At 43.1% G+C, this 230686-nt stretch carries 215 protein-coding genes, 1 tRNA gene and 3 pseudogenes (2 of these 219 only partly in view); 159 read left to right on the top strand and 60 right to left on the bottom strand.

What is annotated here, in order from left to right:
• A protein-coding gene (gene rapD, locus M1D65_RS18080; protein ID WP_456270673.1) for an aspartate phosphatase RapD crosses the window boundary here: on the bottom strand, nt 1–822 show its 5' portion. 243 nt of this gene lie to the left of the window's left edge; only the first 822 of its 1065 coding nucleotides appear in the window; its start codon is at nt 820–822; the stop codon falls past the left edge of the window.
• A 191-nt stretch (nt 823–1013) separates the two neighbouring features.
• Between rapD and fabZ the strand changes: the two genes are divergently transcribed.
• Nucleotides 1014–1439: a 3-hydroxyacyl-ACP dehydratase FabZ gene (fabZ, locus tag M1D65_RS18075; RefSeq protein ID WP_003221796.1), complete on the top strand. Its 426-nt coding sequence runs from the start codon at nt 1014–1016 to the stop codon at nt 1437–1439.
• A 72-nt stretch (nt 1440–1511) separates the two neighbouring features.
• Nucleotides 1512–1907, top strand: coding sequence for a large conductance mechanosensitive channel protein MscL (gene mscL / locus M1D65_RS18070; RefSeq protein WP_456270672.1), 396 nt, complete (start codon nt 1512–1514; stop codon nt 1905–1907).
• A gap of 46 nt (nt 1908–1953) precedes the next feature.
• Here the strand turns inward: mscL and M1D65_RS18065 are convergent, their stop codons facing one another.
• Both M1D65_RS18065 and M1D65_RS18060 read right to left on the bottom strand, forming a co-directional pair.
• Entirely contained in the window at nt 1954–2925 is a 972-nt protein-coding gene (locus tag M1D65_RS18065; protein WP_250625404.1) for a histidine kinase, read from the bottom strand.
• Nucleotides 2926–3150: 225 nt separating this feature from the next.
• Nucleotides 3151–4416 (bottom strand): annotated as a pseudogene (locus M1D65_RS18060) (sensor histidine kinase); the annotation flags it as partial.
• Nucleotides 4417–5222: 806 nt separating this feature from the next.
• Between M1D65_RS18060 and M1D65_RS18055 the strand changes: the two are divergent.
• From M1D65_RS18055 to M1D65_RS18045, 3 genes are all read left to right on the top strand, one after another.
• Nucleotides 5223–6299, top strand: a complete 1077-nt coding sequence (locus tag M1D65_RS18055; protein ID WP_015384861.1) for a response regulator — start codon at nt 5223–5225, stop codon at nt 6297–6299.
• 317 nt (nt 6300–6616) lie between these two features.
• Nucleotides 6617–12571 carry a SpaA isopeptide-forming pilin-related protein gene (locus M1D65_RS18050; RefSeq protein WP_456270671.1) on the top strand — a complete coding sequence of 1985 codons (5955 nt, stop codon included), beginning with the start codon at nt 6617–6619 and terminating at the stop codon, nt 12569–12571.
• 103 nt (nt 12572–12674) lie between these two features.
• Nucleotides 12675–13313 (top strand): class A sortase, encoded by a 639-nt coding sequence (locus M1D65_RS18045; protein WP_064671492.1) that lies wholly within the window; start codon nt 12675–12677, stop codon nt 13311–13313.
• Nucleotides 13314–13439: 126 nt separating this feature from the next.
• Here the strand turns inward: M1D65_RS18045 and M1D65_RS18040 are convergent, their stop codons facing one another.
• Nucleotides 13440–13850, bottom strand: a complete 411-nt coding sequence (locus M1D65_RS18040) for a YwpF-like family protein (RefSeq protein WP_003227794.1) — start codon at nt 13848–13850, stop codon at nt 13440–13442.
• Nucleotides 13851–14024: 174 nt separating this feature from the next.
• Here M1D65_RS18040 and ywpG point away from each other — a divergent pair, with 174 nt between their 5' ends.
• From ywpG to ywpJ, 4 genes are all read left to right on the top strand, one after another.
• Nucleotides 14025–14408, top strand: coding sequence for a DynA interaction protein YwpG (gene ywpG, locus M1D65_RS18035; protein WP_003227796.1), 384 nt, complete (start codon nt 14025–14027; stop codon nt 14406–14408).
• A gap of 76 nt (nt 14409–14484) precedes the next feature.
• Nucleotides 14485–14826 (top strand): single-stranded DNA-binding protein SsbB, encoded by a 342-nt coding sequence (gene ssbB / locus M1D65_RS18030; RefSeq protein ID WP_064671493.1) that lies wholly within the window; start codon nt 14485–14487, stop codon nt 14824–14826.
• 224 nt (nt 14827–15050) lie between these two features.
• Nucleotides 15051–15827, top strand: coding sequence for a transcriptional regulator GlcR (glcR, locus tag M1D65_RS18025; RefSeq protein WP_021480781.1), 777 nt, complete (start codon nt 15051–15053; stop codon nt 15825–15827).
• Nucleotides 15828–15832: 5 nt separating this feature from the next.
• Nucleotides 15833–16690 carry a phosphatase YwpJ gene (gene ywpJ / locus M1D65_RS18020; protein WP_038829853.1) on the top strand — a complete coding sequence of 286 codons (858 nt, stop codon included), beginning with the start codon at nt 15833–15835 and terminating at the stop codon, nt 16688–16690.
• Nucleotides 16691–16815: 125 nt separating this feature from the next.
• Here the strand turns inward: ywpJ and M1D65_RS18015 are convergent, their stop codons facing one another.
• Both M1D65_RS18015 and M1D65_RS18010 read right to left on the bottom strand, forming a co-directional pair.
• Nucleotides 16816–19584 carry a DEAD/DEAH box helicase gene (locus tag M1D65_RS18015; RefSeq protein ID WP_456270670.1) on the bottom strand — a complete coding sequence of 923 codons (2769 nt, stop codon included), beginning with the start codon at nt 19582–19584 and terminating at the stop codon, nt 16816–16818.
• Nucleotides 19571–21181: an SWIM zinc finger family protein gene (locus tag M1D65_RS18010; RefSeq protein ID WP_446014596.1), complete on the bottom strand. Its 1611-nt coding sequence runs from the start codon at nt 21179–21181 to the stop codon at nt 19571–19573. Before M1D65_RS18010 ends, M1D65_RS18015 begins: the two co-directional genes overlap by 14 nt.
• Before the next feature lie 203 nt (nt 21182–21384).
• On the opposite strand from M1D65_RS18010, the gene M1D65_RS18005 reads away from it, so the two are divergent.
• The 12 genes and pseudogenes from M1D65_RS18005 (at nt 21385) to M1D65_RS17950 (ending at nt 30700) form a co-directional block, all read left to right on the top strand.
• Nucleotides 21385–21528, top strand: a complete 144-nt coding sequence (locus M1D65_RS18005) for a hypothetical protein (protein WP_003242876.1) — start codon at nt 21385–21387, stop codon at nt 21526–21528.
• Between the two features lie 233 nt (nt 21529–21761).
• Complete coding sequence (gene tkmA, locus M1D65_RS18000) at nt 21762–22508, top strand: protein-tyrosine kinase activator TkmA (protein WP_128740786.1); 747 nt, start codon at nt 21762–21764, stop codon at nt 22506–22508.
• Nucleotides 22498–23214, top strand: a complete 717-nt coding sequence (ptkA, locus tag M1D65_RS17995) for a tyrosine-protein kinase PtkA (RefSeq protein ID WP_038829857.1) — start codon at nt 22498–22500, stop codon at nt 23212–23214. The genes tkmA and ptkA overlap by 11 nt, the downstream gene beginning before the upstream one ends.
• Nucleotides 23215–23262: 48 nt before the next feature.
• Nucleotides 23263–24027, top strand: a complete 765-nt coding sequence (locus M1D65_RS17990; protein WP_014478195.1) for a tyrosine-protein phosphatase — start codon at nt 23263–23265, stop codon at nt 24025–24027.
• A 194-nt stretch (nt 24028–24221) separates the two neighbouring features.
• Complete coding sequence (gene uglF, locus M1D65_RS17985) at nt 24222–25544, top strand: UDP-glucose 6-dehydrogenase UglF (RefSeq protein WP_124072657.1); 1323 nt, start codon at nt 24222–24224, stop codon at nt 25542–25544.
• Nucleotides 25545–25747: 203 nt separating this feature from the next.
• Complete coding sequence (locus M1D65_RS17980) at nt 25748–26533, top strand: YwqG family protein (protein WP_124072658.1); 786 nt, start codon at nt 25748–25750, stop codon at nt 26531–26533.
• Nucleotides 26534–26609: 76 nt separating this feature from the next.
• A complete protein-coding gene (locus tag M1D65_RS17975) occupies nt 26610–26708 on the top strand; it encodes a hypothetical protein (protein ID WP_456270669.1) in 99 nt (32 codons plus the stop codon).
• Between the two features lie 216 nt (nt 26709–26924).
• Nucleotides 26925–27347, top strand: coding sequence for a YwqH-like family protein (locus tag M1D65_RS17970; protein WP_010332155.1), 423 nt, complete (start codon nt 26925–26927; stop codon nt 27345–27347).
• Nucleotides 27348–27356: 9 nt separating this feature from the next.
• Nucleotides 27357–27617: a YwqI/YxiC family protein gene (locus M1D65_RS17965; protein ID WP_003221757.1), complete on the top strand. Its 261-nt coding sequence runs from the start codon at nt 27357–27359 to the stop codon at nt 27615–27617.
• Between the two features lie 18 nt (nt 27618–27635).
• A complete protein-coding gene (locus tag M1D65_RS17960; RefSeq protein WP_411262924.1) occupies nt 27636–29501 on the top strand; it encodes a ribonuclease YeeF family protein in 1866 nt (621 codons plus the stop codon).
• Nucleotides 29502–29513: 12 nt separating this feature from the next.
• The gene (locus tag M1D65_RS17955) at nt 29514–29867 is read left to right on the top strand and encodes a hypothetical protein (RefSeq protein WP_041850443.1); all 354 of its coding nucleotides are present in this window, start codon (nt 29514–29516) and stop codon (nt 29865–29867) included.
• Nucleotides 29868–29987: 120 nt separating this feature from the next.
• Nucleotides 29988–30700 (top strand): annotated as a pseudogene (locus M1D65_RS17950) (endonuclease V).
• A 132-nt stretch (nt 30701–30832) separates the two neighbouring features.
• Here the strand turns inward: M1D65_RS17950 and chrA are convergent.
• From chrA to chrS, 3 genes are read right to left on the bottom strand one after another with little or no spacing between them, the layout of a single operon-like run.
• Nucleotides 30833–31369: a chromate resistance efflux protein ChrA gene (chrA, locus tag M1D65_RS17945; protein WP_041850445.1), complete on the bottom strand. Its 537-nt coding sequence runs from the start codon at nt 31367–31369 to the stop codon at nt 30833–30835.
• The gene (gene chrB, locus M1D65_RS17940; RefSeq protein WP_015251064.1) at nt 31366–31959 is read right to left on the bottom strand and encodes a chromate efflux transporter subunit ChrB; all 594 of its coding nucleotides are present in this window, start codon (nt 31957–31959) and stop codon (nt 31366–31368) included. Before chrB ends, chrA begins: the two co-directional genes overlap by 4 nt.
• A gap of 13 nt (nt 31960–31972) precedes the next feature.
• The gene (chrS, locus tag M1D65_RS17935) at nt 31973–32449 is read right to left on the bottom strand and encodes a chromate efflux transcriptional regulator ChrS (RefSeq protein ID WP_014478181.1); all 477 of its coding nucleotides are present in this window, start codon (nt 32447–32449) and stop codon (nt 31973–31975) included.
• A 213-nt stretch (nt 32450–32662) separates the two neighbouring features.
• Here chrS and ggt point away from each other — a divergent pair, with 213 nt between their 5' ends.
• A complete protein-coding gene (gene ggt, locus M1D65_RS17930) occupies nt 32663–34240 on the top strand; it encodes a gamma-glutamyltransferase (protein WP_124072662.1) in 1578 nt (525 codons plus the stop codon).
• 4 nt (nt 34241–34244) lie between these two features.
• Here ggt and M1D65_RS17925 read toward each other — a convergent pair whose 3' ends face one another.
• From M1D65_RS17925 to cotG, 3 genes are all read right to left on the bottom strand, one after another.
• Entirely contained in the window at nt 34245–34580 is a 336-nt protein-coding gene (locus M1D65_RS17925) for a DUF4181 domain-containing protein (protein WP_041850447.1), read from the bottom strand.
• Nucleotides 34581–34758: 178 nt separating this feature from the next.
• Nucleotides 34759–35376, bottom strand: a complete 618-nt coding sequence (locus M1D65_RS17920; protein WP_014481120.1) for a flavin reductase family protein — start codon at nt 35374–35376, stop codon at nt 34759–34761.
• A gap of 173 nt (nt 35377–35549) precedes the next feature.
• Nucleotides 35550–36137, bottom strand: coding sequence for a spore coat protein CotG (gene cotG, locus M1D65_RS17915; RefSeq protein WP_080009846.1), 588 nt, complete (start codon nt 36135–36137; stop codon nt 35550–35552).
• 141 nt (nt 36138–36278) lie between these two features.
• Between cotG and cotH the strand changes: the two genes are divergently transcribed.
• The 3 genes from cotH (at nt 36279) to M1D65_RS17900 (ending at nt 39429) form a co-directional block, all read left to right on the top strand.
• On the top strand, nt 36279–37367 hold the full coding sequence (cotH, locus tag M1D65_RS17910; protein WP_014478176.1) for a spore coat protein CotH: 1089 nt from the start codon (nt 36279–36281) through the stop codon (nt 37365–37367).
• 128 nt (nt 37368–37495) lie between these two features.
• Complete coding sequence (locus M1D65_RS17905; protein ID WP_128740782.1) at nt 37496–38692, top strand: spore coat protein CotH; 1197 nt, start codon at nt 37496–37498, stop codon at nt 38690–38692.
• Nucleotides 38693–38751: 59 nt separating this feature from the next.
• Nucleotides 38752–39429: a DUF2642 domain-containing protein gene (locus M1D65_RS17900; RefSeq protein ID WP_041850449.1), complete on the top strand. Its 678-nt coding sequence runs from the start codon at nt 38752–38754 to the stop codon at nt 39427–39429.
• A gap of 56 nt (nt 39430–39485) precedes the next feature.
• Here the strand turns inward: M1D65_RS17900 and M1D65_RS17895 are convergent, their stop codons facing one another.
• Both M1D65_RS17895 and alsR read right to left on the bottom strand, forming a co-directional pair.
• Nucleotides 39486–40814 (bottom strand): arsenic transporter, encoded by a 1329-nt coding sequence (locus M1D65_RS17895; protein ID WP_172861595.1) that lies wholly within the window; start codon nt 40812–40814, stop codon nt 39486–39488.
• 210 nt (nt 40815–41024) lie between these two features.
• A complete protein-coding gene (gene alsR, locus M1D65_RS17890; RefSeq protein WP_003227859.1) occupies nt 41025–41933 on the bottom strand; it encodes an acetoin biosynthesis transcriptional regulator AlsR in 909 nt (302 codons plus the stop codon).
• A gap of 157 nt (nt 41934–42090) precedes the next feature.
• Here alsR and alsS point away from each other — a divergent pair, with 157 nt between their 5' ends.
• The 3 genes from alsS (at nt 42091) to M1D65_RS17875 (ending at nt 45258) form a co-directional block, all read left to right on the top strand.
• Nucleotides 42091–43803 carry an acetolactate synthase AlsS gene (gene alsS / locus M1D65_RS17885; RefSeq protein ID WP_072173802.1) on the top strand — a complete coding sequence of 571 codons (1713 nt, stop codon included), beginning with the start codon at nt 42091–42093 and terminating at the stop codon, nt 43801–43803.
• A 61-nt stretch (nt 43804–43864) separates the two neighbouring features.
• Nucleotides 43865–44632 (top strand): acetolactate decarboxylase, encoded by a 768-nt coding sequence (budA, locus tag M1D65_RS17880; protein WP_024572687.1) that lies wholly within the window; start codon nt 43865–43867, stop codon nt 44630–44632.
• Nucleotides 44633–44730: 98 nt separating this feature from the next.
• Nucleotides 44731–45258 (top strand): NAD(P)H-dependent oxidoreductase, encoded by a 528-nt coding sequence (locus tag M1D65_RS17875; RefSeq protein ID WP_064671506.1) that lies wholly within the window; start codon nt 44731–44733, stop codon nt 45256–45258.
• A 39-nt stretch (nt 45259–45297) separates the two neighbouring features.
• Here M1D65_RS17875 and M1D65_RS17870 read toward each other — a convergent pair whose 3' ends face one another.
• From M1D65_RS17870 to M1D65_RS17835, 8 genes are all read right to left on the bottom strand, one after another.
• Nucleotides 45298–45594: a DUF3892 domain-containing protein gene (locus M1D65_RS17870; protein WP_003227867.1), complete on the bottom strand. Its 297-nt coding sequence runs from the start codon at nt 45592–45594 to the stop codon at nt 45298–45300.
• A gap of 155 nt (nt 45595–45749) precedes the next feature.
• The gene (locus M1D65_RS17865) at nt 45750–46286 is read right to left on the bottom strand and encodes an SH3 domain-containing protein (protein WP_021480756.1); all 537 of its coding nucleotides are present in this window, start codon (nt 46284–46286) and stop codon (nt 45750–45752) included.
• A gap of 81 nt (nt 46287–46367) precedes the next feature.
• Nucleotides 46368–47285, bottom strand: coding sequence for a ribose ABC transporter substrate-binding protein RbsB (rbsB, locus tag M1D65_RS17860; RefSeq protein WP_456270668.1), 918 nt, complete (start codon nt 47283–47285; stop codon nt 46368–46370).
• 12 nt (nt 47286–47297) lie between these two features.
• Nucleotides 47298–48266, bottom strand: coding sequence for a ribose ABC transporter permease RbsC (gene rbsC / locus M1D65_RS17855; RefSeq protein ID WP_015483786.1), 969 nt, complete (start codon nt 48264–48266; stop codon nt 47298–47300).
• A 1-nt stretch (nt 48267) separates the two neighbouring features.
• Nucleotides 48268–49749: a ribose ABC transporter ATP-binding protein RbsA gene (gene rbsA, locus M1D65_RS17850; RefSeq protein WP_015714823.1), complete on the bottom strand. Its 1482-nt coding sequence runs from the start codon at nt 49747–49749 to the stop codon at nt 48268–48270.
• 15 nt (nt 49750–49764) lie between these two features.
• Nucleotides 49765–50160 (bottom strand): D-ribose pyranase, encoded by a 396-nt coding sequence (rbsD, locus tag M1D65_RS17845; RefSeq protein ID WP_021480755.1) that lies wholly within the window; start codon nt 50158–50160, stop codon nt 49765–49767.
• Nucleotides 50157–51038 carry a ribokinase gene (gene rbsK / locus M1D65_RS17840; protein WP_015251074.1) on the bottom strand — a complete coding sequence of 294 codons (882 nt, stop codon included), beginning with the start codon at nt 51036–51038 and terminating at the stop codon, nt 50157–50159. The genes rbsD and rbsK overlap by 4 nt, the downstream gene beginning before the upstream one ends.
• Nucleotide 51039: 1 nt before the next feature.
• Nucleotides 51040–52020 carry a LacI family DNA-binding transcriptional regulator gene (locus M1D65_RS17835; RefSeq protein WP_015714821.1) on the bottom strand — a complete coding sequence of 327 codons (981 nt, stop codon included), beginning with the start codon at nt 52018–52020 and terminating at the stop codon, nt 51040–51042.
• 782 nt (nt 52021–52802) lie between these two features.
• On the opposite strand from M1D65_RS17835, the gene pgsB reads away from it, so the two are divergent.
• The 5 genes from pgsB to pgdS all read left to right on the top strand — a co-directional run bounded on the left by pgsB (nt 52803) and on the right by pgdS (nt 57173).
• Complete coding sequence (pgsB, locus tag M1D65_RS17830) at nt 52803–53984, top strand: poly-gamma-glutamate synthase PgsB (RefSeq protein ID WP_003227883.1); 1182 nt, start codon at nt 52803–52805, stop codon at nt 53982–53984.
• 14 nt (nt 53985–53998) lie between these two features.
• Complete coding sequence (gene pgsC, locus M1D65_RS17825) at nt 53999–54448, top strand: poly-gamma-glutamate biosynthesis protein PgsC (RefSeq protein ID WP_003227889.1); 450 nt, start codon at nt 53999–54001, stop codon at nt 54446–54448.
• 18 nt (nt 54449–54466) lie between these two features.
• Nucleotides 54467–55609, top strand: coding sequence for a capsular polyglutamate synthetase PgsA (gene pgsA, locus M1D65_RS17820; protein ID WP_213419166.1), 1143 nt, complete (start codon nt 54467–54469; stop codon nt 55607–55609).
• Nucleotides 55610–55623: 14 nt separating this feature from the next.
• Complete coding sequence (gene edmS / locus M1D65_RS17815; RefSeq protein ID WP_003227896.1) at nt 55624–55791, top strand: extrachromosomal elements maintenance protein EdmS; 168 nt, start codon at nt 55624–55626, stop codon at nt 55789–55791.
• Between the two features lie 140 nt (nt 55792–55931).
• Nucleotides 55932–57173, top strand: a complete 1242-nt coding sequence (gene pgdS / locus M1D65_RS17810; protein ID WP_456270667.1) for a gamma-DL-glutamyl hydrolase — start codon at nt 55932–55934, stop codon at nt 57171–57173.
• Between the two features lie 33 nt (nt 57174–57206).
• On the opposite strand, the gene ywtE is transcribed toward pgdS, so the two are convergent.
• Both ywtE and tagT read right to left on the bottom strand, forming a co-directional pair.
• Nucleotides 57207–58067, bottom strand: coding sequence for a 5-amino-6-(5-phospho-D-ribitylamino)uracil phosphatase YwtE (gene ywtE / locus M1D65_RS17805; protein ID WP_003227900.1), 861 nt, complete (start codon nt 58065–58067; stop codon nt 57207–57209).
• 155 nt (nt 58068–58222) lie between these two features.
• Nucleotides 58223–59191: a polyisoprenyl-teichoic acid--peptidoglycan teichoic acid transferase TagT gene (tagT, locus tag M1D65_RS17800; RefSeq protein WP_014478157.1), complete on the bottom strand. Its 969-nt coding sequence runs from the start codon at nt 59189–59191 to the stop codon at nt 58223–58225.
• Nucleotides 59192–59523: 332 nt separating this feature from the next.
• Between tagT and M1D65_RS17795 the strand changes: the two genes are divergently transcribed.
• Nucleotides 59524–60897 (top strand): sugar porter family MFS transporter, encoded by a 1374-nt coding sequence (locus M1D65_RS17795; protein WP_456270666.1) that lies wholly within the window; start codon nt 59524–59526, stop codon nt 60895–60897.
• A gap of 36 nt (nt 60898–60933) precedes the next feature.
• Here the strand turns inward: M1D65_RS17795 and gerBC are convergent, their stop codons facing one another.
• The 3 genes from gerBC to gerBA are packed head-to-tail and all read right to left on the bottom strand — an operon-like array spanning nt 60934 to nt 64618.
• Entirely contained in the window at nt 60934–62058 is a 1125-nt protein-coding gene (gene gerBC, locus M1D65_RS17790) for a spore germination protein GerBC (RefSeq protein WP_049140496.1), read from the bottom strand.
• The gene (gene gerBB, locus M1D65_RS17785) at nt 62055–63161 is read right to left on the bottom strand and encodes a spore germination protein GerBB (RefSeq protein ID WP_038829877.1); all 1107 of its coding nucleotides are present in this window, start codon (nt 63159–63161) and stop codon (nt 62055–62057) included. Before gerBB ends, gerBC begins: the two co-directional genes overlap by 4 nt.
• Nucleotides 63162–63166: 5 nt before the next feature.
• The gene (gene gerBA / locus M1D65_RS17780; RefSeq protein WP_038829878.1) at nt 63167–64618 is read right to left on the bottom strand and encodes a spore germination protein GerBA; all 1452 of its coding nucleotides are present in this window, start codon (nt 64616–64618) and stop codon (nt 63167–63169) included.
• Nucleotides 64619–64883: 265 nt separating this feature from the next.
• Between gerBA and manA the strand changes: the two genes are divergently transcribed.
• A complete protein-coding gene (manA, locus tag M1D65_RS17775) occupies nt 64884–65834 on the top strand; it encodes a mannose-6-phosphate isomerase, class I (protein WP_456270665.1) in 951 nt (316 codons plus the stop codon).
• Nucleotides 65835–65964: 130 nt separating this feature from the next.
• The gene (gene lytD, locus M1D65_RS17770) at nt 65965–68607 is read left to right on the top strand and encodes a beta-N-acetylglucosaminidase LytD (protein ID WP_456270664.1); all 2643 of its coding nucleotides are present in this window, start codon (nt 65965–65967) and stop codon (nt 68605–68607) included.
• Between the two features lie 59 nt (nt 68608–68666).
• Here lytD and M1D65_RS17765 read toward each other — a convergent pair whose 3' ends face one another.
• The 3 genes from M1D65_RS17765 to tagA form a co-directional block, all read right to left on the bottom strand.
• Nucleotides 68667–69995: a phage baseplate protein gene (locus M1D65_RS17765; RefSeq protein WP_064671511.1), complete on the bottom strand. Its 1329-nt coding sequence runs from the start codon at nt 69993–69995 to the stop codon at nt 68667–68669.
• Between the two features lie 118 nt (nt 69996–70113).
• Entirely contained in the window at nt 70114–71259 is a 1146-nt protein-coding gene (gene tagB, locus M1D65_RS17760; protein ID WP_456270663.1) for a teichoic acid glycerol-phosphate primase, read from the bottom strand.
• 33 nt (nt 71260–71292) lie between these two features.
• Nucleotides 71293–72063 (bottom strand): N-acetylglucosaminyldiphosphoundecaprenol N-acetyl-beta-D- mannosaminyltransferase, encoded by a 771-nt coding sequence (gene tagA, locus M1D65_RS17755; RefSeq protein WP_003227919.1) that lies wholly within the window; start codon nt 72061–72063, stop codon nt 71293–71295.
• Nucleotides 72064–72461: 398 nt separating this feature from the next.
• Between tagA and tagD the strand changes: the two genes are divergently transcribed.
• From tagD to tagH, 5 genes are all read left to right on the top strand, one after another.
• Nucleotides 72462–72851 carry a glycerol-3-phosphate cytidylyltransferase gene (tagD, locus tag M1D65_RS17750; protein WP_003227921.1) on the top strand — a complete coding sequence of 130 codons (390 nt, stop codon included), beginning with the start codon at nt 72462–72464 and terminating at the stop codon, nt 72849–72851.
• 160 nt (nt 72852–73011) lie between these two features.
• Nucleotides 73012–75033, top strand: coding sequence for a poly(glycerol-phosphate) alpha-glucosyltransferase (gene tagE / locus M1D65_RS17745; RefSeq protein ID WP_456270662.1), 2022 nt, complete (start codon nt 73012–73014; stop codon nt 75031–75033).
• Between the two features lie 11 nt (nt 75034–75044).
• A complete protein-coding gene (gene tagF, locus M1D65_RS17740) occupies nt 75045–77285 on the top strand; it encodes a teichoic acid poly(glycerol phosphate) polymerase (RefSeq protein WP_032726977.1) in 2241 nt (746 codons plus the stop codon).
• Between the two features lie 164 nt (nt 77286–77449).
• Nucleotides 77450–78277, top strand: a complete 828-nt coding sequence (tagG, locus tag M1D65_RS17735; protein WP_456270661.1) for a teichoic acids export ABC transporter permease subunit TagG — start codon at nt 77450–77452, stop codon at nt 78275–78277.
• 19 nt (nt 78278–78296) lie between these two features.
• On the top strand, nt 78297–79880 hold the full coding sequence (gene tagH, locus M1D65_RS17730) for a teichoic acids export ABC transporter ATP-binding subunit TagH (RefSeq protein ID WP_064671513.1): 1584 nt from the start codon (nt 78297–78299) through the stop codon (nt 79878–79880).
• Nucleotides 79881–79918: 38 nt separating this feature from the next.
• Here tagH and galU read toward each other — a convergent pair whose 3' ends face one another.
• Nucleotides 79919–80797, bottom strand: coding sequence for a UTP--glucose-1-phosphate uridylyltransferase GalU (gene galU, locus M1D65_RS17725; protein ID WP_003227944.1), 879 nt, complete (start codon nt 80795–80797; stop codon nt 79919–79921).
• Nucleotides 80798–81043: 246 nt separating this feature from the next.
• Between galU and wecB the strand changes: the two genes are divergently transcribed.
• Nucleotides 81044–82186 carry a non-hydrolyzing UDP-N-acetylglucosamine 2-epimerase gene (gene wecB / locus M1D65_RS17720; RefSeq protein ID WP_021480729.1) on the top strand — a complete coding sequence of 381 codons (1143 nt, stop codon included), beginning with the start codon at nt 81044–81046 and terminating at the stop codon, nt 82184–82186.
• Between the two features lie 39 nt (nt 82187–82225).
• Here wecB and tagU read toward each other — a convergent pair whose 3' ends face one another.
• Complete coding sequence (tagU, locus tag M1D65_RS17715; protein ID WP_014478144.1) at nt 82226–83146, bottom strand: polyisoprenyl-teichoic acid--peptidoglycan teichoic acid transferase TagU; 921 nt, start codon at nt 83144–83146, stop codon at nt 82226–82228.
• A 183-nt stretch (nt 83147–83329) separates the two neighbouring features.
• Here tagU and lytA point away from each other — a divergent pair, with 183 nt between their 5' ends.
• The 12 genes from lytA to M1D65_RS17655 all read left to right on the top strand — a co-directional run bounded on the left by lytA (nt 83330) and on the right by M1D65_RS17655 (nt 97799).
• On the top strand, nt 83330–83638 hold the full coding sequence (gene lytA, locus M1D65_RS17710; RefSeq protein WP_003242772.1) for a membrane-bound protein LytA: 309 nt from the start codon (nt 83330–83332) through the stop codon (nt 83636–83638).
• 23 nt (nt 83639–83661) lie between these two features.
• Nucleotides 83662–85779, top strand: coding sequence for a SpoIID/LytB domain-containing protein (locus tag M1D65_RS17705; RefSeq protein WP_014478143.1), 2118 nt, complete (start codon nt 83662–83664; stop codon nt 85777–85779).
• A gap of 38 nt (nt 85780–85817) precedes the next feature.
• Nucleotides 85818–87308, top strand: a complete 1491-nt coding sequence (gene lytC / locus M1D65_RS17700; protein WP_032726973.1) for an N-acetylmuramoyl-L-alanine amidase LytC — start codon at nt 85818–85820, stop codon at nt 87306–87308.
• A 226-nt stretch (nt 87309–87534) separates the two neighbouring features.
• On the top strand, nt 87535–88194 hold the full coding sequence (locus M1D65_RS17695) for a sugar transferase (RefSeq protein WP_456270660.1): 660 nt from the start codon (nt 87535–87537) through the stop codon (nt 88192–88194).
• A 55-nt stretch (nt 88195–88249) separates the two neighbouring features.
• Nucleotides 88250–89701, top strand: coding sequence for a teichuronic acid biosynthesis protein TuaB (gene tuaB, locus M1D65_RS17690; RefSeq protein WP_064671654.1), 1452 nt, complete (start codon nt 88250–88252; stop codon nt 89699–89701).
• Nucleotides 89698–90867, top strand: a complete 1170-nt coding sequence (gene tuaC / locus M1D65_RS17685; protein ID WP_064671516.1) for a teichuronic acid biosynthesis protein TuaC — start codon at nt 89698–89700, stop codon at nt 90865–90867. The genes tuaB and tuaC overlap by 4 nt, the downstream gene beginning before the upstream one ends.
• Nucleotides 90868–90928: 61 nt before the next feature.
• Nucleotides 90929–92314, top strand: coding sequence for a UDP-glucose 6-dehydrogenase TuaD (tuaD, locus tag M1D65_RS17680; RefSeq protein ID WP_456270659.1), 1386 nt, complete (start codon nt 90929–90931; stop codon nt 92312–92314).
• 84 nt (nt 92315–92398) lie between these two features.
• On the top strand, nt 92399–93865 hold the full coding sequence (gene tuaE, locus M1D65_RS17675; protein WP_032726971.1) for a teichuronic acid biosynthesis protein TuaE: 1467 nt from the start codon (nt 92399–92401) through the stop codon (nt 93863–93865).
• A gap of 28 nt (nt 93866–93893) precedes the next feature.
• Complete coding sequence (tuaF, locus tag M1D65_RS17670; RefSeq protein ID WP_072173455.1) at nt 93894–94574, top strand: teichuronic acid biosynthesis protein TuaF; 681 nt, start codon at nt 93894–93896, stop codon at nt 94572–94574.
• 23 nt (nt 94575–94597) lie between these two features.
• Complete coding sequence (tuaG, locus tag M1D65_RS17665; RefSeq protein ID WP_021480719.1) at nt 94598–95356, top strand: teichuronic acid biosynthesis protein TuaG; 759 nt, start codon at nt 94598–94600, stop codon at nt 95354–95356.
• A gap of 28 nt (nt 95357–95384) precedes the next feature.
• Nucleotides 95385–96578 carry a teichuronic acid biosynthesis protein TuaH gene (gene tuaH, locus M1D65_RS17660; protein WP_080474504.1) on the top strand — a complete coding sequence of 398 codons (1194 nt, stop codon included), beginning with the start codon at nt 95385–95387 and terminating at the stop codon, nt 96576–96578.
• A gap of 144 nt (nt 96579–96722) precedes the next feature.
• The gene (locus M1D65_RS17655) at nt 96723–97799 is read left to right on the top strand and encodes an MraY family glycosyltransferase (RefSeq protein ID WP_032726968.1); all 1077 of its coding nucleotides are present in this window, start codon (nt 96723–96725) and stop codon (nt 97797–97799) included.
• A gap of 72 nt (nt 97800–97871) precedes the next feature.
• Here M1D65_RS17655 and tagV read toward each other — a convergent pair whose 3' ends face one another.
• Both tagV and M1D65_RS17645 read right to left on the bottom strand, forming a co-directional pair.
• Nucleotides 97872–99047 (bottom strand): polyisoprenyl-teichoic acid--peptidoglycan teichoic acid transferase TagV, encoded by a 1176-nt coding sequence (gene tagV / locus M1D65_RS17650; protein WP_103803401.1) that lies wholly within the window; start codon nt 99045–99047, stop codon nt 97872–97874.
• A complete protein-coding gene (locus M1D65_RS17645; protein ID WP_003227979.1) occupies nt 99047–99700 on the bottom strand; it encodes a YigZ family protein in 654 nt (217 codons plus the stop codon). The genes tagV and M1D65_RS17645 overlap by 1 nt, the downstream gene beginning before the upstream one ends.
• A gap of 216 nt (nt 99701–99916) precedes the next feature.
• Here M1D65_RS17645 and degS point away from each other — a divergent pair, with 216 nt between their 5' ends.
• From degS to minJ, 30 genes are all read left to right on the top strand, one after another.
• Nucleotides 99917–101074, top strand: a complete 1158-nt coding sequence (gene degS, locus M1D65_RS17640; protein ID WP_003227983.1) for a two-component sensor histidine kinase DegS — start codon at nt 99917–99919, stop codon at nt 101072–101074.
• A gap of 82 nt (nt 101075–101156) precedes the next feature.
• Nucleotides 101157–101846, top strand: coding sequence for a two-component system response regulator DegU (gene degU / locus M1D65_RS17635; RefSeq protein ID WP_003219701.1), 690 nt, complete (start codon nt 101157–101159; stop codon nt 101844–101846).
• 97 nt (nt 101847–101943) lie between these two features.
• On the top strand, nt 101944–102789 hold the full coding sequence (locus tag M1D65_RS17630; RefSeq protein WP_003227986.1) for a DegV family protein: 846 nt from the start codon (nt 101944–101946) through the stop codon (nt 102787–102789).
• Between the two features lie 107 nt (nt 102790–102896).
• Nucleotides 102897–104288 carry an ATP-dependent helicase ComFA gene (comFA, locus tag M1D65_RS17625; protein WP_133954007.1) on the top strand — a complete coding sequence of 464 codons (1392 nt, stop codon included), beginning with the start codon at nt 102897–102899 and terminating at the stop codon, nt 104286–104288.
• A 59-nt stretch (nt 104289–104347) separates the two neighbouring features.
• Nucleotides 104348–104644 carry a late competence protein ComFB gene (gene comFB, locus M1D65_RS17620; RefSeq protein WP_116315796.1) on the top strand — a complete coding sequence of 99 codons (297 nt, stop codon included), beginning with the start codon at nt 104348–104350 and terminating at the stop codon, nt 104642–104644.
• A complete protein-coding gene (gene comFC / locus M1D65_RS17615) occupies nt 104608–105330 on the top strand; it encodes a comF operon protein ComFC (RefSeq protein WP_305090688.1) in 723 nt (240 codons plus the stop codon). Before comFB ends, comFC begins: the two co-directional genes overlap by 37 nt.
• Before the next feature lie 73 nt (nt 105331–105403).
• Entirely contained in the window at nt 105404–105823 is a 420-nt protein-coding gene (locus M1D65_RS17610) for a TIGR03826 family flagellar region protein (protein WP_003227995.1), read from the top strand.
• A gap of 80 nt (nt 105824–105903) precedes the next feature.
• Complete coding sequence (gene flgM, locus M1D65_RS17605; protein WP_014481049.1) at nt 105904–106170, top strand: flagellar biosynthesis anti-sigma factor FlgM; 267 nt, start codon at nt 105904–105906, stop codon at nt 106168–106170.
• A gap of 15 nt (nt 106171–106185) precedes the next feature.
• On the top strand, nt 106186–106668 hold the full coding sequence (gene flgN / locus M1D65_RS17600) for a flagellar protein FlgN (protein ID WP_456270658.1): 483 nt from the start codon (nt 106186–106188) through the stop codon (nt 106666–106668).
• Between the two features lie 18 nt (nt 106669–106686).
• Nucleotides 106687–108210, top strand: coding sequence for a flagellar hook-associated protein FlgK (gene flgK, locus M1D65_RS17595; RefSeq protein WP_046160905.1), 1524 nt, complete (start codon nt 106687–106689; stop codon nt 108208–108210).
• A 10-nt stretch (nt 108211–108220) separates the two neighbouring features.
• Entirely contained in the window at nt 108221–109117 is an 897-nt protein-coding gene (flgL, locus tag M1D65_RS17590) for a flagellar hook-associated protein FlgL (RefSeq protein WP_015714797.1), read from the top strand.
• Between the two features lie 46 nt (nt 109118–109163).
• Entirely contained in the window at nt 109164–109739 is a 576-nt protein-coding gene (locus M1D65_RS17585) for a DUF6470 family protein (protein WP_046160904.1), read from the top strand.
• Between the two features lie 20 nt (nt 109740–109759).
• Nucleotides 109760–110191, top strand: a complete 432-nt coding sequence (gene fliW, locus M1D65_RS17580) for a flagellar assembly protein FliW (protein WP_032726959.1) — start codon at nt 109760–109762, stop codon at nt 110189–110191.
• A complete protein-coding gene (gene csrA / locus M1D65_RS17575) occupies nt 110185–110409 on the top strand; it encodes a carbon storage regulator CsrA (RefSeq protein ID WP_003219727.1) in 225 nt (74 codons plus the stop codon). The genes fliW and csrA overlap by 7 nt, the downstream gene beginning before the upstream one ends.
• 144 nt (nt 110410–110553) lie before the next feature.
• The gene (gene hag / locus M1D65_RS17570) at nt 110554–111393 is read left to right on the top strand and encodes a flagellin Hag (RefSeq protein WP_120027546.1); all 840 of its coding nucleotides are present in this window, start codon (nt 110554–110556) and stop codon (nt 111391–111393) included.
• Nucleotides 111394–111626: 233 nt separating this feature from the next.
• Entirely contained in the window at nt 111627–111956 is a 330-nt protein-coding gene (gene flaG / locus M1D65_RS17565; protein ID WP_021480710.1) for a flagellar protein FlaG, read from the top strand.
• A gap of 17 nt (nt 111957–111973) precedes the next feature.
• Nucleotides 111974–113470, top strand: a complete 1497-nt coding sequence (locus tag M1D65_RS17560; protein ID WP_456270411.1) for a flagellar hook-associated protein 2 — start codon at nt 111974–111976, stop codon at nt 113468–113470.
• A gap of 21 nt (nt 113471–113491) precedes the next feature.
• Nucleotides 113492–113893, top strand: a complete 402-nt coding sequence (gene fliS, locus M1D65_RS17555) for a flagellar export chaperone FliS (protein WP_014481041.1) — start codon at nt 113492–113494, stop codon at nt 113891–113893.
• The gene (fliT, locus tag M1D65_RS17550; protein WP_003242603.1) at nt 113890–114231 is read left to right on the top strand and encodes a flagella biosynthesis regulatory protein FliT; all 342 of its coding nucleotides are present in this window, start codon (nt 113890–113892) and stop codon (nt 114229–114231) included. The genes fliS and fliT overlap by 4 nt, the downstream gene beginning before the upstream one ends.
• A gap of 9 nt (nt 114232–114240) precedes the next feature.
• Nucleotides 114241–114618: a hypothetical protein gene (locus M1D65_RS17545; protein ID WP_032726950.1), complete on the top strand. Its 378-nt coding sequence runs from the start codon at nt 114241–114243 to the stop codon at nt 114616–114618.
• A gap of 190 nt (nt 114619–114808) precedes the next feature.
• On the top strand, nt 114809–115378 hold the full coding sequence (gene hpf, locus M1D65_RS17540) for a ribosome hibernation promotion factor (RefSeq protein ID WP_003228031.1): 570 nt from the start codon (nt 114809–114811) through the stop codon (nt 115376–115378).
• Between the two features lie 167 nt (nt 115379–115545).
• Nucleotides 115546–118071 (top strand): preprotein translocase subunit SecA, encoded by a 2526-nt coding sequence (secA, locus tag M1D65_RS17535; RefSeq protein WP_003228033.1) that lies wholly within the window; start codon nt 115546–115548, stop codon nt 118069–118071.
• Between the two features lie 69 nt (nt 118072–118140).
• Nucleotides 118141–119242 (top strand): peptide chain release factor 2 gene (gene prfB, locus M1D65_RS17530; protein WP_010886623.1). Its coding sequence is split into 2 segments (ribosomal slippage): nt 118141–118212 and nt 118214–119242, totalling 1101 coding nucleotides; the frame shifts between segments, so codons are not numbered across the junction.
• Between the two features lie 166 nt (nt 119243–119408).
• Nucleotides 119409–120254 carry a YitT family protein gene (locus M1D65_RS17525; RefSeq protein ID WP_041850477.1) on the top strand — a complete coding sequence of 282 codons (846 nt, stop codon included), beginning with the start codon at nt 119409–119411 and terminating at the stop codon, nt 120252–120254.
• A 48-nt stretch (nt 120255–120302) separates the two neighbouring features.
• On the top strand, nt 120303–120641 hold the full coding sequence (gene cccB, locus M1D65_RS17520) for a cytochrome c551 (protein ID WP_021480707.1): 339 nt from the start codon (nt 120303–120305) through the stop codon (nt 120639–120641).
• A 233-nt stretch (nt 120642–120874) separates the two neighbouring features.
• Nucleotides 120875–121561: a cell division ATP-binding protein FtsE gene (gene ftsE / locus M1D65_RS17515; RefSeq protein WP_003228039.1), complete on the top strand. Its 687-nt coding sequence runs from the start codon at nt 120875–120877 to the stop codon at nt 121559–121561.
• A complete protein-coding gene (gene ftsX / locus M1D65_RS17510) occupies nt 121554–122444 on the top strand; it encodes a permease-like cell division protein FtsX (RefSeq protein WP_009968247.1) in 891 nt (296 codons plus the stop codon). The genes ftsE and ftsX overlap by 8 nt, the downstream gene beginning before the upstream one ends.
• A gap of 139 nt (nt 122445–122583) precedes the next feature.
• Nucleotides 122584–124026 (top strand): carboxy-terminal processing protease CtpB, encoded by a 1443-nt coding sequence (gene ctpB, locus M1D65_RS17505; RefSeq protein ID WP_153257056.1) that lies wholly within the window; start codon nt 122584–122586, stop codon nt 124024–124026.
• Between the two features lie 383 nt (nt 124027–124409).
• Nucleotides 124410–124763, top strand: a complete 354-nt coding sequence (gene swrA, locus M1D65_RS17500; protein WP_015251121.1) for a swarming motility protein SwrAA — start codon at nt 124410–124412, stop codon at nt 124761–124763.
• Between the two features lie 78 nt (nt 124764–124841).
• Nucleotides 124842–126035 (top strand): cell division topological determinant MinJ, encoded by a 1194-nt coding sequence (gene minJ / locus M1D65_RS17495; protein ID WP_003228042.1) that lies wholly within the window; start codon nt 124842–124844, stop codon nt 126033–126035.
• A gap of 47 nt (nt 126036–126082) precedes the next feature.
• Here minJ and M1D65_RS17490 read toward each other — a convergent pair whose 3' ends face one another.
• From M1D65_RS17490 to M1D65_RS17480, 3 genes are all read right to left on the bottom strand, one after another.
• Nucleotides 126083–127417 (bottom strand): MFS transporter, encoded by a 1335-nt coding sequence (locus M1D65_RS17490; RefSeq protein WP_134991776.1) that lies wholly within the window; start codon nt 127415–127417, stop codon nt 126083–126085.
• 30 nt (nt 127418–127447) lie between these two features.
• Nucleotides 127448–128017, bottom strand: coding sequence for a TetR/AcrR family transcriptional regulator (locus tag M1D65_RS17485; protein WP_003244088.1), 570 nt, complete (start codon nt 128015–128017; stop codon nt 127448–127450).
• A 75-nt stretch (nt 128018–128092) separates the two neighbouring features.
• Nucleotides 128093–130588 (bottom strand): PEP/pyruvate-binding domain-containing protein, encoded by a 2496-nt coding sequence (locus tag M1D65_RS17480; protein WP_014481032.1) that lies wholly within the window; start codon nt 130586–130588, stop codon nt 128093–128095.
• 443 nt (nt 130589–131031) lie between these two features.
• Here M1D65_RS17480 and M1D65_RS17475 point away from each other — a divergent pair, with 443 nt between their 5' ends.
• The 4 genes from M1D65_RS17475 (at nt 131032) to hag (M1D65_RS17460) (ending at nt 137474) form a co-directional block, all read left to right on the top strand.
• Nucleotides 131032–131262: a CsbA family protein gene (locus M1D65_RS17475; RefSeq protein WP_003228053.1), complete on the top strand. Its 231-nt coding sequence runs from the start codon at nt 131032–131034 to the stop codon at nt 131260–131262.
• A 185-nt stretch (nt 131263–131447) separates the two neighbouring features.
• Nucleotides 131448–133433: an excinuclease ABC subunit UvrB gene (uvrB, locus tag M1D65_RS17470; protein WP_456270657.1), complete on the top strand. Its 1986-nt coding sequence runs from the start codon at nt 131448–131450 to the stop codon at nt 133431–133433.
• A 7-nt stretch (nt 133434–133440) separates the two neighbouring features.
• Entirely contained in the window at nt 133441–136314 is a 2874-nt protein-coding gene (gene uvrA, locus M1D65_RS17465) for an excinuclease ABC subunit UvrA (RefSeq protein ID WP_003228057.1), read from the top strand.
• A gap of 338 nt (nt 136315–136652) precedes the next feature.
• Nucleotides 136653–137474 carry a flagellin Hag gene (gene hag / locus M1D65_RS17460; RefSeq protein ID WP_029318328.1) on the top strand — a complete coding sequence of 274 codons (822 nt, stop codon included), beginning with the start codon at nt 136653–136655 and terminating at the stop codon, nt 137472–137474.
• Nucleotides 137475–137671: 197 nt separating this feature from the next.
• On the opposite strand, the gene M1D65_RS17455 is transcribed toward hag (M1D65_RS17460), so the two are convergent.
• Entirely contained in the window at nt 137672–137902 is a 231-nt protein-coding gene (locus M1D65_RS17455; RefSeq protein WP_003235419.1) for a hypothetical protein, read from the bottom strand.
• 217 nt (nt 137903–138119) lie between these two features.
• Here M1D65_RS17455 and yvlA point away from each other — a divergent pair, with 217 nt between their 5' ends.
• Genes yvlA through M1D65_RS17435 form a run of 4 tightly spaced genes read left to right on the top strand, consistent with a single transcriptional unit; the run spans nt 138120 to nt 140131 of the window.
• Nucleotides 138120–138446 (top strand): protein YvlA, encoded by a 327-nt coding sequence (yvlA, locus tag M1D65_RS17450; protein WP_003244375.1) that lies wholly within the window; start codon nt 138120–138122, stop codon nt 138444–138446.
• A 24-nt stretch (nt 138447–138470) separates the two neighbouring features.
• Nucleotides 138471–139568 carry a DUF4097 family beta strand repeat-containing protein gene (locus M1D65_RS17445; protein ID WP_014478112.1) on the top strand — a complete coding sequence of 366 codons (1098 nt, stop codon included), beginning with the start codon at nt 138471–138473 and terminating at the stop codon, nt 139566–139568.
• Nucleotides 139569–139572: 4 nt separating this feature from the next.
• Nucleotides 139573–139770, top strand: coding sequence for a PspC domain-containing protein (locus tag M1D65_RS17440; RefSeq protein ID WP_003228065.1), 198 nt, complete (start codon nt 139573–139575; stop codon nt 139768–139770).
• A gap of 1 nt (nt 139771) precedes the next feature.
• Nucleotides 139772–140131 (top strand): phage holin family protein, encoded by a 360-nt coding sequence (locus M1D65_RS17435; RefSeq protein ID WP_003228066.1) that lies wholly within the window; start codon nt 139772–139774, stop codon nt 140129–140131.
• Between the two features lie 27 nt (nt 140132–140158).
• On the opposite strand, the gene M1D65_RS17430 is transcribed toward M1D65_RS17435, so the two are convergent.
• Both M1D65_RS17430 and pchR read right to left on the bottom strand, forming a co-directional pair.
• Nucleotides 140159–141370 carry an MFS transporter gene (locus M1D65_RS17430; protein ID WP_003228068.1) on the bottom strand — a complete coding sequence of 404 codons (1212 nt, stop codon included), beginning with the start codon at nt 141368–141370 and terminating at the stop codon, nt 140159–140161.
• A gap of 20 nt (nt 141371–141390) precedes the next feature.
• Nucleotides 141391–141900, bottom strand: a complete 510-nt coding sequence (pchR, locus tag M1D65_RS17425; RefSeq protein WP_003228073.1) for a pulcherriminic acid biosynthesis transcriptional regulator PchR — start codon at nt 141898–141900, stop codon at nt 141391–141393.
• 425 nt (nt 141901–142325) lie between these two features.
• Here pchR and pchC point away from each other — a divergent pair, with 425 nt between their 5' ends.
• The gene (pchC, locus tag M1D65_RS17420) at nt 142326–143072 is read left to right on the top strand and encodes a cyclo(L-leucyl-L-leucyl) synthase (RefSeq protein WP_101501508.1); all 747 of its coding nucleotides are present in this window, start codon (nt 142326–142328) and stop codon (nt 143070–143072) included.
• Between the two features lie 15 nt (nt 143073–143087).
• Entirely contained in the window at nt 143088–144305 is a 1218-nt protein-coding gene (gene cypX / locus M1D65_RS17415; RefSeq protein WP_021480698.1) for a pulcherriminic acid synthase, read from the top strand.
• Nucleotides 144306–144343: 38 nt separating this feature from the next.
• Here the strand turns inward: cypX and M1D65_RS17410 are convergent, their stop codons facing one another.
• Nucleotides 144344–144805: a MarR family transcriptional regulator gene (locus M1D65_RS17410; RefSeq protein ID WP_021480697.1), complete on the bottom strand. Its 462-nt coding sequence runs from the start codon at nt 144803–144805 to the stop codon at nt 144344–144346.
• A 164-nt stretch (nt 144806–144969) separates the two neighbouring features.
• Here M1D65_RS17410 and M1D65_RS17405 point away from each other — a divergent pair, with 164 nt between their 5' ends.
• Nucleotides 144970–148839, top strand: coding sequence for a metallophosphoesterase (locus M1D65_RS17405; RefSeq protein ID WP_046160895.1), 3870 nt, complete (start codon nt 144970–144972; stop codon nt 148837–148839).
• A gap of 18 nt (nt 148840–148857) precedes the next feature.
• On the opposite strand, the gene nagR is transcribed toward M1D65_RS17405, so the two are convergent.
• Genes nagR through nagA form a run of 3 tightly spaced genes read right to left on the bottom strand, consistent with a single transcriptional unit; the run spans nt 148858 to nt 151522 of the window.
• Complete coding sequence (gene nagR / locus M1D65_RS17400) at nt 148858–149589, bottom strand: N-acetylglucosamine utilization transcriptional regulator NagR (protein ID WP_003228089.1); 732 nt, start codon at nt 149587–149589, stop codon at nt 148858–148860.
• 17 nt (nt 149590–149606) lie between these two features.
• The gene (gene nagB / locus M1D65_RS17395; protein WP_213419184.1) at nt 149607–150335 is read right to left on the bottom strand and encodes a glucosamine-6-phosphate deaminase; all 729 of its coding nucleotides are present in this window, start codon (nt 150333–150335) and stop codon (nt 149607–149609) included.
• Nucleotides 150332–151522 carry an N-acetylglucosamine-6-phosphate deacetylase gene (nagA, locus tag M1D65_RS17390; protein WP_021480694.1) on the bottom strand — a complete coding sequence of 397 codons (1191 nt, stop codon included), beginning with the start codon at nt 151520–151522 and terminating at the stop codon, nt 150332–150334. The genes nagB and nagA overlap by 4 nt, the downstream gene beginning before the upstream one ends.
• A gap of 181 nt (nt 151523–151703) precedes the next feature.
• Here nagA and hprK point away from each other — a divergent pair, with 181 nt between their 5' ends.
• Genes hprK through hprF form a run of 5 tightly spaced genes read left to right on the top strand, consistent with a single transcriptional unit; the run spans nt 151704 to nt 155590 of the window.
• Nucleotides 151704–152636, top strand: a complete 933-nt coding sequence (gene hprK, locus M1D65_RS17385; protein WP_003228097.1) for an HPr(Ser) kinase/phosphatase — start codon at nt 151704–151706, stop codon at nt 152634–152636.
• A 13-nt stretch (nt 152637–152649) separates the two neighbouring features.
• Nucleotides 152650–153459, top strand: a complete 810-nt coding sequence (gene lgt / locus M1D65_RS17380; protein ID WP_021480693.1) for a prolipoprotein diacylglyceryl transferase — start codon at nt 152650–152652, stop codon at nt 153457–153459.
• A gap of 23 nt (nt 153460–153482) precedes the next feature.
• Nucleotides 153483–154421 carry a nucleoside recognition domain-containing protein gene (locus M1D65_RS17375; RefSeq protein WP_021480692.1) on the top strand — a complete coding sequence of 313 codons (939 nt, stop codon included), beginning with the start codon at nt 153483–153485 and terminating at the stop codon, nt 154419–154421.
• A complete protein-coding gene (gene ppaX, locus M1D65_RS17370; RefSeq protein WP_342412282.1) occupies nt 154418–155068 on the top strand; it encodes a pyrophosphatase PpaX in 651 nt (216 codons plus the stop codon). Before M1D65_RS17375 ends, ppaX begins: the two co-directional genes overlap by 4 nt.
• A gap of 3 nt (nt 155069–155071) precedes the next feature.
• Nucleotides 155072–155590 carry a heptaprenylglyceryl phosphate O-acetyltransferase gene (hprF, locus tag M1D65_RS17365; RefSeq protein WP_021480691.1) on the top strand — a complete coding sequence of 173 codons (519 nt, stop codon included), beginning with the start codon at nt 155072–155074 and terminating at the stop codon, nt 155588–155590.
• Between the two features lie 19 nt (nt 155591–155609).
• Here the strand turns inward: hprF and pelC are convergent, their stop codons facing one another.
• Together pelC and M1D65_RS17355 are read right to left on the bottom strand one after the other, a co-directional pair.
• Nucleotides 155610–156275, bottom strand: a complete 666-nt coding sequence (gene pelC, locus M1D65_RS17360) for a pectate/pectin lyase PelC (RefSeq protein ID WP_021480690.1) — start codon at nt 156273–156275, stop codon at nt 155610–155612.
• Nucleotides 156276–156514: 239 nt separating this feature from the next.
• Complete coding sequence (locus M1D65_RS17355) at nt 156515–157267, bottom strand: C39 family peptidase (RefSeq protein ID WP_456270656.1); 753 nt, start codon at nt 157265–157267, stop codon at nt 156515–156517.
• A gap of 250 nt (nt 157268–157517) precedes the next feature.
• Here M1D65_RS17355 and M1D65_RS17350 point away from each other — a divergent pair, with 250 nt between their 5' ends.
• The 21 genes from M1D65_RS17350 (at nt 157518) to M1D65_RS17250 (ending at nt 178324) form a co-directional block, all read left to right on the top strand.
• The gene (locus tag M1D65_RS17350) at nt 157518–158693 is read left to right on the top strand and encodes an ATP phosphoribosyltransferase regulatory subunit (protein ID WP_014481016.1); all 1176 of its coding nucleotides are present in this window, start codon (nt 157518–157520) and stop codon (nt 158691–158693) included.
• Nucleotides 158686–159327, top strand: a complete 642-nt coding sequence (hisG, locus tag M1D65_RS17345; protein ID WP_015251138.1) for an ATP phosphoribosyltransferase — start codon at nt 158686–158688, stop codon at nt 159325–159327. Before M1D65_RS17350 ends, hisG begins: the two co-directional genes overlap by 8 nt.
• Nucleotides 159324–160607: a histidinol dehydrogenase gene (gene hisD / locus M1D65_RS17340; RefSeq protein ID WP_282627109.1), complete on the top strand. Its 1284-nt coding sequence runs from the start codon at nt 159324–159326 to the stop codon at nt 160605–160607. Before hisG ends, hisD begins: the two co-directional genes overlap by 4 nt.
• Entirely contained in the window at nt 160604–161188 is a 585-nt protein-coding gene (gene hisB, locus M1D65_RS17335; protein WP_003243389.1) for an imidazoleglycerol-phosphate dehydratase HisB, read from the top strand. Before hisD ends, hisB begins: the two co-directional genes overlap by 4 nt.
• Nucleotides 161189–161827: an imidazole glycerol phosphate synthase subunit HisH gene (gene hisH / locus M1D65_RS17330; protein ID WP_042975255.1), complete on the top strand. Its 639-nt coding sequence runs from the start codon at nt 161189–161191 to the stop codon at nt 161825–161827.
• Nucleotides 161824–162561 carry a 1-(5-phosphoribosyl)-5-[(5-phosphoribosylamino)methylideneamino]imidazole-4-carboxamide isomerase gene (gene hisA / locus M1D65_RS17325; protein ID WP_456270655.1) on the top strand — a complete coding sequence of 246 codons (738 nt, stop codon included), beginning with the start codon at nt 161824–161826 and terminating at the stop codon, nt 162559–162561. Before hisH ends, hisA begins: the two co-directional genes overlap by 4 nt.
• A complete protein-coding gene (gene hisF / locus M1D65_RS17320; RefSeq protein ID WP_160244574.1) occupies nt 162558–163316 on the top strand; it encodes an imidazole glycerol phosphate synthase subunit HisF in 759 nt (252 codons plus the stop codon). Before hisA ends, hisF begins: the two co-directional genes overlap by 4 nt.
• Nucleotides 163313–163942 carry a bifunctional phosphoribosyl-AMP cyclohydrolase/phosphoribosyl-ATP diphosphatase HisIE gene (hisIE, locus tag M1D65_RS17315; protein ID WP_064671544.1) on the top strand — a complete coding sequence of 210 codons (630 nt, stop codon included), beginning with the start codon at nt 163313–163315 and terminating at the stop codon, nt 163940–163942. Before hisF ends, hisIE begins: the two co-directional genes overlap by 4 nt.
• A gap of 245 nt (nt 163943–164187) precedes the next feature.
• The gene (locus M1D65_RS17310) at nt 164188–164904 is read left to right on the top strand and encodes a lipoprotein YvcA (RefSeq protein ID WP_169037662.1); all 717 of its coding nucleotides are present in this window, start codon (nt 164188–164190) and stop codon (nt 164902–164904) included.
• A 1-nt stretch (nt 164905) separates the two neighbouring features.
• Nucleotides 164906–166813 (top strand): DUF6792 domain-containing protein, encoded by a 1908-nt coding sequence (locus M1D65_RS17305; RefSeq protein WP_342412283.1) that lies wholly within the window; start codon nt 164906–164908, stop codon nt 166811–166813.
• Nucleotides 166814–166827: 14 nt separating this feature from the next.
• Nucleotides 166828–167187, top strand: coding sequence for a hypothetical protein (locus tag M1D65_RS17300; RefSeq protein ID WP_116315814.1), 360 nt, complete (start codon nt 166828–166830; stop codon nt 167185–167187).
• A 166-nt stretch (nt 167188–167353) separates the two neighbouring features.
• Entirely contained in the window at nt 167354–169123 is a 1770-nt protein-coding gene (gene bmrA, locus M1D65_RS17295; protein ID WP_217000129.1) for an ABC transporter ATP-binding protein, read from the top strand.
• A 125-nt stretch (nt 169124–169248) separates the two neighbouring features.
• Complete coding sequence (locus tag M1D65_RS17290) at nt 169249–170703, top strand: tetratricopeptide repeat protein (protein WP_032726925.1); 1455 nt, start codon at nt 169249–169251, stop codon at nt 170701–170703.
• Between the two features lie 380 nt (nt 170704–171083).
• A complete protein-coding gene (gene cwlO, locus M1D65_RS17285) occupies nt 171084–172493 on the top strand; it encodes a peptidoglycan DL-endopeptidase CwlO (RefSeq protein ID WP_326274694.1) in 1410 nt (469 codons plus the stop codon).
• Nucleotides 172494–172692: 199 nt separating this feature from the next.
• Nucleotides 172693–173643, top strand: a complete 951-nt coding sequence (trxB, locus tag M1D65_RS17280) for a thioredoxin-disulfide reductase (RefSeq protein WP_003228139.1) — start codon at nt 172693–172695, stop codon at nt 173641–173643.
• A gap of 318 nt (nt 173644–173961) precedes the next feature.
• Entirely contained in the window at nt 173962–174438 is a 477-nt protein-coding gene (locus M1D65_RS17275; RefSeq protein ID WP_010886622.1) for an 8-oxo-dGTP diphosphatase, read from the top strand.
• Nucleotides 174439–174462: 24 nt separating this feature from the next.
• Entirely contained in the window at nt 174463–175350 is an 888-nt protein-coding gene (gene rapZ, locus M1D65_RS17270) for an RNase adapter RapZ (protein WP_003228143.1), read from the top strand.
• A 1-nt stretch (nt 175351) separates the two neighbouring features.
• On the top strand, nt 175352–176305 hold the full coding sequence (mgfK, locus tag M1D65_RS17265) for a gluconeogenesis morphogenetic factor (RefSeq protein ID WP_049140423.1): 954 nt from the start codon (nt 175352–175354) through the stop codon (nt 176303–176305).
• A 22-nt stretch (nt 176306–176327) separates the two neighbouring features.
• Complete coding sequence (whiA, locus tag M1D65_RS17260; protein ID WP_003243775.1) at nt 176328–177278, top strand: DNA-binding protein WhiA; 951 nt, start codon at nt 176328–176330, stop codon at nt 177276–177278.
• A 23-nt stretch (nt 177279–177301) separates the two neighbouring features.
• Nucleotides 177302–177559 carry an HPr family phosphocarrier protein gene (locus tag M1D65_RS17255; RefSeq protein WP_077671033.1) on the top strand — a complete coding sequence of 86 codons (258 nt, stop codon included), beginning with the start codon at nt 177302–177304 and terminating at the stop codon, nt 177557–177559.
• Nucleotides 177560–178324 (top strand): arylamine N-acetyltransferase family protein, encoded by a 765-nt coding sequence (locus M1D65_RS17250; protein ID WP_456270654.1) that lies wholly within the window; start codon nt 177560–177562, stop codon nt 178322–178324. It begins immediately after the preceding gene.
• A 35-nt stretch (nt 178325–178359) separates the two neighbouring features.
• Here the strand turns inward: M1D65_RS17250 and M1D65_RS17245 are convergent, their stop codons facing one another.
• On the bottom strand, nt 178360–178569 hold the full coding sequence (locus tag M1D65_RS17245) for a hypothetical protein (RefSeq protein WP_014665489.1): 210 nt from the start codon (nt 178567–178569) through the stop codon (nt 178360–178362).
• 146 nt (nt 178570–178715) lie between these two features.
• On the opposite strand from M1D65_RS17245, the gene psdR reads away from it, so the two are divergent.
• The 4 genes from psdR (at nt 178716) to psdB (ending at nt 183270) form a co-directional block, all read left to right on the top strand.
• On the top strand, nt 178716–179429 hold the full coding sequence (gene psdR, locus M1D65_RS17240; protein ID WP_456270653.1) for a two-component system response regulator PsdR: 714 nt from the start codon (nt 178716–178718) through the stop codon (nt 179427–179429).
• On the top strand, nt 179423–180493 hold the full coding sequence (psdS, locus tag M1D65_RS17235; protein WP_456270652.1) for a two-component sensor histidine kinase PsdS: 1071 nt from the start codon (nt 179423–179425) through the stop codon (nt 180491–180493). Before psdR ends, psdS begins: the two co-directional genes overlap by 7 nt.
• 82 nt (nt 180494–180575) lie before the next feature.
• Nucleotides 180576–181355: a lantibiotic ABC transporter ATP-binding protein PsdA gene (gene psdA / locus M1D65_RS17230; RefSeq protein WP_003228167.1), complete on the top strand. Its 780-nt coding sequence runs from the start codon at nt 180576–180578 to the stop codon at nt 181353–181355.
• On the top strand, nt 181330–183270 hold the full coding sequence (gene psdB / locus M1D65_RS17225) for a lantibiotic ABC transporter permease PsdB (RefSeq protein WP_032726921.1): 1941 nt from the start codon (nt 181330–181332) through the stop codon (nt 183268–183270). The genes psdA and psdB overlap by 26 nt, the downstream gene beginning before the upstream one ends.
• A gap of 36 nt (nt 183271–183306) precedes the next feature.
• On the opposite strand, the gene M1D65_RS17220 is transcribed toward psdB, so the two are convergent.
• Entirely contained in the window at nt 183307–184284 is a 978-nt protein-coding gene (locus M1D65_RS17220; protein WP_072173470.1) for a 2-hydroxyacid dehydrogenase, read from the bottom strand.
• Between the two features lie 383 nt (nt 184285–184667).
• Between M1D65_RS17220 and M1D65_RS17215 the strand changes: the two genes are divergently transcribed.
• Together M1D65_RS17215 and M1D65_RS17210 are read left to right on the top strand one after the other, a co-directional pair.
• The gene (locus tag M1D65_RS17215) at nt 184668–185261 is read left to right on the top strand and encodes a beta-class carbonic anhydrase (protein ID WP_003228173.1); all 594 of its coding nucleotides are present in this window, start codon (nt 184668–184670) and stop codon (nt 185259–185261) included.
• 18 nt (nt 185262–185279) lie between these two features.
• Nucleotides 185280–186872, top strand: a complete 1593-nt coding sequence (locus tag M1D65_RS17210; protein WP_003228175.1) for a SulP family inorganic anion transporter — start codon at nt 185280–185282, stop codon at nt 186870–186872.
• A 26-nt stretch (nt 186873–186898) separates the two neighbouring features.
• Here M1D65_RS17210 and M1D65_RS17205 read toward each other — a convergent pair whose 3' ends face one another.
• Nucleotides 186899–187219, bottom strand: a complete 321-nt coding sequence (locus M1D65_RS17205; protein WP_003242570.1) for a MazG nucleotide pyrophosphohydrolase domain-containing protein — start codon at nt 187217–187219, stop codon at nt 186899–186901.
• Between the two features lie 116 nt (nt 187220–187335).
• Here M1D65_RS17205 and M1D65_RS17200 point away from each other — a divergent pair, with 116 nt between their 5' ends.
• The 10 genes from M1D65_RS17200 (at nt 187336) to pgmB (ending at nt 199971) form a co-directional block, all read left to right on the top strand.
• The gene (locus tag M1D65_RS17200; protein ID WP_014665480.1) at nt 187336–187911 is read left to right on the top strand and encodes an LOG family protein; all 576 of its coding nucleotides are present in this window, start codon (nt 187336–187338) and stop codon (nt 187909–187911) included.
• Nucleotides 187912–188115: 204 nt separating this feature from the next.
• Entirely contained in the window at nt 188116–189066 is a 951-nt protein-coding gene (locus M1D65_RS17195) for a LacI family DNA-binding transcriptional regulator (protein ID WP_163135868.1), read from the top strand.
• Nucleotides 189067–189178: 112 nt separating this feature from the next.
• Nucleotides 189179–190948, top strand: coding sequence for a maltogenic alpha-amylase (gene mdxD, locus M1D65_RS17190; protein WP_456270651.1), 1770 nt, complete (start codon nt 189179–189181; stop codon nt 190946–190948).
• A 95-nt stretch (nt 190949–191043) separates the two neighbouring features.
• Nucleotides 191044–192297 (top strand): maltodextrin ABC transporter substrate-binding protein MdxE, encoded by a 1254-nt coding sequence (gene mdxE, locus M1D65_RS17185; protein WP_161986344.1) that lies wholly within the window; start codon nt 191044–191046, stop codon nt 192295–192297.
• Between the two features lie 39 nt (nt 192298–192336).
• Nucleotides 192337–193644, top strand: a complete 1308-nt coding sequence (gene mdxF / locus M1D65_RS17180; RefSeq protein WP_456270650.1) for a maltodextrin ABC transporter permease MdxF — start codon at nt 192337–192339, stop codon at nt 193642–193644.
• Nucleotides 193645–194481 carry a maltodextrin ABC transporter permease MdxG gene (mdxG, locus tag M1D65_RS17175; protein ID WP_021480666.1) on the top strand — a complete coding sequence of 279 codons (837 nt, stop codon included), beginning with the start codon at nt 193645–193647 and terminating at the stop codon, nt 194479–194481.
• Between the two features lie 5 nt (nt 194482–194486).
• Complete coding sequence (locus M1D65_RS17170) at nt 194487–195371, top strand: DUF1189 domain-containing protein (RefSeq protein ID WP_456270649.1); 885 nt, start codon at nt 194487–194489, stop codon at nt 195369–195371.
• On the top strand, nt 195349–197622 hold the full coding sequence (gene mdxK / locus M1D65_RS17165) for a maltose phosphorylase (protein WP_103803422.1): 2274 nt from the start codon (nt 195349–195351) through the stop codon (nt 197620–197622). The genes M1D65_RS17170 and mdxK overlap by 23 nt, the downstream gene beginning before the upstream one ends.
• Nucleotides 197615–199300 carry a glycoside hydrolase family 13 protein gene (gene malL / locus M1D65_RS17160; RefSeq protein WP_212082484.1) on the top strand — a complete coding sequence of 562 codons (1686 nt, stop codon included), beginning with the start codon at nt 197615–197617 and terminating at the stop codon, nt 199298–199300. Before mdxK ends, malL begins: the two co-directional genes overlap by 8 nt.
• On the top strand, nt 199297–199971 hold the full coding sequence (gene pgmB / locus M1D65_RS17155) for a beta-phosphoglucomutase (RefSeq protein ID WP_212082482.1): 675 nt from the start codon (nt 199297–199299) through the stop codon (nt 199969–199971). Before malL ends, pgmB begins: the two co-directional genes overlap by 4 nt.
• Before the next feature lie 61 nt (nt 199972–200032).
• Here the strand turns inward: pgmB and clpP are convergent, their stop codons facing one another.
• On the bottom strand, nt 200033–200626 hold the full coding sequence (gene clpP / locus M1D65_RS17150; RefSeq protein ID WP_003228214.1) for an ATP-dependent Clp endopeptidase proteolytic subunit ClpP: 594 nt from the start codon (nt 200624–200626) through the stop codon (nt 200033–200035).
• Between the two features lie 269 nt (nt 200627–200895).
• On the opposite strand from clpP, the gene M1D65_RS17145 reads away from it, so the two are divergent.
• Nucleotides 200896–200971: transfer RNA gene (locus tag M1D65_RS17145), tRNA-Arg, on the top strand.
• Between the two features lie 155 nt (nt 200972–201126).
• Nucleotides 201127–201639, top strand: a complete 513-nt coding sequence (locus M1D65_RS17140) for a DUF3231 family protein (protein WP_014478056.1) — start codon at nt 201127–201129, stop codon at nt 201637–201639.
• Between the two features lie 35 nt (nt 201640–201674).
• On the opposite strand, the gene M1D65_RS17135 is transcribed toward M1D65_RS17140, so the two are convergent.
• The 6 genes and pseudogenes from M1D65_RS17135 to sacB all read right to left on the bottom strand — a co-directional run bounded on the left by M1D65_RS17135 (nt 201675) and on the right by sacB (nt 207804).
• Entirely contained in the window at nt 201675–201995 is a 321-nt protein-coding gene (locus tag M1D65_RS17135; RefSeq protein WP_101501486.1) for a DMT family transporter, read from the bottom strand.
• Nucleotides 201995–202329, bottom strand: a pseudogene (locus M1D65_RS17130) (SMR family transporter). Before M1D65_RS17130 ends, M1D65_RS17135 begins: the two are co-directional and overlap by 1 nt.
• An 81-nt stretch (nt 202330–202410) precedes the next feature.
• Complete coding sequence (locus tag M1D65_RS17125) at nt 202411–202995, bottom strand: TetR family transcriptional regulator (RefSeq protein ID WP_370956996.1); 585 nt, start codon at nt 202993–202995, stop codon at nt 202411–202413.
• 94 nt (nt 202996–203089) lie between these two features.
• The gene (gene aspP, locus M1D65_RS17120) at nt 203090–204652 is read right to left on the bottom strand and encodes an aspartate/proton symporter AspP (protein ID WP_003228228.1); all 1563 of its coding nucleotides are present in this window, start codon (nt 204650–204652) and stop codon (nt 203090–203092) included.
• Between the two features lie 106 nt (nt 204653–204758).
• On the bottom strand, nt 204759–206309 hold the full coding sequence (gene levB / locus M1D65_RS17115) for a 2,6-beta-fructan 6-levanbiohydrolase (RefSeq protein ID WP_249852317.1): 1551 nt from the start codon (nt 206307–206309) through the stop codon (nt 204759–204761).
• A gap of 73 nt (nt 206310–206382) precedes the next feature.
• Nucleotides 206383–207804 (bottom strand): levansucrase, encoded by a 1422-nt coding sequence (gene sacB / locus M1D65_RS17110; protein ID WP_014480964.1) that lies wholly within the window; start codon nt 207802–207804, stop codon nt 206383–206385.
• A 678-nt stretch (nt 207805–208482) separates the two neighbouring features.
• On the opposite strand from sacB, the gene M1D65_RS17105 reads away from it, so the two are divergent.
• The 5 genes from M1D65_RS17105 to padC all read left to right on the top strand — a co-directional run bounded on the left by M1D65_RS17105 (nt 208483) and on the right by padC (nt 212330).
• Nucleotides 208483–209034: a C1q-like domain-containing protein gene (locus tag M1D65_RS17105; protein ID WP_029946010.1), complete on the top strand. Its 552-nt coding sequence runs from the start codon at nt 208483–208485 to the stop codon at nt 209032–209034.
• A gap of 148 nt (nt 209035–209182) precedes the next feature.
• Nucleotides 209183–210538 (top strand): serine hydrolase, encoded by a 1356-nt coding sequence (locus tag M1D65_RS17100; RefSeq protein WP_249849533.1) that lies wholly within the window; start codon nt 209183–209185, stop codon nt 210536–210538.
• A 15-nt stretch (nt 210539–210553) separates the two neighbouring features.
• The gene (gene racX, locus M1D65_RS17095) at nt 210554–211237 is read left to right on the top strand and encodes a broad specificity amino-acid racemase RacX (protein WP_249852316.1); all 684 of its coding nucleotides are present in this window, start codon (nt 210554–210556) and stop codon (nt 211235–211237) included.
• A gap of 129 nt (nt 211238–211366) precedes the next feature.
• Nucleotides 211367–211822, top strand: coding sequence for a DUF3237 domain-containing protein (locus tag M1D65_RS17090; protein WP_163135851.1), 456 nt, complete (start codon nt 211367–211369; stop codon nt 211820–211822).
• 22 nt (nt 211823–211844) lie between these two features.
• Nucleotides 211845–212330: a phenolic acid decarboxylase gene (gene padC / locus M1D65_RS17085; protein ID WP_003243190.1), complete on the top strand. Its 486-nt coding sequence runs from the start codon at nt 211845–211847 to the stop codon at nt 212328–212330.
• A 26-nt stretch (nt 212331–212356) separates the two neighbouring features.
• Here the strand turns inward: padC and M1D65_RS17080 are convergent, their stop codons facing one another.
• From M1D65_RS17080 to slrR, 3 genes are all read right to left on the bottom strand, one after another.
• Nucleotides 212357–212548 (bottom strand): hypothetical protein, encoded by a 192-nt coding sequence (locus M1D65_RS17080; RefSeq protein ID WP_003228241.1) that lies wholly within the window; start codon nt 212546–212548, stop codon nt 212357–212359.
• A 2-nt stretch (nt 212549–212550) separates the two neighbouring features.
• A complete protein-coding gene (gene pnbA / locus M1D65_RS17075; RefSeq protein ID WP_032726903.1) occupies nt 212551–214020 on the bottom strand; it encodes a para-nitrobenzyl esterase in 1470 nt (489 codons plus the stop codon).
• Nucleotides 214021–214095: 75 nt separating this feature from the next.
• On the bottom strand, nt 214096–214554 hold the full coding sequence (gene slrR, locus M1D65_RS17070) for an HTH-type transcriptional regulator SlrR (protein WP_456270648.1): 459 nt from the start codon (nt 214552–214554) through the stop codon (nt 214096–214098).
• A gap of 245 nt (nt 214555–214799) precedes the next feature.
• On the opposite strand from slrR, the gene M1D65_RS17065 reads away from it, so the two are divergent.
• From M1D65_RS17065 to M1D65_RS16995, 15 genes are all read left to right on the top strand, one after another.
• On the top strand, nt 214800–215504 hold the full coding sequence (locus M1D65_RS17065) for a YveK family protein (RefSeq protein ID WP_456270647.1): 705 nt from the start codon (nt 214800–214802) through the stop codon (nt 215502–215504).
• A 5-nt stretch (nt 215505–215509) separates the two neighbouring features.
• Nucleotides 215510–216193: a protein tyrosine kinase EpsB gene (gene epsB / locus M1D65_RS17060; RefSeq protein ID WP_003228249.1), complete on the top strand. Its 684-nt coding sequence runs from the start codon at nt 215510–215512 to the stop codon at nt 216191–216193.
• Nucleotides 216194–216427: 234 nt separating this feature from the next.
• Entirely contained in the window at nt 216428–218248 is a 1821-nt protein-coding gene (locus tag M1D65_RS17055) for a polysaccharide biosynthesis protein (RefSeq protein ID WP_172850049.1), read from the top strand.
• An 11-nt stretch (nt 218249–218259) separates the two neighbouring features.
• The gene (locus tag M1D65_RS17050) at nt 218260–219405 is read left to right on the top strand and encodes a glycosyltransferase family 4 protein (protein ID WP_172861508.1); all 1146 of its coding nucleotides are present in this window, start codon (nt 218260–218262) and stop codon (nt 219403–219405) included.
• Complete coding sequence (gene epsE / locus M1D65_RS17045) at nt 219402–220238, top strand: glycosyltransferase EpsE (protein WP_003228255.1); 837 nt, start codon at nt 219402–219404, stop codon at nt 220236–220238. Before M1D65_RS17050 ends, epsE begins: the two co-directional genes overlap by 4 nt.
• Nucleotides 220231–221385 carry a glycosyltransferase family 1 protein gene (locus M1D65_RS17040; protein ID WP_032726901.1) on the top strand — a complete coding sequence of 385 codons (1155 nt, stop codon included), beginning with the start codon at nt 220231–220233 and terminating at the stop codon, nt 221383–221385. The genes epsE and M1D65_RS17040 overlap by 8 nt, the downstream gene beginning before the upstream one ends.
• On the top strand, nt 221382–222485 hold the full coding sequence (gene epsG, locus M1D65_RS17035) for a biofilm exopolysaccharide biosynthesis protein EpsG (RefSeq protein WP_124072702.1): 1104 nt from the start codon (nt 221382–221384) through the stop codon (nt 222483–222485). The genes M1D65_RS17040 and epsG overlap by 4 nt, the downstream gene beginning before the upstream one ends.
• 24 nt (nt 222486–222509) lie before the next feature.
• A complete protein-coding gene (locus M1D65_RS17030) occupies nt 222510–223544 on the top strand; it encodes a glycosyltransferase family 2 protein (protein ID WP_070547805.1) in 1035 nt (344 codons plus the stop codon).
• A 4-nt stretch (nt 223545–223548) separates the two neighbouring features.
• Nucleotides 223549–224625, top strand: coding sequence for a polysaccharide pyruvyl transferase family protein (locus M1D65_RS17025; protein ID WP_085185720.1), 1077 nt, complete (start codon nt 223549–223551; stop codon nt 224623–224625).
• A complete protein-coding gene (locus M1D65_RS17020) occupies nt 224622–225656 on the top strand; it encodes a glycosyltransferase (protein ID WP_041850510.1) in 1035 nt (344 codons plus the stop codon). The genes M1D65_RS17025 and M1D65_RS17020 overlap by 4 nt, the downstream gene beginning before the upstream one ends.
• Nucleotides 225653–227170 (top strand): MATE family efflux transporter, encoded by a 1518-nt coding sequence (locus M1D65_RS17015; protein WP_041850511.1) that lies wholly within the window; start codon nt 225653–225655, stop codon nt 227168–227170. Before M1D65_RS17020 ends, M1D65_RS17015 begins: the two co-directional genes overlap by 4 nt.
• Entirely contained in the window at nt 227167–227775 is a 609-nt protein-coding gene (locus M1D65_RS17010; protein ID WP_015251185.1) for a sugar transferase, read from the top strand. The genes M1D65_RS17015 and M1D65_RS17010 overlap by 4 nt, the downstream gene beginning before the upstream one ends.
• Nucleotides 227772–228422 (top strand): acetyltransferase, encoded by a 651-nt coding sequence (locus M1D65_RS17005; protein WP_456270646.1) that lies wholly within the window; start codon nt 227772–227774, stop codon nt 228420–228422. Before M1D65_RS17010 ends, M1D65_RS17005 begins: the two co-directional genes overlap by 4 nt.
• Nucleotides 228423–228426: 4 nt before the next feature.
• The gene (locus M1D65_RS17000; RefSeq protein ID WP_032726894.1) at nt 228427–229593 is read left to right on the top strand and encodes a DegT/DnrJ/EryC1/StrS family aminotransferase; all 1167 of its coding nucleotides are present in this window, start codon (nt 228427–228429) and stop codon (nt 229591–229593) included.
• Complete coding sequence (locus M1D65_RS16995; protein ID WP_072175076.1) at nt 229572–230540, top strand: polysaccharide pyruvyl transferase family protein; 969 nt, start codon at nt 229572–229574, stop codon at nt 230538–230540. Before M1D65_RS17000 ends, M1D65_RS16995 begins: the two co-directional genes overlap by 22 nt.
• 9 nt (nt 230541–230549) lie before the next feature.
• On the opposite strand, the gene yvfG is transcribed toward M1D65_RS16995, so the two are convergent.
• On the bottom strand, nt 230550–230686 hold the 3' portion of the coding sequence (yvfG, locus tag M1D65_RS16990) for a protein YvfG (protein ID WP_003219905.1). It continues 82 nt past the right edge of the window; the window shows 137 of its 219 coding nt (coding positions 83–219); its start codon lies beyond the right edge, outside the window — the gene reads right to left on this strand; the stop codon is at nt 230550–230552.

Genomic DNA, 230686 nt, shown 5'->3' with positions numbered 1-230686 from the left:
GACGGCTTTAGCTTCTGTGATGTTCCCTGTTTTAAAAAGCGCTCTGACAGACTCGTACACACAATGAAGATATGAGACTGGTGAATTCATTTCAAATTCTTGATTCTTTAATACTTTTCTAAAGTAAAGAAGCGCTTCCTGGTCTTTTTTCTCGGTCGCTTTTAAAAAGCCAAGGTTATAATAAGCGTGGCATAGCAGGTTTTCGTCATGTAGTTGCTGGGTTTTCTTAATGATTTCTTTGAAAAGCTGTTCAGCTTTTTCATAGCGTTCTTGATCAATATAATTCACGGCGAGCAAAAGTTTACAGGTGATTACCTTTTTGATATAGCCGAATTGGTGCAAATAGATGTGTAATGCTTTTTTGACGTATTGGATGGAAAGCGGCGGTGATTTCATCAAGTAATAGGCGCCGGCGGTTTGATAATATAAATCAGCGGCTTCAAACGTATTTTGAATGGCGGCCAGGTACTGTTCAGCTTTTTTAAAATGATGTACTGCATGTTTCGGAGCTGTTTTTACCATCTCGTATAACCCAGAGAAAAAATACAGATAATATTTCAATTCATCATCCATTATGTCTTCCAGGCCATATAGGTCATCGAACAATGAATCGAGTCCGTTCTGGTTTTCAAAAAGCAGCTGATGGCGGGCCTGAAACAATTGATAACGCATCCAAAGTCTTGTGTTTTTTTTGATCTTCGGAAGGTGCTGGTCAATTTTCTCTTTCAGTGTGCAAACGTGATTCATTTTGCGTTTGCTCATTGCGGAATACCACTCGTCTAACATGTTTAGCATTCTTTTTTCAATAAACTTCGAAATCATTTTCCTACCTCTTTGCTATTGGTAAAATCTATAATTATCATATCATAACTTTTGACGGCTCTCATTGACAGTTGGTTACATTTTAGCGCGGTTGAAAAAGAGATTAATTCATAATATACTTTTCAAATGTACAGATTGGATCTTTGATGATTGCTATACATACTAATGCAGATGAAGGAGATGTCAAGACAATGCTTGATACTCAGCAAATTAAAGAAATTATTCCTCACCGTTATCCGTTTTTGCTTGTGGATCGGATTACGGAAGTTGAAGAGGGCAAACGGGCAAAAGGCTATAAAAATGTAACCGCTAATGAAGAGTTCTTTAACGGACATTTTCCTCAGTACCCAGTTATGCCCGGCGTATTAATCGTAGAAGCACTCGCTCAAGTCGGAGCTGTTGCGATGTTGATTAAAGAAGAAAACCGCGGCAGACTGGCTTTTTTTGCAGGCATTGATAACTGCCGCTTTAAAAAACAAGTCAAGCCTGGTGACCAGCTTCACCTTGAGGTTGAAATCATTCGTGCCCGCGGCACAATCGGGCGCGGAAAAGGCGTTGCCACAGTTGATGGCGAAGTCGTTTGCGAAGTAGAACTGACTTTTGCCCTCGGAGAATAATTGAAAAAAGGCAAATGGCCAGCGGCACATTTGTCTTTTTTTCTTTACAAATATAGAAAAGCAGGTGATTGTATGTGGAATGAATTTAAAGCCTTTGCCATGCGGGGTAATATCGTAGACCTTGCGATTGGTGTTGTGATAGGCGGCGCTTTCGGAAAGATCGTCACATCTCTAGTAAATGATATCATTATGCCTTTGGTCGGTTTGCTGCTGGGAGGGCTTGACTTTTCAGGCCTGTCGTTTACGTTTGGCGATGCTGTAGTGAGGTATGGCAGCTTTATACAGACGATTGTGAACTTCTTAATTATATCGTTCTCCATTTTTATCGTCATTCGGACTTTGAATGGGTTAAGGCGCAAAAAAGAAGCAGCAGAAGAAGAGGCTGCGGAGGAAGCGGTGGATGCGCAGGAGGAGCTGCTGAAAGAAATCAGAGACCTGCTGAAGCAGCAAGCAAAGTCGCCGGAATAAAAAAGATGCCGTTAGAAACGGCGTCTTTTTTTATCTCAATTTTCGTTTAGGTTCGTTCTGTGTCCTTCAGTTCTTTAGGGCTTCCTGTTGTTTCAGCGAGATGAATGAGCATTGAGACAGAGGTGCCTGCATCCGGAGTGCTGCTGATCATCAACTCGCTTCCGCAAAAATGTTTCAGCCGCTGATTGATATTTTTCAATCCGACGCTGCGATCAAAATCCGTTGATAAGAGATCTATTTGTTTTTCCGGAGTTATCCCGGGACCGTTATCCTCTACTTTGATGTGATACTCATTTTTGCTTTGTTTTTTAGCTGTCAGTTTGATCCATCCTCCGCCTCTTTTCTTGCTGACACCATGAAGAACGGCATTTTCCACCAAGGGCTGAATCATTAAAGGCGGAAGGATAAAGTCAATGTCTTCATCTATATCGAAAAGAACCTCAAGCCGATTACCGAATCGCGTTTTTTCTATAGAAAGATAGGAATTGATAATCGAAAGCTCATGTCTGAAGGAACTGATGGCTGATGTATTTTGAAAGTCAAAACTCATTCTTAAATAGTTAGTAAATTCCTCTGTTACCTCTCGGGCCTTTTCAATATCCAAATGAGTGAGAGAAATAATCGTGTTTAATACATTATAAAGAAAATGAGGCTTGATTTGCGATTGGAGAAATGCCATTTCCATTCTAGTGGCTTGATTTGCTGTATGTTTCATCATGATCAGGTTTTGAATACGCGCCATAAATTCAGAGTAATGATAAGGTTTTTGCAAAATGTCATTCGCTCCGGCATGAAAAGCCTTGTATTTGTCATGGCCGATAATGGCAGCTGTAATGATCAGAACCGGAAGATCAACCATGCTGAATCGTTCGCGAATTTTCATACAGACTTCGAAACCAGTCATATCCGGCATCATCAAGTCCAAAATAACCAAATCAAGCTTCGTGCAAGAGATGATTTCTAATGCTTCCTTTCCGTTCTTCACAGCAATCACATTGTAGGGCACACCTTCAAGCATATCGCTCAGTATTTTTAAACTGTCAATGTTATCATCGACAATCAGGATGGTTGGAGCGTCAATATGCTCAGAGTAATAAGGCGTGCTAAATGAGATATCTGATAGATCTCTCTCGGATTGTAATTCAGGAAGGCGTTTTTTTGTTTCAGATACAGGTTCATTTTGGGCGATCGGCAAGGTGAAATGGAATGTCGAACCTTTTCCTTCTTCCGATTCGACCCAAATGTCTCCGTTATGGAGCTGAACCAGCTGTTTGACAATGCTGAGGCCAAGACCGGCACCATCGTCTTTATTCTTTTCGGCTTGCTGAAAAGACTCAAAGATGGTTTGGCGATCGGCTTCTGAAATGCCGCTTCCTGTATCCGCTACTGTCACTTTGATCATGTTGTCGTTCAGTCTTGAAGCAGAAAGTGTGATTTGGCCCTCTTTTGTATATTTGATTGCATTGTCTACTAAATTGGTTAATATTTGGCGGAAGCGGTTTTCATCTGCGAGCACTAAAGGAAGATCGTCAGGGATATGGTTCATCATATTCAAGTTTTTATGTCTCGATAAAAGATTGTAGAAATTCATTTCCGAACAAACTAAAGTATAAATATCAACAGGAACCGGGTGGATTTGAAGCATGCCCTGCTTTATTTTTTCTAAATCTAGAATGTCATTTACCAGATTGGACAGCCTGTAGCCCATGCGGATGACGAGCTGCATATTTTCTTTCTCTTCTTCTATCGTTCTTTTTCCTTTGCCGGCCAGCAGGGTCTGGCATATATTAATGATGCTGTTCAGCGGTGTTTTGAATTCATGTGATGTTTTGGCAATAAATTCATCCTTTAGCCGGTCAATTCTGAGCAATTTCCACGACAGCACTTCATTTTCACGGAATGCTCCGGCAAATTGCTGCGCCATCAGCAGAACGATCGCCAGTAAAGCGATAACTGTTGGCAGTGAATAAATCGAATTAAAGGAAAAAGCCGTTTTGCCGCTGTAAGCTGAAATGGTGGTTAAAATGACAAAAGCACTCATTGATATAGATGCAATAGTAAGATACAGACTTCCTTCCATTTTGCGGATCGCAGCAATCGTAAAAATATATGTAATATAAACCAGAGTCGAGACGGCTAGCACAGAATGTAAGATGTACGAGGTATGGCCGATAAAACCCACGGTTAAAAAATCTGTGACTAAGACCAGCCCGGAAGAAACAGTGGCAATGCGAATAAAACGCTTTGAAACAATCTCTCTGTAAGCAAAAAAGAGATAGAGAAATACCGCAATGCTGACGAGCACTGTAGAGATTGCCCTCAATGAATTTAGCAGTGAAAATGAAATTGACGGAAAGAGGAGAAATATAATCCGCTCTTTTCCGATCATCAGAATAATGAACGAAAACAGAAGACACATAACAGAAAAAAACAATAAATGTTTATCTTTTTTTCTTTGCAGGAAAAAGCCCAGAAAATATAATCCGGTAATGAAAAAAGCTGTAATCATGATTGTATCATTAAGAAAGGAAATTTTATTTTCCCGAACTATTTGCTCCTGGGTGCCAAAAGTAATTGGCTTTGCGATTCCCCATCCCGGCGTTTTTCCGAAGTTCGAAAATTGTACGACAAGTTCATTGTCACCCTTGTGAAGCGTAAAAAAGCTCGTATATGGGCGGTTTTGTGCCGCAAAATCAGGTTTATTTGAAGGGTTGCCGCTTTGGCCAATGAATTGTCCATTAAAATAGATGCGATTGGCACTGTATATAAACGACGTGCTGATCCCAAAAACCTGATTGTCTTGCTTTGATCTGATGGTCAGCTTATACGTTCCGTAATCCACATTGATACCCTGCTTGGCTAGCTTCACATTGCTGGGGACATCAACGAAGAGAGGATCTTTTCCTTTTGCTGAGGCGATCTCTTTTGGTGACAGAATCTGATTTGGATACAATGTCCATTCTCCGTTCAGCTGTACATTCCCATCCTTTTGAAAATCCCACTTCTCCAGGTTCATGACCCCCTGCCTTGCCGCAGGAAGCGTTGTTCCGGAAAAATGGTCAATGGCAATGAAAACCATAAAAAATGCAGCGTAACCGAAAATAATTGAAGTAAAGATGAATTTTTCTTTCATATTATAGCTCCTTTATTCAAGCAGGCTCATTCTAAATTCCTACCTTTTTATAAATATTGTAAGTGCAAAATTTCAAAAACTACAATAGAAAGAAAAAGAATCCAGATAAAGGGGTTATTTGTCATGATATAATAGAAGTTATTTACTGATATCTCGATTTTACATATAGGGTGGGATGTTTTGTGAAAGCGTTAATTGTTGATGATGAGCACTTGGCATTGCTTCATTTTAAGAAAATGCTTGAACGAACAAACGCCTTTCAATCTATTATGGCGTATCAAGATCCAGTTGAAGCCTTAGAGCATCCTGAGACTCCTGCTGTAGATGCGGTGTTTCTTGATATTGAAATGCCGGGGGTAAACGGCATTGAGCTTGCTGAGGCGATTCAATCGATGAATGAAAACATCCAAGTCGTTTTCATCACGGCTTATAATGAGTTTGCTATCAAAGCGTTTGAGCTAAATGCCATTGATTATTTGCTGAAGCCTGTCATATACAAGCGGCTTGAGACAACTGTTGAACGAATCAAAACGAATAATATGCTCAGACAAAATGCAGAAAATACCGAGGCGCATTTTTCCATCCAATGTTTTGGGAGCTTGCAGTTTCATCAAACCTTAAAGGATGTCAAAACAAGCATTCCAGTCAAGTGGAGAACGTCGAAAGCACGTGAAATATACTTATTTTTGCTTCACAATCAAGGCCATGTGGTCAGTAAAGACATGCTAATCGATCTTTTTTGGCCTCATTACGATGTTTCAAAAGCAAGCACCCAACTTTACTCCACCATTTACCAAATACGAAAATTATTCAGCCAGATCCCTTTCAGCCAAACTATCGAGAAGACTGATACTGGGTATATTCTTCGGCTTTCAGGCGCAAAAATCGATGTTGTCGAATGGGAAAAATCACTAAAAGGGGCGCCACCGCTCAATACGGCTACATTACATCTGCACATGGATATTTTCATGTCCTATCAAAATCATTACCTAATGGAGCACGGTTATCTTTGGGCAGAACCGGAAAAGACGCGTCTTTCCCAGCTTTGGCTTGGAAAGGCTTATGAACTGATCGATTATCATATTCATGAAATGAACGATCATCAAGCGATGGACATTTGCCTGCAAGCCGAGAAAATTGAGCCATGCGATCATAAAATTATGCAATACAAGCTGCAGCTATTCAACAAAAACGGGAAGGTAGAAGAGGCGATAAAAGAATATCAGCGTTACAAACAAATGAAGGATCAAATTAATTAAAGAACTCCAAACCAGTATGTGTCGATTGCCTTTCGATGCACACTGGTTTTTTTGTGCACTTAAAGGGAAGGCCCTCGCCATATGTCTCCTGGGTGAAACTTCAACTCTCTCCAATTCACTTCAATCATACATGATTTCTGAGTTGTACAGAAATTGTATAGTTCCATTTCATACAATGTAGTTTGGTTCGGATGGCAAATCTAAGTTTTGAAACTCATTCGGCATTAGCAGTTCTTTTTGGGGGATGAGACATGATGTTATGGTCTCGCGGATCAATCGGCAAGTGAAAGATAGATAAGAAAGGGAGGAATGAAAAGTTGAGAACGAGGAGTTTTCCCTTAGGGCTGAAAAAAAGCGGGCGGATCGTTATGATCATAAGCCTTGCCATCTTTTTCTTCTTCAGCCAGATCGCCAGCTATACTCTTACAGCACAGGCTGTGGACGTAACGTCAAGTGACAGCCAATTCTTCGATTCGGTAACAGTTAAGGACGCCAAGGGCCAGATTGTTGACGGATCAAAAGGAAACAAACCGGCACTAACACCGGGGGACGAAGTGAAACTGACATATGAATGGTCATTGAAAAAAGACAAAAAAGCAGATAGCGAACAGGATATCAATGTGGAGATACCTAAAAGCTTTACATTTGATAAAGGTGCAGAAGGTGAGATCAAATCTGCTGATCAGGTCATCGGCAGCTATCAAGTGCCGGCGGGCGGCAGCACCATGACAGTAAAATTAACAACTGCATCCGCGGATTCTCCTGATGCCAAGGGGACCATTACACTGCCAGCTAAGTTTACTGCAGATGTAAAAGGCGATGAACATACAGCAGCAGCCCTTTTTCAGCTAGGGGGAGGCAAAACCCAGCAGGTGATCATTCCTGTTAAGAAAGAGGAGACACCAGATGCCGAGGCGGAAGAGCCAAAAAACGACTCTTCTGATACTGCGGGTGATCAGGAAGGGAAAGATGACAAACCTGCACCTTCAGTCAGCAAGGATCAAAAAGAGGAAGAACAGCAGCCGTCAGATGACGCTAAGAGCGGCGAAGCCTCTAAGAGTGATGATTCAAAAAAAGTAAGTCAATCAGCTTTCAAAAGCTTGCAAACTGAAGAAAAACAAATCACGCAAAATATTTTAACTGGCGTGACGTTGACGGACGAAAACGGAAAGCCATATGACAAGGGCAATCGCGCCAATACGAATTCTCCGGTGAAAATTTCAATTGATTGGGCCATTCCCGACAATTTAGGAAAAACAATCAATGCCGGCGATAAATATGAATTTGATTTGCCTAAAGAATTTATTATGCATAATGACATTGTGAACCTGCCTTTAAGCGCCGGAGACACCACATACGGGACATTTTCTATTGATACGAACGGACATGTGGTAATGATATTTAACGGCGAGGTAAAAGACAGTTCTAATGTCAAAGGCACATTGGTTATCAATACGCAGTTCAACGAGAAAAAAATAACGGGTTCGACAACACAAAAGATTCCATTTCCTGTGAATGCCGATACTCCTGAAACAATAGTTTATTTTAAACCCAATGTGAGTAAAACCATTGATAAATCAGGTGTGCTGGATAAAGGCATCAACCCTGGTAAAGTAACATGGACGGTCGATGTCAATAAAAAGTTGGATCAAGTCAAAAATGCCAAACTCACGGAAAGCCTTCCAGATGGCGTAATCTACCGTTCAGTTAAAGTGTATGAACTCAATGTGAACATTGATGGTTCTGTCAGCAGAGGAAATGAAGTTTCTTCCGGCTACAGTGTTGATTCAAAAGGAAATGTCACATTTGACGGGACAATTGATTCAGCATACCGCCTTGTATACGAAACCGACATTGACAATAGTGCGAAGCCGAGTGAAGGCGGAAATGTAACGCTGACGAACAAGGCGGCATTCAGCGGAGACAACCTGGAACCCATTTCTGCCGAAGCCACTGTTGCAGCCAAATATGGAAAAATGATCGCGAAATCATCGACCGGCTATGATGGAGAATCTCAAACATTCAGCTGGGCTCTTTCATACAATTACGGTGAGAAACAGATCGACCAATCCAAGGCCAGCATTAAAGATGCTTTTGGAACTGGCGATTTGCATCTTGTGAAAGATTCTTTGAAGGTTATTCCTATTACCTTTGGACAGAACGGCAGCGAGCAAGCGGGAACGCCTTTAAAGGAAGGCGAGGACTATACGCTGATCGATAATGGAAGCGGATTTGAAGTCAAATTTAATAAAACCATTACCAGCGCGTACAAAATCACATATCAAACAAAGGTCAACAGCGGAGTGATCATTGATAAATCGACAACATACACCAACAGCGTTGTGACCGGAACAGGGGATTCAAAAGAGGCTTCCGGAATAGCCATTCAGCAAAACCTCATCAAAGGATATTCAAACGTAGATTATGAGAAGAAGACGGCTGATTGGACGATTACAGTTAATAAAAATAAATACTTGATGAACAATTGGACTTTGGATGATCAATTCGAAAGCGGCGGATTGGTACTGATTGATGAATCGTTCAAGCTTCAAGACACAACGAACAACAAAACATTGCAGAAAGACAAAGACTACACGTTAATAAAAAAACCGGATCATAAAGGCTTTACTTTGGCATTGATCGGGGATTATGCAAAAACAGACAGTCAATTTAAGATCACTTATACGACAACGTTCAATGCCGATTATTCTAACGAAAGCGTTAAGAATACAGCTCAGTCGACATGGACTGATCAAAACGGCAATGAGCGCACGAATAAGGTATCAAGCGGTTTTACGCCGAATCATCAGACTTCAAATAATGGTTTCAAAAACGGATCATATAACGCGGTTTCAAAGGAAATCACGTGGAAAATCGGCGTCAACTATAACGGCGAGCCGACGAAAAACCCTTATATCAAAGATGCCATAACAGATCCTCAGCAATTTGTGCCGGGTTCCGTTGTCGTTAAGAGTTATACGATCAATAAAAACGGCTCGATCACAGAAGGAGACGCACTTGATCCTTCCAAGTATGATGTCGAAGAGCCTTCTGCAAAAAATGAACGCACGCTGACGGTACACCTTAAAACAGGCGATTCTGTACCATATCTGATTGAGTTTAAGACATCACTCAAAGGACAGGTCATTGATCAGAATCAGTACACAAACAAGGCAACCTACTATAATGACGGTTATGCAGACCGCACACTGACGGGCTCTGTTTCAGTTACGAACGGAGGAAGTCTGGTTTTCAAAGGCGGTAAACAAAATGGAAGCTATATCGATTGGAACATCAATGTCAACTCCAGCCAATCAACGCTGGATGATGTAAAAGTTACTGATACGCCGGATGAAAATCAAATATTAGATGCGGATTCTTTTAAAGTGTATCAAGCAAAATATGATGAAAACGGAGTGGTCAAAGACAGCAGCGGAAATCTGACTGCGGGAGATGTCGAGCTTCAAAAAGACAAAGATTACACGTTAGACATCAAAACGGACAATACAACAGGTGAACAATCGTTTGTCCTGAAATTCATAGGCAGCTATAAACAAATTGACCGCGCCTATGTGATCAAATACCGGTCACTGATTAACATAGCCGGCACGAGCGGCCATGTTAAAAATAAGGTGTCCATTTCAGGAACAAATGTGAAGGAGCAGACTCAAGAAAACAGCAGCTCGATCTTTGTTGCCATTTCAAGCGGCGACGGTTCCGGATCCGGAGAAAAAGGAAGCCTGACGATTTTTAAGACTGGAGAGGACGATAAAGCTCTTGAAGGAGCAGAATTCCAGTTATGGTCTGAGGACTCCAAACAGCTCCTCCGCACTGGTACGACGGATGCCGGCGGGAAGCTTACATTCGGAAATATTCGCTACGGTTCCTATGTATTAAAAGAAGTCAAAGCGCCTGACGGATATACCATCAGTGATGCTTATGCAAAAGGAGTCTCTGTTAAGATAGACAGCAACTCCTCCAAGACAGGAGCGCTGCACAAAGTCATAAATCAACAGAACAAGGTGACGCTTATCAAACAAGACGAACAAAACAATCCTTTGGCAGGTGCTGTTTTCAAGCTGGAGAAAAAGTCAAATGACGGCACCTATACTCTCATACGAACAGATATAAAATCTGATAAAAACGGAAAAGTAGAAATGAACGGTTTGCCGGCGGGCTACTATCGCTTGACAGAAACACAAGCTCCTGAAGGCTTTATCGTAAATACAAAAGCGATTCACTTCTCAGTCGCAAAGAATGAAAAGAATCAAGTGTCCGACGTTAATTTAGGGAAAATGACCAACTATCAAGGAAAAGTCTCACTGACGAAGGAAAATGCTGAAGGCCAGAAACTTGAAGGCGCAGTATTCAACATTGTCGATCAAGATGGAAAGGTCGTTCAAGAGAAGCTGACTTCAGATAAAGACGGTAAAATCGAGGCTTCGGGTCTTGCGCCGGGACGCTACGCCTTTGTGGAAATAAAAGCGCCAGCCGGCTATGTGCTGAATACAAAGAAAAAAGAATTTACCATCTCAGAATCTGCAGCAGGAAAGCCTGAAGCCGCAGATGCCGGAATCGCCGTTAACGATAAAGGCTCTGTTGAGCTGACGAAGGAAGATGCCGATGGCCAGAAGCTTGAAGGAGCCGTCTTTAAGATTATCGACAAGGAAGGTAATACGGTTCAAGAAGGACTGACCTCAGATAAAAATGGGAAAGTCGCAGCTTCAGGCCTTGCACCGGGACAATACGCTTTTGTTGAAACGAAAGCGCCAGCCGGTTATGTGCTGAACACAGAGAAAATTGAGTTTGAGATCTCTGATTCCTCTGAAGGAAAGCCTGAAGCTACAGATGCCGGGATCGCTACTAACCATAAAGGCTCCGTTGAGTTGACGAAGGAAAATGCTGAAGGCAAGAAGCTTGAAGGTGCAGTTTTCAACATTGTCGACGAGGAAGGAAATACGGTTCAAGAAGAGCTGACTTCCGATAAAGATGGAAAAGTAAAGGCTTCGGGCCTTGCGCCGGGACGTTACGCCTTTGTTGAAACGAAAGCGCCAGCCGGTTATGTGCTGAACACGGAGAAAATAGAGTTTACCATCTCAGAATCTGCAGCAGGAAAGCCTGAAGCCGCAGATGCCGGGATCGCCGTGAACTATCAAGGATCGGTTCAGCTGATGAAGGAAGATCAAGATGGAAATGGCTTGGCAGGCGCGGTATTCAAAATCACGGACAGCAATGGGAAAACAGTGAGAGACGATCTAGTCTCAAAAGAAGGCGGCAAAATTGAAGTTGACGGGTTAGCGCCGGGAAGCTATCAATTTATCGAAAAACAGGCGCCAGATGGATATCTTTTATCCGAAAAGCCAGTGTCATTCACCATTAAAGCAGAATATGGCGGCAAACCTGAGCAAGTGAAAGCAACAGCGGTTAATACGAAGAACCTTGTTGTCCTCACCAAAGTGGATCAGCATGATCAGCATAAAGTTCTGCAAGGTGCGGAGTTCAATTTGACAGATGCCAACGGCAAAGTGCTGAAGTCCGGTTTGGTTACCGATGACAAAGGACAAATCACGGTGCACGGCCTTAAAGCTGGCGAATATCAGTTTGTTGAAACAAAAGCGCCTAAAGATTATGAGTTGGACCAAACGCCTATATCGTTCAAGATCACAAACACAGACACGAAAACAGTCGAAATCACCGCGGAAAACATATTGGCACCAGGTGACGTAAATGTGAAAAAAGTGGATCAAGACGATAAAAATACCGTTTTGGAGGGCGCTGAATTCAAGTTATTGGACGAAAGCGGCAAGCCTGTAAAAACTGACGGGTATGGAAAAGAGCTTTCTGAACTCTGGAAAACAGATCAAAATGGGCAGTTCACTGTAAAAGGCCTTGCGCCGGGAAGCTACCAATTGATTGAAACGAAGGCTCCCGAAGGTTATAAACTTGACGAAACACCGATTGAATTCACAATTGAAAAAGGACAGTCAAAAGCTGTTGAGATCGTAGTTTCTAATCAAAAAGTGAAAACACCAGCGCCTGATAAACATGATCATCCTGATAAACCAGCACCGGGTGGAAATGGAAAAGATGATGGAGATCATCCGAATACCAATGGTACAGATGGCAGCTCGGATGGTCAGTCGAACACAGACAAAACCCTTCCAAAAACCGGAGATACAGACAGCATGCTGACAGCAATGATCGGTATCCTGCTGCTTATGGCAGGCGGAGGCTTAGCTGTTGCCTCAAGAAAGAAACAAAGAAAAGGATAAAGTTGAAGGCACCTGATCATCGAAGAATCGATCAGGTGCTTTTTTGAAAAGTGAAAGTGACACGGAGCGTTTTTAGAAGGATGCATAAGAAAGGGTTTTTTGCATGTACAAGAAAATGATCATTACGGTGTTCATCCTTTTCGGACTGCTGCTGATCTCTTCTCCTTATATCAAAGGTGGAATTATAGCTTATCTTAGCAAAAGCCAGAGTGAATCGGCCTTAACTGTGGAGCAGCTGAAAAAAAATAATGAGAGAGAAGCGGAATATGAATTTGATTCAATCGAGCCGCCTGAGTTGATGGATGCTGTAAAGGCCGGCTTTGATCACGATCAAAAAGCGGTTATCGGGCGGATAACAATTAAAAGTGTCGATCTGGAGCTTCCGATCGTAAAAGGCACAACCAATGAAAATCTTTTGATAGGGGCGGCAACAATGCGCCCGGATCAAAAAATGGGTGAGGGAAATTATCCGTTGGCGGGCCATCATTTGAAGCAAAAGAATCTTCTGTTCGGACCTCTGGAAAACATAAAAACAGGTGCCCAAATTGTCATCACGGATTTTAAAAAGGATTATATCTATTCTGTAACATCTAAAGATATCATATCGGAAATGGAAGCAGATGTAATTGAGGAGACAAACAAAAAAGAGATTACGTTAATCACATGTGACAAGGCTGTCAAAACTGAAGGGCGCCTTGTTGTGAAAGGGGAATTGGTTGATTCTTTTGGCCATACAAATTAAATATGGAAAAGAAAAGCTGCCGTTCAAAACGGCAGCTTTTTTTCATGCAGAACATATCTATTCTAAATGTCTATTGTGATGCTCTTCGGTTCTGTGTCTGTTTTGGGGAACCATGCCCCCTCATATTTATAACTTTTGTTTAAATGCCTCAATGAGTTTTGTTCCTGTATAGCCCTCTTTTACAAGGGACTCGAGAATGGTTTCAGTGCCCTGCTGTTTTCTTGTGACCATTTGTCCGTAGAGTAAAACCTGAATGCTTTCTTCCAGCTTGACGATATTTTTCACTGCTGCTGTCAGCTGGGCGGGGCGATTGCTTTTTTTCGTGATCGTTACAAATACTTTGGCTTCAGATTGGCTGTTTTGAAGCTGTTCAAAAAAAGACAGATGTTCTTTCTGTACAAGCGCCTCAATCAGCCAGTGATTTTCACCGTCTTCTTTATTTATAATCAGTCCGTCAATAAGGGGAAACTGTTCAATTGATTGTTCTTCCTTGTCCACTCGTTCCACATTCAGGTCAACCAGTTTAAAGGTTTTCATTTCTTCTCACCCCGATTACTTCCAAAGTTTTCTTGCCTTCCATTATAACATAAACGTTTTCGAGGAAAAAATCCTGCAATGTTGGGGCTAAAGAATTTTGTATGAGTGAAACATTTAATAATTTCTATTTTTTCATTATACTGTAACTGACTATGGATTACGGAGAGATGTGGTATGAATCAATTTCGTTTAAAAGAAATTTATATTGACGGCGTTCCTTCTGAAAGTCATTTGATTCAAAAGGAAGTAACATATATGTTAAGCCGTAAAGAAGTGTTTGAGGTTCATCTGAACAAAAAAGGAAGAATAAGTTTTTTATACGAAACACAAGATGGCATGGAGCAGTATAAAATCAAGCTGTCAATGCCGGAAAAAAAATTGAGCTTTCAGTGGTTTGCGTGGGATGGCTCTTCCTATGTGCGCATGAATACGCAAAACTGGCTGACAAAGCAAATCTTTTTCCGTTTTTTAAAAAGTACATATTTCTTCAAAGGAAAAAAGCAAAAGATGTTTTTAGCTGAAGGAAAAATGAAAACGAAAGATAAAAACAGAGGCTGAAAGCCATTTTTAAGCGTTTTTCTTTTCTTGTTGCATCATTTACAATACATACAACCGCAAGGAGAGGAGGAATCGCATGTTCAATCAGGTCATGCTTGTCGGACGTCTTACAAAAGATCCTGATCTTCGCTACATTTCCACCGGTGCGGCAGTTGCACATGTTACGCTCGCGGTGAACCGCAGCTTCAAGAATGCTTCAGGTGAAATCGAAGCTGATTACGTCAATTGCACACTTTGGAGAAAAACAGCTGAAAACACGGCGTTGTATTGCCAAAAAGGTTCTCTCGTCGGCGTAAGCGGACGGATTCAGACAAGAAGCTATGAAAACGCGGAAGGCGTTAACGTGTATGTAACAGAAGTGTTGGCTGACACTGTTCGTTTTATGGACCCTAAACCCCGGGAAAAAGCTGCTGATTGACACCCCCTGCTCCTCCCGTTATCTATCCATTCACTATTATCCGGATCTTCGCATCATCCCCTCAAAATTGACCAGTCGACCAGACTGGTTCTTTCTTTTTGTCCACTTAGGAAAAATTGGTTCTCTCGACGCATTTTTACTTAAAATCACTTATTAATATTGAATAAGATTAAATAAAAACTTATAATTGCTTATAAATGATTGCTGAGAAAAGGAATGAGGGCGTGTACCAAGAAGAAAGATTAGTAGCGATTTTGGATTTTTTAAAACAGCATAACCGAATTACAACGGAGCAGATCTGTACGCTCCTGCAAGTGTCAAGGGATACAGCGCGACGAGATCTTGTGAAACTTGAGGAACAGAATGCCATCATCCGCACAAGAGGCGGCGCCATTTTGCCGACTGTGCATCAGAAAATTCAAAGCTATTCCGGCCGCCTGAAAACAGTGTCTAAGGAAAAAAATAAGATCGGCAGGCTTGCAGCATCGCTTATTCATGATGGTGACCGGGTGATTTTAGACGCCTCTACAACTGTTCAGGCATGTGCAAAGCATTTGAATGCGGTTGATTGTACGGTAATCACCAATTCGATTAATCTTGCGGATGTGCTGTCCGATAAAGAGGGAATTGAAATTTATCTGCTGGGAGGCAAGCTGGAAAAGGAGCACCGCTTTCTGTACGGGTCCTCTGTGATTGAAAAGCTCTCAAGCTACCATGTTGATAAAGCGCTGATTGGTGTGGTCGGTATTTCCGAACATGGCATTACAATTGCGCATGAAGAGGATGGCATGGTGAAGCGGAAAATGATACAGCAGGCAAAGCAGGTCATCGCGCTTGCAGATCATTCGAAGCTGGGCAGCACCAGTTTTTATCAGTATGCGGAGCTGAATGAAATCGACCTTTTGATTACAGACAGGCTGCCGAATCAGGCATTTTGTGACTTGCTTGACCGAAACGGCGTTGAGCTTCTCGTGACAGAGCAGGATGAAGGAAAGGACTGACAAACGTGAAATTAATTGCGATTGATTTAGATGGAACCTTACTCAACAGCAAGCATCAGGTAAGCTTGGAAAATGAAAACGCACTGCGGCAGGCGCAGCTGGACGGCATTGAAGTGGTGGTGTCAACTGGGCGCGCTCATTTTGACGTCATGTCAATCTTTGAACCGCTGGGGATCAAAACATGGGTCATCAGTGCAAACGGCGCCGTCATTCACGATCCCGACGGCAGGCTTTATCATCACGAAACGATTGATAAGAAACGGGCGTATGACATTCTCTCATGGCTTGAGTCGGAAAACTATTATTATGAGGTATTCACAGGTTCAGCGATTTATACACCGCAAAACGGCAGAGAACTTCTTGATGTTGAGCTCGACAGATTCAGAAGCGCAAATCCGGAAGCGGATCTTTCTGTCCTTAAGCAGGCGGCCGAGGTGCAATACAGCCAATCGGGCTTTGCTTACATTAACTCCTTTCAAGAGCTGTTTGAAGCCGATGAGCCAATCGATTTTTATAATATTCTCGGCTTTTCTTTCTTCAAAGAAAAGCTTGAGGCAGGCTGGAAAAGATATGAGCATGCCGAAGATTTGACGCTTGTCAGTTCGGCTGAGCACAACTTTGAGCTTTCTTCCCGAAAAGCTTCCAAGGGGCAGGCGCTGAAGAGGCTTGCGGAACAGCTAAATATTCCGCTCGAGGAAACCGCGGCTGTAGGTGACAGTTTAAATGACAAATCGATGCTGGAGGCTGCGGGAAAAGGTGTAGCGATGGGCAATGCCCGGGAAGACATCAAATCGATAGCCGATGCTGTCACCTTAACCAATGACGAACACGGTGTCGCACATATGATGAAACATTTGCTGTAGGTATATGTGCTGCCACAAAAGCGCATCCTGTTGATAACCGGCGTAACGGATTTTTTGGAAATTCGGCGTGACGGCTATGAACGGAAAAAAGCTGGCTCTTTTAGAGCCAGCTTTTTTAGTCATGATTATTGCGCTGTTGCGCTTAATGTAAACAGTTCTTCGAGCTCCTGTGTGGAAAGCTCGGTAATCCAGTTTTCACTTTGGATAATTTGATCGTTCAGGGTTTGCTTGGATTCAAGCATGACATCAATTTTTTCTTCGATTGTTCCTGTCGTAATCATTTTATGAACGTGGACAAAGCGCTCCTGGCCTATGCGGTATGCACGGTCAGTCGCTTGATTTTCAACCGCCGGGTTCCACCATCTGTCATAATGGATGACGTGATTGGCGGCGGTCAAATTAAGTCCGGTGCCTCCAGCTTTGAGTGAAAGAATCAGTGTCGGATATTCTTTCCTTTGAAATTTCTCAACGAGTGTATCCCGCTCTTGCTTGGAGAGACTCCCGTTTAAAAATTGCACAGGTTCCCCGAACGTTTTTTCAAGCAGCCGCTTCATCATGTTCCCCATCTGAATGTATTGCGTGAAAATCAGGCAGCTTTCGTTTTGGGCGCGGATCGCTGTCATCAGTTCCAGCAATTTTTCGAGCTTGACTGATCTGCCGGCCAGCAGCTCGGTTTGCTCTTCCTTTAAATAAAGCGCGGGATGATCGCATATTTGCTTGAGCCGTCCAAGCATGCTGAGGATCAGCGCTTTTCGCTGCATGCCGGTCAGGGATGTCATATGGTCAAAAGTGTCTTTGACGAGCTGCTCATAAAGGGATGCCTGCTCGGCTGACAGCGGGATAAATTCTTTTTCTTCCAGCTTCTCAGGAAGATTAAGCGCGACCTCTTCATCCCGTTTCGTCCGGCGGAGAAGGAATGGCCGGATTAATTGCTGAAGCTGTCCGATTCTCTTTTTGTCCCGGTCTTTTTCGATCGGCAGCACATAGCGTTTATGGAAGCCGGTCAAACTGCCGAGGTAGCCTTTATTCATGAAGTCAAAAATAGACCACAGTTCCGTCAGTCGGTTTTCCATCGGCGTGCCGCTCAGCGCGATATGGTGGAGCCCCTTCAGCTTCCTGATTGCGCGTGATTGCTTCGTATGCGCGTTTTTAATATTTTGCGCTTCATCAAGGCAGATCGTGTTCCATGTCACAGAAGAAAGCTCTTCAGTATCGGCATGTGACAGTCCATATGAAGTGAGCACCACGTCTGCGTTTTCATAATGCGCGGCGAAATCATCACCCTTTGGCCGGCGCGGCCCATAATGGAGCGCGACAGACAGATCAGGGGCAAAGGTTTGAAGCTCCCGCTGCCAGTTGCCAAGTACGGATGTCGGCGCAATAATCAAATGAGGCGTTTTTTGCCGGCCTATTTCCTTCACGTGAAGGAAATAGGCGATCATTTGAATCGTTTTCCCAAGCCCCATATCGTCAGCCAGACAGGCGCCAAAACCGCTTTCCCGCAGAAACAGCAGCCAGTTCATGCCGTATTTCTGATAAGGGCGGAGCGTTCCTTTGAAAGAAGGACTGACTTCGTGCTCCGGCAGGTTTTCCGCGGCAGTGAGCTTTCGAATCAGTGACCTGAGCTGTTTAGACAGATCAAACTGAATGCCGGCGAAAGCGGATGTATCAATCAGATCCGAATCCTCAAGTCCGCCATCCTGCTGATCCATTAGCTCACGCGCCAGAATATCAGACATGTGGAGTCCCTCTGATTCTGCTTTTTCCATCAGGCGTTTCATCTGTTTGATAAACTGCGGATCGATTTTAACCCATTGCCCGCGGATATTAACAAGGCGCCTGTTGCTGGCGACAAGCTCATTAAATTCAGCCTCAGTCAGTTCAATTCCATTTGTCGCAAACCGCCAGTTGAAATCAAGCAGTGCATTCATGCCGACAAATGACTCGCCGCGCGGGGAGGACGACACCTTTGCTTTCAGCATCATGTTGCTGTCTCTGACAATCTGCCACCAGGACGGCAGGAGGATTTCTACCCCCATATCGACAAGCGTCTCACTTGCTTCTGACAGAAAGATCCAGGCTTCTTCCTCCGAGATCAGCGTTGTCCCAGAATCAAACGACAGCCACGGAACCGTTCTGTGAAAGCGGTCCTGCTCACGCGCGATTTTATCGCTGTACGCCTGCCACGATTTTTTGAGGCTCTTCAGTCCGTCAAAGAATTCTACAGCACCGCTCTTTTTATCGCGTAAAAACATCTCGATCTTCCATTCGTCTCCGTCAAAGTCCGGTTCATTTAAGCGCAAGCCGACAGTAAATGGAGATTGATCGTCAATCCAGCCAATGCCTTCCAGAAAATCCTCTTCATCAAGAAAATGGCCGCGGAATGTCGTAACCGCAGGCGATTTCTCCTTGATATGTTCCCATTTCTCCCGCAGGTCATCGTCGTACTGGATGTAATCCTGTACGGCAGCGGAAAACCATTCCGCAGTAAAGCCTTCCAGTATATTATCGCGGTCTTTCCAGCGAAAAACACCGTTTGTCCATGCGTCATAGTCAGGCATAAAATCGCCGTCCGCGATAAATTCATAGATGGTCGATGCCGCCTCGATCAGCGGCTCCGTTTCTTCTGTAAGCTGCACGGAGCTGAATGAGTTGAACGAGTTTTTGCCGAGAAGCTCTACAGTCATCCATGGAGATAGCAGGACAGCAGTCGTCCCGATGAAGCTGACATCCTCTAGAAAGGTTCCGTAAAATGAGGATTCATGCCATTGGAACAAATGCTTTTTCATATGGCTGTAGGGAAGAGGCTGCTCATTCTCATCAAAGGCTGAGAGCGTAAATGACCCATCTTCCATTTGTTCGACGTGGATGAGAATTTCTTTAAGACTCGCCATCAATCAACTTTCCTTTCTGCAGTTCTTCTTGAAGCGCACGCAGGCGCTTGTAATGCGAGCTCAGCAGCTGAATATACCGCTCCCACACCTTCTGCTTTTTCGCTTTTTTGTACAGGGTGCGCAATTTTTTCAAATACCGGGCGGCTTCCTTGTACGAGCTACGGTTCTTCTGATCAATGAAAAAAGCCACTTCTCTATGGTAAGCCGGTATAAGCGCCTCAGGGTCGCTCGCTGCAATTTCCTTGAGCATCATTTTATCCATTTCATTGATGGAAAAGCCGACAAGGTTATGAATTTCAATCCACTCGGCATAGCGTTTTTTTTCATATAAATGATGGCTGTATTCTGTGAACGTATACGGCAGACAGCCCGCGGCAAAGCGCTCAAACAGCGCTTGATCATTGGTTTGCTTCACATAGGCATTCAACAGAAGGAACAGCTCGCTGATCACATCGCGAATCTCTTTAAACGGCTTATCCAGCTTCGTATAACCCATCGCAATTGGTTCAATTTGCTGGTACCATATTTTAAGCCGTTTCCAGTCCTTCTTGGCAGTCATTTCACTCAGCCATTGGAACGTATAAGGGAGCGCTTCCGGCGGGAATTGATCCGCTTCCGCAAAAATAACGTCATCATTCTTTTGCAGGAATTCCAAATGCAGGCGCCCGAATTGCAATTCGGGAGAAAAACGCCGTCCAGCTTCTTTTTTCAATATCTCCTGTTCGCGTGCCACCCATTTTGGCCGCGACAGTAGCGCACTCCAAATTTCACCGAAGACGCGGATGCGTTCATATTGGAAAATTTCTTCTTTCAACAGCAAAGGTCGGATAACATCCGGTGTTTTATCCAAAAACGGATCAAGCGCAAAAGACAGCGCGTACGTTTTTAATTTATCAATAGAGCTGTAGATTGTATCCATCAGCTGTTCAACGTACGGATTGAGGGAATAAAAATCTTGTTCGGGGTTCAGCTTGCCCGCTTCAATCAATGTGAACATGCGAAGCCAAACCGCAATCGCGGAATGAATCTGGTACAGGCTTTTCAGCTCCGGCTTGTTCGGCGCATGTTTTTTTAATGCGGACAGGTAGCCGTAATAAAGGCCCTGCATGTTTTTGCTGCCTTCTGGCGTACGTGCCTGCCAGAGAGAAAACTCTGAATCAAAAAAAGCAAGCCAGCTTGAAAGCGATTCTTCATTAGGCAGCACCTTTTCCTGAAACTGGCGGCGGACGAGCTCTTTGCTTTCCTCAAGCTTTTCCCTCTCGAGCCAATACTCTGTAAAAGTACCCACTCGCTCGAACATTGCATATACATATAAAAACACAGCCAGCATATGGCGGCAGATTCTTCCGGACGGACATGAACAGCCGCTTTTGACTATGACAAACAAGTTCAATGTGACCCGCACAGGCACAACATCCTGCACGTAAGCCGTAACTTCCGTCGGACTCACTGCTTGTAAACGATAGACTGAATCCTGCCGATATAAAATAAGGGCTTTTTTGATCAACTGAACATTTTCTTCATTGTAAGGAAGAAGTTCTTTTAACTGTTCAGCAGATGCCAGCACATCGTCTTTGGAAATCATATTCTGAAGCATGATTATCGCTCCTAACCGAGTCACGTAATAAAAAGATCCAATTTCTCTATTATATCGCAACACATCGGCCTTAAAAAGTTTTTCCTAAAAAAGGACATAAAAAATGGGATGTGTCGAATGATGTATTAGAGATTGCAAATTGATAACCAGCATCATATAATAATCGTGTTTTCAACTTAATGGAAGCTGAAAGGAATAAAAAGATGAGTGAAAAGAAATTGAATCAAGAAGAATTTCTGAAAATTTTGATGCATGCACATGAAATTGGTGAGCAGTCATCTGAGATGACGACGAAGGAAATGCTTGAAAATTTGATTTCTCATATTAAAAATGGATATGCAACATAAAAATCCCGCACGCCTTTAGCGGGATTTTTTTATGCGAGAGGACGTGACTGCACGAATAAGAGAAAATGAGACAGCGCTGTCAACACAGTAAATATAGCGCTTACATAAAAAGTGCTAACATAACGCATTGTAAAAAAATGTCGAATTATGTCACGTGAAAAGCTGGAGAAATGCGGTTTCAACGTTGTATAATCGTAGATGGAAAAGGATGTTATAAGAGATTTGGAGGTATCATGGGAGAATCTACAAGCTTAAAAGAGATATTATCAACGTTAACAAAACGCATACTTTTGATTATGATTGTAACCGCGGCTGCCACTGCTGCCGGCGGACTCATTAGTTTCTTCGCACTTACACCCATCTATGAAAATTCAACTCAGATTCTGGTCAACCAATCGAAAAATGAACGAAAAGAAGTCCAATTTAACGATGTCCAAACCAATCTTCAGTTAATCAATACGTACAATGTCATCATTAAGAGCCCTGCCATCTTAGATGAAGTCATTAAAGAAATGGGCCTGTCGATGACATCCCAAGAACTGAATGACAAAATTACTGTATCCAGCGAACAGGACTCCCAAGTGGTCAACATATCAGTCAGGGATGAAAACGCGGAAACAGCGGCTCATATTGCCAATACTATAGCATCTGTTTTTCAAGACAAAATCACATCTATTATGAATGTTGACAATGTCAGCATTCTGTCAAAAGCCGAGGTTTCAGAACATCCGTCCCCTGTATCGCCAAAGCCGCTTCTAAACATTGCCATCGCGTTTGCGGCCGGATTGGCGGGAAGCATCGGACTGGCCTTCCTGCTTGAGCATTTGGATAATACGATCAAATCGGAAGAGCAGCTCGAATCCTTGCTGGACTTACCTGTTTTAGGGACAGTTTCCACCATTGCGAATGAGCAGAAAACAGCAAAGACCTTACAGGGTTTCCAATCTAAAAAAACGGGGAGTGGACATTTTGGCGCTTAAAAAAAGCAGAGACTCGCGGATGCGGAGAAATGTCATTGCAATGACAGAGCCGAAATCCTTGAACTCTGAACAATATCGGACGATTCGCACGAATATAGAATTTGCTTCAGTGGACCGGCAAATGAAATCAGTCATGATTACATCGGCTTGTCCGGGGGAAGGAAAATCAACAACGGCCGCCAATCTGGCTGTCGTATTCGCCCAACAGGGAAAAAAAGTGCTCCTGATTGATGCTGATTTGCGAAAACCAACAGTACATACGGCCTTTTTTCTTGAAAATACGGTTGGCTTAACATCTGTTTTATTAAAGAAAAGCTCTATGGAGCAGGCTGTACAAGCATCGAATGAAAAACATCTTGACGTGCTGACGAGCGGCCCGATCCCGCCAAACCCGGCCGAGCTTCTCTCCTCGAAGTGGATGAAGGAGCTTGCATACGAAGCGTGTGCGGCATATGATATGGTCATTTTTGATACGCCGCCTATTCTTGCCGTAGCAGATGCACAGATTTTAGGCAACGTGGCAGACGGTTCTGTTCTGGTTATTTCAAGTGGGAAAACAGAAAAAGAACAAGCCGCAAAAGCGAAAGAGGCGCTTGAAACGTGCAAAAGCAAGCTCCTTGGGGCGATTATGAACGGCAAAAAGCTTTCGAAGCACTCTGAATACGGATATTACGGAAACAAGGACAATTTCATGCAAAATAAATAACGTGCATCGTGCCCGTTATTTATTTTTGCGAAAAAAGGGGGCTAGGACATGATCGATATTCACTGTCACATTCTTCCCGCATTGGATGACGGGGCAGGTGATTCGGCCGACAGCATAGAAATGGCAAGAGCCGCTGTTCGTCAGGGAATCCGGACGATCATTGCGACACCTCATCATAACAACGGTGTGTATAAAAACGAGCCAGCCGCAGTCAGAGAAGCAGCAAATCAGTTAAACAAACGTTTAATCAAAGAAGACATTCCTTTACATGTGCTTCCGGGACAGGAAATCAGAATCTACGGCGAGGTGGAACAAGACCTTGCCAAACAGCAGCTGCTTTCGCTGAATGATACAAAATACATCTTGATTGAGTTTCCGTTTGATCACGTTCCCCGATATGCGGAGCAGCTTTTTTATGATTTGCAGCTGAAAGGATATATTCCGGTTATCGCCCATCCTGAACGCAACAGGGAAATTCGCGAAAACCCGTCTTTGCTGTATCATCTTGTGGAAAAAGGAGCAGCATCTCAGATTACTTCAGGAAGTCTTGCGGGGACCTTCGGCAAGCAGCTGAAAGCATTTTCTCTCCGGCTGGTTGAAGCCAATTTGATCCATTTCGTAGCCTCAGATGCCCATAATGTGAAAACGAGAAATTTTCACACTCAAGAGGCTCTTTATGTTCTAGAGAAAGAATTCGGCTCGGAACTTCCTTATATGCTGACGGAAAATGCAGAGCTTCTCCTGCGGAATCAGACCATCTTCAGACAGCCTCCGCAACCGGTCAAAAGAAGAAAATTGTTTGGTCTTTTTTAACAGCCGATTCTCATTTCACCACTTTCTTTTTGAGAGCGATATAATAGTGTATTGTATGGTTGAATCACATTTCAGAAATCTGTACAGGCTGTACCCGACAGGCTATGCGGGAGATCATTCGCATTCATGATAGGATGTTCTCATACGATATTACGGAAGCTGCAAAGCAGCAATTTAACTGTTGGAGGGAAACAATGAATATAACAGTCATCGGAACAGGCTATGTCGGTCTTGTGACAGGTGTTTCTCTTTCTGAGATTGGACATCATGTAACCTGCATTGATATTGACGCTCACAAGATTGATGAAATGAGAAAGGGCATTTCCCCCATATTTGAACCAGGTCTTGAAGAGCTGATGAGAAAAAATACAGCTGATGGACGGCTGAACTTTGAAACGAGCTATGAGAAAGGCTTGGCACAGGCAGACATCATTTTTATAGCGGTCGGCACACCGCAGAAAAGCGACGGGCACGCCAATCTGGAGCAAATTACAGATGCGGCCAAACGCATCGCAAAGCATGTCAAACGAGATACAGTCGTGGTAACGAAAAGCACAGTGCCCGTTGGGACAAACGATTTGATTAATGGACTGATCACTGAACATCTAGCGGAGCCTGTCAGTATTTCGGTCGCATCCAATCCGGAATTTTTGCGTGAGGGGTCGGCGATCTATGATACCTTTCATGGTGACAGGATCGTGATCGGGACGGCCGATGAGAAAACAGCAAATACGCTGGAGGAGCTTTTCCGTCCGTTTCAAATCCCGATATACCAAACGGATATCAGAAGCGCCGAGATGATCAAATATGCCTCAAATGCTTTTCTGGCCACTAAGATCAGTTTTATAAACGAAATTTCGAATATATGTGAAAAGGTCGGCGCCGATATTGAAGCAGTCGCGTACGGGATGGGACAGGATAAGCGGATCGGGAGCCAGTTTTTGAAAGCGGGCATAGGCTACGGCGGCTCTTGTTTTCCAAAGGACACAAACGCCCTCGTGCAAATTGCCGGCAATGTCGAGCATGATTTTGAACTGCTGAAATCGGTTATCAAAGTCAACAACAATCAGCAGGCGATGCTGGTTGATAAAGCGCTGAACAGGCTCGGCGGGGTGACGGGAAAAACGATTGCCCTTTTAGGCCTGTCATTTAAACCGAATACCGACGATATGAGAGAAGCGCCGTCAATTGTTATTGCAGACCGTCTCGCTGCGCTCGACGCCCGTATCAGAGCCTACGATCCCATTGCAGTTGGTCATGCAAAGCAAGTTCTCCCGAAAGCTGTTGAATATAAAGAGACGATCGAGGAAGCTGTCAAAGGGTCTGACGCCGTCATGATTTTAACCGACTGGGCTGACATTAAACAATTTCCGTTAGCGGCTTATCAGGATTTGATGGAAACGCCGCTCATATTTGACGGCAGAAACTGCTACACATTGGATGAGGCTTTGGCTGCAGGAGTGGAGTATTATTCTGTCGGACGGAAGGCAGTTGTTCCGTCAGGTGCAATTCAATAGTTGAAAAAGAAAGGCTGGTTGCGCACCAGTCTTTTTTTCATCTATTGCGGGGTGCTGAATACATTTGCTACTATTTAACTATTGTTTGGAAAATTATGCAGAAGTAGGGCTTCTTTAAACATTCGTTTGAAAAACATTAGAAGAAAACCAGAAAATAAAACTTTCCAAAAATAATTGGAGATGCCGGAAAAGGAGAGAATCTGATGAATCATTTGCCTGAAAAAATGAGACCGCACCGCGAAATGCTGGAGAAATCAGCGAAAGAATACGTGAAATTGAATGTCCGAAAAGGGAAAACAGGACGATATGACAGCAAAATTGCCGGTGATCCCTATTTTCCCAGGCATGAAACATACCCGACTGACGAAAATGGACAGCCGATGAAGCTTCTGGCGCAAATTAATTTCTCGCAAATTCCCCAGCTTGACGGCTACCCTTCTTCAGGTATCCTGCAGTTCTACATTTCTCTTCATGATGACGTCTATGGATTGAATTTTGACGATCGATGTGAACAAAAGAATTTCAGAGTGATCTATTTTGAAAATATCATAGAAAACGATGACGAGCTTGTTTCTGATTTTTCATTTATTGGCACAGGCGAATGTGATTTTCCGATTTTATCAGAAGCGGCAGTCGAGCCTGTGAAATCTTCGGAATGGGTGCTGCCTACAGATTTTCAATTTGAGCAGTATACGGGGATGGAAACAATGGAGTTCTTTGGTCAGTTCGGCGAGGATGAAGAAGACATTTATAATGAACTGGCTGAGAACGGATTTGGCCATAAAATCGGCGGATACGCTTCTTTTACCCAGCATGATCCACGGGAATACGTATATAAAGAACACACCATCATGCTTTTACAAATTGATTCAGACGATGATATCGATTCAATGTGGGGAGACGTCGGCATCGCCAATTTTTTCATCACACCTGAAGATCTAAGGAAAAAAGACTTTTCAAACGTTCTGTACAACTGGGACTGCAGCTAATACAAGCTTTTGATCCAAAGGGTCAGAAGGGGGGGATAATAGAAGCCAAATGACAAAATCAGACATGGCCGACTAGATGAAGAACATAAACATGAACAATAAGCTCAGCACCGTAAGAGGCAGATCAACAACATCTGTCTCTTTCAAGTGCCTTTATAACTATGACTTTAGGTGATTTCATTTTAAAAAACGTTTTCATTAGCAGTATAACGAACAAAAACAAGATCAAATACCTACATTTCAAGAGCATTATATGCCTAAATTAAGCCATTTACCCTATTTAAGCCGCCTTCTGGCTATTTTAAAATATAATATATGGAAATAAAGTATGGAAAAGTCTATCTTCATCAGCCCCTCCATACGACTTTTTGAGTATTAAGAGGTGATTCAGATGGGTTATGAAAGTATGCTGGCGGATATCAAAAGTTCGCTCAACGGAAAAATTTCCGACGTGGAAGACAAGATCGAAAAACTGAAAAAAGCAAAAAAGGACATAGACACACTGCAAGAAGAGGCAATTACTGAAATCAAAGAAATTGTGAAACCGGAATTGGGCAAGCATTGGACGGGAACAAAAGCCGATGATTTCGACAAGGGAAGAGAAGAGGCGAAATCGGAAGCATCTAAGATTGTGAATGATAAATATAACGAGTATATGGCTTCGATTCAAAGCAAAATATTCTGGCTTGAGACAGAGAAATTTGAGCTGAATTTGACAAAAAGTGCAGCGAATGCCGCAGGCGACCTTCTTGCTAAAGGAGAAGATTTCGTAGAAGAAGCAGGAAGACAAATTAGTAAACTAAAATGGTGGTGATCTTTTTTTATGTCAGAAATTAAGCTGAAGTACGACACAGTCATCAAAACATTAGATTCTGTCAAAGATGCGCTTGCTGACGTATCAATCGGCGCCGCAGGATCCAACGGAAAAAACAGCCTCGATTATACGAAAAAATACCATGAGCGTGAGGAGAACATCAAAACCATGCTCGGAGACTATAAAAAAGCGGTACAGAAAAATATCGAGGATACAAAGGATAATGTAGATTCACTCAAAGAGCAGGACGAGGCGATAGCGGTAAAATAGAACAGAAAGGGCAGTGCGATGAGCAAAGTATTTGAATCTAAATCTTTAATCGAAGAAGCGAAGAGCAGAAAAAAGCAATATGAGACGCTTGAGGAGCAGCTGAATACGCTGAAAAAAGCGTTTCAGGGAGTTGCAGATTTAGGCGATAATTTTAAAGGAAAAGGCGCGGACAATATTAAAGATTTTTTTCAGGGACAGGCGGAAATCGTAGACAGCTGGCTGACGCTTGTCTCTGCTCAAATTGCGTTTTTAAATGGCATTTCAGGAGATATTAAAGATCAAGAACTGAATGATTCATATGTGGAAACTTCTTTTTTAGATCATGAGCTGCCCAATGGAGACCTGAAAGCCTCAGAGATAGTCTCCGCTCATAAAGAAGAAATCGATTCTATTTTGTCAGGCATCAGCGATATTATTGACCTCGACATGTATACACTTGACGACTATGCAGATAAGATGGGCGATGCCCAAAAAATCAGACGTGACACGATCACAGCTGTCGATAAGCTTGATGAATCCCTGACAACTGAATATCAAAATTTAGAATCTCTGGACAACGCAGTGCTCACCAAATATTCCGTTCTCATGCAGGCCACCAGCAATGGGAAGAGCGCTTCTCCTATGTACTATGACAAAAAAGCCTTCCACAGCAATGAAGTCTACAAAAGCGTCATTGAAGTAGAAAATCAAGGAACAACCTATATCGATGCAAAAACCCAGCAAGCAGAAGCAAGACGGCTCCAGGAAAAAGCCGAGGAAGAAGCAAACAAACCGTGGTACGAAAAAACATGGGATGGAGTTTGCAACTTTACTGGAGAAGTCACTGGCTATTATGATTATAAAAGAGCAACCGAAGGCGTTGATCCGGTTACCGGAGAAAAACTCTCCACCGCAGAGCGTGTGACAGCAGGAGCTATGGCCGCTGCCGGATTCATACCAGTCGTCGGCTGGGCAGGCCGGGCCTTCAAAGGCGGAAAAGCCATCTACAAAACCGGAAAAGCAGCTATCGCGGCTGAACACGCTTTAGACGCCTACAAAACAGGCAAATCCTTAGACATTCTCAAAATGACAGAAATGGGTGCATACGGCCTTGTAGCGTCAAACGGATTCTCAGAAGCCGTGACGGGACGGGATATGTTTGGAAACAAAGTGTCTGAGGAGAAGCGGAAAACGGGTGCGCTGGAAGCGGCATTGAGCTTGGTTGGAGCCGGTGCATTGGCGAAACACATTGATAAAGGCATCCCGCTTGCAACCCATTCAAAAGTCCAAAAAGCAAACAAAACACTAGAGAAAGTAAAACAATTCAAAGTCCCAACAAACGTCCGCGTGTACGCAGAACGCCCAGTAACTCCGGAGGGCTTCACATTCGGAATCCCGACAGTCCGTGTCGATGTGGAAAAGACGGCTGTTAAGGATCTTGGGATTGTGAAGATGGTTAGTGATGGCGGTCGTAAGGGAAGCTCTCATAGTCCTAACATTTCTAAAAATCACGATAAAGTAGCGCACGATGGATATTATGGTCGTAAAGAATTTAGAACGATGCTTAATAATGCTTCGTTTACTCCGCATGGCCATAAACATGTTAAGGCTAAAACACCTGAAGAAGCAAAACGTTTTAGTATGACAGGTAAAAAAGCTGCTCAGTACTTACCAGATGTGAATAACAAAGCTTTAGAAAAAGAGGCACTTCTAAAAGGTCATATTATTGATAATGGAAATAACAACTATTATTTCATTTATGATGCAGGAAAAACAGTCGGTTATGATCTAGGTACACCAACAAGCTGGATTAGAGCGGAGTTTTCTGGTGGTGAATATCATGGTCATCCGATTGCTGGAAGTCGATTAGATAAGTATTTAAAACAACTTGGTATTGATAAGTAATAGGAGGCTTTTATGAGAAAGATAAAAAAAATGCCAGAAATAAGTTTACAACCCTTAAGGATTCCAAAAGGATGGACCATAAATCAAAACAGTTTTAGAGAAATTGATCCGAAAAACCTAGCACCAGAAGATGAAAAATGGTTGTTTTTTTCACAAGATTTAATGCAATTAACATACTCTCGTAAAAATTACTTACTTGATTTAGGTTGGTATCCAGATGCGGATGCTAATGGATTTTATCAACTAGTTATGATGCAAAATGAGGATTGGGATCAACCCATATATGAATTTCAGACAAATAGCCATATTGAAATAGTTAAAAATATAGAATTTATATTAAACAAAGTTACGAATAATGAAATGTAGTTAAACATTTAATTAGAACTATTAATAAAGTTTGCAGAATCTGGAGTTGTAAGTTTTCAAAGTAAAAATGAATACAAAGAAAAACAGACACTAGTTAACAGGAGGTAGGATTGATTTTAGATGCATGTTAAACAAATACATTCTTTCAACCTAAACAGAGAAGAATTTGTAAAAACACAACAATCCCTTATCCATAAAATCAACCTATCCACCTCCATCAACCTAGACTCCATCAACACCTGCGCAGGCGTCGATCTCGCCTATTGGGAGCAGAACGGAGAACCGTATGGGGTGTGCTGTATTATCGTAATTGACGCTGATACAAAAGAAGTCATTGAAAAAGTGCACAGCATGGGGAGAATCAGCGTGCCGTATGTTTCCGGTTTTCTTGCGTTTCGCGAGCTGCCTTTGATTATCGAGGCGGCGAAAAAGCTGGAGACGGAGCCGGATGTCTTCTTGTTTGATGGCAACGGATATCTGCATTACAATCATATGGGCGTTGCCACCCATGCGGTTTTTTTCTGGGCAAGCCGACGATTGGGATTGCGAAAACCTATCTCAAAATCAAAGGCTATGATTTCGTGATGCCTGAAAATGAAGTCGGTGCATACACCGATATTCTCATTGACGGCGAGGTATATGGCCGGGCGCTGCGAACGCGGCGGGACGTGAAGCCTATTTTCTTGTCTTGCGGTAATTATATTGATTTAGACAGCAGCTATCAGATCACGAAGAGCTTGATCAATCAAGAAAGCAGGCTGCCGATCCCTGTCCGCCTGGCTGACCTTGAGACGCATGTTTTGCGAACGTTTTATCAGAAAAATCACATGTAAAACTTGCAGGCCGGGAGCTGCAAGTTTCTTCATTGACTCCTATATAAGGGCATTCTGTGAGAATGCGAGGAACCATATATCAAACGGCATTTCTGGGCCAAAATAAAAAAGCACCTGTCCAGGTGCTTTTTTCTATAAATGAGGAATCACAAGGCCGCCATACAAAAACGCCGCGATAATCAGGAACGCCGGATGCATCTTGAATTTTGTCATGGCAAGGAGGGAGATCCCCGCAATCACAATAGATTGGATCCAGCCGATCGCTTTGATGCCGTCTGCGCCGATTTGCCAGGTAAGAATGAGCATCATGACCGCGATGACAGGCTGGACGGACAGCGTCATGCCTTTGATGACAGGTGATTGGCGGAAGCGCTGGATGATGCGCAGCAGGATGATCAATGCGAGCGCCGACGGTACGACGGTTGCAATCAGGGCAATTAGGAAGCCGGGCCACCCGCCTGCGCTGTAGCCGACATACGCAGCGATTTTCGTGGCGATCGGGCCCGGCAATGCGTTCGCAAGTGCGAGCATATTTGAGAATTGATCGTTTGAGAGCCAGCTGTATCTGTTTACGACTTCTTCAAACATTAGCGGGATAGACGCTGGTCCGCCGCCATATCCCAGTAGGTTTGCGATAAAAAACGCCATAAATAAATAGATCGATATCATGAGGCTGACATTCCTTTATCTTTTGAATGTTTATTTGTGATTTTGTCTTTCAGTTTAAAATGAAACGCCCCGTACGCTAAGAAAATGATAATGACCAGGCCGGGATTAATCTGTAAAGTTTGCAGGCCGATAAAAGCGATGATAAAAAACAGGATGCCGGTAACCCAGCCGAAACCTTTAAGCGCTTTTTGGCCAAACTCGTACGCCATGATTCCGAGCATTACCGCAATTACCGGCGTGACGGCACCGATCATACCTGCAACAATTGCTGAATGGCTTAACACATTTACAGCCGCAAACAAGCCCACCATCGCAAGACATGTAGGCAGAATGTGGGCGAGGGTCGCCACAACTGCACCTAATGTGCCTTTTAGCTTAAAGCCCAGATAAGCAGCCATTTTGGTGGCAATCGGTCCGGGAAGCGCATTAGCGATTGCTAATATTTCTCCGAATTCATCATCGTCAATCCATTTATATTTATTGACCGCTTCATGGCGGATCAGCGGAATCACGGAAGGTCCGCCGCCGAACCCTAATATGCCGGTGCGAACCATTGCGGCCGTCATATCCCGATAAGGATGGTTTTTCATTCGTTTCTCTCCTTTACAGCTTCATTCCCATACGGCTTTTGTATCGTTTGATCAGCATCTGGCAATCAACACTGACGACGCCTCGCAATGGATACAGCCGTTTTGTTAAAAATTCTTCCATTTCTTGATCGTTGGCAAAGATCCCATGCATATGCAGCTTGCTCGGGCCTGTCATGTGATAAAGGCTGGTGACCGCAGGCTCTTCCTCAAGCTTAAGAGCGACCTCTTCTAAAAATTGCGGTTCTACCTCGACATTGAAAAACACGGAAACATGAATGCCGATTTTAGCGGGATTGATGACAGCGGTGAATTTTTCAATAACACCGGCTTCAATTAATTGGTTGATACGGGCCTGGACGGCGACCCGTGATAAATCGACTCTTTTGCCAAGATCCGTATAAGAAATTCTGCCTTCTTCATGCAAAATCGTGAGAATTTGTTTATCAGTCTCATCAAGTACAAGGTTGGGGATTTGATATTCATGACTCAATTGCTCCACCTGCTTTCGTAGCCTTTTAGCAATCATTTTATCATAAAAGTTACGTATCGAAATAATAATTTTTCATTTGTTTTCGAAATGAATGCGAAAATATCTTATTATTTGCGAAAAGAAGAAAGTTCGTCAGTTTTTCTGCCGGATCAGTAGATGTGAAAAATCAGGCTCCCTATACTGAAGAAAATTTCTTAAAAAGGGGGACTTGTGATGAACAAATCTGTCATCGGTACAAAGCAAATGGTCGTCAGTCCGCATTACCTCGCTTCTCAAGCCGGAAACCGCATACTGGATAAGGGAGGCAACGCGTTTGACGCCGCTGTTGCGGTGAGTGCTTGTCTTGCGGTTGTGTACCCGCATATGACCGGACTTGGCGGGGATTCCTTTTGGCTGACCTTTCACCAGGAAACAAAGGCAGTAAAAGTCTACAATGGCAGCGGCCGTTCAGGAAAAAACGTAACGAGAGATGTATATAAGGGAAAAAGCGCGATTCCGCTGCGGGGGATTGACAGTGCCATTACCGTGCCGGGAATGGTTGATAGCTGGGATGCGGTCCTGAAGGAGTACGGGCGTCTGTCTCTTGCAGATGTATTGGAGCCCGCACGCGATTATGCCCAAAATGGGTTTCCTGTATCAGCTGATCAGTGTCGTCACACAGAAAAGAATATTGAATTGCTGGCTTCCACGCCTTACACGGCTGACATCTTCACGAGAAGGGGCAAAGCACCTGTCCCGGGAGAGCGGTTTGTGCAAAAAGAGCTTGCAGACAGTCTGAATGTGATTGCTGAAAAAGGAAGAAGCGCATTTTATGAAGGAGATCTCGCTCAGCGGATTGTCTCACATTTACAAAATAACGGCAGTTACATGACAATCGATGATTTTAAAGCGCATCGGGGTGAGTGGGCAGCGCCTGTATCAAGTGATTATCGAGGATACAGTGTGTATCAGGCGCCGCCGAATTCTCAGGGATTTACCGGTTTATTAACACTGAACATTTTGGAAAACTATGATTTCACCCAAATCGAGCACGGTTCATTTGAGTATTATCATGTGCTTGTGGAGGCGTTAAAAAAGAGTTTTGTAGATCGGAATGCCTTTTTGACTGACCCTGCGTTTGCTGACATTCCGCTTGAAAGGCTTTTAGATAAAAATTATGCGAAACGATTGGCGGGAGAAATCGGCTATCTGGCAGAACCGGCAGAAAGCAGGCCGGTGGGAAGTGATACGGCATATGCGGCCGTAATCGATGCGGATGGCAACGCAGTGTCATTCATTCAAAGCCTGTACTTTGAATTTGGCTCGGCAGTCACTGCCGGTGATACAGGCATATTACTGCAAAACCGCGGATCATTTTTCTCACTGGATGAAAATCATGTCAACACGCTTGAACCGAGAAAGCGCACCTTCCATACGTTGATGCCGGCTATGGTCTGTAAAGGCGGAAAGCCAAAAATTCTGTACGGCACACAAGGCGGCGAAGGCCAGCCGCAGACCCAGACGGCCATCATTACCCGAATGCTGGACTACGAAATGCATCCACAACAGGCAATCAGCGAACCGCGCTGGGTATGGGGCAGAACGTGGGGAGAGGAATACGAAGGTCTCAGAGTCGAGGGCAGATTCACAGACAAAACAATCCAAAAACTGAAAGACAGCGGGCATCTCGTGGAGGTTGTCGGTGACTATGATCCGCTGATGGGACACGCGGCTGCAATCAAAGTTGATGAAGAAGGCTTTCTCCAAGGCGGAGCCGATCCTCGGGGAGACGGAGCGGCTGTGGGGATTTAAATAACTATAGGGTACAAATATAAATCAAAAGCACAAACATAAGGGAGACCTCTACAATGTGGTACATATACTGTTTATCTTCAGGTTTATAATGCCACTCCATAAAAATTCGTATTGAGTCAATCACAATAAAAAATAAAAGAAGCAAATATTCACCTGGAAAAAAGGAGAGTGAAACCACAAACAAAATAAGTAAAGTGATTTCGATCCATTTGTGTGTATTGCTGACATGCTTATATCGCCAGCCGGATTTATCAATACCGTATTTTTTCTTTATAAAAAATTGAGAGGCGAGACTGATGGTAATAGCGATCAGCATTAAAATCCAAAAGTTTGTCATTCCAATTCCTCCTCATCTACCTTTATACGAAGAAAAAGGAAAACCGTTTCATAAAAGAACACCCCGAGCTTACTCTGGGTGTTCTTTTTTTTGATACTTTTTCAGTTTTTTACAGGCGTTATTTATGTAATCATAAGGTCTTTTTGACTAGTTTCTTCTATTTAAATAGTCCTTCTCTTCAGCTGGGACGAATCAGTGTGAATTCTTCCCCCAGCTTGGCATAGTGATTTCCCGCCAATCGTGAGGCAGGCTTTAATTCATCCGTTAAAATATATCCCTTTTCTGCATCATACACCTTTTCATCTAGGTGGAAGCAGACAACTCTTCCGATGAGCAGATCTGCTGTAGTGATGCCTTGATCATTGTCAAAGGTAATATGCCGCTCTAATTTGCACTCAAAGCGAACGCGGGCTTCCTTAATGCCGGGAACTGAAACAGCTTTGCTTTCAACAGGATGAAGCGAGGTGCGTGTAAGCTCGCTTTCATCCGGCCTTAAGCTTGCAGCTGTTTCATTGATATCTTCAATGATGGCTTCATCACTGACATGAACGACAAATTCTCCGTTCTCCACTGCGTTTCGCGCTGTATCTTTTTGGCGTCCTTCCGTCCTGTTAACAGAAATACTGAGAAGCGGAGGATCTGAGCTGACGACGTTATAAAAACTGAAAGGCGCGGCATTGACCGCTCCTTCTGAAGAAAGTGTTGTCACAAATGCAATGGGGCGGGGAATAACGGTACCTGACAATAGCTTGTATGTGTCTTTGGCACTAAGCTGATCAGCTTGAAATATGTACATAGCAACAACCGCCTTTATCGTTAGGATACCTTGATTATAACGAAATGGTTTAAAGGAAACCAAATGATGCGGGTTGCATATGTTATGTCATGACATATATCTAATACAGGGCAAATAAAAAAATAGGCTTCCGTACCTCCGCCGGCAGCCTATTGAAACAATGAAAACTTAGATTATTTGTATTTCTTTTTGACTACCCAGCAATTGCCGTCTTTCCAGTATTCTTTTTTGCTGTCATAATCATCGTGTCTTTTGTAGTCGTCGCAGTGGTGGTGCGGTTTTTTGTAGTATTTCTTATGGGAACGATAAGATTTTTTGTGTGTACGGCATGATTTCTTATAGCTGCGAGATTTTTTCTTGTGAGAACAGTATGACTTTTTGTAGCTGCGAGATTTTTTGTAAGAACGGCAAGATTTTTTATAGCTGCGAGATTTTTTGTAAGAACGGCAAGATTTTTTATAGCTGCGAGATTTTTTGTGAGAACGGTACGATTTTTTGTGGCTGCGTGATTTCTTGTGAGAGCAGTATGATTTTTTATGGCTGCGAGATTTTTTGTGAGAACAGAATGATTTTTTGTGACTGCGAGATTTTTTGTGAGAGCAGTATGATTTTTTATGGCTGCGAGATTTTTTGTGAGTGCGGTGCGACTTTTTATGACTGCGTTTTTTTCCATGAGGCTCTTGGTATAAATAATCCTTTAAACCTTCTTTTTTTGCGGATTTCACCGCTTCTTTGATGTCAGAATGGGAATAGTGGCCCAATTTGAAATCCTCCTTTTAAAAATGATGTTAAGGATGAAGATCCTTACTACCCTCATAGTACGCGCGGTTTTAAAAAGTGTATAAGTGTTCCGCTGAGATCTTATAAAAATAAAAGCCTAATATTTGTAAGGAGGATTATGGATGAAGAATCAATCCAATTTACCGCTTTATCAGCTGTTTGTTCATCCAAAAGATTTGCGTGAATTAAAAAAGGATATATGGGACGATGATCCGGTGCCAGCTGTGATGAAGGTAAATCAAAAAAGGCTGGATATTGATATCGCTTATCGGGGATCACATATCAGAGACTTCAAAAAGAAGTCATACCATATTTCCTTTTATCAGCCGAAAACATTCCGCGGCGCGAGAGAGATTCACTTAAATGCGGAGTATAAAGACCCTTCCTTGATGAGAAACAAATTGTCTCTGGATTTTTTCTCGGAGCTAGGGACACTGTCTCCAAAGGCAGAGTTTGTGTTTGTAAAGGTGAATGGGAAGAATGAAGGGGTTTATCTTGAACTTGAATCCGTAGATGAATATTATTTGGCGAAAAGGAAGCTGGCTGATGGCGCGATTTTTTACGCGGTGGATGATGATGCTAACTTTTCTCTGATGAGCGATTTGGAAAAGGAAACGAAGACGTCGCTGGAGCTTGGATATGAAAAGAAGACAGGGACTGTGGAAGATGATTTTTATTTACAGGATATGATTTTTAAAATTAATACTGTCCCTAAAGCTCAGTTTAAGTCAGAAGTGACAAAACACGTGGATGTCGATAAGTATTTGCGCTGGCTTGCCGGTATTGTATTCACCTCGAACTATGACGGGTTTGTCCACAACTACGCATTATACAGAAGCGGGGAAACCGGATTATTTGAGGTGATTCCTTGGGATTATGATGCGACCTGGGGCAGGGATATCCATGGAGAGCGGATGGCTGCCGATTATGTAAGAATTCAAGGATTTAATACACTAACCGCCCGGATATTGGATGAATCCGAGTTTCGCAAGTCCTACAAGCGCCTGTTAGAAAAAACGCTCCAATCTCTTTTTACGATAGAATATATGGAACCGAAAATCATGGCGATGTATGAGCGGATTAGGCCTTTTATCTTGATGGACCCATACAAAAAGAATGATGTTGAGCGTTTTGACCGGGAGCCGGATGTGATTTGTGAGTATATTAAAAACCGTTCACAATACCTCAAAAATAATTTAAGTATTTTATGAATGTGTGAAAATAGGTATTCTGCTGAAAAAGCGACAATTAGGCTATTGAATTAGTTCAACAAATAAACGTGACACGTATATATGCAATATGTTTATCATCTATGTATAAGTGACTAGGAGGAACTTGAATGAGCAAGAGGAGAATGAAGTATCATTCAAATGATGAAATATCTTATTATAACTTTTTGCATTCAATGAAAGATAAAATTGTTACTGTATATCGTGGAGGTCCGGAATCTAAAAAAGGGAAATTAACTGCTGTAAAATCAGATTATATTGCTTTACAAGCTGAAAAAAAAATAATTTATTATCAGTTGGAGCATGTGAAAAGTATTACTGAGGATACCAATAATAGCACCACAGCAATTGAGACTGGGGAAATGCCCGACGCTGACGATTTTCATAGCTTAATCGGACAATTCATGAACCAATCAGTTCAATTTAATCAAGGGGGTCCGGAATCTAAAAAAGGAAGATTGGTCTGGCTGGGAGATGATTACGCTGCGTTAAACACAAATGAGGATGGGGTAGTGTATTTTAATATCCATCACATAAAGAGTATAAGTAAACATGAGCCCGATTTGAAAATAGAAGGACAGACGCCATCAGGTGTCTTGGAAGCTGATGATTTAAGCGAGGTTTTTAAGAGTCTGACTCATAAATGGGTTTCAATTAATCGTGGAGGTCCGGAAGCCATTGAGGGTATCCTTGTAGATAATGCCGACGGCCATTATACTATAGTGAAAAATCAAGAGGTGCTTCGCATCTATTCTTATCACATAAAAAGCATCAGCTTAGGCCCAAAAGGGTCGTACAAAAAAGAGGATCAAAAGAATGAACAAAGCCAGGAAGACAATAATGATAAGGACAGCAATTCGTTCATTTCATCAAAATCATATAGCTCATCAAAATCATATAGCTCATCAAAATCATCTAAACGATCACTAAAATCTTCAGATTATCAATCATCCAAATCTGGTCGTTCGTCACGTTCAAAAAGTTCATCAAAATCATCTAAACGATCACTAAAATCTTCGGATTATCAATCATCCAAATCTGGCCGTTCGTCACGTTCAAAAAGTTCATCAAAATCATCTAAACGATCTCCAAGATCATCAGATTATCAATCATCAAAATCATACAGCTCATCAGGTTCAAAGAGTTCATCAAAATCATCTAAACGATCACCAAGATCTTCAGATTATCAATCATCAAGATCACCAGGTTATTCAAGTTCAATAAAAAGTTCAGGAAAACAAAAGGAAGATTATAGCTATGAAACGATTGTCAGAACGATAGACTATCACTGGAAACGTAAATTTTAATAGATAATGGAGGAGCATCAGATTAAGTGATGCCCTTTTTCAGTTAAAGGAGGAGAATCGTGAAAGGTTTGAATCAATTCCTTAACACAGATGTTGAGGTTGTCATTTCAGGAGATACAAGGTTTGTCGGCACCCTCATAGATATCGGACAGGATATTTTTGTTATTTTTGATGGCTGCAATTATCTTTATATTCCCTTGTTGCATCTTCATCAAATGAAAAAGGCGAAAATAATGACCAGTACTGAGAAGCCATTTTTGATCAATCCGGAAGATCCAATGATAGAGGCAGAAACTCAAGCTTTTTCATATAGAAATACATTAAACAAGGTCAAAGGCCAGTTTATTGAAGTTTATGTAACTGGGGGTCGATCGATCCATGGGTATGTTACAAATGTTTTAAACGATTATATTGTATTTTTCTCACCTGTATTTAAAATACTTTTTATATCTATGCATCATTTAAAATGGTTTACCCCTTATTCAACTGAACAAACACCGTATACTCTTGACAACTCACAATTGCCTGTCGTGCCTTCCAAAGTTCCTCTTGTGCGTAATTTTGAGGAGCAGATCAAAAAAAATATTGGTGAATTGGTCATATTTGATATGGGAGAGGTGTCAGAAAAAGTTGGTCTATTAAAGGATGTCTCTAATAATATCATTGAGCTTATTAACGCAAGTGGAGAGCCAGTCATTTGGAAGTTAAATCATCTAAAGACAATGCATCTTCCCTAGTGTATACAAAACTGCCCTCTTGAAAAGCAGAAGGCAGTTTTTCGTTTCATACAGTGCTAAAGAAATAACCAACTGATCCAAAAATATAAACATGTTAACGTAAAAAGAACAGTCAGCGGAATGATGATAATGGTCGTTTTTATATATTCGCCCCATGAAATACTTTCATCATGCTGTTTTAATATATGCATCCAAATAAGCGTTGCTAAAGTTCCCATAGGTAATAATAATGAACCGATATCACTGCCGATAATATTTGCCAAGTAGATGATTTTTGTTGTTGAAGGATTCAGGGTCATTTCAGTTAAGGTAAAAGTACTGATCATTAACGCTGGATGATTGTTAAAGAGATTAGAAAAAACAGAAGTAGAGATACCTGATGCGAAAGTTGCGTGGGCGAGGCTTCCAGAAACCACAGGTTCAAAATAATTCACAAGTAACTCAGTGAATCCAATATTATGCAGACCATAAATTAAGACATACATAGTAAAAGCGAATATAAAAATGTGCCAAGGCGATTTATATAACAAGTCTCTTGGGGAGGTTTTGAAATAAATCCATCTCCAGCTCAACAGGATAAAAGATCCGATGACAGCGACTAGAGGAACAGAAATACCGGTATATGATGCTGCAAATAGACTCATTCTGACGAGAAAAACAAATGCAAGCACAAACAACATGATTTTTGTTTGATTTCGTTCTGGTAAAGGAGCTGATGGCGAATGAAGAGGATGGTACCTTCTATGCCGCAGAGACTGAAAATGGCTCGGTATATCTGGCAGGTTCCTGGGAAGACGTTTATAAAAGAACATAAACAGTAGACAAGTCATAAAAATGAGTCCCATCATACTAGGGACAAACATCATGGCAGTGTGAAGATATAGATCCATTCCAATGATTTTGAGAGAAATTAAATTAACAATATTACTTACGCCAATCGGTGCGCTAGAGGCTGTGGCTATTAAAACACCGCTTAATAAATATGGGACTTTTTGATGTTTTTTTAAACCTAAATATTTTAGTACAAGCAAAAGGATTGGAGTTGTGATCAAAATGCTCCCATCATTATTCAGGAAAATGGTCATGAGAAAGCAGAGCAAATTGGTTAGCCAAAAAAGCTTGATGCCTGAACCCTTGGATTGTTGGAGCAGTTTTGCAGCCACCCAATAAAAGAAACCAAAGCTTTCTAGTGCAATGGCCATAATCATAGTGGCAAGGATTGTAACCGATGCACCCGTGACTTTTGTTCCGATTTCCCCTAAGTCTGCCAATGACACACTTCCGCACAATAAAACCATTAAAGCGCCAAATGTGGCGGGGATAGCTTCATTTAGTCCTTTTGGTCTCCAGAAAATAAAAATCATTGTTACGAAAAAAGCGAGCAATGTGAATATGCCGGTGAACTCAATAATTTACTTCACCTCTCTATCTTTCATTTTTAAAATCAAACTAATGTCCTGCGCTTACTAATGTCCTTGCCAACTATTTGTACTGTATGTATACGTATACTGATATGAAGTTGTACTAAGCGATTATATTAAATTAATAAAATTTCAATAAGAATCCCAAAAGAAAAAAGAGATTGCAAGTATCGTTCATGTACCTGCATCACTCTCTTTAGTTCTTGTCTGCTGACAATTTGAAATATGAATAAAATGCTTTATAAGCGGATTATGATTGTCTTTGCGGTAAGCGATAACCCATTCGGCATTAAGCTGTATTTGGTCCATTTTTCGATAAGTAACATCCAAATTAAATAATTTTTTGGCTGAGGAAGGAACAAATGTCATACCAATTCCGGCACTGACTAAACCAATCACCATTTGATATTCTGTGGCTTCCTGGACAATGTTGGGTCTGAAGCCCGCTTGTTCACAGAACTGAATAAAATCCATGTATAGAGTAGGCCATGCTTCTTTAGCAACAGTAATAATTGGTTCATCTCTTAAATCCTCAATCGTAATTGATTCCTTAGAAGTCAATGGGTGTTGCTTAGGCAAAGCTAAAACACAAGGGCTGCTTTGGGCGGTTTCGATATGTAAAGCTGTATGCTGTAAGGGAGGATGAAGTATACCAATATCAATGTTGCCCTTTAGTAGCTCCTCTTGCTGCCTAGACGAGGATATTTCACGCAGTTCTATTTTCACAGATGGGAATTTTTTACGATATTCCCGGACAATCGGCGGCAGAAATTCATATGTAGCTGATCCGACAAAACCGATTACGAGAAGGCCTTGCTCGCCGCGGGCCGTCCGCTGTGCCAGTTCAATTCCTTGTCCGATTTGCATCAATGCCATGCGGCAATGATTTAAAAAGATTTCTCCTGCTGCGGTAAGCTCGACAAATCGTTTTGTCCTTTTCAGAAGCGTAACTCCGACTTCTTCCTCCAGCTGTTTGATCTGCTGGCTGAGAGGAGGCTGCGTCATGTTCAGCCGCCGGGCAGCCTTTCCGAAATGAAGCTCTTCGGCTACTGCGATAAAGTATTGAAGATGGCGAAGCTCCATTCAATATGCATTCCTTTCCATAGGTTAATAATTCGTATTACATATTAATCATAAGGCGAATCGATATTGGAGGTCAATTTCCAAAGAGTGTATAGTGAAACTTATCACAAGATATTTAAAATTTTACGTTTAAAATGCATAATAAGGAGTGAGGGTGTTGACAAAAGCAACAAAAGAACAAAAATCCCTTGTGAAAAACAGAGGGGCGGAGCTTGTTGTTGATTGCTTGGTGGAGCAAGGTGTCACACATGTATTTGGCATTCCAGGTGCAAAAATTGATGCGGTATTTGACGCTTTACAAGATAAAGGACCTGAAATTATCGTTGCTCGGCACGAACAAAACGCAGCATTCATGGCCCAAGCAGTCGGCCGTTTAACTGGAAAACCGGGAGTCGTGTTAGTCACATCAGGACCGGGTGCCTCTAACTTGGCAACAGGCCTGTTGACAGCGAACACTGAAGGAGACCCTGTCGTTGCGCTTGCTGGAAACGTGATCCGTGCTGATCGTTTAAAACGGACACATCAATCTTTGGATAATGCGGCGCTATTCCAGCCGATTACAAAATACAGTGTAGAAGTTCAAGATGTAAAAAATATACCGGAAGCTGTTACAAATGCGTTTAGGATAGCGTCAGCAGGGCAGGCTGGGGCCGCTTTTGTGAGCTTTCCGCAAGATGTTGTGAATGAAGTCACAAATACGAAAAACGTGCGTGCTGTTGCAGCACCAAAACTCGGTCCTGCAGCAGATGATGCAATCAGTGCGGCCATAGCAAAAATCCAAACAGCAAAACTTCCTGTCGTTTTGGTCGGTATGAAAGGCGGAAGACCGGAAGCAATTAAAGCGGTTCGCAAGCTTTTGAAAAAGGTTCAGCTTCCATTTGTTGAAACATATCAAGCTGCCGGTACCCTTTCTAGAGATTTAGAGGATCAGTATTTTGGCCGTATCGGTTTGTTCCGCAACCAGCCTGGCGATTTACTGCTAGAGCAGGCAGATGTTGTTCTGACGATCGGCTATGACCCAATTGAATATGATCCAAAATTCTGGAATGTCAATGGAGACCGGACAATTATCCATTTAGACGAGATTATCGCTGACATTGATCATGCTTACCAGCCTGATCTTGAATTGATCGGTGACATTCCGTCCACGATTAATCATATCGAACACGATGCTGTGAAAGTGGAATTTGCAGAGCGTGAGCAGAAAATCCTTTCTGATTTAAAACAATATATGCATGAAGGTGAGCAGGTGCCTGCAGATTGGAAATCAGACAGAGCGCACCCTCTTGAAATCGTTAAAGAGTTGCGTAATGTAGTCGATGATCATGTTACAGTAACTTGCGATATCGGTTCGCACGCCATTTGGATGTCACGTTATTTCCGCAGCTACGAGCCGTTAACATTAATGATCAGTAACGGTATGCAAACACTCGGCGTTGCGCTTCCTTGGGCAATCGGCGCTTCATTGGTGAAACCGGGAGAAAAAGTGGTTTCTGTCTCTGGTGACGGCGGTTTCTTATTCTCAGCAATGGAATTAGAGACAGCAGTTCGACTAAAAGCACCAATTGTACACATTGTATGGAACGACAGCACATATGACATGGTTGCATTCCAGCAATTGAAAAAATATAACCGTACATCTGCGGTCGATTTCGGAAATATCGATATCGTAAAATATGCGGAAAGCTTCGGAGCAACTGGCTTGCGCGTGGAATCACCAGACCAGCTGGCAGATGTTCTGCGTCAAGGCATGAACGCTGAAGGTCCTGTCATCATCGATGTCCCGGTTGACTACAGTGATAACATTAATTTAGCAAGTGACAAGCTTCCGAAAGAATTTGGGGAACTCATGAAAACGAAAGCTCTCTAGCACTCTGCGCATCATGACACTGTTTTATGAACAGCACTAAATAAAAGGAGTGAAGGGAAATATGAAACGAGAAAGCAACATTCAAGTGCTCAGCCGCGGTCAAAAAGATCAGCCTGTGAGCCAGATTTATCAAGTATCAACAATGACTTCTCTATTAGACGGAGTATATGACGGAGATTTTGAACTGTCAGAGATTCCGAAATATGGAGACTTCGGTATCGGAACCTTTAACAAGCTTGACGGAGAGCTGATTGGGTTTGACGGCGAATTTTACCGTCTTCGCTCAGACGGAACCGCGACACCGGTCCAAAAAGGAGACCGTTCACCGTTCTGTTCATTTACGTTCTTTACACCGGACATGACGCACAAAATTGATGCGAAAATGACACGCGAAGACTTTGAAAAAGAGATCAACAGCATGCTGCCAAGCAGAAACTTATTTTATGCAATTCGTATTGACGGATTGTTTAAAAAGGTGCAGACAAGAACGGTAGAACTTCAAGAAAAACCTTACGTGCCAATGGTTGAAGCGGTCAAAACACAGCCGATTTTCAACTTCGACAATGTGAGAGGAACGATCGTAGGTTTCTTGACACCAGCTTATGCAAACGGAATCGCCGTTTCTGGCTATCACCTGCACTTCATTGACGAAGGACGCAATTCAGGCGGACACGTTTTTGACTATGTGCTTGAGGATTGCACGGTTACGATTTCTCAAAAAATGAACATGAATCTCAGACTTCCGAACACAGCGGATTTCTTTAATGCGAATCTGGATAACCCTGATTTTGCGAAAGATATCGAAACAACTGAAGGAAGCCCTGAATAAAAGAAAAAAAGAAAGCCCCTTTTACAGGGCTTTCTTTTTATTTGGCTCTTTTCCTGATTTTAGATAAAATAACATCAAAACAGTAAAGGTGTGGTCTGATGAAAATATTGGTTTTGGCAGTTCATCCTCATATGGAGACCTCAGTTGTCAATAAGGCGTGGGCTGAGGAATTGAGTAAACATGACAATATCACAGTACGGGATCTTTATAAGGAATACCCGGATGAAGAAATAGATGTTGCGAAGGAACAGCAGCTGTGCGAGGAATACGATCGGATTGTCTTTCAATTCCCGCTATATTGGTACAGCTCTCCGCCGCTCTTGAAAAAATGGCAGGATCTTGTGCTGACTTACGGCTGGGCTTTTGGTTCAGAAGGAAATGCCTTGCATGGCAAGGAGCTGATACTGGCTGTATCAACAGGGAGCGAAGCGGAAAAATATCAAGCGGGCGGAGCAAATCATTACTCGATCAGTGAGCTATTGAAACCATTTCAGGCCACGAGTAATCTGATCGGCATGAAGTATCTGCCTCCATATGTGTTCTATGGCGTGAATTATGCAGCTGCAGAGGATATTTCTCACAGTGCAAAACGGTTAGCCGAATACATCCAGCAGCCTTTTGTTTAAAATACAGCCCTGTCCAACATACGGCAGGGCTGTATTTGTTTAAAAATCCGGCAGCTCAGACAGGTTATTTTCCTTGATGCCGTCCGGTTCACTTCGCAAAATGTCACGCCCGTATTTATGGAAGACATCAACATGAGCGAGTTTTCCTGATTTTGCTTCTGACAGCGCAGTAGGGTAGTCGAGCTCTCTTCCTGTATTGGTTTTCACTGCGATAATATTGTCTTCCTCATTTCTTCTAACCGCAATAATTTCTTCTTTTCCAGATGGAACATTTTCTTGATCGACAGTTGTTTGCCGGGCTTTATACGATTCATATGCTGCTTCAAATTGATCCATATTTACACCTCCGCTTTTTAGCGTGAACAAAAATGTCGATGATCATGTAAGGTTTCGACACAGCATACGACAATATTTCCTGAGAAATATCTTGGGAATGTGACAAATCAATTCATAATAAAAGGGATTCCGCATAAATGCGGAATCCCTCTCAGTTATTTTGTCATGTGTAAATCCTTTGTTTTCATATAACCTGTCGCACCGCCGTAATCAACGAATACCCAATCAAAATCAAAACCGCCTTTATTCGTTTTACTCCAGCCTAAAAAAGAAACGCTTGTGTCTGCTGGAAGAGTCTTAATGCTCTTTCCGTCAGCGGAAGTATATACTTTTGTTTTGGTTTTGGTTTTTACCGTTGTCGCTGCTTTTACAATGTAATGAGTGGAGACAAATCCTATTTTTCCGTTTTTATACTGAACCTTTGCCCAGTCAGCATTTGAGAAGGAAATCAGCTTTAAGCTATCTCCTAGGTGCAGCGTATCGGCTTTCTGGCTTGATGCGGAAGGCTTCGTTCTGACATTTAGAGCCTCTGCTGATACCAAATAAGAATCAATCGGATAACTGTATAAATCATCAATGCTTACCGTTGTTTCTGGCTGTTGAGCATGGATCGTTCCAGCGCCGCCAGCAGCAGCCGCAGTCATTCCAGCCGCAAGTGCTAATGTTGAAAATAGTTTTGTTGGTTTGTTCATGCCGTTCCTCTCCTCACGTAAGAGAAATAATTCATTCTATATCTCTATTCACGTTATCGCAGGTTCCTAAACATCAGACAATTATTTTTGTGTTTCTAGTTTGAGAGGCGCGGATATTGTTTTTTGCACTTTTTTTCCGTGCAAAATATCATCTGCTGCTTCTGTAGCCAATTTACCGATTAATTCAGGCTGCTGAGCTACGGTGGCTGACAGCTTTCCGTCTTTAATGGAAGCGAGCGCATCTTTATTGCCGTCAAAACCAATCACCAATATGTCTTTCCCCGAGCTGTTAATTGCCTCGAGAGCACCGAGCGCCATTTCATCGTTGTGAGCAAAAACAGCTTGGATATCAGGATGTCCCTGCAGCAGGTTTTCCATGACAGTCAGGCCTTTCGTGCGGTCAAAGTCAGCTGATTGTTTTGTGACAACATGGAGCTTTTGGTCTGCGATGTTATGGAATCCTGAGCCGCGTTCCCGTGTGGCAGATGCGCCGGGGACGCCTTCAAGCTCTGCCACCTTTGCTCCTTTTCCAAGTTTGTCGGCAATAAACGCCGCGGCCATTTCACTGCCTTTTACATTATCGGAAGCAACGAGGGTTTCAACTTTTCCTTGTTCGGCAGATCGATCGATTGTTACGACGGGCACACCGACTGCGTTTGCAGATTCTACTGCCGTTGAGATCGCCGAAGAATCAGTCGGGTTGATTAATAATGCATCAACACCTTGCTGAATTAAATCTTCCACGTCACTCGTCTGTTTCGATGAATCATTTTGTGCATCAACAATGATGACTTTCATTCCCCGTTTTTTAGCTTCTTTTTCGATACCCTTTTTTAATGAGACAAAAAAAGGATTATTAAGTGTTGAGACGGACAAGCCAATGGTGAATTCCTTTTTGTTCCCCGAGTTTGACGGCTTTGCCCATTGGGGAGGCTCAAGCGAACAGGCGGTTAACAAAAATAATGATAACGTTAAAATGACGGATACAGCCTTTTTCATGTGAAAACCCTCCTAAGCTGACTTCTTGCGGTCTAATAATACCGCAATCAAGATAACAATCCCTTTGACAACCAGCTGATAAAATGATGAGACGCCAAGCAGATTAAGTCCGTTATTAAGTGTGCCGATGATCAGTACCCCGATTAACGTGCCGACAATGCGTCCTCGGCCGCCAGAAAGACTTGTTCCGCCTAAGACGACTGCCGCGATAGCATCAAGTTCGTACGATTCCCCCGCAGTCGGCTGGGCCGAATGCAGGCGGGAAGTCAATATGGCACCTGCAAGAGCGGATAAAAGCCCGGCTAAAGAATAGATCATCACTTTCACGCGCGTCACTTTGATGCCTGAAATGAGCGCGGCTTTTTCGTTGCCGCCGATAGCGTACGTTCGGCGTCCGAATGGTGTTTTATGAAGAAGCACCCAAAGGATGACAAAGGCAAGAACCATCGTAATTGCCGGTACAGGAATGCCTAAAAAGTAACCGCGTCCGAACATCTGAAAAGCGAAGTTTGTGCCAAGTCCGGTAATCGGATTTCCATCTGTATACACTAGCGTCAGTCCGCGAAACACAGTCATGGTCGCAAGCGTGGCGATAAAGGGCGCCATTTTTCCTTTAGTAATCAATAATCCGTTGATCATGCCTAGTACGGCACCAATGATACAGCCAAGGATGATCGCGAGAACCGGATCGACACCGGACACAATCATCCCCGCAACTAAAGCACTGGACAGGGCAAGAATAGCGCCGACAGAAAGATCAATGCCGCCTGTCAAAATGACAAAGGTCATCCCGAACGCGATTAATCCGTTAATGGCGACCTGGCGAAGCAGGTTTAAAATATTCAGCGGTTCAAGAAAGCTGGGATTTAAAATAGATACAATGATCACGAGAATAAATAAACCAAGAAACGGGCCGAGTTTTTGCATGACTCCGTCGAAGTGAATCCGTTTTTGTTCTGTTTGCAGTTGTTCCGTTTTCATATTACCGCCCTCCCGTGGCAAGTGTCATAATTCGTTCTTGTGTTGCTTCTCGCGCATGGATTTCTCCGCTGATTCTGCCTTCATGGACAACGATAATCCGATCGCTCATTCCCAGAATTTCAGGCAGCTCTGATGACACCATGATGATAGCGACGCCGCGTTCGGTCAGCTCATTCATCAGCGTATAAATCTCTCGTTTGGCGCCAACATCCACACCTCTGGTTGGCTCATCCAAGATAAGCACTTTCGGTCCGATGCCGATCCACTTGGCTATCACCACTTTTTGCTGGTTTCCTCCTGATAAATGGCGTGCGTGCGTTTCCGGTGATGCTGTTTTGATAGTGAGTCGTTTGATTAACAGATTGACAAATTCAGCCTCCCGCTTATGATCAATGAGACCCTTTGGTGAGAAGCTGGACAGATTGGGCAGGGCAATATTTTCGCGGATCGAGGTGTCGAGCAGAAGCCCTTCATCCTTGCGATTCTCTGTAATAAAGCCGAGACCTTTTTTCACGGCTTCCTGCGGGTTCTTAATAGCCGTTTTTTTCCCAGCGATCCATATCTCACCCGTGTCCAGCCTGTCAACGCCGAACAGCGCTCTCATCATTTCTGTCCGGCCGGCTCCCATTAATCCTGAAACACCGACGATCTCACCGGAACGAACATAAAAGCTGACATCCTCAAAACTCCCTTTTACGGAGGCATTTTTCACCTCGAATACTTTGTCACCGAGAGAAGGAGTGCGTTTTGGATATCGTTCAGTCAGCTCCCGTCCGACCATTTTTTTGACGACTTCATCAAAATCAGTTTCTGAGATGTTTGTTGTATCCACCGTTTTTCCGTCACGCATGATGGTAATTCTGTCGCAAATCGCAAAAATTTCTTCCATGCGATGCGAAATATAGACAATGGAGACGCCGTTCTTTTTTAACGCTGTAATGACCTCAAAGAGCTTGCTGATTTCACGTTCAGTCAACGCTGCGGTCGGTTCATCCATAATGATGACCTCGGCATTTGTCATAAGCGCTTTTGCGATTTCGATCATTTGCTGCTGTCCGACCGAACATTCGCCGGCTTCTTGATCAAGAGAAAGAGAGACGGAGAGTTTGTCAAACTGCTCCTTTGCTAGCGCTTTCATTTTTCTTGTTTGTAAGACGCCCAGCTTGGAGGATATCTCTTTACCGATAAATAGATTCTCAAGAACGGTCATTTCCGGCCAGATATTCAATTCCTGATGGATAAAGGCTATTCCATGTTGTTCCGCTTCTTTCGGATTGGAAAAATACGTTTCGTTTCCGTTTATGCTGATTTGACCTTTATCTGCTTTGTGCAGGCCTGTCAAAATGTTCATAAGCGTGGACTTGCCGGCGCCGTTTTCTCCCATTAATGCGTGAACCTCGCCAGGCATGAGCTGAAAGGAAACGCCTGACAGCACCTGATTTTTTCCGAATGCTTTATGAATGTCTTTCATTTCAATCTGCATGTTTCATCCTCCTTTCTAGAAAAGCACACCCGCCTGCAGGATGCAGTTGGCATATGGTGTGAATTCTCCTGTTCTTATGACTGCCTTTGCTTCTTTTGTCAGCAGCTTAAACTCCTCGTGAGAAAGGTATTCAATCTCTTGTTCAGAGAAAAGATTTTCTAGAAACTTCGCATTCTCCTGATTGGATGCTTTTATGTCAGCTGCAGCAATGACTTTTTCGATGACCATCTCGTCAGCGAGCACTGCCGCTGTATCTTGGAAAGCCGGAAGGCCCGGCTTCAGTGAAAGATCAATTTTCAAAACGCCGTCAGGAACCGGCAGTCCGGCATCCGCGATGACAATTTTATCAGTGTGGCCAAGGTCTGCTAAAATCTTGGCAAGATGGCTGTTCAGTATACCGTGTTTTTTCATGAAAGCAGCTCCTCTACTTCATTTCTTGTCGGCATTCCGCCTTGGGCACCGAAGGAACAGACAGAAAGGGAAGCGGCACGATTGGCAAACCGCAATGCGGCTTCAATATCTTTTCCCTCAGCCAGGGCCACGGCAAAGGCTGCGTTAAACGTATCACCGGCTCCGGTTGTATCAACGGGCTCAACAGGGAAGGACGGGATGAGCACCTCTTTGCTGCCAGCCGAATAGCGGACGCCTTGTTTTCCTTCCGTAATAAAGAGCTTTGCCGGATAAAGCGCCAGAGCTTCAGAAATGGTAAGCTCAGGGAATAAAATCGAAGCCTCGTGTTCATTCGGCGTCAGATAGGTGGCGTGATCAATTGTTTCCTGCTTGAGCGGGCGGGCCGGTGCTGGGTTTAGCATGATCGGGATATCGTGAGAATGGCAGTATTTGCACACCTCATCAACCGTTTCTTCTGGGATTTCCTGCTGAATCAGCACCATATCGACTTTTTCAATCTGTTCGAGTGCGTTTAACGCATACGCTGGGGTGATGTCATCGTTCGCGCCTTTGACAACGACAATGCTGTTGTCGCCTTCAGCAAGCACAATATGAGCGGTTCCGCTTTCCGTATGTGTAACCGGTTCCATATAGTCAGTGCAAACGCCGTTAGCTTTGAGATTATTCAAAATAGCTGTTCCATAATGATCGTCTCCAACCTTGCCAACCATAAACACTTGCGCCCCAAGTCTGGCTGCGGCAACGGCCTGATTTGCTCCTTTGCCGCCCGGCACAGTCTGAAATGACGTGCCAAGAACCGTTTCACCGGCTTTTGGGCGTTTGTCAGAGGTGACCACTAAATCCATAGAACAGCTACCAATCACACAAATATTACGCATCTTAATCTTCCTTTCTTGTCGTCTTTCTTCCTATATAGGTGACAGGCATTTGAATTGCCGTTTCTGCCAGCGGCTGTTTTTTGATGATACCCAAAAGCAGTTTGGCAGCTTCTCTCCCCATATCATATGCGGGCTGTTTAATTGTAGAAAGTGGCGGGAACAGAAGTCCGCTTTGCGGAATGTCATCATAGCCGATAATTTGAATGTCCTCCGGCACGTTTTTTCCGCGCCGCAATGCTTCATGTAAAACGGCAGCGGCTTGAATATCATTACTTGCGATCACACCATCTGTCGCTGGATAAGCGGCAAACAGCTCCTTCGCCATCGATTGTGCATCTTTAATTGAAAATGAAGCCGTCTCAATGACCTGAAAATCAACTTCAGCCTGCTTTAAGATTTCCAAAGCACCGTTAAATCGATCTTGAGCGGTCGGCAGGTGAGCGGGTCCTCTCAAGAGCGTAATGCGCTGGCTTTTCCCGTGAATGATAGCCTGAGCGGCTAACTTTCCTCCTGTATAGCCGTCACTGGACACAGAAGGAGCCCCTTCAAGTGTTCTGTCCAGAAAAACAACTGGATAATTCATGCCGCTGTATTCCTCGAGATCCGGGTAATTTGTTGCGGCAATAATGCCTGCGACATGATTTTGCTTAAAGGTTTGAAGGTATTCAAGTTCTTTTTTCAATTCCTCGTCACTGTTGCCGAAAATAAGGCGATAGCCTTCCCGGTTCAATTCATCCTCCGCACCGCGGGCAAGCTGGGGGAAGAAAGGGTTTGTGATATCCGGGAGCAAAAGTCCGATCAGTCGGGATTCTCTTTTATATAGAGATCTGGCGACTTCATTCGGGTAATAGTTCAGCTTCGCCATCGCAGCTATGACACGCGTTCGCGTTTCTTCGTGTACATAGCCGTTATCATTCAGGACGCGGGAAACCGTCGCAACTGAAACGCCCGCCGCTCCGGCGACATCTTTAATTGTAGCCAAAACAGCTCCTCCTTGTTTATGTAACCGTTTACATAGATAGATTATCATGAACAATCCGAAGTTAGCAATAAAAATATCAAAAGAAATCTACTTGTAAATTGTATATATAATTGAAAAATTTAAGGTTTTCACTCTTTTTTTGACAAAGTCTTCACAAATATGGATGAAGATTTCTTGAACAAATATTAAGTTTTATTAAAATTGTTTCAAAGTCATGCGTTTAGACCTGTAAATGGTGAGAAACAGAAAAGACTATCATCCCAGAAAATGTTTAATTATGTTAGAGAATTCGGACTCGTATGTTTAGCGTTTTCATGGCTGGTCCCATTAGTCATTTTGGAATGGGCCTAATATTGCCGCTTCCATGCAGAAAGGATGACATTATGACCTTGTCCTTAAGAAACAGGATAAAACTATTTTGTGTTCATAAGAACCGGAAACACGCATGATAGCAGGAGATGCTTGATAACACAGGCTGAAAAAAGATTGATTTGAAATGCATATTAAATACAAACAGCGGGGTGTGACTATACGTCCAGAAGGATATCAGGAGAAAAATGAAAGCGCATTCTCTTCGATTTTTAAAAAAAGTGATAAGGTGTAAGTCCTGCTGTTTTCCAAAAATAGAAAACAGTTTGTAGGTATAAAATCTCTTTCAAAAGAGAAGTTTGGCTTAGTCGATTAGGGAAGATTATGTTACATAATGCCGATTGAGAATTCATAGTGATTCTATATACTGATGAATGAATTTACAACAATATAGAAGGAGATGTCGAAAAGCAATGTGGTTACTCATTATAGCCTGTGCTGTCATACTGGTCATCGGAATATTAGAAAAACGACGACATCAGAAAAACATTGATGCCCTCCCTGTTCGGGTGAATATTAACGGCATCCGCGGAAAATCGACTGTGACAAGGCTGACAACCGGAATATTAATAGAAGCCGGTTACAAGACTGTTGGAAAAACAACAGGAACAGATGCAAGAATGATTTACTGGGACACACCGGAGGAAAAGCCGATTAAACGGAAACCTCAGGGGCCGAATATCGGAGAGCAAAAAGAAGTCATGAGAGAAACAGTAGAAAGAGGGGCTAACGCGATTGTCAGTGAATGCATGGCTGTTAACCCAGATTATCAAATCATCTTTCAGGAAGAACTTCTGCAGGCCAATATCGGCGTCATTGTGAATGTTTTAGAAGACCATATGGATGTCATGGGGCCGACGCTTGATGAAATTGCAGAAGCGTTTACCGCTACAATTCCTTATAATGGCCATCTTGTCATTACAGATAGTGAATATACCGAGTTCTTTAAACAAAAAGCAAAAGAACGAAACACAAAAGTCATCATTGCTGATAACTCAAAAATTACAGATGAATATTTACGTAAATTTGAATACATGGTATTCCCTGATAACGCTTCTCTGGCGCTGGGTGTGGCTCAAGCACTCGGCATTGACGAAGAAACAGCATTTAAGGGAATGCTGAATGCGCCGCCAGATCCGGGAGCAATGAGAATTCTTCCGCTGATCAGTCCGAGCGAGCCTGGGCACTTTGTTAATGGGTTTGCCGCAAACGACGCTTCTTCTACTTTGAATATATGGAAACGTGTAAAAGAAATCGGTTACCCGACCGATGATCCGATCATCATCATGAACTGCCGCGCAGACCGTGTCGATCGGACACAGCAATTCGCAAATGACGTATTGCCTTATATTGAAGCAAGTGAACTGATCTTAATCGGTGAAACAACAGAACCGATCGTAAAAGCCTACGAAGAAGGCAAAATTCCTGCAGACAAACTGCATGATCTAGAGTATAAGTCAACAGATGAAATTATGGAATTGTTAAAGAAAAGAATGCACAACCGTGTCATATATGGCGTCGGCAATATTCATGGTGCCGCAGAGCCTTTAATTGAAAAAATCCACGAATACAAGGTAAAGCAGCTCGTAAGCTAGGGGGAAATGCAGACATGTTCGGATCAGATTTATACATCGCACTAATTTTAGGTGTACTACTCAGTTTAATTTTTGCGGAAAAAACAGGGATCGTGCCGGCAGGACTTGTTGTACCGGGATATTTAGGACTTGTGTTTAATCAGCCGGTCTTTATTTTACTTGTTTTGCTAGTGAGCTTGCTCACGTATGTTATTGTGAAATACGGTTTATCCAAATTTATGATTTTGTACGGACGCAGAAAATTCGCTGCCATGCTGATAACAGGGATCGTCCTGAAAATCGCGTTTGATTTTCTATACCCGATTGTACCATTTGAAATCGCAGAATTTCGAGGAATCGGCATCATCGTGCCAGGTTTAATTGCCAATACCATTCAGAAACAAGGTTTAACTATTACGTTCGGAAGCACGCTGCTATTGAGCGGAGCGACCTTTGCAATCATGTTTGTTTACTACTTAATTTAATGTAAGGTGTGTCAAACGATGAAAAAAGAACTGAGCTTTCATGAAAAGCTGCTAAAGCTGACAAAACAGCAAAAAAAGAAAACCAATAAGCACGTATTTATTGCCATTCCGATCGTTTTTGTCCTTATGTTCGCTTTCATGTGGGCGGGAAAAGCGGAAACGCCGAAGGTCAAAACGTATTCTGACGACGTACTCTCAGCCTCATTTGTAGGCGATATTATGATGGGACGCTATGTTGAAAAAGTAACGGAGCAAAAAGGGGCAGACAGTATTTTTCAATATGTTGAACCGATCTTTAGAGCTTCGGATTATGTAGCAGGAAACTTTGAAAACCCGGTAACCTATCAAAAGAATTATAAACAAGCAGATAAAAAGATTCATCTGCAGACGAATAAGGAATCAGTAAAAGTCTTGAAGGACATGAATTTCACAGTTCTCAACAGCGCCAACAACCACGCAATGGATTACGGCGTTCAGGGCATGAAAGATACACTTGGAGAATTTGCGAAGCAAAACCTTGATATCGTTGGAGCGGGATACAGCTTAAGTGATGCGAAAAAGAAAATTTCGTACCAGAAAGTCAACGGGGTAACGATTGCGACGCTTGGCTTTACCGATGTGTCCGGGAAAGGTTTCTCGGCTAAAAAGAATACGCCGGGCGTGCTGCCCGCAGATCCTGAAATCTTCATCCCTATGATTTCAGAAGCGAAAAAACATGCGGACATTGTTGTTGTGCAGTCACACTGGGGACAAGAGTATGACAATGATCCAAATGACCGCCAGCGCCAGCTTGCAAGAGCCATGTCTGATGCGGGAGCTGACATCATCGTCGGCCATCACCCGCACGTCTTAGAACCGATTGAAGTATATAACGGAACCGTCATTTTCTACAGCCTCGGCAACTTTGTCTTTGACCAGGGCTGGACGAGAACAAGAGACAGTGCACTGGTTCAGTATCACCTGAAGAAAAATGGAACAGGCCGCTTTGAAGTGACACCGATCGATATCCATGAAGCGACACCTGCACCTGTGAAAAAAGACAGCCTTAAACAGAAAACCATTATTCGCGAACTGACGAAAGACTCTAATTTCGCTTGGAAAGTAGAAGACGGAAAACTGACGTTTGATATTGATCATAGTGACAAACTAAAATCTAAATAAACGGAGTGATAAAGATGAAATTTGTCAAAGCCATCTGGCCATTTGTTGCCGTAGCCATCGTGTTCATGTTTATGTCAGCTTTTAAATTCAATGATCAGCTGACAGATCAGGAAAAACAGAAGATTGATATGGAAATGAATAAAATCCAACAGCAGGAAGAACCGGTAAACGCCAATAAATAATTCAAAAAAGAGAGTGTCTGATGAGACACTCTCTTTTTATTTGCCCAGCATATTCATTCTGTAAAAATATCAAAAAGTCTCTTAACATATTCAAAAAAATACCGATGTTAAAACTGCAAAAAGAGGAGGAGATAATAAAAGTGAACACACTGGCAAACTGGAAGAAGTTTTTGCTTGTGGCGGTTATCATTTGTTTTTTGGTTCCAATTATGACAAAAGCGGAGATTGCGGAAGCTGATACATCATCAGAATTGATTGTCAGCGAAGCAAAAAACCTGCTTGGATATCAGTATAAATATGGCGGGGAAACGCCGAAAGAGGGTTTCGATCCATCAGGATTGATACAATATGTGTTCAGTAAGGCTGATATTCATCTGCCGAGATCTGTAAACGACCAGTATAAAATCGGAACAGCTGTAAAGCCGGAAAACCTGAAGCCGGGTGATATTTTGTTTTTCAAGAAAGAGGGAAGCACCGGTACTGTTCCGACACATGACGCCCTTTATATCGGAGACGGCCAAATGGTTCACAGTACACAGTCAAAAGGGGTTATCATCACCAATTACAAAAAAAGCAGCTATTGGAGCGGAACTTATATCGGGGCGAGACGAATCGCTGCCGATCCGGCAACGGCTGATGTTCCTGTCGTACAGGAGGCTGAAAAATATATCGGTGTCCCATATGTGTTTGGCGGAAGCACGCCGTCAGAGGGCTTTGATTGCTCGGGGCTTGTGCAATATGTGTTTCAACAGGCACTCGGCATTTATCTGCCGCGATCAGCCGAACAGCAGTGGGCAGTGGGCGAGAAGGTAGCCCATCAGAACATAAAGCCTGGTGATGTCGTCTATTTCAGCAATACGTATAAAACGGGAATTTCACATGCAGGCATTTATGCGGGCGCAGGCAGGTTCATTCAGGCAAGCCGGTCAGAAAAAGTAACCATTTCCTATTTGTCAGAGGATTACTGGAAATCGAAGATGACGGGTATTCGCCGATTTGACAACCTGACAATCCCGAAAGAAAATCCGATTGTTTCCGAAGCGACGCTTTATGTCGGAGAAGTGCCTTACAAACAGGGCGGAGTAACACCTGAGACAGGATTTGATACAGCTGGATTTGTCCAATATGTCTACCAGAAAGCAGCTGGTATTTCCCTGCCTCGATACGCAACAAGCCAGTACAATGCCGGAACTAAGATTGAGAAGGCGGACCTGAAGCCGGGAGACATTGTGTTCTTTCAATCAACAAGCTTAAATCCCTCCATCTATATCGGAAACGGACAAGTTGTTCATGTCACATTATCAAACGGCGTGACCATCATCAATATGAACACGAGCACATATTGGAAGGATAAATACGCAGGAAGTATACGGGTGCAATAAAAGAAAAAGACTCCAATCTCTGGAGTCTTTTCTTTATGCATATTGTCCTGAAAGAAGCTGGTCTATAAAGTAGGCCACACCATTTTCGTCATTGCTTTTTGTGACAAAGGTGCTTTTTTCTTTTAATTCATCAATCGCATTTTCCATGGCGATACGGTGTCCGGCGACTTCAAACATGGATAAATCGTTTGGACTATCGCCGATCGCATAGATATCCTGTGGTTCAATTCCGTATAGGTCAGCGAGCTTTGTTAACGCGCGTCCTTTTCCTGACGAGGCCGGCAGGATTTCGATAATATGTTTTCCTGAAGAGGTTTGAGCCAGTTTTTTATGATGCTTCAGTTCTTCCTTCGCTTGTTTCAGCTTGTCCATATCAAAGGAGAAGCAAAGAAGCTTATAAATGTTTTCACTCCCGTCAAAAACCGATTCGATATGAGGGATTGGTTTAATGCCAAACTGTTTGAATTGAGTCATGGCTCCTTGCCACAATTCATCCGTCTGCTCGTTTGGGTTTGCGCTCTTTAGAATGTCAAGCTCCGCGTGCAGCTTAGCTTCGCCGTCAAAAGGAGATAGCAGATGGTCATCTGTATATACCTCAAAATAAATGTTTTTTGAAAGTAAGTAATCAGCAATCGCTTTACCGGCTTCCTGATCCATTAATGTCCGGCTGATCAAACGGTAACCCGTGTCATGGATCGTACCGCCATTAGCTGCAATGATAGGGATGTCCAAGTCATTCAGCAGCGCTTTTACATCAAATGTCGCTCTTCCCGTGCAAATGGTGACGAGGATGCCGGCATCAACGGCCCGCTTGATCGCCTCTCTGTTTTCCGCAGAAATGACGCTTTCTTTATTCAGTAATGTTCCGTCAAGATCAATCGCAATACATTTCATATGTAGGGGAACCTCCTTAAAAATGAAGCTGCTTCGTGTAGTATGTTCAGCTTGCCTGTGAAACATAATCCATATAAATTAAGGCTAATCGTTACTTTGATAATTTTCAATAAGGAAATATGTAAAACGGGATGGCGTAATCGCCATCCCGTTCATTATACACCTAAATCGTTTTGCAGCTCTTCTTTAACTTCCTGCAGCTTTTGCTGATTCAATTTGAAATAATAGACTCCGGCAGGTTCATAATCATAACCCGTCAGCTGAATAGACTCAACTGATTTCAATGAAGTGATGAACGGGAACAGGCCGATGGCATCTTTAAGAGATAAGTTCATTTTTAAATTTTGCCCCATCGTATCCACAATATCATCATAAGCCGGAATTGAGCTCAATGATTTTGATTTATCTATAATGGCGCTCAGCACTTCCATTTGTCTTTGCCCGCGTAAAAGGTCACTGTCCGCTTTACGTGTTCTTACGTAAGCGAGCGCTTCTTCCCCATCAAGCGTATGTGTTCCTTTTTGAAGAACGACTTTACCTTTTGTATCTTTTTTGATTTGCTGAATGACTTTATCGCTTTTTACAGTTACTTTGACGCCATTTAACTCGTTTACGACGTCTTCAAAAGCCGTGAAATTGCTTTCTACGACATAATCGACTGGAATATCCAGCATTTCTTCAACTGTTTTCACAGTTAAGTCAACGCCGCCGTAAGCGTGAGCATGTGTGAATTTATCATACCCGTGGCCTGGGATGTTTACATAGGCATCACGCGGAATGCTCAGCATTTTAGCTGTTTTTTCTTTCCGATTAAATGTAACCAGCACATTCGCGTCACTTCTTGCCTGATCGACGGTCTCGCCGTTTTTCTCCCTGGCATCAATTCCTAAGAGCAATACAGAAAATGAATCTTTTCCAGGATCAAATTCTTTGATCCGTTTTACGGATTGTTCTCCGCGTGCAAGACTGACGTGAGCTTCCTTAGAAGCATTGTTCAGCTTTACAAAAGCGTAGGCGCCGACAGAGCCTGCCGCAATGACTAGAAAAGCCATTAAACCGGCAACAACTTTCACCCATTTTTTTAGTTTTCTTTTTTTCTTTCTGCGCTGTGATCGTTCTTCCATATATCAATACCTCACGTTTCTTTAATATTTGAAGCGTACCATTCTATTTGCCATGGGGCAACTCCTCGAAAGACATTTTTCGATAAATATTCCTATATTTATAAGTTCTTGTTTTTGAAAATTGATAATGATGATGTGCTGAATCACCTTATATTGGACGCCGCAGCAGGTAAAATGTTTCAGTGACATTGAAAAAAATACAAGTAAATGATTGGAAAACCTATGATCAGCAAAATAAAAAGGTTTAATAGCCGGAAAAAGAGGCTAAAAGATTTCTAAAAAAATCCCACAGACAATGTCATTGCAGCTGATGGAGAAAGGGAGTCATTTTTATGAAAAAGCAGTCAAATATATGGCTTTATTTTTTCGGAGCTCTTGGAGGCGCGTTATATGGCTATGATACCGGAGTGATTTCCGGAGCTATTTTATTTATGAAAAAGGAGTTAGGCTTAAACGCGTTTACAGAAGGTCTTGTTGTCAGCTCCTTGCTGGTTGGGGCGATATTAGGCTCAGGAGCGGCCGGCAAGCTGACTGACCGTTTCGGAAGAAAAAAAGCAATTATGGCAGCCGCGCTGCTGTTTTGTATAGGCGGTCTTGGTGTGGCACTGGCCCCAAATACGGGAATCATGGTGCTGTTTCGCATCATTTTGGGACTTGCAGTCGGAACATCGACGACAATCGTGCCCCTTTATTTATCTGAACTGGCGCCAAAACATAAACGCGGGGCGCTGTCATCACTGAATCAGCTGATGATCACGGTCGGCATCCTTCTTTCTTACATTGTCAATTACATATTTGCCGATGCCGAAGCGTGGCGCTGGATGCTTGGATTGGCTGCTGTGCCGTCATTGCTCTTGCTCATTGGCATTTTGTTTATGCCGGAGAGCCCGCGCTGGCTGTTCACGAATGGCGAAGAAAGCAAAGCGAAGAAAATTCTTAAAAAATTGCGTGGCACAAAAGATATTGATCAGGAAATACATGATATAAAAGAAGCGGAAAAGCAGGATGAAGGCGGCCTGAAGGAGCTGTTCGATCCATGGGTGCGCCCAGCGCTTATTGCAGGTTTGGGACTCGCTTTTTTGCAGCAATTTATCGGAACGAATACGATCATCTACTATGCGCCAAAGACCTTTACAAACGTCGGATTCGGAAACTCCGCTTCGATTTTAGGCACGGTCGGAATCGGCACAGTCAATGTTGTCATGACATTAGTAGCGATTAAAATCATCGACAAGATTGGAAGAAAGCCTTTACTGCTATTCGGGAATGCGGGAATGGTGATCAGCTTGATCGTTCTCGCTTTAGTAAATCTCTTTTTCGATAACACTCCGGCTGCCTCATGGACGACCGTCATTTGTTTAGGCGTGTTTATCGTTGTCTTTGCGGTCAGCTGGGGACCTGTTGTGTGGGTGATGCTTCCTGAATTGTTCCCCCTTCACGTCAGAGGAATCGGGACCGGTGTTTCGACCTTAATGTTGCACGTTGGGACACTGATTGTTTCACTAACCTATCCAATATTAATGGAAGCGATCGGAATCAGTTATTTATTCCTGATTTATGCCGCGATCGGTATCATGGCGTTCTTATTTGTTCGATTTAAAGTGACAGAGACAAAGGGAAAAAGCCTTGAAGAAATTGAGCAGGATTTACGGGACAAAAACGGACAGGGAGGAGCGGCCGGAAAACAGCAGACTGTCGGAACATAAAAAAGGGTGCGCGATCATGCGCACCCTTTTGATTGCTTACTTTCCCACCGTGCCAAAGTTAATGATTTTAAAAGAAATATCGTACTTAAAATCAGCCTCAGAAAATATTTCATCCCAATGCCCTTTTACTTTATTCCAGTAGTCAGGGTGTTGAATCCTTATGTGGTCTGATAAAAAGACCGGATCGGTTTTATACTCGTGCTGCAGTTTATCCATTACCTGCTTTACGTCTCGTTCAAGCTTTTTCTCAAAAATGTTCTCCAGCCTGTGCAAATATCTTTTGCTAAAGGAGTTTTCATTCGGGTTTTGGTCTTCTGTCAGGATGCCCTTTGTTTTAACAGAAATCTGAAAGACAGGCTTTCCGTTTTCAATGACGGGCTTAATTTTCGTTTTCGACTTTTTAATTTCAAACGTAATCGGATGTCCTTTATCTGTCGTTGGCATGACACCGCCTTGGATCGTCCCCATGACCCATGTCAGTGTTTGGGTTTCATCAGCTGAAAGAAACCCAACGAGTTTATTGCTGCCTCTTTTGATAACGCCTGAACCGTCATACTTGGCTTTTCCCTTTTGGTTTTTCACGGCTTGAATAAGATAACTGTACCCGTTCTGAGAGTATATAGATGCTCTGCCGATGCGCAGCGGTATCATAATCTTACCGTTATATCCGCTGTGAGTTGTCAAATCAATCAGTTTTTCTGAGGGCATCGGCTGCTGCTGATTGGGGTTTCCTTTTGTGAAAACATCAGCTGCATTCCCTCGGGCTGCCATCAAATAGCTGCTTCGCCGCAGCTCATCATCCCGGATAAAGTGGTTGAAGACTTGGTCTACATTTTGATTCCTCATCAGTTTTTCTCCCAAAAGAATCACTTTTAAATGATCGCTATAAACAGGAGGGTCCTTGATGGATACGTCACTGACTGCTTCCAGGATCGTTTTCCCGTAGGACGTCACATTAACAAATTCGGGTTTTCCGGATGATTGGCTGTCTTCGCTTTGGGGAAGAAGGTTTTGATACGTCAGTTTGTACTGGTGATCATCTGTCTCATCAATCGCCAGCCCTCTGGCAAAGGATAGTTTCTCAATATTTTTAACATCCCAGCACCCGCAGAGAACCTGCAGCATTAGAAACATGACTGCGAGTTTTGTTGCTGTTTTCATTGCAGCTGACTCCTCCCAAGTTTTTTCTGTACCCAGCTTAAAAGCCAGACGAAGAATGGAATTGCAATCACAATTAAGAAAGCATATCCAAGAAGCGTCCCGTAATAAAACACGTCATTCAAGTCCTTGGGATACATCGTTATGAAAAACGTCGCAACCAGCATTGCAGTCAGCAGCCAAGCATTGTTTTTATTTTTTAGATGAAAGATTTCCGTTAACCCGATATGGGCGCCTTTGAAGGATCCGAGCATACAGGTAAATTGCTGAGCTGTCCAGGTCAGCTGTAAGAACAAATCAAATCGTTCAATAAAAATACCCGGAACCTCTAATGCGTGGATGAGGGAAATGGTCGGCCATGTCACCGTTTTTGCCTCAGCCACAGTCATACAGCCAATCACAATGAACAAAGTAATGCTGTAGAACACTGTAGAAGTCCCGATCCCAAAAGCAACAGCCTTTTTCGCTTGCTTCGGATCTCTCATAAATGGGACGAGATAAAAGATGATTTCAAATCCTGAGAAATATAAAAGTGTTTTTGGGAATAAAGAGAAAAAACTTTGATAGCCTCCTTCAAAAACAGGCCGGATAAAATCGAACTGGAACAAGCGAAAGCTGAACATCAAAAGCATCATAAAAATAATAAGGGTTATAGGAAAAATATAAGCGTATACTTTTGCAATTGAATAAACGCCTCCGCCCACATGATAGATGGCAACTGCAAGAAATATAAACACCACAACTGCCATTGGCGTATTTTTTAACAAAAAGAATCCGACAACCTCTCCCAAAATCCGAGCTTGAAAGCAAACAATCCCAATGAAATATAGACAGATATATAAATTCAATAGAAAGCCGATGAATGTTCCAGCTACAATGCTGTTGAGCTTAAAAAGGGTTTTTTCGCTGTTTTTTTGAAGGAAAGGCAAAAAAAGCAGAACAATGATAATAAAAATAACGCCCTGCAGCAGTATCATAAGCCATCCGCTCGGACTGCCGGTTTCGGCAGCTGAGCGGGGAAGGGTCAGCACCCCGGCACCGATCAGTGTGCTGCTGATCATAATGAGCGTCTGCATAAATGTCAGTTTATGCTCTGATTTCCTCATAGCCATCACCTTTGTCTGATGTTATCTTCGGGATCGTTTCGTGTCGGTCTTCTTTTTAAAAACATCGTGGGAATACGGATGACTGTGTCTTTCAAATCCTGTCCAGGCTGCGCCATGATCGGGATAATGTAATCCTGTCCAAAGCTTTTCAGGCGCATGAGATGGCCGATCACAAACAGATAAACCATTATAACGCCATACATGCCAAGCGCTGTTGCACTTATCATAACCCCGATCCGAATGATCCGCAGCGGAAAGTTATAGGCGTATGAAGGAACGGTAAAGGATGCCAGTGCTGTGACAGAAACGACAATGACCATAAGCGCACTGACAATTTGTGCCTGAACAGCTGCCTGTCCGATGACGACCCCGCCGATAAGGCCAATTGTCTGTCCAATCGGCTTAGGCAGCCTTAATCCGGCTTCTCGAATCAATTCGATCGTAAAGATCATGATAAAGGCCTCTATAAAAGGAGGGAACGGTACGTTAAGCCTGCTGCCTGCAATGGAAATGGCCATTCTAGTCGGCAACAGCCCGGTGTGAAAAGAAACGAGAGAAATATACAGACCGGGCAAATAAATGGTGATCAGGATGCTGGAATAACGAAGAAGGCGTACAAGTGACATTGGGATCCAGCGCTGGCTGTAATCATCGGGCGAATGAATAAATTCGTCAACCGTAGCCGGTACAATCAAAGCAAACGGCGTACCATCCACTAATATGGATACTCGTCCTTCTAATAGAGCAGCCTCTACACGATCTGGCCGTTCTGTACTTAAAATCGTGGGGAAAATTGAAAATGGTTCGTCTTCAATCAGCTGTTCAAGCGTCCCCGATTCCGGCAAATTATCTATATTGACTGATTTCAGCCTTTTAAACACTTCTTTGACGACATAATCGGGGGCGATATCCTGAATATAAGCGACAGCGATTTTCTTTTTCGTCCTTTTTCCGAGTGTCATTTCTTTGATGACAAGATTAGGGTCACTCGTCCGTTCACGTATAAGCGCAGTGTTTGTCCGCAGTTTTTCAATAAATCCTATTTTAGGGCCGCGTTCCACGACTTCGGAGGAGGGTTCATCAAGACTGCGTGTTGCGACTGACTTTGTGTCGAAAGCTAATCCTCCGCGATAGCCATCAGCGAGCAAAATGGCTTGACCTGAAAAAACGAGTTGCTCTATTTCTTTCATTGTAGAAACAACGCTGTGGTGAAAGCCGAAAAAAAAGGCGGATAAGTCTTCAATCGAGCTTTCCTTATGGGCTAACGCCTCTTTTTGTAAAGGAGAAATGACGTATTGCGCCAGCATTTTATTCTCTGTCAGACCGTCAATATACAGTAAACACGCCTTTTGTCTGCTATCTCCGAAAGCAAATGTATAAAACATCATATCGTCGTTTTGTCCCAATGTTTTTTTCAGTGTGTTTAAATTGTTCTGGAGATCAGAGTCGATTTGCATAGTTTCTCTCCTTCGTAAACAGATTGACGGTTTTTATTAATTTGTATCAAAAAAGGAGAATTATTCTTATCGAGGAAAAGGCTGAAACAAAGCTTCTTTTCGACGTGATATAATAGATAGGAAGCGTTTTCTTTGAAGGGGTAGTGAAAAGATGATGCTTTGTACATATGTTGTCATCGGAAAAAAGACAGCTTATACGGGCGTTTGTAAGAGGGGCGCACCGGGAAAATGATGATCAGTTATTTACAGGGGAGGGGTACGGATCATGACGCAATCACCGATTTTTCTAACGCCTGTGTTTAAAGAAAAAATCTGGGGCGGAACCGCTTTACGAGATAGATTTGGATACAGTATTCCTTCAGAATCAACGGGGGAATGCTGGGCCATTTCCGCTCATCCAAAAGGACCGAGCACTGTTGCAAATGGCCCGTATAAAGGAAAGACATTAATCGAGCTTTGGGAAGAGCACCGTGAAGTATTCGGCGGCGTAGAGGGGGATCGGTTTCCGCTTCTGACAAAGCTGCTGGATGTGAGGGAAGATACGTCAATTAAAGTTCACCCTGATGATTACTATGCCGGAGAAAACGAAGAGGGAGAACTCGGCAAGACGGAATGCTGGTACATTATCGACTGTAAGGAAAACGCAGAAATCATTTACGGGCATACGGCCCGCTCAAAAACCGAACTTGTCACAATGATCAACAGCGGTGACTGGGAGGGCCTGCTGCGAAGAATCAAAATTAAACCGGGTGATTTTTATTATGTGCCGAGCGGAACGCTGCATGCATTGTGCAAGGGGGCCCTTGTTTTAGAGACTCAGCAAAATTCAGATGCCGCATACCGGGTGTACGATTATGACCGGGTTGATAGCAACGGAAGTCCGAGAGAGCTTCATTTTGCCAAAGCGGTCAATGCCGCCACGGTTCCCCATGTGGACGGGTATATAGATGAATCGACAGAATCAAGAAAAGGAATAACCATTAAAACATTTGTCCAAGGGGAATATTTTTCGGTGTATAAATGGGACATCAATGGCGAAGCTGAAATGGCTCAGGATGAATCCTTTCTGATTTGCAGCGTGATAGAAGGAAGCGGTTTGCTCATGGATGAGGACAAAACATGTCCGCTCAAAAAAGGCGATCACTTTATTTTGCCGGCTCAAATGCCCGATTTTACGATAAAAGGAACTTGTACCCTTATCGTGTCGCATATTTAAACTTAATCTCACTTCGAGATTAAGTTTTTTTTTATTAGAAAATGGAAGTGATTCACCTATAAATGAAGCATGCGCGTGCCGATAAATAAACTAGTTTTATATACTCATAGAATAAGAAAGAGGAGAAGGAATGAAAAAGAGACTAATCGCACCTATGCTTCTATCCGCCGCGTCCCTTGCCTTTTTTGCCATATCTGGTTCTGCCCAGGCAGCCGCGTATACCGACTACTCACTATATAAAGTAGAGCCGTCGAATACGTTCAGTACAGAAAGCCAAGCCTCACAAGCTGTCGCCAAACTGGAAAAAGATACTGGCTGGGATGCATCCTATCAGGCTTCAGGCACAACAACGACCTACCAAATTTCCGCCTCAGGCATTCATAGCGAATCAGAAGCGAAAGCAATACTGAGCGGACTCGCCAAACAGACATCGATTACAGGAACGTCAAGTCCTGTTGGAAGCAAACAGCCATATGTCACCATCTCTTCAGGTGCCATCTCCGGAGAAAAACAGGCCAACACTATCCTAGCAAAGCTGAAACAGGAGACGGGAGTGGCTGGCGCTGTAAAAGCTTACGGAGCAGCTCAGCCCTATATGAACGTCATGACATCAGACATTGCTGATGAGACAAAAGTCAAGGCGCTTATCCAGAGCCTGGCCAAGCAAACGGGGATTAAAAGCTCGTATCAGCCCATCACACACACGGTGTCTGTCACAACCATTCAGTCTGGCACAATCGTGGGAGACAGCAGAGCAGCGCAGATCAAAAACGCCTTCCAAAAGGAATCTGGGCTGCAGGCATCATTAAAGGAAACAGTGAAAGGGCAAGCCTATTATACGTTCACAACTGCTGCCATTTCAGGTGAAGCGAATGCCAAGACTCTATTGCAGCAGCTGAAACAAAGCACTGGCATCACAGGCAGCTACAAGTCCATCAATCAAAAAACAACCGTTGAGTCATACAATGTCCAATCAGCTTATTTCAAAGGACTGAATACAGTAAAGGATGCCATCAACCAAATCAAGAAAAACACCGGCGTATCCGGCAGTTATCAACAGGTTGGAAAAAGCACATCATATACCGTGAATATGAAGGGGATAACAAAACAGCAGCTCCAAAAAATAGACACTTTCTTTAAAAAGAAAAAATGGCATTACACGTCATCCAGCGTCAAAAAAACGACAACGTCTGCAGCTTATCAAATCACGACGGCAAAGATTTTAGGCGAGCAGCAAGCAAACAAAGCAGCAGCCTTCTTTGCTCAGAAAAAAGTAAAAGCTGCAAAAACAGCAGCTGGATCAACAGCAGAAAATCAATATCAGCTCATTTCAGAAGAAACATCAGATCAAGCAAAGGTCACAAAGGGTTTGAACATATTAAAGAAAAATCAGCTGAGTGCTTCTGCGAAATCCGTCAAAAAACAAATAGCTGACACGTTTAAAATCACAACCGAATCTCTGCTTGATCAAACGAAAGTCAATCAGGCACTCACGTTTTTCAAATCGAATCATATATCAGCAGCAAGCCAGAAAACCGGTCAGACAGCTGCGAGCAGCTACCAAATCACAACTGAAGCTATCATCAGCCAAGAAGAGATTGACCGCGTTTTAACATTTTTCAAACAAAATAAAATCGCAGTCACAACATCAAAAACAGGCCAGACTGCATATACACAATACAAAATCGTGACAACACAGCTCAGCAGCAAAACAGCATTGAACAATGGGTTAACCTATCTTAAATCGAAAAGTGTAACCCCGAGCTATACAACGAAAAGCAATACGCTTTTTAAAATCAGCGTAAATGAGCAGTTCACAGGCAATGATACAGCTGCTGCGGCATCAACGAAGCTAAAACAATTATACGGATGGACATCATCTATCGTGAAGATCAAAAACGGCCCGCAAATCATGAAAACAAATTACAATCTCTCGCTTCGTGATATGGTCCAAAAACAAATGACAGTAAGTCCGCAAACAGACGGAGCGGCTTACGTATCGCTCACGTACATTAATACAGCAACATCAACCGTTACGGCTGATGTACTAAATATCCGGTCAACGCCGGAAGTCAGCCCGACAAACGTGATCGGCCAATTTAAAAAAGGCGATAAAGTGAAAATCATCGGACAGATAAACGGCTGGGCTAAGATCAATTTGGGCTGGCGAAACGCAAGCAGTGATGAAGTAGTTCAATACGTGGATCCAAATAACTTTACCAGAGACAGCAAATACTACTTCCAATTTCTCAAGCTGTCACAGACAGCGGGCCTCAGCGTTACTGAGGTCAATCAGAAAGTGCTTGCGGGTAAAGGCATCCTGACAGGGAGAGCAAAGGCATTTATCGATGCCGCCAATCAATATAGCATCAACGAACTGTATTTAATCTCACACGCTCTTCTGGAAACAGGAAACGGGACATCCGCCTTAGCCAATGGATTAACCTATAACGGAAAAACCGTATACAACATGTATGGAATTGGAGCATACGACAGCAATCCGAATTACTACGGAGCCAAATATGCGTACGAACAGGGCTGGTTCACACCAGAAGCGGCCATTATCGGCGGAGCTAAATTCATAGGCTCATCGTATATCCACAACACAGCTTACAATCAGGACACACTGTACAAAATGAGATGGTCAGCTACAGCGACACATCAATACGCAACTGACATCGGCTGGGCGTACAAACAAGTAAACCGCATGTACAGCCTGTATTCATTGCTGGACGGCTATACACTTTACTTTGATGTTCCGGAATATCGATAAAAAACTTAGAAAGTTGCAAATAGGCTGTAGCTATTTAATAGCTACAGCCTATTTGTATATCACACCTCAATCTTGTCCGCAACAATCATAAAAATACTCATTCTTGAAGCATTTGAGATGGCTGCATCATCGGGTCTGATTTTTGTACTCCCTTTCATAAAACCTATTTCAAGCACATTTGATTTTTCTCCGCCGGCAAAATACCAGGATCCCATTCGGATATCCTTTTGTTTTAAGCGGAAATCTCCTTCTATCGATTGATGCAGTAAACTAATATAGCGTTCATTTAATGTGACTTGCAAGTTTCCATCTGCATTGATAGTAATATTTCGGACTAAATTTGATGTGTAAGATGGTAAATAACCTGAAGTCGGAACCATCCATTTTTTGTTTTGAGCATTATACTCTAAAATGAAGGTTTGAATAAATGGTTGAAATCTTTCCGGAGGTGTATCTTGGTGCCCCACGGTTTTTAATAAAGGGGATCGAAGCATAGGTACATGATTCATGAAGTTTTCATAAGAATGGTATGCATAAATTCTGCTTATACGATTTCCTTCTTTTCCACTTGTAATTCCCACCATTAATGATTTTGCCCCAGTTTCAGGATTGGTGTACATACAGATCCCTTCCGGTTCACGGAAGTTATTCTCATATCTAGTGGACAAGTCTTTGCCAACAGTAATTTCTTTTTGCACCACTATTTTATTATCGGAATCAAATACAGTTATGAGATTCGGATAGCTTTTGCTGTTTGTATCTCCTGTATACCAATATAAATAACCGTCATCTAAAAAGAAACCTTGTAAATAATGAAGTTCGTCAGGAATGTTAATAGTATAAAGAGGATTGTTTTTATTTGCTATTGCATCGTCCAGGTTAAAGATTGTCACCCACTGTTTATTATTATTATTTTTTGTATCGTATTGTCTAATTGCCAACTGTCTATTCTTCATATCAAGAGCAGGTGTAACCCTATGATCGAAAGGCATATTTGAGAATCGCTGAAGTTCTTTAGAATTTTCATCTAAAGTCGCGCCTGCTTTATATGGGAAACAAACTAATTCACTTTTATCTGTTTCGTTTGGTTTATCGTATAGAGACCAAATATAAATGGTGCCATTACGGTTTTCAATTCCTATATTTGTACCATGACCTCCATGTTTCAACAGCATGCTGTCTAATTGTAAACCTTCAAGAGATAGACGAGTTATGCGATAGCTTTGGGTGTTGTCTTTTCCTAATCCACTTGCGACTTGGGTTGTATAAATTTGGTGGTTTTTCTCATCGAAATTGAATGATTGAAGTACGGTTTTGTCTGCTACACGTAGTTCAGTAAATAATTTTGGCGTGATGTTGGTGAAATCAAACAGTTCTTTTCTTCTCATAAATTTACCACCTCTATTATTATTTGCTGCCATAAGCAACTAATTACATTAAAGCAAACATACGTTCGGTAGTCAAGAGAAAAAGAACACTTGTTCTTTTTTGAACAAGTGTCATCATTTAGCTTATTAAATTTTCGATGAAATTCAATAAATTTTGGCTTGAATTCCCATCAGAATACTTATTCCATCTATCGGAAAAAACTTTTATTTTGGAATAATTAAATGGGGTTTGAATTTCATTTATTAATGATTCACTGTCATAGCAGGCTCTTCCAGGTATTATGGAAAGATAATTATCAACCAATCCCCGCTTCTGTTGATAAAGTTTTAAATCATAAGTATAAAAAAGAATGGGTTTATTTAAAATCGAAAATTCAAAGGGAACAGAAGAATAGTCAGTGATTAATATGTCTGCAGCCATGAGTAGATCAAACAAGGCATAGTTAGAAACATCTTTAATATAATCACTGGAAAATTTAATATCAATATTGTTCTGAATGGCGGGATGCAGCTTAACAAATAAAACATATTCTTCTTTTAACTGATGAATTAATTGTTCTTCTGTAAAAGGCAATTGAATTGATTGCATATTATAATCTCTAAATGTTGGTGCATAGAGGATTATTTTTTTTCTTTGTATGTTTAGAGTATCTGAAATTTTTTTCTTGTTTTCTCGGTAATAAGGGTCTGTTAAAGGTACACCTATTTTTAATAATTGGTTATCCTTTATTCCAAATGATTTCTTGAAGATATTTGCCATCTCTTCTGAGCCAACAGTTAAATAATCATACGAACTGTATACTTTTTGGAACCTTTTAATATCAGTTTTCGTCCGTTGCATGTTTGTAATGTCTTCCAAACCAAATTTTTTGAGTGAGCCATTTGCGTGCCATACTTGGATACATTTCGTTTGCTTCCGCTTATTTAACACACTTGTTAATAGAAAGTAATTATCTGTTATGATCACTTTACTGTTAAACATTAGGTATACAGCTTTAATGAGATGGATAGGATTTTTTTCTTGTAATAAATATGCATCTACATTCGGGAAGCTCTCGGCAATAGAAGAGGCCTGTTGGGTATACAGGATGTTAAGTTTATAAGAGTATTGTCCTTGTTCATATTCCTCCAGAATCGCTTTTGCGTTTGCTTCGAATGAGATCAGGAGGGTCACTTTGCTTTCAGGTTTCACCCACTGCAGAAAAAAGGCGATTGCTGATAAAAAATACAAATAGCAATTCGCCAGTAGTGATCTTATTTTCATTTTTATCATCCATTTATTTGAAAGTTTTCGTTTTTATATCTGTTTTGTATGATCTTTTTCAGGCTTTGGATAGAAAGTTTTTTTGTTTTTTTCTTCTTTTAAAACCGTTAAAGCATATTTTGGGATGCTAAGCATTCTTTTCCATCGCCATGGATTCAAGATTAAACGGTAGAACCATTCTAAATTTAAACGTATCATCCAGGAAGGGGCCCGTTTGACATTACCGCTAAATACATCAAAGCTTCCTCCTAGACCTATAGATACGGCTTTAGGGAACAAGTGTCTGTAGTTATGAATGAATTTCTCTTGATGAGGATACCCTAAAGCTACGAATACCATGTCAGGATTTGCTCTTGCAATTTGTTTTGCCACTAGGGTGCGATCTTGAACATAACCGTCTGAATAACCTGCGATTTTAATGTTTGGATATTCAGAAGAAATTTTGGATACAACACCTTTTATAACATCTTTCTTCGCACCGTACAGAAATATGCGTTTTTTCTTCTTGTTAGCAACGCCAAGAAGTTCTTTAAAAACATCGTAGCCTGCGATTCGGGACTGAAGCCTGTTGTTAGTCAAACGTGACATCATGACTACACCGATCCCATCAGGCAAAATGAAGTTTGAAGAAGATAGTACATCAAAGTAGTCCCGATCTTTAATAGCTGCAAATGCAATTTCAGGGTTGACTGTGGAAATGACAGCACCAATCTTTTGATCAATATAATGTTTCTCTAGGTAATCGATAAATGATGTTAAGTTACTGTTAACATAAGGAATATTGTGAATAGTCTCTGTTTGCATGTCTGGCTCCTCCTTCCTTTAAGATTCTATTTATATAGTTAAAAACCGAGAGTTTCTAAAAGCAAATCAAGCTACCTTATATTTTAACATAAATCTTCAACAAAGGATTAACATTATCTTTACATTAAATTTAAATATGTTTCCAATTTTACAATTGAATGAACGAATGAACAACAGACCTTGGTGCCAATGGAGTCTGAGTGTAATTACATATTTTGGAATGTTTTTCTCCTCATGAGTACTTAACCTTTTTTAGGCGGTATGCTATAATTAATGATCAGTGAAGACATACGAGAAATATGTCGATATAAGGAATACAAACAGGTTTTTAGAATTTAATCGCTAACGTCAGTAGTGTTTTTAATAGTGTTTAACATTAGGAAGGAGCGTTTCTTTAAATGAAAAAAGTTATCACATATGGAACTTTTGATTTACTGCATTGGGGTCACATTAAATTGCTTGAGCGTGCAAAGCAGCTTGGTGATTATTTAGTTGTTGCTATTTCAACGGATGAATTCAATTTACAAAAGCAAAAAAAAGCTTATCACAGCTATGAGCACCGTAAATTAATTTTAGAAACCATTCGATATGTGGACGAAGTCATTCCTGAAAAGAATTGGGAGCAAAAAAAGCAAGATATTATTGATCATAATATTGATGTTTTTGTTATGGGGGATGACTGGGAAGGTAAATTTGACTTTCTCAAAGATCAGTGTGAGGTTGTTTACCTCCCAAGAACAGAAGGCATCTCTACAACAAAGATCAAAGAGGAAATTGCTGGTTTATAATTTAGGATCCTGATATCATTGGTTCAATATCTAATTAAAGTACTTCTTATTGAAATAAGAAGTACTTTTTGATGCTTACATTGATTTTTGTGACTAAAGTATCCGGATAGATATAAATTTCAATGATCATATATTCTAGATGCCGAAAGGGAGTAAAAAATTGTCTTTACATGCGGTGAGTGAATCTAATATAAAACAAATTCCTGACATGGATTATTATTTTATCTCTGGTGGACTGCCAAGTAATTATGGCGGTCTGACGAAATCATTATTATTGCGTTCAAAATTATTTGGAGAAGAGTGTAACCAAAACACCTTTTTCTTAACGTTTCGTTTTGATTTAGAGTTGTCTTCAAAAATTGATGAATTGTACAGCAACGGTAAGATTGATAAAAAATTCACAAGTGTTATTAATCTATTCGATGATTTTTTAAGTGTTAGAACAAATGGGAAAAGATCATACGAAGAAAGGATAGGCCTTGACCAGATAAAAAAGCAAGTTGGAATGGGGAAATTTGCAAAAACTGTGTCAAGATTGTTTGGTAAGAAGAACAATGAAATGTCTGTAGTTTACTACGGAGATGGAGAAACTATCCGGTACGTCGACTATTGGAATGATAAAAACCAGCTCATAAAGAGAGAGGAATATACGAAGAACGGAAACTTAGTTCTCGTTACTCATTATGATGTGCAGCTAAACAAGATGTATCTGCAGGAATATATTAATGACCAAAATCAAGTATATTTAGACAAACTCTATGTATGGAACAATGAAGAAAAAGATGTTCAATTATCTCATATTATTTGGTACTCCCTTGAGGGTGAGATAAAAGTAAAAGATGAATCGGAACTGCGTCAATATTGGATAGAATATCTGCAAAAACAAAATGATAAACCTAAGTTGTTTTTAGTGGACAGCAGACCGCAAGACAAACATGTCTTTAAAGTGAAAAAATCACCTTCTTCCTATTATGGAGCAATTATTCATAACAAGCATTACGGCAGCAATAAATATCAAATTAAGGGTCGCTATAAAGAAGTATTTAGTCAGATGTATAATTTGGATGCTGTCTTTTTTATAACTGAGGAGCAGCTAGAAGATTTTAAATTGATTTCAGGGGAACAAGAGACGTTTTTCTTTACTCCGCATACAATTGATAAGCCTCTTGATCCCGCTGTATTGAATGTGCCGAGTGAAAAATACAAAGCTGTCATTATTTCAAGACTTGCATCTATGAAAAATCTGATACATGCAGTAAAAGCATTTAGTTTAGTCGTGAAAGAAATTCCTGAAGCAAAACTTGATATATTCGGATCGGGTGAAGATTTCGAAAAAATAAAAAAAGAAATTGAAGATACCAAACTGCAGAACAATGTCTTTTTGAAAGGCTATACGGATAACCCTGACTCAGAGTTTCAAAAAGCTTGGCTAACCATTTCAACCTCTCATTTTGAAGGGTTCGGTCTATCAAATATGGAGGCACTGAGCAATGGATGTCCAGTTGTAACATACGATTATGATTACGGAGCAAGGAGCTTAGTTACTGACGGAGCAAATGGATATGTCATTGAACAGTATAATATAGAGAAATTGGGTCAAGCTATTATCTCTTTGATGAAAGATGAAAGTACTCATCAAAAATTTTCAGAACAAGCTTTTAAAATGGCTGAAAAATATTCAAGACCCAACTATATTGAAAATTGGGCTTTTGCTCTTAATCAGATGATTGAGGTGCGAATAGAAAGAGAGAAGTTCTCTAAAAAGGTTGGAAAAAAAGATCCTTCTATTAGTTCCTATACTGAGGATTTTGATAAAACTAAAATAGAAATTGACATTGAGAATTTTGATCATAATGATATTAAAAAAATAAGTTTAGTGGGCTTGGACAGAAAGAATAAGGCTGAAATTATTTCAACAAACTTACAAAATGATCAACTGTTTGTAATTGATCTCGAAAAAGATGTAAATATTGAAAAGATAGCTGCTAATAAAACCCAAGTTATTGATTTTTATATTGTTTTCAATGCAAATGGCCATATTAAAACAATGCGAAGACTTTCGAGTGAAGAAACAAAATTGTCAGGAAACAGTATAGATACTAATAATGGCTATAGAGTAGAGCCCTATACAACAGTTAAAGGCAATTTCTCTTGGAGGGTCAAGGAAATAAAAGAGAGTTAATATTTTGGGTAATGTCCTTAGTAGTTGACACTAATAAAAGGAAGCAAAAAGGAAAGAGCTTTTATACAGAGGAGCAGAAAAAAGTAATGATTGAAAACACTGTGATTAAATGTATTTTGAAAAGCTTGAAAAACAATTTAGGAAGTCTTGAATTGTTAATCTCAATTGATTCAGAACACCAATTTTTAGAGGATTACCAGTTATTTTTAAAGCTGAAAGAGAGACGTTCAGGAACGGAATCTGAATTTCCGCTTCAAAACACTGGCTCATTAGAGTATAAAACTGAGATAGATGCTCATGTTTTGCCTATGCCTGTTGAAATGGGACAAACATATGATTTTTATGTCGAATTTCGAAAAAAATATGAAGATGCGGAGCAGGAACCACTCTTGAAGCGTCTTTCTGCTGAAGTAAATTCAATTGAGCGCGCCTTTCATGTCGATCAAACCACAGAACTTTTGATTTTACCTTATACAACTGATAAAGGCAACTTTTCTATTAAGGTGAAAAGAGAGGCCAAAATCATCAGATTTGATCAAATCGAGATTAGCTCTGAAGAAATAAGCATAACAGGTTATGCGGGGTACCTGAGTTCCGAAAATCAATATCGGATAAAAAACTTGAACCTTATTTTAAAAAAGGGTGGAGAAACACCTATTGAGGAAAAATTTCCAATCAAGCTAGAAAGAAAAACACATGGCCTGGAAAACATGAGAGCAGATGGTTTTGTTCCGGAACTGTATGATTTTGAAGTGAAAGTGCCTTTGAAAGAAATTCCTTTCTCAAATGAAAAACGTTATGTTTATCGTCTTTTTATGGAGTATATATGCAATGACGATGAAGGAACGGATATTCAGTTCAACAGCACTGCTCTTGTTTTAGGAGATCGAAAAAACAAATTAAAAGGATTAGTAAGTATTATTAAAACAAACAACGCACCAGTTCGTTATGAAGTCTTTAAGAAAAAGAAAAAGCAGACTCTAGGTATCAGAGTAAACGACTATAGCCTGAAAACAAGGATTAAATACTTTATTAAAGGAAAGAAGAAGAGATTAGTATCAAAAATAAAAAAGATCACAAAAATGAGAAACAAGTTAATCACTAAAACATACAAATCTCTATTCATGATGGCTAGCAGAATGCCAGTTAAAAGGAAAACAGTCATTTTTGAAAGTTTTAATGGGAAACAATACAGTTGTAATCCGAGGGCGATTTACGAATATATGCGGGAAAACCACCCTGAGTATAAAATGTATTGGAGTGTAAATAAACAATATTCAGCGCCTTTTGATGAAAAGGGGATACCTTACATTAATCGCCTCTCATTAAAATGGCTCTTCGCTATGGCAAGAGCTGAGTATTGGGTTGTTAACAGCCGGCTTCCATTATGGATTCCGAAACCTAGTCATACAACATATTTACAAACATGGCATGGCACGCCTTTAAAAAGACTTGCAATGGATATGGAAGAAGTCCATATGCCTGGTACAAACACCAAAAAATATAAAAGGAATTTTATCAAGGAAGCTTCTAATTGGGATTACTTGATTTCCCCAAATGGTTATTCAACTGAGATCTTTACACGGGCGTTTCAGTTTAACAAGACAATGATTGAATCTGGATATCCTAGAAATGATTTTCTTCATAATGATAATAATGAGGAAACAATATCATTGATAAAGAGTAGGTTAAATATTCCTCGTGATAAAAAGGTTATTTTATATGCCCCAACATGGAGAGATGATCAGTTTTATGCAAAAGGGCGTTATAAGTTCGATCTCGATTTAGATTTGCATCAACTTAGACAAGAGCTTGGAAATGAATATATCGTAATCTTAAGAATGCATTATCTGGTAGCTGAGAATTTTGATTTAGGTCCTTTTGAAGGATTTGCATATGATTTTTCTGCTTATGAGGATATTCGAGAATTGTATATGGTTTCTGATTTGCTGATTACTGATTATTCTTCAGTATTCTTTGATTTTGCAAATTTAAAACGGCCAATGCTATTCTTTGTCCCTGACATCGAGACCTACCGGGATAAGTTGCGTGGTTTCTACTTTGATTTCGAAAAAGAAGCTCCTGGTCCTTTGGTAAAAACTACTGAAGAAACGATTGAGGCTATCAAGCAGATCTCATCGCCTGATTATAAGCTTCCGGTTTCTTTTGGTCCTTTCTATGATAAGTTTTGCTATTTAGAGTCAGGACGTTCATCTGAAAAGGTTGTTAATACTGTATTTAAAGCTGAATAATTTAGGTTATTTTATAAAATGTATAGCTGTCGATATTTCGGCAGCTTTTTAGATACTTGTTGAGAAGTGAAAAAAAATGCAGGATCTGTTACAATAATCAGCGGTGCTTTCAAATTTTTAAACAGAAAGATTCCCAAAAACAATTAAGTCTAAGGAAGATAAAAATGAATGATCTGTTGCGTATACTCAGAGAGCAAATAACGTCATTTCCTTTAATTTTAAGATTGGCGGCTTATGAAACCAAGTCTAAATATCAAATGAATTATTTAGGTATCTTATGGCAGTTCTTAAATCCGCTTATCCAAATGCTGGCCTACTGGTTCGTATTTGGTATGGGGATTAGAAAGGGCGGTCCTGTGACAACCGGAGCGGGCGAAGTGCCTTTTATTATTTGGATGCTGGCAGGATTAATCCCATGGTTTTTCATCAGTCCAACTATACTTGATGGATCAAATAGTGTATTTAAGCGCATTAATATGGTGGCTAAAATGAACTTCCCGATTAGTTCTCTACCGTCCGTGGCCATTGCATCTAACTTATTTAGTTATATGATCATGATGGTGATTTATATCATTGTACTCCTAGTTAATGGTGTGTTCCCGAGTGTGCATTGGTTACAATATATTTATTACTTCATCTGTATGATTGCTTTTATGTTTTCGTTTAGTTTGTTTAACTCAACGATCAGTGTGCTGATTAGAGATTATCAATTTTTGCTGCAGGCCGTAACAAGACTTTTGTTTTTCTTGTTGCCAATTTTTTGGGATGTTAATGCGAAACTCGGTCAAAGCCATCCCGAATTAGTGCCTGTTCTGAAGTTGAATCCACTATTCTATATTATTGAAGGATTCCGGAACAGCTTCTTAGATGGAGCATGGTTTTTCCATGACATGAAGTACACGCTGTACTTTTGGTTGTTCACATTCCTTTTATTGTTAGTAGGTTCCATCCTGCATATGAAATTCAGAGACAAGTTTGTTGACTTTCTTTAATACGTAAGGAGATTGTACGATGAAACTAAAAGTTTCGTTTCGAAATGTTTCAAAGCAGTATCATTTGTATAAAAAACAATCGGACAAGATTAAAGGATTGTTTTTTCCGGCTAAGGATAATGGTTTTTTTGCTGTGCGGAATGTCTCCTTTGACGTGTATGAAGGGGAGACAATCGGCTTTGTAGGAATAAACGGGTCAGGAAAATCGACCATGTCTAACCTTCTGGCTAAAATTATTCCGCCGACCAGCGGTGAAATTGAAATGAACGGCCAGCCGTCGCTGATTGCGATTGCTGCCGGTTTAAATAACCAATTAACGGGCCGGGACAATGTCCGGCTCAAGTGTTTGATGATGGGGTTAACCAATAAAGAAATTGACGAGATGTATGACAGCATCGTTGAATTTGCTGAGATTGGCGATTTTATTAATCAGCCGGTTAAAAACTATTCCAGCGGGATGAAGTCGCGTCTCGGTTTCGCGATCTCCGTGCATATTGACCCTGACATTTTAATTATTGACGAAGCTCTTTCTGTGGGGGACCAAACGTTTTATCAGAAGTGTGTAGACAGAATAAATGAGTTTAAAAAGCAAGGAAAAACGATTTTCTTTGTCAGCCACTCAATCGGCCAGATTGAAAAGATGTGTGACCGCGTCGCTTGGATGCACTACGGCGAGCTTCGTATGTTTGATGAAACAAAAACCGTTGTCAAAGAGTACAAAGCATTTATCGACTGGTTTAATAAGCTGTCTAAAAAAGAAAAAGAAACATATAAAAAGGAGCAAACGGAAGAGCGGAAGAAAGAAGATCCTGAAGCGCTTGACCGTCTCCGCAAAAAAAAGAAAAAGCCAAAATCACTGGCTAATGCTGTTCAAATTGCTATTTTGTCTATTCTGACTGTCTTCATGGCGGGAACGATGTTCTTTAATGCCCCGCTTCGTACAATTGCTTCGTTTGGCGCTATTCCGCAAAATGAAGTGAAGAACCATCATGGCGATGCAAAGGGCAAGTCAGAGGAACGCTTAACCGCAGTCAATAAGCAAGGGTTTATAGCAAATGAAAAAGCGGCTGCTTATAAGGATCAAGGTTTGAAACAGAAGGCTGACGTTACACTGCCATTCGGTACAGAGGTGACGGTAGCTGCAAAAGGCAAACAAGCAGCGAAAATACAGTTTAACGGACAATCTTATTTTGTGAAGAAGAGGGCTGTTGCAACAAACGTGAAACATGCTGAATTGCGGGCTGCTGACTTTACGCCTTATATCCCACAAACTGCAGCATCTTCCTATGAACACTTCCTGAAATTCTTAGGAGACAGAAGTAGCACCATCCAATCGAAATTGAATGAATACACTGAGGGAGATACAGCTGACGGCAGAAAGAAGCTGGATTTTGATCATGAAAAAATCAGCTATGTGTTGGAGAATGATAAAGCAACAGAGCTTATTTTTCATAACATTTCTCCTATCACCCCGGCGTCACTATCCTTAAGTGATAGCGATGTATTGTATGACAGCAGCAAGAAGCGTTTTCTTGTGAATACAGCTGATCAGGTTTTTGCAGTTGATAATGAAGAGCATACACTGACTTTGATGTTGAAATAAAAAAAGGCTATTGGATGAATGTCCAATAGCCTTTTTGTTTAGATTTCTTCTTTGTTTAGTAAACCTTCCATAAATGGAACGAGCTGATCGCGAAGCTCTTTATCCTGCATCGCAAATTCTAGAGTTGTTGTGATAAAGCCGAGCTTTTCACCAACATCATAACGCTTGCCTTCAAAATCGTAAGCAAACACTCTTTGAATTTCATTCAGTTTTTGAATGGCGTCTGTGAGCTGAATTTCTCCGCCGGCGCCAACCTGCTGCTCTTCTAAATACATGAAGATCTCAGGCGTGAATACGTAACGGCCTAAGATGGCAAGATTAGAAGGTGCTGTGCCTTTAGGCGGTTTTTCAACGAAGTTTTTCACCTGATAACGGCGGCCTTCACTTGTCAGCGGGTCAATAATGCCGTAGCGGTGTGTTTCTTCTTCAGGCACCTGCTGAACACCGATAATAGAAGAAAGTGTTTTTTCATATTCATCCATTAATTGGCGCAACCCTGGTGTTTCAGCCTGAACAATATCGTCTCCAAGCAGTACCGCAAACGGCTCATCGCCGATAAAGTTGCGCGCGCACCAGACAGCATGTCCGAGACCTTTAGGTTCTTTTTGGCGGATATAGTGAATGTCAGCCAGGTTAGAAGCTTTTTTCACTTTTTCAAGCAGCTCAGTTTTTCCTTTTTCTTCTAGGTTTCTTTCAAGCTCAGGAGAGTAATCAAAATGATCCTCAATCGCACGCTTGCTTTTTCCTGTTACGATAATAATATCTTCAATACCGGCTTCAACAGCTTCTTCAATTATGTATTGAATGGTAGGTTTATCAACGATAGGAAGCATTTCTTTCGGCATTGCTTTCGTAGCCGGGAGAAAACGTGTTCCTAAGCCTGCTGCTGGAATTATGGCTTTACGTACTTTTTTCATTTAAAAGGCACCTTCCTTATGATCGAAAAAATTTATGGTTAAACTATTCTCTATTTACCCTTTTCATTATGTTTTTACACATTTTTATGATATCGGATAAACCATTTTTAAACAAGCTTTATCCTTAATATTAAAAACTTATATCATTTTATTTGAATCAAGAATGAAATGATTTAAAATGAAGCATTTTCATGTAGAATATGTAGTATGAATTTATTTACTATAGCAGAAAACCAGGTGACAAATATGAAAAAACTAAAAGTGATGACCGTTTTCGGGACCAGGCCTGAAGCGATCAAGATGGCACCGCTTGTGCTTGAATTGAAAAAATATCCTGAAATAGATTCCTATGTAACGGTAACTGCACAGCACAGACAGATGCTCGATCAGGTGTTAGATGCGTTTCACATCAAGCCTGACTTCGATTTGAACATTATGAAGGAGCGGCAGACACTGGCAGAGATTACGTCTAACGCACTTGTAAAATTGGATGAGTTGTTTAAAGATATCAAACCCGATATTGTGCTTGTCCATGGTGATACGACGACGACGTTTGCCGGAAGCCTAGCCGCTTTTTACCATCAAATTGCTGTCGGTCATGTGGAGGCGGGGCTCCGTACAGGGAATAAGTATTCCCCGTTTCCGGAAGAGCTCAATCGACAGATGACAGGGGCGATTGCTGATTTGCATTTTGCTCCGACAGGCCAGGCGAAAGACAATTTATTAAAAGAAAACAAAAAGGCCGACTCTATTTTTGTAACGGGCAATACAGCGATTGACGCACTCAACACAACGGTTAGGGATGGTTACTCACATCCTGTTCTCGATCAGGTGGGTGAGGATAAAATGATTCTCTTGACCGCTCACCGCCGGGAAAATTTGGGTGAGCCAATGGAAAACATGTTCAAGGCCATCCGCAGAATTGTAGGGGAATTTGAAGATGTACAAGTCGTTTACCCTGTGCACCTGAATCCTGTTGTCCGGGAAGCGGCTCAGAAGCATTTTGGTGATTCTGACAGAGTGCATCTGATTGAACCTTTAGAGGTGATTGATTTCCATAACTTTGCAGCGAAATCGCATTTTATATTGACAGATTCGGGCGGCGTGCAGGAGGAAGCCCCATCTCTCGGGAAACCGGTGCTTGTTCTGCGTGATACGACGGAACGGCCTGAAGGAGTGGAAGCGGGAACGCTGAAACTTGCAGGGACGGATGAGGAAAACATTTATCAGCTGGCAAAACAGCTGTTAACTGATCATGATGAGTACAAGAAAATGTCCCAGGCTTCTAATCCGTATGGAGATGGAGAGGCTTCCCGCCGGATTGTGGAAGAATTGCTGTTTCATTACGGGTACCGGAAAGAACAACCGGATTCATTTACAGGTAAATAAAAAAGAAGCTTTGCACATTGTGCGAAGCTTCTTTTTGTTTTACTTTTCGAGGCTTTCCTTCAGCTCTTTTGTAATATCGGAAAGGGCGCTTTCATCAGCTTGGTAGTAGTAAATTCCATTGATTTTCGTGCCTGTACCTTTTAGTTCGTGCTGTTTAATATGTTTCCGCGCACCTTTGTAATCCGACTGGATATCCCACATGTTATCGAAGGTCAAGTTCGTTTTCACATTATCTTCAACAACTTTAAACATATCTCCGAATTTCGTGATGGAAGAAATATTAGCGCCTTTATTAATAATACCTTGGATGACTTGGCGCTGGCGGTCCTGGCGTCCGAAGTCGCCTCTCGGATCTTCTTTTCTCATCCGGGTATAAGCGAGCGCTTCTTTTCCGTTCAGCGTGATTTCTCCTTTGCCGAACGAATAACCGTCATAACTGAACGCGAATGTGCTGTTAACTGTAATGCCGCCAAGTGTATCAACAACGTCTCTAAAGCTTTCCATGTTCACTTTTACAAAATAATCAACCGGAACATCGAGGAAGTTCTCAACAGTGTCTACCGTCATCTGCGTGCCGCCGAAAGCGTATGAATGGTTGATTTTATCCATTGTGCCTTTTCCGATAATTTTTGTATACGTGTCACGCGGAATGCTGACCATGTCGGTTGTATTCGTTTTTGGGTTAACGGTCATATAAATGAGCGTATCGGCACGGCCCTTATCGCCGTCGCGTTCATCCACACCCATGATTAAGACGGAAAAAGGATCTTTTTTATTGATACTGACCTCTTTATCCCTCTTTTTCGATTTATCAATGCTTTCATGAATACTTGCCACGGTTGATGCTGCTTTATGCCATAAGTAGTATGCATAGCCACCAGTTCCGAGTACAAGAAGTCCGATTATCGTTAAAATTGTCAGTAATAAAGTTTTTTTCTTTTTTCTGCGTTCGTTTCTCATCCTTTGCACCTCGTCTGTTAAATTACTTTCATTATGAGTTAAATTTCCAATAAATACAACTCTATTTAATACAAGAATGAAATCCTAAAATAGTCGTTTTTTATAAAAAAAAGTTTCATTGTTTCTTAATTTTTCTTTAAAATATAAAATAGGTTGACGATAAAATATAATGAGGTGAAAAAAATGAAAAAATTTATTGCTTTACTGTTCTTTATATTGCTTCTTTCGGGTTGCGGGGTTAATAGTCAAAAGAGTCAAGGTGAAGATGTATCGCCAGACAGTAACATTGAAACAAAAGAAGGTACTTATGTAGGGTTAGCTGATACTCATACAATAGAAGTAACAGTAGATAATGAGCCGGTTAGTCTTGATATCACTGAAGAATCGACAAGTGATCTTGATAAGTTTAACAGTGGAGATAAGGTCACGATTACATATGAAAAAAATGATGAGGGTCAGCTTCTGTTAAAAGATATTGAACGTGCCAACTAAGATATAGGGAGGAACCTGAAATTTTGAAATCTTGCAAACAATTGATAGTGTGTTCACTTGCTGCAATCTTATTATTGATTCCATCAGTTTCTTTTGCAGCAGACTCAAACATCTCAGTTAAATTGTCAAATTATATTGGAAATAAATCTAGCATCAGTCTATCGCCAACAGGATTTTATAAAGTAACTGGAGATAATGTTGCTGTTACGGATCGTTTTGCAGGCGCTTCACGATACGAAACTGCGACTCTTGCATCCAACAGCCAGTGGAAAAATCCTAATACAGTGATATTGGTGAACCGAGATATTTTTATTGATGCATTGCCTGTTATTCCATTGGCGAAAAAACTGAACGCACCAGTTTTATTTACTCAGCCTGACACGTTAACAAAAACTACTGAAAGACAAATTGCTAAGTTTAACCCTGATAATATTTTAATCATTGGGGGAGCGCGAAGCATTTCAAAAGATGTAGAAAACAAGCTGAAATCATATGGCGCTGTGAAAAGGATAAGCGGAAAAAATAGATATGTCTTATCAGAAAATATTGCAAAGCAAATGGGCAGCTATGATAAAGCGATCGTTGTAACCGGAAGAGTATTTCAAGACGCTTTAGCCATTGCTCCATATGCAGCAGCACACGGATACCCTATTTTGCTTACAGAGAAAGACAAGCTTCCGGATTATGATTTGCCAAAACAAGTCATCATTATAGGCAGTTCATTTAGCGTCAGTGATAGTGTAGAAAACCAAATTAAAAAAACTTCAACTGTGCAAAGGATTCCTGGATCAACCAGATATGAACTTACGGCAAATATAATTAAGCAACTAAAGTTGAAGGCTGATAAAGTCGTAATGACGAACGGGACAAAATATGCAGACGTACTGATAGGCGCTTCGCTTGCCTCGAAGAAAAACAGCCAAATTTTATTTATTAAACAAGATAGCGTTCCGGCTGCGGCTAAAAGTATAACGAAAGATAAAGCCACATATGCATACGACTTTATTGGAAGTACCAGTTCAATTTCTGCTGAAGTTGAGAATTCACTTGCTGATGAATTTTATTTAGCTGACGGTAGCACCTATAATCTAAAAATCAACAGCGGAAAATTAAACCTTGAAAACATCAAAACTTATGGAAACTCCCTAAGAATTAAACCAGAAAACTATTCTACTTCAAACAGAATTAGTCTTGATGGAAAGCAATATCTTGGCACGGTTAATTTCTCTATTGAGTCTACTAAATATATCCGACCGGTAAATGAGAATATTCCATTTGAGGATTACTTAAAAGGAGTAATTCCGAATGAAATGCCTGCTAGCTGGTCACTTGAGGCTCTTAAAGCACAGACTGTCGCTGCAAGAACCTACTCAATAACAAAAACAGGAACTACTGTACCTGATACAACCGCTTTTCAAGTTTATGGTGGCTACAGTTGGAATTCGAATACCAATAAAGCGGTAGAGCAAACGAAGGGGAAAGTTCTGAAATATAATGGATCACTTATAACTGCAGCTTATTCTTCCAGTAATGGTGGTTACACAGAAGCTAGTAATGAAGTGTGGTCGTCAAGTGTACCTTACTTGATTGCAAAAAAAGATACAAAGGATCCTCAAATAGGCTGGACGCTTACTTTGTCAAAACAACAGCTAGATACGAAATCTTTGGACTTAACGAAGCCTTCTTCTTGGTGGTCTTCAGCGACTGAAACTGATTCTGCAAGACTTTCCGGAGTTAAGAACTGGATCTTGAAAAATAAAGAAACAAGCGCTGATTCTGTCAAAATTGCAAGTATTGACGATTTAAGCTTTAGTGGAACGACACAAGGGCAGCGTGCAAAAACAGCATCGATGAAAGTGAAGTATTTTGTTAAAAGCAGTACTGGCTCCTATAACTTGAGCAAAATTACAACCATTAGTGTACCAACAAGTGAGTTAAGGACAATGATTGGAGCGACTGTATTTAAAAGTACTTATGTGACTGTAAAAAAAGATACTTCAAAGTACACAATCAGCGGTAAAGGATATGGTCACGGGATCGGAATGAGTCAATATGGAGCAAAAGCAAGAGCAGAAGCTGGAGATTCATATAGTTCAATTTTGAAATTTTACTATCCAGGTACAACTCTGACAAGTTATTGATTATTTTAGGATATAACGCCATTTAAGGAGGAAATCAATTGCGTTCTTATATAAAAGTCCTAACAATGTGTTTTCTGGGGCTCATACTTTTTGTGCCAACAGCTTTGGCCGATAATTCAGTGAAAAGAGTCGGGGGAAGCAATAGATACGGCACTGCTGTACAAATATCAAAGCAAATGTATTCAACAGCAAGTACAGCTGTAATTGTTGGTGGGAGTTCCTATGCAGATGCTATTTCAGCAGCACCCCTTGCTTACCAGAAGAATGCGCCATTGCTTTACACTAATTCTGATAAGCTTTCATATGAAACGAAAACAAGATTGAAAGAGATGCAGACTAAAAATGTAATTATTGTAGGCGGAACACCTGCTGTTTCATCTAACACTGCTAACCAGATTAAAAGCTTGGGGATAAGTATTAAACGAATTGCAGGAAGCAACCGTTATGATACGGCTGCACGGGTGGCAAAAGCGATGGGTGCGACTTCAAAAGCTGTTATTTTGAATGGCTTCTTATATGCAGACGCTCCGGCCGTCATTCCTTATGCAGCGAAAAACGGGTATCCAATTCTTTTTACAAATAAAACATCTATAAATACTGCGACAACGTCTGTGATAAAAGATAAGGGAATTTCGAGTACGGTTGTTGTAGGAGGAACTGGAAGTATCAGCAATACGGTATACAGCAAGTTACCTTCTCCTACAAGAATTAGCGGCTCAAACAGATATGAGCTTGCTGCAAATATCGTACAAAAACTTAATTTATCAACAAGCACCGTATATGTAAGCAATGGATTCAGCTACCCTGACTCTATTGCAGGAGCTACACTGGCAGCTAAGAAGAAGCAATCTCTTATCCTTACAAATGGTGAAAATTTATCTACAGGAGCCCGTAAAATTATTGGAAGTAAAAACATGTCAAACTTTATGATTATCGGAAACACTCCTGCCGTAAGCACCAAGGTTGCTAATCAGCTAAAGAACCCGGTAGTTGGTGAAACAATCTTTATTGATCCGGGTCACGGTGATCAAGATTCAGGAGCAATCGGCAATGGACTCCTTGAGAAAGAAGTCAACCTTGATATAGCGAAAAGAGTCAATACAAAGCTAAATGCTTCAGGTGCTCTTCCGGTACTGTCAAGATCTAATGATACTTTTTATTCTTTACAGGAGAGAGTAAATAAAGCAGCTTCTGCACAAGCAGATTTATTTATCAGTATACATGCAAATGCTAATGATAGCTCATCCCCAAATGGGAGTGAGACGTACTACGATACAACATATCAAGCCGCAAATAGCAAGAGACTGGCTGAACAAATTCAACCAAAGTTAGCGGCTAATCTTGGAACGAGAGACCGGGGAGTAAAAACAGCTGCTTTCTACGTTATTAAATATTCTAAAATGCCGAGTGTTTTAGTTGAAACTGCCTTTATCACTAATGCATCAGATGCAAGTAAATTGAAGCAAGCGGTTTATAAAGATAAAGCTGCACAAGCTATTCATGACGGCACAGTATCTTATTACAGATAATCGAAAGAGACAAATCTAATCACAGATTTGTCTCTTTTTTATATGAAATGATTAAAACAAATAGGAATTGTATATAAAATAGTAAAAGAGTATTAACAACATTTATCAGAAAAAACACGTAATTCACACTTCTTAACATACCATTTACATCCAATTAACATCCGTCTGCTAAACTGACTGGCATAGGTCATCATAACATCCCAAACAAATCGTGAGGTGTGTGTCAGTGAGTGCAGAGAAAAGCATGAATGTGAGTCGTGAATTCTCAGTTCAGCAAATACATTCTTTTACATTATCTGAAAAGACGGCTCGTTATTTGGCAATAAAGCGCGTAATGGATATTTGGTGTGCGCTCATTGGGTTGGCGATTGCGCTGCCAATGATTGCGGTATTTTCAATATTGATTTGTTTGGAGACGCCGGGGCCTGCCATTTATACGCAGGAACGCGTAGGGAAAGGCGGGAAACCATTTAAGCTTTATAAGCTTCGTTCCATGAAAATAGATGCCGAGAAGTCTGGGGCGGTTTGGGCACAGAAGCAAGATCCGCGGGTGACAAGGATCGGAGCTTTTATCAGAAGAACGAGAATTGACGAGCTTCCTCAGCTGTTTAATGTGCTGAAAGGCGATATGAGTATGATAGGCCCTCGTCCGGAACGGCCCGTATTCACGGAAAAATTCCAGAATGAGATTCCAGGCTTTACACAGCGTCTGGCTGTTAAACCGGGATTGAGCGGCTGGGCTCAGGTGAACGGCGGTTACGATATGACGCCGAAGGAAAAGCTGATATTTGATTTATATTACATTCGCAATCTGACTTTCACTTTAGAATTAAAAATTATGTTAAAAACTTGTAAAGTAGTTTGGACGGGTGATGGTGCAAGATAAAACGGGATTCCATTATTCACCATCAATCTGAGCTTAAAAAGAAGTAGGGAATATGATGCCAAGTATTACAAAACAAATCATGAGCGGTGCAAAGTGGACAAGTATTTCAACCATGTGTATTACAATCATACAAATTGTTCAGTTTGCCCTGCTTGGAAATATGATGACCTTAACAGAATTTGGGCTTGTCGGCATGATCACAACGGTTACAGTTTTCGCCCAGATTGTGCTCGATATGGGTTTTGGCGCAGCATTAATTCAGAGAGACGATGCGACGGAGCGCCAGCTGTCAACATTGTATTGGCTTAACATTATGACGGGCGTTTTGCTGTTTGTTCTTTTATATGTGAGCAGTCCTGTCATTGCGGGATTTTATCAAAGAGAAGAGCTGGTGTTTTTGGTTCGGATTCTGGCGATTATGTTTTTGATCGCGCCAATTGGACAGCAATATCAGTATATGCTGCAAAAGCAGCTGCATTTTAATACGTTAAGCAAAATAGAGATTTTTTCAAATGTATTGTCATTCGGATATTTAGCGATAGCGGTTTTTATGATGGATGTGATTTTGGCGTACGTGATTTCTCAAGTCCTGCTGCAGTCCAGTAAAGGGATTTTATATTGGGCAGTATACCGAAAAAAGTGGCATCCTGCTTTTGTTTTTGATTTGAGAGGCATGAAGGATTTCTTTACTTTTGGAGCCTTTCAGCTTTCATCCCGTCTTGTGAACAGGCTGGGAGCAAATATCGACATGATTTTGATCGGCCGGTTTATTGGTGCTGAAGCATTGGGGATTTATAACCTCGCTTATCAGATTGTCACCATTCCGGTTTTGAAGATCAATCCGATTGTCACACGGGTGGCATTCCCTGTTTTCGCAAAAAACAAATATGAAAACAGCGTGATCAGAGAAGGCTTTCTGAATATGACAAAAATGCTGGCGCTTGTTTCGTTTCCGCTGTTAATCGGGCTCGTATCTGTGTCAGACGCCTTTATCACAGCGGTTTTCGGAGAAAAATGGCTTGCTGCTGTTCCGATCCTAAATGTTCTGGCGATTGTCGGAATACTAAGAGTGCTCATGAATCCAAATGGATCTGTGTTGCTGGCTAAAGGAAGAGCAGACTTATCGTTTTATTGGGATTCCGGCGTCCTGCTGCTGTACGGATTATCACTCTTTGCAGCTGTACAGACGGGAAGCCTGCTGACAGTCGCATGGGTGTATGCCATTATCAGCGTTGTTAATTTCCTGATCGGGCGCTGGCTTTTGGCATATGTCATCAAGCTTAACCTTTCGGCTTATTTCCAGTCGATTATGAAGCCATTTCTGATTACTGCGGCGATGGGCATCATCGCGTTTGGTGTAAGCCTCAGTACCGAACACTTCAGTATGCAGGCAGAAATGCGGCTGGTCATTTCAGTTGCGGCCGGGGCGCTGTGCTATCTCTTTCTTTTGGTAAAAGCGTACCCTCAAACAAAAAGCAAACTACTAAGAAAAGGACGTTTGTCATGAAGATTTTGTGGATCACAAGCGTATATCCGAGCAGTATGAAACCCGGAGAGGGTGTGTTTCATGAGACACAGGTGCAAGAGCTGCAAAAACTCGGGCTTGATATCACTGTGATATGCCCACGGCCTTTTCATTCAGCACCTGTCCGCATGCTGAAAAAGACATATCGAAAAAAGGATGCCAGACCGGAGTATGAGATTAGAAAGGGAATACCGGTTTACCGGCCTTTCTATCGGGCAGTTCCCGGCCAGCTGAAGTGGGCGCAGCCTCATCGGAGAATCGCATCAGCCGTTTTAAAAACCATGAAACAGCGTGACCTATATCCGGATCTAATCCATGCGCATTTTGCCATGCCATCGGGCGGGGCTGCGGCAGTCGTGTCAGAGTCAGCGCAAATTCCTTATGTCCTGACCTTGCATGGCAGTGATGTGAATGTCTATCCGCATTACAGCAAAGGAGCGTTTAAAGCCTTCAAGCGTGCCGTAGGTTCTGCGTCAGTTGTTTTAGCAGTCAGCCACAAGCTTCAGGAAGAAGCCAAAAAGCTTTCGGGCTTTGACAGCTCGGTTTTGCCGATCGGCATACAGCTCAGCCGTTTTCAGGAGAATGAGGAGACGAAAGAGGAAATCAGAAAAAGACTCGGACTCCCGCTCGATCAGCGTCTGGCTATCTATGTCGGCCGGCTGGTCAGAGAGAAAGGCATTTTTGAACTGTCTGAAGCGATCGAATCGCTGCAGAACTCTCCTAAGGCAGTCTTTGTCGGGGATGGTCCCGCAAAATCGACGCTGACGCAGAAGGGGCATATCGTCACAGGCCAAGTCCCGAATCACCAGGTAAGAGACTATTTACTTGCGGCAGATCTATTTGTACTTCCTTCTTACAGTGAGGGGATGCCGACTGTTGTGATTGAGGCGCTGGCGCTAAGGGTTCCTGTTATTTGTACGGATGTTGGCGGAGTGTCGTCTTTATTCGGAAAGCACCAACATCTGCTGATTAAACCGAAATCCGCTCAAGCCTTGGCAGAAGCGATCACTCGGTACGAACATGAGCAAATATGGAAGCCGGAAGTAGCAGATGACTTGTATGAAACCGTGCAGGCTCAATTTGACGCAGGAAAAAACGCCAAGGCCTTGCATCATCAGTATAAGACGGTCACGAAAACGTCCGTTTAATCGTAAGAAGCTGCGACCAATATATGTAGGAAGATCATTTTACAGGAGAGGGATGAGCGCTGTGAAAAAAATAGCTGTCATTGGAACAGGTTATGTAGGACTCGTATCAGGCACTTGCTTTGCGGAGATCGGCAATAAAGTTGTTTGCTGTGATATCGATGAATCAAAAATCAGAAGTCTGAAAAATGGGGTAATCCCAATCTATGAACCAGGGCTTGCAGACTTAGTTGAAAAAAATGTGCTGGATCAGCGCTTGACCTTTACGAACGATATCCCGTCTGCCATTCGGGCCTCAGATATTATTTATATTGCAGTCGGAACGCCTATGTCCAAAACAGGTGAAGCTGATTTAACGTACGTCAAAGCGGCGGCGAAAACAATCGGTGAGCATCTTAACGGCTACAAAGTGATCGTAAATAAAAGCACAGTCCCGGTTGGAACAGGGAAACTGGTGCAATCTATCGTTCAAAAAGCCTCAAAGGGTAGATACTCATTTGATGTTGTATCTAACCCTGAATTCCTTCGGGAAGGGTCAGCGATTCATGACACGATGAATATGGAGCGTGCCGTGATTGGTTCAACAAGTCCTAAAGCCGCTGCCATCATTGAGGAACTTCATCAGCCATTCCATGCTCCTGTCATTAAAACAAACCTAGAAAGTGCAGAAATGATTAAATACGCCGCGAATGCATTTCTGGCGACAAAGATTTCCTTTATCAACGATATCGCAAACATTTGTGAGCGAGTCGGCGCAGACGTTTCAAAAGTTGCTGATGGTGTTGGTCTTGACAGCCGTATCGGCAGAAAGTTCCTTAAAGCGGGTATTGGATTCGGCGGTTCATGTTTTCCAAAGGATACAACCGCGCTGCTTCAAATCGCAAAATCGGCAGGCTATCCATTCAAGCTTATCGAAGCTGTCATTGAAACGAACGAAAAGCAGCGTGTTCATATTGTAGATAAACTTTTGACTGTTATGGGAAGCGTCAAAGGGAGAACCATTTCAGTCCTGGGATTAGCCTTCAAACCGAATACGAACGATGTGAGATCCGCTCCAGCGCTTGATATTATCCCAATGCTGCAGCAGCTGGGCGCCCATGTAAAAGCATACGATCCGATTGCTATTCCTGAAGCTTCAGCGATCCTTGGCGAACAGGTCGAGTATTACACAGATGTGTATGCTGCGATGGAAGACACTGATGCATGCCTGATTTTAACGGATTGGCCGGAAGTGAAAGAAATGGAGCTTGTAAAAGTGAAAACCCTCTTAAAACAGCCAGTCATCATCGACGGCAGAAATTTATTTTCACTTGAAGAGATGCAGGCAGCCGGATACATTTATCACTCTATCGGCCGTCCCGTTGTTCGGGGAACGGAACCTTCTGACAAGTATTTTCCGGGCTTGCCGCTTGAAGAATTGGCTAAAGACTTGGGAAGCGTCAATTTATAAAAAGAAAAAGTGTTACTTGGTTGAAGCTGCCGGCTGCTAGGCTCGGCCGCCGGCTCCTGAAACATCAGGAAAGGGGTTAAACATGTGAGTATCAAACGATCAGCGGTCCATACGCTAGCGTTACTGGCCGCTGCTATATTTGGAGTCGTCCTATTGCTGGGAGCCATCCATAAAGATATAGGTTTCATGCAGATGGCTGCTGTGCTTGCGGTGTTGGCAATTGGCCTGTTTTTACTGACGCTTGCAACCGCATTTACAACAAAAGAACGGCTCTTTATGGCTGTAATCTATATTTTGATCGCCTGCACTTTTTTAAATAATGCATTTTTCGCTATTCATCTTGGATTTTTCAGTTTGTTCCTTTACCGGCTTCTGCTCATTGCAGCGGGTTGCCTTCATATTTTCGGCATGGTTCGGAATCGAACCCATATTGAAAGATGGCATGGGCTGCAAGTAAAAGGGATTTTGCTCTTTTTCGCCTTTTGGTTTATATATGGCCTTGTTTCTCTGCTGTGGGCCAAGTCGGTAACAGTTGGCCTCAAGTATTTAGCCTTATTGGCAATGGGAATTTTCTTCATTTATCTTATTGTCATGTACGTGCAAAAAATGGAGCGGCTGATGATTGTTTATGCCATTTGGCTGGTGATGACGGTATTTCTGATGATCATTGGCTTTTACAATCATATCACCCACCATCATCTTGCGAGTTCCACATTGTACAGCGGACCGGAGTATAAGCAGCATTATCCGACATCGGTCTTTTTTAATCAAAATGACTTTGCGACCTTTTTATCCATCAGCTTCTTTTTTTACATCACGATGATGAAAAACATTAAGAATGGATACATCAAGGCAATTGGCCTTGTGCTCTCGCTCTGTGCGTTGTATTTAATTTTTGCCACTGGTTCAAGAGCCAGCCTTCTGGGGATTTTTGCAGGTATTGCTGTCTACATCTTCATTGTATTGCCGCCTGTTTTAAAGAAAATGGCTATATGGCTGTCGGCGGCGGGAATTGCTCTTTTCGCAGTTCTTTTCGCCAGCAAAATCTATTCAAAGTTTTGGGAGCTGTTTCTGGCCCCGCAGACGCTGCATTCATTTCATGACAGGCTTCCATCAAATGTGGCTCGGGCAAATCTGCTGAAAAACGCTTGGCATTTTTTCCTTGATTCATACGGATTCGGAGTCGGGGCAGGAAATGTATCCTATTATCTTGAGCATTATGCTGTATATGATACTGACAATGTGGCAGAGGTGCATAACTGGCTTGTTGAAATTCTTGCTAATTTTGGCTTGTTCATCATGCTGGGATATCTGTCCGTTTATGCCTACCTCATATGGGTGCTTTACAAGTTTTATGAAAGAAAATTAGAAAATCAGTCAAAACTGATCACAGAAGGACTTATTACCGCTATGGTCAGTTTCCTGGTATCAAGTATCAGCCCAAGCTCTGTTTCAAATTTATTTTTCCATTGGGTGTTTATGGCGCTCGTCATCGCCGCCGTGAATGTGTTAAGGCGATCCAGACAAATGCCTGAGCCGATGTACAGATAAACAGACTACAAAAAGCAGGGAGACTTATATGAACGATATATTGATAAGAATAGCCCGTCGCATAAAAAAAAATATCATTTGGATCGTAGCGGTGCCAATTATATTAGGTGCGGCGGGGTATATCCTGCCGTCACAGATCGCTGATCAAAAGAGCTATACAGCTGAAGATACTTTGGCTGTGGGGAGCTATGATCATCCGGTTTATAACAGCACAGAAGAGATTCCGCTTCTGCTTAAGAGCGACTCTTTTTTGAAGGAGGCGCTTCCTGATGAAAAGGATGAAGATGTAGCAGAGATCAAAGAGAAGCTTACCATCAAAACGGAATCCAAATCGTTACTGACTTTAAGCTATAGCGACGAGGATAAGGATAGAACGGAATCTGTCTTAAACGCCATATCCTCCACCTTCCTCAAAAATGATCAAAAGCTGTATGCAGAAAGAGAAGCCGTCATCCGCAGCAGCATAGACGCGCTTGAAGGCGAGTCGGTGAGCGAGGATTCCAAAGTGGATAAAGAGAGATTTTTATATGAGCTCAAAAACACACAGCTTAACCTGAAAGCGGCAAGTGTTACTGATTCCGAAACCGTAAGTGAGACAGCAGGCGGCGGAATGTCTCCGAAAAAGAAAGCAGTTCTCGGCGTTATGATTGGCCTTACGATTGCCTTTATGTTCGTTGTCATTCCTGAATTTTTCAGGGAATCCTTTTAAAATCATACGATGGAGATGTGATCATGACCAATTGGAAACCTCTCGTATCTGTCATTACACCTTCCTATAATGCGCGTGACTATATTGAAGACACGGTTCATTCGGTATTAGATCAGAGCCATCCTCATTGGGAAATGATTATCGTGGATGATTGCTCAACGGATGGGACCCGCGACATTTTACAGCAGTATGAAAAAATAGACGAAAGAATTCATGTGGTGTATCTGGAAGAGAACTCCGGAGCTGCGGTTGCTCGCAACAAAGCGTTGGAACGCGCTCAAGGGCGCTACGTAGCATTTTTGGACAGTGATGACAAATGGAAAAAAGACAAACTGGAAAAGCAGCTTGAGTTTATGATGGAGCGCTCCTGTGCGTTTTCTTTCACGGGCTACAGCTTAATGGCGCAGGACGGGACCCCACTCGATAAATTTATTCATGCGCCGGAAAGCCTGACGTACGATGACGCCCTGAAAAATACAATTATCGGCTGCTTGACGGTGATGATTGACAGGGAGCAAACGGGACAGATCCAAATGCCGAATATCAGAACGAGACAGGACTTAGCCACATGGCTGTCTCTTTTAAAAAAAGGATTTACTGCCTATGGAATGAAGGAATGCCTGGCTGAATATCGGCTTGTCAATAACTCAATTTCCAGCAACAAATGGAAGGCTGCGAAAAAAACGTGGTTTGTCTACAGGGAGATCGAACGGCTTCATTTTATGAAAGCAACATGGTGTTTTGTTCAATATGCAAAAAACGCGGTAAAAAAAAGATTATAGCCGCAAACAGAGAGAAAAGGTGATGAAGGTGGAAACAAAAGAAGCAATCATTCATGTCATCGTTGCCACTGCTGAATGGGGAAAAGACCAATTGAGATACAGAAGGCACCGGCTGGCAGAATTTTTAGCTGCTCAGGAGGAAACGAAGGAAGTTATTTGGGTATGTCCGGCTCCGCGTGCCCAAGGGAAAGAGTTTCAGGAAGTCCATTCTGGCATCAGGCAATTCGCTGTCAAAGACCTGCTGCAGAAAAAAATGTTTCGTTTCGGACGATATACAGATGCCTTTTACAGACATAAGCTCTCCCCATTAATCGATGAGCTTACACCTGCTTCTGCAAATGGTGAACGCTGCTGTTTATGGTACACGTTTCCCGGATACCCGCTGCTGTCTTCGCTGTATCCTTGGGATCAGGTCATTTATGACTGCAGTGACTTATGGGCGGCACCGATCAGCGGCCGATCAAATCTGCTGTCTGAATTCCGGCGAAAAGTCATTAAATCGGCAGAGCTGAGAATTATACAACGAGCAGATTCAATAACCTGTTCATCAGATTATCTTCACAAGGAAGTAGACAAAAAACTGACTGCAGGACGAGAAAAGGTTCATACTGTGGAAAACGGTGTGGAGTATGAGCTGTTTTCTGCAACTAAACAAGCTCCAGATCGCAGTATACTGCAGGGGAGAGAAGGAACAGTGTTAGGTTTTATCGGCGGAATTAAACCGAAGCTCGATTTTAAAATGATTGAAGAAGCCGCCCTGCAAAAGCCTGATTGGACATTTTTATGGGTTGGCCCGGATGCCACCAATGGTGACGTTTCGTTTCAAGAGCTGCTGAGGCTTCCAAATGTCATATGGACCGGCCCGGCAGATCCGAAAGAAGTTCCGCATTTTATGGAGCTTATCGACATTGGTATCATGCCTTATAAAAAATCATCGTATAATCAAGCTGTGTTTCCGCTGAAACTATTTGAATTTTTAGCGGCAGGAAAACCTGTCGTCGGCTCTAATCTCCCGTCAACCTCAAAAATGCAAAAGCCGTATGTATACGAATATGTAGAAGGTGATCATCCAATTGATTTTATAGCAGCTTGTGAAAAAGTTCTCGAACAAAACGGAGACGAAACCTATAAAGAAATGCGCCGAAACATCGCTCGCACACAAGATTGGAATTGCTTATTTAGACAAATTATGAAATATACAGGGATTCAAAAACATGCGTAGTCCTATAAATTGGGATGCGCGTTTTTTGATTATACGTGTTTCTTTTTGATGAAGCTTGTTATAATAACTAAGGAGAAGGTATAATGGAAGGAACGGTTCTCTATATAAATAAAGACTTCATTTAATCTCAAAGGAGACTTCTTTATGCTTGACGAACGCATGATCCGCATTGTTGTTGCGTTTATTGTCTCGCTGCTGACAGTTTTAATCATGACCCCAATCGTAAAAAGGATTGCGATTAAAATAGGTGCAGTTGACCAGCCCAGCAATCGAAAAGTACATGACAAAATCATGCCCCGTATGGGCGGGCTGGCCATATTTATCGGGGTGGTTGCAGGCGTGCTTGCATCCGGTATTTACACAGAAACAAGGATGACGGCAATTACAGTCGGAGCATTCATCATTATTGTGTTAGGTATTCTTGACGATAAATATCAATTAAGTGCAAAAGTTAAGTTTTTGATTCAATTAGGTGTAGCCATTATGATTGTAAGCACTGGCTTAAAAATGGACTTTTTCTCAGTACCTTTTTTAACAGAACGATTTGAGTTAGGATGGATGGCTTATCCGCTGACGGTATTATGGATTGTCGGCATCACGAACGCAATTAACCTGATTGATGGATTGGATGGCCTTGCTGCCGGTCTTTCTGTTATCGGCCTGTCAACGATCGCTGTCATGGCGCTATCCGGCGGAAAAGTGCTCATTCTGTCACTCTCATTAGTCGTTATTGCCAGCACGCTGGGGTTTTTGTTTTACAACTTCCACCCGGCAAAAATCTTTATGGGAGATACGGGATCACTTTTTTTAGGGTATAGTATTTCGATTCTTTCATTATTAGGCCTGTATAAAAGTGTCACATTGTTCAGTATCGTTATCCCGATTATTATATTAGGCGTACCGATTTTTGATACAACTTTTGCTATCATCAGGAGAATATTAAACAAACAGCCGATTTCAGCGCCTGATAAGTCGCATATTCACCATAGACTGATGGCCTTTGGCCTTTCACATCGGATGTCGGTCTTAGTTATTTATTTAATTGGATTTATTTTCAGTATCAGTGCGATAGTACTTAAAAGTGCCACAATTTGGCTTTCTTTGTTTATTATCTTCATTTTAATTATTTTTATGCAAATCATAGCAGAAGTGACAGGACTCGTGAATGAAAAATTTAAGCCGTTTACAAAGTTTTATAAACGGCTGGTGAAAAGGAATTAAAAATTCCGGCTTATGTGCCGGAGTTTTTTTCTGCGCAAAAATGCCCGATCCTCTAAAAGGACCGGGCATTTTTTAATAGGATGAATCAGTTGTTGAATTCGTTGTACTGTTGTTTGAGCTTGTGCTGCTGTCATTCGAATAGCTGTTTCCGCTCGTCGTCCCGTCAGTTGTTGTGCCAGAGCTGCCAGAGCTGCTTGAGCTGTCAGTCCCGTCTGTTGCATTTCCGGTACCGGAAATGCCAGTGCTTGTATCAGGAGTATAATCTAAATGCTCTTGAAGCGTTTTTCTGACTTTCTCGAGATTTGTAGCATCAGGTTCAAAGTAATAAGTGTTGTTAGGCCCTAAATACAAATCAGAACCTGTAATGCTCAATGTGTCGATTTTTTTGCTGGTAAAGCCGCTGTAAATCTGCTGAAGCGCTAAACCTTCAGTAATGCGAATATTGGTTTCAACGTTTTCGCTGGCTTTTTCTGCGATTTTATCAATTTTAGCAATGTTGCTTGCACTTGACATGCGGTCAATCAGCGCGTTTAAGATTTGTTTTTGTCTGTCATTACGGCCAAAGTCTCCGCGTTTATCCTGTTTTCTCATCCGGGCATATGCTAAGGCTTCTTCGCCGTTCAAATGCATCTCGCCTTTTTTGAAGTAAATCCGTTTGCTTTCGTCTACATCACTTTTTTCATCGAAATCGAAAGGCACGTCAACATCAATACCGCCGACTTCATTAATCACATCTTTAAATCCGTCAAAATCAACTGTGACATATTTATCAATCGGGATTTGCAAGAAGTTTTCAACAGTTTCAACTGTCTCATCTTTACCGCCTTTGCTGTAAGCGGCATTGATCTTCGTCTTGCTTCCCGTTGTGTCACCAGCTAATTGCACACGTGTGTCACGCGGAATGCTCAGCATTTTCATGGTTTTATTTTTGGGATCCAGGGTAACAACAATAAGAGAGTCTGATCTCCCTTTTTGTCCTTTAGTCGCGTAATCCTCTATTCCCATAAATAAAATAGAAAACGGTTTTTTCTTCATGTCTACAACTTCGTTGCGAAGATTTGATTTATTCCCGCGGGATAGGGCATCGTACGATTCATCCGCAGCGTTAATTGTTTTATAAAGTTTATACCCGCCAAGCCCTACAACTACCAATAGTGCAAGGGCGAACAATAACATAATTCTTTTTAAAATTTTCCTGCGTTTGCTCTTTTTCTTTTTTCGCACACGCACTCTAACGCGTTCAGCCATTATTCAGTCTCCTTTATGTGATTGACGGCTTTTTCAAGATACGTCAACTCTCCCTCTTTAATATCACTCTTTCCATTTGTCAGTTCTGTCATCCATTCAGAAAAAGCGTTTGTTTCTTTTTCTTCGACGTATGTTTCGAATTCAACATTTTCTGAATAATGGATTTCCTTTAACAGAAATTGTGACTCCCTTAATTCATTTTCAATCTTGCCAAGCCATGTGTAATCTGCAGAAGTATGCATGATTCGCATAAGCTTCCGTTCTACAACACCTATATGATTTAATCCTTCAGACACTGATTTCCCATAAGCGCGAATTAATCCGCCAGCACCAAGCTTAATGCCTCCGAAGTAGCGTGTAACGACGGCGCAAGTATCCTTCAGCCTGCGTTTTTTTAAAACCTCGAGCATCGGCACTCCCGCTGTACCGCTTGGTTCCCCGTCATCATTGGCTTTTTGGATATGATCATTCTCGCCAATAACATAAGCCGAGCAATTATGAGTCGCATTCCAGTGCTGTTTCTTTATTTTCTGTATAAATTCCTGTGCCTCTTGTTCGGTAGAAACACGGCTTAAATGACAGATAAAACGCGATTTTTCTATAACAATCTCGTGTTCTCCTGCTTCTTTCACAGTAAAATAGCTGTGCAGCATGCTAGCTGACCCTCCTGCTAAGCATAAAAGACTGCCTATACAAATTCGTACAGTCTTTAGAATTTTTGTGCGTATTTTGGTATCATAAAGAGTAGATAGTATATAAAAATGTTTTTTTCTAGAATATACGCATTCTTTCATTATAATTCGACATAATTTGCAGATCAATTACATTTATAATAAAAATATATGACAACGCCGTGACGGAGGGAAATTATGAATAAAACAAAGATGGATTCCAAAGTGCTGGATTCTATTTTGATGAAGATGCTGAAAACCGTTGACGGGAGCAAGGACGAGGTTTTTCAAATCGGGGAGCAGTCACGCCAGCAGTATGAACAGCTGGTCGAAGAACTGAAACAAATTAAACAGCAGGTGTATGAAGTGATCGAGCTTGGCGATAAACTTGAAGTGCAAACCCGCCATGCGAGAAACCGTTTATCCGAGGTCAGCCGTAATTTTCATAGATTCAGTGAAGAGGAAATCCGCAATGCTTATGAAAAAGCCCATAAGCTGCAGGTAGAATTGACGATGATCCAGCAGCGTGAGAAGCAATTGCGCGAACGGCGGGACGATTTGGAGCGCAGATTGCTAGGGCTTCAGGAAATCATTGAGCGGTCAGAATCATTAGTAAGCCAAATTACAGTTGTGCTCAACTACTTGAATCAGGATTTGCGCGAAGTTGGACTGCTTCTTGCTGATGCTCAGGCAAAACAGGATTTCGGCTTAAGAATTATTGAGGCGCAGGAAGAAGAGCGAAAAAGAGTCTCAAGAGAAATCCATGACGGACCCGCTCAAATGCTGGCGAATGTTATGATGAGGTCGGAATTAATCGAGCGGATTTTCCGTGACCGGGGCGCAGAGGACGGATTCCAAGAAATTAAAAATCTACGCCAAAATGTTCGGAATGCCCTTTACGAAGTGAGAAGGATTATATATGATTTAAGACCGATGGCCCTTGATGACCTAGGCCTGATTCCAACTTTAAGAAAATATCTATATACAACCGAGGAATATAACGGGAAGGTCAAAATACATTTTCAGTGCATTGGAGAAACAGAGGATCAGAGGCTAGCGCCTCAGTTTGAGGTTGCGCTCTTCAGGCTCGCACAGGAAGCTGTGTCTAATGCGCTAAAGCATTCTGAATCTGAAGAAATTACAGTCAAAGTTGAGATCACAAAGGATTTTGTGATTTTAATGATAAAAGATAACGGTAAAGGGTTCGACCTGAAGGAAGCGAAAGAGAAGAAAAACAAATCATTCGGCTTGCTGGGCATGAAAGAAAGAGTAGATTTATTGGAAGGAACGATGACAATAGATTCGAAAATAGGTCTTGGGACATTTATTATGATTAAGGTTCCGTTATCTCTTTGACTATGATTTGTAAAATAGAGCCAAAAGGCATATTGACCGAATGCTAGAGTATATAGAACAATAATACAAGGAGGCGTGGCTTGTGACTAAAGTAAACATTGTTATTATCGACGACCATCAGTTATTTCGTGAAGGTGTTAAACGGATATTGGATTTTGAACCTACCTTTGAAGTGGTAGCCGAAGGTGATGACGGAGACGAAGCGGCTCGTATTGTTGAGCACTATCATCCTGATGTTGTGATCATGGATATCAATATGCCAAACGTAAATGGTGTGGAAGCTACAAAACAGCTTGTAGAGCTGTATCCTGAATCTAAAGTAATTATTCTATCAATTCACGATGACGAAAATTATGTAACACATGCCCTGAAAACAGGTGCAAGAGGTTATCTGCTGAAAGAGATGGATGCTGATACATTAATTGAAGCGGTTAAAGTAGTGGCTGAGGGCGGATCTTACCTTCATCCGAAGGTTACTCACAACCTCGTTAACGAATTCCGCCGCCTTGCAACAAGCGGAGTTTCTGCACACCCTCAACATGAGGTTTACCCTGAAATCCGCAGACCATTACATATTTTAACTAGGCGGGAATGTGAAGTGCTGCAGATGCTTGCAGACGGAAAAAGCAACCGCGGAATTGGTGAATCATTGTTTATCAGTGAGAAAACCGTTAAAAACCATGTCAGCAATATTTTACAAAAAATGAATGTAAACGACCGGACGCAAGCCGTTGTGGTCGCCATTAAAAATGGCTGGGTAGAAATGAGATAGTATAATAGGAGACTTGCCTTTTTCTAGGCAGGTCTTTTTTTAGGCTGCCGTTTCCCTTACAATAGAGTTATAAAGCAATAAGGCAGGTATCGAAGCTATGAATATTGCAGTCGTAACAGACAGCACGGCATATATTCCGAAAGAAATGCGTGAACAACATCAGATACATATGATCCCTCTCCAGGTTGTTTTTGGGGAGGAGACTTACCGTGAAGAAATTGAGTTGGACTGGAAAAGCTTTTACGAAGAAGTGAAAAAGCATAATGAGCTCCCGACGACTTCTCAGCCGCCAATCGGCGAGTTGGTTGCGCTATATGAAGAGCTTGGCAAGTCTTATGATGCGGTTATCAGTATCCATCTTTCCAGCGGGATCAGCGGAACATTCAGCAGTGCAGCAGCGGCTGATTCGATGGTCGACAATATTGATGTGTATCCATTTGACTCAGAGATCAGTTGCTTGGCTCAAGGCTTTTATGCCCTTAAAGCTGCTGAATTAATCAAAAACGGAGCATCATCGCCGGAAGATATTATAAAAGAACTGGAAGAAATGAAAAAAACAGTTCGTGCTTATTTTATGGTAGATGACTTAGCTCATCTTCAGCGCGGCGGGCGATTAAGCAGCGCCCAAGCCTTCATTGGTAGTCTTCTAAAGGTAAAGCCTATCCTTCATTTTGACAATAAGGTAATTGTGCCTTTTGAGAAGATTCGCACACGTAAAAAAGCAATTTCGCGAATTTATGAGCTTTTAGACGAAGATGCGAGTAAAGGGTTGCCTATGCGAGCTGCTGTTATCCACGCTAATCGAGAGGAAGAAGCAGCGAAAATCATTGAAGAGCTTTCTGCAAAATATCCTCATGTTGAATTTTATAACAGCTATTTTGGCGCGGTAATCGGCACTCATTTGGGTGAAGGTGCGTTAGGAATTTGCTGGTGTTTTAAATAATGTAAAATCTCCGTTTTTAGAGCGGAGATTTTTTTTATATTCTTATTTTAATAGTTGGACAGAAAATATTCATTCAGGCATACTGTCTCGAAAGGAGGCGGTGCTATGTGAATGTGCCAGTTGAAAAAAACAGTTCCTTTTCTAGAGAATTGCAGCAGACGCTTCGAAGCCGTCATTTGCTCAGGACTGAGCTCTCATTTTCCGATGAGATGATTGAATGGCATATCAAGAATGGATATATCACTGCTGAAAATTCTATATCCATAAATAAACGGGGATATAGATGTAATAGGTGCGGCCAAACTGATCAGCGATATTTTTCTTTTTATCACTCATCTGGAAAGAATAAGCTGTATTGCCGTTCCTGTGTCATGATGGGCAGAGTGAGTGAGGAGGTTCCTTTATATTCATGGGAAGAGGAAAATGCACCAAACTGGAAGTCAATTAAACTGACATGGGACGGCAAGCTTTCAAGCGGACAGCAAAAAGCCGCCAATGTTTTAATTGAAGCAATATCAAAAAAAGAAGAGCTCCTCATCTGGGCGGTTTGCGGCGCTGGCAAAACAGAAATGCTGTTTCCTGGTATAGAATCAGCGTTAAATCAAGGACTGCGTGTATGTATTGCAACACCTCGCACCGATGTTGTATTAGAGCTTGCTCCAAGGCTCAAGGCTGCCTTTCAGGGTGCTGAAATTTCAGCGCTTTACGGAGGAAGCGATGACAAAGGGCGGCTATCTCCGCTTATGATTTCCACTACGCATCAGCTTTTGCGATATAAAGATGCAATCGATGTTATGATCATTGATGAAGTTGACGCTTTTCCATATTCTGCTGATCAAACCCTTCAATTCGCTGTTCAAAAAGCAAGAAAGAAAAACAGCACCCTCGTTTATTTAAGTGCAACACCTCCTAAAGAATTAAAAAGAAAAGCACTGAACGGACAGTTACATTCAGTTCGCATCCCCGCAAGACACCACCGGAAACCTTTACCCGAACCGCGCTTTGTATGGTGTGGAAACTGGAAGAAGAAATTAAACCGAAATAAAATTCCGCCAGCGGTGAAAAGATGGATAGAGTTTCATGTAAAAGAAGGGAGGCCTGTTTTTTTATTCGTTCCTTCCGTTTCTATTCTGGAAAAGGCTGCTGCGTGCTTTAGAGGTGTTCATTGCCGAACCGCATCTGTGCACGCGGAAGACAAGCATAGAAAGGAGAAAGTGCAGCAATTCAGAGATGGTCAGCTCGATCTATTAATCACAACAACAATACTGGAAAGAGGCGTCACAGTCCCCAAGGTGCAAACGGGTGTACTAGGAGCGGAATCACCTATCTTTACGGAAAGCGCACTTGTTCAAATTGCAGGAAGAACCGGCCGGCATAAAGAATATGCGGACGGCGATGTCATTTTCTTTCACTTCGGCAAAACAAAGAGTATGCTCGATGCAAGAAAGCATATAAAAGAAATGAATGAATTGGCAGCAAAAGTTGAATGTACAGACTAGCCATTATTTGAAAACGTGGTACAGTATACTCATATAACCGATGATGAGGAGCTGTAAAAATGCTTGTCAATTCAAAAGAAATCGTAATGAAAGAACTGCTCGACCGATATATGGACCAGCTTCATATGGCCTGTACTTGCCAAGTATGCCAGAACGATGTATTGGCACTTTCTTTAAACAAAGTGAGTCCATCCTACGTTACTGATCTTAAAAAGATCGCATATACGAAAGCTGAGCTGGTAGATAAACAAAAAAACACAGCAATGCTTGTCATTTTGGCTGAATCTGCTGCAGTAGTTTCAGAGAGTCCAAGCGATTTATGTCACACGAAGCAGGAGGAGGTATTCATAAACTGATCTGTTTATTATGTGATTCGCAATTTTCTCAAGATGTTACATGGAGAGCCCTTTTTTTACTAAAGCCTGATGAAAAGGTTTGTTATTCTTGCAGAAGCAAATTAAAGAAAATCACAGGACATATCTGCCCCCTGTGCGGCAGACCTCAATCTGTTCATGCCGTATGCAGGGATTGCGAGGTGTGGAGAACAAGGATCAGAGACAGTTTGCTATTGCGTCAGAACCGTTCAGTTTACACATATAATGATATGATGAAAGAAACGCTCTCCCGTTTTAAATTTAGAGGAGATGCAGAAATCATAAATGCATTTAAAAGTGATTTTTCTTCAACCTTTTCTAAGGTTTACCCCGATAAGCATTTTGTTCTTGTACCTATTCCGCTGAGCAAGGAACGGGAAGAAGAGCGCGGATTTAACCAGGCACAGCTCTTGGCAGAATGTTTAGACCGGCCTTCCCACCATCCCCTCATTCGCCTGAATAATGAGAAACAGTCAAAGAAAAAGAAAACAGAACGCCTGCTGTCAGAGCGCATTTTTGATACAAAAAATAATTCAGCAGAAGGTATGGATATCATTTTAATAGACGATCTTTATACAACAGGCGCCACCTTGCACTTCGCAGCCCGCTGTTTATTAGAAAAAGGAAAAGCCGCTTCAGTGTCATCTTTTACCTTGATCAGAAGCTAAATGATTCTGTTTTTATGCCGATATAATCACTAGAAATTGACACAGGCATATTATCTAATAAGGAGAAAAAAAGATGGGAGAACTGGCTAATTGTCCGAAATGCAATGCTTTATTTTTAAAAACAAAGCTGCAAACCGTATGTCAGGCGTGTATTAAGGAAGAAGAAAAATCATTTGAGACTGTCTATAAATTTTTAAGAAAACAGGAAAACCGGCAATCAACTTTGAGCCGGATAACTGAGGAAACAGGTGTGGAAGAAGAGCTGATATTGAAATTCATCAGGCAGAAGCGAATTCAGATCACTCATCTTCCTAATTTGGCATACCCTTGTGAAAGGTGCGGGACATCGATTAGAGAAGGCAAGTTCTGCAAGGCTTGCCAGTCCGATATTAAGGATCAAATGGATCATTTGAACCACGAGGATGCTCTGAAAATCGAGAAAGAAAATAGTAAAAAAGACACATACTATGCCTATAATACCAAAAACAGCTGATTCCCTAAACTAACTGAAAACGCAGTCGATAAAAGGGTTAAGATTGTTTAAAGACTGCAACGGAAAGCGAGAGGAATCCTATGAAAATCAATCAATTTGGAACACAATCCGTTAATCCATATCAAAAAAATTATGATAAGCAAGCGGTGCAAAAAACTGCTGCACAGCCTCAAGATAAAATTGAAATTTCATCACAGGCTAAAGAAATGCAACATGCATCCGACGCAGTCACTGGTTCACGACAGGAAAAAATTGCGCAGCTTAAAGCGCAAATTGAAAACGGGTCATACAAAGTAGACGCAAATCATATCGCGAAAAATATAATTAATTTTTATAAAAAGCAATAAAAAAGGAGAAAGCCCATGTCAGCGAAGGCAATTATTGAACAATTGAAGCGACTTTGCGTTCTGCATGAGCACCTGCTCACGCTGTCTGAAGAAAAGACGGAAGCGCTCAAAGCCGGCAAAACAAAAGAGCTTTCTAACATTTTGACAAAAGAGCAAAAATATATTCAAGCAATCACGCAGACAGAAGATGACCGGATCAAAACAACTTCGGCCTTTCTCGGATATAGCGAAAATAATACTATTTCCGCATGTATCGCCAAAACCTCAGGCAGTGAAAAGGAAGAGCTGGAACAATTATACGAATCTCTTTCTCAAGTTCTCGGACGTCTGAAAAAAGTAAATGAGATGAATAAGCAGCTGACAAGAGACGCGCTGCAATTCATCTCTATTTCGTACGATATGCTGGTTCCTAAGGAAAATAACTTCAATTACAGCAAATCAATTAAAGCTGAGCTGCCGAAAAGCAGCCAAATGAAACTGTTTGATTCAAAAGCTTAGCAGAAAGGAATTCAGAAAATGACATCTACCTTTATGGGGCTTGAAACTGCAAGGCGGGCGTTAAGCGCTCAGCAGGCAGCGTTAAGCACTACTGCAAATAACGTGGCAAATGCCAATACTGATGGTTATACAAGACAGCGGGTCTCATTGGAGGCAACTGACTATTTCCCTGCTGTATCTAAAAATGCAGAAAAAACAGCGGGACAAATGGGTACGGGCGTTCAAGGAAAATCAGTTGAGAGAATAAGAGATATCTTTCTTGACTACCAATACCGTCTTCAAAACAACAGTGCCGGATACTATGACACGAAGGCAAAAGCGCTGTCCCAAATGGAAGGCGTTTTAAATGAAACGGATGACAGCGGCTTGAACAGTGTGCTCAATTCGTTTTGGAATTCCCTGCAGGAATTATCGAATAATACAAATGAAGAAAGTGCACGTTCTGTTGTTGCTCGAAAAGGACAAGCTGTAGCTGAAACGTTTAATTATATTTCTGAATCACTTACAAATGTCCAATCGAATTTAAAAGCAGAGCTAAATACAACTGTGTTGGATGTCAATTCTCTGCTTTCTCAATTAAACAGTTTAAATAAGCAAATTGCACAAGTAGAGCCGGTCGGGCTTCTTCCGAATGGTTTATATGACCAGCGAGATTTGCTGATCGATAAATTATCCTCAATGGTTGATATCAAAGTCAACTACAACAAATCAGGTGGGAATGCACTTGCATCTGCTGAAGGAACTGTATCAATTGAAATCCTTGATAAAAATAAACAGTCGCTAGGAACTGTTTTGGACGGTAAAAATTACGAGGTTTCAGAACTTGCAGCCAACTATGATAATGAAACTGGGTTAGTATCAAGTATTTCAATCGGGGATACAGCTGTGCAGGCGGAGTCCTTTAGCAGCAAGGGATCCCTTTTAGGATTTATAGAGTCTTATGGGTATATAACAGCAGATGGCCAAGAAAAGGGCGTATACCCGGAAATGCTTTCTGATCTTGACAATATGGCGCTTGAATTCGCGAAAGCTTTCAATGAAGTGCACAGAAATGGTGTGACCAAGAGCGGTGAACAAGGCGGAGACTTTTTTGATTTTACTGGCGGTGAAACTGAACCTGCCAAGGGCGCGGCGGGCAAGATCAAAGTGGCTGACAGCATAATAGATTCAAAAGGCGCAAACATTGCTTTCTCACTGACTGGCGCAGCCAACGATAACGCAAATGCTACAAAATTAGCAAATGTTTTAACCGGTAAAATAACTATTAACGGTAAAGAAACTAGTGTTTTAGATTATTATGCGGGTCTGATTGGCGAGCTAGGGATCGAAGCTCAAGAGGCTAATCGACTGGCGTCTAATACAGAAACACAGCTGAATGATGCTGACATAAACCGTCAGCAAATGAGCGCAGTTTCTTTAGACGAAGAAATGACGAATATGATTCAATTCCAACACGCATACAATGCAGCTGCAAGAATGGTGACTTTACAAGACGAATTACTTGATAAAGTGATCAACGGCATGGGTGTTGGAGGAAGGTAGGTAGAGTCACATGAGAGTAACACAAGGCATGATACAGCAAAACTCACTGAGATATATCGGTTCGAGCTACTCGAAGCTGGATAAACTCCAGTCGCAGATTTCTTCAGGGAAAAAAATCTCAAAAGCTTCCGACGATCCTGTAGTAGCAATGAAAAGCTTAAAGTATAATACGCAACTGTCTCAAGTGCAGCAGTACAAAAGCAATGCTTCTCAAGCCTTTACCTGGCTCGAAAACACAGAAACAAACATTACAGAAGGAATTGACATCCTGTCAAAGGTCAGAGAATTAGCGGTTGAAGCTCAAAATGATACAAACGGCGAGTCGGAGCGGCAAGCGATTGGCGTAGAGGTAAAGCAGTTAAAGGAACAGCTTTTAAATATTGCGAATACACAAGTGAACGGCAGATATATCTTTAATGGCACAAATTCAGATAAGCCTCCGGTTACAGATAACGGAGACGGAACTTATACAATTTCTGATACAGCTGATGTCGTAGTCAATATATCAAATAATATGTCATTGAAAGTGAATTCAGATCCAAAGTCAGCTTTTGGAGGCACTTCTGAAAGCGGGCAGAATGTATTTGAAATGCTTGATTCTTTTGAGAAAGCACTAAATTCTGGTTCGCTAGATGGCATGGACAGTGTTTTAGATGATATTGATCATTTTTCTGACGGCATGAGCGCTGAACGATCTGATCTTGGAGCGAGATATAATCGTCTTGAACTGGTTAATACAAGACTATCAGCGCAAGAAGAAACAGCTACTAAAGTGTTATCAGACAATGAAGATGTAGAACTGGAAGAAGTAATAACTGAATTTATTGCGCAGCAAAGCGTTCACAGGGCTACTCTGGCTGTTAATGCGCAAATTGTTCAGCCTACATTGATTGACTTTTTAAAGTAAGCGGCTCTTAGGAGTTCGCTTTTTTTATAGTTCAGGAGGTAGAGTGATGCAGATTCCCAGATTGATTATGCATAGTGTTCAAGGAAAAATTGGTTTAACAACGACGCCTGCCAGCTTAAAAATGGAGCAGCCTCAAGCTGATCTAGAGATCGAACAGCCGAGTGCGGAAATGGAAATATCGGTGACATCTGGAAAACTCACGATTGACCAGACACAAGCATGGGAAGAATTAGACAGAAAGCATGTTTTCAAGAGAATTGAAGAAGCCGCCCAACAAGGGCATGAGAATGTAATGGAGGGAATAGCACGCACTGCAGAAGAAGGCGACGAGCTTATGAGGATTGAAAATAAGGGGAACCCAATCGCTTCACAAGCAAGGAGGAACTCTGAAATGCACCAAATTCAATTAGGCGAAAATTATGCTCCTTCTCTATCTAGGGTGAAAATACAATATACTCCGTCACAGCTTGATGTTCAGATTACGCCGCGAAAGCCTGTTATTCAGGCTGAGCCGCATAAGCCAATTGTTGAATATACGCCAGGAAATGTTAAGGTTGACATGCTCCAATACCCTGATTTAAATATAGATGTAGAATACCCGAAAGAATCACCCGAAAAGTAAAAAGAAAAGGATCGTGAAAAATGATCATTCATACGAAGTACCATGGCCAAATGAACATAAAAGAAGAACAAATCATTCTTTTTGAAAGCGGGATTCCAGGCTTTTTAGAAGAAAAACAGTTCGTCATACTTCCGCTTTCAGAAGACTCCCCATTCGTGGCACTGCAGTCCGTCACTTCAGAAAATCTTGCGTTTATCGTTGTAAGTCCGTTTATCTTTTTTAAGAATTATGAATTTGACCTTGATGAATCAACTGCTGAACTTTTGGATATCGATAATATTCAAGACGTAGAAGTCATGACAATATTGACTATGGCAGAGCCATTTGAAAATTCTACTGCGAATTTATTGGCCCCCATTATTGTGAATCGCAAGAACATGATGGCTAAGCAAGTCGTTTTACACGACTCCTCATATACGACAAAGCATCCGATTGGAGGAGAATCATGCTAGTTTTATCGCGGAAAATAAACGAAGCGATTCAAATAGGTGCTGATATTGAAGTGAAAGTGATTGCGGTTGAGGGGGATCAAGTGAAGCTTGGAATTGACGCCCCAAAGCATATTGATATTCACAGGAAAGAAATCTACTTGACCATTCAGGAAGAAAATAACCGTGCGGCAGCCTTATCCAGCGATGTGATCTCCGCATTATCCTCACAAAAAAAGTGAGGATTTTTTTATTTTTGTATTAACAAAATCAGAGACAATCCGATATTAATGATGTAGCCGGGAGGAGGCGAAAAAGACTCCGCCAGTTACAAAAATAAGGGCACAAGGACGTGCCTTAACAACATATTCAGGGAGGAAATAAAAATGAGAATTAACCACAATATCGCAGCGCTTAACACACTGAACCGTTTGTCTTCAAACAACGGTGCATCACAAAAAAACATGGAGAAACTTTCTTCAGGTCTTCGTATCAACCGTGCGGGAGATGACGCAGCAGGTCTTGCGATCTCTGAAAAAATGAGAGGACAAATCAGAGGTCTTGATATGGCTTCTAAAAACTCTCAAGACGGAATCTCTCTTATCCAAACAGCTGAGGGTGCATTGACTGAAACTCACTCAATTCTTCAACGTGTTCGTGAGTTAACTGTTCAAGCGGGTAACACTGGTACTCAAGATGCAACGACAGACCTTCAAGCCATTCAAGATGAAATTGATAACCTTCTTGATGAGGTAGATGGAATTTCTCAACGTACAGCTTTTAACGGTAAAAACCTTCTTGATGGTACGCAGACAAATGGATTCACTTTCCAAATCGGTGCCAACAAAGGTCAACAATTAACAGTTAACATTGGGGATATGAGTACTGCTGCTACAGGTCTTGACATGTTAAAAGCAGATTACAAAGTAACAACAGCTACGGCAGCTAACACAGATGCGCTTTTAACTAAAGTAGATTCTGCAATTAACAAAGTATCTTCTGAGCGTGGTAAACTTGGTGCGGTACAAAACCGTCTAGAGCACACAATCAACAACTTAAGCGCTTCTGGTGAAAACTTGACAGCTGCTGAGTCTCGTATCCGTGACGTTGACATGGCTAAAGAAATGAGTGAGTTCACAAAGAACAACATTCTTTCTCAGGCTTCTCAAGCGATGCTTGCTCAAGCAAACCAACAGCCGCAAAACGTACTTCAATTATTACGTTAATTTTAAAAAAGACCTTGGCAACGCCAAGGTCTTTTATTTAATGTTTCTAGCTCCGAATACTTCCCCCTTGCTGTCACTAACTCGTGATATAATAACCGGATTCTCCACTAACTTTTTATAAATGTATTTCCAAACAAGAAATCTAAAACAGAAGATTTTTTTCCAAAAATATGTGTAATCTTATCTCGATTTAGTCGATATAAACGATAGATTGGGGCATAGGGGATGATCAATTGAACATTGAAAGGCTCACTACGTTACAACCTGTTTGGGATCGTTATGATACTCAAATACATAATCAGAAAGATAATGATAACGAGGTTCCTGTTCATCAAGTTTCATATACCAATCTTGCTGAAATGGTGGGGGAAATGAACAAGCTTTTGGAACCTTCGCAAGTTCACCTGAAGTTTGAGCTTCATGAGAAGTTAAATGAATACTATGTAAAAGTAATAGAGGACTCTACAAATGAAGTGATCCGCGAAATTCCACCAAAACGGTGGCTTGATTTTTATGCGGCTATGACTGAATTTCTCGGGTTATTTGTAGATGAAAAAAAGTAGAATAGGAGTGGTTTGAGATGGTCACAAGAATAACAGGTCTGGCATCAGGAATGGATATAGATGATATTGTATCAAAGCTGATGCAGACAGAAAGAGCGCCGCTTGATAAGCTGAAGCAAAAAAAGCAGACTCTTGAATGGCAGCGTGACAGCTATCGTGAAGTCAATACAAAAATAAAAGAATTGCAAGATTATATGTCTAAAAATACGTTGACATATCCTAGCACGTATCAGAGCAAAACTGTGACAAGCTCTAATGAGTCTGTGTTAACTGCTACAGGAAGCGCAAGTGCACCAAACTCTTCTTCTACTGTTGAAGTGGCGAGCTTGGCAACCGCAGCAACGTATAAGGCAAACAATTATACGGATTATACACAAGGCGATTATAATTTGGCATTTAACGTTGTTGCGCCTGGTGAGACAACGGCAAAAACAGTGAACATCAGTGTGACGAGCGCCGATACGATTGATAATGTGATTTCTAAACTTAACAGTTCAGATCTAGGAGTATCAGCTTTTAAAGATAAAATTTGGAATGGTACAGAGTACGTAGAAACCATTGCGTTTTCTTCTAAAGCAACAGGTGCAGGGGGCAGTATACAGGCAGCAGACTCTGCTACAGCTGACTTTATGTCCGGTCAGCTTGGTTTTTCTTTGGATGCTGATAATAAGCTCACTGCTTACAAAGAAGGCACAAATGCCAAAGTCACAATTAACGGCTTTGAAATGGAGAAGCTGACAAACAATTTCACGGTGAATGGTGTTACTTACTCGATTAAAAATACAACTGCAGCCACAGGTCCTGTTACCACATCTGTTTCTACTGATGTTGACGGGATTTATAATCAAATCAAAGAGTTTGTAGATAAATACAATGAAATGGTTGACAGCCTGAATGAAAAGCTGAAAGAAGAAAAATACCGAGACTATACTCCGTTGACAAGTGAACAAAAAGAAGCCATGTCCGATAAAGAGGTAGAGCTCTGGGAGGAGAAGGCAAAAAGCGGATTGCTTAGAAATGATTCCAGCATCAGCACCGGCACGAACCAAATGCGGACTGACTTTTATACTCAAGTTAATGCGGATGGGAAAACCTATCAATTGACAGAATTCGGCATAACAACCTCAAGTACTTACCAAATGCGGGGACATTTAGAGATTAATGAAGACAAACTGAAAGCCAAAATACAAGAAGATCCGCAAAGTGTTGCCGCTTTATTTACAAGTGGATCGAACAGCAGCGCCTATAGTGATAAAGGGATTATGAAACGCATCGGTGACACCCTGAAAAGTACGGTGAAAAGCATTGAAGCAAAAGCCGGCAACTCGACAATGGGAACCAATGATTATTCAATCGGTAAAAATTTAAATACGATCAGCACTGATATTACCAAAATGCAGGACCGGTTAACCACAATAGAAAACCGCTATTATTCAAAATTCAGTGCAATGGATTCTGCGATTCAAAAAATGAACGAACAAGCGTCCTATTTATCACAGCTTCTTGTACAATAAATGTAATTTGGAGGATGACACATGGCGATCCAAAATCCTTATACAGCCTATCAGCAAAATTCAGTGAATACGGCTACACCCGGTGAACTGACGCTTATGCTGTATAATGGCTGTTTGAAATTTATAAGACTTGCCTCTCAGGCCATCGAGAATGATGATATGGAACGTAAAAATGAGAATCTGATTAAAGCGCAAAATATTATTCAGGAATTAAATTTTACACTTAACCGTAACATAGAGCTTTCCGCTTCCATGGGTGCGATGTACGATTATATGTATCGAAGATTGGTACAGGCAAATATCAAAAATGATACGGGCATGCTGGCTGAGGTTGAAGGCTATGTAACAGATTTTCGCGATGCTTGGAAACAGGCCATTCAAAGTGAGCGGAAGGACCGGCACGGATCAGGCGGGATCGCATGAATAATATAGATCAACTATACACTGAGACGAAGAGTATGCTGTCACACATACAAAATACGCCGGAAAGCGATGAACTTTTAAAGCAAATTGAAGACTTTGTGGCTACACGGTCTGAACTGATTCAGGAGATATCTCTGCCGCTTTCAGAAGAAGAGCGAAAGCAGATGAAACTTATTTTGACATGGGATCAGCTGATTGTGAAGGAAATGGAAAGACTGAAGCAGTCAATCGCAACAGAACTTCAGCAGATGAAAAGAAAACGTGTGATGCATACGACGTATTTAAACCCTTATAACAACATTACGATTGACGGCACATATTATGACAAGCGTAAATAGGTGAGTGCCTTGAAGAGCATTGAAGATTATACGCTTTTATCAGCTTATTATCATCTTCTTTTTACCATCGAAGAGGGGTTGTGTTATTTGATAGAGGCTGAAGAGAATTTATCAAAAACAGAAGGGGATCGGATCTACCAAGATCTGATCCAAGCCTTTTTTTATTTGGATTCAACACATTCAACACTTCTCTTCATTATGGATTCGCGGTGTGCTGAAATTTGTGTGAAAGCATTTGACCAAATTTTTGCGGAGTTTGATCAATTGGTCTCTTTCTCTTTTCCCTCTCATGAGTTCTGTGAGTATTTAAAGGAACATTTTCTGATTCAGTATAGAAAATGGATGCTGTCTATTCATCAATGTATGGAACCCTTTTTAATCAATTAGGCGTGTGTGAGGTATTTGTTTCGTTCAATCAGCATATACATATACCTCCGAACCGCCAATAACAGAGCAAATACAAACAAAATTCGACAAAGTTCACTGAATTTTCACAAAAGATTTATGTTTCAGCAGGAATTGTAAAGGGTAAAAGAGAAATAGATACATATCCTTAATAAAAGGGAGGCGTTCTTTGATGAACTATAACATCAGAGGAGAAAATATTGAAGTGACACCCGCGTTAAAGGATCATGTCGAGAGGAAGATCGGCAAGCTGGAGCGCTATTTTGACCATAGCGTGGATGCTGATGTGAACGTCAACTTGAAGTTTTACAATGACAAGGAGTCTAAGGTTGAGGTTACGATTCCGATGACAGATCTGGCGCTTCGGTCCGAGGTGCATAACGAGGATATGTACAACGCAATTGATCTCGCAACAAACAAACTGGAACGTCAAATCCGTAAGCATAAAACGAAAGTAAACCGTAAATTCCGTGAGCAGGGCTCTCCAAAATATTTATTGGCAAACGGTCTTGGCTCTGATACAGATATTGCGGTTCAGGATGACATAGAAGAGGAGGAGAGCTTGGATATCGTCCGTCAGAAACGCTTTAATTTAAAGCCGATGGATAGTGAAGAAGCGATCCTGCAAATGAATATGCTCGGCCATAATTTCTTTGTTTTCACAAATGCGGAAACAAACCTTACAAATGTCGTGTACCGCAGAAATGACGGGAAATATGGCTTAATTGAACCGACTGAATAATGAAGAGAAGCCTTCCGTGATGTCCGCGGAAGGTTTTTGTTTTTCTTATTTGCAAATTCTTTGGAAATAACAAAAGGTATGATATGATAATGAGAGGTATACATGGACTAGTAAATTATTTATACATGCCTTTAAAATAGGCATGTGATGATAGAGGAGCGTTATAAATGCTTGGAATTTTAAATAAAATGTTTGATCCAACAAAACGTACGCTGAATAGATACGAAAAAATTGCTAACGATATTGATGCGATTCGCGGAGACTATGAAAATCTCTCTGACGACGCGTTGAAACATAAAACAATTGAATTTAAAGAGCGTCTTGAAAAAGGGGCGACAACAGATGATCTTCTTGTTGAAGCTTTCGCTGTTGTTCGAGAAGCTTCACGCCGCGTAACAGGTATGTTTCCGTTTAAAGTCCAGCTCATGGGGGGCGTAGCGCTTCATGACGGAAATATCGCGGAAATGAAAACAGGGGAAGGGAAAACATTAACGTCTACTCTGCCTGTTTATTTAAATGCGTTAACAGGTAAAGGCGTACACGTCGTGACTGTCAACGAATACTTGGCAAGCCGTGACGCTGAACAAATGGGGAAAATTTTCGAGTTTCTCGGTCTGACTGTCGGCTTGAATTTAAACTCAATGTCAAAAGACGAAAAACGGGAAGCTTATGCAGCTGACATTACTTACTCTACAAACAATGAGCTTGGCTTCGACTATTTGCGTGACAATATGGTTCTTTATAAAGAGCAGATGGTTCAGCGCCCGCTTCATTTTGCGGTAATAGATGAAGTTGACTCTATTTTAATTGATGAAGCGAGAACACCTCTTATCATTTCTGGACAAGCTGCCAAATCCACTAAGCTGTACGTACAGGCAAATGCTTTTGTCCGTACGTTAAAAGCGGAGAAGGATTACACGTACGATATCAAAACAAAAGCTGTACAGCTTACTGAAGAAGGAATGACGAAGGCGGAAAAAGCGTTCGGCATCGATAACCTCTTTGATGTGAAGCATGTCGCGCTCAACCACCATATCAACCAGGCCTTAAAAGCTCACGTTGCGATGCAAAAGGACGTTGACTATGTAGTGGAAGACGGACAGGTTGTTATTGTTGATTCCTTCACGGGACGTCTGATGAAAGGCCGCCGCTACAGTGAGGGGCTTCACCAAGCGATTGAAGCGAAGGAAGGGCTTGAGATTCAAAACGAAAGCATGACCTTGGCGACGATTACGTTCCAAAACTACTTCCGAATGTACGAAAAACTTGCCGGTATGACGGGTACAGCTAAGACAGAGGAAGAAGAATTCCGCAACATCTACAACATGCAGGTTGTCACGATCCCTACCAACAGGCCTGTTGTCCGTGATGACCGCCCGGATTTAATTTACCGCACGATGGAAGGAAAGTTTAAGGCAGTTGCGGAGGATGTCGCACAGCGTTATATGACGGGACAGCCTGTTTTAGTCGGTACGGTTGCCGTTGAAACATCTGAATTGATTTCTAAGCTGCTTAAAAACAAAGGAATTCCGCATCAAGTGTTAAATGCCAAAAACCATGAACGTGAAGCGCAGATCATTGAAGAGGCCGGCCAAAAAGGCGCAGTTACGATTGCGACTAACATGGCGGGGCGCGGAACGGACATTAAGCTTGGCGAAGGTGTAAAAGAGCTTGGCGGACTCGCTGTTGTCGGAACAGAACGACACGAATCACGCCGGATTGACAATCAGCTTCGAGGTCGTTCCGGACGTCAGGGAGACCCGGGGATTACTCAATTTTATCTTTCTATGGAAGATGAATTGATGCGCAGATTCGGAGCTGAGCGGACAATGGCGATGCTGGACCGCTTCGGCATGGACGACTCTACTCCAATCCAAAGCAAAATGGTATCTCGCGCGGTTGAATCGTCACAAAAACGTGTCGAAGGCAATAACTTCGATTCGCGTAAACAGCTTCTGCAATATGATGATGTTCTCCGCCAGCAGCGTGAGGTCATTTATAAGCAGCGCTTTGAAGTCATTGACTCTGAAAACCTGCGTGAAATCGTTGAAAATATGATCAAGTCTTCTCTCGAACGCGCAATTGCAGCCTATACGCCAAGAGAAGAGCTTCCTGAGGAGTGGAAGCTTGACGGTCTAGTTGATCTTATCAACACAACTTATCTTGATGAAGGTGCGCTTGAGAAGAGCGATATCTTCGGGAAAGAACCGGATGAAATGCTTGAGCTCATTATGGACCGCATCATCACAAAATATAATGAGAAGGAAGAGCAATTCGGCAAAGAGCAAATGCGCGAATTCGAAAAAGTTATCGTTCTTCGTGCCGTTGATTCTAAATGGATGGATCATATTGATGCGATGGATCAGCTCCGCCAAGGGATTCACCTTCGTGCTTACGCGCAGACGAACCCGCTTCGTGAGTATCAAATGGAAGGCTTTGCGATGTTTGAGCATATGATTGAATCAATTGAGGACGAAGTCGCAAAATTTGTGATGAAAGCTGAGATTGAAAACAATCTGGAGCGTGAAGAGGTTGTACAAGGCCAAACAACAGCTCATCAGCCGCAAGAAGGCGACGACAACAAAAAAGCAAAGAAAGCACCGGTTCGCAAAGTGGTTGATATCGGACGAAATGCCCCATGCCACTGCGGAAGCGGGAAAAAATATAAAAATTGCTGCGGCCGTACTGAATAGTTCGCCCCGGCAAGTTTACTGACCGCGGCGCCTGCAGGCGCCTGCGGATCTTTTAATGAGGTGAATGAAATGGAATTATCAGAAATCAGAGCAGAGCTCGAAAATATGGCTTCTCGTTTAGCGGACTTTAGGGGGTCTCTTTGACCTCGAATCAAAGGAGGCCCGCATTGCTGAGCTAGATGAACAAATGGCTGATCCGGAATTCTGGAATGATCAGCAAAAAGCTCAAACGGTTATAAATGAAGCAAACGGTTTAAAGGATTATGTCAATTCGTATAAAAAATTGAATGAATCCCACGAAGAATTACAAATGACTCATGATCTTTTGAAAGAAGAGCCGGACACTGATCTCCAGCTTGAGCTTGAAAAAGAACTAAAATCATTAACAAAAGAGTTCAATGAGTTTGAGCTTCAGCTTCTTCTCAGCGAGCCGTATGATAAAAATAACGCGATTTTAGAACTGCACCCTGGTGCTGGCGGTACAGAGTCACAGGACTGGGGCTCTATGCTTCTTAGAATGTATACAAGATGGGGAGAGCGCCGCGGCTTTAAAGTAGAAACACTCGATTACCTTCCAGGTGACGAGGCGGGAATCAAGTCAGTGACATTGCTCATCAAAGGACATAACGCTTACGGGTATCTCAAAGCAGAAAAAGGTGTCCATCGTCTTGTGCGGATCTCACCATTTGATTCATCAGGCCGCCGCCACACATCTTTCGTTTCATGTGAAGTCATGCCTGAATTTAACGATGAAATTGATATTGATATTCGTACGGAGGATATTAAAGTTGACACGTACCGTGCAAGCGGCGCGGGCGGACAGCACGTCAATACGACGGATTCAGCCGTTCGGATTACTCACTTGCCGACGAACGTAGTTGTGACATGCCAAACGGAGCGCTCACAAATTAAAAACCGTGAAAGAGCCATGAAAATGCTGAAGGCCAAGCTGTATCAGCGCAGAATTGAAGAGCAGCAGGCAGAGCTGGATGAAATTCGCGGTGAACAAAAAGAAATCGGCTGGGGCAGCCAAATCCGTTCTTATGTATTCCATCCGTATTCCATGGTAAAAGACCATCGGACCAATACAGAAATGGGGAACGTTCAAGCTGTAATGGATGGTGACATTGATACGTTCATTGATGCCTACCTGCGTTCTAAGCTTTCATAAGCTGAAAAACACACCTGATGCATACGGGTGTGTTTTTTTTATTCCTTATATCCTTGATTTCACTGCTGCTTTAGCATATTACCACTGTATTTGGGTGTTATTTACATCTAATCAGGGAAGGATTAAAATGCTATCGGAGAGCATTGGAAGAAACGGAGGATATATGATGGACGTACGGAATAAAGCATTGTGGATTTTGCGGGATTATGTATACATATTGTTAGGAGCAGCTATTACGGCCGTGTCCTTTAATTTATTTTTGCTTCCGAACAAGATTGCCGCCGGCGGTGTCAGCGGGATCAGTACGATTTTACAATCATATGGTTTTGAAGCAGCGTATGTACAGTGGATTATTAATATCCCTTTATTTATTGCTGGCGTCATTTTGCTCGGCGGGAAATTTGGACTAAAGACGCTTGCAGGTTCTGTGTTTTTGCCGCTAGTAGTGTTTCTGACAAGGGATATTCAGCCCGCCACTCATCATGAACTCTTGGCGGCGATTTTTGGCGGTGTCGGGATAGGTATCGGAATTGGTATTGTGTACTTAGGGAAAGGTTCGACGGGAGGTACAGCCTTGGCTGCACAGATCATTCATAAGTACTCCGGTCTGTCATTGGGGAAGTGCCTCGCCATCATTGACGGAATGATTGTTGTTACGGCTATGATCGTATTTAATATTGAGCAAGGCTTATATGCCATGCTTGGCGTCTATGTGTCCAGCAAAACCATTGATGTTGTGCAAGTCGGCTTTAATCGTTCAAAAATGGCACTCATCATTACAAAGCAGGAGCAGGCTGTCAAGGAGGCTGTCTTACAGAAGATTGACAGAGGCGTGACAAAAATTTCTGCAGTCGGCGGATATACTGACGATGACCGTCCGATTTTAATGTGCGTGGTTGGGCAAACTGAATTCACCAAATTGAAACAAATCGTTAAACAGATTGATGAGTCAGCTTTTGTGATTGTAGCAGACGCGAGCGAGGTGCTGGGCGAGGGTTTCAAACGCGCTTAAACGAGGTTATAATATGGAAGAGATCGTAAAGGAGTTGTGCTTCTCAACATGAAATCAAAGTTATCGATACTAATGATTGGATTTGCGCTTTCTGTTCTGTTGGCTGCCTGCGGATCAAACGATGCAAAAGAAGAGAAGGCAGACACCGGCAGCAAGACGGAAGCCACTGCATCTGAAGGGGAAGAATTATATCAGCAAAGCTGCGTAGGCTGCCACGGCAAGGATTTAGAAGGTGTGTCAGGACCTAATCTCCAAGAGGTCGGAGGCAAATACGATGAACACAAAATTGAAAGCATTATTAAAAACGGCCGCGGCAATATGCCAAAGGGGCTTGTAGAGGATAACGAAGCCGCTGTTATTGCCAAATGGCTGTCAGAAAAAAAGTAAGATAAAAACATCCTTGCCGAGTGCCGGCAAGGATGTTTTTATGCCTTGACAATATGAATGAAAAGAAACTGTAATAGTATTATGTCTAAATTTGACGTATAATGAAGTGTATTGAAAAAGGGAACTTTCAGATTTTTCATCTTTTTACAAATGAATGGGTCATAAATTGTCGAATGCATTCGAAGAGTATGACCGTGTGATAGATAAAATGATATAAAAGATTAGGTGATTTCATGATAGAGATGAAGGAAGTATATAAAGCCTATCCGAACGGCGTAAAAGCGCTCAATGGGATTTCTGTTACCATTCATCCCGGCGAGTTTGTGTATGTTGTTGGTCCGAGCGGAGCGGGTAAATCTACTTTTATTAAAATGATTTACAGAGAAGAAAAACCGACAAAAGGACAAATTTTAATCAATCATAAAGATCTCGCGACAATTAAAGAAAAAGAGATTCCTTTCGTGCGCCGCAAAATAGGCGTTGTCTTTCAGGATTTCAAGCTTCTTCCGAAACTTACTGTTTTTGAAAATGTGGCATTTGCCCTTGAAGTGATTGGAGAACAGCCGTCTGTCATTAAGAAACGGGTGCTTGAAGTGCTTGATCTCGTGCAGTTGAAGCATAAAGCGCGACAATTTCCTGACCAGCTTTCAGGCGGGGAGCAGCAGCGTGTATCTATTGCAAGATCAATTGTGAACAATCCTGATGTTGTCATTGCTGATGAACCGACAGGAAACCTTGATCCGGATACGTCTTGGGAAGTCATGAAGACGCTGGAGGAAATTAACAACCGCGGGACAACAGTCGTGATGGCGACACATAATAAAGAAATCGTAAACACCATGAAGAAACGTGTCATTGCAATCGAAGATGGTATCATTGTGCGTGATGAGTCAAGAGGGGAGTATGGTTCATATGATTAAAATTCTCGGGCGCCACTTGCGTGAGAGTTTTAAATCTCTCGGTAGAAACACATGGATGACATTTGCATCCATTAGTGCTGTAACCGTTACGCTGATTTTAGTCGGCGTGTTTTTAGTGATTATGCTGAATTTGAATAACATGGCCACGAATGCTGAAAAACAAGTTGAAATCAAAGTGCTGATTGATCTGACTGCAGATCAGAAGGCACAGGACAAGCTTCAGAACGATATTAAGGAACTGAAGGGCATTCAGAGTGTTACTTTTTCATCTAAAGAAAAAGAGCTTGACCAGCTGGTTGACAGTTTTGGTGACAGCGGAAAATCTCTGACAATGAAGGATCAGGAAAACCCGCTTAATGATGCGTTTGTCGTCAAAACGACAGATCCGCATGATACGCCGAACGTGGCGAAAAAGATCGAAAAAATGGATCATGTTTATAAAGTCACTTATGGAAAAGAAGAGGTCAGCCGTTTGTTTAAAGTGGTCGGCGTTTCCCGCAACATTGGAATCGCGTTAATTATCGGCCTGGTATTTACGGCGATGTTCTTAATTTCCAACACCATTAAAATTACAATTTTCGCAAGAAGAAAAGAAATTGAAATCATGAAGCTTGTCGGCGCGACAAACTGGTTTATCCGCTGGCCGTTTTTCCTTGAAGGATTGCTGCTAGGCGTATTCGGTTCTGTGATTCCGATTGCACTGGTGCTGAGCACTTACCAATACGTCATCGGATGGGTCGTTCCAAAGGTTCAAGGATCATTTGTCTCTCTTCTTCCTTATAATCCATTTGTATTCCAAGTTTCGCTAGTGCTGATTGCAATCGGCGCAGTAATTGGAGTATGGGGAAGTCTGACTTCCATCCGCAAGTTTTTGCGAGTATAAAGTGAAAAAGCCGTTCCGCTTTCGGGACGGCTTTTCATTTGCCTTCTTTTTCTTCTATGATTACATGAAATCTCCATCCTTTACATATACTATCTCTAGGTTTTGGTAAAGACAGTCTGGCATACAGGAGGAGTAAAGGATGAATCAAAAAATAATGGCTGTGATAGCAGCAGGGAGCATGCTGTTCGGAGGCGCCGGTGTATATGCGGGAATCAACCTGCTTGAGATGGATAAGCCCCAGACTGCAGCAGTTCCCGCGACGGCACAAGCTGACTCTGAACGGGATAAAGCTATGGACAAAATCGAAAAAGCGTATGAGTTAATTTCGAATGAGTACGTAGAAAAAGTAGATAGAGAAAAGCTGCTCGAGGGAGCCATCCAGGGAATGCTGTCTACGCTAAATGATCCTTATTCTGTTTACATGGATAAGCAGACAGCTAAGCAATTTTCTGATTCTCTTGATTCCTCATTTGAAGGCATCGGGGCTGAGGTTGGCATGGAAGACGGCAAAATTATTATTGTTTCCCCATTCAAGAAATCGCCAGCGGAAAAAGCCGGGTTGAAGCCTAATGATGAAATTATCAGCATCAATGGAGAATCGATGGCCGGCAAGGATTTAAACCACGCTGTGTTAAAAATAAGAGGAAAAAAAGGGTCCAGCGTTTCAATGAAGATTCAGCGGCCTGGAACGAAGAAGCAGCTGTCATTCCGGATCAAGAGAGCTGAGATTCCACTCGAAACGGTTTTTGCATCAGAGAAAAAAGTACAGGGGCATTCTGTCGGATATATTGCCATCTCTACTTTTTCTGAGCACACCGCAGAGGATTTTGCAAAAGCGCTGAGGGAGCTTGAGAAAAAAGAAATAGAAGGACTTGTCATTGATGTACGCGGCAACCCGGGCGGATATCTTCAAAGTGTGGAAGAAATTCTTAAGCATTTCGTTACAAAGAATCAGCCGTATATTCAGATTGCTGAACGCAATGGGGATAAAAAACGTTATTTTTCAACATTGACCCATAAAAAAGCGTACCCTGTCAATGTGATTACGGATAAAGGAAGTGCCTCTGCATCAGAAATTCTTGCCGGCGCATTAAAGGAAGCTGGCCATTATGATGTTGTAGGCGATACGTCTTTTGGAAAGGGAACGGTTCAACAGGCTGTGCCAATGGGGGACGGCAGCAACATCAAATTAACGCTTTACAAGTGGCTGACGCCAAATGGAAACTGGATTCATAAGAAAGGAATTGAACCGACCATTGCGATTAAGCAGCCCGATTATTTTTCCGCCGGGCCTTTACAGCTGAAAGAGCCGCTTAAAGTGGACATGAACAATGAAGACGTCAAGCATGCGCAGGTATTGTTAAAAGGGCTCAGCTTTGATCCGGGACGTGAGGATGGCTATTTCAGCAAAGACATGAAAAAAGCGGTTATGGCTTTTCAGGATCAAAACAAGCTGAATAAAACCGGTGTGATCGACACTCGCACTGCAGAGACATTAAACCGGCAGATAGAAAAGAAAAAATCAGATGAAAAAAATGATTTGCAGCTTCAAACAGCATTGAAATCATTATTTGTCAATTAAAGGAGATGGTATTCCATCTCCTGTTTCTTTGTGCTTAAAGAGATTATGGATCATAAGTCACATAAAAAATGAGTTTTTGACAAGAAATTAAAAAAATTTTCACAAATAAACATTTATAAAGGACTGTTATTACCCGATATCAATATATGAGAGAGACTTTCTAACGAGTTAATATGCATTTAAAATGAAACTTTTGCAAGTTGCCTAGTCTTTGTTTACTTCATACAATATAAGAAGGTTCTAAAAAGAACAGTAATCAGGTTAATGGCAGCTGAACGACAGGTATTTAAAGAGTAACGTTAGCGAGAATGCTTGTTAGCACTCCAGTACTGCTGCTTATACTGGCCCGTGCTTATCTGTATAAAGAAAATGGGGGTTCACAATTGAAGAGGGCAAGTATTGTGCGTGAAAAAAAATATTATGAATTAGTGGAACAATTAAAAGACAGAACACAAGACGTAACATTTTCAGCTACAAAAGCACTAAGTCTTCTTATGCTGTTCAGCAGATATTTGGTCAATTACACCAATGTCGAATCAGTAAATGACATTAATGAGGAATGCGCCAAACATTATTTTAACTACTTAATGAAAAATCATAAGCGATTAGGAATTAATCTGACAGATATAAAAAGGTCGATGCATCTAATCAGCGGGTTATTGGATGTGGATGTAAACCACTATTTAAAGGATTTTTCACTATCGAATGTCACGCTGTGGATGACGCAAGAGAGATAAACTCTCCTGAGGATATCCAAGCCATTTAATATTTGATAGAATATGAGTAACATGTTTGGCTTGAGGCGGTGAGAGATAGTGTCTGTTCAATGGGGAATTGAACTGTTAAAAAGCGCGGGCTTGTTCTTCTTACACCCGCTTTTCTGGTTTTTTATCATCATAACCCTGGCTTTCGGCTATGTAAGAATCAAACGGGAACGAAAAACCTTTCATACAAGAATAGCAGATATTTATGATGATCTGAAATTTACATATACAAAGGGACTGATTCCAGGTCTTCTTTTGTCAGTTATTTTAGGTGGACTCGGAATATCGATTCCTCTCGGTTTACTTGCGATTATTGCCGTTATCACTGCAGCGGCAGCGTTCACTCTTCGCGCAAACTGGATGTCTGCTGCATATATCGTCAGTGTAAGTATGCTGATAGGTTTTGGACTGCAAATATATCAGGCGGAGCCCTTTCTGGAGAGATTTCCGCAAGGATTTGCAGTTGTTTGGCCGGCTGTGGCTGTGTTTCTAGGTTTGCTGATTATCACTGAAGGAGCGGTTGCTTATCGTTCTGCGCATGTGAGAACATCACCGGCACTTGTCGTAAGCAGCCGCGGTTTGCCGATCGGACAGCAGCTGGCAAACCGGGTTTGGCTTTTGCCGCTGTTCCTTCTCGTGCCCGGTAATGGTTTAGAATCGCACCTTAGCTGGTGGCCCGTGTTTACTGTTCCCGGCGGCTCATTCCATTTTCTATGGATTCCTTACTTTGTCGGATTTGGACAAAGGGTACAGGGATCGCTGCCTGAAACGAGTATAAGGATCACAGCGAAACGCGTTTGTATTCTCGGTCTTGCCGTCGCAGTTCTCGGGGCAGCGAGCTTACTGTGGACGCCGCTTGCGGGTGCAGCGGTCTGTACTGCTTTGTTAGGGCGTATTTTTCTGTCCATAAAGCAAAGAGTGAATGATAACGCGGCTCCGTTTTATTTCTCGAAAAGGGATCAGGGCTTAATGGTGCTTGGGATTATCCCCAATACGCCGGCTGAGGATCTGGAATTGAAAATTGGGGAAATCATAACGAAAGTCAATGGCATACCAGTTAAGAACGTTTCTGATTTCTATGAAGCGCTTCAGCATAACCGTGCATATGTAAAGCTTGAAATTATCGGTTTGAATGGAGAAATTCGTTTTGACCAGCGAGCTTCTTATGAAGGAGAACATCATGAATTGGGCATCCTCTTCGTAAAGGATGACCGTGAAGACGAAGCAGCCGCTTCTGGATCATAAAAGGCAGCCCGGCACCGCAGGAAGATGCGATGCCGGGCTGTTTTGTGTTACGCTGAGTTTTTTTCTATCCGTGCCGTTTCATCAGATTTGATGCCCAATGAAACAAAAACGCCGATGATGGATACAGCAAAGAGAATCATAAATAGGGTGTGATATCCCGAAATCAGGCCAATTAAGGCTGATGAAATGATGCTTCCGAAATAACGGAAGGTCGAGAAAATCCCAGATGCCACTCCTGACATACCGGGGTCTACTGTGGCAAGGGATGAAACCTGCATGCTGGTCAGACCGACTCCGGAAGCGAGCCCGCCAAGGATAAGAGAGAGCATGAGGAACAAGACAGAATGCGAGCTGCTTAACAGCAAAAATAATAGATTCGCACCAGCCATCATGGCAAATGAAAGAAAAATGATTTTTTTGGCTCCCCATTTGTGATGGAGCTGCGCGCCCACCCAGTTGCTGGCTGACATGAAGATCGAAAATACAGAAAGCGCCATCCCGCTGTTAGACGTATTAAGCCCAAATTGGTTCGTCATAAATAACGGCATAATCAATAAGACGGCATACATCATCAAATTGCTTAACAAGACTGATAGATTCGCATTTGTAAAGGTTGAGCTTTTAAACAGTGCAAAGTCAATGATAGGGTGCTTGGTACGTTTTTCTCTTCTGAAAAAAAGCGGAACAAAAAGAAGTATCAATACACTGTATACCGCATATCCCCATGGAGCCTCATTTTTCGTCAGCAGGATAATGGAAACGATGCTGCCTGCAAGCAAGAGAGAGCCGATGATATCCAGCGGCGCGTCAGATTTATTTTCTTTATATTGAGGAAACATCGTTAATGCCGTAAATAAAGCAATAGCGAGGAACGGGATGTTGACCCAAAAAATCGAATGCCAGCTGAAGCTGTCAATCAGTATAGAGCCGATAAAAGGCCCGAGTGCTGCACCAAGTCCCGCGCCCAGTCCGAAAAATCCAAACACTTTCGGTAGGCGTTTTTCAGAAACAACATGCCGGATAATGGCAATGCTGTTTGGCGTAAGCAATGCCCCGCCGACAGCCTGCAATGCCCGAAAAACAATTAACAGGAGCAGACTCGGTGAAAGGGCGCAGCCTAGAGATGCGATTAGAAAAAGGCCGACTCCCCATAAGTACATTGTTTTATTGCCGTACATGTCACCCAGCTTTCCTGCAATCGGCTGTGTGACTGCCATCACGATTAAATAAACGGTAACCACCCAAGTGATGCTTGCGATGGACTCGTTATACGTATGGGAAATAGATGAGAGCGCGACCGCGATCATCGTTGAATTAATGGGAGCCAGAATGGCCCCCAATAATAGCGAGACGATCAGCGCCCATTCTTTTCTTGAGCTCATTGGGATCCTCCTTTTTATTATGCCAAGGAGTTAATCAGCAGAAATTCCTTTGACAAATAGAGCTGTGCTGTGCTCCAGCATTTTTTCCTGGGGCATTGATATGACCCGGTCTCCTAAGTGGAGACGGTGAATGAAATAACCGAAGATAATCGACATGAACACGTCGGCATGCTCCGCTTCATTTCCAGTCTGAATAACCCCTTTCTCACCCATTGTTTTGAGATAATCAACCAATAGCTGTTTCATAGATTGGGGATATTCAGTGACGTGGTTAATGACATCCTGAAACATGGCCGGTTCACGAAAGCTGATTTTAATGATATCTTTTCTATGTTCGAGCTCCTCCAAGAGACAGGTTCCGATATGAAGCAGGTCTTTGTACAAATCCCCTTCTGTTTGTTCCAAAATGCTGCCTCTGTTTGAAGAATGCTGAGAAAGCAAAGCCTCAACTAGTCCTTGTTTGTTTTTAAAGTTCCTGAAAATCGTCGCTTCACTTACATTTGCTTTTTCTGCAATTTCTTTTGTAGTTGTTGCGCGATATCCTTTTTTGACGAGCAGCTGCATGGCAGCGTCAAGGATTCTCTTGTTTGTCGGTCTCAATACGTTTCACCTCACGAGTATACTGGCAGGACAAGTATACACCCGCCCCGCTTGTATAAGAAAGAGGGGGACGCATCAGGACCGGCTGACAACTGTGATTTTGCCGCTGCTTCCGTCAACAGTGATGATGTCACCGTCTCGCAGTCTTTCGGTTGCCGTGCGTGTGCCGAGAACGGCTGGAATGCCGTATTCACGGGCAATAATCGCAGCGTGAGACAAAATGCCGCCTGTGTCTGTAATAATCGCTTTGGCGTCTTGAAACAGGCTGGTCCATAGCGGTGTGGTCATCTTGCAAACGAGTACGTCCCCAGGCGCGAATTGAGAAAATTCATTGGCGTCCCGAATGATTTTCACCGGACCTGTCGCAATGCCGCTTGATGCCGCAATGCCAAAAATATGATTCTCTGTGTTTTTTTCATCCTCTATCACAGCGCCGACAATTTCTTCAGCTGCTTTGAGCTGTTCTTTTGTCGGGGTGCCGAGGTAGGCAGGGGCTTGGGCCAGCTCATACTCATGAAAAATCTGTCTGCGTTTTTCAGCCTTTTCTTGCAGGGATACAGGGTGAAGAAGCGCTTGTTCCACTTCGTCGTCATATAAAAACCAAAGGTCCTCACGATCTTGAATGACACCGTTTTCCGCCAGCAATTCACCTATCTTCAGCAGAAAGATTCTCGCCTTGGCATCCAGCATGGCGTCAATATAAAAGTGGTGATCATCTTTTATATTTGCAGAGTTTAGTGTCCATTGATAATAGCGGTCAAATTCGGTGCGCAAACCGGGATCTTCTATGTTTTCCAAGAATTCATTGTATAATTTCTCTCGTTTTTCTTTCGTTTTCTGAAATTCATTGTCAAAATGATAGCCATTACGGACATAATTTTGAATATTGGCCAGAGCGAAATACGGATTTTCCACCCAGATTTGTTCAATCAGATCATGACTTTTAACAGATCTCCATCCGTATTCTTGCAAGAATTCATGGACGTTCTTCAGGAAGTGTCTCCCCTCATCTGTTTGTTCTAATTTCTCCTGGAGCTGTTCAGGCTTGTTGTTTTCAAAAATGGTCAGAAGGTTCGGGTTCTCCTGAACTTCCATAGAAAATAGCCATAAGCAACGGTCCGTTTCCAGTGATTTGTTCATTTTTCCTGTCAGCATCTCATAAAAATGAGCGTTTTCGGACTCTCCTTGAATGTCCTGATACATCGCTTGCAGTTTGTTTGTTAAAAGGATTTGCGGGAAAACGATATTGAAGTGCTCTTCATAAGCCGTGAGATAAAAGGCCTTTAGTTTTTGAAAAGCATCCAGTGCGCTTTCTGCGGTATGCTCAGTTTGTGCGAGCTGGTCCAGTGTCCGGTAAAAAGGGAGGTATGTGTGATTGATGATGTCATACATATGCTCCGATAAAATCGGGAAAAGCTCTTTGCCGCAGTCTTCAGAAGGAGGCTGCTGTCCACCTTGGTTTTTGGAATAAATATGTCCGCGATAAAGTTTTACTTCATCAACAACTACACCAATCGGAAACTTTTGCATGCTCTTCTTCAAGCCATATTCCAATGCCGGCACGATGAAGGATGAAAATAACGGACTCACCGGACCTTCAATATTAGACTCCATGTTAAGCCAGAAATCATTCATATCAGTGTCGGTAATCATGAAGCTGCGTTTTTCTTCTGCCGCCTTTTTGTCCTGATCAATGGTTGTAATCGGGCGAGCTTGCAGAAGGTATATTTGATGATCAGCAATTCCAAATTCTATATCGACAGGATATCCGTACAGGTCTTCGGTTTTTTTTGTGATTTCAGCCAATTCAATCACTTGTTCATCTGTAAGGCAAAAACGGCTGCGCATGTCTTCACTCGTTTCTTTTTCAGCAATTCCTTCTGCCGCAGACTCCATGTAGATTTCCTTTGCACCTATTTCTTTCTGAATCTCAAACGAAGATTTATTAACAATGAACGTGTCTGGGGTAACACTTCCTGAAACAACAGCTTCACCCAACCCGTAGCTGGCGCTGATTAAAAGCTCTCTATCATCATGGGTAACAGGGTTGCGGCTGAAGATAACACCTGACATTTCTGAATCGATCAGCCCCTGAACGACTATTCCCATTAACGGCTCTGCGATTTGATTGTTCATTTTTTTCTTATAGCTGCTGACCCGCCCAGAAAAAAATGAGGCCCAGCATTCTTTCACTTTAGCCAGAAACTCTTCCTCTGTTTTGATATTTAAGTAGGTTTCATATTGACCCGCGAATGAGGCGCCTTCTAAATCTTCCGAAGCAGACGAAGAACGCACGGCTACGGATCGATATGATTCTCTAAGCTTATAAAAGGAACTAGTCAGCTCATCTTTCAGCTCATCCGAAAATGTTCCAGAAATGATCCCGCTTTCGACGTTTTCACTAGTCTCTTGAAGCTGGTTGTCCTCCATAAAACGTGCGAGCGCATTCGTTTGAATAATAAACCCGTCCGGAACAGGAAGACCGTGTTTGGTCAATTTAATCAAATTCATTCCTTTTGCTCCAGCCAGCTGGCTGGACTCTTCTGCCTGGCGAAATAAAACAGAATACATATTTGAAACCCCTCTTTTCTTCATTTTTTGTTTTTCTCTCTAGTCTTTTTATTGCGGAGCCTGTGTTTAAAAAATGATAGTAAACACTATCATTCAATTGTAGGTTTTCAGGAAAATGCTGTCAAACGCAGAAAGTCCTAAATAAAATGAATAGTTAAGTTGGTTATATTATCCTGAAAAATGCGGCCGTACTGGTACTGTATGCCTATTTTCTTTTATTCTCGGAATCTGGCGGCGGACTTGATGATGTAATAAAAAAAGTGCCGCTGATTAGAACAGCGGCACCATGGAATAAGTTTTGACCGGCACCAAAATGCAAATATGGTGATTGATTTTGGCTGAAAAGGGGTATGGTGTAGGAGAGGGAGCGAATGCACGATTGTCCGATTCTTCATTTTTTACTATAATCAGATCAGATGAAGAATCCCTGAGGAGGGTTTTTGTTGATTACAAAAGCCGTTTTTGCATTGTTTTTCCCTTTTATGCTTGTTGTTCTATTTACTAGAGTCACCTTTAATCATTATGTGGCGATCGCTTTAACAGCTGCATTGCTGTTTGCCTCTTATTTAAAAGGCTATACAGAAACGTATTTTATTGTAGGATTAGATGTTGTGTCTCTTGTGGCTGGCGGACTGTACATGGCCAAAAAAGCTGCAGAGAAAAAAGAAGAATAAATCGGACATAATGAATATAAAGACTGAATACCTGCTTTTACGATTTAAAAGCAGGTTTTTTATACACAAAAACAGCTGGAAATAAAAAACCACCGAACTTTAGTTCGTATTTTTAGTGATTTTGCTTTCCATTGTGTTACTATATCTATAGGAAGATTTCGTTAAAGAAACGGAGGCTTATTTTTGTGAAAGATCGCTTTGAGTTAGTCTCGAAATATCAGCCCCAGGGAGATCAGCCGAAAGCCATTGAAAAGCTTGTGAAAGGAATTCAGGAGGGCAAGAAGCATCAGACTCTGCTGGGTGCGACAGGAACTGGGAAAACATTTACGGTGTCTAATTTGATTAAAGAAGTCAATAAGCCGACTCTCGTGATTGCCCATAACAAAACCCTTGCTGGACAGCTTTACAGTGAGTTCAAGGAATTTTTTCCGAACAATGCTGTCGAGTATTTTGTCAGCTACTATGATTATTATCAGCCGGAGGCGTATGTGCCTCAAACGGATACATTTATAGAGAAAGACGCTAGTATTAATGATGAAATTGATAAACTGAGACACTCCGCCACATCAGCTTTGTTTGAGCGCAGAGATGTCATTATTATTGCGAGTGTGTCTTGTATATACGGCCTCGGTTCGCCTGAGGAATACCGGGAAATGGTCGTGTCACTGCGGACTGAAATGGAAATTGAGCGCAATGAGCTGCTCAGAAAACTTGTAGACATCCAATATGCCCGCAACGATATCGACTTTCAGCGCGGTACATTTCGTGTGCGCGGGGATGTAGTGGAAATCTTTCCGGCATCCCGTGATGAGCATTGTATCAGAGTTGAATTTTTCGGTGACGAAATCGAACGGATTCGGGAAGTGGGTGCGCTGACAGGAGAAATTCTCGGCGACCGAGATCATGTTGCGATTTTCCCGGCTTCCCACTTCGTAACGCGGGCCGAGAAAATGGAGAAGGCGATTCAAAATATCGAGAAGGAGCTTGAGGAGCAGCTAAAGGTCATGCATGAAAACGGAAAGCTCCTTGAAGCGCAGCGTTTAGAGCAGCGGACAAGATATGATCTTGAAATGATGCGTGAAATGGGTTTCTGCTCCGGCATCGAGAACTATTCAAGACATTTGACTCTGCGGCCTCCAGGTTCAACGCCGTATACGCTTCTTGATTATTTCCCAGACGATTTTATGATCGTGGTGGATGAGTCGCATGTGACAATTCCCCAGGTGCGCGGCATGTTTAACGGAGACCAGGCGCGGAAACAGGTGCTCGTGGATCACGGCTTCCGGCTTCCATCAGCGCTTGATAACCGTCCGCTTCGTTTTGAGGAATTTGAAAAGCATATGCACAATATCGTGTATGTATCCGCAACACCAGGGCCGTACGAGATTGAACATACAGATGAAATGGTCGAACAGATCATTCGTCCGACGGGGCTTCTTGACCCGCTTATTGACGTCCGTCCAATCGAAGGTCAGATTGACGACTTGATCGGCGAAATTCAAGCTAGAATAGAGCGGAATGAACGGGTGCTTGTGACAACTTTGACAAAGAAGATGTCAGAGGATCTGACCGATTATTTAAAGGAAATCGGCATTAAAGTAAACTATCTGCATTCTGAAATCAAGACGCTTGAACGGATTGAAATTATCCGCGACCTGCGCCTTGGCAAGTACGATGTGCTTGTCGGCATCAACCTGCTGAGGGAAGGTTTGGACATTCCCGAAGTATCCCTTGTTGCGATTTTGGATGCGGATAAGGAAGGTTTCCTTCGTTCGGAGCGGTCGCTGATCCAGACCATCGGACGGGCAGCGAGAAATGCGGAAGGCCGCGTCATTATGTACGCCGATAAAATAACGAAGTCTATGGAAATTGCGATTAATGAAACAAAACGCCGCCGCGAGCAGCAGGAGCGGTTTAATGAAGAGCAGGGCATTACGCCGAAAACGATAAATAAAGAAATTCGCGATGTCATTCGTGCCACAGTAGCAGCTGAGGATAAAGCGGAATACAAAACAAAAGCCGCGCCGAAGCTGTCGAAAATGACGAAGAAAGAACGCCAGAAAGTCGTTGAACAGATGGAGCATGAAATGAAGGAAGCCGCCAAGGCGCTTGACTTTGAGAGAGCCGCGGAGCTTCGCGATTTACTTTTAGAGCTAAAAGCGGAAGGATGATGAACAAATGGCTATGGATCGGATAGAGGTGAAGGGAGCCAGGGCGCATAACCTGAAAAATATAGATGTAACGATTCCGAGAGATCAGCTTGTCGTTGTCACGGGTTTGTCCGGATCAGGTAAATCCTCCCTTGCCTTTGACACGATATATGCTGAAGGACAGAGACGGTATGTCGAGTCGCTGTCTGCTTATGCCCGCCAGTTTTTAGGGCAAATGGATAAGCCTGATGTGGATGCAATTGAGGGGCTCTCTCCCGCCATCAGCATTGATCAGAAAACAACAAGCCGTAATCCGAGGTCTACTGTCGGTACGGTAACTGAGATTTATGATTATCTGCGTCTTTTATATGCGAGAGTAGGGAAGCCTCATTGTCCGGAGCACGGAATTGAGATTACATCCCAGACCATCGAGCAAATGGTGGACAGAATTCTGGAATACCCGGAACGGACGAAGCTTCAGGTGCTGGCGCCGATTGTCTCGGGCCGAAAAGGCGCTCATGTCAAAGTGCTTGAACAGATTAGAAAACAAGGCTATGTCAGAGTCAGAATTGACGGCGAGATGGCTGAGCTTTCCGACGATATCGAATTAGAAAAGAACAAGAAGCATTCCATTGAGGTAGTCATTGACCGGATTGTCGTGAAAGAAGGCGTGGCAGCCCGGCTGTCTGATTCATTGGAAACGGCGCTCCGTTTAGGTGAAGGACGGGTTATGATCGATGTCATCGGTGAGGAAGAGCTGATGTTCAGCGAGCATCATGCCTGTCCGCACTGCGGATTTTCAATTGGTGAGCTTGAGCCGCGTCTGTTTTCGTTTAACAGTCCGTTCGGGGCGTGTCCGACGTGTGACGGTCTCGGAATGAAGCTTGAAGTGGATGCCGATCTTGTCATCCCCAATCAAGATTTGTCATTGAAGGAGAATGCGGTCGCCCCTTGGACACCGATCAGCTCACAATATTATCCTCAGCTGCTTGAGGCAGTCTGCACCCACTACGGGATTGATATGGATGTGCCGGTCAAAGATTTGCCGAAGCATCAACTGGATAAAGTGCTGTACGGCAGCGGAGATGACCTGATTTATTTCCGATATGAAAATGATTTTGGACAAATCCGCGAAGGTGAAATTCAATTTGAAGGCGTATTGCGCAACATTGAAAGACGCTATAAGGAGACAGGCTCCGATTTCATACGTGAGCAAATGGAGCAGTATATGTCTCAGAAGTCTTGTCCGACGTGCAAAGGCTATCGGTTAAAGAAAGAGGCGCTTGCCGTACTGATTGACGGCCGCCACATTGGAAAAATTACCGAGCTGTCTGTCGCCGACGCACTTGCCTTCTTTAAAGACCTTACCCTTTCTGAGAAGGATATGCAGATCGCCAATTTGATTTTGCGCGAAATTGTGGAGCGCTTAAGCTTTCTGGACAAAGTCGGTCTCGATTACCTGACATTGAGCAGGGCAGCGGGTACATTGTCCGGAGGAGAGGCGCAGCGCATCAGGCTGGCGACTCAAATTGGCTCGCGTTTATCCGGTGTGCTTTATATTTTAGATGAGCCGTCTATCGGTCTGCATCAGCGTGATAACGACCGCTTGATCAGCGCACTGAAAAATATGAGAGACCTCGGGAACACGCTGATTGTTGTCGAACATGATGAGGACACGATGATGGCAGCAGATTATTTAATAGATATTGGACCGGGAGCCGGCATTCACGGCGGACAGGTGATATCTGCGGGTACGCCGGAAGAAGTGATGGAAGATCCAAACTCATTAACGGGCAGCTATTTATCAGGGAAAAAGTTTATCCCATTGCCTCCTGAAAGAAGAAAGCCGGACGGACGTTACATTGAAATTAAAGGTGCTTCAGAAAACAACCTGAAAAAAGTGAATGCCAAGTTCCCGCTTGGGACGTTTACAGCAGTTACAGGTGTTTCCGGTTCAGGAAAGAGTACACTCGTTAATGAAATTTTGCATAAGGCGCTGGCGCAAAAGCTTCATAAAGCGAAAGCGAAGCCCGGCAGCCATAAAGAGATTAAAGGTTTGGATCATTTAGACAAAGTCATTGACATTGACCAGGCGCCAATTGGAAGAACGCCGAGATCCAACCCTGCGACATACACCGGTGTATTTGATGACATTCGTGATGTATTCGCGCAGACAAATGAAGCGAAGGTCCGCGGCTATAAAAAAGGCCGTTTCAGCTTCAACGTGAAGGGCGGACGATGTGAAGCCTGCCGCGGAGACGGGATTATTAAAATTGAAATGCACTTCCTTCCTGACGTATACGTTCCATGCGAGGTGTGTCACGGCAAACGCTATAACCGTGAAACGCTTGAAGTGACGTACAAAGGAAAAAGCATCTCTGATGTGCTTGATATGACGGTTGAAGATGCTCTTTCTTTCTTTGAAAATATCCCGAAAATCAAACGCAAGCTCCAAACCCTTTATGATGTTGGTTTAGGTTATATTACGCTCGGCCAGCCGGCGACGACCTTGTCAGGCGGAGAAGCGCAGCGCGTGAAGCTCGCGTCAGAGCTGCACAAACGCTCGACCGGACGCACGCTCTACATTTTAGATGAGCCAACGACAGGTTTGCATGTCGACGATATCGCCAGGCTTCTTGTCGTGCTGCAACGGTTGGTAGACAACGGAGACACTGTACTTGTTATTGAGCACAACCTTGATATCATTAAGACAGCCGATTACATTGTGGATTTGGGCCCGGAAGGCGGAGCCGGGGGCGGAACCATTGTCGCGTCAGGAACGCCTGAGGAAATCACTGAAGTGGAAGAATCATATACAGGCCGTTATTTGAAGCCTGTTATCGAACGTGACAAAACACGCATGAAATCGCTCTTGAAAGCGAAAGAAACAGCTACATCTTAAAACCCTCTGTTAAGAGGGGACAGCTTGTCAGCAAGTCCATCCTTGGGCTTAGCAGGCAAGCTTTTTCTTTACGGCATAATAGGTTTAGAATCGTCTTTGGGTAAAATTTCTTTGGGAAAACGCCTAAACATTTACAAATTGCTGTCGATATATGAATTGAAAGGCGGATGATGATTTCCAAATTAAGCAGACAAACCCTATTAAGGGGCTTAAAGGCATCCTTAATCAATAACTGAATTTACATAGGTTAGAAGCTTTATTGGAATCTGATACGCCAGAAATCAAAGAAAAGGAAGTCTTTGATTTCAAAAACATATACACATGGAGGTATTTTTCACATGAGAATCAACCACAATATTGCAGCGCTTAACACACTAAACCGTTTGTCTTCAAACAACAGTGCGAGCTCAAAAAACATGGAGAAACTTTCTTCTGGTCTTCGCATCAACCGTGCGGGAGATGACGCAGCGGGTCTTGCGATTTCTGAAAAAATGAGAGGACAAATCAGAGGTCTTGAAATGGCTTCTAAAAACTCTCAAGATGGAATTTCTCTTATCCAAACAGCTGAGGGTGCATTGACTGAAACCCATGCAATCCTTCAACGTATGCGTGAACTTACTGTTCAAGCAGGAAACACAGGTACACAGCAAACTGAAGATTTAACTGCAATTAAAGATGAAATGGATGCTTTAACTGAAGAGATCGATGGAATTTCTCAACGTACTGAATTTAACGGAAAAAAACTTTTAGACGGTAGTGAAACAGCAGGATTTACATTCCAAATTGGTGCAAATGCTGGCCAAAATATTAATGTTACAATTGGTAACATGGATGCAACAACTTTAGGAGTAAAAGGTATCGATGTTTCAGCAGATGATTTTAGTTTTGACACTGAGATTGTTAAAATCGATAGTGCAATTACAAGTGTTTCAAACCAACGTGCTAAACTTGGTGCGGTACAAAACCGTCTAGAGCACACAATCAACAACCTTGGTGCTTCTTCTGAAAACTTAACAGCTGCTGAGTCTCGCATCCGTGACGTTGACATGGCGAAAGAAATGAGCGATTTCACAAAGAACAACATTCTTTCTCAAGCTTCTCAAGCGATGCTTGCCCAAGCAAACCAACAGCCGCAAAACGTGCTTCAATTGTTACGTTAATTTTGAACGGCTATCTCTTTCTGATAGTTACAGCTTGCCGACAGAGTCCATTAACTGGATGTGCCGGCAGGCTTTTTTTGTTACAATCATTTTGTGACAGCCAGGGAATCACTTGTTTTTTCAAAACAAAAAAGGCAAGATATTGTCATCTAACCTTTAGCTTTGTTTCAGTTATAATGAATGATATGTTCCCGCAATTACAAAGTCTTCTTATACAGCTGCTTACTTACACTCATTAAATCTTGAACAATATGCGTGTTGCTGCTGTCGAGCAGCACTTTTATATATTGGATATCATGAGAGATCGGGAAGGGTCCGTGAATCTGCTCAAGCTCGGCGATCATTTCACGATTCATTCTTTTTTGTTCATGAATCAGCTTTAACACTGATTCTTGTGTTACTGTATAGTCACTGGGATCTTTCTCCATTGCTTGTCCAGCCTCCTTGGTTGCCGTAAGCTTTTTACATATTGTAATCGGTATAGCCGGGAGATTCTACTTCTAAAACTTTTTAAAATCCAATTTCCGTAAATCGGAGCATGTCTAAAGAATGAATTTGAAACCTGAAGAGATTTTAAACGTATAAATAAGTAAAACGTCCCTGATCTTTTGTCATGGACAATTCACAATAGGAGTGTGGAATGAATTGAACCGTAATCAAGCTATTATTGCATCACTTTGTTATTTCAGTGTGTTTATTGCGCCAATCATTGTGCCGATTGTCGCTTATTTTGTTGTAAATGAGAAAGAAACAAAACGCCATGCGATACGCTCTCTTATTTCTCACATAGTTCCGTTTGTCGGCTGGCTGTTCCTTTTTATTGCTTTACTTGGCGGAGCCGTTGCGATTGATGGAGACAGCTTGCTTCCTGTATTTGTAATCATCGGGGGAGCGGTTATTTATTTCTTAGTTGTCATTGGCATTATTATTTGGAATGTGATTCAGGGCATTAAGGTCCTGCGTGCAGCATAAGTAGACAATGGGGAGGAGATCGTAATGAAGCAAGAAAAGGAACGAATCCTTAAGCTTGTTGAGGAAGGAAAGCTTACAGCACAAGAAGCTTTGACACTGATTGAAAAGCTTGACAGCGACTACAAGGAAAAAGAAGAGAAAATCACAGCGCTCTCAGTTCACGTTCATGACGAGGAAGAGCCATTTACAACGGCAAAAAAAGAAAGCGGCAAGCCGTCTTTAGGAGCCAAGCTGTTTGACTGGATTGATTCTGCTGTGAAAAAGGTCAAGGAAGTTGACCTTGATTTAAACTTTGGCCATGCGTATGATGTTCAGCACATTTTTCAATTTAAAGATACTGATTTTTCCAGTGTTGAGCTGCAAATTGCCAATGGCAGCGTGAATATCGTCCCTTGGGAAGATGACGATATCAGAGCGGAATGCCAGGCGAAGGTATATCGCGCTGACAGCCAGGATGCGGCGAGACACGCATTTCTTCAGCATATTGAATGTGAAATCAAAGGAAATAAATTTTTTATCCGTACTGAGAAAAAGACGATGAAAACGAATGTCACTTTGTATATTCCTCAGAAGGAGTATGATAAGATTCGAGTGAAGCTGTTTAACGGTCCGGTCAGAGGGGAACATTTACATGTAAAAGAGTTCTCAGCGAAAACGACAAACGGCGTGCTGTCGTTCTCGCACTTAACAGCCGAAAAAGCCATAGCTGAAACGGCCAACGGGCAAATTAAGCTCGCCAGCCACAGCTGCGGAACGATAGAAGCGGAAACCATTAACGGATTGATCGATCTCAGAGGGAAAAGCGAATCCATTGACGTTCAAAGCTTTAACGGAAATATTGCGATTAACGTAACAGAATCAGACTGCCGCTCCATTTATGCAAAAACAACGACTGGAAGTGTGGAGCTTGCGATTCCGGACGATCTCGCAGTGAAGGCAGAGCTGAAAAGCAATCTTGGTTCGCTGTCCCATGAATTAATGGATGTTGAGATGCTGAAGGAAAAAAATGATACCATTCAAAAAGAAATGATGTTCACTTCAAATCAAGCACATGATCAAAACATCACCGTCTTCTCAGAATCACTAACAGGCGCCATCAAACTTAAGTACTCACAGAGGTGATCGAATGAATAAGCTTTATCGCTCAGAAAAAAATAAGAAAATCGCCGGTGTTATCGGAGGTCTCGCGGAATATTTCAATTGGGACGCATCACTCCTCAGAGTCATAACTGTCATCTTAGCCATTATGACAAGTGTCTTGCCGGTTTTGCTCATTTATATCATTTGGATTTTTATCGTCCCGTCAGAAAGGGATATGAAATGACATGGTAAAATGGGCAGTCAGCATTTTAGTCAATGCATTGTTATTAATCGTCATTGATGGATATATTGACTCCATCCATATCAGCAGCATTGGGGCAGCGATTATCGCCAGCCTCATTTTATCGATCTTAAACGTGCTGATTAAACCTCTTTTAATTATCTTTACACTGCCGGTCACTATGGTGACGCTTGGGCTCTTCTTGTTTGTGATTAACGCCATCACGCTTATGATGACCGCGTCCATAATGGGTGACAGCTTTCAAATCGACGGCTTCGGCACAGCGATATGGGCATCCGTTATCCTGTCGGTCTTCCATTTGCTGATTCAAAAAGGCATTTTAGAGCCGCTTAGAAAAAAATAAAAAAAGCTGCCCGCAAAGGCAGCTTTTTTACATGTGGTGCTTTTTTTGTTTCGTGCGCTTCTGCGGCGAAAACATTGGCGGAAGAAGGCAAAAGCTCAATGCGGCAAATCCAAGGCCTAGGAGGCTAAAGGACATGGCAGACGGCATCATTGTGAGCAAGTAGGCAGATACCATCGGACCTGCTGCCATGCCTGTATATCGGATAAAGTTAAACATTCCGATTGCACTCCCTCTGTTGTGCTCAAATTCATTAGTAATCATTGTAGAGTACAAGGGAGGAATAACCCCCATCGAGATGCCAAACAGTGCCAGCGTCAGAGCCATGAGAACGAGAGAAACGGAATGTGTAACAGCAAATAAAATGATGCTGCAGGCGGCAATCACATTGCTTCCGATAAACAAGGTGTGCAGCCCGATTTTTGCCTGTATTCTTTTAAACAGAAACGTACCTGCAATCGTGCTCAGCGCCAGCGGCAAATATAACAGTCCTGCTATACCCACATCTATATGGTAATGCTCTGTCAGCAATATTGGGAGGTAGACAATTACTGCAAAATAAATGAAAAAGAGAACAAAACTTAAAGTCAAAATGACGTTCCCTGTTCGATTTGTAAATATTGATTTATAATGAGCGAACACATTGCCTTTGGCTTGCTGCATAGATTCAGTTGGAGAATCTTTAGGAAAGGTGATGCTGTTTGTCACCAGCAAAACGATCGAGATGGCCGCAAGTATCCAAAAAATCCCTTCGTATCCGGCTGCTCCGCCTATGAATCCTCCTAGAACTGGGGCAATAGCCGGTGCGACAGACAGGAGCATTTGATACGTTCCCATTGCACTCCCGCGTTCATTGCCTGTAAACAGCTGTCCGATCGTTGTGGCAGCAATAAGAGGCAGTGCTGCGGAACCGGCTGCCTGTATCATTCTGAATATCAGAAACAAAGTAAAGTCAGTAGTCACCGCACAGCCGATGCTGGCTGCTGCCGTTGCCAGAATACCGGTAATCAAGACGATCCGAGCGCCTTTAAAATCAATGATCGCTCCTAATATAATTTGCATTATTGCTGTCACAATCATAAAAACTGAGACTGACAGGTTCACCATAGCTGTGGAAACATGGAATGATTCTTTAATGATCGGAAGAATAGGTGAATAAATGTTCTGGCTTAAAGATGCAAAAAATGCACTGAAGCAAACAGTGTATAAGATCAATACTGCCTTTGATTTTGTATGAGCCAAAGTGTACACCGCCTTTTTGTTTACTTTACAGGTTTGTCCGGAGTCCCATCGGTTTGTTCTGCTTCAAGTGTTGACGTCAACTGCTCTAGAAACTTCAATACAGCCTTTTGTTCTTCTTGTGAAAATGAATCGAGGAATTGGTAAAAAGCCAGCTCCTTTTTTTTATGCAGTTTCTCATGTAAGTCGAAAATCCGTCTGCCTTTACGGGTTAATTTAAAATAAACTTCTTTTTTGTTATCTGTCAGCTGATAGCTGTTAATGAATTCTTCCTTGATCAGTTTTGTGCTGATTTTCGTTACATTCGCTTTCGATAAGTTCATTTTTCTGGCAATCCCCGCATTGTTAATGGGTTCATGCTGGCCGATGCAGTCAATGACGTGAATGCTTGTCATATTTTTGGGAATTTCAGCTACATCCTCTTCTGCGGCCTCCTTAAAAAATTGCTGAAGTGAAGTGTTCGCTTTTTGTTCATTAAGGTGCAGCAGTCTCACGTATATGTCGTATATCATCTGTTTTGTCAAATCAGACATAGGCTACCTTCTTTCTTAGGAATAATAGTTTACGATGAAACACTAAAACAAATAGTTTACTGGTGAACAATTTTATTTTATCTTTTCTTGTTTTCGTTGTCAATTGTTGGTGTTTAGACTATTTGTTGATATGTCATGCTGAATATGCGTGTAAAAAGTGTGTGGAAAATGTGATGTTTACATTTATTTTCAAATATTTGGGCACAGATCATATTGACGTTTGGAAGGAAAAGGGATAAAATGACTAATGTTTACTAGTAAACATTTATCATGATATGGGTATTGAAAATGATTATTAAAATCTTAAAAAACATTTGGAAACTTTAAGTGATGCCTGCCATTCGTCTTGTTCAGTTGTTCTAGCTATTCCATCTTGTATTTGAGGGTGATGACTTAAAGCGGGATAAGTTTTAGGGGTGAATGAGATGACCGGAATGGTAACGGAAAGAAGGTCTGTGCGTTTTATTGCTGAGCCATTAACGGAAAACTGCAGAGAAATATTTGAACGGCGCAGGCATGTTTTGGTGGGGATCAGCCCATTTAACAGCAGGTTTTCAGAGGATTATATTTACAGATTAATTGGATGGGCGAAAGCTCAATTTAAAAGCGTTTCTGTTTTACTTGCGGGGCATGAGGCCGCTAATCTTCTAGAAGCGCTTGGAACTCCGAGAGGAAAGGCTGAACGAAAAGTAAGGAAAGAGGTATCACGAAACAGGAGATTTGCAGAAAGAGCTCTTGTGGCTCATGGCGGGGATCCGAAGGCGATTCATACATTTTCTGATTTTATGGATAACAAAGCCTACCAGCTGTTGAGACAAGAAGTTGAACATGCTTTTTTTGAGCAGCCTCATTTTCGACATGCTTGTTTGGACATGTCTCGTGAAGCGATAATCGGGCGTGCACGGGGCGTCAGTTTGATGATGGAAGAAGTCAGTGAGGATATGCTGAATTTGGCTGTGGAATATGTCATAGCTGAGCTGCCGTTTTTTATCGGAGCTCCGGATATTTTAGAGGTGGAAGAGACGCTCCTTGCTTATCATCGTCCGTGGAAGCTCGGTGAGAAGATCAGTAACCATGAATTTTCTATTTGTATGCGGCCGAATCAAGGGTATCTCATTGTACAGGAAATGGCGCAGATGCTTTCTGAGAAACGGATCACATGTGAAGGATGATAGGGGGAGTAAAACATGAGCCAATCGATTAAATTGTTTAGTGTGCTTTCTGATCAATTTCAAAACAATCCATATGCTTATTTTTCACAACTGCGGGAGGAAGATCCGGTTCATTATGAAGAGTCGATAGACAGTTATTTTATCAGCCGCTATCATGATGTCCGCTATATCCTTCAGCATCCGGATATTTTCACGACGAAATCACTTGTTGAGCGTGCCGAACCAGTAATGCGAGGCCCTGTGCTGGCCCAAATGCATGGAAAAGAACACTCTGCCAAAAGAAGAATTGTAGTGAGAAGCTTCATCGGTGACGCACTGGATCATCTGTCTCCATTGATTAAACAAAATGCAGAAAACTTGTTAGCGCCTTATCTTGAAAGAGGGAAAATTGATCTCGTCAATGATTTTGGAAAGACGTTTGCGGTGTGCGTCACGATGGACATGCTCGGGCTGGATAAAAGAGACCATGAAAAAATCTCTGAGTGGCATAGCGGAGTTGCCGATTTTATCACGAGTATCTCTCAATCTCCTGAAGCGCGGGCACATTCGTTATGGTGCAGCGAACAGCTTTCCCAATACTTGATGCCGGTCATTGAAGAACGTCGCGTCAATCCGGGATCAGATTTAATTTCCATCCTATGTACTTCTGAATATGAAGGCATGGCGATGTCGGACAAGGATATACTCGCACTGATTCTTAATGTGCTGTTAGCCGCAACGGAACCGGCTGATAAGACGCTGGCACTGATGATCTACCATTTGCTCAACAATCCTGAGCAGATGAATGATGTTTTGGCTGACCGTTCGTTAGTTCCGAGAGCCATTGCGGAGACATTGCGTTATAAACCGCCGGTTCAGCTGATTCCGCGGCAGCTGTCCCAAGATACAGTGGTCGGCGGTATGGAAATCAAAAAAGATACGATTGTTTTTTGTATGATCGGTGCGGCTAACCGGGACCCTGAAGCATTTGAACAGCCTGACGTGTTTAATATTCATCGGGAAGATCTTGGCATCAAGAGCGCTTTTAGCGGCGCCGCCCGGCATCTCGCTTTCGGATCCGGCATTCATAACTGTGTAGGAGCAGCTTTTGCCAAAACCGAAATCGAAATTGTAGCTAATATTGTGCTGGATAAGATGCGGAATATCAGATTAGAGGAAGATTTTTGTTATGCTGAGTCCGGTCTGTATACACGCGGACCCGTCTCACTTCATATTGTATTTGACAGGGCTTAATAATATGGAAAGGTCTCTCCCGTGCGGGTGAGGCTTTTTTACATATGCTTGATCCACAAGTTAATAAACGCAGTCACTGTTTTCAACTCATCAATTGAAAATTCATTGAAGAGCTGTTTGTATTGCTCCTTTGCTTTTTGATGAAGCCGTTCATGTAACCCCGCCAGTTCTTTGCCGCTTTCAGTTAACGTATAAAAAATTTCTTTTTTGTTGCCCGGCTTTTTTGTCACTGTAATGATGTTATGTTTCAACAAAGCTTGAATTGCTTTTGAAACAGCTGCTTTTGAGATATGTAAGCGGGATGCTAAGAAGCTGTTATTCACATTTTTGCTGGTATGTAAACAGGAAACAATGTGAAGCTGGGTCAATGTCCAGTCTTTTTTGAGGTGGTCGAGATGTTGTGAGGACGGAATCTGCACCTTTTGCCAGACGCGTTTATCTCTTTTTAATGCGAATTGTTGTATAGCTTGAAATAATTCATCATGAATGCTGTTGTTCATCAATTTGCCTCTCTGATTTAATTGTTAACTGGTTAACTATCCTTAGTTTACTGGGGAATAGTGGAATTTTCAAGAGGCAGACGTTTTTTTGTTCTTTATGCACAAAAATGAACTCATAAGCTTCCCTGTTCAGACGCAAAATACATGAAAAGGGAGGTGCTTTGATGAGGAAATACACGGTTATTGCTTCTATATTACTGTCTTTTCTTTCCGTTTTGTCTGGCGGCCATCATGAATCGAAAGCTTTTCCTGTTGTACAGCAGGAACTATTTCAAACGCCTCATTACATACCCTTGCTTGAAAATCCTCCTCAAATTGATGTGAAAGCTGAAATGAGAAACAATCTAATGATTGAGGCTCAAGTTCGCGATAATTCGTATCAAGCATTTTCCGCCTTTCTTTTTTATAAACAAAGTAATGAGCTGGGCTACAAAATGGTGCCGATGGACCCGACCCCCGGAGCGGTCCGCAAGTTTTTGGCACAAATTCCGAAACGTTTGATTTGGAACAGCGAGCTTGAGTATTACATTGTGATGTCGAATGGGAAGCAGCGGGTGGAGTCGGAGACGAAGAAACTGAAGCTTGAAGGATACCAGGCTGACCTTGCCCATATTCCGGAGCTTCTGATCACAGAGCTGGCGGTTGATACGAAGAATATAGGACGTGCAGACGGTTATGAATTTATTGAGATTTTTAATACGACTGACAGAACGATTGATTTTAAAGACTACCATATCCGTTACCGCTACCCAAAAGAAGGGCCTGACTCCGATCTGATTTGGAGACCTGATGAAAGGATCTTGATACCATCCGGCGAAACGTTTGTCGTCTGGCTGAAGCCTGCCGGGCATCCAGAATTGACGTCAGAGGATTTCAATCGTTATTATCAGACACAACTTAAAGAAGGAAAAAATCTCGCGGTGATAGACGAGACAGAGGGTATGGCCAATACGAGGCCGCGGGCCGTTGTGATATCAACGAATACAGGAAAGGACATTTCGGTTGCGCATTATCGGAAACATGCGCTGCGCCGGCTGTCATCAGTGCTTTATAAGTATCCGTTGAACGGAACCGCAGAACTTCTGAACATTTCAATCGGGGAAAAGAATCCGTCTCCCGGAACCGTATTACAGGCACAGGTGCCCGAGCAGAAACGGAAAATCAAGCTCGATAAAGAAAAGCCGGTCATTGAGGATTTGACTGACCGCAAGCCTGTCCGCCCTGCTGAAAGCATTGAGCTGCGGGCTGACATACGGGACCGAAGTCTAGTGAAAACAGCGGCCTTTTACTACCGGACGGATGAGAACAAACCGTTTAAGCGAATTCTTGCTGAAAAAGACCGCAACGATAATCTCTACCATTATATTGTGTATTCGCCTGAATTGATCGGGAAGGATCAGCTAGAGTATTATGTGGCGGCCGGGGACGGGATAAATGAAGCGAGAACGCCGGTCAAAATGATTGATATTAAACAAACAAGCAAGTCGCACGGTCTGCGGATGAATATTGAAAACAGAGACACGCTGTCGGGAACTCAATTTCTCAAAGCCACGACAGAAGGGCGAGCTGACCGCATTAAGCTATGGATTGACGGGAAAAAACAAGTGACAGAGCACGCGATGGAAAAAGAAGTATATTTTGCGTTCGATACGAGGAAAACGAACCTTTATTTTAAAAACGCGGTAACGATGGAAGGCAAAGTGCTGAAGGTGTTCGATGATACAACAAATAAATACCGCACCTATTCTGTTCCATTGCCAGAGACACTGCTTCGGAAAGGGAAGCAGCTGCAGCGTATTACAATACGATCGGGTTCGAAGGTGTCTCCGTTTGATACGGCTGAAAACCGTGATGACTTCTTAGTCAAAAACGCCCGATTGGTGTTATCGGATGGAACGGTGATCAGGGATCAGAGGGTGTCTCCTGAGAAGGAACTCTTTATTGGCGATAATCAGCGCTCGAATAAAAGCTGGCAATTTCAGTTCAATCTGCCTGACGGACTATTTACATCACAGCTGCTGGAGTGGGACACATCAAAGCTTTCTGAAGGCACTCACCATATTCAAGCAAGCGACGGCAAGGAAAATGTCAGCCTGGTTGTACGGGTAGATAATTCAGGACCTCACATTGAGCCGAATATCACCGAGGGGCAAACGTATAAAGGAAATCTTATCCTGCAGGCGGATATGTATGATAAATGGAGCAAAATTGAGGAAGCGGAAGCGTCTTTAGATGGAGAAAGCATTACACTCCCATATCATACGTCCTCTTCTGATCTTTTGCCGGGAAAACATTCTCTAAAAGTGACAGCAACGGATCTCGCGGGCAATAAAACAGTGATTGAGAGGACGTTTAAAACCGAACGAGAGCATCCGGACCAGCCGGAGGTTATAGACAGCGATGCCGACACGCATAAGGCCAAGCTTTCTGTCCGGGTGAAAGATCCGACGAATGATGCCATGGATGTTGGTTTTTATAGGGGATTTCAATATACAGCGCGAAATCATGTGAAAATATTTAAGCACGCGTCACTGACTGAACCGCCGAAAAGCTTTGTGCCGGAAAGGGAGACCCCATTTACGAATCAAGAATTGGAGCGGGTATCAGCTACTGATGGAAAAACAGTATCGACAGAAAACAAAGAGCTTTTCCCTTATCATCGCTTTGAAGTGACGGTTGATCCATCAATTGATGAGAATGATCTGGCAGAAGCGGTTTGGAAGGGCAGTTCTTTGCCGGGGAGAAAGGTGACGATGTATGCTTGGAATTATCGGACAAACGAATGGCAGCCTGTTGACAGCTTCGTCGCGAAGGATGACAAACCGTTTACGCTGAAAGCGTCTGTGATTGCCGCCGATTTTGTACGGGAGTCGAAAATGAATGTGATTGTACAGGATGAAATTCCTCCTGCGAAGGATATGTACACATTTGTCTGGATGTCTGATACACAGTATTACGCCGAAAGCTATCCGCATATTTTTGATAAACAGACCGAATGGATAAAAGATAATCAAAAGCAGCTCAATATCAAATATGTGTTCCACACGGGTGATATTGTAGATGATTCCGCCGATATCAGACAGTGGAAAAACGCTGATCGGTCAATGTCCGTTCTGGATAAGAGCGGAATACCTTACGGCGTGCTGGCCGGCAACCACGATGTCGGGCATAAGGACGGCTCCTACAGGGTGTTTGGCAAATATTTTGGCAGCGATCGTTTTGATAAAAAATTGCATTATGGCGGTTCCTATAAAAATAACCGCGGACATTATGACCTGATTTCGAGCAACGGCAATGATTATATCATGCTTTACATGGGATGGGGAATAACGGATCAGGACATTGCGTGGATGGATCAGGTGCTGAAGAAGCATCCTGACCGGATGGCCATTTTAGCTTTTCATGAGTATTTGCTGGTCAGCGGAAACAGAAGTCCGATCGGAGAGAAAATATTCAAAGAAATCGTAAAGCCGAACCCGAATGTCGTGATGGTGTTGAGCGGGCATTATCATAGTGCGATGAGAAAAACAGATGAGCTGGATGATGATGGTGATGGGAAGCCGGATCGTCTTGTGCATCAAATGCTGGCCGATTATCAGGGCGGACCAGAAGGCGGTCAAGGGTATTTGCGTTTGCTTCAATTTGACCAGGCCAATGACATGGTACACGTATCGACGTATTCTCCGTATGTAAAGGATAAGAATTACTATGATACGGATACCTATGGCAACAAGGATGAATTTTCCCTTTCGCTTGATTTGAAGCCAAGAATCAAAAAGGTGGAAACCGATTATTTTGAATGTAACGTATATACCAATGAAGAGCTCGGAAAACGGGAGCAAGTGAAGAGCGGGGATACAGCTGAATTCCGCTGGGATCATCTTGAACCGCAGTCTGTTTATTATTGGTACATTATAGTGGAAGACAGTTTTAACGGCAAAACGAAATCACCGATCTGGAAGTTCAAGACGAAAAAAGAAACATATCGTCCGGCACCAGACCAGTTTGATTTTCGCCATGTCTCCAATCCTTAAAAAGGGTTGGAGGCTTTTTTATGAAAGACGATCCATATAGTGGACAAATGTATAACGGTCGCCTCTGTATACGGATTTTGCATGCTCAAAAGCAGTTCCGTTCTGCAGATATGTTGTTCGTTTAATTAATAGGACTGGCGCTCCCTTTTGAATACCAAGAATGTTCGCTTCTTCCGTGGTGGCAGCGCTTGGCTCAAGCTCCTGTTTTGCACGGGAAATCGGTATGCTGTTATACCTTTCAATATGATCATAGATCGACGACTGAAAATGCGATTCGTTCAATTCACCCGCAAGCTCAAAGGGAATATGTGAGGACTCAATCGCCATTGGAATATCATTTGCCAGCCGCACCCGAGTGATTTTATGGATAGAGGAGGGGTGCCCGCAGCCTAATATAGCCGCGAGCTCCTCAGTTGAATCAATAAGCTGATAATCAATGAGCCTGCTGCCCGGTGTCATCCCGCGGCTTTTCATATCCTCGGTAAAGCTTGTCAGCCCTTGAAGTGCTTGTTCCATTTTTGGCTTGCTGACAAAGGTGCCCCGCCCTTTCAGGCGATAGAGCAAGCCTTCATTAACTAAATTAGAAAGCGCCTGGCGAACTGTCATCCGGCTGATCCCGAATTGTTCGGCATATTCGCGCTCAGAAGGAAGAGGCATATCCGGCTGCAGCTCTCCGTTCTTAATTTGGGTTTTTAATTGCTCCATAATCTGATAGTAAATCGGAATAGGCGATTGTTTATTGATATTCATAAGTCAGCATGTTCCTTTCAAGGTCTTAATGACGCGGCTTCACGATCAATCAAAACCGTAACATCGGAATGCAGGTGCAAAGCAGATGCGGGAAAATCTTCGCTTATGTTTCCTTCTAACAGCTTACGAACAGCTTCTGCTTTGCTTTTCCCAGAAATAAGCAGCAGAATGCGTTTGCTTGAGAGAATCGTTCGAATTCCCATTGTCAGTGCTTTTTTCGGCACGCTTTCTATGGAAGGAAAATATCTGGCATTCGCCTGGCGGGTTTGCTCATTTAATGTCACAACATGAGTTCGCGACTTGAAAGACGTTCCCGGTTCGTTAAAGCCGATGTGTCCGTTTCGGCCGATGCCGAGAAGCTGAATGTCAGTGCCGCCGAGGGAATCGACTAGCTGTTCATACCGTCTGCATTCGGCCTCCAAATCGTCTGCATTTCCATTCGGAATAAAATGCCGGCTAGGCTTGCTGTCGATATGCTGAAAAAAACGGTCGTTCATATAGAAGTGATAGCTGTTCGGGTCATCGCTTGAAAGTCCGGCGTACTCATCCAAATTAACTGTAGTGATGTTTTGAAATGAGAGATTCTCAGTTTGGTGCATGCGGATCAGCTCGCGATACGTGCCTTCCGGTGTGCCGCCCGTCGCTAAACCGAGAACGGCATCAGGTTTTTCTTTGATTGTATCTGCCGTTATTCTGGCTGCTATTTGGCTTAGCTCTTCATACGTTTGACATTCCATTACTTTCATATCTGGTCAGCCTCCTTGGATATAAATGCAATGTTTCCGCGGCAAATGGTGAGAATCACCTCGCAATCACTGCTGACAATCACCAAATCTGCATCTTTTCCCACAGTCACACTGCCTTTTCGGTCAAAGATGCCCAGCTGTTTGGCCGCGTTTGCAGAAGTTATATTAGCTATATCCGTCCAAGAGCAATTTGTAAACTCACGCATATGCCGTGCGCCCTCGTTCATTTTGAGGATCGAACCGGCAAGGGTTCCGTCTGAAAGAAGAGCTGTTCGTCCTCTTACCGTCACACTTTGGCCGCCGAACTCATATACGCCGTCTTTCAGTCCTTTTGCCCTCATGGAATCGGTAATTAAAATGAGCTTGCTGCTGCCTTTCGCCAAAAAAGCAAGCTTAGCCGCTAAAGGATGGGAGTGGATGCCATCGGCTATTAGCTCTGTCACAAACCCATCATGGGCCAGCGCCGTTCCGATCACTCCGGGTTCTCGGTGATGAAACGGGCTCATCGCGTTGTACAGATGGGTCATATGGCTCGCCCCTGCTTTTGCGGCATCCGACAGCATTGCGGAATCGGCATCCGTGTGCCCCATGGACGCGATAATCGATTCTTCTTTCAAATGGCGGATCAGTTCAAAATGCTGATCCTCCTCCGGCGCAAGTGTAACAATTTTGATCAGTCCGCCCGCCTCCTGCTGCCACTTTTTGAAAAGCGCAACATCCGAAGGCCTAATCCACTCTTTTGGTTGCGCTCCGGCTCTTTTAGGTGAAACAAAGGGGCCCTCTAAATGAATGCCGAGCAGTTCTGCACCTAATAAAGAGGACTCTTCAGCCGCTTTCCACTCTCTTGCGTTCACCAAAGCTTGAGAAATGTTCCCATGTTCCTGGGTAATTGTTGTGGCTAAAAAGCTTGTCGTGCCTTCTTCGGGAAGTCTTGACGACATGATGTCGAGCGCAGAAAAGCTTGCATCCATCGTATCTGCGCCATAGCCGCCGTGGATATGAATGTCAATCATGCCGGGAAGCAAAACGGAATTCGCAGGTGCTTGAATTTCTTTTGAATATGACTCCTTGGGCCGTTCTGTTGAGACTGTGCTGATTTTTCCGTCATTGATTCCGACATAGCCGTTTTTGATTACTTCATTTTCTGTCACGATCGCAATGTCTTTGATAAGAAGACTCTCTGCCATAGATGATCCGCCTTTCTGGAATTTGAATACCTTTATTTTACTCTTTTTCAGACTAGTGATCTAGACCAGCTGAGGTGTTTTCCCGCCTTTTATAAAATCTGTTTTAGGTTCAAGCCTGAAAGTGATAAAATGAAAGTATTGTGAGCAAGCTCGGGGCAGCCCGGAACAGGAGGAACATATCGTGGCAAAGGTTCGCACAAAAGACGTAATGGAACAGTTCAATTTGGAATTAATCAGCGGAGAAGAAGGAATTAACCGCCCGATTACAATGAGTGACCTATCAAGACCAGGCATTGAAATTGCCGGATATTTTACATATTACCCGAGAGAGCGCGTGCAGCTTCTCGGAAAAACAGAGCTTTCTTTCTTTGAACAGCTTCCTGAAGAGGAGAAAAAACAGCGAATGGATTCTCTGTGCACTGATGTAACACCAGCTATTATTCTTTCTAGAGATATGCCCATCCCGCAGGAGCTGATTGACGCCTCCGAGAAAAATGGGGTGCCTGTCCTCAGATCGCCGCTGAAAACGACAAGACTGTCAAGCCGTTTAACCAACTTCCTTGAGAGCAGGCTGGCGCCTACCACAGCAATTCATGGCGTTCTTGTCGATATATATGGTGTCGGCGTGCTGATCACAGGAAAGAGCGGCGTCGGAAAAAGCGAAACAGCGCTGGAGCTTGTGAAAAGAGGGCATCGCCTTGTCGCCGATGATTGCGTTGAAATTCGGCAGGAGGATCAGGATACTCTTGTCGGAAACGCTCCGGAATTAATTGAGCATCTCCTTGAAATCAGGGGGCTTGGCATTATCAACGTGATGACGCTATTTGGCGCTGGCGCGGTCAGAAGCAATAAACGAATCACGATTGTCATGAATCTTGAACTTTGGGAGCAGGGCAAGCAATACGACCGGCTCGGACTTGAGGAAGAGACCATGAAAATCATTGATACAGAAATCACAAAACTGACGATTCCCGTCCGTCCAGGCCGAAATCTTGCAGTCATCATCGAAGTGGCAGCAATGAACTTCAGATTGAAGCGGATGGGGCTGAATGCCGCTGAACAATTCACCAACAAGCTGGCGGACGTCATTGAAGACGGTGAACAAGAAGAATAGGAGTTGGCGTTAAATGAATGAAGCGATAGAACCACTCAATCCAATAGCATTTCAGCTGGGGCCGTTAGCCGTCCATTGGTACGGAATCATTATCGGTCTCGGCGCTTTGCTCGGGCTGTGGATTGCGATGAGGGAAAGTGAAAAACGGGGGCTGCAGAAAGATACGTTTATTGATCTTGTCCTGTTTGCCATTCCGATTGCGATTATTTGCGCGCGAATTTATTACGTTGCCTTTGAATGGGACTATTATGCGGCACATCCGGGAGAAATCATTAAGATTTGGAAGGGCGGCATTGCCATTCATGGCGGATTAATCGGCGCCATTTTAACGGGTTATGTGTTTTCGAGAGTGAAAAAACTTTCGTTCTGGAAGCTTGCGGACATTGCCGCGCCCAGCATTTTGCTCGGCCAGGCGATCGGCCGCTGGGGGAACTTCATGAATCAGGAAGCGCACGGCGAGGCTGTCAGCAGAGCCTTTTTAGAAAACCTGCACCTGCCTGAATTTATTATCAATCAAATGTATATCAATGGGCAATATTATCATCCTACTTTTTTATATGAATCACTATGGAGTTTTGTCGGCGTCATTGTTTTACTGCTGCTTCGCAGAGCGAATTTGCGTAGAGGCGAGATGTTCTTGATCTATATCATTTGGTATTCAATCGGAAGATACTTTATTGAAGGAATGCGGACTGACAGCTTAATGCTGACAGATTCACTTCGCATCGCTCAGGTGATTTCAATCGTATTGATTGTTTTGGCTGTGGCAGCCATCATCTTCAGACGCGTCAAGGGATACTCGAAGGAGCGGTACGCGGAGTAGACGTCAACAAAGGGGGATGAGGCATGAAGAAAATCTTTCTGGCCGGTCTTGCAGCAGGTTTTCAAACAACATGGACGCTGGGTAAAGTGATTTTCCCGGTAACGCTATTGGTCACTTTGCTTCAGCATACCCCTGTCATGGATTGGCTTGTACGGCTGATCACACCGGTAATGGGTCTCTTCGGGCTTTCTGGTGAAGCGGCCATTCCGCTTGTACTGGGAAATATGCTGAATCTGTATGCGGGAATTGCCGGGATTTTAACATTGGATTTATCTGTGAAAGAAGTCTTTATTTTAGCTGTTATGCTTTCATTCTGTCATAACTTGATTATCGAATCGACAGTTGCCGCAAAGGTTGGCATCAGAATTGGCGTCATATTGGCCGTGCGCATCGGTTTAGCCGCTGTGTCAGCCATCGTCATCAACCTCATTTGGCATGGCGGACAGGAAACGGCGCAGTACGGTTTTATCGCTGCGAAGAGCGTAGCGCCAGACAGCTGGCTGGCAATGCTGACAGAAGCCTTAACGAAAGCCGGACTTGGTGTTTTGCAGCTGGCGGCAATTGTCATACCTCTGATGATCATCATCCAGTTTTTAAGAGATTTAGGCTGGCTGCATCGGTTCTCCAGGTGGCTGTCTCCGTTTACGCAGCTGCTTGGCATGAATAAAAATACGTCTATGACAATGGTGGCGGGACTGACGATTGGTCTGGCCTACGGAGCGGGTGTCATGATCAAAGCTGTCGAGGATGACGGCGTGAGCAGGCGGGATATGACATTGGCATTTATATTTCTCGTTGCCTGCCACGCGGTCGTGGAAGATACACTTGTCTTTATTCCGCTCGGCATACCAGTCTGGCCGCTTCTTTTGATTCGTGTCACCACAGCAGTTCTGCTGACAATGGCTATTGCGCATACATGGAAAAAGTGGAAACCCTCAGCGGTTGGAAAGGAAGCAATATGAGTGACAAACAAGTAACGACGATTCTGTTTGATTTAGACGGAACGCTTATTAATACGAATGAATTAATTATCGCGTCCTTTTTGCATACACTGGAGCATTATTATCCGAGCAAGTATAAACGAGAAGATGTCCTTGCATTTATCGGGCCGTCTCTTTTTGAAACGTTCTCTTCGATGGACCCTGATAAATGCGAGGATATGATCGCTATGTACAGAGCGTACAATCATGACAGGCATGATTCACTCGTGACTGAATATGAAACGGTATATGAGACCCTGGATGCATTAAAAAAAGCCGGCTTTACATTAGGGATTGTGACAACAAAATTAAGAGATACTGTCAATATGGGCCTCAAGCTCACGGGAATCGGCGAATTCTTTGAAACAGTTGTCACCCTTGATGATGTGACGAATGCAAAGCCTGATCCCGAGCCTGTGCTGTTAGCGCTGAAACAGCTAGGAAGCGAGCCCGAGGAAGCCATTATGGTCGGTGATAATTACCATGATGTGCTGGCAGGGAAAAACGCCGGTACAAAAACGGCAGGAGTCGCATGGACGATTAAAGGGCCGGAAATGCTGGCGAAGTATGAGCCGGATTTTATGCTTGAGAAAATGAGTGATCTATTACAAATCGTTGGAGTGAAGTAATCTGTGAGAAAAACAGATCGTCATCCGGTCTCGGGGGCCAACTCACTGTGGCATGTCTATCAAACGGTACCTTTTTTAAAGGTCGTCAAAAATTTCATTGTCATTCAAATTGCGAGATATACGCCGTTTATAGGGATGAAAAACTGGCTGTACCGTACATTTCTGCGGATGAAGGTTGGAAATCAGACATCCTTTGCCCTCATGGTGATGCCAGATATCATGTTTCCGGAAAAGATCTCAGTCGGAACAAATACAATCATCGGGTACAATACGACCATTCTGGCCCATGAGTATTTGATTCACGAATACCGGATCGGCAAAGTTCTGATCGGAGACGAAGTGATGATTGGTGCCAACACGACCATTCTGCCCGGGGTGAAAATAGGAGATGGCGCAGTTGTGTCCGCCGGAACACTTGTCCATAAAGACGTGCCTGCCGGCGCATTTGTCGGCGGAAATCCGATGAGGATCATCTATACGAAGGAAGAAATGCAAGAAAGATTGAAAAAGTCCGCTGAATAACATCAGCGGACTTTTTTGGTTAAAATTGAGTGTTGTTGTTTTCGTAAATATGCTGAACACCAATCCATTTTTGACCGACATTAGAGTAGCGTGTATTTGTCATTCTGACAGTGCTTGTTTTGCTGTCCGTCCGGAATATCGCTTCCTTCATGTTTGTGATGGTGCACTTATCGATGATCACATCAACGTGGAAGGTTGAACCGCCAAGCTGTCTTATGAACTTTCCGCCATTGTCTGCCGTGAAATTTTTCACTGTGAAGGTACTGGCTTTATTGATTTGGAATATCTTATCTGACGCTTTTTGAGCAGAACCGCCGTCGATCGTCACTTTTCCTTCCTTCTTCACCGTTAACGCATCCTCACCAACATCTTCCCATTTCACATTCTGAATGTTAACGTTTCCATAAGTGTGCACGCCATCAGCGGCAGGTGCACCAAGCACCACATTTTTCAGGGTTGCTCCATCCTCCACACGAAAAACAGGGTCTTGGTTTTCTGACTGGCTTCCGTCGCCTAATTCTTTCCCTGCCACAAACCGCTGTCCTTTCCCGTCATATGTTGTATTTTTTGGTACGATAATTGTTTCGTGCACCACTTTGTCTGCTGCAAAAGCGGTTGATGACTGAAACTGGCTGAACACCATAACCAAACCGAACATAAATAGGATAGACACGAATTTTTTCAATGATAAATCCTCCCCGGATATCTTTCATTTTTTGCAAGAGAAGCGTCAGCGACTTGCACCGGCTTCTCTCACATAGATCGGGGCAAGGCTGAATCTGCTTTAATCATAAAAACAGATAGCCTGAAAGTAAAGACAATTCTGGATGATAAATGGAAAATGAATCGATCTTACCGATTGAAACAAAAAGCATGAATATTGTCGTATTTGCTCAGGATAGAGCATAGTGAGGCTTCAGGTGTTTACTTTTGAATAACTACGGCCTGGCTGCCCATTTGTTTCCACGCTTTTTCAAAGCTTGTTCTATCGGTTTTTCTGTTTTTATAGCCATACGGATCATTGAGATACACATATTTATCATCATATCCCGTAACGGCGACGCTGTGTTCGCTGTACGTAATCTCTATCGTTCCGTTTGGCGTTTTCCATGTCTGCATGTTGTCAACTGGCGTAAAGTTGGCTGTCGTAATAACCCAAACTGGATTGCCTTTTTCAAGCTGTTCATAAACAGCAGAAATGCTTTTTCCAGTCAGATCAGACACTTTGTCTCCCGCATAGGTTTTCGCCAGCTGATAGATCGGTCGATGGTAGACACCGAGACCAGGGCCATTCGCCATATCCCCGACAAATCCGTCATTCGGATCACCCTTTAATCCGCTGCTGTATGTCAAAGGCACTGTGGCAACCTGATTTGCCAGGGTGTTTTTTGTCACGTCGTATCCCGCGTAATTCAGCACCATCGCAAGGCTTGTTACTTCACAGCCGTTATAGAGCCGGGGTGCGTCCATTTGATTGTAAAGGATGACATCCAGCGGTTTTGCGCTTCCCTTCAGCTCCTTTTTGCTATTCGCAGCTGAGTCTGTATAGCTATCAGAAACCACTTTTTTAAGGCTGTTCAAAAAAGGAATATCTATATCTTTTGCATCTATTTTAAGTCCGAAAAAAATAACGCCTGAAAGAATCATCAGGACACATAGAGTTCGCAGTGTTTTCATCTTTATCTCCTTGTTCTCTATTTGATTTGTATTATAGCATGCCAAACATAAAGAATTTGAGATATTACGTACCTTTAATACATTATTCATGATTTTTTCATAATGAGGAGAAGGATATTCGAACTAAAAATATCCTTACTGAAGTTAAGCGTTGATTTTCATTCTTTCATCTGCTAACATATTATCATATTAGCGAACTAAAGAATTCGGAATTTTCCTTCATAAGATAACAGCGGAGGTGCTCGGGTTGATGTTTATGTTTGAAAAACCGCACGGCATGAGAGATACACTGCCCGGTTTATACGAAACGAAAAAAAAGGTGAGACGATCGTTAACCGATTTGATTGATAAATGGGGATATCAATTTATGGAAACGCCGACACTGGAGTTTTACGATACCGTTGGCGTCCAGTCAGCAATTGAAGAGCAACAGCTGTTTAAGCTACTTGATCAGGACGGCAAGACATTGGTGCTTCGCCCGGATATGACGGGGCCGATTGCAAGGGTGGCGGCATCGAAGCTTCTGAAACACGGTCATCCGCTAAGAGTCGGCTATGCGGCAAATGTATTCAGGGCTCAGGAGCGTGAAGGCGGACGTCCGGCTGAGTTTGAGCAGGTCGGAGTGGAGTTAATCGGTGACGGCACGACGAGCGCGGATGCGGAGGTCATTGCTTTAGTCGTCGGGGCATTGAAAAACGCTGGGCTGGCATCCTTTAAAATTGCCATTGGCCATGCCGGCATTGCGGATGCTTTGTTTGTTGAGGTGCTCGGGAACGTTGAACGAGCTGATGTGCTGCGGAGGTTCTTATATGAAAAGAACTACGTCGGCTACAGAGAGCATGTCAAGTCTCTCCCGCTTTCCTCCATTGATAAAAGCAGGCTGCTTGAGCTCCTTGAACTGCGGGGCGGTATAGAAGTATGCGGACGTGCCGAGGAAATCGTCGATTCTGCGCAAGGAAAAAGCGTGGTTGATGAGCTGAAGGCGCTGTGGGACATTCTTGAGGATTACGGATGTACGGAAAATGTCCGCCTGGATCTGAATATGGTCAGCCACATGAGCTATTACACAGGGATTTTATTTGAAGTGTACGCCGAGAATGTCGGTTTTGTCATTGGAAGCGGTGGCCGTTACAACAAGCTGCTGGGCCATTTTGATTCACCTGCACCGGCAACAGGCTTCGGGCTTCGGATCGACCGGCTGATTGAAGCCCTTCATATGAAAGAAGAACCTTGTGATATAGACGCTGTTATTTTCAGCAAAGAGCAGCGGGCGCAAGCCATCGCTTATGCGAATGAAGAACGCATGAAAGGGAACAAAGTGGTTCTTCAAGATTTATCGGGAATAGAAAATATCGACCAGATGACAAAATCTTTTGCAAACGTCACTTATTTTATCGGTGCCAGAAAGGAAGAGCAAAATGGGTAAGTTACTCACAATGGCGATGCCAAAGGGCCGGATATTTGAAGAAGCGGCAGGGTTGCTGAGGCAGGCAGGCTACAGGCTCCCTGAGGAGTTTGAAGATTCGAGAAAATTGATCATCGATGTGCCGGAGGAAAATCTCCGTTTCATATTAGCGAAGCCGATGGACGTAACCACGTATGTGGAGCATGGCGTGGCAGACGTCGGAATTGCGGGCAAGGATGTCATGCTGGAGGAGGAACGCGATGTGTATGAGGTACTGGATTTAAAAATCAGCAAATGCCACTTAGCTGTCGCCGGACTTCCGAATACAGACTGGAGCGGCGTAGCGCCAAGAATCGCGACAAAGTATCCGAATGTGGCTTCCAGTTATTTCAGAGAGCAGGGAGAACAAGTCGAGATTATTAAGCTCAACGGTTCAATTGAACTGGCTCCGCTCATTGGGCTTGCAGATCGGATAGTGGACATTGTTTCCACAGGACAGACGCTGAAGGAAAATGGGCTTGTTGAAACGGAGCACATTTGTGACATTACCTCTCGCTTTATTGTTAACCCGGTAAGCTATCGCATGAAAGACGATGTGATTGACGAAATGGCATCCCGCCTATCTCTCGTTGTGGAAGGAGAGACGGCAAAATGAAGATCAAAACCATCAGCGGAGCGGAACGGCTTTCTCTCAAGCGTTCCATCGATGCCGGAACGGAAGAGCAAAGAAAGACGGTCCGGTCCATTATTGAAGATGTTAAAGCAAACGGTGATCAGGCGGTTCGCAGCTACACGGCGAAATTTGACGGCATCGAAATAGACAGCCCGCTGGTCACAAAAGAAGAATTTGAGGAGGCATACACCTCACTGGATCCACGTCTTCTTCAGGTGATTAGGCAGGCAATCGAAAATATTAGGGAATATCACGAAAGACAGCTTGAATCCTCCTGGTTTTATCACAGAAAGGACGGCACAATGCTGGGGCAGAAAGTGACGGCGCTGGATTCCGCCGGTGTATATGTGCCGGGGGGAACGGCCGCATATCCTTCATCTGTTTTGATGAATGTGATTCCGGCGCTTGTAGCGGGCGTTGAAAGAATCGTTCTCGTCACGCCACCGGGAAAAGACGGTCTGCTGTCTCCTGGAGTTTTGGTTGCTGCAGCCGAGCTGGGCATAAAAGACATTTACAAAATGGGCGGCGCTCAGGCGATTGCGGCGTTAGCATACGGAACAGAAACCATTGAGCCGGTGGATAAAATCACGGGTCCGGGCAACATTTATGTCGCGCTTGCCAAACGAGAAGTGTTCGGCGATGTCGATATCGATATGATTGCCGGACCGAGTGAAATCGTCGTGCTGGCTGATGAAACAGCGATTCCGAGCGAAATTGCAGCCGATCTGCTGTCACAGGCGGAACACGATAAGCTCAGCTCATGTGTGTTTGTCACAGATTCCATGGCGCTGGCCGAGGCGGTTTCAGCCGAGGTGAGTAAGCAGCTGAAAACCTTGCCGCGAAGAGAAATAGCGGAAGCTTCAGTGAGAGATTACGGTTGTATATATGTGGCGGAAACAATGGTGGAAGCGATTGATACTGTCAATACACTCGCGCCAGAGCATTTAGAAATCATAACACAGTCTCCGGAAGCTTTGCTTGGGAGTATCAAACATGCGGGTGCAATTTTTTTAGGCAGATACAGCCCTGAGCCTGTCGGTGATTATTTTGCCGGACCGAACCATGTGCTTCCGACAAACGGAACAGCCAGATTTTCAAGTCCATTAAACGTAACTGATTTTCAAAAGAAATCGAGCATTATTTCTTACAGTCAATCAGCCTTTGAAGAACATGCCGAAAGCATCGTGGCTTTTGCCAGACTGGAAGGGTTAGAAGCCCATGCCAGATCAATTGAAGCAAGAGAACGGAGGATTTCTAAATGAGAAAAGCGGAACGCGTCAGGAAAACAAACGAAACAGATATTGAGCTGGCATTTACAATAGACGGCGGGGGACAAGCGGATATCAAAACAGATGTGCCGTTTATGACACATATGTTGGATTTATTCACGAAACACGGCCAATTCGATCTTTCCATTAACGCAAAAGGCGATGTTGATATAGATGATCACCACACGACTGAAGATATCGGCATCTGCTTAGGGCAGGCGCTGCTCGAAGCGTTGGGCGATAAAAAAGGAATCAAACGCTACGGATCGGCGTTTGTGCCGATGGATGAGGCACTTGCTCAAGTTGTGATTGATTTAAGCAACCGGCCGCACTTAGAAATGCGCGCTGACTTCCCGGCTGCTAAAGTCGGAACTTTCGATACGGAGCTTGTACATGAATTTTTGTGGAAGCTGGCGCTCGAAGCTCGAATGAACCTGCACGTCATCGTTCATTATGGCACAAACACCCACCACATGATTGAAGCCGTTTTTAAAGCACTGGGACGTGCGCTTGATGAAGCGACAACGATCGATCCGCGAGTTAAAGGAATACCGTCAACGAAAGGGATGCTGTAAATGATCGGCGTGATAGATTACGGAATGGGGAATTTATACAGTGTCTCAAAGGCGCTTGAACGTGTCGGCGTGCCGTATTTTGTTTCTGAAAAGCCGGAGGAGCTGAAAGAAGCTGATGCCTTCATTTTGCCGGGAGTCGGTTCATTTGGAGACGCGATGGACAATTTGCGCTACACGAAGCTTGATCAATTGATTCACGATATGGTCTCAGAGGGAAGGCTGCTTCTCGGGATCTGCCTCGGCATGCAGCTTTTATTTGAAGAAAGCGAAGAAAACGGCACCGCTTCAGGACTCGGGCTGTTAAAAGGAAAAGCAGTCAGGCTGAAAGCAGAAGATGAAAAAGGAAACAAGCTGAAGGTTCCGCATATGGGCTGGAATCGTCTTTCTTTTCATAATGAATCTCCGCTGCTGTCTGAAACAGAACAGGGCTACGCTTACTTCGTTCATTCTTATTACATTGACGGGATGGAGGAGAACGCGCTTCTGGCAAGCGCCGATTATGGTGTGCGAGTACCTGCTGTAGTTGGAAAAAGGAACGTCTTCGGCGCCCAATTTCACCCGGAAAAAAGCAGCACGGTCGGAATGTCTATCTTAACCCAATTTACGAAAATGGCAGCAGAACAGAAGGTGAAAAAATGAGTGCTTTTACATTATATCCGGCAATTGATATGAGAAATGGCAAATGTGTCCGCCTTGTTCAAGGGGATTATAATAAGGAAACGATATATGGCGATTCACCGTACGAGATGGCTGAGTTATTTGCGAGAGAGGGTGCCGAATGGATCCATCTCGTTGATCTCGACGGGGCCAAAGAAGGGAAAAGAGTGAATGACCGCCATGTGATTGAGATTGCGCAAAAGCTGAACCTGAAAGTCGAAATCGGCGGCGGGATCCGTTCCGAAAAAGACGTCTACGAATATTTATCAGCAGGAGTCGATCGGGTAATTCTCGGAAGCTCAGCAGTTTCTAACCCTCCGTTTGTCAAAAAAATGCTGAAACAATATGGCGAGAAAATTGCAATCGGACTGGATGCGAGAGACGGTTTTGTTTCAACAGAGGGATGGCTGGAAACATCAACCCTTAAGGCAACCGAACTAGGCAAAGAGCTTGCCAATGAAGGAGCGGAAGTCTTTATTTTTACTGACATCGCGACAGACGGAATGCTGTCAGGCCCCAATGTTAAAAGCACGGTCGAGCTTGCTAAGGAAACGGGGAAAGCGGTGATCGCTTCAGGCGGAGTCAGCTCCGTCACGGATCTCGAAGCCCTCGCCCGCTATGAGGCGGACGGCGTCTCTGGAGCAATCATCGGAAAAGCGTTGTATACCAATCAGTTTACGCTGTGTGAGGCGCTTGAAAGGGTGAAGCGCAAATGATCACAAAACGGATTATCCCATGCCTTGATGTCAAAGAAGGACGCGTTGTCAAAGGAATTCAATTTCTCGAATTGAAGGATGCTGGTAACCCAGTTGAACTCGCCGAAGTGTACGACCGGGAAGGTGCGGATGAACTTGTTTTTCTTGATATCTCCGCCTCACATGAAGGACGAAAGACGATGATTGACGTTGTGGAGCAGGTTGCCGCGAAGCTTGCGATTCCGTTTACAGTCGGCGGCGGCATCAATCAGCTCAGCGATATGAAAACGATACTGCGTGCCGGAGCGGACAAAGTGTCGGTGAACACGGCAGCTGTTCTTCGCCCTGAGCTGATTGCAGAAGGAGCCGAGTTTTTCGGTTCGCAATGCATCGTTCTTGCCATTGATGCCAAGTATGACAAAGAATCTGACACATATAAGGTCTATACGCACGGCGGCAGAAAGAAAACAGATTGGGAGGTCACCGCGTGGGCAAAAGAAGGCGTCAAACGCGGGGCAGGAGAAATATTGCTGACAAGCATGGACTCTGACGGTGAGAAAAAAGGCTTCGACCACACGCTGACAAAGCTTGTTTCCGAAGCTGTCCCCGTCCCTGTTATCGCTTCGGGAGGCGCGGGAAACGCACAGCATATGCTTGAGGCTTTTACAAAAGGAAAAGCTGACGCCGCGCTGGCCGCCTCAATTTTTCATTATAAAGAAACATCGATTAAAGAAGTGAAATCATACTTGAAAGAATACGGGGTGAATGTGAGATGAAACAGGCAGATGAACTGCGTTTTAACGAGGACGGATTAATTCCTGCCATCGTGCAGGATGCGGCAAGCAAAGAAGTGCTGACACTTGCGTATATGAACAAGGAATCGTACGAAAAAACGCTGGAAACGAAGGAAACATGGTTTTACAGCCGCTCACGCCAAGCGTTATGGCATAAAGGAGAAACCTCAGGGAACACGCAAGCCGTCAAAGGTATCCGGTATGACTGCGACCAGGACGCATTGATCGTACTTGTAGAGCCATCCGGCCCGGCATGCCACACTGGCAGCTACAGCTGTTTTATGAAGGAACAAACAGAAGAACAGGCCGCAGGCCGATTCGGCATCATGAATGAACTGGAGCGCGTGATCGCGGAACGCCAAGCGGAGATGCCTGAAGGAGCTTACACCACGTACCTTTTCCGTGAAGGCGTCGATAAGATTTTGAAAAAAGTCGGAGAAGAAGCATCCGAAGTCATCATCGCCGCGAAAAATCGGGACCACGAGGAACTCAAATGGGAAGCGGCAGACCTGCTGTATCACCTGCTTGTCCTGCTCAGAGAACAATCCTTGCCGCTGGATGATGTGCTTGACGTATTGAAAAAACGCCATTCTGAGAAAGAAGAGTAAAGAGCCGTATGATACGGCTCTTTTTGTTTTGTGAAAAAAGTAATAGGTATTTAGATTTATATGAGGTGTTATATATGATTAGTTAATAAAAGGAGATCAAAACCGAGTCTGATTTCCTATTTATCCAAATTCCGCCATGATGTAACATGAAAAAGGATGAAATAATCATCTCTTAACCAGGTCAATAGAATTATTTTTGATATATAAATAGAATACTATTCTCACAAAACCCGTGGAGGTTCGTAATGAAAAAGATCATCTATATTTGCTTCAGCTTATTACTTGCCCTGACAGGAGGATGCAGTATGAATGACAATGATAAAAACACCACAAATGACAATAAAACAGAAGCGGTAAAACCAAAAGACATGGATCCCAAGGATCTGCCTCAAGTACCTGCGTTTCAGGACGAGAAAACGAGAGAGTACATGGTGTCAACAAAAGAAGAGGAACCAGGATATTATTTGCTGGAATCTAAGCTGAAAGGGTTTAGGATGTTGTTTCCGGAGGATGGAAAGTATTCAAGTTATTTGTCTAGCCATGATGAAAATGAAGAAATCATAGCATTTGATAGCTATAAAAAAACAAAAAATAAAATGCTAAATGCACAAATAGAGTATTATCAAGGAGTAACTTTTATTAACAATCCTGAGACAATGTTAGACCAAATTAGTAGTGAAAATGGCTATAATGGTAATTTTGAAAAACTAGAGAACGAAGGTAAAGATATTTATATTGCTCACAAGAAAAATAATTTTGAAAATGATAAAAATAAATATAATTTTTCGTACAGATACTTCGGTTATATTAAATCTACTGAGAAAGACCAAATAGGTATTGTGTTTTCGTTTATGTTTAGATGCCCAAATAATGATAAGCCTTGTACGTTAGATAAAGATAACTTAGGAGATCAGGTTAAAAAGCTCGTAAAATCCATCACCTTTTTAAATAAGGAGGGGTAAGATGGCTAACTATAATATATTTTCAAATGAAAATGTAAAACTGCGGTTAATAAATTTAGAGTATGATTATAAAAAAAAGTTTGCATCAAACAATCCTAAAGAAATAAAGGAAGCAAAAGCAGAATTTGAAGCGGAAGTCCGCAGGATCTATAAAGAAGAAACTAATCAAAATCTTCCTAAGGATATTGAGATATATACATCTAAAGAACTGATTAAGAAAAATAACCAAAAAGATAAGTCAATAAAAGAATCGGGTTATGATGGTACGGCAATATATATAAAAGATAGTGAAAATCAAATAGACCAACTTCATATTATTTCAGAAGGTAGTGCTGATAACGAGGATTGGTCTTATAATTTTTTTGGCCTCTTCTTAGGGATCGACAATAGCCAATACAGAGCAACGAGAGAATTTACTAAGGAAGCAAAGAAAAGAGCTGGAAATTCTGATGAGTTACATACTTATGCTCTTGGGCATTCACTTGCAAATAACAACCAGGTAATGGTTCAGTTAATAGATGGAGAATTTGATGAAGTATATGGGGTAAACGGTGCTCAGGTTAGTGTAAATCATTTGTTACAGGCTGATAAAGATTTACTTGATGCTATGATCAATAAATTTAATGTTCTGAATACTGATGAACTTGAAAACGTCCGCAAAGAAGACCTTAAAAAAGCAATCACCCAATACTACAATGACAAAGGCGTCACAGCAAAGATCACCCAGCGTATTTCTAAAGATGACCCGCTCTATGGCGTCAGCGGAAAGGCCGATTTTATTACATTTGGCAATGTAAAGATGAAAGATACAAATACAGATGTCAAAGGAATCAGAAGTATTATAGATAAGATTCCTGATGAGGAAGTCCGTTCTATCCAAACTTTTTTACGAAAGTATTCGGATGAATATAAAAAAGGCGGGCTAAACGGATTTATCATGGCTTCGACCGGGATAGATGCAGAGCTTGTCGGCAGTATATTTAGTGCTGATGGAAATGTGGCGAAAGGGAAAATAGTGAAAGACCGGTTTGGTGATATACAGGTAATGGTTAAAAATATCGGGGGAAAAATGCCGGCCTTTATCAAATTCTTTCATACTATCTTGAATAATAGCGGAACAGTTGTGGATCAGCTTGAAGAGAATGGGTATATTGATGAGGCGCAAAGGAAGAGTATCAAAAAACAGTTAAAAATTGTTAATAGTAAGATAGGCGATATAGAAATTCAATATCAACAGTTAAAATACGCACTTTCTACTAATAATGTTGTTGCAATTGTTTATTATGTCTGTGAGTTAATAGGCAGTGTTAATGAATTAAAAGATGCATTTGAAACACTCGACACAGAAACAAAAGACGCACTAAAACTTATCGTCGACGGCCACAGTATCGTTCAAATGCTCAACGCCTTGTCAAAGGAAAAAGGCTTCAGCTATAAAGGCTCCGATATTTATTTTACAGGGAAGAGCGGCTCGGGAGAAACGATTCAAGTCAATCTCTCATCCGCTGTCAGAATCTATCAAAACGGTATGAAAATCGTTGAAGATATGGAAGATGCGATTTCTAAGTACCAGAAGGTTTACAGTCAGGAAATCGATGAAGACTTCATAGATAAAAAACAGGCGATCACCACGGCGGTTCATCATATGGAAGAAAACCCTTCGCATTATGCCTTCGATCTTCAATTCCGGCTTGCAGCTGGTTTCAGCCACACATTCGATAAATTGGAGAAAATCTCAGTTCATGAATCATTCCACACAGGTGCGCTTCCTGCTAATGATGGAATTGTTGCTGAATTAAAAAAACAGACAACAGAAAAAAGAGATTTTATCAAAAATATCCGCGAGAGTATTGAAAAGCTGTTTGAAAAAGAAGAAATGATTTCTCAGTTATTTGATTTTCAGCCTTAGGAGGAATATGAAGAGTGACTTCCTTATTTTCAGAAAGTGAAACAGAAATTGTATCAACAACCTATATGTTTCTTACCCAAGATGAAATGAAGGGGAAAGCGGGCACCCTCAATCAACCGATCAACGACTTTCTCAGCCTGACAAAGAAATTTGAGTCTTCATTAAAAGAGGAAATCAAAGGGCAAAAAGGGTTGATTGTAAAAAAAATAAAAAAAGAGCTTGAGTCTAAAAGCGAAAAACGAAAAGCCGCCCTTGAGATGATAAAAGAAGAACATACTGCAAAAGTTGATCGATACAAAATGATAATAGAAGACCTGCGACAGCAGGATGTAACATTGACCTACAGAAAAAAGAAGCCTGTGAAAGATGTCTAACATAAAAAATCTCCTATTCAAACAATGAGTGGGAGATCTTTTATTTTGATCACGGCAAAAATATACTGAAAAAGTCTCTCGCCATTGATATGATTGAGAAAGAGTAAAAATCATCCTTTTGCTATGACTTTTCACCTTTCTGAACGCTGAAACAGGAGGAAAATATATGCCAAACCAGAAACAAAAATCTAAAAGTAAATTGAAACCCTTTTTTGCCTTAGTAAGACGGACCAATCCTTCTTATGGAAAGCTCGCCTTTGCGCTTGCCCTCAGTGTTGTAACCACACTGGTCAGCCTGCTCATTCCATTATTAACGAAGCAGCTTGTCGATGGTTTTTCTATGTCAAATCTGTCAGGCACGCAAATCGGGTTGATCGCGCTGGTGTTTTTCGTTCAGGCGGGTTTAAGCGCTTATGCCACCTATGCCCTTAACTATAATGGACAAAAAATCATTTCCGGGCTGCGGGAGTTACTATGGAAGAAATTAATTAAGCTTCCTGTCTCTTATTTCGATACAAATGCTTCCGGAGAAACAGTCAGCCGTGTAACGAACGATACGATGGTGGTCAAAGAATTGATTACAACCCATATCAGCGGATTTATTACAGGCATCATTTCTGTCATTGGATCATTGACAATCTTGTTTATTATGAACTGGAAGCTGACACTGCTTGTGTTAGTGGTCGTTCCGCTGGCCGCTCTTATTTTGGTGCCGATTGGACGGAAAATGTTCTCCATTTCACGGGAAACACAAGATGAAACGGCTCGTTTTACAGGACTGCTGAATCAAATTCTCCCGGAAATCAGACTTGTTAAGGCTTCAAATGCGGAGGATGTCGAATATGGGCGCGGGAAGATGGGGATTTCCTCATTATTTAAGCTTGGCGTTCGTGAAGCCAAGGTTCAATCGCTTGTCGGTCCGCTTATTTCACTCGTGTTAATGGCAGCGCTTGTCGCAGTGATCGGATATGGCGGCATGCAGGTCTCATCAGGCGAGCTCACAGCCGGAGCGCTCGTGGCTTTTATTTTATATTTATTTCAAATTATTATGCCGATGGGCCAGATTACAACGTTTTTCACACAGCTGCAAAAATCAATCGGTGCAACAGAACGAATGATTGAGATTTTGGCAGAGGAAGAGGAAGATACAGTGACAGGAAAACAAATTGAAAATGCGCATCTGCCTATCCAGCTTGATCGCGTGTCTTTTGGATATAAGCCTGATCAGCTGATCTTAAAAGAGGTCAGCGCTGTCATTGAAGCAGGTAAAGTCACAGCGATTGTCGGTCCGAGCGGCGGGGGGAAAACGACGCTGTTTAAGCTGCTTGAACGTTTTTATTCTCCGACTGCAGGGTCCATTCGGCTGGGGGACGAGCCGATTGATACTTATTCGCTTGAATCGTGGCGGGAGCACATCGGGTATGTATCGCAGGAAAGCCCGTTAATGTCCGGGACAATCAGAGAAAATATTTGCTACGGGTTAGAACGAGATGTGACGGATGCTGAGATCGAAAAAGCCGCGGAGATGGCATATGCGCTCAATTTTATAAAGGAGCTGCCGAATCAGTTTGATACAGAAGTGGGCGAACGCGGCATTATGCTGTCAGGCGGACAAAGGCAAAGAATTGCGATTGCGAGAGCGCTTCTCCGTAACCCAAGCATTCTTATGCTCGATGAAGCTACCTCAAGTCTCGACAGCCAATCTGAAAAATCAGTTCAGCAGGCGCTGGAGGTGCTGATGGAGGGCCGCACAACGATTGTTATCGCTCACCGATTATCTACCGTTGTAGATGCGGACCAGCTTTTGTTTGTTGAAAAAGGGGAAATTACCGGTCGTGGAACACACCATGAGTTAATGGCTTCCCATGGCCTTTATCGGGATTTTGCTGAACAGCAGCTGAAAATGAATGCAGACTTAGAAAACAAAGCCGGGTAAATTTTGGTCGAATCAGCCAATAAAAAAGAGGAGGGATTTTCCCAATCCTTCCTTTTGAACTATTGAGGGGCTTACGATTTATGGTATACTACTGACGGTAATATTGTATAAAACGGAGGGTAGTTGTGGGAAAACACACTTCTGAACATAAAAATCACGCACAAATTGTCCAGCTGCTTCAAGATGGACAATATTTTTTTCATAAAGGCTTGAAAGCGTATAAAGAGCGCAATCTAAAACGGGCAAGCAAACTGATTCAGCGCGCGGTTCATTTGGAGCCGGAGGATTCAGAGATGCTTTCACAGCTTGCGGTCATTTATTCGGAAATGGGCCAGTATCAAGAGTCGAACGATCTTCTTGACTATATCATGGCAAATCTGGAGGCCGAAATGCCGGAGTGCCATTACTTTAAAGCGAATAACTTTGCCCATCTGGGGCTCTTCCAGGAAGCTTATAAAGAAGCGGCCGCTTATTCTGATGCGGACCCGGATGGTGAATTCGCCGAAGAAAACGATAGTCTGCTTGATTTGCTCGATTTAGGAGACGACGGCATTGAGGATTCGTTGTATGATCAGGATGAACTGCTGGTGAAACAGGATCGGGCAAAGTCATTGCTGGAAAGCGGCCAGCTTGCTGAAGCGGTTGCGGCGCTTGAGGAAATCACAGCTGAATATCCGGAGCTTTGGTCAGCATACAACAATCTCGCGCTTGCCTATTTCTATTCAGGAAACGTTGTAAAAGCGAAGCAAACCGCTTATGAAGTGCTTTCTCATAATGAAGGAAATCTTCACGCCTTATGCAATCTTCTCGTTTTCTACTATTATGAAAGAGAAGACGAAAAAGTGGCGGAATTGAGTGATCAGCTCTCCAATGTCTATCCGATGCTAATGGAGCAGCGTTATAAATTGGGTGCTACTTTGGCGCTTGTCGGCCGCTACGAGATCGGATATAAATGGCTCAAATCATTATATAAAATCGGCTTTGAAGGTGACGACACCTTCTTTTACTGGCTTTCATGCTCTGCTTATTTTACGGGACATACCGACTTTGCCGAGACGATCTGGAGAAAAGTCGAGTCGCAATATCCCGGCGAAGACCGCCCGGCGCCTTGGATTGAGCGGAGGGAAGCTCTTCCTTCATCTGTGGAACAGCGTCTCGCAGCCTATTATATCAGCAGCACAAAGGGAGAAACAGAGCATCTTGAAGCGGTGATACGCTCAAAGAGAATAACCGCTCCTTTTGAAAATCATTTTGTAAAGCTGCTTCTAAATGGAGATTCTGCGGCTGCTGACGTTTCAGAGGATGCACTTTTCGCCTATCAAACGGTCAAACTATTAGAGCAAGCTGAAAAAGAAGAGATGAAAACAGAAGTCATGAGCTGCTGGGTTTTCCATGTCATCCAGCAAATTCGTGCAGCTGCCCCGTTGAAAAATGAGAAAGGCTGGGCAGCAGCCATCTGTTATATTTGGAAAGAAGCCCATGGCAAGCAAGACACGAAAAAAGACACAGCGGCCCGATTCGGCATCTCTCCGGCAACTTTGACGAAATATATGAAATATATTGATGATATTCTAGAATAGTAAATTTTAAAGAGTCGATTTATTTAATCGACTCTTTTTTTGTTTGATAGATTATATTAAGAAAATAATATCGACAGTTTTTTTACACGCTTAAGAAAAATGACAAATGATGTGTGACTTGACATCTGTTTGAAACATAAATGTAATAAAATTTATCGCTAATTTGTCGAAACTTGATGGTATAATGATTCTCGTACATAAGGAATTAGTGTTTTTTACATATGATGTGAAATAAACGCTATACAACCAGAATAAGAGATGCACAGAATAATTAACCATAAACAACCATCATTCCTCGTAGAGTATGAGGAACGAAACTTGATGTTCAAAATACGATTCCAAATGAGGACAGGTTCACAGTAAAAGGGAGGATATAAAAAGTGAGAAAGAGTTTAATTACACTTGGTTTGGCTTCCGTCATCGGGACAAGCAGTTTTTTGATCCCATTTACAAGTAAAACTGCATCGGCGGAAACATTAGATGAAAAGAAACAAAAAATCGAAAGCAAGCAATCTGAGGTTGCTTCCAGCATTGAAGCGAAGGAAAAAGAATTAACTGAGCTTCAGGAAAATCAATCAAAGATTGAAAAAGAACTGAAAGACATTAACGCTAAGGCGCTTGATACAAGCAACAAGATCGAAGATAAAAAAGAAGAAAATGATAAAACAAAAGAAGAAATCAAAAAACTGAAAAAAGAGATTAAAGAAACAGAAGCACGTATCGAAAAACGCAATGAAATCCTGAAAAAACGCGTTCGTTCTTTACAGGAAAGCGGCGGATCTCAAGGATACATAGATGTTCTTCTAGGATCAACAAGCTTTGGTGACTTTATCTCTCGTGCGACTGCGGTTTCATCTATTGTGGATGCAGACAAAGATTTAATCAAACAGCAAGAGCAGGATAAAGCGAAGCTCGAAGATTCTGAAGCGGATTTGAATGACAAGCTGAAAGAAGTTCAAGCTGCATTGGCTAAATTAGAAACAATGCAAAAAGACCTTGATAAACAGCTTAATGAAAAAGACAAGCTTTTCGACGAAGCAAATGCAAGCCAAAAGAAAACGGCTAAAGCGATTTCTGAATTAAAATCAGAGGCGTCTGAACTTGCAAATCAAAAAGCAAATACTGAAGCTGAACAAGCACGCATCAAAAAAGAACAAGAAGCAGCGGCTGCTTTGATCAAAAAGCAGGAAGAAGCACAAAAAGCATCTGATGAAACACAAACAGATGACAGCCAAACGGCTACAACTGAATCAGCAAAAGCAAGCTCATCTGATGATTCTTCAGACAATTCTTCTAACGGTTCATCAAACAGTTCGTCTAACGGCTCATCTTCTAAGAAGAGCAGCGGCTCAAACAGCAATTCAGGCGGCACTGTTATCAGCAACTCTGGCGGAATTGAAGGCGCGATCAGCGTTGGTTCAAGCATTGTAGGACAATCTCCATACAAGTTTGGCGGCGGACGCACTCAGTCTGATATCAACAACCGTATTTTTGACTGCTCATCATTCGTACGCTGGGCATACGCTTCTGCAGGTGTTAACCTTGGACCTGTCGGCGGAACAACAACTGATACGTTAGTTGGCAGAGGACAAGCTGTCAGCGCGTCCGAAATGAAACGCGGAGACCTTGTGTTCTTTGACACTTATAAAACGAATGGACACGTAGGAATCTACTTAGGTAACGGTACATTCCTAAACGACAATACATCTCATGGCGTATCTGTTGACTCTATGAGCAATCCTTACTGGAAAGCAGCATTTAAAGGCGTTGTAAGACGTGTTGTTCAATAATAAATATGACAAGGGCCTTCTATAAACAGAAGGCTCTTTCTTTATTAACATATACCCTTTTCGAATACATTTAATCGTGTTGAGCAAAAAAATAGCGTATCACCATGAGATTTTATAGGGTAAGGAATACGTTTGATGGGGATTCTTATCTTATAAGAAAGAGCCCAAACTTGAAAAGATGGTTTAAGGAGTGAATAGTGTGTCAGAAGAAAAAATTTATGACGTGATTATAATCGGCGCGGGCCCTGCTGGGATGACGGCCGCTGTATACACATCAAGAGCGAATTTATCGACATTAATGATTGAAAGAGGAATTCCTGGCGGACAAATGGCCAATACGGAAGATGTAGAAAACTATCCTGGATTCGAAAGTATCCTTGGGCCTGAGCTTTCTAACAAAATGTTTGAACACGCGAAAAAATTCGGCGCTGAATACGCTTATGGCGATATTAAAGAGGTCGTTGACGGCAAAGAGTACAAAGTAGTCAAAGCCGGTTCAAAAGAATATAAAGCCCGTGCTGTCATCATTGCTGCTGGTGCGGAATATAAAAAAATCGGTGTGCCTGGCGAAAAAGAATTGGGCGGCCGCGGTGTATCTTATTGTGCAGTATGTGACGGGGCTTTCTTTAAAGGCAAAGAGCTTGTTGTTGTTGGCGGCGGAGATTCCGCGGTTGAAGAAGGCGTGTATCTGACTCGTTTCGCTTCAAAAGTAACAATTGTTCACAGACGAGATAAACTCCGTGCTCAAAGTATTCTTCAAGCGAGAGCATTTGATAATGAAAAAGTTGACTTCCTGTGGAACAAAACCGTGAAGGAAATTCATGAGGAAAACGGCAAAGTCGGTAACGTAACGCTTGTCGATACGGTAACCGGTGAAGAAAGTGAATTCAAAACAGACGGCGTATTCATTTACATTGGCATGCTTCCTCTGTCTAAACCGTTTGAAAACCTGGGCATTACGAATGAAGAAGGCTATATCGAAACAAACGACCGCATGGAGACAAAGGTTGAAGGGATTTTCGCTGCCGGAGACATCCGCGAAAAATCACTGCGCCAAATCGTAACGGCTACAGGAGACGGAAGTATTGCGGCACAAAGCGTACAGCATTATGTCGAAGAGCTCCAAGAAACGCTGAAAACCTTAAAATAAAAAGGGCTGTCATACGAGTTTCACATTACGTTACTGGGTTTTAATTCCGCTGTAACACATGTGTAATGCTTTTCGGTTATGATTAATAAAGTAATTGACCCCCTTTTTATAATGAATACACTTTTTTGGCACGGATTCTCCAGTTATCCGTGTCCTTTTTTTGTCCATAAATAAAAGATGAATGCCAGTTACAGCAAAATCATCTGAATTAAGGAATGAATATGCTGTAAAATAGAAGAAAAGATTGTCAATGTCTCTTCATTGTGGGAGGCATCTTGAAGCGGTATAATAAAGAGACGATGACAGGACGAAGGTTAGGTGACGTACTTGCAAAGAGTGACAAATTGTGTGCTTCAGACGGATGACAAAGTTCTTCTGCTTCAAAAGCCGAGACGCGGATGGTGGGTCGCGCCGGGAGGCAAGATGGAGAGCGGAGAATCAGTTAGAGACTCCGTCATCAGAGAGTACAGAGAAGAGACTGGTATCTATATCATAAATCCTCAATTAAAAGGCGTTTTTACCTTTATTATTAAAGACGGTGACCACATTGTCTCCGAGTGGATGATGTTTACGTTTGTCGCTGATTCATATACAGGACAAAATGTATCAGAATCAGAGGAAGGCAAACTGCAGTGGCACGATGTCAATGACATTCAGAACCTGCCTATGGCCCCTGGAGACGGCCATATCCTTGATTTTATGATGAAGGGACAAGGGCTGCTGCACGGCACATTTACGTATACACCGGAATTTGAGCTGCTCAGTTATCGTTTAGACCCGCAGCACATCAAATAGAAAGACAAGTCAGGGGGGAGAAAGATGAGTGCTAGTGAATCACATGATATTCAGCTTGTCATTATAACCGGAATGTCGGGAGCGGGGAAAACGGTCGCGATCCAAAGCTTTGAAGATCTCGGCTATTTCTGCGTCGATAATCTTCCGCCTTCATTGCTTCCGAAGTTTTTAGAGCTGATGAAGGAATCAAATTCGAAAATGAGCAAAGTTGCGCTCGTGATGGATTTGCGCGGCCGCGAATTTTTTGACCGGCTGATTGAAGCGCTGGATGAAATGGCCGAAAATCCGTGGATCACACCGCGAATTTTATTCCTGGACGCGAAGGATTCCATTCTCGTCACAAGATATAAAGAGACGAGACGCTCGCATCCGCTGGCAGCGACTGGCCTGCCGCTTGAAGGCATCGCGCTGGAACGAGAGCTGCTTGAGGAATTAAAAGGCCGCTCTCAAATCATTTACGATACGTCTGACATGAAGCCGCGTGATTTGCGTGAAAAAATCGTGAAGCACTTTGCGACAAACCAAGGAGAGACATTTACCGTGAATGTCATGTCATTTGGTTTTAAATACGGTATTCCAATTGATGCAGATCTCGTCTTTGATGTCAGATTTTTGCCGAATCCGTACTATATCGAAAGTATGCGGCCGCTGACTGGCAAGGATAAAGAGGTTTCCTCTTACGTCATGAAGTGGAATGAAACACAAAAGTTCAATGAGAAATTAATTGATCTGCTGAGCTTTATGCTTCCATCTTATAAAAGAGAAGGAAAAAGCCAGGTTGTCATTGCGATCGGCTGCACAGGGGGCCAGCACCGCTCTGTGACATTAGCCGAGAATTTAGCTGATTATTTCAAAAAGGATTACTATACTCATGTTACTCACCGGGACATTGAAAAGAGAAGCCGGAAATAAGATGGGACATAAGCCGAAAATTGCAATCTTTGGCGGCGGTACAGGTCTTTCTGTATTGCTTCGGGGCTTAAAGCATAAACCTGTTGACATCACGGCCATTGTAACAGTTGCCGATGATGGGGGAAGCTCTGGCCGTCTGCGGAATGAACTGAAAATTCCGCCTCCCGGAGACATCAGAAATGTGCTTGCCGCTTTATCCGATGTGGAGCCGCTTGTTGAAGATCTTTTTCAGCACCGCTTCAATAAAGGGAATGACTTAACAGGCCATTCTCTCGGGAATTTGATTTTGGCAGCGATGACAAATATAACCGGTGATTTTTTTCACGCTGTCACTGAAATGAGCAAGGTGCTGAATGTAAGAGGAAAGGTTTTGCCGGCTGCCAATGCCAGTGTTGTTTTGCATGCTGAGATGGAAGACGGCCGCGTGGTCTCAGGCGAGTCAACGATCCCAGAATACGGACAGCGCATTAAGCGTGTTTTTCTCACGCCTGAACAGATTGATCCGCTGCCGGAAACAATAGACGTGATCAGGGAAGCGGATTTGATTATTATCGGCCCGGGAAGCCTCTATACAAGCATTCTTCCCAATTTGCTCGTCCCAAAAATCGGGGAAGAAGTGATAAAGGCGCCGGCGAAAAAAGTATACATTTGCAACGTGATGACTCAGCCCGGCGAAACGCTCCATTACACCGCTGCTGATCATGTGAAAGCGCTCAATCAGCATATGGGCTGCGGTTTTATTGATACGATATTAGTGAACAGTGAAGACATTCCCGACGAAATAAAACGTAAGTACGAAATGGAATCGGCGCGTCCTGTTGATTTTGATATCGAAGAGCTGAAAGCGATGGGGCTTGAAGTCATCAGAGATCAAATTGTAACGTATAAAAATGACGTAATACGTCACGATACACATAAAGTGGCCTCTCTTCTTGTTGATTTACTGAAAGAATGAAGCCTTGAAATGAGGTGGCTATATGTCATTTGCATCAGAAACAAAAAAAGAATTAACGAATCTGGAAGTGAAGGACTGCTGCATTAATGCCGAGCTGTCTGCACTCATTCGGATGAATGGAGCTTTATCATTTACAAACCGCCATCTCGTACTCGATGTTCAAACCGAAAACGCGGCGATTGCCCGCCGCATCTATACATTGCTGAAAAAACAATATGATGTGTCGGTCGAGCTGCTGGTCAGAAAGAAAATGCGGCTGAAAAAGAATAACGTCTATATTGTGCGTTTTTCAGAAAATGCAAAAGCGATCTTAGAGGATTTAAAAATACTCGGGGAGAATTTTGTGTTTGAACGAAGTATTTCGAAAGAGCTGGTCAAAAAGAGATGCTGCAAGCGTTCTTATATGAGAGGAGCATTTTTGGCAGGAGGTTCGGTCAATAACCCGGAAACCTCCTCGTATCATTTAGAAATCTTCTCTCTTTATAAGGAGCATAACGATTCATTATGCGACCTGTTAAATGAGTTTCAGTTAAACAGCAAAACGCTTGAACGGAAAAAAGGCTACATTACCTATTTAAAAGAGGCTGAAAAGATTACAGAGTTTCTGAACGTAATTGGCGCTCACAATTCGCTTCTGCGATTTGAGGATGTCAGAATCGTCCGGGACATGAGAAATTCGGTCAACCGCCTCGTCAATTGTGAAACAGCCAACTTAAACAAAACAATCGGCGCATCGCTGAGACAGGTGGAAAATATTAAATACATCGATGAAAGAATCGGCCTGGAGGCGCTGCCTGAAAAACTTCGGGAAATTGCGCAGCTGCGGATTGATTATCAGGAAGTGACGCTGAAAGAGCTGGGGGAAATGGTAGCAAGCGGGAAAATCAGCAAATCAGGGATCAATCACAGGCTGAGAAAACTTGACGAAATCGCAGAACAGCTGCGGACAGGGCAAACCGTCACTTTAAAATAACCGTAAAGAAAAGGGGAGATCTTATGGTTCAACAGAAAGTGGAAGTTCGATTAAAGACAGGACTGCAAGCACGTCCTGCTGCTTTGTTTGTACAAGAAGCAAACCGGTTTACGTCAGATGTGTTTCTTGAGAAGGATGGGAAAAAAGTAAACGCCAAAAGCATCATGGGGCTGATGAGCCTTGCGGTAAGCACAGGCACTGAGGTTATCTTGATTGCCCAGGGAGAAGATGAACAAGAGGCGCTGGAGAAGCTGGCTGCTTACGTTCAAGAAGAAGTTTAGGTGATAAAAATGAGTGACTTTCTAAAAGATTGCTTTCAGAAAATTGGCTGGGAGAAAGATCATGTCAGCTTCGGCGATCTTCCCCTTTTTCTCAAAGCAATGGCATACCGTTTTCCATTCGAAAACCGTGCCGTACTTGCAAAAGAGAATTATAAGATCACAAAAGAAGAGTTATGGCGACGTCTGCTCAAAGATCAGCATGGCGGCCTATGCTACGATCTAAATGGTTTCCTTTATTTTGTCTTGCATGAGGCCGGGTTTCATGTGAAGCTCATTCGAGGAACGGTTTATGCAGGCAATCAAGAGGGATGGGCACTAGAAGGGACGCATGCTGCTGTATGGCTGTCTGCCGAAAACGGCGATTACCTCGTTGATATCGGCTTCGGCATCAACCTGGCGCTCCAGCCGATACCGCTTTCCGGAGAAACGGTACAGTCACCAGTCGGGTCATTCCGAATCAAAAGAGAAGAGACAGAAAAGGGCAGCCATGTTCTGCTGATGGACAAGGGAGAAGGCTGGCAAATCGGGTACGCCTTTACTCTTGAAGAGAGTGATCTCGGTGATTTAGATAACATGAAGGACATCATTCACTCTCATGAAAAATCTCCTTTTAACAAATCCCCGCTTGCCTCAAAGCTGACACCGAGCGGAAGGATGGTCATGTCAGAGCGCCATTTTACGATTCATGAAAACGGCAGTGACATTCAAAAAAGTGACATTGGCCCTTCAGAATTTGAAGAGAAATTAAATACTCATTTTTTGTAACGTGAAAAGCTTGCAGGTTATCTGCAAGCTTTTTCTTATGAACAAGTGTAGATTGCTGTATCAAATGCGTCTTCTGGGATATACAGTTTTCCCTTTTCATATTTATAAGGAATTTCATTCTCTTTAAAGCACTCTTTGGTATAGTCCGTTAGTGTATCCCCAATTTCTATGTATTTCCCGGTATAGTTGGGCTGACATGCTGAAAGAATTGACGTAATTGCCAGAAACAGCATGATTTTCTTCATCACGACACCTGCCTATTATGAAATTTTTACCTTTATCATTCTATCATAACGAAAAGAAAAAGACCGATTTACTATTCCGCACATGCTATAATAATTTTGGAATCTTCTAGAAAAATCATCGTGATGTACATATAAGGGGGATTAACGTGTATCGGATTTTGCTTGTGGAAGATGATGAGCGGATTGCTTCTTTGCTGGGCGGTCATCTTCAAAAATACGGATATGAAGTGAAAATTGCTGAACAGCTGAATGATATAAAATTGGAATTTGCAGAAATGAAGCCTGATCTTGTGCTGCTTGATATCAACCTGCCTTTTTTTGACGGGTTTTATTGGTGCAGGCAAATCCGTACCATTTCCAATGCACCGATTATCTTTATATCGGCACGGACCGATGAGCTGAATCAGGTAATGGCGATTGAAAATGGCGGCGATGATTATATCACAAAGCCGTTCCATCTAGAGGTAGTGATGGCCAAAATCAAAAGCGTCCTGCGCCGCACATATGGTGAATACTCGCCCTCTTTGCCGCAGGAATCTAGAATAGTGGAGCTTGGCGGGCTAACGATTTATCCTGATCAAAATGAAGCGGAGTGGAACAGCATCCGGATTTTGTTTTCCAAAAAAGAATTCCAGCTTCTCTCGATTTTTGTGAGGGAGCATAAAAAAATTGTCTCTCGTGATGAACTATTGGAGGCGTTATGGGATGACGTTGATTTTGTCGATGACAATACGTTAACGGTCAATGTCAACCGGCTGCGGAGAAAACTGGAGAATGCAGGACTGAAAGATTGCATTTCCACAATCAGAGGACAAGGCTATCAATTTCAAGTCAATCGGAAGGATGAAGCGGAGTGTTAAAGACTTATCTCATCGACCGCTTAGCCATTATTCTATTTTCATTATTAGGGATAGGGTCCGCCATGCTGATTGCGTATTTAAGCATTGTAGAGAGCGGCGCAGAACCTTCCAAAGAAAATATGATGTACATATGGATTTTGCCCGGTACTCTTTTAGCCGCAGGTTTTGCTGCTGATTATGTTCGGCAATTTTCCTTTCTCACATATGTTAAAAAGCTTGCAGAACAAGCCTCTTCTTCGAATGACATCGGACAGTCTTTGAAAGCCCGAAAGCCAAGAACAGGAGAGCAAGCGCTTTGGACGAAAATGATCAACGCACTCGGGCAGCAATACGAAAGCAGGCTCTCACAATATATCAATCAGCAAAAACAGCATTATACCTTCACCAATCAATGGGTCCACCATATGAAAACACCGGTATCCGTCATATCCTTAATGATTCAGGAAGGAAAAAACGGAACCTCATCCTCTTTTCCGACGTTTTTAGAAGAGCTGGAGGATGAGAATGAGAGATTTCGCCACGGTCTTGATATGATGCTGCAAACGGCCCGGCTGGAGGAATTTGCATTTGATGTAAAGCCGCAAACCTTTGATTTGGCAGAAATGGTTCGTTCACTGATCAATCAGGAAAAACGTCAGTTTATTAAACGGCGCCTTTTTCCAACATTACATGTGCCGCCAAATGCCGTTCAGATTTCCAGTGATCAAAAGTGGCTTTCCTTTGTTGTTGAGCAACTCCTTTTCAACGCCTTAAAATACTCAAAGCAAGGTGTGGGAGACTCTATTACAATCCGGATTGAAACACAGGGACATGAGACGCGATTGTCGGTTGCCGACGAAGGAATCGGCATACCGCCGCAGGATCTGCCGCGGATTTTTGACGCGTTTTTTACCGGAGAAAATGGACGAACCATGAAAGAGGCAACTGGAATGGGCCTTTATTTAGCAAAACAGGTGTGCAGCCGTCTCGGCCATAAGCTGTATGCGGAATCAAAAGAAGGGGCTGGCACTGTGATGACCATCGTGTTTTCAAGTGACACCCTCGTGAATGTGACAGCATTGTAAGGTTGGGGAGCGGAATTGCAAGAAAGTTCGATGGGAGGATGCTGACTTCCTTTTTATAATAAAGAAAAAGGAGGAGCAGAACATGAACGTGTTGCAAACAACGAACCTATCGAAAACGTACTATTCAAATAAAGGAACAATATCATACCAAGCGCTCAGCGCCTTTGATCTCAGTGTGTCAAAAGGGGAATTTGTCGGGATTATGGGGCCGTCGGGAAGCGGAAAAACCACGCTTTTGAATTTGCTGGCTACCATTGATAAGCCGACCCAGGGCGAGATGATGATCAACGGCATTCAGCCGAAAACGTTAAAGGACCAAGAGCTGGCTTTGTTTCGCAGAAGAGAACTCGGCTTCGTCTTTCAGGATTTTAATCTGCTTGATACGCTGACGATTCGTGAAAATATTCTCTTGCCGCTCGCATTGGATAAGGTAAAGCTAAGAGAAATGGAAGCCCGATTGGATGAACTGGCGGATACGCTGCAAATCAAGCACATTCTCGATCATCGCACATATGAGGTGTCGGGCGGACAGCAGCAGCGGGCAGCCTGTGCCAGAGCGATTATTCACAATCCGGCGCTCATTCTTGCCGATGAACCGACAGGAAACCTCGACTCAAAATCGGCAAAGCAAGTGATGAACACACTGGCTCAGCTGAATGAGGAAAAGGAAGCGACGATTCTGTTGGTTACGCATGATGCCACAGCAGCAAGTTTCTGTAAACGAATTGTTTTTATTAAAGACGGACGTTTCTTTTCAGAGATTCACAGGGGAACAAACAGGCAGGTGTTTTATCAAAGTATATTGGATACCTTGAGTGTGTTGGGAGGCGATTTTCATGAATTTGAGAACTATCGCCCGTAAAAACATTCTTGGGAATCTGCAACGGTATGTGGCCTACTTTTTAAGCTGTGTGTTTGCCGTTTCGGTGTTTTTTGTCTTCACATCATTTATTTTTCATCCTGATGTCAATGAAGACAATATATATGGCGGAAGCCTTGTCAAAACATGCTTGAGCGCAGCTCTTGTCGTCATCATTGTGTTTTGTATATTTTTCATCACATATTCCAATTCAGCGTTTTTGCAGGCAAGAAAGAAAGAGTTTGGGCTGCTGACACTGTTTGGCACATCAAAGCAGCAGCTTCGGAAGATGATTTATTATGAGCAGTCACTTATTTCTCTTGCGGCGATTGCGGCCGGCATTGGAGCAGGCCTGTTATTTTCAAAACTGTTTTTTATGATCATGACATGGATGCTCAGCGTGAAGGTGCCGATTTCGTTTGCCATTGTGCCGAAAGCGTTTGTGATGACAATTGCCGGCTTTCTCATCCTGTTTCAGACGCTGCTCATTTTATCACTGGGACGGATTCGGAAGCTGGAAATCATTGAACTGATTAAATCGGCCAAAAAGCCGAAAAGCTTGCCGGTTTATTCGAAATGGCTCACTGTATTGTCTTTGCTATGTCTTGGCAGCGGTTATTATCTATCTGCAACAGCCAATGCAATTGACATGATGTTTCGGGTATTTCCAATTTTGATTTTAGTGTTAATTGGCACGTATTTCTTTTTTACCCAAAGCAGTGTGGCGTTTTTCCGCATGCTGTACCGAAAGAAACACAGCTTCTACAAAGGCACAAATATCATTGTGCGTTCCAACATGATATTCAGGCTGAAGGATCATGCACGCATGCTGTTTTTAACCTCTGTCATTACAGCGGTCATACTAACAGCTACAGGTGTCATCTATATGTTTTATTCCGATTTACAAAGGCAGGAGGAGCAAAGCATTCCTCAGTCTGTTTCCTGGGTGGAAAAGGATGCTTCCCGCTTTCAGGTCATGAAGCCTGAGACGGCTGAGAATACATTGAAAAAAGCTCATGCTGTTATCAAGTATAAGGTGGATGCCACTGGGATTCCTGTCACTTTTCAGTCAGACTTGCCGTATGGAAATAAGAAGATGGAAGCGGAAGCTTTGCTGATTTCAGAAAAGGTCTATAATCAAGTCGCAAAGGAAAAAGGGTTCCCAGTTATTCATTTACAAGAAAATGAAGCATTTATTAATGTTTCTTTTCAAATGATGGTGAAAGACACATTTGGAGAAGGGGAAACAGCAGCATTTCATATGAAGTCAGGAAAAACCCTTTCCTACGTCATGAAAAAGCAGCAAAACAAAGGGATATTGATGTCTGTCGATGGAGTCAGCCGTTTATTGGTTGTCAGCGAAAAGAGCTTTGACAGTCTGTCACAGGATGTGCCGCTGAAGGAACAGATGAGAATGGTAGGTTATGAGCTTGAGCATTGGCAGGAGACGGTGGATGTCTCTGAAAAGCTTGAAAACATGGTGCCGAAAGAACATACATCTGATTTTCAAACACGTGCTCCTAGTTATCAAATTGTGAAGCAGGGAGTTGCATTAATGCTGTTTATTGGTCTGTTTGTCAGCGTGCTGTTTTTTATCGTGCAAGGAAGCATGCTGTATTTGCGGATGTTTACGGAAATAGAAGATACGAGAGTGCAGGTGTTAGCGTTAAAAAGGATAGGGGTTACGGACAAAGAGATTCACTCGATCCTTGGAAAGCAAATAGGATTTTTATTCTTCATCCCATTTATCGCAGGTACGATTCACGCCGGCTTTGCGTATGCAGCGTTAAGTAATATGCTGAATTCCAATTTATTTCTTGAGGCCGTAATTGTCATCTTCATTTATTTTGTATTCCAGGCTGTTTATTATATCGTCACCCGCCATATTTATAAGCGTGCTGTTCTTCAGCGTATGTAATAGAAATCCGGTCTGTTATCAGACCGGATTTTTGATTTATTGAAATTCTCTTGTGAGATTTTTCGGTGTTTGTCCTTGAATGGCTGCAATCATATTTTCGGCGGCCTGTTTGCACATGTTGAAGCGCACTTTAGCTGTTGCTGAACCGATATGAGGAAGCAGCGTGACATTATCCAGCTGCAGAAGCGGATTATCTCGGGTGACAGGCTCTTTTTCGTATACATCTAAGCCGGCTCCCCTGATCCAGCCTTCCTGAAGAGCGCGAACCAGTGCTTTTTCATCGACTGTCTTTCCCCGGGAAATATTGACGAAAATTGCTGAATCCTTCATTAACTTAAATTCACGTTCTCCTATCATGTGATAGGTTTCATCAGTCAGCGGCGTAATGAGAAGAATAAAATCAGATTGCTCCAGCAATGTATCAAGCTCTGCATACTTAACGCCGATGCTGTCTTCTGTTTCTTGTTTGCGATGTCGGTTATGATAAAGCACTTCCATATCAAAACCAAATTTGGCGCGTCTCGCTGCTTGTTCTCCAATTCTGCCCATGCCGATAATGCCTAACGTTTGATGATGAACATCAATTCCGAAAAGCGCTTCCTCTTCCACGGTTCCCCATTTTCCTGCTCTGACAAAACGGTCCAGTTCGGCAACACGTCTGGCGGAAGACAGAATCAGTGAAAAAGCCAGATCTGCAACTGTGTCATCCAGTGTATAAGGTGTATGAGTCCCGACGACTCCTCTTTCTTTCATTGCTTCTATATCGAAGTTATCGTAGCCTACTGATTGGTTGCTGACCACTTTGAGCTTAGGCGCGTGTTCCAGCAACTCACGATTGATTGACGGACCGGAAGTCCCTGACGTTAAAAGCCCTTCCGCATCTTTTAATTTTTCAAATAGCACGTCACTCGGAAGCGTATCCTCCTGCCATACTTCATAACGGCAATGTTCACCGATGAATGCTTCAATCTCTTCAGGAATCGGTTTTGTGATAAATACAAATGGTTTCAACAAGGCTCCCCCTTTATGGCTATTGTCTATTTCATTATATCGGAAATAAATAGATGTTAAAAATATAGCTGCGTTCTTTTTATTTTCTGGTTCTTTTGAACTTAAAATGGAGATCGAACAGCTAAATCTGCTTAAAAAAGTTTTTTAATTATCAGAATTCACCCATATTTTTTGTCAGACAAATCATCAATATGCGAGCAGCAGCCGGATTATAGGATTCATTAAATATAAATTTTATTATCTTTGAAAGATATAAATGTTTATGTTTTGATTCTACAGTCCAATTATAGTGTCTTTTTTTGAAATCCTTTTCTTGGCTTATTCCTATGCTATAATTCCTTACTGTAAGCTGGGTAAGAAGGCTTGCAAAATCATATGGATGGGAGATGAATCAAATGGTTTCTTTAACATCAATTTTGGAACACAATCAGCGGTTTGTCAGAGAGAAGAAGTATGAACCGTACAAAACGACAAAGTTTCCTTCAAAAAAGCTCGTCATTGTCACCTGTATGGATACAAGACTTACAGAACTTCTTCCGCAAGCAATGGGGCTTAGAAACGGTGATGCTAAAATTGTAAAAAACGCGGGAGCCATCGTTTCTCACCCATTTGGAAGCGTGATGCGAAGCATACTGGTCGCGATTTATGAATTGCAGGCTGAAGAGGTATGCATTGTCGGCCATCATGAATGCGGAATGTCAGGGCTAAATGCGTCCTCGATTCTTGAGAAAGCAAAGGAACGCGGGGTGGAGGATAGCTGCCTGAATTTGCTGACGAGTGCCGGACTCGATTTGAAAACGTGGCTGACTGGTTTTCACAGCGTGGAAGAAAGCGTTTCCCACAGTGTGAACATGATTAAGAATCATCCGCTGCTTCCGAAAAAGGTGCCGGTTCACGGGCTTGTCATTCACCCTGAAACAGGAAAACTTGATGTGGTCATTAACGGTTATGAAACTGAGCTAATAAACAATCACTCATAAGGGAGGTTATAACAAAATATGCGATTCTCAGGGAGATTCAAGGGATACAATTTACAGAAATTTCAGAAAGACTTAATTGCAGGTATCGTAGTAGGTGTCGTGGCAATTCCTTTAGGAATGGCGTTTGCCATTGCCTCGGGAGTCGAGCCCGAATACGGGCTGTACACTGTTGTTATAGCGGGGATTTGTATCTCTTTGTTCGGAGGATCTAAATATCAAATTGGCGGTCCGACAGGCGCCTTTGTCCCGATACTGTTCGGCATTATCATGCAGTACGGATTAGAGAATCTGCTGATTGCGGGGTTTATGGCAGGGGTAATGCTGGTGCTGTTTGGGCTGTTTAAGCTCGGAAAAATAATGAAATTTGTGCCTAAACCCGTTATCGTCGGTTTTACAGCAGGAATTGCCGTGTTAATCTTTACGGAACAAATCGCTAATTTTCTCGGATTGAGAAATGTTGAAAAACATGAGAACTTTCACCACAACATGTTTGAAATTGTGCAGCAGCTCGGCACCTTTAACGTGTATGCCATTTTGACAGCTGTGATCGGGCTCGTCATTTTGCTTGTATCCGCCAAGGTGATGCCTAAAGTGCCGGGCGCTTTGTTGGCGCTTCTTATTTCCACAGTGGTCGCGGTTGTCTTTTTCCCTGACCGCATGGCAACGATCGGGTCAACTTATGGTGAAATCCCCCGCCATTTGCCTGAATTTCAGTTTCCTGAGCTTACTTTGGATAAAATGGTTATGCTGTTTCCGGCTGCGCTTGTCATCGCGCTTCTTGGAGGACTTGAGTCGATTTTGTCCGCAATGGTCGCCGATAACATGAAGGGCTCAAAGCATGACAGCAACAAGGAGCTTGTCGGCCAGGGAATTGCGAATATGGCAGCGCCCCTGTTTGGCGGAATCCCGGCTACAGGAGCGATTGCGAGAACGGCGACCAATATAAAAAACGGAGCGGTTTCCCCAGTTTCCGGCGTCGTTCACGGCGTAGTCGTTCTCCTTGTCCTGCTTGTATTTGCGCCTTATGCGTCCCATGTGCCGCTCGCCAGTATGGCACCGATTCTCATGGTGGTCGCATGGAATATGAGTGAGCGCAAGGAAGTCGCAAACATGCTGAGACTGAAAAACGCTGATTCCTTTATTTTGGCGGCGACCTTCGCCCTTACGGTTCTGTTTGACTTAATCATCGGTGTGGCAACCGGATTGCTGCTCGCATTTGTGTTCTTTATCAGAAGAATGAGCGAAGCGACCCGCATCCACAATCAGGAATCGCATCCTGTTCTGGCGAAGAGAGAAGATCCATCTGTCAGCATGTATGCCATAGAAGGGCCGCTGTTTTTCGGGTCAATTGATTCCCTTGAATCGTCATTGCTGGAGCATGTACAGAAAAAACCGAAAACCCTCATTCTGCTCATGAATAAGGTGCACTATATGGATACGTCAGCTGAAGCGGTGCTTGGGAACATTATGAATCGAATTAAACGCCACAATGGAAAGCTGATGATTGTAGGATTGCAATCGCAGCCGAAGGAGCTGCTGCATAAAACAGGCCTTTTTCACAAAATAGGAAAGCAGCATTTCTTTGATCACCATGATGAAATCACAGGTTAAAAAAAGCGGCCATCGCGGCCGCTTTTTTATGCATGCTCAAATCGTTTTGTCAGTTTTTCTTGGTGGGCCTTCATGACGTCTTCTAAAGAGACACCATACATATCAGCAAGAATGGCGATATTTCCGATGACATCTCCCATTTCTTCAATCAATTCTTGTTTTTGCTCAGCACGTGACGATTCTTTCTCATCCGGCCGGTCTCTGCCGATTTCATACGCCCTGACAGCCCGGGCCAGTTCTCCGGCTTCCTCCATTAAAAAGCCGACGCGAATAAAAGGTCCGTATTCTGTCCAGCCTCTTTTTTCGTAAAACTCTTTCATCCATTTTTCTGCATCAGCCAGCTGCAACCTCATCACTCCTGCATTCTTTATGTATTTCATATTGATATTATCACATGAAGATGGGACAATATATAGTGTGTTTTTGAATATTTAACACGATATATAGATGCGGAGATGACAAGATGAAAACCATTTGTGTATTTGCGGGATCAAACCCTGGGGGAAATGAAGCGTATAAAAGAAAAGCGGCAGAGCTTGGCACGTACATGGCTGAGCAGGGAATCGGCCTTGTCTATGGGGGCTCCCGCGTAGGCTTGATGGGCACGATTGCTGACGCGATTATGGAAAACGGCGGAACTGCAATCGGGGTCATGCCGAGCGGTTTGTTCAGCGGGGAGGTTGTCCATCAGAATCTGACTGAGCTGATTGAAGTAAACGGGATGCATGAACGAAAGGCTAAAATGAGCGAGCTGGCTGACGGCTTTATCTCGATGCCGGGCGGCTTCGGTACATATGAAGAATTATTTGAAGTGCTGTGCTGGGCACAGATCGGCATCCACCAAAAGCCAATCGGACTGTACAATGTAAACGGATATTTTGAACCAATGATGAAAATGGTGAAATACAGCATTCAAGAAGGGTTTTCTAACGAATCGCACCTAAAACTGATTCACAGCTCGTCACGGCCGGATGAGTTAATTGAGCAAATGCAAAATTATTCTTATCCGATTTTAGAAAAAAAGTGGACAGAAATTTAAAAAAGAGACTTTCTCATGGAAGCGGAGAGAATGAGTCTGCCACCTAGCGTATGATCCATGAAATATCGAGTGTTTTTAACAAAGTGAGGTTTCCTTAAGGGAAATCTCTTTTTTATTTCTCTTTTGCCTGCATCGTATATTTAACAGTAATAGAGGACTTTATCACTAGTTTGGATAATAAGCACAGATAAGGAGGGGATGAAAATGGCAACATTGTCAGATGTGGCAAAAAAAGCAAATGTTTCGAAAATGACGGTATCACGAGTGATCAATCACCCTGAGACGGTGACAGATGAATTGAAAAAGCTTGTTCATTCTGCGATGAAAGAGCTGAATTACATCCCTAATTATGCGGCGAGAGCGCTCGTGCAAAACAGAACACAGGTTGTGAAACTATTGATACTTGAGGAAATGGATACGACAGAACCATATTACATGAACCTGCTGACAGGAATCAGCAGGGAGCTGGATCGCAATCACTATGCTCTCCAGCTTGTGACAAGAAATTCTCTTAATATTGGCCAATGTGACGGCATTATTGCCACCGGCTTGAGAAAGAACGATTTTGAAGGTGTAATAAAAGCGTTTGAGAAGCCGCTTGTCGTATTCGGGCAAAATGAAATGGGCTATGACTTTATCGATGTGAATAACGAGAAAGGCACTTTTATGGCAACCCGCCATGTTATGGGGCTGGGGGAGCGGAAAGTTGTCTTTTTTGGCATTGATTTAGATGAGCCTTTCGAACGTGCAAGAGAACAGGGGTATATACGGGCGATGAATAAAAGCTTTAAAAAATCGAATATGTTTCGGATCGACAACAGTTCTAAGAAAAGTGAAGACCTTGCAAGAGAACTGCTGAAATCCATGGACAATCAGGCCGCATTTGTCTGCGCATCTGATCGAATCGCGCTCGGCGTCATTCGTGCGGCGCAATCCCTTGGAAAGCGAATTCCAGAAGACGTTGCGGTTACCGGGAATGACGGTGTGTTTCTTGATCGCATCTCCTCGCCGCGCTTGACTACGGTCAGACAGCCTGTTGTTGAAATGGGGGAAGCCTGTGCGAAAATGTTGCTGAAAAAAATGAATGAAGACGGTGCTGCACAAGGAAGTCTATTTTTTGAACCAGAGTTAATTGTACGAGAATCAACGCTGTAAGCGCCTTATTCTGTTATCGGTAACAGGGTGAAAAGGATTGTGCCCACAATTTCATCATGATACTTTCAAACTATGAGCCGGCTTCAATAAAACGGAAATCAAAGGGGGAAACATGATGGAATATGCAGCGATTCACCACCAGCCATTCAGCACAGATGCTTATTCTTATGATGGGCGGACTGTGCATATCAAGATTCGGACGAAAAAAGGTGATGCAGATCACATTCGATTCATTTGGGGTGATCCCTATGAGTACAACGACGGCAAATGGTCGGCAAACGAGCAGCCGATGAGAAAAATTGCTGCAACAGAAATGCATGACTATTGGTTTGCTGAAGTGGTGCCGCCATTTAGGCGTTTACAATATGCGTTTGTTGTAACAGACGATCATGAAGACATCTTTTTCGGAAGTTCGGGTGTATGCCCTTATAACGAAAAAACACTGGAAACGATTCATTATTACTTTAAATTTCCGTTTGTTCACGAGGCTGATACATTTCAAGCGCCTGAATGGGTCAAGTCAACGGTTTGGTATCAAATTTTTCCGGAGCGTTTTGCAAATGGAAGAGAAGACTTGTCACCGAAGAATGCATTGCCGTGGGGGAGCAAGGACCCGGGCGTCAATGATTTTTTTGGAGGAGATTTGCAAGGGATTGTTGACAAGCTTGATTATTTAGAGGATTTAGGGGTGAACGGCATTTATCTGACGCCGATCTTTTCCGCGCCTTCTAATCATAAATACGACACGCTGGATTACTTTTCTATTGATTCGCATTTCGGGGATCCGGAGCTTTTTCGTACATTGGTCAGCCAGCTGCATCAGCGGGGGATGAGAATTATGCTTGATGCGGTTTTTAACCATATAGGAAGCGCGTCTCCGCAATGGCAGGATGTCGTTAAAAACGGAGATCAATCCCGCTATAAGGACTGGTTCCATATTCACTCTTTTCCCGTCACAGGCGACAATTATGACAGATTTGCTTTTACAGCTGATATGCCGAAGCTAAACACGGCTAATCCCGAGGTGCAGAAATATTTGCTTGATATTGCTTTGTACTGGATTCGCGAATTTGACATTGACGGCTGGCGTTTGGATGTCGCAAATGAAGTGGATCACGTGTTTTGGAAGACATTTAGGCAGGCTGTATCTACTGAAAAGCCTGACGTTTATATTTTAGGTGAGATCTGGCATTCTGCCGAACCCTGGCTTAGAGGGGATGAATTTCATGCGGCGATGAATTACCCTTTTACAGAGCCTATGCTTGAATATTTTGCTGACCGGACGATCCCAGCCTCACGTATGGCCTACCGTGTCAATGCGCATTTGATGAATGGAATGAAGCAGGCCAATGAGGTGATGTTTAATTTACTGGATAGCCATGATACAAAGCGCCTTTTGACCAGATGCCGCAATGATGAGAAGAAAGCACGCGCGTTGCTGGCCTTTATGTTTGCCCAGACAGGCTCACCATGCATCTATTACGGGACGGAAATCGGGCTGGACGGCGAAAATGATCCATTATGCCGGAAATGTATGGTTTGGGAAAAGGAGAAGCAAAACCAAGACATGCTGCGATTTATGAAACGGTTAATTGCTTTACGCAAGCAGGAAAGCATTTTATTGACTGAAGGACATCTTGAGTGGAATCTGCTGGATGACCAAAACGATTTTATTAGCTTTTCACGGACTCTTGATGAAAAAATAGTGATTTATTTCTTTAATCAAGGGAATGCGGTTCAATATGTCAGTTTACGAGAGTTGAATATTGAAAGGAATAAGAAAATCTGTGATGCATGGACAGAGCAGCCGCTACAGCATCACGAGGTCATTGCCGTTCAGCCGGGAGAATTTTTGATTTTGAGTGCTGCCGCCCCTGTATAACATTCTGTTATCGGTAACAAATCGAAAGTTGTTGTAACCGCTTTCTATAGGACAATACAATTGTTATAGTTTCGTAAATAGAAGGGGGAAAAGAGATGGTTCTTTTAAAAAAGGGGTTCGCCATATTGGCGGCATCATTCCTGGCAATCGGCCTTGCCGCCTGCTCAAATTCAAAAAATCCAGCAAGCTCTGATGGTAAAAAGGTGCTGACTGTGTCTGTCGAAGAAACGTATAAAGAATACATTGAAAGCATAAAAACAAAGTTCGAAAAAGAGAATGACGTCACAGTAAAAATTGTTGAAAAGCAAATGTTCGAACAGTTAGAAGCGCTTCCTCTTGATGGCCCGGCGGGTAATGCGCCTGATGTTATGCTTGCTGCATATGACCGGATCGGCGGTTTGGGACAGCAAGGACATTTGCTTGACATTAAGCCATCTCATACAAAAAGCTTTGGTGATAAAGAAATGCAGCAGGTGACAGTTGACGGCAAAGTGTACGGAATGCCGCTAGTCATTGAGACACTTATTTTGTATTACAACAAAGATCTTTTAAAAACAGCGCCAAAAACATTTAAAGACCTTGAAAAGTTAACGGAAGATCCTCGATTCGCGTTTGCTTCGGAAAAAGGAAAATCAACCGGATTTTTAGCAAAATGGACTGACTTTTATATGTCGTACGGCTTATTGGCTGGATACGGCGGATATGTGTTTGGAAAAAACGGCACAGATTCCGGGGACATCGGCCTGAACAATAAAGGAGCTGTAGAAGCGGTGAAATATGCGGAGAAATGGTTTGAAACATATTGGCCGAAAGGAATGCAAGACAATTCAAGCGCAGACGACTTTATTCAGCAGATGTTTTTAGAAGGCAAAGCGGCTGCGATCATTGGCGGTCCTTGGTCAGCTGCCAATTATAAAGAGGCTAAATTGAACTACGGAGCGGCTCCCATTCCGACATTGCCCAATGGAGAAGAATATGCCCCTTTTGCGGGCGGGAAGGGCTGGGTAGCTTCAAAATATACAAAAGAACCCGAGCTGGCTGAAAAATGGCTTGAGTATGCTGCAAATGATGCCAATGCTTACGGTTTTTATGAGGATACAAACGAAGTTCCGGCCAACACGGCTGCAAGGAAGAAAGCCGATGAGCAAAAGAATGAACTGACGTCAGCTGTGATTAAACAATATGAAACAGCAACGCCGACTCCAAATATTCCGGAAATGGCTGAAGTATGGACAGGAGCGGAAAGTTTAATTTTTGATGCAGCTTCAGGAAAAAAATCGACACAAACATCAGCGAATGATGCTGTAAACGTCATAAAGGAAAATATTAAAGAAAAGTATGTGAAATAAAACGGCGGGATAGCGTCCGGAAGAATAGAGGGCGGAAAAATGAATAAACATCACACACTTACAAAGCAAAAACGAAAGGCAGGGCTTTTATCGATCATTCCAGGACTTGGGCAGATTGCGAATCAGCAGTTGTCAAAGGGGCTCTTATTTCTTGCCATCACAGGCTTGTTTGCTTTTGAATTATGCGTTTTCGGTATACAGGCGCTAACCGGATTGATGACATTGGGAAGTGTTCCCGGTGAAGATCACTCGCTGTTTATGCTGATTGAAGGCACGCTGCAATTGATCGTGACAATGATTTTCCTCATGTTCTATATCTTTAATATTCATGATTCGCGTAAGACCGCCGCAATGAAAGCGGCGGGTTTGGAAGTCAATACAATAGCCAAGGATATGATCTGTCATGCGGGCGATAAAGGGTTTCCATATCTATTTACATTTCCGGCATATATCATGATGGTGTTTGTGATTATTTTTCCGGTTTTGGTGACTCTGTTTGTTGCATTAACAAACTATGATTTTTATCATGTTCCGCCTAATCGTCTGATTGACTGGGTCGGGTTTAAAAATTTCTTAAATATTTTTTTCCTTGGCTCCTATCGTGAAACATTTGTGAATGTACTGGGCTGGACGGTTATCTGGACAATCTGTGCAACAACGCTGCAAATCATTTTAGGTATTGTTACGGCACTTTTCGTCAATCAGGATTTTATAAAAGGCAAGCGGATATTTCGAATGATTTTCTTATTTCCATGGGCTGTTCCGGCGTTTATTACAATCATGAGTTTTTCCAACATGTTTAACGACAGCATAGGAGCGGTGAATGCACAGGTGATACCATTATTCAATCACCTGCCGTTTGTCGAGCTGCCTGCGATCGCGTGGAAGACCGATCCTTTCTGGACAAAGACAGCCCTCATTATGATTCAAACGTGGCTCGGCTTTCCATATATATATGTCATGGTAACGGGAGTGCTTCAGGCGATTCCAGGTGAATTGTATGAAGCGGCAAAGATTGACGGGGCCACTTTTATTCAGCGTTTTCGGCATATTACATTCCCGATGATTTTATTTGCCACAGCACCCGTGATGATTACTCAGTATACGTTTAATTTCAATAATTTCTCGATCATCTATTTATTTAATGAGGGAGGGCCAGGCAGTGTGGGAGCCGGGGCCGGATCGACCGATATCTTAATTTCGTGGATTTATAAACTGACAACAGGCACATCACCCCAATATTCCGTTGCGGCGGCTGTGACACTGTTAATTTCTTTCATTGTCATTGGAATTTCACTGATTGCTTTCAAAAAATCGAATGCTTTTGGCAATGAGGAGGTTATGTAGGTGAACGCGAGCACTGCCAGAATGCTTAATAAAATCTGTACGTATTTATTTTTGACGCTTTTAAGTATTGTCATTATATATCCGTTGCTGATTACGGCATCATCAGCCTTCCGTGTGGGGAATTCGGCGGCTTTTCAGCTCGATTTTTCGGGTCCTTGGACATTGGATCATTTTAAGCGGCTATTTGACGAAACGCTTTATCTCAATTGGTACAGCAATACACTTGTCATCGCGCTATCGGTCATGGTTTTGCAGGTTACGATTGTGACACTTGCCGGGTACTCGTACAGCCGCTATCGGTTTGCAGGCAGAAAAAAGAGCCTGATATTCTTTTTAATCATTCAAATGGTGCCGACAATGGCGGCGCTGACTGCTTTTTATGTCTTGGCGATGCTAATAGGCGCACTCGATCAATACTGGTTTTTAACAGCGATCTATATCGGCGGCGGGATTCCGATGAACACGTGGCTGATGAAAGGTTATTTTGATACTGTGCCGAGAGAAATTGATGAAGCCGCGCGAATTGACGGAGCGGGACATCTGAGGATTTTCGCTTCAATTGTTCTACCGCTTGTTAAGCCAATGCTCGCGGTACAAGCGCTTTGGGCGTTTATGGCACCGTTTGGCGACTATTTGCTGGCGAAATTTCTGCTTCGCTCACCGGAAAGGCTGACCATCGCTGTAGGATTACAATCCTTTATTTCTAATCCGCAGCAGCAAAAAGTAGCTCTATTTGCAGCCGGTGCCATCCTTGCCGCACTGCCGATATGCGTTCTATTCTTTTTTCTCCAAAAGAACTTTGTGTCCGGTTTGACAGCCGGCGGAACAAAGGGGTAATGCAAATGAAGAATCTGGAGAATAAAAGCTTTATCATCCGCTGCCTGAAGGCGGCTGCATCCCCATCAGGTGTTTGCCGTTACGGGAATACCTTCAGCTGGCTGCAGCTCTCTTTTCTCTTTATGTTTTTAACGGCCTGCTTAATGACGCCGTTAGCGGTTTCGTTTGTGAAAATGGATCGCTTCAGCGTTGCATCTTTCATGCCGTCAGCGATTCAAGGGGTTAATGATCAATTTGCTGATCAATTGCAGGGTTTTCAAATCAGGAACGGAAAACTAACAGGCGGGAAGAGCTCTGAGAGAATTGAAGATGGGCAGAATGTGATGGCAGTCGATATGAAGCATGAATATGAGACAAGCGGTGAAAATGGGCGATTGAAAGTAACTGGATTTGAAAACGCCATCATATTTCAACCTGATCAACTGGTGATCACCGATCAAAACGAAACGGGGTTTTCTGTTGGCTATGCGAAAATGGACGTTAAGCTCGAGAAACCAAACGTCCATGATGTAGAGGTCTTGATCGATACATTGTGGTTGGCACAGTATAAGCCGATGATCATGATGCTGGCATATACGGTGGTTTCTATGATCCAGCTTTTGTTAACGTTTGTTCTTGCCGGAGGTCTCTGGATCACAAAAATATCAAACATGGTCTCTATTGCATCATTCAAGGAAGCGGCCTCTATAGCGATTTGCGCATCAGCACTGCCGGCATTTGCGGCAGCTTCTATCGGCATGGTTCATTTTGATTTGATTACTGTATTGATGATCCATTCGTGTGGCGTTACTTTGATGATCTCTTTTGCATTTAGATATTTGACCAAAATCCGCCGTGATAATGGAAACTTACATTCGGGAGGAAATGATGATAAATCAGCGGTTATTTGAGATTGATGAATGGAAAATCAAAACAAATACATTTAATAAGGAGCATACACGGCTGCTGGAAAGCCTGACGTCTCTTGCCAATGGCTATATGGGGGTCAGAGGGAATTTTGAAGAAGGCTATTCAGGCGACAGTCACCAAGGCACATATATTGCAGGCGTGTGGTTCCCCGACAAAACGCGAGTAGGCTGGTGGAAAAACGGGTATCCAGAATATTTCGGAAAAGTGATCAATGCGATGAACTTTATGGGCATAGGCTTATATGTTGACGGTGAAAAAATCGATCTCTATCAAAATCCAATTGAATCATTTGAGGTAGAGCTCAATATGAAAGAGGGGATTCTGCGGCGAAGCGCTGTTGTCCGCATTCAAGATAAATCCGTCAGAATCAGGTCTGAGCGGTTTCTTAGCCTTGCTGTAAAAGAACTCTGTGCGATTCATTATGAAGCGGAGTGCTTGACGGGAGATGCTGTCATTACGCTTGTTCCTTACCTGGATGGAAACGTGGCAAATGAAGATTCTAACTACCAAGAACAGTTTTGGCAGGAGGAAGCGAAAGGTGCTGATTCTCACAGCGGCCATTTAGCGGCAAAAACGATCGAAAATCCATTTGGAACACCGCGCTTCACGGTATTAGCCGCAATGGCAAACGAGACGGAGGGTTTTGTCCATGAAAGCTTTAAAACGACTGAAATGTATGTCGAGAATTGCTACAGTTATCAAACGAAGGCATCATTGAAAAAGTTTGTGATTGTCACGACTTCCCGTGATTTTCGGGAGGAAGAGCTTTTATCGAAAGCCAAGGAGCTTTTGGCGGATGTGGTAGAGAACGGCTATGAAGATGCAAAACGGAGGCACACTGATCGATGGAAGGAAAGATGGGCAAAAGCGGACATTGAGATTAAAGGAGATGAGGAGCTTCAACAAGGAATCCGCTACAATATCTTTCAGTTATTCTCGACATATTACGGGGGCGATGCCCGTTTGAATATCGGGCCGAAAGGATTTACTGGCGAGAAATATGGAGGTGCCGCATATTGGGATACAGAGGCGTACGCCGTTCCGATGTATTTGGCGACAGCCGAGCCGGAGGTGACGAAAAACCTGCTTTTGTATCGCTATCATCAGTTGGAGGCTGCCAAACGAAACGCTGCAAAATTGGGGATGAAGGGGGCACTTTATCCGATGGTGACGTTCACAGGTGATGAATGCCACAACGAATGGGAAATCACCTTTGAAGAAATTCACCGCAATGGCGCGATCTGTTATGCGATCTACAATTATATCAATTATACAGGCGACCGTAACTATATGGAAGAATACGGGATAGACGTACTTGTGGCAGTCAGCAGATTTTGGGCCGACCGTGTTCACTTCTCGAAACGAAAAAATAAGTATATGATCCATGGCGTCACAGGGCCGAATGAATACGAAAACAACGTTAACAACAATTGGTATACGAATGTCATTGCGGCTTGGACGTTGGAGTATACTCTACAAAGTCTCGAAAGTATCTCAGCGGAGAAACGCCGCCTTCTGGATGTACAGGAAGAAGAATTGAAAGTCTGGAGAGAAATCATCCAGCACATGTACTATCCGTATAGTGAAGAACTGCAAATTTTCGTTCAGCATGACACGTTCTTGGATAAAGACCTGCAAGCAGTTGACGAATTAGATCCAGCGGAACGGCCTCTTTACCAGAATTGGTCATGGGACAAGATTCTCCGCTCCAATTTTATTAAGCAGGCAGATGTTCTCCAAGGCATTTATCTTTTTAATGACCGTTTTACAATGGAAGAAAAACGGCGAAATTTTGAATTTTATGAGCCGATGACTGTTCATGAATCAAGCCTATCGCCCTCTGTCCATGCGATTCTCGCAGCCGAACTCAAGCTGGAAAAGAAAGCGCTCGAATTATATAAGCGCACAGCAAGGCTTGATCTTGATAATTACAATCATGATACGGAAGAAGGCTTGCATATTACTTCAATGACGGGTAGCTGGCTGGCAATCGTTCATGGCTTTGCAGGCATGCGCACCGCGAATGAGACGCTGTCATTTGCTCCGTTTTTGCCGAAAGAATGGGACGAATATTCATTCAACATCAATTATCGAAATCGATTAATCAATGTGACGGTTGACGAAAAGCGCGTTATTTTTGAGCTTGTAAAAGGCGAGCCGCTGCACATGAACGTTTATGAGGAACCAGTTGTCCTACAGGGACGATGTGAAAGGAGAACGCCTAATGAGTGAATGGTGGAAAGAAGCTGTCGTTTATCAAATTTACCCGCGCAGTTTTTATGATGCCAATGGAGATGGATTCGGGGATTTGCAAGGTGTGATTCAAAAGCTGGATTACATCAAAAATCTCGGGGCGGATGTCATCTGGCTCTCCCCGGTATTTGATTCCCCGCAGGATGACAACGGATATGATATCAGCGATTACAAAAACATGTATGAAAAGTTTGGGACAAATGAAGATATGTTTCAGCTGATTGATGAAGCCCATAAACGCGGAATGAAAATCGTCATGGATTTGGTCGTGAACCACACATCAGATGAGCATGCTTGGTTTGCTGAAAGCCGCAAGTCGAAGGACAATCCTTACCGGGATTATTATTTTTGGAAAGATCCTAAACCGGACGGCTCAGAGCCGAATAATTGGGGATCGATCTTTTCAGGCTCAGCGTGGACATACGATGAAGGAACAGGGCAGTATTATTTGCACTACTTTTCGAAAAAACAGCCTGATTTAAATTGGGAAAACGAAGCCGTTCGCCGGGAAGTTTATGATGTAATGAGATTCTGGATGGATAGAGGCGTTGACGGCTGGCGGATGGATGTGATCGGCTCTATTTCTAAATACACCGATTTTCCGGACTACGAAACGAATCACAGCCGCAGCTATATTGTCGGCCGTTATCACTCTAACGGCCCACGTCTTCATGAGTTTATTCAAGAGATGAACAGGGAAGTGCTTTCTCATTACGACTGCATGACAGTCGGAGAGGCAAACGGCTCAGATATTGAAGAGGCGATAAAGTACACAGATGCAAGCAGGCAAGAGCTGAATATGATCTTTACATTTGAACATATGGATATTGATACAGAACAAAACTCGCCAAATGGGAAATGGCAGATCAAGCCGTTTGATTTGATTGCTTTAAAAAAGACGATGACAAGGTGGCAGACCGGGTTAATGAATGTCGGCTGGAATACCCTGTATTTTGAGAACCATGACCAGCCGAGGGTTATTTCCCGCTGGGGCAATGACAGGAAGCTGCGTAAGGAATGTGCGAAGGCATTTGCAACGGTTCTGCACGGCATGAAAGGAACGCCGTTTATTTACCAGGGAGAAGAAATCGGCATGGTCAACAGCGATATGCCGCTGGAGATGTATGATGATCTTGAAATAAAGAATGCATATCGTGAACTAGTCGTCGAAAACAAAACGATGTCAGAAAAAGAGTTTGTCAAAGCCGTGATGATAAAAGGAAGGGATCATGCGAGAACACCTATGCAGTGGGATGCCGGAAAACATGCGGGATTCACAACCGGAGACCCGTGGATACCGGTAAATTCCCGCTATCAAGATATCAATGTGAAAGAGTCCTTGAAAGATCAAGATTCGATTTTCTTTTACTATCAGAAGCTCATTCAATTACGAAAGCAATATAAGATTATGATATATGGCGATTATCAGCTTTTGCAGGAGAATGATCCGCAGGTCTTTTCTTACCTTCGAGAATATCAAGGGGAAAAGCTTCTTGTCGTTGTGAATTTATCGGAAGAAAAGGCTCTGTTCGAAGCGCCTCCAGAACTGATTCATGAGCGTTGGAAAGTGCTGATTTCAAACTATCCGCAGGAGCGGGCTGACTTAAAGAGTATTAGCCTCAAACCTTATGAAGCTGTGATGGGCATTAGTATATGAAAGCGGTCATTTTTGATTTAGACGGAGTGATAACAGATACTGCTGAATATCATTTTCTCGCTTGGAAGCACATCGCAGAACAAATCAATATCCCCTTTGACAGAGACATGAATGAAAGGCTAAAAGGAATCAGCAGAGAAGAGTCACTTGAAAGCATATTGATCTCTGGCGGTGCGGAAACAAAGTATACAAATGCGGAGAAACAAGAACTAATGCATCGGAAAAATCACGATTATCAAACGTTGATCAGCAAATTGACGCCGGAAGATCTTTTACCGGGGATTGGCAGGCTCCTATGTCAATTGAAAAACGAAAATATAAAAATCGGGTTAGCATCTTCAAGTCGCAATGCTCCTAAGATTTTAAGACGTTTGGCAATTATCGATGATTTTGATGCCATTGTTGATCCGACGACTCTTGCGAAGGGGAAGCCTGATCCTGACATCTTTTTAACAGCTGCAGCGATGCTCGATGTTTCCCCTGCTGATTGCGCGGCAATAGAAGACGCAGAAGCAGGCATTTCTGCAATCAAATCTGCGGGGATGTTTGCGGTTGGTGTCGGTCAAGGACAGCCGATGCTTGGTGCTGATCTAGTTGTGAGGCAGACGAGTGATCTAACACTTGAGCTGTTACACGAGGAATGGGAGCAGTATAGAATAAAAAGTGTTTAAGGGAGTCAATTCCTTGAAATGAAAAAACCTGCAAGAGACGCAGCTCTTGCAGGTTGTATTATTACTTTTTATCTTCTGTGTGAGTCAAAATTTTGTCAATCAGGCCGTATTCAAGCGCTTCTTCAGCAGACTTGAAGTTATCACGGTCTGTGTCGCGTTCGATCACTTCAAGCGGCTGGCCAGTACGTTCAGCAAGGACTTTGTTTAATTTGTCGCGAAGCAAGAGAATGCGTTTCGCGGCAATTTCAATTTCTGTCGCCTGACCTTGCGCACCGCCAAGAGGCTGGTGAATCATGACTTCACTGTTTGGAAGCGCATAGCGTTTGCCTTTTTCGCCGGCTGCAAGCAGGAACGCGCCCATTGACGCAGCCATACCGATACAAATTGTAGATACCTTCGGCTTAATAAACTGCATGGTATCATAGATCGCCATACCGGCTGTAATAGAGCCGCCCGGGCTGTTGATGTAAAGAGAAATTTCTTTTTCAGGGTCTTCTGCTGCTAAGAATAAAAGCTGTGACACGATGGAGTTCGCAACGTTGTCATCAATCGCAGATCCAAGCATGATGATACGATCCTTTAATAGACGAGAATAAATGTCATACGCTCTTTCCCCGCGGTTCGTTTGTTCAATGACTGTAGGTATTAAATTCATAATGCTCCTCCTTCACCTTTTAGGTAAGTATGTAGTTACATGATACATTTTTGGTCAATAAAGGTCAAACAAAAAGCTGGCCTGATATGCAAAGTCGTCTCTTTTTCCCATTTTCCCCAAAAATACAGGGGTTCAAACCATCGTATGTCAGATTGCCAATTAAGATGCTTTGTCTATTTAAAAAACGGCCTCTCGAAATAGAGGGTTGTTATTTGAATGGAATTATCGTATAATTAGTTGTGCTGACGTTCTCATAACGCAGTCATTCTGCGCTCGTAGCTCAGTTGGATAGAGCGGTGGTTTCCGGTACCACGTCTGTCGGGGGTTCGAATCCCTCCGAGCGCGTCCAATAGAACAACAGGAAAGACAAGGGTTTGGCGATTTGCCGCTCTTGTCTTTTTTGTTTTGGTTCATAAATTTTTCTTGCTGCAACATAAATTTTCCTTCTCTCGGGCACGTTATGGAATGTGTGCGATATTGAATTTGCGAGGAGGATGAACATGGGTATTTTAAGCGGAAATCCGCAGGATGAACCGATGCATTATGGTGAGGTATTCGGCTTATGGAGTTATGTGATGGCGGGCAATAAAATGGTCGGCAATTACCAAATGCTATTGAATCATGTCGGTGATGACGACCTGAAGAAGCTGCTTCGTGAGTCTATTGAGAAATGCCAAGATGAAATCAAACAGGTCAGCACGATCCTGAAAGAAAACGGGGTGGCGCTGCCGCCGGCTTCTCCTGAACCGCCGACAGCAGATCTTAACGATATTCCGCCTGGCGCACGGTTTCTCGATCCGGATGTGGCGGCCTCCGCGGCAGCACAAAATGCTGCAGGTCTTGTGACATGCAGCAAAATGATGGGGCAATCGATTCGTGAGGATATTGCCATGATGTTTGGGCAATTTCATATGTCGAAAGCGGCAACCGGCGCAAAATACTTAAGGCTGCTAAAAAACAAAGGCTGGCTCATCCCGCCGCCGCTTCATCTTCAAAAACATCACGAAGCTTAATGGCAAAGGCATATACAGCTGTATATGCCTTGATTTTATGAAGATGACGTAAGACGCAGGCCGATGACGCCAGCTAGGATAAGGCAAAGTGAAATCACCTGTGAAAGCTGAAACCGCTCCTTAAACCAAATGAACCCGACCGCCGAAACACCAATGCTTCCAATGCCAGTCCAGACGGCATATGCGACTCCGGCAGGCAGGACGATCATCGCTTGGGAAAGGCAGTAAAAGGATAAGCCGAATCCAACAGTCATCACAATGATCGGCCATTTTTTTCTTGTTCCGTCTATATATTTCATGGCAATGGCAGCTATAATTTCTTCTATGCCGGCAATCACTAATAAAAACCATGCCATTATTGTTCACCTCCCGGCTGAGATTTGCTTTCTTTCGTAAATAATTTCATTCCTAAAATGCCAGCCAGCAATAAAGCTAAGAAGAACATTTGGGCTGCTGAGAAGGATTCGCCCAGAACAATTCCAGTCAGATATGTTCCGACGGTTCCGATTCCCACAAACACAGTGTACGCGGCGGCCATCGGGATTTTTGATAAGAGCGGATCAACAGGATAAAGCTGACCGCGATTAAGATAAAAATGATGATCCAATCCAAAAGCGAATCGGCATGTTTGAGGGAAGAGGCCCAAACAACTTCTAAAAGCCCTGCAATAAAAACAAGAACCCAATTCAAATGAAACACCTCTCTATTTTATGAATGAACGTCAGTCATTTTTAGGGCATTAAAAAATGAGCGGTGTTACCCAGTCATTTTTTAAGCTGTGCCTAAACTCCGTTTTAAGAAAGAAAAAATTTCCTTTTTATACACTTCAACATTCTCATCTTGTTCAAATCCGATATAGAATCGTTCCGCAGTGTTCTCGACCAAGTTGATAATTGTTCTGGCCGTCCATTTTGAATTGATTCCTTCCGTTACCTCATGGTTTGCAATGGCCTTGTTGATGATTTTTTCAAGCCAGGAATAATAAGGCTGATAGATCGTCTCCCATTTTTCCATGGAGTGGTCGATCGCAAGCCCGGAATAACAGAGGACAATAATATCCTTATGGCGTTCTGTAATGAGAAATGTCTCATCAATTAATATATCTAAAACGGTCCAAAAATCCTCGTCCCCATGCAGCCTGCCTTTGATTTGATCAAGTGTATGGGTGAGGAGATTTTCTGCAATGGCCGGTATGAGGGCATTTTTAGATGAAAAATACAAATAGAATGTTCCTTGGGCAGTGCCGGCCTTTTTGACAATATCAGAAATAGAAGCTTTGTCGAGGCCTTTTTCAGAAATGACTTCTATGGCAGCCTGCAGAATTTTTTCATATTTGCCCGATGTTTGTTTTGGCATGAGGAACACCTCCGATAATGACTGACTCTCATTCATTTTATCGCGTGTATGTATGTTTGTAAAGAATAAAGAAGCAAGAAAACCTCTTGCTTCTTTATTTATCGTAATCAATGGCGGCTTTTGGGAGCCCGGTATACTTTGCCCAGTAATAAATCGCAAGTGAGCCGATCGCGACTAAAATGAGGTCGACGGGATTGCTGATAATCCCTAAACCATGTCCGAAAGAACCGATATAGGAAAAGATCAGCATCATAATATAAAACCCGATAAGCCACCAGGCTGATTTCAGCTGCTGAGCGAGGCTGACATCTTCTTTAGGCGTATATTTGCTGAAACAGAGATAGATCAAAAACATCACGAGCTGTGAACCGAGCAGCCAGGAGACTGTTTTCCATCCTGACCAGTACACGATAAACGCTGTAAATATAAAGGAAAGCGGCCCGATAATGCTCATTCCCTTTAAATAAAACGGCCTGTTTAAGTCCTTCGCGTTGACCCTCAGCGCAGCTGAAGAAATGGGTGCAATCGCATATGAAAGAATGAGCGCGACTGAACAGACATTGACGAGCGCGTTCCACGAAGGAAAGGGAAGTGTCCAGAAAATGGACAGGGCAAACGAAAGCCAAAGCGAAGCGCGGGGTGTCCCCGTATCTTTATTGACCTTTGAGAATATGCCAAATAATGTGCCGTTACGCGCCCAGGCGTAAACAAGGCGGGATGTCGTATTCATAAAGATATTCCCGTTTCCTCCGGGAGACAGAATGGCGTCTAAAATGACAAGCGTTGCAAGCCAGCCTAATCCGAGCATGACCGCAATATCCTTAAACGGCAATGAGAACTCCCGGCCAATTGCCGGCCAGCCATGTTTCAGTGTTTCTGTCGGGATTGCACCAATAAAGGTGACCTGCAAAACAGTATAAATGATGGTTGAAACGATGATGCAAATGATTAAAGCGATCGGGATATTGCGTTTTGGATTTTGGACTTCACCTGCTACAGATACAATCGGATGCAGGCCGAGATACGCAAACATGACGCCGCCTGTCGAGATGGCAGCCTGAATTCCTGTAAATCCAAACGGTGCAAATCCTTGAACGGATAAATTCTCCGGCTGAAAATGAAAGATCAGCACAATAATGATGGTAATCGGCACAATATATTTAAAAATCGATATGATGAAATTCGCCTTAGCGAAGGTTTTGACGCTCCAATAATTCAGCAGGAAAAACAAGCATAATAGGGCAAACTGCAAGATCCAGCCGGAAATGGTCGGCGAATCAGACCCTTTAATGGTCAGGCCGGGAAACCAATAGGCCACATACTGGCGCACAGCTGTCACTTCAATTGAAATCAAGCTTGTATAAGCGACAATCGTGACAAACGAAATTAAGTAGCCGACAAGGTGGCCATGTGAATAAACGGGGTATCGAATGATGCCTCCGGTACGGGGCAGAGCGGCTCCGAGCTCTGCATATACGAGCCCGATTAACAAAATAATGGCTCCTCCGAGGATCCAGGAAAAAGCGCCGGAGGGCCCTGCTTTTGAAGCGACATTACTGACAGCGAACAGCCACGCTGATCCAAAGATGGCTCCCATCCCAATCAAAATCAGATCAAACAGCGACATTGATTTTTGAAAATTTCCTTGTTTAGACATTCGCTTCCTCCTTTGAAACCAGCCTTATATTTCTTACAATGCCCAATATGTAACAGAGAATACCGCTCCTAATAAAAAAACAGGGAAGCCTGCGCTGCCCCTGTTTTTATTCATGAACCGAATCAAAGTGTTTCACTGTTATATTTTTGAAGGAGGCTGTGCCGCCGTCAGAATAAAGGGTAATTCCTTTATCTTCAGGCTTTGGGAAGACTTCATTTGAAAAAACGGTTTTCCCGTCGCCAACAAATACTTCTATCGTTGTTTTATCGACAAGTATTTTCAAATGCACCTTACGTTTGCTTACATCATAAGGAGCTTTGCTTTCGACATAGGTATTGCTTTTGTCAGGCTGATTTGTGGCTGCTCTATTGACATAAGCATAGCCGCCTTCAGCGAAAATACCGACATCAATATGGCGTTTTTGGTCTTCTGATTCTCTGAGCCTGACGCCTGCATTCTTTAGCTCTGACCAAGAAAGATCCGTATCAAGCTGGTACGTATCACCTGTTATCGACAATGTTTTTGATCCGTTCACATCCTGATCCTCTATTTCGTCAGTTGAAACAGTCAGCTGCTCCAAAGCTTCAATCGGCTGTGAGACGAGGCTGTATGTTCCATCCTGCTCCTTCAGCCGGAGTTCGCGTATGACAGAATCTGTGCCGTTAAAGCCGTTCTTCATTGTCGGGGTGTTGTTGGCATAATCCCAATTGTTCATCCAGGCAAGCGCATACCGCTTTTCTAATGGATCTGTGCTTTTGCTGTCTTCGAACGTCACACCGCCATACCAGTCGAAGCCATAGTCAAGCCATTGGGCTTCAGTCTGATCCGCTTTGAATTCTTTTCCGTCGAAGCTTCCGGTCCAGTAGGCGTACGTATTTGGTTTGCCCCACGGTTTGCCATTCGCGCTGGCACCGAGAACCCACTTATTCGCTCCGTCGCTTGCCCGCATCATGTAGAGGTCGGGACATTCCACCATTCCCGCCTGTTCTGGGAAGAATCCGCTTGTGTAATGCCAGTCCTTAAGATTATCGGATTCATAAAAGCCGATTTTTGATCCTTCAGCCATGACCATGACCCATTTGTTATCCTGGTCATCCCATATGACTTTCGGATCTCTGAAATCGTCTGTGCCCGGATTAGGCATAACGGGGTTGCCACTGTAGAATTTGAATGATTTTCCCTTATCTGTGCTGTACCACAAATATTGTTCCTGTTTTTTGTCTTTGGCTGAGGGCTGTGTCACAATCGCGACAAGCGCATTTTTCCCGAAGCCGGCTGTGTTCTCTTTATCAACCACGACGGAACCGGTCCAAATGTCACCGTCCGGGTTTGTATATTTCGGAATCGCCACGCCTTCATCGGTCCAGTGCACCAAATCCTCTGAGACGGCATGGCGCCATTCTGTGCCGTTGCCTTTTGGGTAATCCCGGTTATATAGATAGAAATAATGATACTTGCCATCAAAATAGATCGGTTTTTGAGGGTCATTTTTCCATTTATCCGGCGTCGTAAAATGATATGCCGCCCGGTAATCCGGCTTCTGTTTTGATTTTGTTTTTTGGTCATGTTCTTCTTTTGGAAATAAGTCGATAAACAGCAATATTCCTAAAAAGGTTAGGAATACGGTTAGCCATTTGCCTGCTTTTATATAGTTCATATGGGATTCACCTTTATGTTGATAAGAAATAAAAGAAAATGCCAATAGGATATCGGCATTTTCTTTTGCGTTTTTATTTGTTAACTGTTAATTGTCCTTGTTCAAGGATGCTGTCTTTGACAACAGATGTTTTCTTGCCTTTGATGTTCAGCAGGAAGCTTGGCGCAAACGTTGATTGTTTGTCTGCGTAGAATCCTCTGTTTGTCATATAGCTTGTAATCACGACATTGTTTCCTTTCGCTTGAGGTACAGCGAAGTGTGAGTAAGTAAAGGTTACATCGTTAGGATCAAGATCCATTTTTAACACAAGGCCAGTTTTGTTCAGCGGCTTGTATGGGCCAGTTAAAGAATTAGAAACATAGCCAAGCATGTAAATATCGTTAGACGTGATGCCGTCAATCGTCATTTTTGACCCGCGGGAGTCAGTGAACAGGTACCATTTGCCGTTCATTTTAAAGACGTTCGCACGTTCAATTTCATCTGTTACTGTGTTAGATGCAATCAGCGGTTTCATCACTTTTTTCAGTGTGTAATCATCGTTTAGCTCAATCATACCGAGAGCGCCGTTTGCTAACTCAGCCGTGCGTTTTTTATCGCTTTGCAGAAGTTTTTGACTTTCTTGACGGAAGAATGATGTGCTTTTGCCATAGTATGCTTTGTTAAATAAAGATTCTTCGCCTTGGTAGCCATCTTCAGTTCCAGTGTTTGCTTCAAATACTAAGTATTTGTGGCCTTTATCTTCTACGTAGTGAGGATCTCTCAGCGTATGGTTGTCGCCTGAGCTGTAGTTGCCTTCATCGATGAACTGCTGTACATTTTGATACGTTTTGCCGTCACCGTCAAAGATTGATTTATAATCCTCTACACCGTTGATGTTCAGTGAGCTGTCTGATGCTGATACGTTTACCTGTGCAGTTGTCAGTGTTTGTTTGCCGTAATGTTTACCGGAGAAATCAGTGTAGAATAAACGGATTTTTCCGTCAGATGTAAATGTGGCTGAACCTGACCATTCTTGCGTTTGGTCTTTTAGGATAGAATCATTTGCATCGAATTTGTCGCTGTCTTTAAAGACGCGGCCAGCGTTTTTCCAGCTGTCAATAGAAGTCTCGCCGACTTTTTGATAGAACATGTAAATCGATGTGTCATCCGCATTTTTAGGATCTCCGGCTAATGCAAAGACGATGTGGTAGCCGTGATAGTTTGCGACTGTGCCGTCAGCGTTTTGTAATGGCCAGCTGTCCCAAACGTCCAGGCCTTTTGCAGAAGAGATGTTTTTGATTGTGGACGGATCGAATTCAGGCACTTGATATTTTTCATTTTTTTGCTGTTCAGGGATTTGCAGCATATCATGGCGTGTAATATGGGAAATGCCGTATGTTTCCTTATATGGCTTTTGGTTCGTTTCTTTCGCAAACGCTTGAGTTGCGCCTCCTGCCAGCAGTGCGGTAGTAAAGGTTAATACTGTTGCTTGTTTTGCAAACTTTTTGATGTTCATCGTTCATGTCTCCTTTTTTATGTACTGTGTTAGCGGTCTGCTTCTTCCAGCCCTCCTGTTTGAAGATGGCAAGTTAGTTACGCACAATAAAAAAAGACCTAAAATATGTAAGGGGCGACGCCAAAGTATACACTTTGCCCTTTACACATTTTAGGTCTTGCCTGCTTTATCAGTAACAAACCCGCGCGATTTACTTTTCGACCTCATTCTATTAGACTCTCGTTTGGATTGCAACTGGTCTATTTTCCTCTTTTGTTTGATAGAAAATCATAAAAGGATTTGCGGGATACGGGCCTAAAGAACTAAAAAATCTATTTGTTTCTTTTCGTTCTCCGATTTTTTATAATTCTGTCACATGGGCATAAAGTTGCCTTTTTAATCACAATTCAGAAAATATCATAATATCTCATTTCACTAAATAATAGTGAACGGCAGGTATATGTGATGGGTTAAAAAGGATCTCTAACTGAGGTCTTTCATATAAGATCGTCTGATGCCTTGATGAAGCATGCCTCTTGGATCAAAAGCAGTAATCTGTTTTGGGAACATGCTGCTGTGATTTCTATTTTTGAATACAGTCGGGCAGATACCGTTTCAATGTCTGTAACGATTAATATAATAATGTATTAACTAGCAAACAAATGATAGAAGCGTAAGGCTTATAAGGAGGAAAAAGTTATGCAGCCCCGGCCAACTAAATGGATTAAGAGGAACGATCGACCGGAACCTCTTTTATCACCAAGTGTCACAAATGGAAATACCCCATCAGCTCAACAAAACCAGTCCTTCGCACCAATGACGAACCAGCCTATTTCTGCTTTCAGAGCCACCAGCAATATGAATCTGTCAGTTGCTGCAAATGCAGCCAGCGGAGTTCTTTTTCAAAATGTCCAATTTGATTTGGCGAATGAATATAACCCCGGCACATCTACATTTTCCCCGAGAACAGCAGGCGTGTATTCTCTTAATGCATCAGTTGAATTTCAAGCGAATGCGAATGTTGGCTTCAACTTAGAAGTCGTATTTCTCGTGAATCAAGATGTGGTAGGCGGCGGAAATAACCAATTTCAAGCAGGGAATCTCCCCGCTGTCGTAGCCATTACGGAAATTCTTCAGTTAAACGCCGGAGATACGGTGACAGTTGCAATGAGGAGTACTGCCGCAGGAGTCATTCAAGCGACTACGAGAACCCATTTTGCAGCCGCTAGAGTTCCTTCTCCGACTTCATAAAAGAGGATTTTTTGATTCATGCAGATCTAATACCACTATATTAAAGTTGATTTTTCCTATTTGAGGATTAATCAGCTTTTTTTATTGTTTTCAAAATATTTGAAACGTTAGTAGGTTAGTAACGTACAGAGATATGGGAGGTGGAGGAATGAAGCAGAATAAAAGAAAGAATCTTCAGACGTTATTTGAGACATTAGGCGAAAAACATCAGTTTAACGGGACGGTTCTGGCTGCGGAGGGTGGCGATATTTTATATCATCACTCTTTTGGTTATGCGGAAATGACGGAAAAACGCCCGTTGCAAACCAACTCTTTGTTTGAGTTAGCGTCTTTGTCAAAGCCTTTTACAGCATTGGGAATCATCTTGCTGGAGGAGAAGGGGATTCTTGGCTATGAAGATAAAGTGGATCGCTGGCTGCCCGGTTTTCCGTACCAGGGTGTAACGATTCGGCATTTATTGAACCATACGTCAGGGCTTCCTGATTATATGGGTTGGTTTTTTGCTAATTGGGATCCGCACAAGATTGCGGTGAATCAGGATATTGTCGATATGCTGATGAATGAGGGGCTGCCCGGTTATTTTGAGCCGAATGAAGGCTGGCTGTACAGCAATACGGGGTATGTGCTGCTGGCGGTTATCATTGAAAAAGCATCTGGCATGAGCTATGCGGATTTTATGAAAACAAGTATTTTTTTACCGGCAGGCATGAATGAAACAAGAGTGTATAACAGGAGGCTTTCGCCTGAGCGAATTGATCATTATGCATATGGATATGTGTATGATGTACACTCCGAAACATACGTCCTCCCTGATGAGCTGGAGGAAACGAACTATGTTGTGTATCTCGATGGCATACAGGGAGATGGGACAGTGAACTCTGTCACAAGCGATTTGTTTCGATTTGATCAGGCTTTATATCAGGACGATTTCATCAGCAAGGCTTCTAAGGAATCCGCGTTTTCTCCAGTGCGCCTCAACAATGGAGAAACAATTGATTATGGCTTTGGCTGGGTACTGCAAAACAGTCCTGAAAAAGGGCGGATTGTCAGCCACAGCGGAGGATGGCCCGGCTATTCGACGTTGATGATCCGATATATCGATCATCGTAAAACACTGATCTATTTGAGTAATAAGGAAGAGGATACTGAATATGAACAAGCGATTCTGAAGGCGGCGGAACATATTCTATTTGGCCAGCCATATGAGGTCCCGGAACGTCCTGCTGATAAAAAGAAAAAAGCAATTGATACGGCGATATACAGCCGCTATGTTGGCAGATACCTGTTGCAGGATGGGACGGCTGCACAGGTGACTGCCGAGAATGAACGGCTTTATTTGGAGATCGCCGGACAGCTGAGACTGGAGTTATTTCCTTCCTCGGAAACCCGTTTCTTTCTGCGAGCATTGTCTGTTGAAGTCGAGTTTACGTTAGGTGTGGATGCTGCGAAAAGCTTTATCCTCTATGAGGATGGCTCAGAGGAAGAAGCGGTCCGTACGAAGTAGAAAGGAATGGATTTGATGATCGGAATATTAGCCGGAATGGGGCCGAAATCGACCTCGCCGTTTATTGATAAGGTGATTGATTACTGTCAGAAGCTGTATGGGGCTTCAAACGATATTGACTTCCCGCACATGATGATCTATTCATGCCCGACGCCTTTCTATGCAGGTCGTCCAATTGACCATGACGAGATGAAAAAAGCGATTATCGACGGAGCGGTAAAGCTCGAGAAAACAGGAGTGGATTTCATTGCGCTGCCTTGTAATACGGCGCATGTCTACTATGAAGAGATTCAGCAGGCATTGTCGGTTCCTATGTTGCATATTGTTGAGGAAACGATAAAAGAGATTCCGCATCCCGCAAAAAAAGCGGTGGTTTTAGGAACAGAGCCAACCATCCAATCCGCCATCTACCAAAAAGTTCTGAAGGGAAATGGACAAGAAGTTATTCACAAGGACCATTGGCAGCAGGCTGTGAACCAGCTTATCGCCGCAATCAAACAGCCAAATCATATGCAGCATACACAAGCATTGTGGCAGACGCTATATGAAGAAATCAGTCAGCATGCAGACATCATCATTTCAGCCTGCACGGATTTAAATGCGGTGTTAGATCATATTCAAAGTGAGATTCCGATTATAGATTCCTCTGCCTGTCTTGCCCAAAGCACTGTCAGCACATATCTTGCTTATCAAAGCTAGCTTCAGACAAGGACTGTCTTCAAACAGTCCTTGTTTTTTTATGTTCCTATTGTTTGACAGTTAACTGCAATGGTGTTAAAGTAAACATGTAAATAGTTACATGATTTTTTTGAAGGTGAGGTGGTTCTCGTGAAGAAGCCGGTTTTAAAACCATTCGCCTCTTTAGAAATCAAGGTTGATCCGCCTATCACGATTGGTGAGACAAGCCTGGGACTGAGACGATTCATTCCGATTCGTTCGGGAACAATAACCGGGGAAGTAAAGGGACGTATTTTGCCGGGCGGTGCCGATTCACAAATGATTCGCGCTGACGGCAGAACGGATTTATCTGCCAGGTATGTGATTGAAACAGCAGATCATGAACTGATTTACATTGAAAACAATGGAATACGGCAAGTCAGCGAGCCGTTTCGAAAACAAGCGGCAGCCGGGGAAATTATTGATCCGGAGCATGTTTATTTTCGTACGGTACCGACGTTTGAAACAGGCAGTGAAGTCTATCAATGGCTCCATGACCGCTTGTTTATCGGTTCCGCAGAAAGAACCCCTGATTACGTTCTACTAGACATTTATGAAGTACAGTAAAAGACTAAGGAGAGTGTGTAAGATGGAAAACTTTATCGGAAGCCACATGATTTATACGTATGAAAACGGATGGGAATACGAGATTTATATTAAAAACGACCATACAATTGATTATAGAATTCATAGCGGAATGGTTGCCGGACGCTGGGTTCGGGATCAGGAAGTGAATATTGTCAAACTGACAGAAGGCGTATATAAAGTGTCTTGGACAGAGCCGACTGGCACGGATGTTTCATTAAACTTTATGCCAAATGAAAAACGCATGCATGGCATTATTTTCTTCCCGAAATGGGTGCATGAACATCCTGAAATTACGGTTTGCTACCAAAATGACCACATTGATTTGATGAAAGAATCCCGCGAAAAATATGAAACGTATCCAAAATACGTTGTACCTGAATTTGCGGAAATTACATTTCTGAAAAATGAAGGAGTCGACAACGAAGAAGTGATTTCGAAGGCTCCTTATGAGGGAATGACAGACGATATTCGCGCGGGAAGATTATAATAAACATAAAAACCCGGAAAAGAGAATTACTTCTCTTTTCCGGGTTTTCTTTTTGCTGAGTATGCGGGAACCATCACAATTCCCGCGAAAAACAGTATGATGCCAGTCCAGCGCATAGGCTGGTAATAGACTGTGTCCCGTAAACATACCACGGCCGACAAAATAATGATACAAGCTGCCACAACAATGGCAGCACCAATGTATCCTGTTTTCCCCATATTTATTCTCCTTTTGAAGGGAATAGCTTCTGCCTTTTTTCAGATTCGGGATCGTTTTCGATCGTAATCTCTGAGTCTAAAATCAGCGTCTCTCTCGTTTCTTCATGATACGCAGGCCAATTCACAGCTTCGGTGCTTGGGTTTCCTGTTTTAGCGAACGTGATCCACGCTGATTGTATCGTGTGAGAAAGCTGTTTCACCTCATCCGTAATCTCCGCTTTTGCCATTCGTTCCAATCCGTCCAGATTTCCAAAGACAAAAGGAAGCTCTAATGCGTGAAACGCTTTATTGTACGGCGGCTTCTTCGGGTGCCAATCGAACCTGTACATCCAGACAGGGGCGTAATGAGACTGTGCGGATGCATAGGCGACGGCAGGGCGCCAAAATAATAAATCAGTCATCATATGAATTTGGCTTTCCAGAGAACGCGGATACAAATCGGCAACTTTCTCTGCCAGCGGCTTCCCTAGTAAATACTCGAGCGCTGCATCAAGCGTTTCCTGAGAATGAACGTCTGAATCCGGGGTGAAAAATAAATATCCTTCATCACGGGTTGTTCCAATTAATAGCGGAATACCGGAAGCAGCCCCTTCTGCGATCGCTTTTTCTGGTTCTTCAGGCAGCGTTTTCGGATCAAGGGCGGGCTGGAAGAACAGCTGAAAGATATTTTCTTTTTCTGCAATCCGAAGCTGATCAGCCGCTTTTAGCAAATCTTCCGCAGAAACCGTATGCAATTTATCCAGTTGGCCCTCGTTAATCCCAAGGACCTGTAAAAAGGCTGCCGAGGTGCTCGCCGCTTGTTCTTTCGTCATCGTTCGAGAAGCGCCGCTTTCCATGATTGCTTTCTGGAACAGGCCTTTTGCCGCAGGCATAGCGAGAAGCGCGGCAATGCTCATCCCGCCGGCGGATTCTCCAAATACTGTTACGTTATCGGGATCACCGCCAAACGCTGAAATATTCTCCCGCACCCATTTCAGCGCGGCGGCTTGGTCTAAAAGCCCAAGGTTATCGGAATACGCCTCATTAAATGAAGACAAGTGCAAAAAGCCAAACGGCCCCAGCCGATAGTTCAATGTAACGACAATGACTTCTCCCTGTGCCGCAAGTTTTGATCCGTCATACAATGGCTCACTGCCCGCTCCTAGATAAAAAGCGCCTCCGTGAATCCACACCATGACAGGAAGATTTTGACTTGGAGTGTCAGGCGCAAATACATTGACATACAAGCAATCCTCGGACTGGCGGGGCAGCTCTGTATACGACAGTGACAGCAAATCAGACGGCTGCGGGCAAATAGGGCCGTACGCTGTGGCATCAAGCACATCTTCCCACACTTCAGGCGGCTCAGGTGCTTTAAAACGCCATTGTCCGACAGGCGGCTTGGCATAGGGGATGCCTTTCCACTTATGTACACCGTTTTCCGTTGTGCCTTTTACTTTGCCGTATTGAGTCGTTACTATTTGATGAGTCATTGTGTTCTCTCCCTTTTTCCCCCATTATAAACAGATTTCCCCTATAGATGCGAACGTTAGCCCTTTAACCGATCATCATCTTCCCATTGTTTTTAAAAAGGATTTGACTTCATGGACAGTCATGCCGATTTCTCTTGCCTCCGCCATCAGCGCTTTCCATTCTTCTATATTGGATTCCGTCAGTTTACGGTTGCGGTAAGAGGCAGTTTCAGGCTGTTCTTTCTTGAGTCTGTTCGTAAAAGTGAACAATTCTTCTTTTTCCATCCCGGCTTGTACGGCTTGCACTAAATGTACGCGCCATTCTTCTTCACCGCCGCTGATTTTTTCATACATCATTGTTTCTGCGTCAAATAATTCTGTTAATTCAACTTCCAGTGTGGCAGAAACCTTTTTTAAAAATTGAACGGAAGGATTCGTGTGAACGCCTCTTTCAATCTTGCTTAAATAGGATTTGGATACGCCTGACTCAACAGCCAGCTGATTAATAGAATAGCCTTTTCTTTTACGGTACAAACGGATAATTCTTCCAATCATAATATGAAATTCTCCTCTATTCCTGTCGTTATTTCGTTCATTATAAGGAATTTTTCGTTCTTTATAAAATTTAAAATAATAAGGGAAGTGCAGTAAATTAGAGGAAAATCATGATTTTGTTCTCTAAAGAGAACTTATTGGCTTATTTTGCAATTTTTAAATAATAACGTTTTCTTTTATAATCCAATCATTAACAGAAAGGGGCGCGGGAAGCCAGCCGCGGGAAGGCTGAAGGCTATGAATACATGAATGAGAATATGAGTTTCAAAGAATTATATGCGATTGTCAGACACAGATTCGTGCTGATTCTGCTCATCACAATCGGCGTCACCCTTATGATGGGTTTTGTGCAATTTAAGGTCATTTCACCGACCTACCAGGCGTCGACACAGGTGCTGGTTCATGAATCAGACGGTGAAGAAAACTCGAATCTCAGTGACATCCAGCGAAATCTTCAGTATAGCAGCACGTTCCAATCGATTATGAAAAGCACTGCCTTGATGGAAGAAGTTAAGGCGGAATTGCACCTATCTGAATCGGCTTCCTCGCTGAAAGGAAAAGTAATCACCAGCAGTGAAAATGAATCAGAAATTATCAACGTTGCCGTTCAGGATCACGATCCGGCGAAAGCGGCTGAGATTGCGAACACGTTAGTGAACAAGTTTGAAAAAGAAGTAGATGAAAGAATGAATGTACAAGGCGTACATATATTATCAGAGGCGAAGGCTTCTGAAAGCCCGATGATCAAGCCGGCCAGGCTGCGAAATATGGTCATGGCTTTTGGCGCTACTGTCATGGGCGGCATTACACTGGCATTTTTTCTGCATTTTCTCGATGATACGTGCAAAAGCGCACGGCAGCTCAGCGAGAGAACCGGATTGCCATGCTTAGGCTCCGTTCCTGATGTCCACAAAGGGCGGAATCGCGGGATAAAACATTTCGGGGAGTGAAGCGAGTGATCTTTAGAAAAAAGAAAGCAAGGCGAGGTTTGGCTCAAATATCTGTTTTACACAATAAATCAGTTGTTGCGGAACAATATCGCACCATTCGGACAAACATTGAGTTCTCATCTGTCCAGACCAACTTGCGATCTATCCTCGTCACCTCCTCTGTGCCTGGTGAAGGTAAATCGTTCAGTGCAGCGAATCTTGCGGCTGTCTTTGCGCAGCAGCAGGAAAAGAAAGTACTGCTGGTGGATGCCGATTTAAGAAAGCCGACCATCAATCAGACGTTTCAGGTTGATAATGTAACCGGGCTGACAAATGTGCTGGTCGGTAATGCTTCACTCAGTGAGACGGTGCAAAAGACGCCGATCGATAACTTATATGTATTGACAAGCGGGCCGACCCCGCCAAACCCGGCAGAACTGCTGTCTTCAAAAGCAATGGGAGATTTAATATCTGAGATCTATGAACAATTCAGCCTCGTCATCTTTGATTCCCCTCCTCTTTTGGCTGTTGCAGATGCTCAGATTCTAGCAAATCAAACAGACGGCAGCGTGCTCGTCGTTTTAAGCGGAAAAACAAAAACCGATACCGTTCTGAAAGCAAAGGATGCACTGGAACAATCCAATGCGAAGCTGTTAGGCGCTCTTTTAAACAAAAAGAAAATGAAAAAATCGGAACACTATTCCTACTAGTTTTTGTAAAGGTGATGTCTCCTGACCTGTATCAATGGAGGCACTCGGCTCTGCTGTGGGCAGCTGAAGTTGCTGCCTTAGATGCTGGTCGTCGCTGGCGGGGCGTGAGGATGGGTTAAATGCCCACTTATCTGATATATACATAGGACGTATTGTCGGTTTAGCTGCTGCTGATTTTTTGGAGAGACGAAAACCGCCGCAGCTAAACCGATAAAAGAATTAGGGGGGAAAAGGTTGAGTTACCGGAGAAGACTGTCAATGATTATTGCGCTGGATACTTACCTCGTTTTAAATTCAGTTATTGCAGGATATCAATTTTTAAAAGATTCCTATCAATTTTATGACTCCGGAGCATTACTGCTTACCGCTGTCAGCTTGCTCCTCAGCTATCATGTGTGTGCTTTCCTGTTCAATCAGTATAAACAGGTGTGGACATACACCGGACTCGGCGAGCTGATTGTCCTGCTTAAGGGCATTACGCTTTCAGCCGCTGTGACTGGTATCATTCAGTATGCTGTGTATCACACGATGTTCTTCCGTCTGTTAACCGCTTGCTGGGTGCTTCAGCTTTTGTCTATTGGAGGGACCCGTATTTTATCCAGAGTATTAAACGAAAGCATCAGGAAAAAACGCTGCGCCTCGTCCCGCGCGCTGATTATCGGGGCGGGCTCAGGTGGGACTCTGATGGTCAGGCAGCTGCTTTCGAAAGATGAACCTGATATCATACCCGTCGCTTTTATTGATGACGACCAAACGAAGCATAAATTAGAAATTATGGGGCTGCCCGTAATCGGCGGAAAAGAAAGTATCATGCCTGCGGTGCAAAAGCTCAAAATTAATTTTATTATTATTGCCATTCCTTCACTCCGCACCCATGAGCTTCAGGTGTTATATAAAGAATGTGTGCGAACCGGAGTAAGCATTAAAATTATGCCTCATTTTGATGAAATGCTGCTTGGCACACGAACTGCCGGACAAATTAGAGATGTAAAAGCTGAGGACTTGCTCGGCAGAAAGCCGGTAACCCTCGACACTAGCGAAATTTCGAATCGCATCAAAGGAAAAACAGTTCTCGTCACGGGAGCGGGCGGATCAATCGGCTCAGAAATCTGCCGGCAGATCAGTGCGTTTCAGCCTAAGGAAATTATTCTGCTCGGCCATGGGGAAAACAGCATTCATTCAATTTATACAGAGCTGAACGGACGATTCGGCAAACACATTGTGTTCCATACGGAAATCGCTGATGTGCAGGACCGCGATAAAATGTTTACATTGATGAAAAAATACGAGCCGCATGTTGTCTATCATGCAGCTGCCCATAAGCATGTGCCTTTAATGGAACATAATCCTGAAGAGGCGGTCAAAAACAATATTATCGGAACAAAAAATGTCGCGGAAGCAGCCGATATGTCGGGAACAGAGACATTCGTGCTGATTTCATCGGACAAAGCGGTGAACCCAGCCAACGTAATGGGGGCGACAAAACGATTCGCAGAGATGATTATTATGAATCTTGGGAAAGTCAGCAGAACCAAATTTGTCGCTGTTCGCTTCGGCAATGTACTCGGGAGCCGAGGCAGCGTCATTCCGATTTTCAAAAAACAGATTGAAAAAGGCGGCCCGGTGACAGTAACACATCCGGCAATGACCCGCTATTTCATGACGATTCCCGAGGCATCAAGGCTTGTGATTCAGGCTGGGGCACTGGCGAAAGGGCGTCAGATTTTTGTTCTCGATATGGGAGAGCCCGTAAAGATTGTAGATCTTGCCAAAAACCTCATTCATTTGTCCGGCTACACGACAGAGCAGGTTCCAATCGAATTCACAGGCATTCGTCCGGGCGAAAAAATGTATGAAGAATTACTGAACAAAAATGAAGTCCATGCTGAACAAATCTTTCCGAAAATTCACATCGGTAAAGCGGTGGACGGTGATTGGCCGGTGCTGATGCGCTTTATCGAGGATTTTCATGAGCTGTCGGAAGCCGACCTGAGAGCGAGGCTGTTTGCGGCAATCAATACATCAGACAAAATGACGGCTGCCAGTGTTCATTAGGGGGAGTGAAAATGACGAAAAAGATCTTGTTTTGCGCGACTGTTGATTATCATTTTAAGGCCTTTCACCTCCCTTATTTTAAATGGTTTAAACAAAGGGGCTGGGAGGTTCATGTCGCCGCGAACGGACAAACCAAGCTGCCGTATGTAGATGAGAAATTCTCCATCCCGATTCGCAGGTCACCTTTTGACCCTCAGAACCTGGCCGTTTATAGGCAGTTGAAGAAAGTGATCGACACTTATGAATACGACATTGTCCATTGCCATACACCGGTCGGCGGCGTTCTCGCCAGACTGGCGGCGAGGCAGGCACGGCGGCACGGAACAAAGGTGCTGTATACAGCGCACGGATTTCACTTCTGCAAAGGAGCACCAATGAAAAATTGGCTTCTTTACTATCCGGTCGAGAAATGGCTTTCAGCATATACGGACTGCCTGATTACGATTAATGAAGAGGATTATAAACGGGCGAAAGGACTTCAAAGGCCGGGCGGAAGGACGGAGAAAATTCACGGCATTGGCGTCAACACCGAGCGTTTCCGGCCTGTCAGTCCGATAGAGCAGCAAAGACTCAGAGAAAAGCACGGGTTCCGTGAAGATGATTTTATATTGGTTTATCCGGCTGAGCTCAATCTGAACAAAAACCAGAAGCAGTTAATTGAAGCCGCAGCCTTGCTAAAAGAAAAAATTCCCTCGCTTCGCCTTGTGTTTGCCGGGGAAGGGGCAATGGAACAAACGTATCAAACGTTAGCTGAAAAGCTTGGTGCCTCCGCCAATGTCTGTTTTTACGGCTTTTGCAGCGACATACATGAGCTGATTCAGCTTGCGGATGTATCTGTCGCATCCAGCATTAGAGAGGGCCTCGGCATGAATGTGCTTGAGGGAATGGCGGCAGAAAAACCGGCGATCGCCACAGATAATCGCGGGCATCGGGAAATCATTCGCGACGGAGAAAACGGTTTTCTGATCAAAATCGGTGACAGTGCTGCTTTTGCCCGCCGGATTGAACAGCTTTACCATAAGCCGGAGATCTGCCGAAAGCTGGGACAGGAAGGCCGAAAAACAGCCTTGCGCTTCTCGGAGGCGCGAACGGTGGAAGAAATGGCAGATGTTTATTCCGCGTACATGGATATGGATACAAAGGAGAAAAGCGTATGAACTCAGGACCGAAAGTTTCTGTCATTATGGGCATTTATAATTGCGAACGCACTTTGGCAGAAAGCATAGAATCCATTCTCAGCCAATCCTATAAAAATTGGGAGCTGATTTTGTGCGATGATGCGTCAACAGACGGCACGCTCCGTATCGCGAAGCAGTATGCCGCTCATTACAGCGACCGCATCAAACTGATTCAAAACAAAACAAATAAGCGGCTTGCCGCATCATTAAATCATTGTCTTTCGCATGCGACAGGCGATTATATCGCACGTCAGGACGGAGATGACCTTTCGTTTCCGCGCCGTCTGGAAAAGCAGGTCGCGTTTTTAGAAAAGCACCGACACTATCAGGTGGTTGGCACCGGCATGCTTGTGTTTGATGAATTTGGCGTAAGAGGCACCCGCATTCTGCCTTCTGTTCCGGAGCCGGGCATCATGGCAAAAGGGACTCCATTTTGCCACGGCACGATTATGATGAGAGCGAGTGCCTACCGCACGCTGAAAGGCTACCGGTCGGTGCGGCGGACGAGACGAATGGAAGATATTGATTTGTGGCTTCGCTTTTTTGAAGAGGGCTTCAGGGGCTATAATCTTCAGGAAGCCTTGTATAAAGTGAGGGAAGACAGCGATGCATTCAAACGGCGGTCATTTACGTATTCAATCGACAATGCCATTCTTGTCTATCAGGCGTGCAGACGCTTGAAGCTTCCTTTATCTGATTACATATATATCGCAAAACCGTTAATTCGCGCCTTTATGCCTGCAGCTGTGATGAATCGCTACCATAAAAAAAGAGTGATGAACCAAAAGGAAGGGCTTGTCAAGCATGAATAGCAGCCAAAAGCGCGTGCTCCATGTTCTCAGCGGCATGAACAGGGGCGGCGCGGAAACCATGGTAATGAATTTATATCGGAAGATGGACAAAAGCAAAGTGCAATTTGATTTTTTAACGTATCGAAATGATCCGTGCGCTTATGATGAAGAGATTTTATCTTTAGGCGGGCGGCTTTTTTATGTCCCGAGCATTGGGCAAAGCAATCCCCTTACATTTGTGAGGAATGTGAGAAACGCGATAAAAGAAAATGGGCCGTTCAGCGCCGTTCATGCGCACACGGATTTCCAAACGGGTTTTATCGCCCTTGCGGCAAGGCTCGCCGGAGTGCCGGTCAGGGTATGCCACTCCCACAATACGTCTTGGAAGACCGGCTTCAACTGGAAGGATCGATTGCAGCTGCTCGTGTTCAGGCGGCTCATTTTGGCAAATGCGACAGCGCTGTGTGCCTGCGGAGAGGATGCGGGCAGGTTTTTATTTGGACAGTCCAATATGGAGCGGGAGCGTGTTCACCTTCTTCCTAACGGGATTGACCTTGAGTTGTTCGCCCCAAATGGGCAGGCGGCTGATGAAGAAAAAGCAGCACGCGGCATTGCAGCCGACCGGCTCATCATTGGCCATGTGGCCCGGTTTCATGAAGTGAAAAACCACGCGTTCCTGTTGAAGCTTGCCGCACATCTCAAGGAAAGAGGCATTCGCTTTCAGCTCGTTCTGGCGGGAGACGGGCCGTTGCGCGGGGAGATAGAGGAGGAGGCGCGGCAGCAGAATTTGCTATCAGACGTCCTCTTTTTAGGCACGGAAGAACGGATCCATGAACTGATGCGAACATTCGATGTATTTGTCATGCCGTCTCTGTACGAAGGCTTGCCGGTTGTGCTTGTGGAAGCGCAGGCGTCGGGGCTTCCATGCATCATTTCAGACAGCATTACAGAAAAAGTCGACGCCGGTCTCGGGCTTGTCACAAGATTAAGTCTTTCTGAGCCGATCAGCGTCTGGGCTGAAACCATTGCAAGGGCGGCCGCCGCAGGCAGGCCGAAGCGTGAGTTCATCAAAGAAACACTCGCTCAACTTGGCTACGATGCACAGCAAAATGTAGGAGCGCTGCTGAATGTATACAACATCAGCACGGAAAAGGACCATAACCGATGATTGTATATGCCGTCAATATGGGGATTGTATTTATTTGGTCTTGGTTCGCTAAAATGTGCGGCGGCCGTGATGATTCGCTTGCCACGGGGTATCGGCCGAATAAGCTTTTGATCTGGATTCCGCTCGCTTCACTTGTGCTCGTGTCAGGTCTCCGCTATCGAGTCGGCACGGATTTTCAGACGTATACGCTGCTGTACGAATTGGCGGGCGATTATCAAAATGTGTGGCAGATATTCGGTTTCGGCACAGCGAAAACAGCGACAGATCCGGGGTTTACCGCACTCCTTTGGCTGATGAATTTCATCACGGAAGATCCTCAAATCATGTATTTTACGGTGGCGGTCGTGACCTACAGCTTTATTATGAAGACACTCGCCGACTATGGCAGGCCGTTTGAGCTGAGTGTCTTTTTATTTTTGGGAACCTTTCATTATTACGCATCTTTTAACGGCATCAGGCAATACATGGTGGCAGCTGTTTTGTTTTGGGCGATCCGTTATATCATTAGCGGGAACTGGAAGCGATATTTCCTGATTGTGCTGTTCAGCTCGCTCTTTCATTCGTCGGCGCTGATTATGATTCCAGTGTACTTTATTGTCAGAAGAAAAGCCTGGTCTCCGGCGATATTCGGCCTATCCGCTTTATTTCTCGGAATGACATTTTTATATCAAAAATTTATTTCTGTGTTTGTCGTTGTGCTTGAAAACAGCTCATACAGCCATTATGAAAAATGGCTCATGACGAACACAAATGGAATGAATGTGATCAAAATCGCTGTGTTGGTTCTGCCGCTGTTCCTTGCATTTTGCTATAAAGAACGACTGCGGAGTCTGTGGCCGCAAATTGATATTGTCGTCAATTTGTGCCTGCTAGGTTTTTTGTTCGGCCTTTTGGCCACAAAGGACGTGATTTTTGCCAGATTCAATATTTATTTCGGTCTGTATCAAATGATCCTAGTCCCTTATTTTGTCAGGATATTTGATGAAAAATCGAACGCCCTTATCTATATCGCTATCGTTGTTTGTTATTTTCTTTACAGTTATTTGCTTATGCCGGTCGATTCATCGGTTCTGCCTTACAGAACGATTTTTTCCCGGTAATTTATGCACGAGGAGCCGGTCATTATGGAAACACCTGCGGTTAGTCTGTTAGTCGCTGTTTATAACACAGAAACATATATCAGAACGTGTCTCGAATCACTGCGGAACCAGACAGTGGACAATATTGAAATCATCATTGTCAATGACGGTTCAGCTGACGCCAGTCCGGATATCGCAGAAGAATACGCCAAAATGGACAACAGGTTCAAGGTGATTCATCAGGAAAACCAGGGACTCGGTGCGGTTCGGAATAAAGGCATTGAAGCTGCACGCGGCGAATTTATCGCGTTTATCGATTCAGATGATTGGATTGAGCCTGATTATTGCGAGCAGATGCTCCGGGCAGCAGGCGATGAAACTGATCTGGTCATTTGCAATTACGCCGCAGAGTTTGAGGACACTGGCAAAACCATGGACTCAGACATTGCCCAAACCTATCAGGATCAGCCGAAGGAGCACTATATCAAGGCGTTATTCGAAGGGAAGGTCAGAGGGTTTTCATGGAACAAACTGTACAGAAGAAGCATGATTGATGCCCATAGGCTGTCGTTTCCGCTCCGAGGCGAGCTGGAGCATGTCGAGGATCAGTTTTTCAGCTTCAGGGCTCACTTTTTCGCCCGCTCAGTATCCTACGTAAAAACGCCGCTCTATCATTATCGAATTCACCTTTCCTCCATTGTGCAGCGCTATCAGAAAAAATTGTTTGAATCAGGACTTGCGCTGTATGAGGCGAATGCGGCGTTTTTACAGGAGAACAACAAACTGGAGGAGTATCGCAAGGAGCTTGATACCTTTATCGTTCTTCACAGCAGCATCTGTATGCTGAATGAATGGAAAACGAGCGGCAGCCGCCGGCTGTTTGAAAAGCTTAGAAATGTTGGCGTGATATGCGCGGACCCGGTGTTTCAAGAAAGTCTTTCAAAAACGGGTACCGCTCCTTTTGACGCAAAACGGTCATGCCTGCTTCTGATGGCGAAATACAGAATGATTCCGTTCGTCGCTATGGCATCGGCTGTGTATCAGCGGGTGATCGAGTACAAAATGAGAAACAGAGGGTGAGGACATGTCGTTACAATCGTTGAAAATCAATTTTGCAGAATGGCTGCTGCTAAAGGTCAAATACCCGTCCCAATATTGGCTGGGAGCGGCAGATCAACCGGTAAAGGCCGCAGCACATCAGAAAAAAATCATACTGACCCTGCTGCCGTCCCATGACAATTTGGGAGATCACGCAATTGCTTATGCCAGCAAGGCATTTCTTGAGCAAGAATACCCGGACTTTGACATCGTCGAGGTCGATATGAAGGACATTTACAAATCAGCAAAAAACCTGATCCGCTCGCGCCATCCGGAGGATATGGTCTTTATCATCGGCGGCGGAAATATGGGGGATTTATACCGTTATGAGGAGTGGACGCGCCGCTTCATCATTAAAACATTCCATGACTATCGGGTTATCCAGCTTCCGGCAACGGCTCATTTTTCTGACACGAAAAAGGGGCGCAAAGAGCTGAAACGGGCACAGAAAATTTATAATGCGCACCCCGGCCTATTGCTCATGGCACGGGATGAAACAACGTATCAATTTATGAAACAGCATTTTCAAGAAAAAACAATTTTGAAGCAGCCGGACATGGTGCTGTATTTAGATAGAAGCAAGACCCCCGCAGAACGCGAAGGGGTTTATATGTGTTTGCGCGAGGATCAGGAAAGCGTGCTTCAGGAGGACCAGAGGAACCGGGTCAAGGCTGCGCTATTTGAGGAATTCGGCGAGATCAAATCCTTTACGACAACGATCGGCCGCCGGGTCAGCCGGGATACACGCGAACAAGAACTTGAAGCACTGTGGTCTAAGCTGCAAAGCGCAGAAGCCGTCGTCACTGACAGGCTTCATGGCATGATTTTTTGCGCGCTGACAGGAACGCCGTGTGTTGTCATTCGCTCCTTTGACCATAAGGTGATGGAGGGCTATCAATGGCTTAAAGACATCCCGTTCATGAAGCTGATAGAACATCCGGAGCCAGAGCGCGTAACAGCCGCAGTCAATGAGCTTTTAACAAAAGAAACACCCCGTGCAGGCTTTCCGAGAGATGTGTATTTTAAAGGTCTGCGTGACAAAATCAGCGGTGAAGCGCAATGACCCCGCTCGTCAGCATTATTGTCCCGATGTATAATGTTGAACCATTTATAGGGGAGTGCATTGATTCTTTGCTTTGCCAAACGCTTTCGGATATTGAAATCATCCTCGTGAATGACGGAACACCGGATCGTTCAGGCGAAATTGCAGAGGACTATGCAAAACGGGATGCGAGAATCCGGGTCATTCATCAGGCAAACGGCGGGCTTAGTTCAGCGCGAAATACGGGAATAAAGGCCGCGCGGGGCACTTACATCGGCTTTGTAGACGGAGACGATTATGTATCATCCGCCATGTTCCAGAGGCTGACTGAAGAAGCGGAGCAAAATCAGCTTGACATCGTCGGATGCGGTTTTTACAAGCAGTCATCGGACAGGCGGACATATGTGCCACCGCAGCTTGAGGCAAACCGCGTGCTGACGAAACCAGAAATGACTGAACAGCTTAAACATGCTCACGAAACGAGATTTATCTGGTATGTATGGCGTTATCTTTACCGTCGTGAGCTTTTTGAAAGGGCGAATCTGTTGTTTGATGAAGACATCCGTTTTGCTGAAGACTCTCCCTTCAATTTGTCCGCTTTTTGCGAAGCGGAGCGGGTGAAAATGCTTGATGAAGGATTGTACATTTATCGTGAAAACCCGAACAGCCTGACAGAAATTCCTTATAAGCCGGCGATGGATGAACATCTTCAAAAACAATATCAGGCTAAAATCGCATTCTACAATCACTATGGCTTAGCAGGCGCATGTAAAGAAGATTTGAATGTGTACATTTGCAGGCATCAGCTTCCGATGCTTTTGGCAAATGCCTGTGCTTCTCCGAATTCGCCGAAAGACATCAAAAAGAAGATCAGACAGATTTTATCCTATGACATGGTGCGGCAGGCTGTCAGACATACACCGTTTCAGCATGAGAAATTATTAAGAGGAGAGCGCTTGGTATTAGCACTGTGTAAATGGCGGCTCACTTTTCTCATCAAGCTGTTTTTCGAGCAGCGGGGGACAATGAAAGGCAGTGCGAAGCAGGCATGAAATTCACGATAAATTTCAGCGCTAATCTCACGGCTTTTCTCTTGTCCGTTTTCCTATCGGTTTGGATGACGCCTTTTATTGTCAAAACGCTTGGTGTGGAAGCGTTTGGCTTTGTTCACTTGACACAAAATGTGATTAATTACTTTTCGGTTATCACCGTGGCGCTCAGCTCGGTTGTTGTTCGGTTCTTTTCTGTTGCTGCCCACAGGGGAGAGCGGGAGAAAGCAAATGCGTATATCAGCAATTATTTAGCGGCCTCTGTTTTGATTTCATTGCTGCTCTTGCTGCCGCTTGCGGGTTCGGCTTTTTTTATTGACCGCGTCATGAATGTGCCGCAAGCGCTTTTGGCAGATGTGCGTTTGTCGATTTTAATCGGCAGTGTGCTGTTTATTTTAACGTTTCTGATGGCGGGTTTCGGTGCTGCACCATTTTATGCCAACCGCCTTTATATCACCAGTTCCATTCAGGCGGTGCAAATGCTTATTCGGGTGCTGTCTGTGCTGCTCCTGTTTGCATGCTTTGCGCCGAAAATCTGGCAGATCCAGCTTGCAGCTTTAGCTGGTGCTGTCATGGCGTCTGTGCTGTCTTTCTATTTCTTCAAAAAGCTGATTCCGTGGTTTTCGTTTCGTATGAAGGATCTTTCATTCCGCACTAGCAAGGAGCTATTTCAAGCTGGCGCATGGAGCTCCGTCAATCAAATCGGCGTCCTGCTTTTTTTGCAGATTGATCTGTTAACCGCCAATTTGATGCTTGGGGCGTCCGCATCTGGGAAATACGCGGCAATTATCCAGTTTCCGCTGCTTTTGCGCAGCTTGGCCGGAACGGTCGCATCCCTGTTTGCGCCTATCATGACTTCATATTATTCAAAAGGCGATATGGACGGATTGATGAATTACGCCAATAAGGCAGTGAGGCTCAATGGTCTTTTGCTTGCACTTCCTGCTGCCTTATTGGGCGGATTGGCGGGACCTTTTTTGACAATCTGGCTCGGACCGTCCTTTTCGTCGATAGCACCGCTTTTATTTATTCATGCCGGATACTTGGTTGTCAGCCTCGCCTTTATGCCGCTGTTTTATATATGGACCGCTTTTAATCAACAAAAAACACCGGCGATTGTTACCCTGCTGTTAGGTGCGGTGAATGTGGTGCTGGCGGTCACGCTGAGCGGGCCGGCTCATCTCGGTCTGTACGGCATAACATTGGCAGGGGCCATTTCTCTTATTTTAAAAAATGCCATCTTTACGCCGCTTTACGTATCCCGCATTACAGGCTACAAAAAGCACGTGTTCTTTAAAGGCATCATCGGGCCTCTTTCAGCCGCTGTGTTTGCCTGGACGGTCTGTAAGGCAATTCAGTTCATTGTGAAGATTGACAGCTGGCCGTCATTGATAGCGACGGGAGTGACAGTCAGCTTTTTCTACGCTGTTTTCGCTTTTATGCTCGTTTGTACAAAAGAGGAAAGACAGCTGGTATTAAAACGGTTTCGAAAAACGAAAGGAGCTGTGAATCTTTGATCCTGAAACGACTTTTTGATCTGACGGCCGCCATTTTTTTGTTGTGCTGTACAAGTGTGATCATTCTGTTCACCATCGCCGTTGTCAGGCTGAAAATAGGATCACCTGTCTTCTTTAAGCAAGTAAGGCCAGGCCTGCACGGCAAACCGTTCACCCTATATAAGTTCCGGACAATGACGGATGAACGGGACGGTGAGGGAAATCTGCTGCCCGATGAAGTCCGGCTGACGAAAACGGGCAGGCTGATCAGAAAGCTGAGCATTGATGAGCTTCCGCAGCTCCTGAATGTCCTGAAGGGCGATCTGAGCCTTGTCGGGCCGCGGCCGCTTTTGATGGACTATCTGCCTCTTTATACAGAAAAACAGGCACGGCGCCATGAGGTGAAGCCGGGTATCACAGGCTGGGCGCAAATCAATGGCAGAAACGCGATTTCCTGGGAAAAGAAATTTGAATTAGATGTTTGGTACGTTGACAACCGGTCATTTTTTCTCGATTTGAAAATTTTATGTTTGACGGTGCGAAAGGTCCTTGTTTCAGAAGGGATTCAGCAAACCAATCATGTGACCGCGGAACGGTTTACCGGAAGCGGAGATGTGTCCTCATGAAAAACGTGGCCATTGTGGGTGACGGCGGACACGGAAAGGTGATCAGAGAGCTGATAAACGCCCGCTCAGATACGCGCTTAGCCGCGGTGCTGGATGATAAATTCAAAACGTTCGAAGGCGGAAAAGAATGGTACACAGGACCGCCGGAAGCCGTTACTGAACTACGCAGGCTCATTCCTGATGTGCTGTTTCTGATTGCTGTTGGGAATAACAGTGTCAGAAAACAGCTGGCGGAGCGACTGGGACTGAGGAAAGATGATTTTATTACATTGATTCACCCGTCAGCCATCGTCAGCAGGTCGGCTGTCATTGGGGAAGGGACAGTAATTATGGCGGGCGCGATCATTCAGGCGGATGCGCGCATCGGCGCTCATTGCATCATCAATACGGGTGCAGTGGCAGAGCACGATAATCAAATCAGCGATTACGTTCATCTGTCCCCGCGTGTCACGCTGTCAGGAGCGGTTTCTGTTCAGGAAGGCGCTCACGTCGGAACTGGTGCATCCGTCATACCGCAGATCACAATCGGGGCTTGGAGCATTGTCGGTGCCGGCTCCGCGGTGATCCATCCCATACCGGACAGGGTAACGGCGGCCGGTGCTCCGGCACGCATCATTTCTTCCATTCAAACATCAAACAAAGGATGATTCTATGCATAAAAAAATCTACTTATCTCCCCCTCATATGAGCGGCAGGGAGCAGCACTATATTTCAGAAGCCTTTCGCTCAAACTGGATTGCGCCGCTTGGGCCGCTCGTGAATTCATTTGAAGAACAGCTGGCAGAACGAGTCGGTGTAAAAGCAGCTGCTGCGGTCAGCTCAGGAACGGCGGCGATTCATCTCGCGCTGCGTTTACTTGAGGTAAAAGAAGGTGACAGCGTGTTTTGCCAGTCCTTCACATTTGTAGCAACCGCCAATCCGATTCTATATGAAAAAGCGGTGCCCGTCTTTATTGATTCTGAGCCTGATACGTGGAATATGTCGCCGACAGCCCTTGAAAGAGCATTGGAGGAAGCGAAAAGAAATGGAACACTGCCAAAAGCGGTGATTGCCGTCAATCTATATGGGCAGAGCGCGAAAATGGATGAAATCGTAAGCCTGTGTGATGCATACGGAGTTCCTGTCATTGAGGACGCAGCCGAATCTCTCGGCACAGTCTATAAAGGGAAGCAAAGCGGAACTTTCGGGCGCTTCGGCATTTTTTCATTTAACGGGAACAAAATCATTACCACATCAGGGGGAGGGATGCTCGTTTCAAATGATGAAGCAGCAATTGAAAAAGCAAGATTTCTCGCTTCGCAGGCACGAGAGCCGGCTGTTCATTATCAGCACAGTCAAATTGGACATAATTACAGGCTGAGCAATATCTTAGCCGGCGTCGGCATTGCCCAGCTTGAGGTGCTGGATGAGCGAGTGGAGAAAAGAAGGACCATTTTCACGAGATACAAAAATGCGCTCGGTCACATAGCCGGCGTCCGCTTTATGCCGGAGTACGCAGCAGGCGTATCCAATCGCTGGCTCACCACGCTCACACTTGATAACGGGCTCAGCCCATATGACGTAGTTCAACGTCTTGCTGAAGAAAACATTGAAGCCCGTCCGCTGTGGAAGCCGCTCCATACCCAGCAGCTATTCGATCCGGCTTTATTTTATTCTCATGAAGATACAGGAAGCGTATGCGAAGATTTGTTCAAGCGAGGAATCTGTCTCCCATCGGGGTCCAATATGACAGAAGATGAGCAAGACCGGGTCATTGAAGTGCTACTGCACTTATTCCAAACTGCCGAGGTGAAGAAATGGACAGCAAGCATTCGATGATCAGCCTGAAACAGAAACTGTCCGGGCTGCTCGACGTCATTCCGAAACAATCAGAGATTATATATGCTGACTATCCTCTATATGGGAATGTAGGGGATTTATTTATTATGAAAGGAACAGAAGCCTTCTTTAAAGAACACGGGATTCGGGTCAGAAAACGCTGGAATCCTGACAATTTTCCAGTCGGGCGAAAGCTGGATCCTAATCTCATCATCGTCTGCCAGGGAGGCGGAAACTTCGGGGATCTGTATCCGTATTATCAAGGCTTTAGAGAGAAAATCGTCCAAACCTATCCGAACCACAAAATTGTGATCCTGCCGCAATCGATTTATTTTCAAAACAAAGACAACCTCAAACGGACGGCAGAGATATTTTCTAAGCATGCGAACCTTCACATCATGACAAGGGAAAAAGCCTCCTATGCTACGGCACAGGCTTATTTTTCAAAAAATCACATTCAGCTTCTGCCTGATATGGCTCATCAGCTGTTTCCCGTCATTCCCACGCAGCAGCCGTCCAATCAAAAGCTGAGATTTATCCGAACAGATCATGAAGCAAACCAGGCGCTTCAGGAACACACAGAAACGGAAAGCTACGACTGGCGCACGGTGCTGTCAGCTTCAGACCGCCGGACGATTGCTTTTCTCCAAACGCTGAACGTCCTGAACAAAAAAGCAGGCAACCCTTTGCCCATTGCGTATATATGGGGAAAATACTCGGATTATATCGTCCAAAAAGCCATTCGGTTTTTCAGCCGTTACCAATCGGTGGAAACGTCAAGGCTGCACGGACACATCTTGTCCGCTCTTCTTCAAAAAGAAAACACGGTCATTGATAATTCCTATGGGAAAAACGCCAATTACTTTCATACCTGGATGGAAGGAGTGCCAGGCACCCGGCTCATCCAGCACGCCTCAAAGAAGGAAAACCTTCCTGCTCACATGTGAGCGGAAGGTTTATTTTGATTCTCCACGTTTGACTTTGTTGTATGCTTCATCTAAATGCTGAATCCGTTTCAGGACAACTGCGTTTTTGGTCAGCTGGTCCTGCACGAGCGTTGAGACGACGGAACGGTAGTAGCTGTTCATCGCGT

The sequence above is a fragment of the Bacillus sp. JZ39 genome, assembly GCF_053903145.1.
Note: the sequence above shows the minus strand (reverse complement) of the source record. Positions and strands in the feature narration are given on the sequence as shown.

Bases quoted from the DNA above. Each gene is read 5' to 3' on its own strand.
- M1D65_RS17255 (WP_077671033.1), top strand. From the start codon at position 177,302: ATGGTTCAACAGAAAGTGGAAGTTCGATTAAAGACAGGACTGCAAGCA.
- clpP (WP_003228214.1), bottom strand. From the start codon at position 200,626: ATGAATTTAATACCTACAGTCATTGAACAAACGAACCGCGGGGAAAGA.
- tuaG (WP_021480719.1), top strand. From the start codon at position 94,598: ATGACCAATTGGAAACCTCTCGTATCTGTCATTACACCTTCCTATAAT.
- M1D65_RS17865 (WP_021480756.1), bottom strand. From the start codon at position 46,286: ATGAACAAACCAACAAAACTATTTTCAACATTAGCACTTGCGGCTGGA.
- mdxE (WP_161986344.1), top strand. From the start codon at position 191,044: ATGGTTCTTTTAAAAAAGGGGTTCGCCATATTGGCGGCATCATTCCTG.
- M1D65_RS17065 (WP_456270647.1), top strand. From the start codon at position 214,800: ATGAATGAGAATATGAGTTTCAAAGAATTATATGCGATTGTCAGACAC.
- hag (WP_120027546.1), top strand. From the start codon at position 110,554: ATGAGAATTAACCACAATATCGCAGCGCTTAACACACTGAACCGTTTG.
- fliW (WP_032726959.1), top strand. From the start codon at position 109,760: ATGATCATTCATACGAAGTACCATGGCCAAATGAACATAAAAGAAGAA.
- gerBB (WP_038829877.1), bottom strand. From the start codon at position 63,161: ATGAGGAAATCAGAGCATAAACTGACATTTATGCAGACGCTCATTATG.
- pnbA (WP_032726903.1), bottom strand. From the start codon at position 214,020: ATGACTCATCAAATAGTAACGACTCAATACGGCAAAGTAAAAGGCACA.
- tkmA (WP_128740786.1), top strand. From the start codon at position 21,762: ATGGGAGAATCTACAAGCTTAAAAGAGATATTATCAACGTTAACAAAA.
- M1D65_RS17905 (WP_128740782.1), top strand. From the start codon at position 37,496: ATGAGCAAGAGGAGAATGAAGTATCATTCAAATGATGAAATATCTTAT.
- ftsE (WP_003228039.1), top strand. From the start codon at position 120,875: ATGATAGAGATGAAGGAAGTATATAAAGCCTATCCGAACGGCGTAAAA.
- hisF (WP_160244574.1), top strand. From the start codon at position 162,558: ATGATCACAAAACGGATTATCCCATGCCTTGATGTCAAAGAAGGACGC.
- M1D65_RS17795 (WP_456270666.1), top strand. From the start codon at position 59,524: ATGAAAAAGCAGTCAAATATATGGCTTTATTTTTTCGGAGCTCTTGGA.
- M1D65_RS17765 (WP_064671511.1), bottom strand. From the start codon at position 69,995: ATGAGAAGAAAAGAACTGTTTGATTTCACCAACATCACGCCAAAATTA.
- M1D65_RS17410 (WP_021480697.1), bottom strand. From the start codon at position 144,805: ATGAACAACAGCATTCATGATGAATTATTTCAAGCTATACAACAATTC.
- M1D65_RS17480 (WP_014481032.1), bottom strand. From the start codon at position 130,588: ATGTATTCTGTTTTATTTCGCCAGGCAGAAGAGTCCAGCCAGCTGGCT.
- M1D65_RS17125 (WP_370956996.1), bottom strand. From the start codon at position 202,995: ATGCCAAAACAAACATCGGGCAAATATGAAAAAATTCTGCAGGCTGCC.
- M1D65_RS17610 (WP_003227995.1), top strand. From the start codon at position 105,404: ATGGGAGAACTGGCTAATTGTCCGAAATGCAATGCTTTATTTTTAAAA.
- M1D65_RS17200 (WP_014665480.1), top strand. From the start codon at position 187,336: ATGAAAACCATTTGTGTATTTGCGGGATCAAACCCTGGGGGAAATGAA.
- M1D65_RS17925 (WP_041850447.1), bottom strand. From the start codon at position 34,580: ATGACAAACTTTTGGATTTTAATGCTGATCGCTATTACCATCAGTCTC.
- rapZ (WP_003228143.1), top strand. From the start codon at position 174,463: ATGAGTGCTAGTGAATCACATGATATTCAGCTTGTCATTATAACCGGA.
- M1D65_RS17050 (WP_172861508.1), top strand. From the start codon at position 218,260: ATGACGAAAAAGATCTTGTTTTGCGCGACTGTTGATTATCATTTTAAG.
- rbsB (WP_456270668.1), bottom strand. From the start codon at position 47,285: ATGAAAAAGGCTGTATCCGTCATTTTAACGTTATCATTATTTTTGTTA.
- M1D65_RS17025 (WP_085185720.1), top strand. From the start codon at position 223,549: ATGTCGTTACAATCGTTGAAAATCAATTTTGCAGAATGGCTGCTGCTA.
- hisH (WP_042975255.1), top strand. From the start codon at position 161,189: ATGATCGGCGTGATAGATTACGGAATGGGGAATTTATACAGTGTCTCA.
- hisG (WP_015251138.1), top strand. From the start codon at position 158,686: ATGGGTAAGTTACTCACAATGGCGATGCCAAAGGGCCGGATATTTGAA.
- hisIE (WP_064671544.1), top strand. From the start codon at position 163,313: ATGAAACAGGCAGATGAACTGCGTTTTAACGAGGACGGATTAATTCCT.
- edmS (WP_003227896.1), top strand. From the start codon at position 55,624: ATGAAATTTGTCAAAGCCATCTGGCCATTTGTTGCCGTAGCCATCGTG.
- rbsD (WP_021480755.1), bottom strand. From the start codon at position 50,160: ATGAAAAAACACGGTATACTGAACAGCCATCTTGCCAAGATTTTAGCA.
- pchR (WP_003228073.1), bottom strand. From the start codon at position 141,900: ATGTCTGATTTGACAAAACAGATGATATACGACATATACGTGAGACTG.
- M1D65_RS17040 (WP_032726901.1), top strand. From the start codon at position 220,231: ATGAATAGCAGCCAAAAGCGCGTGCTCCATGTTCTCAGCGGCATGAAC.
- rbsA (WP_015714823.1), bottom strand. From the start codon at position 49,749: ATGCAGATTGAAATGAAAGACATTCATAAAGCATTCGGAAAAAATCAG.
- nagB (WP_213419184.1), bottom strand. From the start codon at position 150,335: ATGAAAGTAATGGAATGTCAAACGTATGAAGAGCTAAGCCAAATAGCA.
- M1D65_RS17195 (WP_163135868.1), top strand. From the start codon at position 188,116: ATGGCAACATTGTCAGATGTGGCAAAAAAAGCAAATGTTTCGAAAATG.
- nagA (WP_021480694.1), bottom strand. From the start codon at position 151,522: ATGGCAGAGAGTCTTCTTATCAAAGACATTGCGATCGTGACAGAAAAT.
- levB (WP_249852317.1), bottom strand. From the start codon at position 206,309: ATGAACTATATAAAAGCAGGCAAATGGCTAACCGTATTCCTAACCTTT.
- psdA (WP_003228167.1), top strand. From the start codon at position 180,576: ATGAACGTGTTGCAAACAACGAACCTATCGAAAACGTACTATTCAAAT.
- M1D65_RS17455 (WP_003235419.1), bottom strand. From the start codon at position 137,902: ATGGAGAAAGATCCCAGTGACTATACAGTAACACAAGAATCAGTGTTA.
- M1D65_RS17870 (WP_003227867.1), bottom strand. From the start codon at position 45,594: ATGGATCAATTTGAAGCAGCATATGAATCGTATAAAGCCCGGCAAACA.
- pgsC (WP_003227889.1), top strand. From the start codon at position 53,999: ATGTTCGGATCAGATTTATACATCGCACTAATTTTAGGTGTACTACTC.
- hpf (WP_003228031.1), top strand. From the start codon at position 114,809: ATGAACTATAACATCAGAGGAGAAAATATTGAAGTGACACCCGCGTTA.
- M1D65_RS17655 (WP_032726968.1), top strand. From the start codon at position 96,723: ATGCTTGACGAACGCATGATCCGCATTGTTGTTGCGTTTATTGTCTCG.
- galU (WP_003227944.1), bottom strand. From the start codon at position 80,797: ATGAAAAAAGTACGTAAAGCCATAATTCCAGCAGCAGGCTTAGGAACA.
- M1D65_RS17965 (WP_003221757.1), top strand. From the start codon at position 27,357: ATGTCAGAAATTAAGCTGAAGTACGACACAGTCATCAAAACATTAGAT.
- M1D65_RS17955 (WP_041850443.1), top strand. From the start codon at position 29,514: ATGAGAAAGATAAAAAAAATGCCAGAAATAAGTTTACAACCCTTAAGG.
- ftsX (WP_009968247.1), top strand. From the start codon at position 121,554: ATGATTAAAATTCTCGGGCGCCACTTGCGTGAGAGTTTTAAATCTCTC.
- M1D65_RS17005 (WP_456270646.1), top strand. From the start codon at position 227,772: ATGAAAAACGTGGCCATTGTGGGTGACGGCGGACACGGAAAGGTGATC.
- tagT (WP_014478157.1), bottom strand. From the start codon at position 59,191: ATGGAAGAACGATCACAGCGCAGAAAGAAAAAAAGAAAACTAAAAAAA.
- M1D65_RS17350 (WP_014481016.1), top strand. From the start codon at position 157,518: ATGTTTATGTTTGAAAAACCGCACGGCATGAGAGATACACTGCCCGGT.
- M1D65_RS17560 (WP_456270411.1), top strand. From the start codon at position 111,974: ATGGTCACAAGAATAACAGGTCTGGCATCAGGAATGGATATAGATGAT.
- comFC (WP_305090688.1), top strand. From the start codon at position 104,608: ATGTCACACGAAGCAGGAGGAGGTATTCATAAACTGATCTGTTTATTA.
- M1D65_RS17970 (WP_010332155.1), top strand. From the start codon at position 26,925: ATGGGTTATGAAAGTATGCTGGCGGATATCAAAAGTTCGCTCAACGGA.
- M1D65_RS17080 (WP_003228241.1), bottom strand. From the start codon at position 212,548: ATGGGGAAAACAGGATACATTGGTGCTGCCATTGTTGTGGCAGCTTGT.
- flgN (WP_456270658.1), top strand. From the start codon at position 106,186: ATGTCAGCGAAGGCAATTATTGAACAATTGAAGCGACTTTGCGTTCTG.
- tuaC (WP_064671516.1), top strand. From the start codon at position 89,698: ATGAAGATTTTGTGGATCACAAGCGTATATCCGAGCAGTATGAAACCC.
- tagG (WP_456270661.1), top strand. From the start codon at position 77,450: ATGAATGATCTGTTGCGTATACTCAGAGAGCAAATAACGTCATTTCCT.
- mdxD (WP_456270651.1), top strand. From the start codon at position 189,179: ATGATGGAATATGCAGCGATTCACCACCAGCCATTCAGCACAGATGCT.
- cotH (WP_014478176.1), top strand. From the start codon at position 36,279: ATGAAGAATCAATCCAATTTACCGCTTTATCAGCTGTTTGTTCATCCA.
- M1D65_RS17525 (WP_041850477.1), top strand. From the start codon at position 119,409: ATGGACGTACGGAATAAAGCATTGTGGATTTTGCGGGATTATGTATAC.
- ywtE (WP_003227900.1), bottom strand. From the start codon at position 58,067: ATGAAATGTATTGCGATTGATCTTGACGGAACATTACTGAATAAAGAA.
- M1D65_RS17030 (WP_070547805.1), top strand. From the start codon at position 222,510: ATGGAAACACCTGCGGTTAGTCTGTTAGTCGCTGTTTATAACACAGAA.
- M1D65_RS18015 (WP_456270670.1), bottom strand. From the start codon at position 19,584: ATGGCGAGTCTTAAAGAAATTCTCATCCACGTCGAACAAATGGAAGAT.
- ctpB (WP_153257056.1), top strand. From the start codon at position 122,584: ATGAATCAAAAAATAATGGCTGTGATAGCAGCAGGGAGCATGCTGTTC.
- M1D65_RS17645 (WP_003227979.1), bottom strand. From the start codon at position 99,700: ATGCTGCACAGCTATTTTACTGTGAAAGAAGCAGGAGAACACGAGATT.
- M1D65_RS17135 (WP_101501486.1), bottom strand. From the start codon at position 201,995: ATGGCATGGTTTTTATTAGTGATTGCCGGCATAGAAGAAATTATAGCT.
- M1D65_RS18040 (WP_003227794.1), bottom strand. From the start codon at position 13,850: ATGAAAACCTTTAAACTGGTTGACCTGAATGTGGAACGAGTGGACAAG.
- M1D65_RS18005 (WP_003242876.1), top strand. From the start codon at position 21,385: ATGAGTGAAAAGAAATTGAATCAAGAAGAATTTCTGAAAATTTTGATG.
- slrR (WP_456270648.1), bottom strand. From the start codon at position 214,554: ATGATTGGAAGAATTATCCGTTTGTACCGTAAAAGAAAAGGCTATTCT.
- cccB (WP_021480707.1), top strand. From the start codon at position 120,303: ATGAAATCAAAGTTATCGATACTAATGATTGGATTTGCGCTTTCTGTT.
- lgt (WP_021480693.1), top strand. From the start codon at position 152,650: ATGAATGAAGCGATAGAACCACTCAATCCAATAGCATTTCAGCTGGGG.
- aspP (WP_003228228.1), bottom strand. From the start codon at position 204,652: ATGTCTAAACAAGGAAATTTTCAAAAATCAATGTCGCTGTTTGATCTG.
- flgM (WP_014481049.1), top strand. From the start codon at position 105,904: ATGAAAATCAATCAATTTGGAACACAATCCGTTAATCCATATCAAAAA.
- psdB (WP_032726921.1), top strand. From the start codon at position 181,330: ATGAATTTGAGAACTATCGCCCGTAAAAACATTCTTGGGAATCTGCAA.
- epsG (WP_124072702.1), top strand. From the start codon at position 221,382: ATGATTGTATATGCCGTCAATATGGGGATTGTATTTATTTGGTCTTGG.
- tagA (WP_003227919.1), bottom strand. From the start codon at position 72,063: ATGCAAACAGAGACTATTCACAATATTCCTTATGTTAACAGTAACTTA.
- hisD (WP_282627109.1), top strand. From the start codon at position 159,324: ATGAAGATCAAAACCATCAGCGGAGCGGAACGGCTTTCTCTCAAGCGT.
- M1D65_RS17375 (WP_021480692.1), top strand. From the start codon at position 153,483: ATGAAGAAAATCTTTCTGGCCGGTCTTGCAGCAGGTTTTCAAACAACA.
- whiA (WP_003243775.1), top strand. From the start codon at position 176,328: ATGTCATTTGCATCAGAAACAAAAAAAGAATTAACGAATCTGGAAGTG.
- gerBC (WP_049140496.1), bottom strand. From the start codon at position 62,058: ATGAAAACAGCAACAAAACTCGCAGTCATGTTTCTAATGCTGCAGGTT.
- mgfK (WP_049140423.1), top strand. From the start codon at position 175,352: ATGGGACATAAGCCGAAAATTGCAATCTTTGGCGGCGGTACAGGTCTT.
- tuaB (WP_064671654.1), top strand. From the start codon at position 88,250: ATGCCAAGTATTACAAAACAAATCATGAGCGGTGCAAAGTGGACAAGT.
- comFB (WP_116315796.1), top strand. From the start codon at position 104,348: ATGCTTGTCAATTCAAAAGAAATCGTAATGAAAGAACTGCTCGACCGA.
- lytA (WP_003242772.1), top strand. From the start codon at position 83,330: ATGAAAAAATTTATTGCTTTACTGTTCTTTATATTGCTTCTTTCGGGT.
- M1D65_RS17435 (WP_003228066.1), top strand. From the start codon at position 139,772: ATGGTAAAATGGGCAGTCAGCATTTTAGTCAATGCATTGTTATTAATC.
- M1D65_RS17445 (WP_014478112.1), top strand. From the start codon at position 138,471: ATGAAGCAAGAAAAGGAACGAATCCTTAAGCTTGTTGAGGAAGGAAAG.
- pgmB (WP_212082482.1), top strand. From the start codon at position 199,297: ATGAAAGCGGTCATTTTTGATTTAGACGGAGTGATAACAGATACTGCT.
- M1D65_RS17215 (WP_003228173.1), top strand. From the start codon at position 184,668: ATGAATCAAATGGTTTCTTTAACATCAATTTTGGAACACAATCAGCGG.
- M1D65_RS17245 (WP_014665489.1), bottom strand. From the start codon at position 178,569: ATGAAGAAAATCATGCTGTTTCTGGCAATTACGTCAATTCTTTCAGCA.
- budA (WP_024572687.1), top strand. From the start codon at position 43,865: ATGAAACGAGAAAGCAACATTCAAGTGCTCAGCCGCGGTCAAAAAGAT.
- uvrA (WP_003228057.1), top strand. From the start codon at position 133,441: ATGGCTATGGATCGGATAGAGGTGAAGGGAGCCAGGGCGCATAACCTG.
- M1D65_RS17630 (WP_003227986.1), top strand. From the start codon at position 101,944: ATGAATATTGCAGTCGTAACAGACAGCACGGCATATATTCCGAAAGAA.
- M1D65_RS17305 (WP_342412283.1), top strand. From the start codon at position 164,906: ATGGCTAACTATAATATATTTTCAAATGAAAATGTAAAACTGCGGTTA.
- tuaF (WP_072173455.1), top strand. From the start codon at position 93,894: ATGAACGATATATTGATAAGAATAGCCCGTCGCATAAAAAAAAATATC.
- cypX (WP_021480698.1), top strand. From the start codon at position 143,088: ATGAGCCAATCGATTAAATTGTTTAGTGTGCTTTCTGATCAATTTCAA.
- M1D65_RS16995 (WP_072175076.1), top strand. From the start codon at position 229,572: ATGGACAGCAAGCATTCGATGATCAGCCTGAAACAGAAACTGTCCGGG.
- flgK (WP_046160905.1), top strand. From the start codon at position 106,687: ATGACATCTACCTTTATGGGGCTTGAAACTGCAAGGCGGGCGTTAAGC.
- manA (WP_456270665.1), top strand. From the start codon at position 64,884: ATGACGCAATCACCGATTTTTCTAACGCCTGTGTTTAAAGAAAAAATC.
- M1D65_RS18065 (WP_250625404.1), bottom strand. From the start codon at position 2,925: ATGCTTGAAGGTGTGCCCTACAATGTGATTGCTGTGAAGAACGGAAAG.
- gerBA (WP_038829878.1), bottom strand. From the start codon at position 64,618: ATGCAAATCGACTCTGATCTCCAGAACAATTTAAACACACTGAAAAAA.
- flgL (WP_015714797.1), top strand. From the start codon at position 108,221: ATGAGAGTAACACAAGGCATGATACAGCAAAACTCACTGAGATATATC.
- uglF (WP_124072657.1), top strand. From the start codon at position 24,222: ATGAATATAACAGTCATCGGAACAGGCTATGTCGGTCTTGTGACAGGT.
- chrA (WP_041850445.1), bottom strand. From the start codon at position 31,369: ATGATATCGATCTATTTATTTATGGCGTTTTTTATCGCAAACCTACTG.
- pgsB (WP_003227883.1), top strand. From the start codon at position 52,803: ATGTGGTTACTCATTATAGCCTGTGCTGTCATACTGGTCATCGGAATA.
- M1D65_RS17440 (WP_003228065.1), top strand. From the start codon at position 139,573: ATGAATAAGCTTTATCGCTCAGAAAAAAATAAGAAAATCGCCGGTGTT.
- M1D65_RS17170 (WP_456270649.1), top strand. From the start codon at position 194,487: ATGAAGAATCTGGAGAATAAAAGCTTTATCATCCGCTGCCTGAAGGCG.
- epsE (WP_003228255.1), top strand. From the start codon at position 219,402: ATGAACTCAGGACCGAAAGTTTCTGTCATTATGGGCATTTATAATTGC.
- M1D65_RS17140 (WP_014478056.1), top strand. From the start codon at position 201,127: ATGGGTATTTTAAGCGGAAATCCGCAGGATGAACCGATGCATTATGGT.
- pchC (WP_101501508.1), top strand. From the start codon at position 142,326: ATGACCGGAATGGTAACGGAAAGAAGGTCTGTGCGTTTTATTGCTGAG.
- chrB (WP_015251064.1), bottom strand. From the start codon at position 31,959: ATGAAAAACCATCCTTATCGGGATATGACGGCCGCAATGGTTCGCACC.
- padC (WP_003243190.1), top strand. From the start codon at position 211,845: ATGGAAAACTTTATCGGAAGCCACATGATTTATACGTATGAAAACGGA.
- hisB (WP_003243389.1), top strand. From the start codon at position 160,604: ATGAGAAAAGCGGAACGCGTCAGGAAAACAAACGAAACAGATATTGAG.
- rbsC (WP_015483786.1), bottom strand. From the start codon at position 48,266: ATGAAAACGGAACAACTGCAAACAGAACAAAAACGGATTCACTTCGAC.
- degS (WP_003227983.1), top strand. From the start codon at position 99,917: ATGAATAAAACAAAGATGGATTCCAAAGTGCTGGATTCTATTTTGATG.
- malL (WP_212082484.1), top strand. From the start codon at position 197,615: ATGAGTGAATGGTGGAAAGAAGCTGTCGTTTATCAAATTTACCCGCGC.
- ggt (WP_124072662.1), top strand. From the start codon at position 32,663: ATGAACAAATCTGTCATCGGTACAAAGCAAATGGTCGTCAGTCCGCAT.
- mscL (WP_456270672.1), top strand. From the start codon at position 1,512: ATGTGGAATGAATTTAAAGCCTTTGCCATGCGGGGTAATATCGTAGAC.
- secA (WP_003228033.1), top strand. From the start codon at position 115,546: ATGCTTGGAATTTTAAATAAAATGTTTGATCCAACAAAACGTACGCTG.
- M1D65_RS17980 (WP_124072658.1), top strand. From the start codon at position 25,748: ATGAATCATTTGCCTGAAAAAATGAGACCGCACCGCGAAATGCTGGAG.
- mdxK (WP_103803422.1), top strand. From the start codon at position 195,349: ATGATAAATCAGCGGTTATTTGAGATTGATGAATGGAAAATCAAAACA.
- hag (WP_029318328.1), top strand. From the start codon at position 136,653: ATGAGAATCAACCACAATATTGCAGCGCTTAACACACTAAACCGTTTG.
- M1D65_RS18010 (WP_446014596.1), bottom strand. From the start codon at position 21,181: ATGCTTCAGAATATGATTTCCAAAGACGATGTGCTGGCATCTGCTGAA.
- M1D65_RS17100 (WP_249849533.1), top strand. From the start codon at position 209,183: ATGAAGCAGAATAAAAGAAAGAATCTTCAGACGTTATTTGAGACATTA.
- M1D65_RS18045 (WP_064671492.1), top strand. From the start codon at position 12,675: ATGTACAAGAAAATGATCATTACGGTGTTCATCCTTTTCGGACTGCTG.
- M1D65_RS17000 (WP_032726894.1), top strand. From the start codon at position 228,427: ATGCATAAAAAAATCTACTTATCTCCCCCTCATATGAGCGGCAGGGAG.
- rbsK (WP_015251074.1), bottom strand. From the start codon at position 51,038: ATGCGTAATATTTGTGTGATTGGTAGCTGTTCTATGGATTTAGTGGTC.
- tagF (WP_032726977.1), top strand. From the start codon at position 75,045: ATGTCCTTAGTAGTTGACACTAATAAAAGGAAGCAAAAAGGAAAGAGC.
- M1D65_RS17975 (WP_456270669.1), top strand. From the start codon at position 26,610: ATGAAGAACATAAACATGAACAATAAGCTCAGCACCGTAAGAGGCAGA.
- ssbB (WP_064671493.1), top strand. From the start codon at position 14,485: ATGTTCAATCAGGTCATGCTTGTCGGACGTCTTACAAAAGATCCTGAT.
- racX (WP_249852316.1), top strand. From the start codon at position 210,554: ATGATCGGAATATTAGCCGGAATGGGGCCGAAATCGACCTCGCCGTTT.
- bmrA (WP_217000129.1), top strand. From the start codon at position 167,354: ATGCCAAACCAGAAACAAAAATCTAAAAGTAAATTGAAACCCTTTTTT.
- fliS (WP_014481041.1), top strand. From the start codon at position 113,492: ATGGCGATCCAAAATCCTTATACAGCCTATCAGCAAAATTCAGTGAAT.
- csrA (WP_003219727.1), top strand. From the start codon at position 110,185: ATGCTAGTTTTATCGCGGAAAATAAACGAAGCGATTCAAATAGGTGCT.
- M1D65_RS17105 (WP_029946010.1), top strand. From the start codon at position 208,483: ATGCAGCCCCGGCCAACTAAATGGATTAAGAGGAACGATCGACCGGAA.
- nagR (WP_003228089.1), bottom strand. From the start codon at position 149,589: ATGAATATCAATAAACAATCGCCTATTCCGATTTACTATCAGATTATG.
- M1D65_RS17310 (WP_169037662.1), top strand. From the start codon at position 164,188: ATGAAAAAGATCATCTATATTTGCTTCAGCTTATTACTTGCCCTGACA.
- tagU (WP_014478144.1), bottom strand. From the start codon at position 83,146: ATGAGAAACGAACGCAGAAAAAAGAAAAAAACTTTATTACTGACAATT.
- fliT (WP_003242603.1), top strand. From the start codon at position 113,890: ATGAATAATATAGATCAACTATACACTGAGACGAAGAGTATGCTGTCA.
- M1D65_RS17405 (WP_046160895.1), top strand. From the start codon at position 144,970: ATGAGGAAATACACGGTTATTGCTTCTATATTACTGTCTTTTCTTTCC.
- tagH (WP_064671513.1), top strand. From the start codon at position 78,297: ATGAAACTAAAAGTTTCGTTTCGAAATGTTTCAAAGCAGTATCATTTG.
- ppaX (WP_342412282.1), top strand. From the start codon at position 154,418: ATGAGTGACAAACAAGTAACGACGATTCTGTTTGATTTAGACGGAACG.
- tagD (WP_003227921.1), top strand. From the start codon at position 72,462: ATGAAAAAAGTTATCACATATGGAACTTTTGATTTACTGCATTGGGGT.
- tagV (WP_103803401.1), bottom strand. From the start codon at position 99,047: ATGGCTGAACGCGTTAGAGTGCGTGTGCGAAAAAAGAAAAAGAGCAAA.
- M1D65_RS17990 (WP_014478195.1), top strand. From the start codon at position 23,263: ATGATCGATATTCACTGTCACATTCTTCCCGCATTGGATGACGGGGCA.
- M1D65_RS17210 (WP_003228175.1), top strand. From the start codon at position 185,280: ATGCGATTCTCAGGGAGATTCAAGGGATACAATTTACAGAAATTTCAG.
- M1D65_RS17355 (WP_456270656.1), bottom strand. From the start codon at position 157,267: ATGAAAACACTGCGAACTCTATGTGTCCTGATGATTCTTTCAGGCGTT.
- M1D65_RS17960 (WP_411262924.1), top strand. From the start codon at position 27,636: ATGAGCAAAGTATTTGAATCTAAATCTTTAATCGAAGAAGCGAAGAGC.
- hisA (WP_456270655.1), top strand. From the start codon at position 161,824: ATGAGTGCTTTTACATTATATCCGGCAATTGATATGAGAAATGGCAAA.
- tagB (WP_456270663.1), bottom strand. From the start codon at position 71,259: ATGAAAATAAGATCACTACTGGCGAATTGCTATTTGTATTTTTTATCA.
- fabZ (WP_003221796.1), top strand. From the start codon at position 1,014: ATGCTTGATACTCAGCAAATTAAAGAAATTATTCCTCACCGTTATCCG.
- alsR (WP_003227859.1), bottom strand. From the start codon at position 41,933: ATGGAGCTTCGCCATCTTCAATACTTTATCGCAGTAGCCGAAGAGCTT.
- ywpG (WP_003227796.1), top strand. From the start codon at position 14,025: ATGAATCAATTTCGTTTAAAAGAAATTTATATTGACGGCGTTCCTTCT.
- lytD (WP_456270664.1), top strand. From the start codon at position 65,965: ATGAAAAAGAGACTAATCGCACCTATGCTTCTATCCGCCGCGTCCCTT.
- mdxF (WP_456270650.1), top strand. From the start codon at position 192,337: ATGAATAAACATCACACACTTACAAAGCAAAAACGAAAGGCAGGGCTT.
- wecB (WP_021480729.1), top strand. From the start codon at position 81,044: ATGAAAAAACTAAAAGTGATGACCGTTTTCGGGACCAGGCCTGAAGCG.
- M1D65_RS17875 (WP_064671506.1), top strand. From the start codon at position 44,731: ATGAAAATATTGGTTTTGGCAGTTCATCCTCATATGGAGACCTCAGTT.
- sacB (WP_014480964.1), bottom strand. From the start codon at position 207,804: ATGAACATCAAAAAGTTTGCAAAACAAGCAACAGTATTAACCTTTACT.
- M1D65_RS17015 (WP_041850511.1), top strand. From the start codon at position 225,653: ATGAAATTCACGATAAATTTCAGCGCTAATCTCACGGCTTTTCTCTTG.
- M1D65_RS17020 (WP_041850510.1), top strand. From the start codon at position 224,622: ATGACCCCGCTCGTCAGCATTATTGTCCCGATGTATAATGTTGAACCA.
- M1D65_RS17490 (WP_134991776.1), bottom strand. From the start codon at position 127,417: ATGAGCTCAAGAAAAGAATGGGCGCTGATCGTCTCGCTATTATTGGGG.
- pgsA (WP_213419166.1), top strand. From the start codon at position 54,467: ATGAAAAAAGAACTGAGCTTTCATGAAAAGCTGCTAAAGCTGACAAAA.
- M1D65_RS17585 (WP_046160904.1), top strand. From the start codon at position 109,164: ATGCAGATTCCCAGATTGATTATGCATAGTGTTCAAGGAAAAATTGGT.
- M1D65_RS17920 (WP_014481120.1), bottom strand. From the start codon at position 35,376: ATGTACATATTTCAAGCTGATCAGCTTAGTGCCAAAGACACATACAAG.